The 226,122-nt window shown below is 40.5% G+C and carries 222 protein-coding genes, 1 tRNA gene, 3 CRISPR repeat arrays, 1 riboswitch and 1 other annotated feature (1 of these 228 cut by a window edge); of the genes, 184 read left to right on the top strand and 39 right to left on the bottom strand.

What is annotated here, in order from left to right; genetic code table 11:
* Window positions 1–232 precede the first annotated feature (232 nt).
* The 8 genes from KQI58_RS03055 to KQI58_RS03020 all read left to right on the top strand — a co-directional run bounded on the left by KQI58_RS03055 (window position 233) and on the right by KQI58_RS03020 (window position 8,956).
* Window positions 233–1,432: a quaternary amine ABC transporter ATP-binding protein gene (locus KQI58_RS03055; RefSeq protein WP_216406363.1), complete on the top strand. Its 1,200-nt coding sequence runs from the start codon at window positions 233–235 to the stop codon at window positions 1,430–1,432.
* Complete coding sequence (locus KQI58_RS03050; RefSeq protein ID WP_216406360.1) at window positions 1,425–3,149, top strand: ABC transporter permease/substrate binding protein; 1,725 nt, start codon at window positions 1,425–1,427, stop codon at window positions 3,147–3,149. The genes KQI58_RS03055 and KQI58_RS03050 overlap by 8 nt, the downstream gene beginning before the upstream one ends.
* Window positions 3,150–3,647: 498 nt before the next feature.
* Window positions 3,648–5,591: a BglG family transcription antiterminator gene (locus tag KQI58_RS03045; protein ID WP_216406358.1), complete on the top strand. Its 1,944-nt coding sequence runs from the start codon at window positions 3,648–3,650 to the stop codon at window positions 5,589–5,591.
* Window positions 5,592–6,065, top strand: a complete 474-nt coding sequence (locus KQI58_RS03040; protein WP_216406356.1) for a PTS sugar transporter subunit IIA — start codon at window positions 5,592–5,594, stop codon at window positions 6,063–6,065.
* A 13-nt stretch (window positions 6,066–6,078) separates the two neighbouring features.
* Entirely contained in the window at window positions 6,079–6,363 is a 285-nt protein-coding gene (locus tag KQI58_RS03035) for a PTS sugar transporter subunit IIB (RefSeq protein WP_016179355.1), read from the top strand.
* Between the two features lie 38 nt (window positions 6,364–6,401).
* Complete coding sequence (locus KQI58_RS03030; RefSeq protein ID WP_216406355.1) at window positions 6,402–7,775, top strand: PTS galactitol transporter subunit IIC; 1,374 nt, start codon at window positions 6,402–6,404, stop codon at window positions 7,773–7,775.
* Between the two features lie 27 nt (window positions 7,776–7,802).
* On the top strand, window positions 7,803–8,309 hold the full coding sequence (locus KQI58_RS03025) for a hypothetical protein (RefSeq protein WP_216406353.1): 507 nt from the start codon (window positions 7,803–7,805) through the stop codon (window positions 8,307–8,309).
* Window positions 8,309–8,956: a class II aldolase/adducin family protein gene (locus tag KQI58_RS03020; protein ID WP_216406351.1), complete on the top strand. Its 648-nt coding sequence runs from the start codon at window positions 8,309–8,311 to the stop codon at window positions 8,954–8,956. Before KQI58_RS03025 ends, KQI58_RS03020 begins: the two co-directional genes overlap by 1 nt.
* A gap of 90 nt (window positions 8,957–9,046) precedes the next feature.
* Here the strand turns inward: KQI58_RS03020 and KQI58_RS03015 are convergent, their stop codons facing one another.
* Complete coding sequence (locus tag KQI58_RS03015) at window positions 9,047–10,078, bottom strand: zinc-binding dehydrogenase (protein WP_216406349.1); 1,032 nt, start codon at window positions 10,076–10,078, stop codon at window positions 9,047–9,049.
* A 188-nt stretch (window positions 10,079–10,266) separates the two neighbouring features.
* On the opposite strand from KQI58_RS03015, the gene KQI58_RS03010 reads away from it, so the two are divergent.
* The 11 genes from KQI58_RS03010 (at window position 10,267) to lpdA (ending at window position 21,832) form a co-directional block, all read left to right on the top strand.
* The gene (locus KQI58_RS03010; protein ID WP_216406347.1) at window positions 10,267–12,408 is read left to right on the top strand and encodes a BglG family transcription antiterminator; all 2,142 of its coding nucleotides are present in this window, start codon (window positions 10,267–10,269) and stop codon (window positions 12,406–12,408) included.
* Window positions 12,401–12,865, top strand: coding sequence for a PTS sugar transporter subunit IIA (locus KQI58_RS03005; protein WP_216406345.1), 465 nt, complete (start codon window positions 12,401–12,403; stop codon window positions 12,863–12,865). The genes KQI58_RS03010 and KQI58_RS03005 overlap by 8 nt, the downstream gene beginning before the upstream one ends.
* 21 nt (window positions 12,866–12,886) lie before the next feature.
* The gene (locus KQI58_RS03000; protein ID WP_216406341.1) at window positions 12,887–14,299 is read left to right on the top strand and encodes a PTS galactitol transporter subunit IIC; all 1,413 of its coding nucleotides are present in this window, start codon (window positions 12,887–12,889) and stop codon (window positions 14,297–14,299) included.
* The gene (locus KQI58_RS02995; protein ID WP_016179363.1) at window positions 14,292–14,570 is read left to right on the top strand and encodes a PTS sugar transporter subunit IIB; all 279 of its coding nucleotides are present in this window, start codon (window positions 14,292–14,294) and stop codon (window positions 14,568–14,570) included. The genes KQI58_RS03000 and KQI58_RS02995 overlap by 8 nt, the downstream gene beginning before the upstream one ends.
* An 83-nt stretch (window positions 14,571–14,653) precedes the next feature.
* Window positions 14,654–15,391, top strand: a complete 738-nt coding sequence (locus KQI58_RS02990; protein ID WP_216406339.1) for an SDR family NAD(P)-dependent oxidoreductase — start codon at window positions 14,654–14,656, stop codon at window positions 15,389–15,391.
* Between the two features lie 9 nt (window positions 15,392–15,400).
* The gene (locus KQI58_RS02985; protein WP_216406336.1) at window positions 15,401–15,673 is read left to right on the top strand and encodes a hypothetical protein; all 273 of its coding nucleotides are present in this window, start codon (window positions 15,401–15,403) and stop codon (window positions 15,671–15,673) included.
* Between the two features lie 550 nt (window positions 15,674–16,223).
* Window positions 16,224–17,180 carry a sugar-binding transcriptional regulator gene (locus KQI58_RS02980; RefSeq protein WP_216406334.1) on the top strand — a complete coding sequence of 319 codons (957 nt, stop codon included), beginning with the start codon at window positions 16,224–16,226 and terminating at the stop codon, window positions 17,178–17,180.
* Window positions 17,181–17,197: 17 nt separating this feature from the next.
* A complete protein-coding gene (locus KQI58_RS02975) occupies window positions 17,198–18,202 on the top strand; it encodes a thiamine pyrophosphate-dependent dehydrogenase E1 component subunit alpha (RefSeq protein ID WP_216406331.1) in 1,005 nt (334 codons plus the stop codon).
* A 21-nt stretch (window positions 18,203–18,223) separates the two neighbouring features.
* Entirely contained in the window at window positions 18,224–19,201 is a 978-nt protein-coding gene (locus KQI58_RS02970) for an alpha-ketoacid dehydrogenase subunit beta (protein WP_216406329.1), read from the top strand.
* Window positions 19,202–19,213: 12 nt separating this feature from the next.
* Window positions 19,214–20,428, top strand: coding sequence for a dihydrolipoamide acetyltransferase family protein (locus tag KQI58_RS02965; protein ID WP_216406327.1), 1,215 nt, complete (start codon window positions 19,214–19,216; stop codon window positions 20,426–20,428).
* Between the two features lie 12 nt (window positions 20,429–20,440).
* Window positions 20,441–21,832 carry a dihydrolipoyl dehydrogenase gene (gene lpdA, locus KQI58_RS02960; RefSeq protein WP_216406325.1) on the top strand — a complete coding sequence of 464 codons (1,392 nt, stop codon included), beginning with the start codon at window positions 20,441–20,443 and terminating at the stop codon, window positions 21,830–21,832.
* 74 nt (window positions 21,833–21,906) lie between these two features.
* On the opposite strand, the gene proC is transcribed toward lpdA, so the two are convergent.
* Window positions 21,907–22,719 carry a pyrroline-5-carboxylate reductase gene (gene proC / locus KQI58_RS02955; protein WP_216406323.1) on the bottom strand — a complete coding sequence of 271 codons (813 nt, stop codon included), beginning with the start codon at window positions 22,717–22,719 and terminating at the stop codon, window positions 21,907–21,909.
* A gap of 166 nt (window positions 22,720–22,885) precedes the next feature.
* Between proC and KQI58_RS02950 the strand changes: the two genes are divergently transcribed.
* The 11 genes from KQI58_RS02950 (at window position 22,886) to KQI58_RS02900 (ending at window position 31,836) form a co-directional block, all read left to right on the top strand.
* Entirely contained in the window at window positions 22,886–23,839 is a 954-nt protein-coding gene (locus KQI58_RS02950) for a helix-turn-helix domain-containing protein (RefSeq protein ID WP_216406321.1), read from the top strand.
* On the top strand, window positions 23,839–24,147 hold the full coding sequence (locus KQI58_RS02945; protein WP_216406319.1) for a hypothetical protein: 309 nt from the start codon (window positions 23,839–23,841) through the stop codon (window positions 24,145–24,147). Before KQI58_RS02950 ends, KQI58_RS02945 begins: the two co-directional genes overlap by 1 nt.
* A gap of 63 nt (window positions 24,148–24,210) precedes the next feature.
* Window positions 24,211–24,561 (top strand): iron chaperone, encoded by a 351-nt coding sequence (locus KQI58_RS02940; RefSeq protein ID WP_216406317.1) that lies wholly within the window; start codon window positions 24,211–24,213, stop codon window positions 24,559–24,561.
* Window positions 24,554–24,919 carry a VOC family protein gene (locus KQI58_RS02935; RefSeq protein WP_216406316.1) on the top strand — a complete coding sequence of 122 codons (366 nt, stop codon included), beginning with the start codon at window positions 24,554–24,556 and terminating at the stop codon, window positions 24,917–24,919. The genes KQI58_RS02940 and KQI58_RS02935 overlap by 8 nt, the downstream gene beginning before the upstream one ends.
* A 209-nt stretch (window positions 24,920–25,128) precedes the next feature.
* Window positions 25,129–26,019: a sulfite exporter TauE/SafE family protein gene (locus KQI58_RS02930; RefSeq protein ID WP_216406314.1), complete on the top strand. Its 891-nt coding sequence runs from the start codon at window positions 25,129–25,131 to the stop codon at window positions 26,017–26,019.
* Between the two features lie 101 nt (window positions 26,020–26,120).
* Complete coding sequence (locus KQI58_RS02925) at window positions 26,121–27,677, top strand: sialidase family protein (protein WP_216406312.1); 1,557 nt, start codon at window positions 26,121–26,123, stop codon at window positions 27,675–27,677.
* A gap of 65 nt (window positions 27,678–27,742) precedes the next feature.
* Complete coding sequence (arr, locus tag KQI58_RS02920) at window positions 27,743–28,153, top strand: NAD(+)--rifampin ADP-ribosyltransferase (protein ID WP_216406309.1); 411 nt, start codon at window positions 27,743–27,745, stop codon at window positions 28,151–28,153.
* 278 nt (window positions 28,154–28,431) lie between these two features.
* Window positions 28,432–30,342, top strand: a complete 1,911-nt coding sequence (locus KQI58_RS02915) for a heavy metal translocating P-type ATPase (protein ID WP_216406307.1) — start codon at window positions 28,432–28,434, stop codon at window positions 30,340–30,342.
* Window positions 30,343–30,373: 31 nt separating this feature from the next.
* Window positions 30,374–30,604: a heavy-metal-associated domain-containing protein gene (locus KQI58_RS02910; protein WP_216406305.1), complete on the top strand. Its 231-nt coding sequence runs from the start codon at window positions 30,374–30,376 to the stop codon at window positions 30,602–30,604.
* A 1-nt stretch (window position 30,605) separates the two neighbouring features.
* Window positions 30,606–31,142, top strand: a complete 537-nt coding sequence (locus KQI58_RS02905) for a DNA-binding protein (RefSeq protein ID WP_216406304.1) — start codon at window positions 30,606–30,608, stop codon at window positions 31,140–31,142.
* Window positions 31,143–31,176: 34 nt separating this feature from the next.
* Window positions 31,177–31,836, top strand: a complete 660-nt coding sequence (locus KQI58_RS02900; RefSeq protein ID WP_216406302.1) for a Crp/Fnr family transcriptional regulator — start codon at window positions 31,177–31,179, stop codon at window positions 31,834–31,836.
* A 39-nt stretch (window positions 31,837–31,875) separates the two neighbouring features.
* Here the strand turns inward: KQI58_RS02900 and KQI58_RS02895 are convergent, their stop codons facing one another.
* From KQI58_RS02895 to KQI58_RS02875, 5 genes are all read right to left on the bottom strand, one after another.
* Window positions 31,876–32,841 carry a siderophore ABC transporter substrate-binding protein gene (locus KQI58_RS02895; protein ID WP_216406299.1) on the bottom strand — a complete coding sequence of 322 codons (966 nt, stop codon included), beginning with the start codon at window positions 32,839–32,841 and terminating at the stop codon, window positions 31,876–31,878.
* A 62-nt stretch (window positions 32,842–32,903) separates the two neighbouring features.
* The gene (locus KQI58_RS02890; RefSeq protein WP_216406297.1) at window positions 32,904–33,662 is read right to left on the bottom strand and encodes an iron ABC transporter ATP-binding protein; all 759 of its coding nucleotides are present in this window, start codon (window positions 33,660–33,662) and stop codon (window positions 32,904–32,906) included.
* Window positions 33,659–34,627 carry an iron chelate uptake ABC transporter family permease subunit gene (locus KQI58_RS02885; protein WP_216406295.1) on the bottom strand — a complete coding sequence of 323 codons (969 nt, stop codon included), beginning with the start codon at window positions 34,625–34,627 and terminating at the stop codon, window positions 33,659–33,661. Before KQI58_RS02885 ends, KQI58_RS02890 begins: the two co-directional genes overlap by 4 nt.
* Window positions 34,624–35,571, bottom strand: a complete 948-nt coding sequence (locus KQI58_RS02880; protein ID WP_216406293.1) for an ABC transporter permease — start codon at window positions 35,569–35,571, stop codon at window positions 34,624–34,626. Before KQI58_RS02880 ends, KQI58_RS02885 begins: the two co-directional genes overlap by 4 nt.
* Before the next feature lie 524 nt (window positions 35,572–36,095).
* Window positions 36,096–36,461, bottom strand: coding sequence for a MerR family transcriptional regulator (locus tag KQI58_RS02875; RefSeq protein ID WP_216406291.1), 366 nt, complete (start codon window positions 36,459–36,461; stop codon window positions 36,096–36,098).
* Between the two features lie 95 nt (window positions 36,462–36,556).
* Between KQI58_RS02875 and KQI58_RS02870 the strand changes: the two genes are divergently transcribed.
* The 3 genes from KQI58_RS02870 to KQI58_RS02860 all read left to right on the top strand — a co-directional run bounded on the left by KQI58_RS02870 (window position 36,557) and on the right by KQI58_RS02860 (window position 39,050).
* Complete coding sequence (locus KQI58_RS02870; RefSeq protein ID WP_216406289.1) at window positions 36,557–36,943, top strand: carboxymuconolactone decarboxylase family protein; 387 nt, start codon at window positions 36,557–36,559, stop codon at window positions 36,941–36,943.
* Window positions 36,944–37,045: 102 nt separating this feature from the next.
* Window positions 37,046–37,813, top strand: coding sequence for an SDR family NAD(P)-dependent oxidoreductase (locus KQI58_RS02865; protein WP_216406287.1), 768 nt, complete (start codon window positions 37,046–37,048; stop codon window positions 37,811–37,813).
* Between the two features lie 160 nt (window positions 37,814–37,973).
* Window positions 37,974–39,050, top strand: a complete 1,077-nt coding sequence (locus tag KQI58_RS02860) for a zinc ribbon domain-containing protein (RefSeq protein ID WP_216406285.1) — start codon at window positions 37,974–37,976, stop codon at window positions 39,048–39,050.
* A gap of 76 nt (window positions 39,051–39,126) precedes the next feature.
* Here KQI58_RS02860 and KQI58_RS02855 read toward each other — a convergent pair whose 3' ends face one another.
* Window positions 39,127–40,128: a thermonuclease family protein gene (locus KQI58_RS02855; RefSeq protein WP_216406283.1), complete on the bottom strand. Its 1,002-nt coding sequence runs from the start codon at window positions 40,126–40,128 to the stop codon at window positions 39,127–39,129.
* A 459-nt stretch (window positions 40,129–40,587) separates the two neighbouring features.
* Between KQI58_RS02855 and KQI58_RS02850 the strand changes: the two genes are divergently transcribed.
* The 20 genes from KQI58_RS02850 to KQI58_RS02755 all read left to right on the top strand — a co-directional run bounded on the left by KQI58_RS02850 (window position 40,588) and on the right by KQI58_RS02755 (window position 65,359).
* Window positions 40,588–41,007: a MarR family winged helix-turn-helix transcriptional regulator gene (locus KQI58_RS02850; RefSeq protein WP_216406281.1), complete on the top strand. Its 420-nt coding sequence runs from the start codon at window positions 40,588–40,590 to the stop codon at window positions 41,005–41,007.
* A gap of 80 nt (window positions 41,008–41,087) precedes the next feature.
* The gene (locus tag KQI58_RS02845; protein WP_216406279.1) at window positions 41,088–42,464 is read left to right on the top strand and encodes an MATE family efflux transporter; all 1,377 of its coding nucleotides are present in this window, start codon (window positions 41,088–41,090) and stop codon (window positions 42,462–42,464) included.
* A gap of 215 nt (window positions 42,465–42,679) precedes the next feature.
* Window positions 42,680–43,744, top strand: coding sequence for a glycosyltransferase (locus KQI58_RS02840; RefSeq protein ID WP_216406277.1), 1,065 nt, complete (start codon window positions 42,680–42,682; stop codon window positions 43,742–43,744).
* Window positions 43,745–44,031: 287 nt separating this feature from the next.
* Window positions 44,032–44,967: direct repeats of the CRISPR family, unit length 29 nt; unit sequence ATCTAAATCTAAAACAGTGGAATGTAAAT.
* 192 nt (window positions 44,968–45,159) lie between these two features.
* Entirely contained in the window at window positions 45,160–46,293 is a 1,134-nt protein-coding gene (locus KQI58_RS02835; protein ID WP_137438859.1) for a Fic family protein, read from the top strand.
* A gap of 803 nt (window positions 46,294–47,096) precedes the next feature.
* Window positions 47,097–47,270 carry a hypothetical protein gene (locus KQI58_RS02830; protein ID WP_216406275.1) on the top strand — a complete coding sequence of 58 codons (174 nt, stop codon included), beginning with the start codon at window positions 47,097–47,099 and terminating at the stop codon, window positions 47,268–47,270.
* Between the two features lie 28 nt (window positions 47,271–47,298).
* A complete protein-coding gene (gene cas6 / locus KQI58_RS02825) occupies window positions 47,299–48,060 on the top strand; it encodes a CRISPR-associated endoribonuclease Cas6 (protein ID WP_216406273.1) in 762 nt (253 codons plus the stop codon).
* Entirely contained in the window at window positions 48,053–49,753 is a 1,701-nt protein-coding gene (gene cas8a1, locus KQI58_RS02820) for a type I-B CRISPR-associated protein Cas8b1/Cst1 (protein WP_216406271.1), read from the top strand. Before cas6 ends, cas8a1 begins: the two co-directional genes overlap by 8 nt.
* Window positions 49,746–50,633: a type I-B CRISPR-associated protein Cas7/Cst2/DevR gene (cas7i, locus tag KQI58_RS02815; RefSeq protein WP_216406269.1), complete on the top strand. Its 888-nt coding sequence runs from the start codon at window positions 49,746–49,748 to the stop codon at window positions 50,631–50,633. The genes cas8a1 and cas7i overlap by 8 nt, the downstream gene beginning before the upstream one ends.
* Window positions 50,620–51,372 (top strand): CRISPR-associated protein Cas5, encoded by a 753-nt coding sequence (cas5, locus tag KQI58_RS02810; RefSeq protein WP_216406267.1) that lies wholly within the window; start codon window positions 50,620–50,622, stop codon window positions 51,370–51,372. Before cas7i ends, cas5 begins: the two co-directional genes overlap by 14 nt.
* Window positions 51,373–51,380: 8 nt before the next feature.
* Window positions 51,381–53,666: a CRISPR-associated helicase Cas3' gene (cas3, locus tag KQI58_RS02805; RefSeq protein WP_216406265.1), complete on the top strand. Its 2,286-nt coding sequence runs from the start codon at window positions 51,381–51,383 to the stop codon at window positions 53,664–53,666.
* Between the two features lie 9 nt (window positions 53,667–53,675).
* Window positions 53,676–54,164: a CRISPR-associated protein Cas4 gene (gene cas4 / locus KQI58_RS02800; protein WP_216406263.1), complete on the top strand. Its 489-nt coding sequence runs from the start codon at window positions 53,676–53,678 to the stop codon at window positions 54,162–54,164.
* 3 nt (window positions 54,165–54,167) lie between these two features.
* Window positions 54,168–55,166, top strand: a complete 999-nt coding sequence (cas1b, locus tag KQI58_RS02795) for a type I-B CRISPR-associated endonuclease Cas1b (protein WP_367397908.1) — start codon at window positions 54,168–54,170, stop codon at window positions 55,164–55,166.
* A gap of 6 nt (window positions 55,167–55,172) precedes the next feature.
* Window positions 55,173–55,454 carry a CRISPR-associated endonuclease Cas2 gene (cas2, locus tag KQI58_RS02790; RefSeq protein WP_137438868.1) on the top strand — a complete coding sequence of 94 codons (282 nt, stop codon included), beginning with the start codon at window positions 55,173–55,175 and terminating at the stop codon, window positions 55,452–55,454.
* A gap of 186 nt (window positions 55,455–55,640) precedes the next feature.
* A CRISPR array of direct repeats spans window positions 55,641–58,986; the repeat unit is 31 nt; unit sequence GGTCTAAATCTAAAAATAGTGGAATGTAAAT.
* 190 nt (window positions 58,987–59,176) lie between these two features.
* Window positions 59,177–59,656 (top strand): DUF3841 domain-containing protein, encoded by a 480-nt coding sequence (locus KQI58_RS02785; protein ID WP_253295741.1) that lies wholly within the window; start codon window positions 59,177–59,179, stop codon window positions 59,654–59,656.
* 10 nt (window positions 59,657–59,666) lie between these two features.
* The gene (locus tag KQI58_RS02780; protein ID WP_216406260.1) at window positions 59,667–60,491 is read left to right on the top strand and encodes an SWIM zinc finger family protein; all 825 of its coding nucleotides are present in this window, start codon (window positions 59,667–59,669) and stop codon (window positions 60,489–60,491) included.
* A gap of 285 nt (window positions 60,492–60,776) precedes the next feature.
* A CRISPR array of direct repeats spans window positions 60,777–61,266; the repeat unit is 30 nt; unit sequence AATCAAAGTCTAAAATAGTGGAATGTAAAT.
* A gap of 286 nt (window positions 61,267–61,552) precedes the next feature.
* The gene (locus KQI58_RS02775; protein WP_216406258.1) at window positions 61,553–62,254 is read left to right on the top strand and encodes a response regulator transcription factor; all 702 of its coding nucleotides are present in this window, start codon (window positions 61,553–61,555) and stop codon (window positions 62,252–62,254) included.
* Complete coding sequence (locus KQI58_RS02770) at window positions 62,255–63,163, top strand: sensor histidine kinase (RefSeq protein ID WP_216406256.1); 909 nt, start codon at window positions 62,255–62,257, stop codon at window positions 63,161–63,163. It begins immediately after the preceding gene.
* A 78-nt stretch (window positions 63,164–63,241) separates the two neighbouring features.
* Window positions 63,242–64,162 (top strand): ABC transporter ATP-binding protein, encoded by a 921-nt coding sequence (locus KQI58_RS02765; protein WP_216406254.1) that lies wholly within the window; start codon window positions 63,242–63,244, stop codon window positions 64,160–64,162.
* Between the two features lies 1 nt (window position 64,163).
* Entirely contained in the window at window positions 64,164–64,880 is a 717-nt protein-coding gene (locus KQI58_RS02760; RefSeq protein WP_367397910.1) for an ABC transporter permease, read from the top strand.
* A 95-nt stretch (window positions 64,881–64,975) separates the two neighbouring features.
* Window positions 64,976–65,359, top strand: a complete 384-nt coding sequence (locus KQI58_RS02755) for an MmcQ/YjbR family DNA-binding protein (RefSeq protein ID WP_216406250.1) — start codon at window positions 64,976–64,978, stop codon at window positions 65,357–65,359.
* Window positions 65,360–65,375: 16 nt separating this feature from the next.
* Here the strand turns inward: KQI58_RS02755 and KQI58_RS02750 are convergent, their stop codons facing one another.
* A complete protein-coding gene (locus KQI58_RS02750) occupies window positions 65,376–65,669 on the bottom strand; it encodes a hypothetical protein (RefSeq protein ID WP_216406248.1) in 294 nt (97 codons plus the stop codon).
* A 182-nt stretch (window positions 65,670–65,851) separates the two neighbouring features.
* On the opposite strand from KQI58_RS02750, the gene KQI58_RS02745 reads away from it, so the two are divergent.
* Both KQI58_RS02745 and KQI58_RS02740 read left to right on the top strand, forming a co-directional pair.
* Window positions 65,852–66,691 (top strand): aldo/keto reductase, encoded by an 840-nt coding sequence (locus KQI58_RS02745; RefSeq protein ID WP_216406247.1) that lies wholly within the window; start codon window positions 65,852–65,854, stop codon window positions 66,689–66,691.
* A 162-nt stretch (window positions 66,692–66,853) separates the two neighbouring features.
* On the top strand, window positions 66,854–67,165 hold the full coding sequence (locus KQI58_RS02740) for a hypothetical protein (RefSeq protein WP_216406245.1): 312 nt from the start codon (window positions 66,854–66,856) through the stop codon (window positions 67,163–67,165).
* Between the two features lie 61 nt (window positions 67,166–67,226).
* Here KQI58_RS02740 and KQI58_RS02735 read toward each other — a convergent pair whose 3' ends face one another.
* Genes KQI58_RS02735 through KQI58_RS02725 form a run of 3 tightly spaced genes read right to left on the bottom strand, consistent with a single transcriptional unit; the run spans window position 67,227 to window position 69,071 of the window.
* Complete coding sequence (locus KQI58_RS02735) at window positions 67,227–67,871, bottom strand: ABC-2 transporter permease (protein WP_216406244.1); 645 nt, start codon at window positions 67,869–67,871, stop codon at window positions 67,227–67,229.
* Window positions 67,861–68,610, bottom strand: a complete 750-nt coding sequence (locus KQI58_RS02730) for an ABC transporter ATP-binding protein (protein ID WP_216406377.1) — start codon at window positions 68,608–68,610, stop codon at window positions 67,861–67,863. Before KQI58_RS02730 ends, KQI58_RS02735 begins: the two co-directional genes overlap by 11 nt.
* Window positions 68,607–69,071, bottom strand: a complete 465-nt coding sequence (locus KQI58_RS02725; RefSeq protein WP_216406242.1) for a helix-turn-helix domain-containing protein — start codon at window positions 69,069–69,071, stop codon at window positions 68,607–68,609. Before KQI58_RS02725 ends, KQI58_RS02730 begins: the two co-directional genes overlap by 4 nt.
* 488 nt (window positions 69,072–69,559) lie before the next feature.
* Between KQI58_RS02725 and KQI58_RS02720 the strand changes: the two genes are divergently transcribed.
* Complete coding sequence (locus KQI58_RS02720) at window positions 69,560–70,873, top strand: C39 family peptidase (protein ID WP_216406239.1); 1,314 nt, start codon at window positions 69,560–69,562, stop codon at window positions 70,871–70,873.
* A 45-nt stretch (window positions 70,874–70,918) separates the two neighbouring features.
* Here the strand turns inward: KQI58_RS02720 and KQI58_RS02715 are convergent, their stop codons facing one another.
* Window positions 70,919–71,134 carry a zinc ribbon domain-containing protein gene (locus KQI58_RS02715; RefSeq protein ID WP_216406237.1) on the bottom strand — a complete coding sequence of 72 codons (216 nt, stop codon included), beginning with the start codon at window positions 71,132–71,134 and terminating at the stop codon, window positions 70,919–70,921.
* 267 nt (window positions 71,135–71,401) lie between these two features.
* On the opposite strand from KQI58_RS02715, the gene KQI58_RS02710 reads away from it, so the two are divergent.
* The 15 genes from KQI58_RS02710 (at window position 71,402) to KQI58_RS02640 (ending at window position 86,603) form a co-directional block, all read left to right on the top strand.
* Complete coding sequence (locus KQI58_RS02710; RefSeq protein ID WP_216406235.1) at window positions 71,402–72,697, top strand: putative DNA modification/repair radical SAM protein; 1,296 nt, start codon at window positions 71,402–71,404, stop codon at window positions 72,695–72,697.
* Window positions 72,698–72,702: 5 nt separating this feature from the next.
* Complete coding sequence (locus tag KQI58_RS02705; RefSeq protein ID WP_216406234.1) at window positions 72,703–73,449, top strand: TIGR03915 family putative DNA repair protein; 747 nt, start codon at window positions 72,703–72,705, stop codon at window positions 73,447–73,449.
* Between the two features lie 298 nt (window positions 73,450–73,747).
* On the top strand, window positions 73,748–74,704 hold the full coding sequence (locus KQI58_RS02700; RefSeq protein ID WP_216406232.1) for a cation diffusion facilitator family transporter: 957 nt from the start codon (window positions 73,748–73,750) through the stop codon (window positions 74,702–74,704).
* A 314-nt stretch (window positions 74,705–75,018) separates the two neighbouring features.
* Window positions 75,019–76,818, top strand: coding sequence for a glycerophosphoryl diester phosphodiesterase membrane domain-containing protein (locus tag KQI58_RS02695; RefSeq protein ID WP_216406230.1), 1,800 nt, complete (start codon window positions 75,019–75,021; stop codon window positions 76,816–76,818).
* A gap of 109 nt (window positions 76,819–76,927) precedes the next feature.
* Window positions 76,928–77,434: a dUTP diphosphatase gene (locus tag KQI58_RS02690; RefSeq protein ID WP_216406228.1), complete on the top strand. Its 507-nt coding sequence runs from the start codon at window positions 76,928–76,930 to the stop codon at window positions 77,432–77,434.
* Window positions 77,435–77,462: 28 nt separating this feature from the next.
* Entirely contained in the window at window positions 77,463–78,836 is a 1,374-nt protein-coding gene (radA, locus tag KQI58_RS02685) for a DNA repair protein RadA (protein ID WP_048722477.1), read from the top strand.
* Between the two features lie 90 nt (window positions 78,837–78,926).
* Window positions 78,927–80,081 (top strand): PIN/TRAM domain-containing protein, encoded by a 1,155-nt coding sequence (locus KQI58_RS02680; protein WP_216406226.1) that lies wholly within the window; start codon window positions 78,927–78,929, stop codon window positions 80,079–80,081.
* A 104-nt stretch (window positions 80,082–80,185) separates the two neighbouring features.
* The gene (gltX, locus tag KQI58_RS02675) at window positions 80,186–81,643 is read left to right on the top strand and encodes a glutamate--tRNA ligase (protein ID WP_102872023.1); all 1,458 of its coding nucleotides are present in this window, start codon (window positions 80,186–80,188) and stop codon (window positions 81,641–81,643) included.
* Window positions 81,640–81,837: a binding site (T-box leader), on the top strand. It overlaps the preceding gene by 4 nt.
* Window positions 81,838–81,937: 100 nt before the next feature.
* Complete coding sequence (epsC, locus tag KQI58_RS02670) at window positions 81,938–82,471, top strand: serine O-acetyltransferase EpsC (protein WP_216406224.1); 534 nt, start codon at window positions 81,938–81,940, stop codon at window positions 82,469–82,471.
* A complete protein-coding gene (gene cysS / locus KQI58_RS02665; RefSeq protein WP_216406222.1) occupies window positions 82,464–83,873 on the top strand; it encodes a cysteine--tRNA ligase in 1,410 nt (469 codons plus the stop codon). The genes epsC and cysS overlap by 8 nt, the downstream gene beginning before the upstream one ends.
* The gene (locus KQI58_RS02660; protein WP_216406220.1) at window positions 83,873–84,271 is read left to right on the top strand and encodes a Mini-ribonuclease 3; all 399 of its coding nucleotides are present in this window, start codon (window positions 83,873–83,875) and stop codon (window positions 84,269–84,271) included. The genes cysS and KQI58_RS02660 overlap by 1 nt, the downstream gene beginning before the upstream one ends.
* Window positions 84,261–85,091 (top strand): 23S rRNA (guanosine(2251)-2'-O)-methyltransferase RlmB, encoded by an 831-nt coding sequence (gene rlmB / locus KQI58_RS02655; protein ID WP_216406218.1) that lies wholly within the window; start codon window positions 84,261–84,263, stop codon window positions 85,089–85,091. Before KQI58_RS02660 ends, rlmB begins: the two co-directional genes overlap by 11 nt.
* Entirely contained in the window at window positions 85,091–85,618 is a 528-nt protein-coding gene (locus KQI58_RS02650; RefSeq protein WP_216406216.1) for an NYN domain-containing protein, read from the top strand. Before rlmB ends, KQI58_RS02650 begins: the two co-directional genes overlap by 1 nt.
* A 70-nt stretch (window positions 85,619–85,688) precedes the next feature.
* Window positions 85,689–86,252 carry a sigma-70 family RNA polymerase sigma factor gene (locus KQI58_RS02645; protein WP_216406214.1) on the top strand — a complete coding sequence of 188 codons (564 nt, stop codon included), beginning with the start codon at window positions 85,689–85,691 and terminating at the stop codon, window positions 86,250–86,252.
* A gap of 105 nt (window positions 86,253–86,357) precedes the next feature.
* Entirely contained in the window at window positions 86,358–86,603 is a 246-nt protein-coding gene (locus KQI58_RS02640) for a Veg family protein (RefSeq protein WP_010782106.1), read from the top strand.
* Between the two features lie 28 nt (window positions 86,604–86,631).
* On the opposite strand, the gene mscL is transcribed toward KQI58_RS02640, so the two are convergent.
* Window positions 86,632–87,078 (bottom strand): large conductance mechanosensitive channel protein MscL, encoded by a 447-nt coding sequence (gene mscL / locus KQI58_RS02635; protein ID WP_216406212.1) that lies wholly within the window; start codon window positions 87,076–87,078, stop codon window positions 86,632–86,634.
* Window positions 87,079–87,477: 399 nt separating this feature from the next.
* Here mscL and yfmF point away from each other — a divergent pair, with 399 nt between their 5' ends.
* The 8 genes from yfmF (at window position 87,478) to rny (ending at window position 96,743) form a co-directional block, all read left to right on the top strand.
* On the top strand, window positions 87,478–88,740 hold the full coding sequence (gene yfmF, locus KQI58_RS02630) for an EF-P 5-aminopentanol modification-associated protein YfmF (protein WP_216406211.1): 1,263 nt from the start codon (window positions 87,478–87,480) through the stop codon (window positions 88,738–88,740).
* Complete coding sequence (gene yfmH, locus KQI58_RS02625; protein ID WP_216406209.1) at window positions 88,733–90,031, top strand: EF-P 5-aminopentanol modification-associated protein YfmH; 1,299 nt, start codon at window positions 88,733–88,735, stop codon at window positions 90,029–90,031. Before yfmF ends, yfmH begins: the two co-directional genes overlap by 8 nt.
* Before the next feature lie 26 nt (window positions 90,032–90,057).
* A complete protein-coding gene (ymfI, locus tag KQI58_RS02620) occupies window positions 90,058–90,783 on the top strand; it encodes an elongation factor P 5-aminopentanone reductase (RefSeq protein WP_216406207.1) in 726 nt (241 codons plus the stop codon).
* A gap of 124 nt (window positions 90,784–90,907) precedes the next feature.
* Window positions 90,908–91,771, top strand: a complete 864-nt coding sequence (locus tag KQI58_RS23105; RefSeq protein ID WP_216406205.1) for a RodZ domain-containing protein — start codon at window positions 90,908–90,910, stop codon at window positions 91,769–91,771.
* A 34-nt stretch (window positions 91,772–91,805) separates the two neighbouring features.
* Window positions 91,806–92,387, top strand: a complete 582-nt coding sequence (gene pgsA, locus KQI58_RS02610; RefSeq protein ID WP_216406203.1) for a CDP-diacylglycerol--glycerol-3-phosphate 3-phosphatidyltransferase — start codon at window positions 91,806–91,808, stop codon at window positions 92,385–92,387.
* Between the two features lie 124 nt (window positions 92,388–92,511).
* Window positions 92,512–93,759 (top strand): competence/damage-inducible protein A, encoded by a 1,248-nt coding sequence (locus tag KQI58_RS02605; protein WP_216406201.1) that lies wholly within the window; start codon window positions 92,512–92,514, stop codon window positions 93,757–93,759.
* 124 nt (window positions 93,760–93,883) lie between these two features.
* Window positions 93,884–94,933: a recombinase RecA gene (gene recA, locus KQI58_RS02600; protein WP_216406199.1), complete on the top strand. Its 1,050-nt coding sequence runs from the start codon at window positions 93,884–93,886 to the stop codon at window positions 94,931–94,933.
* Between the two features lie 253 nt (window positions 94,934–95,186).
* Window positions 95,187–96,743, top strand: coding sequence for a ribonuclease Y (gene rny, locus KQI58_RS02595; protein WP_216406197.1), 1,557 nt, complete (start codon window positions 95,187–95,189; stop codon window positions 96,741–96,743).
* A gap of 86 nt (window positions 96,744–96,829) precedes the next feature.
* Here rny and KQI58_RS02590 read toward each other — a convergent pair whose 3' ends face one another.
* Window positions 96,830–97,126 carry a bacteriocin immunity protein gene (locus KQI58_RS02590; RefSeq protein WP_216406195.1) on the bottom strand — a complete coding sequence of 99 codons (297 nt, stop codon included), beginning with the start codon at window positions 97,124–97,126 and terminating at the stop codon, window positions 96,830–96,832.
* Between the two features lie 384 nt (window positions 97,127–97,510).
* Between KQI58_RS02590 and mprF the strand changes: the two genes are divergently transcribed.
* On the top strand, window positions 97,511–100,072 hold the full coding sequence (mprF, locus tag KQI58_RS02585) for a bifunctional lysylphosphatidylglycerol flippase/synthetase MprF (protein ID WP_216406193.1): 2,562 nt from the start codon (window positions 97,511–97,513) through the stop codon (window positions 100,070–100,072).
* Window positions 100,073–100,116: 44 nt separating this feature from the next.
* On the opposite strand, the gene KQI58_RS02580 is transcribed toward mprF, so the two are convergent.
* The gene (locus tag KQI58_RS02580) at window positions 100,117–100,521 is read right to left on the bottom strand and encodes an Hsp20/alpha crystallin family protein (RefSeq protein WP_216406191.1); all 405 of its coding nucleotides are present in this window, start codon (window positions 100,519–100,521) and stop codon (window positions 100,117–100,119) included.
* Between the two features lie 177 nt (window positions 100,522–100,698).
* Between KQI58_RS02580 and ispE the strand changes: the two genes are divergently transcribed.
* The 9 genes from ispE (at window position 100,699) to KQI58_RS02535 (ending at window position 111,523) form a co-directional block, all read left to right on the top strand.
* Window positions 100,699–101,550 (top strand): 4-(cytidine 5'-diphospho)-2-C-methyl-D-erythritol kinase, encoded by an 852-nt coding sequence (ispE, locus tag KQI58_RS02575; protein WP_253295740.1) that lies wholly within the window; start codon window positions 100,699–100,701, stop codon window positions 101,548–101,550.
* Between the two features lie 346 nt (window positions 101,551–101,896).
* On the top strand, window positions 101,897–102,862 hold the full coding sequence (locus KQI58_RS02570) for a metal ABC transporter substrate-binding protein (RefSeq protein WP_216406190.1): 966 nt from the start codon (window positions 101,897–101,899) through the stop codon (window positions 102,860–102,862).
* A 17-nt stretch (window positions 102,863–102,879) separates the two neighbouring features.
* Window positions 102,880–103,560 (top strand): metal ABC transporter ATP-binding protein, encoded by a 681-nt coding sequence (locus tag KQI58_RS02565; protein WP_216406188.1) that lies wholly within the window; start codon window positions 102,880–102,882, stop codon window positions 103,558–103,560.
* A complete protein-coding gene (locus KQI58_RS02560; protein ID WP_216406186.1) occupies window positions 103,533–104,372 on the top strand; it encodes a metal ABC transporter permease in 840 nt (279 codons plus the stop codon). The genes KQI58_RS02565 and KQI58_RS02560 overlap by 28 nt, the downstream gene beginning before the upstream one ends.
* 338 nt (window positions 104,373–104,710) lie before the next feature.
* Window positions 104,711–105,529 carry a pur operon repressor gene (gene purR / locus KQI58_RS02555; protein WP_216406185.1) on the top strand — a complete coding sequence of 273 codons (819 nt, stop codon included), beginning with the start codon at window positions 104,711–104,713 and terminating at the stop codon, window positions 105,527–105,529.
* 251 nt (window positions 105,530–105,780) lie between these two features.
* A complete protein-coding gene (glmU, locus tag KQI58_RS02550) occupies window positions 105,781–107,148 on the top strand; it encodes a bifunctional UDP-N-acetylglucosamine diphosphorylase/glucosamine-1-phosphate N-acetyltransferase GlmU (protein ID WP_216406183.1) in 1,368 nt (455 codons plus the stop codon).
* Between the two features lie 97 nt (window positions 107,149–107,245).
* Window positions 107,246–108,217: a ribose-phosphate diphosphokinase gene (locus KQI58_RS02545; RefSeq protein WP_067621820.1), complete on the top strand. Its 972-nt coding sequence runs from the start codon at window positions 107,246–107,248 to the stop codon at window positions 108,215–108,217.
* 155 nt (window positions 108,218–108,372) lie between these two features.
* Window positions 108,373–110,799, top strand: a complete 2,427-nt coding sequence (locus tag KQI58_RS02540) for a hypothetical protein (protein ID WP_216406181.1) — start codon at window positions 108,373–108,375, stop codon at window positions 110,797–110,799.
* A 4-nt stretch (window positions 110,800–110,803) separates the two neighbouring features.
* Window positions 110,804–111,523: an ABC transporter ATP-binding protein gene (locus KQI58_RS02535; RefSeq protein WP_216406179.1), complete on the top strand. Its 720-nt coding sequence runs from the start codon at window positions 110,804–110,806 to the stop codon at window positions 111,521–111,523.
* A gap of 1,184 nt (window positions 111,524–112,707) precedes the next feature.
* Here KQI58_RS02535 and KQI58_RS02530 read toward each other — a convergent pair.
* Entirely contained in the window at window positions 112,708–114,210 is a 1,503-nt protein-coding gene (locus KQI58_RS02530) for a helix-turn-helix domain-containing protein (RefSeq protein ID WP_216406177.1), read from the bottom strand.
* A 170-nt stretch (window positions 114,211–114,380) separates the two neighbouring features.
* On the opposite strand from KQI58_RS02530, the gene KQI58_RS02525 reads away from it, so the two are divergent.
* The gene (locus tag KQI58_RS02525; RefSeq protein ID WP_216406175.1) at window positions 114,381–114,986 is read left to right on the top strand and encodes a TMEM175 family protein; all 606 of its coding nucleotides are present in this window, start codon (window positions 114,381–114,383) and stop codon (window positions 114,984–114,986) included.
* An 18-nt stretch (window positions 114,987–115,004) separates the two neighbouring features.
* On the opposite strand, the gene KQI58_RS02520 is transcribed toward KQI58_RS02525, so the two are convergent.
* Entirely contained in the window at window positions 115,005–115,748 is a 744-nt protein-coding gene (locus KQI58_RS02520) for an amino acid ABC transporter ATP-binding protein (RefSeq protein ID WP_216406173.1), read from the bottom strand.
* Between the two features lie 17 nt (window positions 115,749–115,765).
* Window positions 115,766–117,364: an ABC transporter permease subunit gene (locus KQI58_RS02515; RefSeq protein WP_216406171.1), complete on the bottom strand. Its 1,599-nt coding sequence runs from the start codon at window positions 117,362–117,364 to the stop codon at window positions 115,766–115,768.
* A 124-nt stretch (window positions 117,365–117,488) separates the two neighbouring features.
* Window positions 117,489–117,662, bottom strand: a riboswitch (Lysine riboswitch).
* 342 nt (window positions 117,663–118,004) lie between these two features.
* On the opposite strand from KQI58_RS02515, the gene KQI58_RS02510 reads away from it, so the two are divergent.
* Genes KQI58_RS02510 through KQI58_RS02500 form a run of 3 tightly spaced genes read left to right on the top strand, consistent with a single transcriptional unit; the run spans window position 118,005 to window position 120,121 of the window.
* Complete coding sequence (locus KQI58_RS02510) at window positions 118,005–118,703, top strand: NAD-dependent protein deacylase (RefSeq protein ID WP_216406169.1); 699 nt, start codon at window positions 118,005–118,007, stop codon at window positions 118,701–118,703.
* A 55-nt stretch (window positions 118,704–118,758) separates the two neighbouring features.
* On the top strand, window positions 118,759–119,592 hold the full coding sequence (locus KQI58_RS02505; RefSeq protein WP_367397907.1) for a chorismate mutase: 834 nt from the start codon (window positions 118,759–118,761) through the stop codon (window positions 119,590–119,592).
* A gap of 1 nt (window position 119,593) precedes the next feature.
* Window positions 119,594–120,121 carry a transcription repressor NadR gene (locus KQI58_RS02500; RefSeq protein WP_216406167.1) on the top strand — a complete coding sequence of 176 codons (528 nt, stop codon included), beginning with the start codon at window positions 119,594–119,596 and terminating at the stop codon, window positions 120,119–120,121.
* A 35-nt stretch (window positions 120,122–120,156) separates the two neighbouring features.
* Here the strand turns inward: KQI58_RS02500 and def are convergent, their stop codons facing one another.
* Window positions 120,157–120,720, bottom strand: coding sequence for a peptide deformylase (gene def / locus KQI58_RS02495; protein WP_216406165.1), 564 nt, complete (start codon window positions 120,718–120,720; stop codon window positions 120,157–120,159).
* 266 nt (window positions 120,721–120,986) lie between these two features.
* On the opposite strand from def, the gene rpsO reads away from it, so the two are divergent.
* The 4 genes from rpsO (at window position 120,987) to KQI58_RS02475 (ending at window position 126,873) form a co-directional block, all read left to right on the top strand.
* Complete coding sequence (gene rpsO, locus KQI58_RS02490) at window positions 120,987–121,256, top strand: 30S ribosomal protein S15 (protein ID WP_010742732.1); 270 nt, start codon at window positions 120,987–120,989, stop codon at window positions 121,254–121,256.
* A 393-nt stretch (window positions 121,257–121,649) separates the two neighbouring features.
* Window positions 121,650–123,773: a polyribonucleotide nucleotidyltransferase gene (pnp, locus tag KQI58_RS02485; protein ID WP_216406163.1), complete on the top strand. Its 2,124-nt coding sequence runs from the start codon at window positions 121,650–121,652 to the stop codon at window positions 123,771–123,773.
* 393 nt (window positions 123,774–124,166) lie between these two features.
* Window positions 124,167–126,164 (top strand): KUP/HAK/KT family potassium transporter, encoded by a 1,998-nt coding sequence (locus tag KQI58_RS02480; RefSeq protein ID WP_216406161.1) that lies wholly within the window; start codon window positions 124,167–124,169, stop codon window positions 126,162–126,164.
* 175 nt (window positions 126,165–126,339) lie between these two features.
* Window positions 126,340–126,873, top strand: coding sequence for a hypothetical protein (locus tag KQI58_RS02475; RefSeq protein WP_216406159.1), 534 nt, complete (start codon window positions 126,340–126,342; stop codon window positions 126,871–126,873).
* 3 nt (window positions 126,874–126,876) lie between these two features.
* Here the strand turns inward: KQI58_RS02475 and KQI58_RS02470 are convergent, their stop codons facing one another.
* The 3 genes from KQI58_RS02470 to KQI58_RS02460 form a co-directional block, all read right to left on the bottom strand.
* Complete coding sequence (locus KQI58_RS02470) at window positions 126,877–128,247, bottom strand: MATE family efflux transporter (protein ID WP_216406157.1); 1,371 nt, start codon at window positions 128,245–128,247, stop codon at window positions 126,877–126,879.
* 123 nt (window positions 128,248–128,370) lie between these two features.
* Window positions 128,371–128,694 carry a DUF960 domain-containing protein gene (locus KQI58_RS02465; protein WP_016179461.1) on the bottom strand — a complete coding sequence of 108 codons (324 nt, stop codon included), beginning with the start codon at window positions 128,692–128,694 and terminating at the stop codon, window positions 128,371–128,373.
* A gap of 208 nt (window positions 128,695–128,902) precedes the next feature.
* Window positions 128,903–129,520, bottom strand: coding sequence for a 50S ribosomal protein L25/general stress protein Ctc (locus KQI58_RS02460; protein WP_216406155.1), 618 nt, complete (start codon window positions 129,518–129,520; stop codon window positions 128,903–128,905).
* 481 nt (window positions 129,521–130,001) lie between these two features.
* On the opposite strand from KQI58_RS02460, the gene KQI58_RS02455 reads away from it, so the two are divergent.
* From KQI58_RS02455 to udk, 3 genes are all read left to right on the top strand, one after another.
* Window positions 130,002–130,718, top strand: coding sequence for a 16S rRNA pseudouridine(516) synthase (locus KQI58_RS02455; RefSeq protein ID WP_216406153.1), 717 nt, complete (start codon window positions 130,002–130,004; stop codon window positions 130,716–130,718).
* A gap of 11 nt (window positions 130,719–130,729) precedes the next feature.
* Window positions 130,730–131,416, top strand: coding sequence for a YjjG family noncanonical pyrimidine nucleotidase (locus KQI58_RS02450; protein WP_216406150.1), 687 nt, complete (start codon window positions 130,730–130,732; stop codon window positions 131,414–131,416).
* A 70-nt stretch (window positions 131,417–131,486) separates the two neighbouring features.
* Window positions 131,487–132,113, top strand: coding sequence for a uridine kinase (gene udk, locus KQI58_RS02445; protein ID WP_216406148.1), 627 nt, complete (start codon window positions 131,487–131,489; stop codon window positions 132,111–132,113).
* A gap of 49 nt (window positions 132,114–132,162) precedes the next feature.
* Here the strand turns inward: udk and KQI58_RS02440 are convergent.
* The 3 genes from KQI58_RS02440 to rpiA form a co-directional block, all read right to left on the bottom strand.
* Window positions 132,163–132,246, bottom strand: a tRNA-Leu gene (locus tag KQI58_RS02440).
* Between the two features lie 105 nt (window positions 132,247–132,351).
* Window positions 132,352–133,038: a 2,3-diphosphoglycerate-dependent phosphoglycerate mutase gene (locus KQI58_RS02435; protein ID WP_016179466.1), complete on the bottom strand. Its 687-nt coding sequence runs from the start codon at window positions 133,036–133,038 to the stop codon at window positions 132,352–132,354.
* 126 nt (window positions 133,039–133,164) lie between these two features.
* Window positions 133,165–133,845 (bottom strand): ribose-5-phosphate isomerase RpiA, encoded by a 681-nt coding sequence (gene rpiA / locus KQI58_RS02430; RefSeq protein ID WP_216406146.1) that lies wholly within the window; start codon window positions 133,843–133,845, stop codon window positions 133,165–133,167.
* A 412-nt stretch (window positions 133,846–134,257) separates the two neighbouring features.
* Here rpiA and rpsL point away from each other — a divergent pair, with 412 nt between their 5' ends.
* The 38 genes from rpsL (at window position 134,258) to truA (ending at window position 157,319) form a co-directional block, all read left to right on the top strand.
* On the top strand, window positions 134,258–134,671 hold the full coding sequence (gene rpsL / locus KQI58_RS02425) for a 30S ribosomal protein S12 (RefSeq protein WP_010742744.1): 414 nt from the start codon (window positions 134,258–134,260) through the stop codon (window positions 134,669–134,671).
* Window positions 134,672–134,715: 44 nt separating this feature from the next.
* Window positions 134,716–135,186 (top strand): 30S ribosomal protein S7, encoded by a 471-nt coding sequence (gene rpsG / locus KQI58_RS02420; protein ID WP_216406144.1) that lies wholly within the window; start codon window positions 134,716–134,718, stop codon window positions 135,184–135,186.
* 79 nt (window positions 135,187–135,265) lie between these two features.
* Window positions 135,266–137,350, top strand: a complete 2,085-nt coding sequence (gene fusA, locus KQI58_RS02415; RefSeq protein ID WP_216406142.1) for an elongation factor G — start codon at window positions 135,266–135,268, stop codon at window positions 137,348–137,350.
* A 164-nt stretch (window positions 137,351–137,514) separates the two neighbouring features.
* Complete coding sequence (tuf, locus tag KQI58_RS02410; protein ID WP_216406140.1) at window positions 137,515–138,702, top strand: elongation factor Tu; 1,188 nt, start codon at window positions 137,515–137,517, stop codon at window positions 138,700–138,702.
* Between the two features lie 402 nt (window positions 138,703–139,104).
* Window positions 139,105–139,413 (top strand): 30S ribosomal protein S10, encoded by a 309-nt coding sequence (rpsJ, locus tag KQI58_RS02405; RefSeq protein WP_010756438.1) that lies wholly within the window; start codon window positions 139,105–139,107, stop codon window positions 139,411–139,413.
* A gap of 21 nt (window positions 139,414–139,434) precedes the next feature.
* On the top strand, window positions 139,435–140,064 hold the full coding sequence (gene rplC / locus KQI58_RS02400; RefSeq protein ID WP_216406138.1) for a 50S ribosomal protein L3: 630 nt from the start codon (window positions 139,435–139,437) through the stop codon (window positions 140,062–140,064).
* Between the two features lie 28 nt (window positions 140,065–140,092).
* Window positions 140,093–140,716, top strand: coding sequence for a 50S ribosomal protein L4 (rplD, locus tag KQI58_RS02395; RefSeq protein WP_216406136.1), 624 nt, complete (start codon window positions 140,093–140,095; stop codon window positions 140,714–140,716).
* Complete coding sequence (locus KQI58_RS02390; RefSeq protein WP_010782060.1) at window positions 140,716–141,006, top strand: 50S ribosomal protein L23; 291 nt, start codon at window positions 140,716–140,718, stop codon at window positions 141,004–141,006. Before rplD ends, KQI58_RS02390 begins: the two co-directional genes overlap by 1 nt.
* A 39-nt stretch (window positions 141,007–141,045) precedes the next feature.
* The gene (rplB, locus tag KQI58_RS02385) at window positions 141,046–141,879 is read left to right on the top strand and encodes a 50S ribosomal protein L2 (protein ID WP_216406134.1); all 834 of its coding nucleotides are present in this window, start codon (window positions 141,046–141,048) and stop codon (window positions 141,877–141,879) included.
* A gap of 42 nt (window positions 141,880–141,921) precedes the next feature.
* A complete protein-coding gene (gene rpsS, locus KQI58_RS02380) occupies window positions 141,922–142,200 on the top strand; it encodes a 30S ribosomal protein S19 (RefSeq protein WP_016179475.1) in 279 nt (92 codons plus the stop codon).
* A 21-nt stretch (window positions 142,201–142,221) separates the two neighbouring features.
* The gene (gene rplV, locus KQI58_RS02375) at window positions 142,222–142,569 is read left to right on the top strand and encodes a 50S ribosomal protein L22 (protein WP_010742755.1); all 348 of its coding nucleotides are present in this window, start codon (window positions 142,222–142,224) and stop codon (window positions 142,567–142,569) included.
* 13 nt (window positions 142,570–142,582) lie between these two features.
* Window positions 142,583–143,239, top strand: a complete 657-nt coding sequence (gene rpsC / locus KQI58_RS02370; protein ID WP_010747212.1) for a 30S ribosomal protein S3 — start codon at window positions 142,583–142,585, stop codon at window positions 143,237–143,239.
* Between the two features lie 2 nt (window positions 143,240–143,241).
* A complete protein-coding gene (gene rplP / locus KQI58_RS02365) occupies window positions 143,242–143,676 on the top strand; it encodes a 50S ribosomal protein L16 (RefSeq protein WP_010747211.1) in 435 nt (144 codons plus the stop codon).
* Window positions 143,666–143,857: a 50S ribosomal protein L29 gene (rpmC, locus tag KQI58_RS02360; RefSeq protein WP_216406132.1), complete on the top strand. Its 192-nt coding sequence runs from the start codon at window positions 143,666–143,668 to the stop codon at window positions 143,855–143,857. Before rplP ends, rpmC begins: the two co-directional genes overlap by 11 nt.
* A 21-nt stretch (window positions 143,858–143,878) precedes the next feature.
* The gene (rpsQ, locus tag KQI58_RS02355) at window positions 143,879–144,145 is read left to right on the top strand and encodes a 30S ribosomal protein S17 (RefSeq protein WP_010742759.1); all 267 of its coding nucleotides are present in this window, start codon (window positions 143,879–143,881) and stop codon (window positions 144,143–144,145) included.
* A 55-nt stretch (window positions 144,146–144,200) separates the two neighbouring features.
* The gene (gene rplN, locus KQI58_RS02350) at window positions 144,201–144,569 is read left to right on the top strand and encodes a 50S ribosomal protein L14 (protein ID WP_010742760.1); all 369 of its coding nucleotides are present in this window, start codon (window positions 144,201–144,203) and stop codon (window positions 144,567–144,569) included.
* 35 nt (window positions 144,570–144,604) lie between these two features.
* Window positions 144,605–144,916: a 50S ribosomal protein L24 gene (gene rplX, locus KQI58_RS02345; protein WP_216406131.1), complete on the top strand. Its 312-nt coding sequence runs from the start codon at window positions 144,605–144,607 to the stop codon at window positions 144,914–144,916.
* Between the two features lie 26 nt (window positions 144,917–144,942).
* Window positions 144,943–145,482, top strand: coding sequence for a 50S ribosomal protein L5 (rplE, locus tag KQI58_RS02340; protein WP_010742762.1), 540 nt, complete (start codon window positions 144,943–144,945; stop codon window positions 145,480–145,482).
* Between the two features lie 17 nt (window positions 145,483–145,499).
* Window positions 145,500–145,685, top strand: a complete 186-nt coding sequence (locus KQI58_RS02335) for a type Z 30S ribosomal protein S14 (protein ID WP_028020384.1) — start codon at window positions 145,500–145,502, stop codon at window positions 145,683–145,685.
* A 32-nt stretch (window positions 145,686–145,717) separates the two neighbouring features.
* Window positions 145,718–146,116: a 30S ribosomal protein S8 gene (rpsH, locus tag KQI58_RS02330; protein ID WP_010747206.1), complete on the top strand. Its 399-nt coding sequence runs from the start codon at window positions 145,718–145,720 to the stop codon at window positions 146,114–146,116.
* Between the two features lie 31 nt (window positions 146,117–146,147).
* The gene (gene rplF / locus KQI58_RS02325; RefSeq protein WP_216406130.1) at window positions 146,148–146,684 is read left to right on the top strand and encodes a 50S ribosomal protein L6; all 537 of its coding nucleotides are present in this window, start codon (window positions 146,148–146,150) and stop codon (window positions 146,682–146,684) included.
* Window positions 146,685–146,736: 52 nt separating this feature from the next.
* Window positions 146,737–147,093, top strand: coding sequence for a 50S ribosomal protein L18 (gene rplR / locus KQI58_RS02320; protein ID WP_016179479.1), 357 nt, complete (start codon window positions 146,737–146,739; stop codon window positions 147,091–147,093).
* A gap of 20 nt (window positions 147,094–147,113) precedes the next feature.
* Window positions 147,114–147,614 (top strand): 30S ribosomal protein S5, encoded by a 501-nt coding sequence (gene rpsE, locus KQI58_RS02315; RefSeq protein ID WP_010747203.1) that lies wholly within the window; start codon window positions 147,114–147,116, stop codon window positions 147,612–147,614.
* 14 nt (window positions 147,615–147,628) lie between these two features.
* A complete protein-coding gene (gene rpmD, locus KQI58_RS02310) occupies window positions 147,629–147,808 on the top strand; it encodes a 50S ribosomal protein L30 (protein ID WP_010747202.1) in 180 nt (59 codons plus the stop codon).
* A 40-nt stretch (window positions 147,809–147,848) separates the two neighbouring features.
* Window positions 147,849–148,289: a 50S ribosomal protein L15 gene (gene rplO / locus KQI58_RS02305; RefSeq protein WP_216406128.1), complete on the top strand. Its 441-nt coding sequence runs from the start codon at window positions 147,849–147,851 to the stop codon at window positions 148,287–148,289.
* On the top strand, window positions 148,289–149,590 hold the full coding sequence (gene secY, locus KQI58_RS02300) for a preprotein translocase subunit SecY (protein ID WP_216406126.1): 1,302 nt from the start codon (window positions 148,289–148,291) through the stop codon (window positions 149,588–149,590). Before rplO ends, secY begins: the two co-directional genes overlap by 1 nt.
* A gap of 62 nt (window positions 149,591–149,652) precedes the next feature.
* Entirely contained in the window at window positions 149,653–150,300 is a 648-nt protein-coding gene (locus KQI58_RS02295; protein WP_016179481.1) for an adenylate kinase, read from the top strand.
* Window positions 150,301–150,476: 176 nt separating this feature from the next.
* A complete protein-coding gene (gene infA / locus KQI58_RS02290; RefSeq protein ID WP_010742771.1) occupies window positions 150,477–150,695 on the top strand; it encodes a translation initiation factor IF-1 in 219 nt (72 codons plus the stop codon).
* Window positions 150,696–150,728: 33 nt separating this feature from the next.
* Window positions 150,729–150,845 (top strand): 50S ribosomal protein L36, encoded by a 117-nt coding sequence (rpmJ, locus tag KQI58_RS02285; RefSeq protein ID WP_010742772.1) that lies wholly within the window; start codon window positions 150,729–150,731, stop codon window positions 150,843–150,845.
* Window positions 150,846–150,863: 18 nt separating this feature from the next.
* Window positions 150,864–151,229 (top strand): 30S ribosomal protein S13, encoded by a 366-nt coding sequence (gene rpsM, locus KQI58_RS02280; RefSeq protein WP_216406124.1) that lies wholly within the window; start codon window positions 150,864–150,866, stop codon window positions 151,227–151,229.
* Window positions 151,230–151,253: 24 nt separating this feature from the next.
* The gene (rpsK, locus tag KQI58_RS02275; RefSeq protein WP_016179483.1) at window positions 151,254–151,643 is read left to right on the top strand and encodes a 30S ribosomal protein S11; all 390 of its coding nucleotides are present in this window, start codon (window positions 151,254–151,256) and stop codon (window positions 151,641–151,643) included.
* A gap of 79 nt (window positions 151,644–151,722) precedes the next feature.
* The gene (locus tag KQI58_RS02270; RefSeq protein WP_010747196.1) at window positions 151,723–152,661 is read left to right on the top strand and encodes a DNA-directed RNA polymerase subunit alpha; all 939 of its coding nucleotides are present in this window, start codon (window positions 151,723–151,725) and stop codon (window positions 152,659–152,661) included.
* A gap of 27 nt (window positions 152,662–152,688) precedes the next feature.
* Window positions 152,689–153,069, top strand: a complete 381-nt coding sequence (gene rplQ / locus KQI58_RS02265; RefSeq protein WP_016179484.1) for a 50S ribosomal protein L17 — start codon at window positions 152,689–152,691, stop codon at window positions 153,067–153,069.
* A 253-nt stretch (window positions 153,070–153,322) separates the two neighbouring features.
* Window positions 153,323–154,159, top strand: a complete 837-nt coding sequence (locus KQI58_RS02260; protein WP_216406121.1) for an energy-coupling factor ABC transporter ATP-binding protein — start codon at window positions 153,323–153,325, stop codon at window positions 154,157–154,159.
* A complete protein-coding gene (locus KQI58_RS02255; RefSeq protein ID WP_216406118.1) occupies window positions 154,135–155,004 on the top strand; it encodes an energy-coupling factor ABC transporter ATP-binding protein in 870 nt (289 codons plus the stop codon). The genes KQI58_RS02260 and KQI58_RS02255 overlap by 25 nt, the downstream gene beginning before the upstream one ends.
* Window positions 154,994–155,791, top strand: a complete 798-nt coding sequence (locus KQI58_RS02250; RefSeq protein WP_016179487.1) for an energy-coupling factor transporter transmembrane component T family protein — start codon at window positions 154,994–154,996, stop codon at window positions 155,789–155,791. Before KQI58_RS02255 ends, KQI58_RS02250 begins: the two co-directional genes overlap by 11 nt.
* 110 nt (window positions 155,792–155,901) lie before the next feature.
* Window positions 155,902–156,474 (top strand): DUF6434 domain-containing protein, encoded by a 573-nt coding sequence (locus tag KQI58_RS02245; protein WP_216406116.1) that lies wholly within the window; start codon window positions 155,902–155,904, stop codon window positions 156,472–156,474.
* Window positions 156,475–156,572: 98 nt separating this feature from the next.
* On the top strand, window positions 156,573–157,319 hold the full coding sequence (gene truA, locus KQI58_RS02240) for a tRNA pseudouridine(38-40) synthase TruA (RefSeq protein WP_216406114.1): 747 nt from the start codon (window positions 156,573–156,575) through the stop codon (window positions 157,317–157,319).
* Between the two features lie 49 nt (window positions 157,320–157,368).
* Here truA and yeiL read toward each other — a convergent pair whose 3' ends face one another.
* Entirely contained in the window at window positions 157,369–157,992 is a 624-nt protein-coding gene (gene yeiL, locus KQI58_RS02235; RefSeq protein ID WP_367397909.1) for a transcriptional regulator YeiL, read from the bottom strand.
* A 148-nt stretch (window positions 157,993–158,140) separates the two neighbouring features.
* On the opposite strand from yeiL, the gene rihB reads away from it, so the two are divergent.
* From rihB to KQI58_RS02205, 6 genes are all read left to right on the top strand, one after another.
* Complete coding sequence (gene rihB / locus KQI58_RS02230) at window positions 158,141–159,094, top strand: ribosylpyrimidine nucleosidase (protein ID WP_216406112.1); 954 nt, start codon at window positions 158,141–158,143, stop codon at window positions 159,092–159,094.
* Window positions 159,095–159,216: 122 nt separating this feature from the next.
* Window positions 159,217–160,077, top strand: coding sequence for a ribokinase (rbsK, locus tag KQI58_RS02225; protein WP_216406110.1), 861 nt, complete (start codon window positions 159,217–159,219; stop codon window positions 160,075–160,077).
* A gap of 52 nt (window positions 160,078–160,129) precedes the next feature.
* The gene (locus KQI58_RS02220) at window positions 160,130–161,212 is read left to right on the top strand and encodes a BMP family lipoprotein (RefSeq protein ID WP_216406108.1); all 1,083 of its coding nucleotides are present in this window, start codon (window positions 160,130–160,132) and stop codon (window positions 161,210–161,212) included.
* Window positions 161,213–161,272: 60 nt separating this feature from the next.
* Complete coding sequence (locus KQI58_RS02215; RefSeq protein WP_216406106.1) at window positions 161,273–162,835, top strand: ABC transporter ATP-binding protein; 1,563 nt, start codon at window positions 161,273–161,275, stop codon at window positions 162,833–162,835.
* On the top strand, window positions 162,828–163,955 hold the full coding sequence (locus KQI58_RS02210; RefSeq protein ID WP_216406104.1) for an ABC transporter permease: 1,128 nt from the start codon (window positions 162,828–162,830) through the stop codon (window positions 163,953–163,955). The genes KQI58_RS02215 and KQI58_RS02210 overlap by 8 nt, the downstream gene beginning before the upstream one ends.
* Window positions 163,952–164,905, top strand: coding sequence for an ABC transporter permease (locus tag KQI58_RS02205; RefSeq protein WP_216406103.1), 954 nt, complete (start codon window positions 163,952–163,954; stop codon window positions 164,903–164,905). Before KQI58_RS02210 ends, KQI58_RS02205 begins: the two co-directional genes overlap by 4 nt.
* 46 nt (window positions 164,906–164,951) lie before the next feature.
* On the opposite strand, the gene KQI58_RS02200 is transcribed toward KQI58_RS02205, so the two are convergent.
* Together KQI58_RS02200 and rpmB are read right to left on the bottom strand one after the other, a co-directional pair.
* Window positions 164,952–167,546, bottom strand: a complete 2,595-nt coding sequence (locus KQI58_RS02200; RefSeq protein ID WP_216406100.1) for a YfhO family protein — start codon at window positions 167,544–167,546, stop codon at window positions 164,952–164,954.
* Between the two features lie 367 nt (window positions 167,547–167,913).
* Window positions 167,914–168,102 (bottom strand): 50S ribosomal protein L28, encoded by a 189-nt coding sequence (gene rpmB, locus KQI58_RS02195; protein ID WP_010747188.1) that lies wholly within the window; start codon window positions 168,100–168,102, stop codon window positions 167,914–167,916.
* Between the two features lie 322 nt (window positions 168,103–168,424).
* On the opposite strand from rpmB, the gene KQI58_RS02190 reads away from it, so the two are divergent.
* The 5 genes from KQI58_RS02190 to acpP all read left to right on the top strand — a co-directional run bounded on the left by KQI58_RS02190 (window position 168,425) and on the right by acpP (window position 174,286).
* Window positions 168,425–168,787 carry an Asp23/Gls24 family envelope stress response protein gene (locus tag KQI58_RS02190; RefSeq protein WP_010742791.1) on the top strand — a complete coding sequence of 121 codons (363 nt, stop codon included), beginning with the start codon at window positions 168,425–168,427 and terminating at the stop codon, window positions 168,785–168,787.
* Window positions 168,788–168,816: 29 nt separating this feature from the next.
* A complete protein-coding gene (locus tag KQI58_RS02185; protein WP_216406098.1) occupies window positions 168,817–170,499 on the top strand; it encodes a DAK2 domain-containing protein in 1,683 nt (560 codons plus the stop codon).
* A gap of 139 nt (window positions 170,500–170,638) precedes the next feature.
* The gene (gene recG / locus KQI58_RS02180) at window positions 170,639–172,672 is read left to right on the top strand and encodes an ATP-dependent DNA helicase RecG (RefSeq protein ID WP_216406096.1); all 2,034 of its coding nucleotides are present in this window, start codon (window positions 170,639–170,641) and stop codon (window positions 172,670–172,672) included.
* A gap of 250 nt (window positions 172,673–172,922) precedes the next feature.
* Window positions 172,923–173,924, top strand: coding sequence for a phosphate acyltransferase PlsX (gene plsX, locus KQI58_RS02175; protein WP_216406094.1), 1,002 nt, complete (start codon window positions 172,923–172,925; stop codon window positions 173,922–173,924).
* Window positions 173,925–174,040: 116 nt separating this feature from the next.
* A complete protein-coding gene (gene acpP, locus KQI58_RS02170; RefSeq protein WP_034875629.1) occupies window positions 174,041–174,286 on the top strand; it encodes an acyl carrier protein in 246 nt (81 codons plus the stop codon).
* A gap of 51 nt (window positions 174,287–174,337) precedes the next feature.
* On the opposite strand, the gene KQI58_RS02165 is transcribed toward acpP, so the two are convergent.
* The gene (locus KQI58_RS02165) at window positions 174,338–174,943 is read right to left on the bottom strand and encodes an HAD family hydrolase (protein WP_216406092.1); all 606 of its coding nucleotides are present in this window, start codon (window positions 174,941–174,943) and stop codon (window positions 174,338–174,340) included.
* A 43-nt stretch (window positions 174,944–174,986) separates the two neighbouring features.
* Window positions 174,987–175,490, bottom strand: a complete 504-nt coding sequence (locus KQI58_RS02160; protein WP_216406090.1) for a cysteine hydrolase family protein — start codon at window positions 175,488–175,490, stop codon at window positions 174,987–174,989.
* 167 nt (window positions 175,491–175,657) lie between these two features.
* Between KQI58_RS02160 and rnc the strand changes: the two genes are divergently transcribed.
* The 5 genes from rnc (at window position 175,658) to gshAB (ending at window position 184,893) form a co-directional block, all read left to right on the top strand.
* Window positions 175,658–176,353: a ribonuclease III gene (rnc, locus tag KQI58_RS02155; RefSeq protein WP_216406088.1), complete on the top strand. Its 696-nt coding sequence runs from the start codon at window positions 175,658–175,660 to the stop codon at window positions 176,351–176,353.
* A 35-nt stretch (window positions 176,354–176,388) separates the two neighbouring features.
* The gene (smc, locus tag KQI58_RS02150) at window positions 176,389–179,982 is read left to right on the top strand and encodes a chromosome segregation protein SMC (RefSeq protein ID WP_216406086.1); all 3,594 of its coding nucleotides are present in this window, start codon (window positions 176,389–176,391) and stop codon (window positions 179,980–179,982) included.
* Window positions 179,979–180,794: a Cof-type HAD-IIB family hydrolase gene (locus KQI58_RS02145; protein ID WP_216406084.1), complete on the top strand. Its 816-nt coding sequence runs from the start codon at window positions 179,979–179,981 to the stop codon at window positions 180,792–180,794. The genes smc and KQI58_RS02145 overlap by 4 nt, the downstream gene beginning before the upstream one ends.
* 12 nt (window positions 180,795–180,806) lie before the next feature.
* The gene (gene ftsY, locus KQI58_RS02140; RefSeq protein ID WP_216406082.1) at window positions 180,807–182,165 is read left to right on the top strand and encodes a signal recognition particle-docking protein FtsY; all 1,359 of its coding nucleotides are present in this window, start codon (window positions 180,807–180,809) and stop codon (window positions 182,163–182,165) included.
* A 466-nt stretch (window positions 182,166–182,631) separates the two neighbouring features.
* Entirely contained in the window at window positions 182,632–184,893 is a 2,262-nt protein-coding gene (gene gshAB, locus KQI58_RS02135; protein WP_216406079.1) for a bifunctional glutamate--cysteine ligase GshA/glutathione synthetase GshB, read from the top strand.
* A gap of 35 nt (window positions 184,894–184,928) precedes the next feature.
* Here gshAB and KQI58_RS02130 read toward each other — a convergent pair whose 3' ends face one another.
* Both KQI58_RS02130 and KQI58_RS02125 read right to left on the bottom strand, forming a co-directional pair.
* Window positions 184,929–185,474, bottom strand: a complete 546-nt coding sequence (locus KQI58_RS02130; RefSeq protein WP_049221846.1) for a TIGR00730 family Rossman fold protein — start codon at window positions 185,472–185,474, stop codon at window positions 184,929–184,931.
* 46 nt (window positions 185,475–185,520) lie between these two features.
* Window positions 185,521–185,922 carry a hypothetical protein gene (locus KQI58_RS02125; RefSeq protein ID WP_049221845.1) on the bottom strand — a complete coding sequence of 134 codons (402 nt, stop codon included), beginning with the start codon at window positions 185,920–185,922 and terminating at the stop codon, window positions 185,521–185,523.
* Window positions 185,923–186,109: 187 nt separating this feature from the next.
* Here KQI58_RS02125 and KQI58_RS02120 point away from each other — a divergent pair, with 187 nt between their 5' ends.
* The 11 genes from KQI58_RS02120 (at window position 186,110) to KQI58_RS02070 (ending at window position 196,221) form a co-directional block, all read left to right on the top strand.
* Window positions 186,110–187,009 (top strand): metallophosphoesterase, encoded by a 900-nt coding sequence (locus KQI58_RS02120; RefSeq protein WP_216406078.1) that lies wholly within the window; start codon window positions 186,110–186,112, stop codon window positions 187,007–187,009.
* A gap of 27 nt (window positions 187,010–187,036) precedes the next feature.
* Window positions 187,037–188,383: a hypothetical protein gene (locus KQI58_RS02115; protein ID WP_216406076.1), complete on the top strand. Its 1,347-nt coding sequence runs from the start codon at window positions 187,037–187,039 to the stop codon at window positions 188,381–188,383.
* A complete protein-coding gene (locus tag KQI58_RS02110; RefSeq protein WP_216406074.1) occupies window positions 188,367–188,816 on the top strand; it encodes a YaiI/YqxD family protein in 450 nt (149 codons plus the stop codon). The genes KQI58_RS02115 and KQI58_RS02110 overlap by 17 nt, the downstream gene beginning before the upstream one ends.
* A gap of 100 nt (window positions 188,817–188,916) precedes the next feature.
* Window positions 188,917–189,981: a D-alanine--D-alanine ligase gene (locus KQI58_RS02105; protein ID WP_216406072.1), complete on the top strand. Its 1,065-nt coding sequence runs from the start codon at window positions 188,917–188,919 to the stop codon at window positions 189,979–189,981.
* 167 nt (window positions 189,982–190,148) lie between these two features.
* Window positions 190,149–191,504: a UDP-N-acetylmuramoyl-tripeptide--D-alanyl-D-alanine ligase gene (locus KQI58_RS02100; protein ID WP_216406070.1), complete on the top strand. Its 1,356-nt coding sequence runs from the start codon at window positions 190,149–190,151 to the stop codon at window positions 191,502–191,504.
* Between the two features lie 331 nt (window positions 191,505–191,835).
* On the top strand, window positions 191,836–193,386 hold the full coding sequence (cshA, locus tag KQI58_RS02095) for a degradosome RNA helicase CshA (RefSeq protein ID WP_216406068.1): 1,551 nt from the start codon (window positions 191,836–191,838) through the stop codon (window positions 193,384–193,386).
* 147 nt (window positions 193,387–193,533) lie between these two features.
* Window positions 193,534–193,884, top strand: a complete 351-nt coding sequence (gene acpS, locus KQI58_RS02090; protein WP_016179518.1) for a holo-ACP synthase — start codon at window positions 193,534–193,536, stop codon at window positions 193,882–193,884.
* Between the two features lie 20 nt (window positions 193,885–193,904).
* The gene (gene alr, locus KQI58_RS02085; protein ID WP_216406066.1) at window positions 193,905–195,032 is read left to right on the top strand and encodes an alanine racemase; all 1,128 of its coding nucleotides are present in this window, start codon (window positions 193,905–193,907) and stop codon (window positions 195,030–195,032) included.
* Between the two features lie 38 nt (window positions 195,033–195,070).
* Window positions 195,071–195,442, top strand: a complete 372-nt coding sequence (locus KQI58_RS02080; RefSeq protein ID WP_216406064.1) for a type II toxin-antitoxin system PemK/MazF family toxin — start codon at window positions 195,071–195,073, stop codon at window positions 195,440–195,442.
* A 271-nt stretch (window positions 195,443–195,713) separates the two neighbouring features.
* The gene (locus tag KQI58_RS02075; protein ID WP_216406062.1) at window positions 195,714–196,031 is read left to right on the top strand and encodes a helix-turn-helix domain-containing protein; all 318 of its coding nucleotides are present in this window, start codon (window positions 195,714–195,716) and stop codon (window positions 196,029–196,031) included.
* Window positions 196,006–196,221, top strand: coding sequence for a hypothetical protein (locus tag KQI58_RS02070; protein ID WP_216406060.1), 216 nt, complete (start codon window positions 196,006–196,008; stop codon window positions 196,219–196,221). Before KQI58_RS02075 ends, KQI58_RS02070 begins: the two co-directional genes overlap by 26 nt.
* A 24-nt stretch (window positions 196,222–196,245) precedes the next feature.
* Here the strand turns inward: KQI58_RS02070 and KQI58_RS02065 are convergent, their stop codons facing one another.
* Window positions 196,246–197,277 carry a class F sortase gene (locus KQI58_RS02065; RefSeq protein ID WP_216406058.1) on the bottom strand — a complete coding sequence of 344 codons (1,032 nt, stop codon included), beginning with the start codon at window positions 197,275–197,277 and terminating at the stop codon, window positions 196,246–196,248.
* A 243-nt stretch (window positions 197,278–197,520) separates the two neighbouring features.
* On the opposite strand from KQI58_RS02065, the gene KQI58_RS02060 reads away from it, so the two are divergent.
* From KQI58_RS02060 to KQI58_RS02005, 12 genes are all read left to right on the top strand, one after another.
* Entirely contained in the window at window positions 197,521–198,975 is a 1,455-nt protein-coding gene (locus KQI58_RS02060) for a helix-turn-helix domain-containing protein (RefSeq protein WP_216406056.1), read from the top strand.
* Window positions 198,976–199,071: 96 nt separating this feature from the next.
* A complete protein-coding gene (locus KQI58_RS02055) occupies window positions 199,072–200,733 on the top strand; it encodes a MutS-related protein (protein WP_216406054.1) in 1,662 nt (553 codons plus the stop codon).
* A 138-nt stretch (window positions 200,734–200,871) separates the two neighbouring features.
* On the top strand, window positions 200,872–202,611 hold the full coding sequence (locus KQI58_RS02050) for an ABC transporter ATP-binding protein (RefSeq protein ID WP_216406052.1): 1,740 nt from the start codon (window positions 200,872–200,874) through the stop codon (window positions 202,609–202,611).
* Window positions 202,601–204,481: an ABC transporter ATP-binding protein gene (locus KQI58_RS02045; RefSeq protein ID WP_216406050.1), complete on the top strand. Its 1,881-nt coding sequence runs from the start codon at window positions 202,601–202,603 to the stop codon at window positions 204,479–204,481. The genes KQI58_RS02050 and KQI58_RS02045 overlap by 11 nt, the downstream gene beginning before the upstream one ends.
* A 153-nt stretch (window positions 204,482–204,634) precedes the next feature.
* Window positions 204,635–205,093: a GNAT family N-acetyltransferase gene (locus KQI58_RS02040; RefSeq protein ID WP_216406048.1), complete on the top strand. Its 459-nt coding sequence runs from the start codon at window positions 204,635–204,637 to the stop codon at window positions 205,091–205,093.
* 2 nt (window positions 205,094–205,095) lie between these two features.
* On the top strand, window positions 205,096–206,028 hold the full coding sequence (locus tag KQI58_RS02035; protein ID WP_216406046.1) for an NADP-dependent oxidoreductase: 933 nt from the start codon (window positions 205,096–205,098) through the stop codon (window positions 206,026–206,028).
* 1 nt (window position 206,029) lies between these two features.
* Window positions 206,030–206,347: a hypothetical protein gene (locus KQI58_RS02030; protein ID WP_216406044.1), complete on the top strand. Its 318-nt coding sequence runs from the start codon at window positions 206,030–206,032 to the stop codon at window positions 206,345–206,347.
* A 163-nt stretch (window positions 206,348–206,510) separates the two neighbouring features.
* Window positions 206,511–209,237, top strand: coding sequence for a YhgE/Pip family protein (locus KQI58_RS02025; protein WP_216406369.1), 2,727 nt, complete (start codon window positions 206,511–206,513; stop codon window positions 209,235–209,237).
* Between the two features lie 240 nt (window positions 209,238–209,477).
* On the top strand, window positions 209,478–211,301 hold the full coding sequence (locus tag KQI58_RS02020) for an APC family permease (RefSeq protein ID WP_216406043.1): 1,824 nt from the start codon (window positions 209,478–209,480) through the stop codon (window positions 211,299–211,301).
* A 207-nt stretch (window positions 211,302–211,508) separates the two neighbouring features.
* On the top strand, window positions 211,509–211,955 hold the full coding sequence (locus KQI58_RS02015) for a MarR family winged helix-turn-helix transcriptional regulator (protein ID WP_216406041.1): 447 nt from the start codon (window positions 211,509–211,511) through the stop codon (window positions 211,953–211,955).
* Window positions 211,955–214,336 (top strand): ABC transporter ATP-binding protein, encoded by a 2,382-nt coding sequence (locus KQI58_RS02010; RefSeq protein WP_216406039.1) that lies wholly within the window; start codon window positions 211,955–211,957, stop codon window positions 214,334–214,336. Before KQI58_RS02015 ends, KQI58_RS02010 begins: the two co-directional genes overlap by 1 nt.
* A gap of 15 nt (window positions 214,337–214,351) precedes the next feature.
* Complete coding sequence (locus KQI58_RS02005; RefSeq protein ID WP_216406037.1) at window positions 214,352–216,196, top strand: ABC transporter ATP-binding protein; 1,845 nt, start codon at window positions 214,352–214,354, stop codon at window positions 216,194–216,196.
* A 60-nt stretch (window positions 216,197–216,256) separates the two neighbouring features.
* On the opposite strand, the gene KQI58_RS02000 is transcribed toward KQI58_RS02005, so the two are convergent.
* Both KQI58_RS02000 and KQI58_RS01995 read right to left on the bottom strand, forming a co-directional pair.
* Window positions 216,257–216,835, bottom strand: coding sequence for a hypothetical protein (locus KQI58_RS02000; protein ID WP_216406035.1), 579 nt, complete (start codon window positions 216,833–216,835; stop codon window positions 216,257–216,259).
* Entirely contained in the window at window positions 216,825–217,844 is a 1,020-nt protein-coding gene (locus tag KQI58_RS01995; RefSeq protein ID WP_216406033.1) for a DUF4947 domain-containing protein, read from the bottom strand. Before KQI58_RS01995 ends, KQI58_RS02000 begins: the two co-directional genes overlap by 11 nt.
* A gap of 280 nt (window positions 217,845–218,124) precedes the next feature.
* Between KQI58_RS01995 and KQI58_RS01990 the strand changes: the two genes are divergently transcribed.
* Together KQI58_RS01990 and KQI58_RS01985 are read left to right on the top strand one after the other, a co-directional pair.
* Window positions 218,125–218,763, top strand: coding sequence for an L-fuculose-phosphate aldolase (locus KQI58_RS01990; protein ID WP_216406367.1), 639 nt, complete (start codon window positions 218,125–218,127; stop codon window positions 218,761–218,763).
* A gap of 25 nt (window positions 218,764–218,788) precedes the next feature.
* Window positions 218,789–219,829 (top strand): 2-hydroxyacid dehydrogenase, encoded by a 1,041-nt coding sequence (locus KQI58_RS01985; protein WP_216406031.1) that lies wholly within the window; start codon window positions 218,789–218,791, stop codon window positions 219,827–219,829.
* Between the two features lie 42 nt (window positions 219,830–219,871).
* Here KQI58_RS01985 and KQI58_RS01980 read toward each other — a convergent pair whose 3' ends face one another.
* Genes KQI58_RS01980 through KQI58_RS01970 form a run of 3 tightly spaced genes read right to left on the bottom strand, consistent with a single transcriptional unit; the run spans window position 219,872 to window position 222,483 of the window.
* Window positions 219,872–220,861 carry a transketolase family protein gene (locus KQI58_RS01980; RefSeq protein ID WP_216406029.1) on the bottom strand — a complete coding sequence of 330 codons (990 nt, stop codon included), beginning with the start codon at window positions 220,859–220,861 and terminating at the stop codon, window positions 219,872–219,874.
* Window positions 220,862–220,885: 24 nt separating this feature from the next.
* Window positions 220,886–221,791: a transketolase gene (locus KQI58_RS01975; RefSeq protein ID WP_216406027.1), complete on the bottom strand. Its 906-nt coding sequence runs from the start codon at window positions 221,789–221,791 to the stop codon at window positions 220,886–220,888.
* Window positions 221,792–221,829: 38 nt separating this feature from the next.
* Window positions 221,830–222,483 carry an L-ribulose-5-phosphate 4-epimerase gene (locus KQI58_RS01970; protein WP_216406025.1) on the bottom strand — a complete coding sequence of 218 codons (654 nt, stop codon included), beginning with the start codon at window positions 222,481–222,483 and terminating at the stop codon, window positions 221,830–221,832.
* 215 nt (window positions 222,484–222,698) lie between these two features.
* Between KQI58_RS01970 and KQI58_RS01965 the strand changes: the two genes are divergently transcribed.
* From KQI58_RS01965 to KQI58_RS01945, 5 genes are all read left to right on the top strand, one after another.
* Window positions 222,699–224,102 carry a PTS galactitol transporter subunit IIC gene (locus tag KQI58_RS01965; RefSeq protein ID WP_216406023.1) on the top strand — a complete coding sequence of 468 codons (1,404 nt, stop codon included), beginning with the start codon at window positions 222,699–222,701 and terminating at the stop codon, window positions 224,100–224,102.
* On the top strand, window positions 224,099–225,139 hold the full coding sequence (locus KQI58_RS01960) for a zinc-dependent alcohol dehydrogenase (protein ID WP_216406021.1): 1,041 nt from the start codon (window positions 224,099–224,101) through the stop codon (window positions 225,137–225,139). Before KQI58_RS01965 ends, KQI58_RS01960 begins: the two co-directional genes overlap by 4 nt.
* A gap of 14 nt (window positions 225,140–225,153) precedes the next feature.
* Window positions 225,154–225,618: a PTS sugar transporter subunit IIA gene (locus KQI58_RS01955; RefSeq protein WP_216406019.1), complete on the top strand. Its 465-nt coding sequence runs from the start codon at window positions 225,154–225,156 to the stop codon at window positions 225,616–225,618.
* A 92-nt stretch (window positions 225,619–225,710) separates the two neighbouring features.
* Window positions 225,711–226,016 (top strand): PTS sugar transporter subunit IIB, encoded by a 306-nt coding sequence (locus KQI58_RS01950; protein ID WP_216406017.1) that lies wholly within the window; start codon window positions 225,711–225,713, stop codon window positions 226,014–226,016.
* Window positions 226,017–226,068: 52 nt separating this feature from the next.
* On the top strand, window positions 226,069–226,122 hold the 5' portion of the coding sequence (locus KQI58_RS01945; RefSeq protein ID WP_216406015.1) for a Cof-type HAD-IIB family hydrolase. It continues 753 nt past the right edge of the window; the window shows 54 of its 807 coding nt (coding positions 1–54); it begins with the start codon at window positions 226,069–226,071; its stop codon lies off the right edge, out of view.

The following is a 226,122-nucleotide window of genomic DNA, read 5'->3' as shown; positions in this document are numbered from 1 at the left end:
ATGTATCCAGAATATTATAAGAACGTACTTGGATACGAATTTAGAATCAGTGATCGACAATAAAATGATTCATCTAAACAAAAAGTCCTCAGGAGCGGTTTTCTCCTGAGGTTTTCTTATGAATTTTATTGAAACTAATGATGATTTACTGAAAATTTTCTGCATCTTCTTTGACAAAGTGACCACAGGGTGTTAGTGTTGTATGGTCACTTTTTTAAGAGGAGGATATTTTTTGAGTAAAGTTAAGGTAGAACATTTGACTAAAATATTTGGTAAGAAGCAGCAACAAGCCCTTGCGATGATTCAAGAAAACCGCGATAAGAATGAAATCGTGGAGCAAACAGGTGCAACTGTTGGTGTATATGACGCAAGTTTTGAAGTCGAAGAGGGAGAAATTTTTGTTATTATGGGACTTTCCGGCAGCGGAAAATCGACAATGATTCGTTTATTAAATCGGTTGATCGATCCAACTTCTGGTGAAATCTACATCGATGGAGAAAATATTGCCCAAATGGACAAGGAAGCACTGCGGGAAGTGCGCCGTCATAAAATCAATATGGTCTTTCAAAATTTTGGGCTATTTCCTCATCGAACGATTTTAGAAAATACAGAATACGGCCTGGAAGTGCGGGGCGTGCCAAAAGCTGAACGCCAAGCTTTGGCTGAACAAGCATTAGATAATTCAGGGTTACTGACCTTTAAGGACCAATATCCAAATCAATTATCTGGTGGGATGCAGCAGCGGGTCGGCTTGGCGCGGGCTTTAGCCAATGACCCAGAAATTTTATTGATGGATGAGGCTTTTTCAGCGTTAGACCCATTGATCCGCCGGGAGATGCAGGATGAATTATTAGATTTGCAGGCAAATGTGCAAAAAACGATCATCTTTATCACGCATGACTTAAATGAAGCCTTGCGGATCGGGGATCGGATCGCCTTGATGAAGGACGGTCAAATCATGCAGATTGGGACAGGTGAAGAAATTCTGACCCACCCAGCCAATCAATACGTTCGTGATTTCGTGGAAGATGTCGATCGTTCGAAGGTTCTCACGGCACAAAACATCATGGTGCCAGCCTTGACGACCAATATCGAGGTCGACGGGCCAAATGTTGCTTTGAACCGGATGCGTAAAGAAGAAGTCAGCATGCTGCTAGCGGTCGATCGCAAGCGCAAGCTGAAAGGAAGTCTAACCGCAGATAAGGCACGGGAAGCACGTAAGAATAATTTAGAGCTGAAAGATGTTATTGATAAAAATGTGCGCCGCATCCCGAAAGATATGCTGGTCACTGATATCTTCAATCTAATTTTTGATTCGCCAGCACCGTTGGCTGTCGTTGAAGGCGACCGTTTAGTCGGAGTCGTGATTCGCGGTAGTGTCTTAGAAGCGTTGGCAGATACAGAGACTGAAGAGGTGATTGCTCATGTTTAATTTTTTACAACAAACTATCCCTGTCGCAGATTGGGTCGAAGGATTTACTGATTGGCTGACCGGAACCTTTGCTGGACTGTTCTCAGCCTTGCAGCATGCAGGCCAATTTTTGATGGATGGAATGACCAATCTATTGACGATGATTCCGCCATTGCTATTGATTCTTGTTTTGACCATTGCCGCCTTTTTTATCTCCAATAAAAAATGGGGGTTAACGAGTTTTACGCTGATTGGTTTGCTCTTTATCTACAATCAAGGTTTGTGGACTGATTTAATGAGTACCGTCACGCTAGTTCTTTTATCTAGTGTGCTGTCGATCGTTATTGGGGTGCCGTTAGGAATCTTGATGGCAAAAAATGAAACCGCGAAAAAGATCATTACACCAATTCTGGACTTTATGCAGACGATGCCCGGATTTGTGTATTTGATTCCAGCCGTTGCTTTCTTCGGGATTGGAATGGTTCCCGGAGTATTTGCTTCCGTGATTTTTGCTTTACCGCCGACCGTACGTTTTACTAACTTAGGGATTCGTCAAATTCCCAAAGAATTGGTGGAGGCTTCCGATTCATTTGGCGGAACCGGCAAACAAAAATTATTTAAATTAGAATTGCCGTTAGCTAAAAGTACAATCTTAGCCGGAATCAATCAAACAACGATGCTGGCTTTATCAATGGTTGTAATCGCCTCTATGATTGGGGCTCCCGGTTTAGGTCGTGGCGTATTGTCCGCTCTGCAACGAGCACAGGTCGGAAATGGTTTTGTGAATGGTCTGGCGTTAGTTATTTTAGCGATCATCATTGACCGCTTTACGCAAAACATCAACAAGCCAAAACAACAGGCTGCTGAAAAAATGCCGAAAACGAAAAAACGCAAAATCGGGATTGCAGCTGGTGTCGTAGCAGCGATCGTATTGCTGGCTTCTTTTGGCTTCGGCGGTTCCTCTACTGAGAATAAAGGCACGATCAATCTGACTTATGTGGAATGGGATACCGAAGTGGCTTCTACCCATGTTATCGGGGAAGTCCTGAAAGAAATGGGCTACAAAGTCAACATGACGCCATTAGATAATGCAATCATGTGGGAATCTGTCGCCAAAGGTGAATCTGATGCGATGGTGGCTGCTTGGCTGCCGAATACCCACAAGTCTCAATTTGCTCAATACAAAGATCAAGTCGATGATTTAGGTATTAATTTGAAGGGTGCCAAAGTCGGGATCGTTGTTCCTGATTATATGGATATCAATTCGATTGAAGAGTTGAGCGATCAAGCCAATAAAACGATCACTGGGATCGAGCCTGGTGCCGGTGTAGTGAATGCAGCAGAAAATACGCTGAAGGCTTATCCGAACTTAGCCGATTGGAAGGTTTCTACCTCATCATCAGGTGCGATGACCGTAGCGCTTGGTCAAGCGATCAAGAAGAAGCAGCCAATTGTGATCACTGGCTGGTCACCACATTGGATGTTTGCGAAATACGGATTGAAATACTTAGATGATCCGAAAAATGCGATGGGCAGTGAAGAAGCAATTCATACAATGGCACGCAAGGGATTGAAAGACGATCAGCCTGAAGCTTACAAAGTATTGGACAACTTCCACTGGAACCAAAAGGACATGGAAAGTGTCATGTTGGCAATCAATGAAGGAAAAGATCCCTCACAAGCCGCTAAAGATTGGATTAAAGAGCATCAAAAAGAAGTCGATGAATGGCAAAAATAATCATAATCATAAAATTGCTGGTCATATTGATCAGCAATTTTTTTGTTAGAATTAAAGTAGGAACCTTTGATAAAAGGGAAAAGAGTATTTATTTAACTAATTCAAATAGCGGGTTTCCCACGGAAAACCTATGTTAAGATAACATAGTTTTTTAACACCACCTAATGCATATTTTCTGAGGAGGTTCAGTTGGAGTAGAAAATTAGAGATGCTGTTTTAAACGAATCCCAAGCATTCTTTTCAGAAATATTTCTTGTTAATTAGTGTTTTCATGATTAATGATGAAAAAAGGATGCCTTTAAAGAATTTAGAAAATTGATTAAGATGAATATAAGAGATAGTGAAGAGGTCAGTTCAGTGTTGCCGGTCATACTTTTCGCAGTGATTTCGACAGGCTCAGCTATTCTTGAATTTGAACTAACGGTTTAGCAGAGTGATGAGCTTTTTCTAAAACAATAAGAAAAAAAGCTGCCACCAAATGAATAAGGAGGTGAGAAAATGGATAAGAGTATGCGACGCCGAAATCAGTTACTATCCTTACTACTTTCTGAAAGCGATTACAAAACGACGGATTATTTCAGTGAGAAATTGGAAGTCTCGACCCGAACAATTTTGAATGATGTGAATTTTTTAAATCAGGAATTAGTCAAAAAAGAGATTGAGATCGTTAAGGTACCCCGACATGGCATCAAGCTAGTAGGTACCAAGGGAACTGTCAGTCAAATCGGAGAGCTGGCAATTGAAAATGATGGGGATGTTTATGATGTATTGGGAAGAAGAGAAGCAATTTTTCGAAAGCTATTTCTGCATTCAAAGGGGCAATTATTAGAAGAGCTGGAAAGCACATTTTTTATTTCAGATTCTACGCTAAAAAAAGACCTAGACTATCTTCAGCGATATCTCCGCCACTTTGGGGTGAAAATTTCTCAGAATCGACGAAAAGTGGGGCTTGCTGGTGCAGAGGCTGATATTCAACAAGCGTATCAGAATTTTTTGATGACCAAGTTTCCCGATGCGTTACTTGTAAATAATGAAGAGCTGCTGATTCAATTAGAGAATTATTTCTCTCAGGCAAAGATTCAATTAGTCAAAGAAACTTTAGAGAAGTTTTCAGACATGTTTTCCAGCGATATTTCAAATAAGTATTTTCCAGCAATTTTTCTTACATTTTTATGCTTACTGACACGAGCAGAACAAGGCTGTCATATGACCATCGAGGAAAAACAAAAGAATGAATTGGAAGACTTGGCTCTATATACGCAAACCTATGAAATTTGTGCCTTTATTTCTGCCAATAGTGCAATCGAATTGTGGTACCCCGATATTTACCATTTATCCGAAACGTTGTATGCCATGAACATTAAGCCATCTTATAAATCGATCAAACGTTATAGCGGCTGTTATCAAGAAGCAGTTGAAGAATTAATGGCTGACTTGGGGAATCTATTGAATATTGATTTTTCTGGGGATCAAGAATTGCACGAGTCCTTAATGAGTCATATTATCCCAATGATTTATCGTCTGCGACGCAATATTCTGATCAAAAATCCTTTTATGGAAGAGATCAAAAACCGCTATTTATTACTGTATTCCATGATGTGTTATGCCACCAGCAGCTTAGCTCAGCGTTTTTCAATTGAAATTACTGGTGATGAGATTTCTTTTTTAGTCATATATTTCCAAGTATCATTGGAACGAAAGTATGGCGTTAGTTTTCGCAATATTTATGTTGTTTTGTCCCGTGGATTGATTACCAGTGATTTGATTTATACAAAAATTCGGCGAATCATTCCCCACACCGATAAAGTGATTCAATTAACTACGAAGGAATTTGAGCAGGTGACGTTGAATTCAAATGACGTTGTCGTGACTACCGATGCCACTGTAAAGGCGAGAAATGTCGTGTACATTTCCCCTATGATTAAGGATGAGGAAATCAGTCGAATTGTTCATACCTACTATAAACGTTACCATGCAACAGCCAAGGAGAAATCACAAGTACAGCAACAATGGATCAATCCTAAACTTGTTTTTCTTCAGGAGCATGTAGAGAACAAAGAGGAATGTTTGAATTTTATGATTCAAAAATATCAGGAGCTAGGGATCGCGAAGGAAAAATTCGGCGAATCAGTTTGGGTCAGAGAAAAATTGGGCGATACCAGTTTTTCTGTCAGTGTAGCAATTCCCCATGCCGATCCTAGTGAAGTCAATCAAACATCCATTGGAATTATGACCTTGGCTAAAAAAATCAATTGGGGCATCAACAACGTTAATGTCATTCTGTTTTTTGCAATTTCAGATACAGATATTGACGCGGCAAAGAGTAAAATTACAGGTTTGCTTGAATTCATCGAAAAGGAGGAGAATGTGGAGCAGTTAATTCAAGTAACGGACAAGGAGACACTATTGGAATTAGTGATGGGTGAAGGGAGTGCAATCTAAGTGGCTGACTTTTGGGATGAAATGTACTTAGACGAACATTTGGTAGATTTAGAAATAGAGGCGTCAGATAATTTTTCAGCATTGGCGGCATTAGCAGGCTGTCTTGAGAAAAATCAATGTGTGAATGGCGAATTTAGTCAAGCGATTCAAGAACGGGAAAAAGAATTTTCTACTGGTCTGCCGCTTGAACATGTCGGGGTTGCGATTCCTCATACGGATTCTGAATATGTCTATAAGCAATCGATGGCAATCGGTATTTTAAAAGACCCTGTGATGTTTGAAATGATGGGGTCGCCTGAAGTTTTGGTACCAGTCAAGATTATGTTCATGCTGGCAATCAAGGAACCGAAGAAACAACTGGAATTTCTCCAAGCATTGATTGATATGTTCCAAAAAGACGAACAAGTCTTAGCAATTGTTCAAGCAAAAACGGCAGCGGAAGCCGTCAAAAAAATGAAACAGAATCTAAATTAAGGACGTGGAAAAAATGAAAAATATTTTATTGGCATGTGGTTCAGGAATTGCGACATCAACAGCGGTGAACGGGAAAATCTCAAAGATTTTGGATGAAAATGGTTATAAAGGACAATACAAAATTACCCAATGCAAGATTTCGGAAGCACCCAACAAAGCTTCCAATTATGATTTTTTGATCTCTACAACGGTGATACCAAAGGATTTGGACTGTGAATCTGTTTCAGGCGTGTGCTTCTTGACTGGTGTGAATACGAAACCGACGATTGATCGAATTTTAGCATTGATGGAAAAGTAAGCGACAATAACTATTAGGAGTAATGAGGGGGAAGAATCATGGATGCTATTATTAAAGTGTTTCAATTTATTCAGGGCTTAGGTGTATCCGTTGTCATGCCGATTGTGATCTTTATTATTGGCTGTGCATTCAGAACAGGTGTCGGGAAGAGTCTTCGGGCAGGTCTGACGGTCGGAGTAGGTTTTATTGGTTTGAATTTGGTCATCAACTCTTTATTAGGAACCAGTCTTTCGCCAGCCGTACAGGCAATGGTTGACCGCTATGGCTTGAGTCTATCGACAATCGATGTGGGATGGCCGGCTTCTGCGGCGATCGCTATGGGATCAACGGTGGGCTTGATCATCATTCCGTTGGGATTATTGGTAAATATTGTAATGCTGCTGACAAATACAACCCAAACAGTTGACGTAGATATTTGGGATTACTGGCATTTTGCATTTACCGGTGCTTTAGTTGCGATCATTACAGATACGTTATGGTTAGGAATCATAGCAGCAGTGGTGAATATGGTGATTATTATGGTTCTGGGAGACGTTACCGCGCCAGAGGTAGAAAAATCGCTAGATCTGCCGGGCGTTTCATTGCCCCATGGCTTCACGACAGCCTATGCGCCGATCGCGATGGTCATCAATAAACTAATCGACATGATCCCAGGGGTAAGAGATATCAATATCAATATGGACACAGTTCAAAGAAGATTCGGTGTCTTTGGCGAACCGATCTTAGTGGGGACCTTCTTAGGGATCATTATTGGGATCATCGCAGGCTATGATGTGACACAGGTCTTGACTTTAGGCGTTTCATTAGGCGCTGTTCTGGTCTTGATTCCTAAAATGGCCGCGTTGTTGATGGAGGGCTTGATTCCAATTAGTGATGCCGCCAGCGACTTCATTCAAGGAAGATTCCAAAATCGCGGGAAAATTTATATCGGTTTAGATTCTGCCGTAGGTGTAGGACACCCCGTAACATTAGCAATTTCATTTATCTTGGTTCCATTATTGATTTTCTTGGCGGTGGTTTTACCAGGAAATACCGTAATGCCGTTTGCTGATTTAGCGGTTATTCCATGGATGTTCGTATTAATCACACCGATCGTAAAAGAGAATGGGTTTAGAGGGTTGATCGTAGGCTTGATCGTTTTAGTTTTCGGCTTATGGATCGCTACGGATTTAGCACCGATGATTACGACGGCTGCGAACAATGTGAATTTCCAAATGCCCGAGGGTGCCTCGCAAATTTCATCTATCTGTGATGGTGCCAATCCATTAACTTGGGCCTTAGTCCGCTTAAATGGTCTGGGCTATATTGGTACCGGAGTTGGAGCAGTTATTGCAGCGGCGATGGCGATTTGGAACCGTAACCGGATCAAAAAAGAAGCCTCTCAACTTCATGATGGGGGAGAAGCTGCTTAATACTTTTGTATGAAGGAGGAAGAACAAATGAAACGGTTTGAGTATGATAAAACGTTATATTTTATCGATGTCCCTGTTACAGGAGTAGTCTCATTGATTGTTTTCCTCATTGCTCTGGCTTCAATTATTACTAATCGAATACCGGCATTGATGTTCTTAGTCGGCATTGTTGCTTTTTACAGCTTTTGGAACGCGCTTGTGGCGAAAGTAACGCCCAAAGAGATCCAGGTGGATGGGGATACGCTGATGTTGCGTTCCTTTAACCGAAGAGATGCGTACAATTTGGATCAGCTAAAAAGCTTTAAGATTCGCGAGTTTCCAACAGCAGGAAAAATGTTTCTACGCATGGATGGCGGCGGAATAGTGAAAGGGCGCTATTGGCTGAATACGAAAAATTACACTGACGGGCAGGAGCTGTTTCGATTATTACTGGATATGGAATATGAAAAACATCCAGAATCCTTGAAGGCGCGTGCCAGAAGAGTGAACACAGAGTATAATGCGCAAGTCAAAAAGAAAAAAGAGGCCAGCTGATGTTAGAAAAAGAGAAAAAAGAAATAATCGCAACAGGGATCAAGTTGGATCGCTACGGATTGATCTCGTTATCTGGCGGCAATGTGAGTCTGCGGATTGATGAAGATACATTGTTGGTGACACCTAGTGGAATGATGTACGAAGAAATGGTGCCAGAAGATGTTTTGGTAATGCCGCTTGATGGAAACATCATTGAAGGGACGCGGCGGCCAAGTGTTGATACGATCGCGATTCGTTATATTTTTCAACAGATGCCTGCGGTCAACTCAGTGATCCATACACATCAACCTTATGCGACTGGGATCGGTCTTGTGGTGGACCGGATCGATTGCGATGTGACAACACTTGCTAACACCGCAAAAGGCCCAGTCAATGTGGCGCCCTATAGCTCGGCTGCTAGTATTGATATGGGCTATGCGGTAGTGGAGCATATCGGTGATCAATTGGCCGTTGTGCTGAAAAACCACGGCGTCGTGACCATCGGCAAAAGCTTGAAGGAAGCCTTGTATGCGGCTGTCTATTTAGAGGAAGCTGCGAAAACATTATATGTCGCTCATTCCTATGGCGGGAAAGTCGCCAAACTGAATGACGAGCAGATTCAAACCGCAGTTGAAGTATTTAAAGACTACGGACAGGTGAAGCCTTGAGCCTTTGGTTTTTAGAATAGATAATTAGAATAAGTTCGTATATAAACTGTCTGCCAATTTTTGGCAGACAGTTTTTGCTTCTCTGAAGCATTATTCAGGCTTCAGCAGCACCTTCAATTCCTCACCATTCATCGCTAGTTTAAACGCTTCTTCCCATTGATCTAAAGGCAGGGTCTTGGTAATCAACGGGAAAAGATTCACATTTGACGTTTCCAACCATTCCAGTGATTTGTGCCATGAACTGGGCTTTTGGGTTCGCGAGCCGATCAATTGAATCTCTTTATTTAATAGCAGACTCATGTCGATTGGTACAGGATTTTTTGCGAAGAGTCCTTCTTGGATTACTGTTCCTTTTTTCTTAACGATTTCCAGAGCCTGCTGCAGAGCTTGCGGACTGCCGGAGCATTCAAAGACTTGATCGAAGCCTAAATTGTTCGTCGCTTCTTTAACGAGCATGGTTAAGTCCTTTGTCTGGCTGTCTATAATATGATGGATGCCGAGTTCTTGAGCTTTCGCTAAACGAGCTGCGTCTTTCGTAATTCCGATCAAAGTAACTTCCGCGCCTAATGATTTTACAACCAAAGCGAGTAAAACACCGATGGGTCCAGGACCAAAGACCGCGATTTTCTCCTGTGCTTTGATAGTTGTTTTTTCCATTACGGCATGGATGCAGCAAGCCAGCGGCTCCAATAGTGCAGCGACTTCATTCGGCAGTGAGTCAGGCAGGTGATGACAGCGGTCGGCTTTTGCTGAAACAAATGTTGCGAAGCTTCCATCTACTTGTGTTCCAAGTCCTTTGCGGTGGCTGCAAAGATTGTATTCTTCCTTTAAACAATACGGGCAAATTTCACAAACTTCGTAGGTAGTCTCACTAACTACTCGATCACCGATAGAGAAATCCGTTACTTTATCCCCTTTTTTATCGACTATACCAATGAACTCGTGACCAAGGGTTAATGGTATTTTTTTGTTATATTCTCCTTTCAAGGCATGAATGTCTGATCCACAAATACCACTATAGACTACTTTAATTATAATTTCGTCACATTTAAGAGAAGGTGCGTCTATATCACATAATTCTACGTGTCCATAACCAGCTGATAGTTTTCTCAATGCTTTCACTTTAACATCCTCCTTGATTGTTTCTCTTGTTGAAATTGTTATTAAAAAAGTTTTTGTTCTCTGTATGCCAAGACTATCATAGATGTTTAGTAGCCATCTATCACAATTCTTTTGAGAAACGAACAAAAAGGATTGGTCTTGTGAAATAATAGGAGGCAGATACAATTAAAAGTGTAGAGGTGATAGTGATGAACAGAAGAATCAATAAAATTTTATTGGATATTTTGCACGAAAAGGAAGATTCATTGGCAAACTATGCCAAATTGTTTAACGTTTCTGAACAAACGATTCGCAATGATATTAAAGAGATCAACTTTCAACTGGAAAGCAATAATGGAAATAGAGCAATTTATTTGGAGGATGGTTTTTTACAAATACCGAAGGAGGTTAATCTAAAGGAATTATTCAAAACCTATGCGTCTTTCCAACACTATCATTTAACTCTCGATGAAAGACGAACGATTCTAGCATTGCTTCTGGTCACCAGTCACGATTATGTGACAACCTACTATCTTTCTGAATACCTCTTAGTTAGTCGTAATACCCTTGTTAGCGATATCGAAGCGTTGAAAAAATGGTTTGTTAAGAATAATTTGGTTTTGCTTTCCCATATTGGAAAGGGTTATAAAGTGGTGGGTGATGAGATCGATATTCGCTCGGCAATGACCAAGCTAGTGATCTTTAATGGTTTGTTCGATTATGGCTATGATTACGCCATGGGTTGGGAGAATAATATTTTTCAAAATCTTCTGTTAGAAATCATTGATCCCGACACGCGTTATCAGGAAGTTAGTCAGCTGTTAATGGAGGCGGAAAAAGAGGAGCAGCTCCAATTATCTGATTTTTCTTACCAAGAAGTGATTTGCTATTTGATTATCATGATTGAGCGCATTAAGGTTAATCGATTTATTGAAGCCTCTGATATTCTGGAGGACATTCGAGAAAGCTCAAAATCCAGCTTTGCTCAAACAATTCTAAAAAAAATAGAGGAACGCTTTGCTATCACAACAACTACCGGGGAATTGGATTATTTGATCTCGGTGCTGCGCAGGAAAAGCTACATTAAAAACAATGGACGCAAGATTGATTCTATCGAGATTCAAATTTTGATCAATGAGTTTATTTTCAATTTGGCTAGAGAAATGGATATCAAGTATTACTTGAACAGTGATTTATTTGATCTGTTGGAAAATCATTTGAAGCTTCTCATCTACCGTCTTTCGCTAAATGATAGCGTTGTCAATGTGCTGTTTGATGAGATTTATCAATCGTATCCTGAGATGTTCGAAATCGTCAAACGTAATTTGCAGAAGATCGAGGAGTATTTAGAGGTTGAGATTCAACAAAATGAACTCTCTTTTATCGTTATGTATGTGATGGCGATTGTAGAAAACAGCAATCATACACAATCGAAAGGACAGATTCGACTACGCATTGTATGCAACTCTGGCAGCGGTACTGCTCAATTGATCAAAGTGAAATTATTATCGGCGTTTCCTCAAATTGAGGTGGTATCTGTGGATTCCTCGCATGTGCTGCAAAAGATTCAGCCAGAAGATCAGGATCTGATCGTGACGACGGTTCCGCTGCAATTTGATCAATCACCGGTTGTTCTCGTGAATCCGATTCTGACAGAACAGGATATTATTCGCATTCAAAAGGTTTTATACAAAATCAAACCGCGTCATTTTATTGATCAAGAATATTTACTTACGAAGGAAGAATCAATGATCGAAGATTTCTTGCCGATCATTCAGAAATATCTAGACGCAGGAGAATATCAAAACTTTCTAGGTGATCTTGAGTCCTTTAATCAACTGAACGAACGTCTATCCACGGAGACACAAGAAATCACCCGATTAACATCGATTTTAACGCTTGATCGCATTACATTGGATCAGCCGTGCAGTTCGTGGCAGTCGGCAGTAAAAAAAGCAGGTGAACCACTGTTAAAGAACAAACTAATCACTCAAGAATATATTGATGCAATGATCCAAATGGTCGTGGAATACGATTCTTATATCGTGATTTCACCAGGAGTGGCGATTCCCCATGCGGAATTTTCACATGGGGCAAAGAAAATCGGAGCTAGTTTTGTTCGGTTGGCAGAGCCCGTTTCCTTTAATCATCAGAAAAATGATCCGGTAAAATATGTGATTGCCTTTTCTTTACCGGAGGGTGTCTCGATTGGCACTTGTTTGTACTATTTCACGGAAATTTTAGCAACGGAAGATTTCTTATCCGTGATGGATCAGTGTCAATCAGAAGAAGCGGTCATGAACCAGTTAAGAAAATTAGAAGATAAAGTGATGGGGTTTCCTTATGAATAAACTACTAAGAAAAGAAAACCAAAATTTTTTATACTACTCCTTCGATGAGGAGGAGCAAGAGGCGCTGCTGGCTAAAATGAGTGAGGTCTTGATTGAAGCGGGCTTCGTTCATGAGAGCTATCAAAAAGCCGTCATCGAACGGGAACGTGTTTTTCCTACTGGACTACCAACAAAAGGGATCAGTGTCGCAATCCCTCATACGGATTCGATCCATGTTAAAAAAGCAGGTTTTTTAGTGGGAGTATTAGAAAAGCCGGTGACCTTTGAAATGATGGCTAGCAAGGATGTTTTTTTGGAGGTTGAATTGATTTTTATGCTGGCTATCAAACAGCCAGAGGACCAATTGGTCATGCTGCAAAAGCTAATGATGTTATGTCAGGACGAGCAAAATTTACAGTTACTTAAGGCAAAAGAGCAGGTTGTTGAGGTGGAGCAATTATTGAAGACGATTCAGTGATAAGAACAAGGAGGAGAAAAAATGTTAGATATGCTTAAAGCGGGAGTCAACTATATCTTGGATCTTGGGGCGGCAGCGATGCTGCCGATCATCCTGACCATTTTCGGTGTGATCTTAGGGCAAAAGCTAAGTAAGTCTTTTCGAGCAGGTTTGACGGTTGGGATTGGTTTTACCGGCTTAAATCTCGTCATTGGTTTGCTGTCAGATTCCATCGGGAAATCCTCTCAGGCGATGATTGAACGTTTGGGTCTGCAATTGGATATTTTAGATGTTGGGTGGCCGATTGGCGCAGCGATCACCTTTGCCACACCGATTGCGGTGATTTTGATTCCAGTTATCTTTATTTTTAATATTATTCTGCTGCGTTTCAATCTGACTAAAACAATGGACGTGGATCTATGGAATTATTGGCACTTAATTTTTCCGGGGGCAATGATCTATTATGCGACAAACTCGATTTGGATCGCGATCGTTTGTTCCTTGATTAATACCTTTATTATTTTCAAACTAGCCGATTGGACAGCCCCAGCGGTGGAGCACTTCTTCGGATTACCGGGAATTTCGCTGCCCCATGGAGAAACGGTTAATTTTGCGCCGCTGACATACGCGCTGAATCGTGTTTGGGATAAAGTCCCAGGCATCAACAAAATTGATATCAACGCAAAAAATCTAAAGGAACGTTTAGGAATTTTTGGCGAACCGATGATGATTGGTCTGGTACTAGGGGTTGGGATGGGCTTGCTGGCAGGCTACTCTTCTCAAGAGATTATCCAACTAGGGGTGCAAACTTCCGCGGTAATGATTTTGATGCCGAGAATGGTGGCGCTCTTAATGGAAGGTCTGGCACCGATCGCGGAAGGTGCAAAAACCTTTATCCAAAAACGGTTCCCAGGAAAAGAGGTTTATATCGGGTTAGATGCGGCAGTTGTGACGGCTCATCCGGCGATTATTACGGTGGCATTATTAATGGTACCAATCACAATTTTATTGGCGGCGGTTCTACCGTTCAACCGACTATTGCCATTTGCTGATTTGGCGGTGTTGCCGTTTACCGTGATTTGGTCTGTGGCGGCTTCAAAGGGCAATATTTTCAGAGGATTGTTGAATTCGATCGCATCGGTTTGTATCGTCTTGTTCATCGCGACGAATTTAGGCGCGTTGACCACGACCATGGCACACGCGGTAGGTTTTGCCTTCCCAGAAGGAGCGACCATGATCTCAGGAATCGACATGAGCTCCCACATTACCTTATGGATCATGCTGAAATTGATTGATCCATCAAATCTACCGGCCTTTATGGCAGGAGCCATCGCCCTAGTAATGTACGGTGCGCTATGGTTTTGGACTCGGAACGACATCAAAAAGCAATATGGAATCCCAACAGGAAAAGATGATCCAGACAATACAGTTAAAGGAGCCGAGATGAATGAATAAAAAACATATCCTAATCGCTTGTGGAACGGGTGTTGCCACATCAACGGTCGTATGCATGCGAGTTAAAGAAGAGCTGGAAAAAAACAATATCCCCGCAACGGTAGAGCAATGTAAAGTAGCTGAGCTGCCATCAAAAATCCATGGGGCTGATTTAGTCGTAACCACAACGGCCTATGAAAGTGACGATATTCCTGTAATTCGTGCCTTATCCTTTTTAACAGGTGTGGGGATCGAAGCAGATGTGCAAAAAATTGTCGATATTTTAAGCTGAGGACTAGCAGAATCCTATCCGGCAATTAGAGGGATACTTCTGCAAAGAAAACCAGTCATTAAAAATGAAAAAGGGGTAGTCCTATGAAAGGGAAAGTTGCGGTAGTCACGGGAGCAGCTAAGGGAATTGGCAAAGCCATTGCGAAAAAATTTGCCGAAGCTGGGGCCTATACAGTGATCTTGGACTTTGACCAGGTCAGCGGAGAACAAACCGCTGCTGAATTTTCTCAAGCCTTTACCGAATCACTCTTCATTAAAACCGATGTTGCGGACCCAGATTCATTACAGGCAGCGAGTGAGCAGGCCTGGGCGCACTTTCAGCGGATCGATGTTTTAGTGATCAATGCGGGAATCAGTTATCTGCATTCGATAAAGGAAATTTCGATCGAGGAGTGGCAGCGGGTATTGCGTATCAATCTAGATGGTTCCTTCTATACGCTGAAGGCCTTTTATGAACAGTTCTCAGACAATCAAGGGAAGATCATCTTTATTACCTCCGGTTCAGCGATCACTGGGACGGGTGGTGGGATGCACTATGCGTCGTCGAAAGCGGGACAGCATGGCTTGATGCGAGCCGCTTCGAAGGAGTTTGGGCCGAGGGGGATTAATGTAAATGCCATTGCGCCGCGAGTGATTCAGACGGATATTTTAGATACGCTTTATCCCGATGAGGCGAGTCGCGAGGAATTGCTGAAAAAGATTCCGATTCAACGTATCGGTCAGCCAGAAGATATCGCCAATTTGGCACTGTTTTTGGCAAGCCCTGAGAGTTCGTATATTCATGGACAGATTATTTTGGCAGACGGCGGTCGGACCTATTAAGGAGAGCATATGAAAAACATTTTAGTTGTAACAGGTACTTCAGAAAATAAACGAAACTTTGCAGTCAATTATATTGAGTCCTTTATGAAGGACCAGGGAGTCGCAGTGAGTGTTGAAGGAAAGAGTATCTATGATGTAACGGAAGTAACAGAAGAAATTTCCGCCATCGTAGCGATCGGTCAGCCGCAATTTACCACGGCTATTCCGATTATTGATGGGACGCCCTTCATCACAAAATTTAATATGGATGCCTGTTGCCAACAATTACTTGAAAAAATTTAAGAAGTGTCATTTTTGGGTTCTTAACAAAAAAGGAGTCGCTGCGCTGCGTTCGCTCTTTCATGATTAATGATGAAAAAAGGTTGTCTTTAAACCGGGACAAGGATTTATTATGATAAGGATGAGAAGGAGAGCTAGGACTTCCAGAAGAAGTAAAGGCGGATGCTTACAGCGACTAGCTTCTTAGCGAGTGAATGTTGATGCCCAAAGTGTCATTCGGTTCTTAGTGTGTATTAGAAATAAGTCATAGTGAAAATCCTCCTTATTGGTCTGCAGTAATCCAATAATTTATGGTTTTCACTATGAATTTTTTTATCTGCCGGTAGCTAAAGCTTGCTGAGCAGGAGTTTGTGAAGCTTCGTAACATTTGTTACGAAAAACGCGTCGTTGGAACATTTTGTAAAGATGAGCTTGTGAACAAAAACATTTGTTGAAAGCGTTGACTCTCGAAGTAAAGGCTCTTATGATGACAGTGTGACATATGTTAAATAGAAGAACATATGGTAATAGCTAGACGTAAATAAGAAAGATTCGCCTTAGGAGGGAATAAAAGATGAGTTATTCCGACGATGCACGATTACTGACGGAGATCGCTTCGATGTACTACGAAGAAGGAGCCAAGCAATCAGAGGTAGCAAAAAAATTCAATATTAGTCGCTCACTAGTCTCTAAGTATTTAGCGAAGGCGCGTTCCTTAGGATTGGTAGAAATTATTATACATGATGATCTGGTTCATCCTTATCGTTTGTTAGAGGAGAAGCTGGTTGAGAAATTTGGGCTGACTGAGGTGATTTGTATCGCCCCGGCGGCTGCTGAAATGTTGAATAAACGAATCGGCATCGCGGCTGGAAAATATCTCTCTCGCATTTTAAAAGGAGAGGAAACGATCGGTGTTTCTGCTGGGATGGTCGTTCATGAGGCGGCACAAAATTTCTTGCCGAAAAATCAAATGGAAAACATTCGCTTTATTCCGTTGGTTGGCGGCTTAGGTCAAGAACATACGGCGCTACAGGCCAACGTAGTTTGCGAGATATTTGCCCGCAAGAGCGGCGGATCGGTATTGGAGCTGCATGCGCCGATCACGGTGGATTCAGCCGAAGCGAAAAAGGTATTCATGGCACAGTCCTTTATCAAAAATGTCTTTGATAAAGGGAAAAAAGCAGATATCGCCTTAGTTGGGATCGGCGGTTTGCCAGCCTATTCCACGATGACCAAAGCGTATTTGCCGAATGAAGAGGTGCCCTTAAGAAAGGAATTATCTGCCGGCAATGTCTCGGGAGATATTTGTTACAACTTTATTGATGAGGAGGGGCAGTTAGCGGATTGTACGTGGAATGATCGCGTATTGGCGATTAGTTTGGCGGAATTGAAGCAGATTCCAAAACGGATCGGTGTATCTGGCGGCAAGGAAAAGGTCAGCGGGATTCGAGCGGCGTTAAAAGGGAAGCTGGTCAATGTGTTGATCACCGATGAAGAGACAGCGAAAACGTTACTAGATGAAGATAAATAAAAAATGGAGGCGCATAAATGATGGCAGCAACGAAAAACATCTCGATTCCAAATCGAGCAGGTTTGACGGATGAAAACTTGGTAGAGCTTTATCGCAGAATGTGGGAAATTCGTTTCTTTGATGAGAAAGTCGATCAGCTTTTTGCAAAAGGCTTGATCCATGGGACGACTCACTTGGCGGTGGGTCAAGAAGCGACAGCGGCAGGCAGCGGAGCAGTTTTGCGAAAAACAGACTGGATCACCGCTACTCACCGGGGACATGGACAAACGATCGCAAAAGGAACGAATATCAATGAAATGATGGCGGAGCTATTTGGCCGGACCACGGGAACCAATAACGGGAAAGGCGGCTCGATGCATATCGCCGATTTGGATACAGGGAATCTAGGCGCGAATGGTATCGTTGGCGGCGGCTTTCCGATTGCGACGGGTGCCGCGTTAACGTCAAAATTGAAAAAGAACGATACGGTTGCTTTGGCTTATGCAGGGGATGGTTCGACCAATGAAGGTAGCTTCCATGAATCATTGAACTTGGCTTCAATCTGGGATCTTCCCGTAGTCTTCTTTATTGAAAATAATCAATACGGAATGAGCGGTCCTTTCAAAACCATGATGAATGTCGATCGTCTATCTGAACGGGCAAAGGCTTATGGCATCGAAGGTATTACAATAGAAGGAAATGATGTTATCGAAGTGATCAATACCACCTATGATGCGGTTGAAAAAGCGCGACGCGGCGAAGGACCGACCTTGATCGAAGCCATGACCTATCGCTGGAAGGGCCATTCGAAATCGGATGCTAAGAAATACCGCACGAAGGAAGAGGAAGAGGACTGGCGCAAGAACCGCGATCCGATCAAATTGGCGCGTGAGAAATTTGTGGCGGCGGGGATTTTTACTGAGGAAGAAGCAGAAGAAATTCGTTTAGCAGCGAAGCAAGCGATTGAAGATGCTGTAACCTTTGCAGAAGAAAGCCCAATGCCGGCGATCGAAAGCATGTACGAAGACGTATACTCAGACTAGAGGAAATAGGAGGAGCAAAAGATGAGAGAAATCACTTACGCGGAAGCAGTCAGAGAAGCAATGTCTGAAGCGATGCGGGAAGATCAAGATATTTTCATGTTAGGCGAAGACATCGGCGTTTATGGTGGCGCTTTCGGTGTGAGCCGCGGCATGGTGGAAGAATTTGGTGAGGAACGGGTACGTTCGACACCAATCTCTGAATCAGTGATCGCAGGTGCGGCCGTTGGTTCAGCGATGACAGGGATGCGTCCGATTTTTGAGATTCAGTTTTCAGATTTTATTACGATCGCCTTGGATCAGATCGTTAATCAGGCGGCAAAGATTCGTTACATGTATGGCGGAAAAGCTCGGATTCCACTAGTGATGCGTACGCCTGGCGGTTCAGGAACAGGTGCGGCCGCGCAGCACTCGCAAAGCTTGGAAAACTGGACAGCGCATGTACCGGGGTTAAAGGTCATTCAACCAGCGACTGCCTATGACGCGAAGGGTTTATTGCATGCGGCGATCGAAGACAATAATCCGGTGATGTTCTATGAACATAAGCTGTGCTACCGAACGAGTTCTGATGTACCGGAAGGCAAATACACGATTCCAATCGGTGTAGCGGACATTAAACGTGAAGGCTCCGATATTTCCGTTGTGGCAACAGGCATCATGGTGCATAAAGCCTTGGAAGCTGCCGATATTTTAGCAGAAGAAGGCATTCAAATCGAAGTCGTTGATCCACGGACCTTGGTGCCGTTAGATAAGCAAACGATCATTGACTCTGTAGTTAAAACTGGGAAAGCGGTCGTGGTGACGGAAGCAGTGAAGCGCAGTGGGTTCAGTGCGGAATTAGCCAGTGTAATCGCAGAAGAAGAGTGTTTTGATTTCTTAGATGCGCCGATCATTCGTTTAGCCGGCAAAGAAATTCCGATGCCGTATCATCCAGAGCTTGAGAAAAAAGCAGTACCGCAAGTAGAAGATATTGTTGACGCTTGTCGTGGATTAATGGCATAGGGGGGCGAAAAAATGGCGAATGAAGTATTGATGCCGAAGTTAAGTTCCACGATGGATGTCGGAACGATCACGACGTGGCTGAAAAATGAAGGCGATTCCGTGGAGATCGGGGAAGCGATTTTTGAAGTGATGACCGATAAAATCGCGATCGAAGTGGAAGCCTATGATGAAGGAATTTTACTCAAAAAATATATCGGCGACGGGGAGAGCGCACCAGTGAACTCCGTGATCGCCTACATCGGTGAAGCCGGGGAAGACGTTCCCGCAGAAATGCCCAGCGGTGAAGCTGAAGCGGCAGTTGAAGAACCTGAAAAGGCTGTCGAAGCGGTGGCAGAACCAGTAAATGAAACAGTCGTTGCAACGACTAAGGTTCGGGCAACACCGGCAGCGCGTCGGATTGCCAGAGAAAAGGGCATTGATTTGAAAAAGGTTCAGGGGTCTGGTCCGAAAGGCCGAATTCAAGCAATGGACGTGAAGGAATATCAAGAACCAACGACAGCTGCAACACCAAAAGCAGCAGTGACAGAAGGGGAATTGATTCCTTGGAGCGGGATGCGTAAAGCCATTGCAGACAAGATGTCAGAGAGCAAGCAGACGATCCCGCATGTCACGATGAACGCCGAAGTTGATTTGACTAAAGTAATCGAACTACGGAAGCAATTATTGCCAATGGTAGAAGAACGTACCGATCAACGACTATCCTTCTTAGAGATCATCGCAAAAGCGGCGATGGTCGCATTGAAAGCATATCCTGAATTCAATGCTCATGCCTATGAGGACGGGATCAAACAATTTGATCAGGTCAATCTGGGCGTTGCAGTGGCTGTGGACGCAGGATTAGTAGTGCCGGTCGTAGAGCAAGCCAGTCAAATGGGCTTGAGCGATCTGACGGCAGCGGTCAAGGCTGTAACGAAGAAAGCTCGTGAAGGACAATTGATGCCAGCGGAAATGAGCGGTGGGACCTTTACGATCAGTTCGTTAGGCCGCAGTAAGGTGCAAACCTTTAACCCAATCATCAACTTGCCAGAAGTGGCGATTTTAGGTGTTGGCGGAAGCTACGATAAACTGATCGTTAAAAATACGTCAGAAGGACCGTCAGTTGCGACAGTCACGGCTTTGAATTTATGCTTATCCTTTGATCATCGAGTAGCTGATGGCGCTCCTGCTGCAGCATTCTTAAGTATGATCGTTGACCTGTTGGAAAATCCAATGAGCTTGTTGCTGTAGAGGGGGCTGACTATGACGAAAAAGACAGATACAGTCGTAATTGGCGCCGGGCCTGGCGGTTATGTCGCAGCCATTCGTGCAGCGCAATTAGGACAAAAGGTGACGGTAGTAGAAGCAGAGCATATTGGCGGTGTGTGTTTGAATGTCGGATGTATACCATCCAAAGCATTGATCACCGCAGGCCATCGCTATCAGGAAGCGCAGCATTCTGATTTTCTAGGCTTGAGTGTCAAGGAAGCGCAGCTGGACTTTACGAAGACGCAGCAGTGGAAGGATCAGCAGGTCGTGAAAACACTGACCTCTGGCGTTGGTATGCTCTTAAAGAAAAATGGTGCCGATGTGATCATGGGTCGGGCCAAGTTTACCGGACCGCAGAGCATGACGATCACAACGAAAAATGGTGAAGAAAAACTGGAATTCAAACACGCCATCGTGGCAACTGGTAGTCGTCCAATCGAAATTCCCGGCTTTACGTTTGCCGGTCGGGTGCTGGATTCCACTGGCGGATTGAACCTAAAAGAGATTCCGAAGAAACTGATCATTATCGGCGGCGGGATCGTCGGATCGGAGCTTGGCGGCGCCTATCGCAATCTGGGCTCGGAAGTCACGATCATTGAAGGCAGTCCGAATATTGTACCGAATTTTGAAAGTGATATTTCTGAGTTAGTGGCGAAGCGTTTCAAACAAAATGGCGTAGAAGTCTGTACAAATGCGAAAGCCAAAAAAGCTGTTGAAACGGCAAATGGTGTGGCAGTTGAGTTTGAAGTCAAAGGCAAAACACAAACGATCGAAGCAGACTACGTGATGGTAACAGTTGGCCGCAGACCGAATACCGAGAACTTGGGTTTGGAAAAGGCCGGAGTCAAGTTGACGGAAAGAAATCTGGTCAAGGTGGATGAAAAATATCGAACGTCGCAAAAAAATATTTTTGCCATCGGAGATATTGTTGAGGGTTTAGCGCTTGCCCATAAAGCCAGTTATGAAGCAAAGGTTGCGGCAGAAGTAATTGGCGGGAAAAATGTCGCCAAAGATTATCGCGCGATTCCAGCGATCTGCTTCACTGATCCTGAAGTAGCGACGGTGGGATACACGTTAGCTGAAGCAAAAGCGGAAGGAATCAAAGCCAAGACAGCGAGTTTCCCGATGCAGGCAAATGGCCGGGCGCTGTCGCTGAATGCGACGGAAGGCTTTGTCCGCTTGGTCTTTGAAGCCGAAACAGAATTAATTTTAGGTGCTCAGATCGTCGGTGTCAATGCCAGTGATCTAGTGGCTGAGATCACCTTAGCGATTGAATCTTATTTAACCTTGGAAGATATTTCACTGACGATTCATGGGCATCCGACACTATCTGAAATGGTGATGGACGCCTGCGAAGTCGGGCTGGGAATGCCGATTCATATGTAAAAAAGGTGATTCCTCAGAGGATAAACAAAACAGGTGTCTTTCTCAAGTTTTTGAGAGAGACACCTGTTTTTAGTTTACTTCTTTCCTAATTCTTCATCTTTACGAATCGTAGCATCGATTCCCTTAATCATTGTTGAGATAAAGGCGTTGTCTTCTAGTTCAACGATTCCAGCGACGGTTGTTCCGCCTGGCGAGCTTACGCGATCGATCAGCTCCCATGGATTTTCTTTACTGTAGGCCAAGGTTTCGGCGCTGCCTAGAACTGCTTGGGTTGCCATTTCTAACGCGATATTTTTTGGCAAGCCATTTTTCACTGCTGCACGAGCAATCGAATCAATAAATAGGAAGGTGTAAGCTGGTGAACTGCCAGCGATGGCTGTAAAGATGGAAAAATATTTTTCTTCTAACGGCCATGCTTTGCCGACTGCATTAAATAGGTCAATGATCGTTGCGACGTCTTCTTTTGTGGCACTTGGATTTCCGCAAACAGCCGCTGCGCCTTCACCGACCATCGCATTCATATTCGGCATGACACGTACAATTCGAATCGGTTGATCCGTTTCAAATACCTCATAAATCGCTTCGGTACTTGTTCCAGCAGCAATAGAGACGATCAATGGATCATTTTGCAGGATTGCGTCTTTTGCCTCTAATAAGACTCCCTTAATAACATTTGGTTTGACCGCTAAAATTAAGGTGTCGACTGTTTTGATAACTTCTTGCGGATCACTAAGTGCATGAGTGCCGATTTTTTCGGCGAATGCTTGAACTTTCTCTGTTGCGATATCATATAAGTAAATGTTTTCTGGTTTGCTAAAGCCTTTTTGGACCATTCCTTCAACAATTGCAGATGCCATATTGCCGGCACCGATAAAACCAATTTTCATTGTACATCCTCCTTGTTTTTAATCCGTCTAACAGCGGAAAGTGTTTGAATCAAATGTTTAAAATACCTAAACATGGTACAATCAATAAAGAAATTATATGCTTATTGAGCCTTATTTAAAATAGTGTAGATAAAGAAGAAAGTGTTTGATTCTAAGGTGGGATAAAATGGATGTTACGAAGGCGCAGTATGCCAGCTTCTATCAATTTCTGAAAACATTGGATTGTTACTTAGTTGAGGATGGTCAAATGAGTGATGAAGTTCAACGCTTTGCTGATAATTCGCAGCGGGAAATCGCGGCCTTTGTAACAAAGGAGACAAAGGAGCGGATCGAGATTCCTACTGGTTTCATACGTATATTGTACGTGATGAATGGAGCTGTGTCTGTCAGGATTGATGGTTCAGAAAAGGCGTTGAAGACTGGAGGATTGATCATCGCCAATGGAGCTACGACCCTGTTTTATCAGGGCAATCTGGAGACGGAAATCATTGCATTTTATTTTAAAGCAGGCTACTTTACGGAATCGCTTTTAGGACAGTTTTTTGAAGAGCCGCTGCTTTATCGTTTTTTTGTTGAAGCTTTGAGTGTTGAGTTGAGCGATGTTCCGCGTTTTTTGATTTATGACTTTGCGAAGGTAACGGATGTGCATTTTTACGCGCTGTTACTTTTGAAGCAAGTGGTGAAGATGGCCTACTTTAACAATAAAGTGACCAAATCCGCGTTTGTTCTTTTGATCGTGGAAATTAGCCAGGCAGCACCCGAACGGCTGATCGCAAAGGACAATTTTGTATCGAATGGACAATTAACAGAGGAAATTTTAACCTATGTCGATGCTCGTTTAGAACAAGTCACCTTAGAAGAGGTTGCTCAAAAATTTCACTTTCATCCGAATTATTTATCGAGTCTGTTGAAGGAAAAGACGGGGCACACGTTTACTGAGCTTGTTTTGTTTAGAAGAATCGATCGCTGTAAAAGCTATTTAGAACAAACAGATTTGACCATTCAAGCGATCGTAGAGCGCTTAGGCTACAAGGATAAAGCTTTTTTCTATAAACGCTTTAAGCAGGTTGAAGGCGTCACACCGCGTCAGTACAGAAAAATGCGAAAGGAAGAAAACTAATGTATGAAGAAATTTTTGACGACGTTCATTTGACCGTTGTGGAGCAGCCGATTGAATGGGTAGAGAATCTGCCGCTTTATCGCGGACATATCAAGGAACTGCCTTTTATTACCGGGGAAGGACCTTCGAAAAAGGCGATGTACCGCCAGTTAGCAGAACAATATCAGGAATATGCGGTCTTGAACCAGGCTGAAGATAAAGAGGAAGAAATGACTTCTTCCTTATTAACACCGGAGCAGTTATTGAAATACTATGATGGCGAGACCTTCGACGGCTTTTCTTTAGGCGATTTATTGAAGGACGAGTAAAGCAAGTTTGTATACCTTTTCAATGATTTCCGCTAGACTAAAAAGAAAAAAGGGCGTGAAGCGATGTCACCGATTGAAGAATATATCCATGATGCTGAAAAAGCTCAGCAACCAATGCTGAAAGAAATTTACCAACTTATCAAGGAAATGGTTCCGTCAGAAGCAACTGAAAAAATCTCTTACGGGATGCCGACGTTTTACTTAACGGAAAATTTGGTTCACTTTGGAGCCATGAAGAAGCATTTAGGTTTTTACCCGACACCTAGCGCGATGACAGCTTTTGAGGAACAGCTGAAGGACTATAAAACCTCAAAAGGAGCTTTACAGATTCCCTATACGAAAGAGCTGCCACGGGATTTGATTACAGAGATGGTTCGTTTTCGTCTCAAGGAAGTGGTGGAGAAAAATGCTTAAGGCAATCGAGATCATGTTGTATGTCAATGATGTCGCGGGAGCCGCGGCTTTTTGGCAGGAAGGATTAGATGGGAAAATTGTTTCGCAGCAAACGATGCCGGACGACTCTCTACAGGTAAAGGTAGAATTATTTGAAGCGGTCCAGCTGGTTCTATTTGATCGCCGCTTTATTGAAGAGGTGTCACCGGAGGTAGTCGATAACTTTCCTTCATTGATGCTAAAGGTAACAGATTTAGACAGCTATCATGAGCGGTTGCAAAAACTTAGTCCGAATGTAAATCCTATGATGGAGCAAGGCGGAAAGCGTCTATTCAATTTCTCCGATCCTGAAAATAATTATTTTGTATTGAGTGAATAACCTTCAAGTAATTGAGGGTTATTTTTTTTGAAATCATAACGCAGCTATAAGATAGCAATCCGTTATTAAAACTCATTGAAACCTAGCTGCTTTATTTGACGAATATCATCAAACTATTACTTGATTTAAGTCAAAATTCTTGTGAATTGTTGTATTATCTTAAGAGGAAAAAGAGCTTTCATTGATTATTTTATTTAAAGGAGAGTATTATGGTACAAATTTTGTTGGGACTGTTAGGCGTCCTATTGGTTTATTATCTTTTTTATTTTGTTCGCGATTTGATTGCTGAACGTGGCAACTGGGGCGGCGGAAACTTCCTTGTTTCTGGTGTGATTGGTTTTATTACTGACGCGATGGATACGTTAGGGATCGGAAGCTTCGCGCCAACGACGATGCTGTTGGAAACGACGAAGCAATTAGACAATGACCGTCAATTGCCAGGAACATTGAACGTTTCTCACACAGTTCCAGTCATTATTGAAGCATTTATTTTTATTACAGTTGTCAAAGTAGCACCGTTGACCTTATTTTCATTAGTTCTCGCGGCAATTGTGGGTTCGTATGTTGGTTCAAAAACCGTCAGCAAGCTGCCTGAAAAAAAAGTGCAGTTTTATGTGGGGATTGCCTTGATTATCACTGCGGCCTTGATGGCTTTGAAGCAATTAGGTCTACTTGATTTATTAGGAACAGGCAATCATTTGACCAGCTTGACTGGGATTAAATTAATCATCGGTATTGTCGGTAACTTCATTTTAGGTGCGTTAATGACAATTGGTGTTGGCTTATACGCACCATGTATGGCGATGGTTTATATGCTGGGCTTGAGTCCATTAGTTGCTTTTCCTATCATGATGGCCTCTTGTGCTGGTTTGATGCCAGTTGCCGGAACAAACTTTATTAAATCAGGTGATTACTCACGTAAGGTCAGCCTTGGCATTACGATCGGCGGAATCATCGGAGTGATTGTTGCTACGCGTTTTGTTACGGGCTTAAATATGAATGTATTGACCTGGGTCGTGATCGCAGTAGTGCTTTACTCAGGCTTCACTTACATCCGTAAGGGAATGCATGAGGTTACTGGGAGTTTGAAGAAGTCTTAGAGAGAAATCTCTAGGGCTTTTTTTAAATTCGTTGAAAGAAGCTGTCCATATGTTGATTTTTGGCGGATAATAAATGAAAGAATTTACTGATAGGAGAGATTATGGATCAGGAGTTATTGATTATTGAATTGCTTTCTGCAGCGGAGCCGATATACAATCGAGCAAGAAGGAATCGCCAAAAAAATCTGGTGTCTGCCTTTTTATTTTTAATAAGCGCAAGTGTGCTCTTTTTTGGAATCGGCAGTTTTGTCTATCAGCAGTTAGAAATGCGTGTACGCTCGATCGACAGCGGCTATTGGTTACGGGGATTTTATCATTTTTCCCTCGTGCTGGGACTGCTTAGTGTGCTCGCAGTGGTGCTCTTTTTCATTGTAAACGTGATTCAAGGAATCGAGCTGCGCCGTTCGTTCCAACGATTTTTGGAACGACAGGTGAAAAAAGCTGCGAAATACCCGGTCGTCTATCAAGATCAGGAGGCCTATTATTTAGCGGAAGAAAAGCGAAAGCCCGTGATTCGTCTATTAAAAATAGAATGTATTGAATTAACGACGACCTTCGACGGCGCGACGATCTATTTAGGCAATTATCAAGAGTTTTTGGGTTTTTCTACCGTTCAATTATTTGTGGTCAATGAAGAACCCGAGCGACTGCCAATGACCTTTCCAAAAGCACAGGAAGTAAATCAGAAATGGGTGCTTCTGATGATCAGCCTGCTTTTTCTAGGAGCAGCCGGGGTATTTAAGTATGATGGACTGAATCGTCATCAAAATCTTTATGGTGGTCATTCAGAACCAGCGAAGTCCACAGCATCAAGCGAAGCTGCACCACTTTCGAGCGATGATTTGATAGTCCAGCAGGGAACGGCACCAGAAAAACGGACGAATCAGGCCAATCAATTGGATTTGAATAATGAAACCCATGAGCTATATATGACGACCGATAGCGGAAGTGCTTGGTCATTTGTACCATTGAAACCAGAATGGATGCGCTCTGGCAGCTATTTGTTAACTAGCGGCGAGATTCCGCTGGGCTATTGGATGGATAAAACCTATAATATTGCGCCAGATTTTTCTTGGTTTATTTATTCCGATAACGAAAAGGAGTTGTCTTTCTTATTTTCCCACGATCAAGGGAAGACATGGCAAAAATCTCTCGTCTCAGAGAATGCTCAGAGGATTCGTTATCGCAAGGCGCAGTTTTTCGCTGATGGCAGCGGTGTACTGGTTTATTCCAATGCTTCACCAGAGGTATCTTCGGAAGGATTAGAAATCTTCCAAACGAATGATTTTGGCAAAACGTGGTCTAGAAGCAATGGGACAACCATTAATCAACCGGTTCAAAATGTTAGCTTTGTCAATCCGACGCTGGGCTTTGTTTCTACTCGGGAGAACCTATACTACACTAATAATAGCGGCAGTTCCTTCAAAGAAGCAGTCGTGACAATTCCCGCGGATTATCAGACCGGTGGATTGGATCTTTTCCAAACGCCCAACGAGGTGACACAGGTCAGTACCAATCAACTAGAAACGAAATTTTATTTATTGAAAATGGCGGGGATCGATCAGGGGAAAATGTTTGCTTGCCTGTATCGTTCTTCTGATAATGGCGAGACGTGGCAATTTGCCGAACAGCTATCGGAAGTAAAGCCGACTGAATAAGTTTACACTCTAGCCTTTTCTTGCTATACTGCTCGGTTACAGAAAAAAGATGATGGAGTGATTCGATGGAAGCTAGATTAGATAAAGGCCCGTTTTATCATGGAACAAAAGCTGATTTACAGGTTGGAGACTTACTAGAGGCTGGAAAAAAATCAAACTATGGCAAACAAGCTAAAGCGAATTTTGTTTATTTTTCAGCAACGATGGATGCGGCAATCTGGGGTGCTGAACTGGCGTTAGGAGATTCTCCACAACGGATTTATCAAGTGGAGACGACAGGAGACTTTGAGGACGATCCTAATGTAACGGATAAAAAATTTCCCGGAAATCCCACCCGCTCGTATCGCACGCGTCAGCCTATAAAGGTTGTTGGTGAGGTGAGAGAATGGACCGGACACTCTGAGGAGCAGCTGCAAACCATGTTGGAGCATGTTGAAAAAATGAAGCAGCAGGGTATCGAAGCCATTAATGAATAATCGCCTTGCCATTGTCAGTGTTTTTATCTGACAATACACAGCCGGAGCGCAGCTTCCAACTGGGGAAATTGTTCTTTAAAACAGCCGTTATCCCAAATGTCGATGAAACGACAACTCAAGCTTTGGAAGAACTGGCTCCGTTGTGTTTTAGCTTAATTTAATTTTACAAGATCGATCGTAGGTTATTGCGGTCGATTTTTTTGTTTTCTTGATAGCTGTCAATTATTTCTCTCTATGATCTTTGTAAACTAATAGTGAAAAGAAGAGGAGTGAGAAAAATGATGTATCAGAAGGAAATAATCGCACACAAAAAAGCCATCACCATCGTTAGCGGCTGCTTTATTGTCGTAGCGATTGCCGCCAAAGTCCTATTCCATCAAATGACAGTCTACGATAGTGGAATGGCACTGGCATCGATTTTTGGGGTGACACCGATCGCGATTCAAGCATATCAAGCAGCGAAGGTGAAGGTCATCAGTATTGATTTGTTAGTCACCATTGCGGTGGTTGGTGCGTTCATTATTGGCGAATACAATGAATCAGCGATCGTGACCTTCCTGTTTTTGCTAGGCCATTTACTTGAGCAAAAAACGTTGGAGCATACCCGTTCAGCAATACAAAAACTAGTAAAGCTTGCACCTGCAACAGCTTGGAGGCTGATAGGAAATGCCGCAGAAGAAATTGATATTGATGAAGTCGCAATCGGTGATCGTTTATTAGTTAAAACAGGGGCACAGGTTCCTGTGGACGGGTATGTGCTCGAAGGAACCGGCTATCTCAATGAAGCAAATGTCACCGGCGAATCAAATCCTGTATTTAAGGAAAAGAACGATCAGGTATTTGCTGGAACATTCTTGGAAAATGGCACGCTAAAAATCGAAGCGCAACGAGTTGGTGAAGAAACAACTTTTGGAAAAATTATCGAGTTAGTGGAAGAGGCGCAAGATAGCAAGTCACTGGCAGAACGTTTTATTGATCGCTTTGCCAAGTATTACACCCCACTTATTTTAGTTTTAGCCGCGCTTGTTGGGATAATGACACGAGATGTTCGCTTAGCAATCACGATTCTGGTACTTGGATGTCCGGGGGCACTGATTATCGGGGTGCCTGTGTCGAATGTTGCGGGAATCGGAAATGGTGCAAAAAATGGCATTCTGATCAAGGGCAGCGAAGTAATGACTACCTTTAGCCGTGTGAATACGATGGTTTTTGATAAGACAGGGACGTTGACTAACGGAAAACCTAGTGTAGCATTCGCAAAAGCCTATGGAAATCAAGCGCATGACTATTTACGTTTAACAGCAGCTATCGAAAGTGAATCTGATCATCCGCTAGGCCGGGCAATTCTTGAGTATGTAAAGGACACGGAAAAAACAGCAGAGATCAAAGTGACGGATACGGTGGTTGAAAAGGGGAAGGGAATGATTGCAACGGCTGACGGGGTTCAACTAACAATTGGCAACAAAGCCCTGATGCAGGAGCAGAGTATTTCACTTCCGGCTGTCGTGAAGACTGATGCTGAGCAATTACAGCTGCAAGGTCATTCAATCGTCTTCGTAGCAGCAGAAAATCAAGTGGTGCAGGTGATTGGAATCAAAGATCAGCTACGTCCAGGAGTAGCGGAGACGCTTGATAAGCTAAAGAAAAATGGCATTAAGCGCTTGATCATGTTGTCTGGTGATAATCAAACGACAGCCGAAATCGTTGGGAAAGAATTAGGCTTATCTGAAATTTATGGGGAACTGCTGCCTGAAGAAAAGTCAGCCTTTATCCATCAATTACAGGAAGCTGGGGAGATTGTTGCCTTTGTTGGGGATGGAATTAATGACAGTCCTTCGATTGCATTAGCTGATATCGGCATTGCCATGGGCGGCGGAACAGACGTGGCGGTGGAAACCTCAGATATTGTATTGATTCAGTCGAAATTTGAAAATCTGGTTCATGCGTATCGTCTAACGAAAAGAACGGTGTTGAACATGAAGGAGAACATCGCGATTGCGATAGGGACTGTTCTATTTTTGCTGATTGGTTTGATTTTTGGTTATGTCTATATGGCTAGTGGAATGTTCTTCCATGAATTAAGTATCCTAGTGGTGGTCATCAATGGGATGCGTTTGCTTTCTTATCACACAAAAAAATCAAAACTTGATAGAAATCAATTTGTTATGGAACAGGACTCAGTAGAATAGGAGTATCAAGAGAAATGAGGAGGAAACAAGCATGAAAAGAGTCATTATTCAATTAGGCACCTTAACGTGTCCATCGTGTATGCAAAAAATCGAGAATGCGGTGGGTCAGCAAAAGGGCGTTGACAAGGTAAAAGTTCTATTTAACGCTAGTAAAGTTAAAGCGGATCTTCGTTCGGATGAGACGAGCCCGGATGCTTTAAAAAAGGTTATTGAAGATTTAGGGTACGAAGTAGAAGCAATGAAAGTAAAGGAGTTGGCATAAAATGAACGCAGAGGAAATGTATCAAGCAGAACGAATAAAAAGTGAAGCGGATCATCACACACCGACAGCTGCTGCGATGATCAGTCATATTTTAGCCAATTTATTTATCCATCGTGTGAAATTACGCCAAGCGGAGTATTATTTAAAAGGCAGCGTACGAGGTTTTGCTGAACCTAGATTAAAAATGATGATTGTCGAAGAGGATCAGTTGTTTGACGAATTGAGCCGCTTGGTATTAGATGAAGGAGAGCTCATTCCTACAACACTAGAGGAATTTACGAGCTATGCGATGATCAAGGAAAGCGGTCAGCTGAAATATGAAGCGGCTGATTATATTCTTAATGAGCTGGTCACTGATCTATCTACTCAGAATTTATTTATCACTCGTGGAATTGCATTAGCTGAAAAGGAAGAAAAGTTCGGCTTAGCTGAATACCTGAAAAAGCTTTATACATGGATCAAACACCAGGGATTGCTTTGGCAGCGCTATTTGGGAAATGATGTGCACGAGGAATTTGAAGAGGATGATGACGAATAGCTGAGGATCATCATACAAACTAAGGAGGGTCTCCATGCATCAAGAACATCTATGTGTTTCTTTAGTTCCATTATTTAATCATCTTGAGCTTGCGGATCAAAAAAAGATTCACGCGTTAATCAAGCATCGGATTGTTGATAAGGGAGAGCAGGTCTTTACACCAGACGGAGAAGAACAGCTAGTCATTGTGGCTCGTGGAAATATAAAAGTGTATCAGCTTTCATCAAATGGCAAGGAACAACTTCTGCGTGTGGTAGCGCCTGGCGGTTACGAAGGTGAAAATCAATTGTTTGGTGTGCGGAATGAGGTATTGTTTGGTGAAGCATTGGAGCCTACGGAAGTTTGTATTCTGAAGAAACAAGATTTTTCTAAATTGTTACTAGACTATCCGCAATTAAGTCTGAAGCTATTGGAGATTAATGCGGCAAAAATGGTCAAGACTGAGCAGCAGACGCAGTTTTTGATGATGGAAAAAGTAGAAGAACGTCTAGCGACTTATCTGCTGGATTTGGCAAAGGTTGCTGAAGCGAATACCTTTATTTTACCAATGAAAATGAAGGAGTTGGCTTTGTTCTTAGGAACGACACCAGAAACACTGTCTAGAAAATTTAAACGATTAGAAAGGCTGAAGCTGATTAGCCGGGAGAGGCGGCAAATTGTTTTATTAGATAAGGATGGATTGGAGGATCTATAAAGAGGAGAGTGTGACAGTCACACCCTCCTATTTTCCTGATTATTCAAATGCTTGGTTGACGTCTTCAAGCATCATTTTAACGGATTCCAATCCGCCACCGCTTAGGTACCAAACATCCGGCTGTAATGAAATGACTTTTTTGTCTTTGCCGGCAGTTGTTTGAGCAACTAATTCATTGTCAGCGACATTATTATTACTGTCATCGCCACCGATTGCTTTCGTCCGATCAACGACAAACAATACATCTGGATTTTTATCTAGGACATATTCATATGAAACGCTTTGACCATGTGTAGAGGCTTTGATGGCATCATCTGCTTCTGCAAAGCCGAAGGTATCGTAAACAATCCCGAATCGTGAATCTTTCCCATAAGTAGACAATTGACCTTCGTTAACAAGCACAGTCAATGCTTTGTCTTTACTTTCAACAGCTTTTTCTTTGGTTTCTTTGATGCTGGTTTCAAGCGCTGCTAATTGTTTTTCGGCAGCTTTTTCCTTGCCAAAGATTTTTCCTAAGGTTTCAACATTTTGTTTGATAGAGTTCCATGTATCAGAAGTGTCCACCGCTAGATACATGGTTGGAGCGATTTCTTTTAATTGCTCTAAAAAGTCACTTTGCCGACCAGAGATAATGATCAAATCAGGTTTCATTTGATTGATTTTTTCTAAATCAGGTTCCTTAATCCCGCCAGCTGAATCGACCTTCTTATAGTCATCTAAGTAAGCAGGCAAATTATCCGTTGCCGCACCCACGACTTTATCACCTACTCCTAGTGCATCCAAGGTATCTAAAGACCCGTTATCGAAAACGACCACCTTTTTAGGATTCTTTGGTACAGTTACTTTTCCGTTGGAGTCATTCACTTCAAGCGTCTCTTCTTTGGCTGTGCTGCTTGTCTCGGCTTTCCCCGTCGAATCGCTGCTTCCTTCATTATTTGTCGAACCGCAGCCGACCAATCCTAAACTAAGCAACACCATCGATAAGCCAACAATATATTTTTTCATTTCTGTTTCCTCCTAATTTATTATTAAAGTCCTCACTGTTAAATGAGGCTAAAAAACCCTGTTTAATTGAAATACATACAAAAACGTTTGCCGTCCAGTTCACAGATTTTTATATCCATTTCGTATAATGCGTTCAATATTTGCGGTTGGATTATTTCTTCCATTGATCCATGAGCAAAAATTCCGCCATTCTTCATGGCAACGATCTCATCAGCATAAGTCGCCGCGAAGTTAATATCGTGAATGACTAGCAAGATTGTTTTGTGTTCTTCTTCTACCAAGCGTCGCAGCGTCTTCATTAGCTGGACGGAGTGGTTCATGTCGAGATTATTCAAGGGTTCGTCCAGAAGAATATATTCGGTATCCTGTGCTAAGATCATGGCGATATAGGCACGTTGCAGCTGACCACCGGACAATGTATCAATCCTATCTTCTGCCATTTCGACTAGACCGAGTTTTTCTAAGGCATAGTCGATCAATTCTTGATCTTCGCTAGTTAGTCGACCTTTTGAATAGGGGAAGCGGCCAAAGCTAACGAGTTCACGAACAGTGATGCGCAGATTCACGCCGTTGCTTTGTTTTAAGATTGATAATTTTTTCGACAATTCATTGGAGCGCCAAGCCTTGACCTCATTGTGATCGAGATAAATTTGTCCGGCATCGATAGAGATCAACCGACTGATCATCGACAGTAAGGTACTCTTACCAGCGCCGTTTGGGCCGATAAAGGCTGTCAGTTTTTCTTCTTCGATTGGCGAGCATACCTCGGTGACCACCTTTTTTTCACCGTAATTCTTTGACACTTCTTTAAGATCAATCATCGTTGTCGTCTCCTCTCATAAATGATTTTGCCGATAAAGTACAAGCCGCCGATGAATTGTGTGACGACACTGACAGTTGTTTTTAATTGGAAAACTTGTTCGACTAAAAATTGACTGCCGACTAAAAAGATGATTCCTAGTAAAACCGCGGTAGGAAACAAATAACTATGACGGTAAGTCGGCATCAGCTGATAGCTGATATTCGCAACAATAAATCCTAAAAAGGTGATTGGACCGACTAAAGCAGTCGCTGTTCCAGTTAAGAGACTGACTAGAAATAAAATCAAAATCTGACACTTTTTTAGTGGAATCCCGAGATTCGTTGCTTGATCGTCTCCTAAATGCAGGACATCTAAATAGCGATTAGCAGCCAATAAAACCAAAGAGCCCAACAGGATAATTCCGGCGGCCAACCCTAAATGTGTCGTATTGATATTGCTGAAGCTGGCAAATAGTCGTCCCTGCAACAAATCATATTCATTTGGGTCCATGATGACCTGCAGAAAATTACTCGTGCTGCTGAATAAGGTACCGAGGATCATTCCTAACATCAATAGGATAAATAGATTATTTTGCTGCTGTTTTAGCAGAACATTAGCTAAGAGCAAACTCAATAAGGCCATCAAAAAAATGCTGATTAAGAAAGTAGCGGTTTGCTCTTGTGAGAGCATGTTGACACCACCCACGAAAAAGAACAATAGTGTCTGGATCAATACGTATAAGGAATCCAAACCTAGAATATTTGGTGTCAAAAACTGGTTTTGAGTCAGTGTTTGAAAACTGACAGTTGCTATTCCAGTCGCTAATGCAACAAGTAAAAAGGCCGCTACTTTTTTTCCTCGCAGCATCCAAGCAAATTGAAAATTGCCATAGGTATTATAGGTTAAGTAAAGTCCGCATAAGAGTAGGGCAAGGACAGTGAGTCCAGCTAAAAGCAATTCTTTTTTTGGCAGAGAAAATTTCATGCACGTTTCCTCCCAACCAATAAGTAAATAAAGATTAAGCTGCCTAAAATACCGACCGTCAAGCTGACTGGTATCTCATATGGTGCGATGACGATGCGGGAGAGAATGTCACAGACCATTAAAAATAGACTGCCGCTCACTGCGGTAATCCATAGATTCTGCTTTACATGATCTCCATAAATAAGCGAAACGATATTCGGCACGATCACACCTAAAAAAGGAACGGTCCCCACCATGATTAAAACCAGTCCGCTGGCTGCTGCAACGAGACCAATCCCAAGCGTTTGGATCAAGCGATAATTCACGCCTAAATTAATGGCAACATCTTCGCCTAAGCCAACAATTGTGAAATAATAGGCAAATAAGTAGATAACCAAAAATAGTGGAATCGTTAGATAAAGCAATTCATAGCTGCCTTTAGCCACTAGTGAAAAATTTCCCTGCAACCACGACGACATGTTTTGAATCAGCTGAAACTGATAAGCAAAAAAGGTAGCGACTGATCCGACAATATTACCGAACATTACTCCTAATAAGGGTAAAAAAATCGGCTCCTTTGTTGGGAGCAACCGACTTAACCCCAGAAAAACCATCGTACCAAGAAAGGCAAAAATAAATGCGGCCAAAGTCCGAACAGTCGTAGAGGCATTAGGCAAAAAGAGCATGACCAATAAAATTCCTAAACGGGCACTATCCATCGTGCCAGCAGTTGTTGGTGAAACGAATTTATTTTGTGTGAGCTGCTGCATAATCAGACCGCAGATACTCATCGTTGCGCCTGCTAAAATCAAGCTGACGGTACGCGGTACACGTGTAGTGGCAAGAATCAGCCACTGTTGTGAATCTCCTTGAAATAAAGCCTGCAGCACCAAATCTTTTACTCCGATAAAAATAGAGAGAGCGCTTAACAAAAATAAAACCAAAAGAATTCCGATTTTTTTCAATAACTCATCTCCTATCCCCTTGCGCAATTGATAATGATTCTCATTCTCTCCGTTTATAAAGTTTAGGTGAAAAACCAAACAAATGCAAGTTATTTTTTAACGATTGTTTCGATGAAATCACTTTTCATTCTCCTTGCTTAATACGGAAGTTCTTATGTTTCGGAAGATAGTATGGATCATATGTAATCATTTAAAAAATAAAATTTGTAAAAAAAAGACTGGGAATTTCTTCCCAATCTTTTAAGTAAAGGTTCTATTTTCTTTTTAAACGTGACAAGAATCGCATTCCTGGTCGAAGTAAGATCCGGCATATACGAATGGGTTACGAGTTCCCAGTCTTCAATTGCACGACTATGAATCAAATCATCTAGATGACCTGAATTCCATGTACTAGCACTCTTTTTATCATTCTATGCTGAGTAAAAGAGGAGAAACGCAAGCAGAAATGATTGTTTCGTAAATTGTGTAAAGTATTAGACCGAAGCCCTTCTTCTAGTTATTTAGAAACTATATTTTTTAATTGATTATTGGTCTCTGTCACTAAGCATTTTTTTATACGTCGCTTGCTTCGTTTCTAAAAATACTAGATGTTCATCGATTTTTCGTCTTTCTGACAATAGTCGATTTCTTTGAGTCGCTAAAAGCTTTATGCGTTTTTCAATCGTCTGGTCTCCTTGACTACGCAACTCGGAATATTTTTGGATCGATTCCAGTGGCATACCGGTTTGCTTTAATCGGTGAATGAAACGTAACCATTCAATATCGGCTTCGCTATACTCACGATAACCGTTTTTATTCTTTGCAGGAGCACTGATTCCTAGCTCTTCATAATACCGCAGGGTAGGGATACTAAAACCAGTTATTTTGGCGACCTCACTAATTTTGTACATCGAACTTCTCCTTCGTCGTAGTAATTAAAAAAAATTTGCTGTAAAGCCTACTTGATAGTTTATAGTACTTTACCATAAAGGAGGCAGGAACTGCTATGAGTGATAAAAGATTGGAACAAGGAATTAAAAATTTGCAGGAGATTGATGGGGAAGCTGGAGAACGAGTGATTGAGAGTCTCGAAACGATTGCACCAAATGTCGGGCGCTATATTTTAGAATTTGCCTTTGGAGATATCTATAATAGTGACACCTTATCCTTTCGTGAACGGGAAATTGTCACGATCACTAGTTTATTGACCCAAGGGGATACTAAAAATCAATTAATGGTTCATATTAATGGGTCGTTGAATGTTGGGATTACAGAAGAAGAGATTATTGAGATTTTTACCCATTGCATCCCTTATGTGGGGTTTCCACGAGTACTCAATGCAATCACAAGCGCCAAGGAGGTTTTTGAGTCTAGAAATCGCAATTTAGCATGATTGTGACGATCATTTTTTCACAAACTATTGACATTCCCCTATCAACTTAGGTACCGTTAGAATTGTAATAGTGAATGCGTTATCAAAAAGGAGGAATAGGTTATGTTTGATTTAAGTGGAAAAGTAGCTGTGGTAACTGGCGCCAGCAGCGGATTAGGTCGCGATGCAGCAATTGCGTATGCCGAAGCTGGAGCAGATGTGGTTTTATTAGCTAGACGTTTGGAACGTTTAGAGGAATTAGCAGAAGAGATTAAGAAGATGGGTCGCGATGTTTTAGCGATCAAAATGGATGTGACAGATGAAGGAAACGTCAAAGCGGGCATTCAGCAAGCCTATGATCATTTTGGACATCTAGACATTCTGCTGAATAATGCAGGGATCGCGGTGCATGGCGGCGTAGATTCCTTAACCGTAGAGGCCTTCGATAAATCAATGGACGTGAATGTCAAAGGAATCTTTTTAGTTAGCAAATATGTTGTTCAGCACATGATCGAAAATAAATATGGCAAGATTGTTAACGTAGCGTCAATCAACGCAGTGATGGCGGACAAAGCCGATATTTTCATTCGCCACTCATACAATGCCAGTAAAGCAGCAGTCGTTGGCTTAACCAAAGGAATGGCTGCTAGCTACGGAAAACATAACATTACCACCAATGCAGTTGGACCAGGGCTGTTCGAATCAGAAATGACGGAAGATACTTTATTCAAATCGGATGATTTCTTGACCATGTACAATACGATGAACCCGATGAGTCGTCCGGGAAGACGCGGAGAATTGAATGGAACCATTCTTTATTTCTCAAGTGAAGCATCCAGTTATACCAACGGACAGTTCATTATTGTTGACGGCGGAACATCCATCGTTTAAATCAATTAATGAGGCACTTTCTCAAAAAGGGGAAAGTGCTTTTTTATTGTTTGATGCAGTGTTTTAGCAAGATAGAGCCTCTTTCGTCACTATTTTTGCTACAATTAACAGGTACATACATAATTGAGTGGTTGATTAGGAAGAAATAGGGAGGATATCCATGAAAAATTGCTCCAATTGCGATCATGAAAATCTGGACGATGCACGCTTTTGCGAAGAATGCGGACAGCCTTTTACGGTAGATATAACTGAAAAAAGCATCCAAGACGTTCACTTTTGTTCAAATTGTGGAGAAGCAATCCAAGCGAAGGAAGTCTTTTGCTCCAATTGCGGACGACAGCTAAAATTAATCAATAGCCCAACGACTAAAGTGAGAAAAGAGCTATCAAGGAAACAAAAAATTGGGCTCCTCAGCCTGCTTGCTGTAGTGGTGTTGCTCATAAGCGGGCTTTTATTTGGTCGTTATTATTATAGCTATCCGCAGCAGTTGGATCGCTTAGCCCAAACCTTCAAAACACAAGACCCAAAGAAAATCTCAGAGGTCGTTATTTCAGAAGATCCTAATTCTAAAGTCTCCGCAGCGGAGTTGAAAAAATTTATCACCTATTATCAGGAGGACAATCATAAAGCCGATTTTGCTGATTTTCTGATCGATTTGAAAAATGATCCGGGCCAATTAGCGGATTTTTCGCTTCATCAAAGAGGACGGTACTTCGGGATATTCCCACGCTATCAATTAGTGATTCAGCCTGTTTATTTGACTGTTATAGCAGATCAGGCAAATATCCAGCTATCACTCGATGATAAGAAACTGGCGACATCAAAAAGCAGTAACGATCAGACAACTTGGGGTCCTCTCACACCAGGCAGCTATCAAGTTACAGGGAAATCAGGTGGTGAGCAGTCTTCAGCTACCCAAAGGCTGATCCGCTATCATAATCCTGATTTTGAGACAGATAGTCATGTTACTGTCAGCCTTCATAAGATTTCTTTCAAAGTTACCTCAGATAGAGAGGGTGCAAAAGTTTTATTAAATGATCAAGCCATCGCGACGATCAACAATGGTCAAGCGGAGATAAAGGATGTGGTCTGGCATCAGGGGATGACGGTTCAGTTAAGCTTTAAGGACAACAAGGCTGATTTGAAAAGTGAAACCTATCAAATTGCTGCTGGTAAATATTTAGCGGCAGAATATGATGCGAATCGTCATGAATCAGAAATTCAGCTAGATTTTTAATCAGACATGATGAAGCAGTGTAAATGAATAATACAGGAAAGAGGAGAGCCAAATACTAGGCTCTCCTCTTCTTGAATCAATAGCATTTGGCGCAGGCTGTTAACCCGCGAGCTTGAGCTTCTTCCAAAGTAGCAGGCGAGTAGGTACCATTGCCGCATTTATGAGTGTGGTATTTACTGCCGGTGGGAGTAACGTAAACCGTTTGTCCTTGAGCAGGTTCCGCGGCCTGCTGCGCTTGGAGCTCTTGCTGAACACGAGCAGCTTCCTCGGCTTGAGCTTGCGCCGCTGCTTCTTGAGCGATGCGCTGTTCTTCAGCCTTTTTCGCTGCCGCTGCTTCGTCGGCGATTCGTTTTTCTTCGGCTTTTTTAGCAGCTTCCGCTTGTTCCGCTGCGCGTTTTTCCTCGGCTTCTTTTGCTGCTTGCTCTTTTCTTTGCTGTTCTTCTTCCGCAGCTTTAGCTTCTAGTTCCTCTTCAAGTGCTTTTATATGAGTAGTCACAGCCGCCTGATTGTATCCTTTGTCAGCCTGTGCGTAATTTTCGATACTCCAAATATTCTGTTTTCGTTCTTTGGCCTGTTGCTCCGCTTTTTTGATCTTGTCTTGATATTTTGTGTTTTTACTTTTAGTACTGCGAACCATTCCCAAGCCTTCACTGGCAAGGGTTTCTTGTACGAGCTTGCCATCTGCCCAAACATAAACCAGTTCTCTTTTTTTACTATCACGCTTCTTGCCTTTGTCATACTCGATTTGGATTTTTTTCGCATTTTTAAGTAATTCTTTTGTCCGATTTTTGGCTTCTTTTGCGTAAGGGCTTTCCTTTTTTAGGTCAGGTGTGTCAATCAGTAAATATTTAGCCGTCACGTTTTTACCATTTTTTAATTTGAAGCGTGTTGTATCACCATCAATATATTTTTTGACTTTGACCGTGACTTTTTTGTTGGCGACTCGTTTGATCTTTGTCTTTTCCTCAGTTTTTGTTTTCGCAGCCTCTACTTGATATTGTGGTGTCGGCGTAGAAAATAGAAAACTAAATAATAGTGCAAAAGTAACCCCCAACTTAACCCCAATTTGCTTTTTCATTTGTTATCCTCCCTTTGTTAATTGTTTGAAAATAAATATTTATTGATATGTGTGCACTTAAATAATACTATATTTCTTTACGAAATTGTTATAAAAACGAAAAATAAACTTTAACGTTGAGTTTTCAGATAGGGAGATAAAGATATGCAGATATTATAGGAAACAAATAACTAAATTAGTTATTTAAGACAACGAGATAAATCTCTCAATCTTCAATAGTCCAAGAGCTGTCACTTTTCTGTCGTCTATCTATATGCCCTTGCTCTGCGGAGAGGACAATTTAAAGGTCTTTTCATTTTATAAAATGGGCTCTTATTTCTTGAAAAGAGAGGTTGATGGGTTATTGTTAGGTATCTAATTATTAGGGGTTGAATTTTTTTAGTTGACATTCTTTTTTGAGGCGTGTATATTCTTTTCGAACAGTTAGATATCTAATTATTTTGCAAAGGAGGAATTCTTTTGGATAAAATGGTCGTCTCAAATTTAATGCGATCGATCATGAATAAATCGCGTGAATCGATGGAACAGCGTGTTAAAGAGATGGACGTCAGTCCGCAGCAAGGACGAATGATCTCCTATATCGCGCAAAACGAAGACAAGGGGCTAATTCAAAAAGACTTGGCAGAAGCGTTTCAACGCCGCGGGGCTAGCATCACGAGTATGCTTCAAGGGTTAGAGAAAAAAGGCTATATCGAACGACGAATTCCAGCAAACAACGAACGGCAAAAAAATATTTTTGTATTACCTAAAGGCAAAGCGTTGGTTGAAGAAACAAATGAAGCCTTTTATGCTGCCGAGAAAGAATTAGTTCACGCTTTGAGTGAAGAAGAAATCCAACAACTGACACAGCTGTTAAGAAAAATCGATCGCAGCCTCTAATCAACAAGCAGCTTTGGCCTGCTTGTAGCAAAATAGTTAGATATCTAACATTTAAAAATCTAATAGAAGAAGGAATTACCATGGAAGAATTTGAAGTGAATGAATCAAATATTTACTACTTAAAAGAAAGCCCAATTCGCAAAGCCATTGCCCATCTATCGATACCAATGATGGTGGGAATCTCAGCGACAACGATCTACAATTTGATCAATGCGTACTTTATTGGTTTAATCCACGATACGAATATGATGTCTGCAATTACCTTAGCGATGCCTATTACGATCATTTTGATGGCTGTAGGAAACATGTTTGGAGTCGGTGGCGGCAGTTTTATCACACGGCTGCTCGGCAGCGGGGATACCCAAAAAGGGAAGAAAGTTGCTGGCTATTCTTTCTACGCAAGTATCATTCTAGGAATAATCATCGGTATTGTGGCGATTATTTTTATGAATCCCTTTGTTCATTTGCTGGGTGCGGATGGTCAAACAATGCTTTATACCAAACAATATGCAACGATTTTATTTGCTGGTGGTGGAGCGTTTATCCTGAACTTTGCCTTAGAACAAATGGTTCGTTCAGAAGGGGCTTCAAAAGAATCAATGTATGGGATGTTCATTAGTGTCGCGGTTAGTATCATGCTAGATGCTTTGTTGATTTTAGTCTTTAACCTGCATGTGATCGGTGCTGGGATCTCGATCGTGATCGCAAACCTTGCCTCTACAACTTATTATGTATGGTTTTTGGAGAATAAAAGTGAATCATTAAAGGGGTTCTTAAAGCATTTTAAACTCTCTTTGAAGGATCAATTAGAAGTCTATAAAATCGGCGTTTCTGAATTGTTTAAATCGGCATTTATGATTGTCACAACTTTATTATTGAATAATTTTTCCGTTGAATATGGGGACAATGTCGTTGCCAGCTTTGGTATCGCTGTTCGAATCACTCAATTGCCAGAATTTTTGACAATGGGCTTATTCCTAGGAGCAATGCCACTATTCGCCTACAGTTTTTCTGCCCATAATACGAAACGTTTAAAAGAATCGTTGAAGGAAGTTTCATTATGGATCGGAGGAATCTCCATTTTCTTTGTACTGATTGTTTACCTATTCCGGGTACCGGTATTGGGGTTATTTACTAGCGACCCACGTGTGATCCAAGTCGGATTAACCATCTTGGCTGCGCAATTGGTTTCCTCAGTATTTAATGGCTTTTCTGGTCTGTTTACCGGCATCTTCCAGGCCTCTGGCTATGGATTTCAGACAGGTGTGATGTCAACGATCCAAGGTACCTTTTTTATTCCAGTTGTTTTGCTATTGCATCACTTCTACGGATTGGATGGTTTGATCTGGTCAATGACAATTACAGAAGGTATCGCCTTTGTTGCTGGTGTGGTTATGATCATCCCTTATTTGAATAAATTAAGTAAAAATGAGCTGCCAGCTTTTCAAAAGCAATAATAAGATGAACAAAAGAAATACCTCGATATTTTGAGGTATTTTTTTTGTGAGCAAAAAACCTTGGTATTACTGAGAAGTATTCTTGTAATTGTCATTTTTGTTATTAATAATTAAAAAGTAGGGTTGTATAAGGAAGTAATTAAGCTGTCATTACGGTATTATTTAAAAATAAAGATTATTTAATAATACGCTTTTTTGTTAGGGAGGAAAAACAGATGTCAACACAACCATGGGCACTATCTCAGCTACAACTTTTTGTAACAAAACGGGAAAGATTAGAAAAAGCAATAATGAAAGCGTACACGGATTCGCAGGATGCGGATACGGTCATTCAATATATTGTTGCTGTTCTTGTACGAAATGCATTGTGTATTTCTGATTTTTCACTGATTTGTCAGGAGCTCGTCAGAGAGATCCTGCTATTTGCTGAGCCCACGGATGTGTTGCGTAAGTTTGCCCCGCTGTTTCGAGAATTCTTTGATAGTGGAAAAGAATGGGAGCAGGTGACTAGGCGTTTATATAAAAAGACAAAAGAATATCATCGCTACAATAATCGTGTGAGTGATTGTAAGAAATATTTATTTGCAAAAACAACCTCCATCGAAGAATTAAATGGTCAACAATACAAACTTGTGTCGACCTTTGAGGATGCGATTGGCAAGATTCATACGTGGAGTCTGCGAGATGCCGATAAAAATGCTTCCGCGATGAAAATTGATGCCGTATTAGAGCTATTGAGCTCATTAACGATTTTTGAAAAAGAGGGTGTCCGTCGGTTTGTGAAGCTGGAAAACTCTGAAATTGACAATTGCACCCGCCATCTCAAAATTCGTAAGGGAGAGATTGTGGAGGAGTCTGCCCAAATTTCAGCGAGTCAGACTGAAGCAGCGAAACCTAGTTTTGATTTTAGTACGATGAGCGAAGAAGAAAGACTACAATTAGTAGAAATGTTACTACCTGAAGGCATCGTATTAGCTGATAAACGTAGTGAAGGACATAAAGAAAATCCTGACAATGAAGAGATAAGTCTACCCGAAAAGTCCATCGCCACGTCGCAAGAACCGGAGTCCACTAGCGGGGCAGTAACTTCTATAGTTGAGGAAACGCCTGAGCCTGCTGAGGAAAACAAGAAACCAAAGAATCCGCAATCAATCTACAAAAAGCCCAAAAGCAAGAAGCAAGTAGCGATAGAAGAAAAAAATGATTTAATGAAAAGGAAGAATAAAGGCCAAAGTAATCCAAAAAAATCAAAAGATCGTAAGCGTAGACGAAGAAAATAAGGCGATAAATTTTATTGGCTTAATCAAAAAAAGCGTGCTATTTTGCACCTTTATTTGTTATGGGCAAATAACTTTAGAGTTAATTTGAATAACTTCACATTGCCGGCAATCTGCCGACCGTTGAAAATCGGAAATTCTTGTAGTTACGACAGCAGTGACAAAGTGTTGAGATGACAAGGTTTTTGATTAAAATGATTGTTATGATTGCTTAGTAAAGAGTGTCTAAAGCAGAGATCGACAGAAATAGTTACTAAGTCCTAGTGGTAACAGGTATAATTTAACATGGGATCTAAATCTAAAATAGTGGAATGTAAATTGCGCTACCTCCGAATGTTCAATAATCTTTTTAGCATCTAAATCTAAAATAGTGGAATGTAAATATAAAATTGAAGCTTAACGTGCCAATAAACGCAAAAATCTAAATCTAAAATAGTGGAATGTAAATTACTATTTCATATGTGCACATAATTTCCCTCCTCTAATCTAAATCTAAAATAGTGGAATGTAAATTATCAAAAACATTGGAACAGATGCATTAAAAGGTTCATCTAAATCTAAAATAGTGGAATGTAAATACAGCAAAAGTGGTGAAGTTATGACAACAATCTATCATCTAAATCTAAAACAGTGGAATGTAAATCAGACTGAGCTAGACATTAATCTCGATCGGATCGCAATCTAAATCTAAAACAGTGGAATGTAAATGCACATGTCGCAGCAAAATGCTGACAAGATGCTGGATCTAAATCTAAAACAGTGGAATGTAAATACAGCAGAATCAGACATTTTTACTGCCTTTGCGATAATCTAAATCTAAAACAGTGGAATGTAAATGAGGACGGCGTAGGCCGTCAAAACGGCTTTCACGACGATCTAAATCTAAAACAGTGGAATGTAAATCACAAAAGTTATCTTGAACCGTTCTGCGGGTCTTGATCTAAATCTAAAACAGTGGAATGTAAATCCTGGATCCATTAAAAAATGGTGGGAAACTAACATATCTAAATCTAAAACAGTGGAATGTAAATGAATCAATCACGATGGATCAAAGTCCGTGGTGGTAGGATCTAAATCTAAAACAGTGGAATGTAAATCAAAAAGATTTGTTACTGGAAGGCTTCGCAGATAAATCTAAATCTAAAACAGTGGAATGTAAATCTGTTCATTAACGGGAATCTAAAAGGGGAATGTTTAATCTAAATCTAAAACAGTGGAATGTAAATCCGTTACTTGTCATCATGATTCCAAAAAGCGATTTATCTAAATCTAAAACATTGGATTAAAGTACTGTGAACCCTCTCCTTCTATTACTTATTTAATGAAAATCAAAACATGTATACAAAACCTATTTGATCATTAATGTTGATTTTGATCAAATAGGATGAGATGATAGAGTATCATTAAGGAGGGATAGTATGAGTGCGATTAAAGGATTAGAGCTATTACCACCAAAGGTTACAGTTGTTCAGGCGTTGCAATTATATAAAAAAGTAGCAATAATAAAATCATCCATTGGAAAATTGAATTCTGAGTTAGGGCATTCAATGGTGAACTCTCAGTTAATTCAAATGCTTACTCTTAAAGAATCTGTGCAATCAACTAGGATAGAAGGAACACAAGTGACTTTTGCAGATATGATTGAAGATGCAACGAAAAAGAATAAGAGTAATGAAGTGGTAGAAGTTGATAACTACATGGAGGCACTTTCTGAGGGGATTGAGTTGATCCAATCAGGGGTTCCTATATCTTCAAGATTAATTAAACAACTGCATAAAGTTTTAATGGGAAAAAATACTCGCGGGACAACTTCTTCATCTGGAGAATATCGTTCTATTCAAAATTTTCTCGGTCCGACAAATAGTATAGAAGACGCCGTTTATATCCCGATAGGTGCTAATGAAATCGGAGACTACATGACAAATCTTGAGTATTTCATCAATACGGAAAAGCATCAGTCTTTTGAAAAACAAATTGATCCTGATATTGAAGTTCTGCTAGACGAAACTTCAGATCCATTAATTAAAACAGCGATTATGCACGCGCAATTTGAATCCATTCATCCTTTTTTAGATGGAAATGGTCGAATGGGGCGGATTCTTATCGTGTTAAGCACGATGCAAGATGGTTTGATTGATAAACCGGTCTTTTTTGTTAGTGAAGAATTAGAGAAAGAACGTTTGAGGTACTATAACCTGTTGAATGGCGTACGAGGTAAGAATCCAGATTGGTTTTCTTGGATCGAATTTTTCTTAGATGCTTGTCAAAGAATGGCTACTAGTTTGTTGAACAGATTGGAGAGTATTAATGAGCTTGCGACCAGCGGAGCGAAAAGGATCAATAGCGATAGAAATGTAATCAATCAGATATGGGTAATGACCTTTTTAAAACCTTATTTGACAGTTAGCGAAGTTGCTAAACATTTGGATATAGCTGTCTCTACTGCTAGAAGGGATTTAAATACGTTAGTCGAGCTTAAACTGATCGATGTTGACAACAGTAAAAGAAAAAATAAAGTCTATGTAAATTATGATTTGCTACGGCTTTTATAAAAAAATGCTCGTCATATAATTTTTATGCGCTTCTTTGTTGAAAGAAGCGTATTTTTTATGAACTGCATGCAATAAATAGATAAAACTAAAAAAATCGCCTTTACTCGTCTTAAGTAAAAACAATTTCTTTTATCCAATATTTTAGATTTATTTTGAACCCACATGGAAACATTAACATTTACATTCCATTTTTTTAAATTGAAAGATATTGAATTGTTACTATTATTCTATTATGCAGCAAATTACAAAAAAATCAATATATTGTTTGCTTTGAAACACAAATAGAACCATTAACTGGGGCTTTTTATTGATATATAATCAAAAATGATATATCATATCAGAGTAAATGTTTTTAGCGATTATTTATCGAACTGAAATATTATAAAAAAGGATGTTAAATTGATGCTAATAAATCAAAATCTATGGTTATGGATTTTTAAATTTCTCGTATTTTTGGGAGCAGTTGGATACATACACCTTTTTATAAAGAGGATTAGGAAAAGGAACAAGTATTTTAAAGGAATTATATTTGTTCGCAAAGCGGGGAGCTTTGGTTACGGTTTAAAGGTGAAGAAGAGGTTCTAAAAACTATAACCAATAAAAAGAGAGTTATTGATGAAGAATCTAATAACGTAATTGATGAAGAATCTAATAACGTAAATGAGCGACTAGAGACAGGCCAAGCTAATATTCATATTGAAAAAACGAGTGGGTTTGTCCAAGTTACAACTGGAAATGGTATATCAAAACAACTCATAGAGGGTAATTCCTTTTCGAATAAGCTGGAACAGTATAGGAGTTTAATGATAGGTAGTGGAATTTTAGAAGAAGATATTGATACACTTATTTTGCATGCAAAAGATGAGGATGTTAAAAATTCCTTTTTAGCAAAATATGGAATGGAGCTAGCCAAAATTATGGTAAATGTGGCTGGAACCACAATTAGTTTGATATCATTATTAAAGAATAGTATTTAATAATCTAAAAAAGGGGGAAGCAAAAAAGATGCGTTTCAAAATCAATTTGGAAGTTCATTCATCAAATGAAGAAATCGAAATACCAATCAAATATCAATCAATCTTTTTATCATTATTAAAACGCGGGTTAGAAAATGCTGCACCTGAAGTATACAAAGAACTATATGAAAAGAACAAAGAAAAATTATTTTCGCAAGCAATAATTTTCAAAGGTGCCAAATTTGAAAAGGAGAAAATAATTCTTAAAACACCGTCGATTACTTATTTATTCTCAACACCTAAAGCCGATTTAGCGATGGCTGTGTATAATGCTTTTATTTATTTGAAGAAAATGAAAGCGATGTCTTTTATTGAGGATTCGACGATAAAAGTTAAATCAGTTTCGTCAATCTATCAAGAGACAATCACTGAGAAGCAAGTTGTTTTTCAAGCGGTATCTCCTATTTTAGCGAGAGATCATAATCGTGAAACTAGGAAAGACTGGTTTTTAGATTTTAATGATGAGAAATATGAAGTCGTCTTGAAACAAAATTTAATCAATCGTTTGGTTCCTGAGATGGGACGAGGAGTCCAGTACGATATCGAGAACTTAAAAATGAAACCTTTAAATATGAAAAAGACCGTAACGAAGGCCTACGAGAAATTTTATCAAGGAGCCATTGGGACGATTGAGTTAACCGGAGAACCGTATCTATTAAATGTGATTCGCGATGTTGGTTTGGGTGCTAAGACCGGATTGTATTTTGGTTATTTGAATCAGGTAAAACAGGGTGGTGATAGAAATGGATAGCGTAGAGAAAGATGATATTTTAGAATTTCGCTTGAATTCTTGGATGGAAAATGCAGCGATTTGTGGATTGGTCAATATTCTAGGAGAAGAGAAAGTAACGGTTAAGGAACAAAGTGTAGCGATACCAGTAGAAGAATTACGAAATTTTGAAGAAGCTTATTTTACCTATTTTGCGAAACAGTACGAGAAGTTATCTTCATTGACGAAAGTGTTGGCTTATGAAGACGAGATGACTCGTCATCAACGAGAAGATTTTACCCATTTCGATCAAAAAGCGTATGAACGGTTGCATAAGTATCTTGCTGTCTTAAATCAATATGCTGAAAAGGGTGGTAGTTATCTTGCAGTGTATCCACTGATTGATTCCCCAATAGATATCCTATCATTACTTGGACAAGTAAAAAATGCGAAGAAAGAAAAAATAAATTTTGCTCAAAATAGTGATCAAGCAATCAAACAGGTAAGAACTATCTATGATTTATTGACGGATGTTTTTGGTTACTTTCACAGAGAAGATGTCCAGCGATATTTATCAGCAAAAATCCAGATTTATAATGTCATCAACAATGGATATGGAAATGTATCGTTTTTGAATCGACAAGAAAGCAAAGGGAATTTTTTCGAGAAGTACCATGATTATTTTGTAGAATCAATGTTTAACTACTTAGAAGAAAATCATGAAAAAGACAAATTAACTTGTACCAATTGTGGGTATCCGATAAAAAAGGGAGAAATTTCGTACAGTTTTATAAATCAAGCGGGATATGACGCAAATAAAAAACAAAGCAACGCCTGGTCATTTACGAATGATCTATTTATGTGTCCGGTGTGTCGATTACTATATACGTGTATTCCTGCTGGTTTTACGTATGTGTATAAACAAGGATTATTCGTGAATGACAATCACTCAGTACGAACATTACTTAATGTAAACAAAGGAATTCGTTTGAATGTATTGAGTTTGAACAAAAATGAAGTGAAAGCGATCGATACTTATGCTGCATTGATCCGTACTTTACAAGATTCGATGAATCGGCAACATCATCGTGAATTGCAGGATATTCAAGTTGTCCGTTACGAAAATGAGCGCTATTACTTCAATCTTTTACCAAAGCATGTATTAAGAACGATTGACCAATCAAAGGATCAATTACCAGAACTATTCAATTCAGGATTTATTTTGAATGGTGAGTATAAGAGTCTCTATCAAGAAGTCATTACTCTATTGATGAATAATACCAATTTATTTTTGCTGATTTATCAAGTTTTGAGATTGAAAAATTACGATGACAGAATAAGAATAAGTAGTTTTGACATAATGAGAATAAATAAAATCAATTTAAAATTTTTAAAGGAGCTAAGGAAGATGGATGAAGAACTAAAATTGGACGAAAAAGATTTAGAAAACATCAAGGCTGCAGGATACAATTTAAAAAAAGAGTATTATGATTCTGCGAATAAAAATAAAGCTAAATCTGTAAGTGGACGTTTATTAGAGGCTTTACGCATAGGAAACAAAGATACTTTCATGAATGTTCTATTGAACAGTTACCTATATTTTAACAAACCAGTACCTAATTTTTTTCTTAAGGCTCATTTAAGCGATTCATTGTTTCAAATAATTGGAACAAGTTTTGTTACAGGTATGATTGGGGAAATCAAAGATTCTAAAGGAGGAAATGACAATGAGTAAAGGGTTAACGATGACAATGATTTTTCTAGCAGAGAGTGCGAACTATGGAGAATCTTTAGGGAATGTGGCGACATTGAAAAAAATTACACGAGGCAAAGGTGAACAATATACGTACATCTCTCGTCAAGCGATTCGTTACAATATTGTAGAGCAGTTAGACGAGCCTTTAGCGTCATTGAGTGCAGAAGGCAGTGGCACAAAACAAGTGATTCAGTTTGATCAACATGCGACGATTGATAAATATCCAGAGGTCGATTTATTTGGCTATATGAAAACGGCAAAAGGCGATAATGCATTGACGCGCTCTGCGAAAGTTCGTTTGTCTAACGCTGTATCGCTTGAAACATATAAAGGTGATACCGATTTTCTAACAAACATGGGCTTAGCTAAGCGCTTGAGAGAAAATGGGAATGAAAAAGCAATGAACTCGATCGCGCAATCAGAAATTCATCGCTCTTTCTATCGTTATACGGTGACAGTTGATTTGGATGAAATTGGGATTGATCGCAATGTGGATATAAAATTATCCAATGAAGAAAAAAGTCGCCGTGTTCAAAAATTATTGGATACGATCCAGTATTTATATCGAGATATTCGTGGTCGACGTGAAAATTTACAGCCGCTATTTATTGTTGGTGGTGTCTATGAGCGGAAAAATCCGCTATTTGAAAATGTAGTAGACGTGAAACAGAATAAAGTAGACGTTGAGAAAATTGAAGGCGTTCTTACTGATGCGCTTCGGCAAGATACGTTTGTGGGTGTGGTGAAGGATGCTTTTGAGAATACCGCAGAAATTCAAGAAGTGCTGCAAGGACAAAAAATCCCGCAAGTTTTTGAAAACTTGAAACAGAAAGTAGCGGATTACTATGAAGGGGATTAAGCTAACCGTTCATCAAGACATGGTTAATTATCGTCGTCCGACAAGTTTTCAATTAAGAGAGACCTATCCTTTGCCGCCGCTATCGACCGTTATTGGGATGGTGCATAATTTATGCGGTTATCAGCAATATGAACCGATGGATGTTAGTATTCAAGGTAATTATTTCTCAAAAACGAATGACTTGTTCACTAGGTATGAGTTTAAGAATGGAATGAAATTCGAAAAGGCTCGTCACCAGCTGAAGGTGAACGAATTTGGTGTCAGTCGAGGAATCGGCTACACAGAATTGTTGGTAGATGTACATTTGATTTTGCATATCGTGCCAGATAACCAAGAAAAGGTCGAGGAAATCTATCAGTTTCTAAAATATCCAGCAGAGTTCCCTTCTTTAGGTCGTCGGGAAGATTTGGCGAATTTTGAGAAGGTTTCGATTGTGGAGATTAACGAGCAAAAACTAAAAAAAGATAAGAAAATTCGCGATCAATGGCATGCCTATATTCCAATAGAAATAATTGAGGATGAATCAATCTCTATTGAAGCTGAAGGGACTGGGTTATCAGGGACACGTTTTACTTTGCCTAAAGTTTATGAGCTCTATAATTTTGGAACAAAAAACAAGCCAAAATTCAAACGAAACTGGGTTGAGCAAAAAGAAGTCCTTTATTCGAGTGTATTTGTTTTTCCGAAAAGAGTGAATGTTTTGATGGATGAAGAGGAAGACATTGTATTTTTAATGTAGGTGATAATATGGAAGATCAATTTTGGGCGAAGTCAACAGAAGAAACGATTGTTGAACACACTAAAAAATTGTTAGAAAGATATACTCAATTGCGAAAAATTTATCCAGAGATCCCAGTAAATTGGGATCTTCTTCGTATTGCCTGTCAGTATCATGATCTTGGAAAAATGAATAAGTTGTTTCAAGAAAAAATACGCGAAGGTGCCATGAAGAAAGATGGAGAGATCCCACATGGATTATTAAGTATTACTCTTTTACCATTTGAGCAATTAGAAGAACGATACGAACGTAAAGAAATAAAAGCATTAACTTATGCTATCGCTTTACATCATGAACGGAATCTTTCTGAAATTGAAGAAGAACAATATGAGAGCGAAGCGGAAGCATTAATGGTACTCATTGAGGAGTTTCCTTTTGATGAATTAGATTTGCCCAAACCAGATGAGATTGAAGTACCTTCAGTTATTTACTATAAGCTTCGACACAAAATTAGTAGTCAGGACGATTGTTTTCGAGAAAGCGTGATGTTAAAAGGTTTACTAAATCGAATCGATTACGCTGCCAGTGGAGACTATCAAATCGAATATCCAGCAAAATTTCTAAATAAAAATATGCCAAAAGTTCGAGAATCATGGCGGAAAAAGCATTCTGATCCAACGATTGATTGGAATGAGATGCAAAAATATGTTCAAGTACATCAAGACGAGAATCTAGTGATTATCGGGCAGACTGGTTTGGGTAAGACAGAAGCTGGACTGCTGTGGGTCGGTGACAAAAAGGGATTCTTTACCTTGCCATTGCGCACGGCGATCAATGCTATTTATGAACGGATTCGAGAAGATATCACAGATAATACGGGAGGTAAGTATAAAGAGCAAGTCGGAATTTTGCACTCTGACAGTTTGGCGGTTTTGTTAGCTGAGCAAGAAGAGAATAAGGAAATAGAACTGGATCAGTTGGAAGGCTACCTCACTGAAACGCGCGGCTGGTCGTTACCACTGACTGTTACGACATTGGATCAAACATTCGATTTTGTTTATCATTATGCAGGATTTGAACAAAAGTTGGCGACATTCGCTTATTCCAAGGTAGTGATCGATGAGATTCAAATGTATTCACCAGATTTATTGGCTTATTTGATTAAAGGGCTGAAAGAGATTCAAGATTTTGGCGGGAAATTTCTTGTGATGACTGCTACCTTGCCACCGTACTTACTGGACCTTTTTGAAAAAAGGAAACTGGCTTGGAAAAGTAATGATAAACCATTTTTGAATCATCAATTACTAGAACGCCATCATCTGCAAATTTTGGAAGAAGGAATCTCCGCTGAGGCAGTTTCTGACCTTTATGAATCAGGGAAATTATTAGTAATTTGTAATACAGTCCGCAAAGCGAAAGAAATTTATGAAGAATTGTCGGATTTGATAGTTGATGTACCGATTCATTTGATTCATAGCCAATTTATTCGTAAAGATCGCAAAGCGAAGGAAGAGGCTATTCAAGATTTTACGGGTTCAGAAGAAGAGGGCATTTGGGTAGCAACACAAGTAGTAGAGGCATCTTTAGATATTGATTTTGATTTGTTGATTACAGAATTATCCGAATTAAATGGACTCTTTCAAAGAATGGGGCGTTGTTATCGGAAACGACCGTTACCAAACCGCGAGCACCCGAACGTCTATGTATTTGATGGCGGTGATCAGGTGACAAGTGGAATTAGCTCCAGTGAACAAGCAGTCATTCATTATCAGATATTTGAGTTGTCCAAGTTGGCGTTACGGAATAAAGGCTCTGGTATTTATAACGAATTAGACAAAATGAATATGATTGAACAAACGTATACGACAGAAAATATGAAGAAAACAGCCTATTACGAAAGAATAGACACGATGTTGAATTGGTTGTCGGCGATCGAGGATGACGGGAAGAGTGCAGCTGAAGTACGGAAGCTTTTCCGAAATATCCAAAGTCGAAATATCATTCCAGAGAATGTTTATGATGATAATAAAAATAAAATAAATGAGTACATGGAGATTCTATCTTTATCTTCTAAGGAGATAGTAAGTAAGAAAGATAAGGAAAATCCAAGTATATACAAGCAGAAAATCAAATCAAAGTTAGAAGATTATATGATGTCGATTCCAGAGTGGTTGTTTAGGAATTGTCTTAAAGAAAATCAAGTCCGCTGTAAGCAAATCGGTCGTTACGATCAAGTCTTTTTTGTTAAAGGAATTTATCAAAGCGAGATTGGGTTCCAAGTGTTGAAGGGTGAAAAAGAAGACAACGTTTGGTAGGTGATAGTAATGAAGATTACCGGAAATATGATCAATTACTATTTTGTGTGCGAAAGAAAATTGTGGTTATCCGCTCATGGACTGCAATATGAAGAAGAAAATGAGAATGTTCAACTGGGAAAATTATTGGATACTGGTACTTACAAAGATAAACGCAAACAAATCATGCTTGATGGAACGATCAATATTGATTTTCTTGAAGATTGGAAAGTCCTGCATGAAGTCAAAAAATCACGAGCCATTGAACCTGCTGCAGTCTGGCAATTGAGGTATTACTTGTATTATTTGCAAAAGAAAGGTGTCTCTGTTGAAAAAGGCTATATCGATTATCCGAAGCTCAGAGAACGCATAGAAGTTACTTTGGATGGAGAGGAAACTAAAGAATTGGAGGGAATTATTGAATCAATTGAAGCAATAATCACTCAGGAGGATTCACCAAAAGTCGAAAAGAAGAAGATTTGTACAAAATGCGCGTATTATGACTATTGTTTTATCTAGGAGGTGGAGAAAATCGAAAGCTACTACTTATATTCCAGCGGAACATTAAGTCGCAAGGATAATGTTATTCGTATGGAGACAGCAGATGGTCGAAAAAAAGATTTAAAAATTGAGATGACACGAGACATCTATTTATTTGGTGAAGTGACGACCAATACGAAATGTTTAAACTATCTTTCTGAAATGAAAATACCTGTGCATTTTTTTAACTACTACGGATATTACACTGGAACGTTTTATCCTCGAGAGAAGAACGTGTCTGGGAAGCTCCTTGTTCAGCAAGTATATCATTCTGCGGAAGAAGAAAAGCGCATCATTTTAGCGAGAAAGTTTGTTGACGGTGCAACGGCGAACTGTTTACGCAATTTACAGTATTATCGTCGTAGAGGAAAAGAAGTCGAAAGACAAATAACGGAGATTGAGGCTGTCAGGAAAAGAATCCCTCGCACAAATGAAGTTGAGGAACTGATGGGGTTAGAAGGAAATATACATCAAATCTACTATAGTGCTTGGGAAACGATCTTCAATGATGAAATCGAATTTAAACAAAGGGTACGACGCCCACCAGACAATATGGTGAACACGTTGATTTCCTATTTGAATATGTTGACTTATAGTGCGTGTTTATCAGAAATCTATGTTAGTCAACTCAACCCAACAATCAGCTATCTTCATAGTAATTCTGAACGAAGATTTTCTCTATCTTTGGACATTGCTGAGATTTTTAAGCCATTAATTGTTGATCGATTGATTTTCTCTTTGATCAATAAAAAGATTATTACTGAAAAAGATTTTGAAAATGGATCGAATGGAAATTATTTAAAACAGACAGGTCAACAAAAAGTCCTCCGTCAGTTTGATGAACGTTTGAATAAAACGATTCGTCATCGAGAGCTTAAAAGAAATGTTTCCTATCGAAAATTAATGCGTTTAGAGTGTTACAAATTGATTAAACATTTGATGAGTGATAAAGAGTATGAACCTTTTAAAATTTGGTGGTGAAAAATAGTGTATGTCATTCTTGTGTACGATATTTCTTTAGAAGAAAAAGGCGCACGCGTATTGAATCGCGTGTTTAAAATCTGTAAAAAGTATTTAAGTCATGTGCAAAAATCTGTTTTTGAAGGTGAAATCACACCTGCAAAGTTAAAAAAGTTAGAACAAGAGTTAAAAGAATATGTCCGTGAAGACCTAGATTCAATCTTGATTTTCAAAAATTCCAATAAAAAATGGTTGAAGAAAGAATACATTGGCATTGATGGTACGGAATTAGTTTCGAATTTCTTTTAGATTTCAAATCTGTCGATGTGAGATGCCCTAAAAATCCCCTAGTTACGACAGATAATAAAAAATACGAGAAACTAAAGGTTATTTCTGGTATTCAATGTTATTTAAGTCTGAAAAGGAAAGCGAATTTTCGAGATCGACAGAAACGGGTTCAAAAAGCCTGTTGTTTCAATGTATACTAATCACGAAGGTCTAAATCTAAAAATAGTGGAATGTAAATTTGGTTGACATAGGAACTTTGATACTTCCCTTTTGAGGTCTAAATCTAAAAATAGTGGAATGTAAATTATCAAGGGTTGCATGGATTTATTGAAGGCTTGGGCGGTCTAAATCTAAAAATAGTGGAATGTAAATTAAGAAACATCATAAATATAGTTTCCTGATTTACGGTCTAAATCTAAAAATAGTGGAATGTAAATAGCAATCCCGTCGCTCGCTATCGGTGTTGGCCACAAGTCTAAATCTAAAAATAGTGGAATGTAAATTTAGTATCTCAGAAACTAGCGAAAGATTTTAATGAGGTCTAAATCTAAAAATAGTGGAATGTAAATTTATTAATTCATGTTGATGGGCCGACAGCAGTAAAGGTCTAAATCTAAAAATAGTGGAATGTAAATTCTGTTAAACGTTGCTCAAATTCAAGACAATCGTAGGTCTAAATCTAAAAATAGTGGAATGTAAATGGTATTGCGCTCATGGTGGCTGCAGAAGGCTGATTGGGTCTAAATCTAAAAATAGTGGAATGTAAATATTTGCTGGGGTCGGTCAAAGTTCTACGTTTCGAGGTCTAAATCTAAAAATAGTGGAATGTAAATTTGATATTATTTGAATTAGTAGTAACTGTTGTATTGGTCTAAATCTAAAAATAGTGGAATGTAAATGCAACTGTTGTTGAATCGAAAGTAACCTGCATTGTTGGTCTAAATCTAAAAATAGTGGAATGTAAATGAAGAAAAACCGGACGTGTACGCAGCGTTCATGGGGGTCTAAATCTAAAAATAGTGGAATGTAAATTCGAAAAAATTCTAGGAGAAGAGTTTCAGAGGATTAGGTCTAAATCTAAAAATAGTGGAATGTAAATGTATGACGATCAAAGACATGAAGGAGTTTGCTAAGACGTCTAAATCTAAAAATAGTGGAATGTAAATTATGGAGAAGCTGAAAATAGTTGGCTTGGTGGTATGGTCTAAATCTAAAAATAGTGGAATGTAAATGGTAAACGAGATCGTATCATCACTGTCAGCAAGAGAGGTCTAAATCTAAAAATAGTGGAATGTAAATGCAGAACATGGATATGTACGACAACTTAAAATCGGGGTCTAAATCTAAAAATAGTGGAATGTAAATGGCGGAAAAAGCGCGTATGAAATTGCAGTAGAGAACGGTCTAAATCTAAAAATAGTGGAATGTAAATCAAGGTGTTCAAGGTCCGAAAGGTGACGTTGGTCCAGTCTAAATCTAAAAATAGTGGAATGTAAATAGTTGGGGCTATCACGTAAAGAAAGGAAGTTAGAGGGTCTAAATCTAAAAATAGTGGAATGTAAATACAGCAACGTGATGGGCTTATGAGTTCGATCTCTGGTCTAAATCTAAAAATAGTGGAATGTAAATACGGCCAAAGCTGGAAGTACAAACGTTGTTGTTTGGGTCTAAATCTAAAAATAGTGGAATGTAAATGTCATTAGACTTAATGAAGCATCTAGAATCATCTGGGTCTAAATCTAAAAATAGTGGAATGTAAATCACGCTACTTAATTGGAGTGAAGGCTTTTTTCTGTGGGTCTAAATCTAAAAATAGTGGAATGTAAATCTTTTCTTGAAAGGGGGTGAAGACATGAAGGAAGTGGGTCTAAATCTAAAAATAGTGGAATGTAAATAAATAAGGAAGAAAATCGCTTCCCTATTTTTCCAATGGTCTAAATCTAAAAATAGTGGAATGTAAATTTTGGTAATGTTGCTTGTTCAAATCATCAGACGTGGGTCTAAATCTAAAAATAGTGGAATGTAAATACAAGAAAAGCAACTCAAGCAGACTTTGATAGTTTTGGTCTAAATCTAAAAATAGTGGAATGTAAATGAAGTAGGCTTAGTAATATCAAAGCCTATCGACTCGGTCTAAATCTAAAAATAGTGGAATGTAAATTTACAAAGGGTCAACGTCTGTCGAAGGTAAAATGATGTCTAAATCTAAAAATAGTGGAATGTAAATACGACAAACGATAGCAACATGGGGAATGATTTCCGTGGTCTAAATCTAAAAATAGTGGAATGTAAATATATACTCAGTCCTTTCTCCCTAACGGGATCTCATAGGTCTAAATCTAAAAATAGTGGAATGTAAATCATAAAAAATACACCCCTTAATCATTTGATACAAGGGTCTAAATCTAAAAATAGTGGAATGTAAATGAAGTATCCGGTAAATCAATATTCAATTTGATCTCGGTCTAAATCTAAAAATAGTGGAATGTAAATTCGTTAACAGAATTCCACACATCCGTCTTCACTTGCGGTCTAAATCTAAAAATAGTGGAATGTAAATCTCTATAGGGTTGGAGATATTTTCGAATTTGATGGAGTCTAAATCTAAAAATAGTGGAATGTAAATATGTTTGATAATCAGTTTCGTTTGATCGAAGGAGTAGTCTAAATCTAAAAATAGTGGAATGTAAATGCAGGAAGCCAAAGGAAAAAGCCGCGTTTGAACTGCGGTCTAAATCTAAAAATAGTGGAATGTAAATGAAGGTAAGATTTACTCTACTGCGGTTGACAATATCGGTCTAAATCTAAAAATAGTGGAATGTAAATGTTTGATGGCTCGGCTTATCCGCTCGTTCCGCCTAAGTCTAAATCTAAAAATAGTGGAATGTAAATTCCTTTGTAAAGTTTGTACATGTTGGCCAGTTTGCCGGTCTAAATCTAAAAATAGTGGAATGTAAATGACAGATGTCAATACTCTAACAGGTAGAGTATCTGTGGTCTAAATCTAAAAATAGTGGAATGTAAATTGCGGTTGAGCTTTTAAATAATGCGTTTGGGCTGGAGGTCTAAATCTAAAAATAGTGGAATGTAAATAAAGCAGCTGAAGGAAGGACACTTCGTTAAAGCTTTGTCTAAATCTAAAAATAGGGGAATGTAAATCGCAGCAGTACAAGCCGACGACGAAAAACGGCAGCGTCTAAATCTAAAAATAGTGGAATGTAAATTGTTTTCAGCTCCTTTTTTAGTCTATATCTAGCGATGTCTAAATCTAAAAATAGTGGAATGTAAATGCCAGCAGAAGTGAGCAACAAGAACAACGATTCTTTGTCTAAATCTAAAAATAGTGGAATGTAAATGAAAAACCGTGGTAATTTTTGTCAGGTAACGGAGGAGTCTAAATCTAAAAATAGTGGAATGTAAATGTAATCCGTTAGTACATAGACAGCATCAACTATAAGTCTAAATCTAAAAATAGTGGAATGTAAATTGGGCTTACGTGTATTACACGAAAACCGACGACAGCGTCTAAATCTAAAAATAGTGGAATGTAAATTGCTTCATATTTGCTGAATGCAAGATGATCAGCATTGTCTAAATCTAAAACAGTGGAATGTAAATGGGAACTTCGCCATCACTTTTTCGGCAACATCTACAGTCTAAATCTAAAAATACTGGAGTATTAATTGCATCGAGTAAGCTTTAAAGATTATCGGAGCTAATCTGAATACTGCGAGGAAGAAAACATGAAAGTATACACGGTTCAACAAAGAGATTTTTTATCATATTCTGACTCACAGGGATTTATTTTACCTCAAAGAGATCCAGAAAATTCTATTTTTACAGATGACGAAGAAGGAGCCAATTGTTTGTGGGCTCTAGAATGGATGAAAGGACAATTTGAAAAACGTATGATTATTCCTTTAGATCGCGATCTGATTTGGGTATGGCCGGATATTCAGGCGTATCTATATGACAGAAATAATCTTGATTTTTCACGGTATGCATTGTTTACCTTTGAAATTCCTGCGAGCTCCTATAAAAAAGATATTTTATGGTCGGATTTCTTTAGATGGCATGAAGTTCTGAATCGTTTGTGGGAAGGGAAAAAAGACGAAAGCGAAAGATATGAAGAAATTTTCCAGTTAAAGAAACACGAACAAGCTGGAAGAGTACAAGGAATCACAACACGATTGCATAAGGACTGGATCAAGCGAATAACCTAGGAGGCATATTATGGCGAGATGGGAAAGATTATTTAAACCACATATTTTGGAAAGAGGATATGAGTATTTCTTAGAAGATCGGATCGTTGATTTTTGGCTAAAGGATAATTTGATAGAAGCATCCGTTGCTGGGACAGAGGACTATCAGGTTGTGATTGAAGGAATTGGTTATGATTTTCCTAGGCTTTATTGTGATTGCCCGTTTGCGGATGCGAATAATAACTGCAAGCATATGGCGGCTGTTTTATATGAATATGAAGATTGGAAAGCAGATGAACGTTGGGATGAGGAAACAGGGGTGTCGGAACAAGTTGAAAAAATGGTAATGAATGCAGATGAAGGAGTCGTCCGTGAGTTCTTAATTGAGCTCTTATGGAAGGATAAAAGCTTAGCTCATCGTTTTGCTCGACTAATCTCGCCTCATATTACCGATAAAGACATACAACAATTAAACCATAAAATCGATAAAATTATTCAGCAACATGCTGGCTATGAAAATTACCTTGAGTACCATCAAATAGAAAACTTTGTTGCTGACTTAATAGAATTTATCAACGAAGAAATTACACCTGTCATAGAGAAAGAGGCATATCTTGCTGCTTTTCAATTGATAAATCACATTATTCTAAAAGTTAGGGAAGTGGATATGGATGATTTTGAAGGAGAGCTATTTGAACTGTCCGCGGAGTGTCGGTACACCTGGGAATCACTTCTTAATAAAGCGACTAACCAAGAACAAGAAGAGATGCATTCTTGGTTTAAATCACAGCTAGCTCACGGTAAGTACTATTTTGGTTATGGAGAAATTGAACAAATTTGTGAGGATCACTTTTAAAAGTAAAATTTATTTTCAAACACATAATTAAAAGAAAATTTCTAAGTAAGAATAATGAGATACAACTTTATCAATTGTGTAAAAGATCTGTTCGAATGGCAGCAAATCTGTCGACCTAATAAAGATTAAAATACCTGTAGTTACGACAGCAACTAATAACTATTGAAATAAACGGGTTTTTGTTCAAAGGGACTGTTATGTTTACTAAGTAACAGCAACGAAAGATAGAGATCGACAGAAATATGCTATTAGATCATTGCGGCATAAAGTATAATTGTAGGTGGGAATCAAAGTCTAAAATAGTGGAATGTAAATTTTTATAACATGCCGGTTCCGTATCTTAGTGATTATAATCAAAGTCTAAAATAGTGGAATGTAAATTTTGGTCTGTAATGAGCAAAGGTATCAGGCAATTCAAATCAAAGTCTAAAATAGTGGAATGTAAATATGACAATTATTGCTTCCGCTCTTAAGGCAGCCACGAATCAAAGTCTAAAATAGTGGAATGTAAATTCGAATCTGTCTATTGAAGTTTAATCGCTCAATTTTAATCAAAGTCTAAAATAGTGGAATGTAAATACCCTTGAATTCTAACCAATCCTTCTTTCGTTAGCAATCAAAGTCTAAAATAGTGGAATGTAAATGAAGTTGACGAGGAAAAAAACAAACTCCAGGAAATAATCAAAGTCTAAAATAGTGGAATGTAAATCAGTGAGGATTTCATCACTTGAAGACATTTCATCAAAATCAAAGTCTAAAACAGTGGAATGTAAATCTCATATGCACTTGAACGCCGGGCCCTTTCGGAAAGGTTCAAATCTAAAACAGATTAAAAGATCAGTTGGCGACACTTACTATTTGAAAAACAAACCAACTAAAGAATCAAATCCTTGTCCACCGCCCATTCCCCGAAGTTTTCCCAAAACACTTTCCAACAGCGGAAGGTGTTTTTCTTTTCCCGTTCTTCTTTTATTCCTAAACTCTGAAACTTTCGTCCGAAACGTTCAAGTTATTTGCTAGAATTAATAATAGAATAATTATTTTTTATGAGGAGAGGGCTTATGCAGGAGGAAACTAAGGTATTGGTCATTGATGATGACCAGGAGCTTTGTTCGATTATTGATCGTTATTTAAAAAATACTGGTTACGAAACGCAGCTTGTCCATACGGGTGCTGGTGGTCTGCAATTGGCACTGTCGGGTGATTATCATTTGATTGTCTTGGATATCATGCTGCCGCAAATTGATGGCATGAGTATTTTAGCAGAGATCCGTAAACAAAGTGTGGTACCGATTTTGATGTTGACAGCTAAAAATGAAGAGGCGGATAAGATTCGGGGACTGCAATTGGGGGCGGATGATTATTTGACGAAGCCTTTCAGCATGGCGGAATTGATGGCACGGGTTGATTCGTTGGTTCGGCGTTATACGAAGTTTAATCAAGCGGCTATTGATGAAAAGCCGTTAATATTGAATCATCTAACTCTTAATCGACAAACACGAATTGTCTTATTGAATGAAAAACCGTTGAAACTGACTGGAAAAGAGTTTGAGTTGTTATATTTTCTGGCCTCTCATAAGGGGCAGATTTTTACGAAGCGGCAAATTTATCAACAGGTCTGGGGCGCGGATTATGCCTTTGATGATAACAACATTATGTCCTTTATCAGCAAGTTGCGGAAGAAGATCGAGCCAGATGTAGTGCAGCCATTTTTTATTCAAACTGTTCGAGGTGTGGGTTATCGATTTAATCAGGAGGGATAAATGATGTTGGTGTTGAGTATAATTTGCTTATTGCTGGCGGTATTATGTTTGCTGCTGATTGTGAGGCTGCAACAAAATAAACGTCAGATTGTACAAGCAATGGCTGTGTTGGAAGATATCGGCGAGGGCAATCTCGATCGGAAAATCGTTGTGGATGAAAACTCTGATATAGCAGCACTTTGTTTTCGGTTAAATGAGATCGTTTCAGAAATCAAACAGCAGCTTAGCCGCTTGCAGATTTCGGAGAATGAATATCGCAAGTTGATCACTAGCTTATCCCATGATGTTCGAACGCCATTGGCTTCATTGATTGGTTATTTAGAAGCGATTACTGACGGTTTGGTTACGGAAGCGGAGCAGCAGGAGTATTTGCAGGCAGCTCAGGCGAAAGCCTTTGAATTAGAAACGTATATCGAGACACTTTTTGAATGGGTCAAGCTTGAATCTGGCGAACGGCACTATCAATTTGAAGCAACCGATGTTAGTGAGTTTTTAAGAGAGATTGTCAGTGAGTGGATTCCTCGGATGGAAATGCGGTTTAGCTATGACATCCAGATTCCTGAAAAGGAGCTTCGCTGTACGATTGATGCAGCAGCGTTTCGCTGGATCATCGATAATTTACTGGAAAATTGTTTGAAGCACAGTCAAGGAAATAAGGTGACGATTAGATTAGTGGAGCAGGACCAGCAAGTACGACTGGAAATTTCCGACAATGGACGAGGGATCTCAGAACAACATTTACCAAGGATCTTTAACCGTTTATATAAAGGCGATGAGGCGCGTGGCTCAAAGGGAAATGGCTTGGGTCTGGCGATCGTCCAGGAATTAATTACGGCCCATCATGGAGAAATCAGCGTTCAAAGCAAACTAGGTGAAGGAACAAGCTTCTTCTTGATGTTGCCTAAATAAACCAGAGAAAAACAAGAATTCGGCAAGGTTAGGACAAGGTAGCACTGCTAAGCTAAAGGTATAGAAAGGATGGTCGCCATGGAAAAATTTATTGTAAAGACCGCCGCGCTGACGAAGCACTACAGCGATCAGACCGTTGTCAAAGATGTATCGATGACGATTCCTAAGGGGAAAATCTATGGACTTTTGGGACGTAACGGTGCAGGGAAAACGACGATCATGAAAATACTTTTAGGATTAGCGGGCGCAAGTTCAGGCGAAGTCCGGTTATTTGACCAATCGCCAATGAAGCATCCTGAAGTGTATTCACGGATCGGAAATATGATCGAAACGCCAAGTTTTTACCCTTATTTATCAGGTCCAGAAAATTTAACTGTTTTTTCTAAGCTGAAAGGTCAGATTCAAAAAAGCAGTGTAGAAAGGGCATTGAAGCTGGTAGATTTATCTCGTGCAGGGCACAAACGCTTTGCCAATTATTCATTAGGAATGAAGCAGCGTCTGGGGATCGCCAATGCCTTGATGAATGATCCGGAATTATTAATTTTGGATGAACCAACAAATGGTTTGGACCCGATCGGAATCGTTGAAATTCGTAAATTGTTGAAGAAATTAGCGGAGGTTCACGGAAAAACGATTCTAATCTCTAGCCATCAGTTGTCGGAGATTGAGCAAATCGCGGATATCATTGGTATCTTACATGATGGCGAGCTGTTGGAAGAATGTGACATGAATCAAATTGAGCAACACAATCAATGCTTTATCAGCATTACCGTATCAGATGTACACCAAGCTGCGCGTTTATTAGAAGAGAAAATGCAGCTAACCAATTATTCGGTCGCTGAAAATAATACGATCAAAATTTTTGATTTTACTTATGAACCGCAAGAAATCAATCACTTATTTGGAAAAAATGGGATCGAGGTCTCAAGCCTGTTTATCGGCTCTGGAAATTTAGAAGAACATTTCCGGGAGATTACGGGAGGTGTTGGCATTGCTTAATGTGATTTCTGCTGAATGGATGAAGCTCAGACGCAACAGGATATTTGCCGTATGTTCTTTACTTACGCTACTCGTCTCAGCTTTTATGGTGTTTAAGGATTTAGTCATAGTTGAGAGTCCAATTGAAAACTATCAGACTTGGTTGATGAGTGTTTATGTGGTTGTAGGGATGGTTTTATCCATTATGAGCGGTTTCATCATTACTTTCTTGATGCAGCGTGAGTATGAAGATCGAACCATCAACAATGTATTGACCGCACCAACCTCTAGATGGCGATTTCTTTTAGGAAAATTGGTGATTTGGTTTATCTGGTACCTTGGAACGTTAATTGGTGTTATTGTTATTTATACGATCGGCGGCTGGCTAATCTATCCGGATACTTTCGGTTTAACAGGAACGAAAATGCTGATTACCACCTTACTTAAATACTGTTTGCTTGGATTTATTGCTGCGATTCCTTTGTTAACAGTCAGCGTTATGCAGCGAAAACTATTCTATCCCACGATCATGGTTGCGCTCGCTTTTACTGGAATCGAGATGTTTGCGATAAACATGCCCTTCAAATTAGCCCGAATCATTCCGTGGTCAGCGGTGGTTGTTCAAAATTTGATGGACCTGACTTCAAAAGATGATCTATTAACGCTGGGGAGTATTTTTCTGACAGGTATCGTTGGTTTAGTTGCAGCTTATTGGCTATTTAAGAAACAGGATTTGTAAAAAAGACTTCTTTTGTAGGCAGCGGACACTTGAAAACGTTATACTAGGTATGAATAAGATAGAGAATCATTCTAGCCTACAATCAAGGAGGAACTATGGAGAATAAGGTGTTGCAACAACGAATTGAAACCTTTAAAGCGTTCGGGGAGACATTAAAGGGTGCGAAAGTCTATTTTCGCGAAGATTGGGAAGTGCTTTATTTTGATTTGCAGGGGAAGATGTTTGGCATGATGAGCGACGAAGCAAGCGAAGATGCCATCATAACACTGAAAAATTTACCGGAAAAAAATGAAGAGCTGCGGGAAATTTACGCTGGAACCGTGATCCCAGGGTATTACACGAATAAGAATCACTGGAATTCGATCAAATTGGCGAGTGAAGAATTAACCGATGATGCCATCAAGCAATTGATCGAGGTTTCTTATCAACTGGTTTATCAGAAGCTGACAAAGAAACAAAAAAAGGAAATTGAAGGATAAAAAATGACGCTGCTCATCAAGTAGCGTCATTTTCATTTGTTTTTTCTGACCAATGCAAAGCCAAATAGTAGCCCGTAATACCCATCCCAATCAAGAAGCAGGCAGCATCGAAGCTATTGATGTCTGGCTTGAAGAGCGCATAAAGGATCACGACGACCAGCCAATTTGCGATTCCCCACAAGACATTTGTAGAAGCGGAAGCAGGTTTTTTCCAAGGAACATCCCACTTTTCTGCAGTAATCCCCTTAACAAAATGAGGAACGCCATTGGCAAACAACATGCCTAGAACTATACAAATAATCGAATCCATCGTAATTATCTCCTTCTAACGTGTTCATTCTGTAGTATACCTCTTTCCTCCTAATTTATCTTCCTATTCTTAAAAAAATTTATTGGCGGCTGAGCAGAGGATTTAACAGCAAGGAGAACTTGATGTTATGGTGGATATAGAGAGAACAAGGAAGCTTTAAAAATACAAGGAGGAATTTACTGATGAAAGCACCATTGATGACTATGAATGACGGACACCAAATACCCGCAGTTGGCTTAGGTACGTATCAGATTCGCGGAGGGGAAGGCTTGGACCAAATCTTGACGGCGATTCAGGATGGTTATCGTTTGCTAGACACCTCCACTAATTATGATAGTGAAGGAATCGTTGGTGAGGCGATTCGTCGCTCAGGAGTTCCACGTTCTGAATTTTTTGTGACGACGAAATTACCAGGTAAATATCATCACTATGAGGACGCATTGATGATGATTCAGGAATCATTATTCCGTATGGGCTTGGATTATTTTGATTTGTACCTGATCCACTGGCCATTACCAAAGCGTGGCTTGTATGTGGAAGCCTGGAAGGCGATGGTGACGGCTCAGAAATTAGGCCTAATCCGTTCTATTGGGGTATCGAACTTTGAACCAGAGCATTTAGATAAAATTATTGATGAAACGGGTGTGACCCCAGCAATCAACCAAATTGAGATCCATCCTTATTGGGTTCAAGAACGAATGGTAAAGGCCAATCAGGAACGTGGAATTATAACTGAAGCGTGGAGTCCTCTAGGACGCGGCAGCGATGCGTTGAAAGAAGCGGTGATTACGGAATTGGCTGAAAAATATGGAAAAACTTCAGCCCAAATCATCCTACGCTGGCACGCGCAACGAGGAATTATTCCAATTCCTAAATCACGGAATTTGCAGCATCAACGAGAGAATTTGGCTATTTTTGATTTTGAATTGACGCAAACAGAAATTGAACGCATCAATCTATTGGAAAAAGCCGACGGACGAATTGAGGGTCAAGATCCAAATGAATACGAAGAGTTTGACTAAGCGGTATTGTTACTCTTAGTATTATCTTTAATGAGAAGTTAACTCCAACGCTAACTATTCGTAGCTTGAAAAAGTTTATTCTATAAACAATTAATTTTTCATTCAAAAACGTTTTCAACTGTGGCATACTGAAAAGTAAGAGGAAGCTGCAAGGAGGACGCAATGAAAAAAGTATTGGCACTGGTGGGTGTGTTGGCGGCGGTATTTCTATTTTTTTGGTTCAATCAAAAGGGTGAAGTAGAAGAGAAGGTGACAGCGGATTTTTCGCAACCGGAACAAGTCGAACCGAGCGAAGACTTTTTTACCAATCGTGATTTGAATGAGTTGGAAATGGTGACCTATTCACGCCATCAAGAAATGATGGATGATCTGACTGGTGAGGGGAAGCTAGTTAGAAAGTCGACTCAGAAGGATTTTGTTGGAGCAAAAGCGAACGGCGAGGGCCTTTCTTGGACAGCCTATTTCGAGAAATAAAAAACGTTTTGATCAATTTTTTGATCAAAACGTTTTTTTGTTCTACAAGAACTAGGTGAAGCTACAAATTTACCTGACTAAATCGCTGAACAGAAATTTTATAGGTTGCCCACATCGCCACGATATAAATCAGGATTCCTGCGGCTAAAATTGGAAGTTGCTGCATTTGCCCATCAAAAGTGACTGAGTCCAACCATTTAAGAGCAGGGAAGTGGACGATTACTTCTAAGATTATTGCTAATAAGGTCGCTGGAAATAATCCCTTTAGAAAAGAAGCTCCTACCTTATAACTGGTTTTAAAGTAAGTCGTTAGAAAAATCAAATTGAAGCAAGCGAAGATTATCAACCCAAACCCATAAAAGGCAGTATTTGCTTCAATTCCCACTGGATTAGGTTGTGAAAACAGCTGCAGGCGTAGAAAGGCAAACGGAATTGAAATCAAGATTGTCAGCAGCTGTGAAACAAGTAATACCAGCCACTTTCCCAAGACGACTTCCGCCTTTTTCAACGGCAGCAGGGTGGAATAATAGATATCATTGGTTTCACGGGTGTACATCAAATTTACAAAGTTCCCAATCAGACTAAAGAGAAAGACCATCGTATAGGGATAACCGGGAATTAACACCAACGGTCCCATCAAGGTGAAGACAAATAAATTGGGGTGAGCCGCTAAGCGAATCTCCTTATATAGTAAGTTAGAAATCATAATGTTTTCCCTCCATTCGGACCATGATGTCTTCTAGACTAAGTGCTTCCATTTCATCAGGCTGCTTCAAATACTGAAAATAATCAATGAATTCTTTTTTAGGTGCATCCTTGATCAGTTCGCCTTCTTTGATATAAATGATCGCATCTGCACATTTCTCTAAATCCGATGTAATATGCGTAGAGAAAAGAATACTTTTATCGCCATTTTTAACGATCTGTTGAAAAATTTCGAGCAGTTCATCTCGCGAAACCGGATCAAGACCACTAGTTGGTTCATCAAAAATAAATAGTTGCGCTTGATGCGAAAGAGCCAAGGCAATCAAATATTTGACTTTCATCCCAGCAGAAAGTTCTTTGACTTTTTTGTTCGGTTCCAAAGAGAAGAGCTTCAAATAATTTTGATAAGCGGTTTCATCCCAATCTGAATAAAATCGTTTCGTAACTTTAGTGATATCTCTAATTTTCTTCTCTTTATAAAAATCGATACCGCCTAAAACAACACCGGTTTTTTGTTTGCAGGAAAGTTCATTCTCTAAAAAAAGCGTTTTAAACATCCTGACATGTCCATGATCTAAAGGAATCAAATTCAATAGTGCTTTTAGGATAGTCGTTTTACCTGCACCATTGACTCCGATCAGGCCGACGATTTTGCCTTTTGGTATTTGAAAGCTGACATTTTTCAATGAAAACATCGGATAATTTTTAGTAAGTTCTGTTACTTCAAGTAAATGCATCAGGATTCCTCCTTTTGATCAAAAATATTCTCCATCATGTTTCCGGTCATTCGCATAAAGGCCTCACTATCAATCAAGGCAATTCCTGTAGAAGCAGGATTCGTATCCCCGAGAACGACCAGCGTATCTCCTGTTTGGATATTTAGGAGGTCACGGGCCTTTTTAGGTAAGACAATCTGTCCACGAGCTCCTACTGGAACGATTCCAAAGATGTGTTTACCAGCTGGGCCAATCGGTATCCCTTCTGTTTCCTCATTATGACGAACTAAATCAGTTAACGTAACATCGTAAAGACTAGCCAGTGCATCGCACTTCATTACATCAGGTAAAGAATCCCCATTCTCCCATTTAGCAACGGCCTGCCGAGATACCTCTAGGCGTTCTGCCACATATTCCAATGACCAATTATTTCGATTTCTTAATGATCGCAAGTTGTTTGCGATCGGATTATTCTGATTATTCATACTTTTCATCCTCCTTGATTACACTTTATCGTACTTAAATAGAAAAAAGAACCAACTGTTAGTAACGAATTTGGTTATGGTTGGTTGCCTTTTGGAGAATAAAGCTTTAAATAGGTGAGGTTTATTCAGGAATGAGAAAGTGTATTAATCAAAAATTCAACTCATTTGTGAACAAATTACTTGGTTCTATTTGAAAGTGTTAATGCAAAAAATAAACAAACTTCAAGTTAAAGCTACTTAAAAAAGAGTGCTGAAAGGCACGGAAGGCGACACCTCGGATATGATTTTAAGAAGCGAACAGTAGAATTTTTTTGAATTAATAGATGTATTCGATAGGTCCTGCTTATATATAAATGAACAAGCTGATTAAAAGACGAAATAATAGGAAAAACGTAAAATATAACAGTCAGAATAAAAAGAGTGTTAATTATTAATTCATTATTTTTTGTTACTTATTGTTTTTGTCGAATTAAGGAAGGAAAGTTTAAATGAAAAAGAGCGTTTTATTGATCAGCCTAACAATACTTTCTGCGTTCAGTGTTTCTACTACTATCAAGGCAGAAGAATTAATTCAAGAACAAAGTACCATCGAATCTAAAAGTAATTCAACCGCAACTAATGAGAATGACAATACTATTTTTTCATCAGATTCAAGTGAACCTAATGGTCAAAATACAGAAAATTCTACTGAAAAACAAACGGCAGTGGTGAATGGTGAAGTAGTAGAATTGGAGCCTCCGGTTAAAGAAGGTCAAGCCGAAGCCAATGCGACCGAAGCGCCCAAAGAAGAATTAGTTCAAGGGAATGCGCGATCATTTAGAGCTGCTGCCTCATCTATTCCGATGTATCGTCTGTATAATCCCAACAGTGGAGAACATTTTTATACGAAAACGGTGAGCGAACGTGATCATCTGAGATCAGTTGGTTGGCGTTATGAGGGGATTGGTTGGCAAGCACCAACCAGCGGAAATCCGGTTTATCGATTATACAATCCGAATGCTGGGGATCACCACTATACGTTAATTGCGAGTGAGCGCGATCATCTGAAGAAGGTTGGTTGGCGCGATGAAGGGATATCTTGGTACTCACCTAATTCGGGCATCCCTTTATATCGCTTATATAATCCAAACACCAAAGCAGGCTCGCATCATTACACGCCAATTACTTCTGAGCGGGATAACTTAAAAAAAGCTGGTTGGCGATATGAAGGTATTGCATGGTATGCGGTTAGTGATGGAGAACAGAGTCATGAAGATTATCGTTTGTTAGGTGTGCGAAATTATAATCAGTATGCGTTAGGCGCACCAAGTGGCTGTGAAGGCGCATCGCTGCTACAAGCATTACAATACAAAGGAAAACTAAGCGGATGGAGTTTGCGCTCGTTTTTAAATACCATTCCGAAGTCATCAAATGGAAATCCTAATAATGGATTTGTTGGTTCACCATTCGTTGAAAATGCGTATACGTATTCTGCAATCTATCCAGCACCGCTTACAACCTGGGGTCAAAAATATGGAAATGTTCAAAATATATCTGGCAGTTCAATGAATACCTTGATAAATGAAGTAAAAAATGGGAATCCTGTTGTGGCATGGGTGACAATTAATTTCCAGCCAATTCGTTGGGGAAATTGGAGTTTTGGAGTTGCTGCAAATAATAACCACGCTGTCACCTTAGATGGGTTTAATAAAGCAGGAAATCAAGTACATGTGTCTGATCCGATCAGTGGTTCTTATTGGTTGAGTCGTACGACTTTTGAAGCAATTTATAATGCAAGAAAATTTGCAGTAGTTGTGCGTTAAATTGGAATAGGACAAACAAAAAAACGGCCAGGCCGTTTTTTTTGTTTAGCTTCCACCCATTAGGAAGTCTAGGATGTTCCAGCCGTCAGAAGTTTCACCGCGGTAAAGTTCGGTATAGCCGCATTGTTTACAACTGATAGTGGTAAATTTTTTGTTTTGAACATCGAAGATTTTAGCAAAATTTCCGCCAGTTGCTTGGAACTGGTCCGAAGTATAATGTTGACACCCACACTTACTACAAATAAATTGTTTCCTTTCCATCTCTTTCCCACTCCTTTTTTATTTTCAAGCTGTATACGATCTAGCTATGTGTTTTGATCATTGATTCTTTTTGATCACTCACATTTTTTTATCGGCAATTTATAAATTGCGAAAAGCTAGCTCGCATCTTCTTTGATAGTTAAAATTATAGCAAATTTAGCGCGTTATTCCTCCGTCTTTAGGAGTATCTATTGAAATCTTTTTTGACAAATCGTCTTTTGTTTGGTTAAATAAGAACATACGTTCGGTAAAGGAGACTGATTTTAGATGGAGCGGGAAAGAAAAATAGAAATTTTAGCGGAATCTGCAAAGTACGATGTTTCTTGCTCAAGCAGTGGTGTGGAGAATAATACCCGTCAAGGTACAGTAGGCAGTACTGCAGTTTCAGGAATCTGTCATTCCTTCACGCCGGATGGCCGCTGTGTGTCGTTGTTAAAATTATTATTTACCAATGCCTGTATCTTTGATTGTCACTATTGCATCAATCGAAAATCAAATGCAATTCCACGAGCGACCTTCACGCCACAAGAAGTGGCGGACTTAACCATGGATTTCTACATGCGTAATTATATCGAGGGGCTGTTCCTGAGTTCGGCGATTATCAAAAATCCGGACTACACATGCGAGCTCTTGATTAAAACCTTGAAAATTTTGCGTGAGGAAAAAGGGTTTCGCGGGTATATCCACGTCAAGGCGATTCCCGGCGCGGATGAAAAGTTGATCGAGGCGTTAGGCTTTTTGGCGGATCGCATGAGCGTCAATGTCGAACTGCCTTCTCGCGAAAGCTTGAAATTACTGGCTCCGGATAAAGATCCGTTTGACCTATATAAACCCATGAAGCAGATCACGACGGTAAAAAAAGAACAGGAATTTTTACCAGCAGTTCGGCGCGGACCAAGTTTTGTGCCGGCTGGGCAATCAACACAGATGATTATCGGAGCCAGTCCAGAGAGTGATCGTTCAATCGTCAAGATTTCAGAGAATTTGTACCAAAAATACCAGTTGAAGCGTGTGTATTACTCGGCCTATATCCCGGTTAATCAGGATAATTTATTGCCAGCAGTCACAACTGAGCCGCCATTATTGCGAGAGCATCGCTTATATCAAGCAGATTGGTTATTGCGGTTTTATAAGTTCACGGCTGACGAGATATTATCTGAGGATAAACCTAATTTCAATCTTTATCTCGATCCCAAAGCCAATTGGGCAGTTCAGAATTATCAACGTTTCCCGGTTGACGTGCAGACTGCGTCCTATGAGCAGTTGCTGCGAGTCCCCGGCATCGGTCCAAAGAGCGCACAAAATATTGTCAAGGCCCGAAAATATTACCGCTTGCATTTAACAGATTTAAAGAAATTAGGGATCGTGATCAAGCGAGCTCAATATTTTATTGCCTGTAATCATGAGACACCAGCCGGATTGATCAAGGACCCGGAGTGGATCATTACGTCATTAATTTCTTCAAAGCAATACGAGGTGTTGAAAAAGCACAATACCCAATCAACCAGCGAGCAGTTGTCGCTTTTTGATGTAGAACGGTTTGAACACGCGAAAAGTAGGTGAGAATTATGCGGGAATCGACAGAACATTGGGAGTATGACGGAAGTTTTTTAGGTTTTATGACTGTTGTGGATCGCAGTTTTCGTGAAAAGCAATTTCCAGCGATGATTTTGTCACCAGAGACGGCAGTAGAAAGTTTGTTTTTCGCGGAATGGGTGGCGACTGATCCCATGCGCGGGGAAAAAATCTATCGTCGTTTACGTCAACGACTAAGGCCGGAAAATTTTCTTTTTATTCAAAATGGCTTTTACGCCACTCTTGAAGGAAAAGAACGCTATTTATTAGATGCCATCGAGATTGCTTTGCAGACGAAAGATTTATTAGAAAATCATTTGGGCCATCCTTCCATCTTAGCTTTACGGAAAAGCATCCGAACGATGTTAGGTGAGAATCATCTACTGACGGGATTCGTTCGTTTTGAATATGTGGGTGACGTGCTATTTAGCAAAATCACTCCGAAACACTATGTGATGCCCTACCTCTGTCCGCATTTTGCAGAGCGTTATCCCCAGAAAAAAATCATGATTTATGATGAGACTCATGAGTTGTTGGGAATCATTGATCACGGTGATATCCATTTGATGGAAAACACCAGTTGTCCGGAATTTACTGAGGCGAGTAATGAACAGGCAATTCGCCAACAGTGGAAAACCTTTTTGCGTTCAGTCACGATCGATGAACGAGCGAACTATGTGGCGCAACGGAATCATCTGCCTTTGCGTTTTCGCGGAAATATGACAGAGTTTAAGACCTAGAAAGATATAGTGCTCTTTTGCGTCAGATTTACTAGACATTCTGTTAAATAGGAGTCGTTATGTTCTGGACATATAAGGTGTTGATCTGGTACTGAAACGACAGTATCTGTCTTAGATAGAATTTTATCGTGGTATAACAAGTCAAATCACAAAGGACTAGTTGTATAGCTATGTTTATTCTTATTCAACTTTTTTCATGCATTGTTTGGATTGACGAAGGATTTGTTTGAGGGGCTTTGCTTTTATGATTTTTCCATTCTGCATTATAATAGGAAACATTAGGAAGCGAGTGAATCACATGGAAGAGAAGAAAATGCATGGCTCGATGGCAGTCTTGGCAGCATTACTGGCGAATGTGCTGGTAGCTGTCAGTAAATTTGTAGGCTACATGCTTAGCGGTAGTGCCGCAATGATGAATGAAAGTATCCATAGTGTAGTAGATTGTAGCAATCAAATCTTACTATTATTTGGCGATCGCCGAGCGGCCCGTGGTCAAAGTGACTTGCATCAATTCGGAGAAGGCCGAGCAAAATATTTTTTTAGTACGATTGTAGCGACAATGCTATTTTTCGGTGGTGGCGCCCTGGGTATTTGGGAAGCAGTGGAAAAATTGTTTCATCCCAGCCATGAAGTTACGAATCCTTTGATTGTATTAGGTATCTTGGTTTTTGGTATTTTAGTTGAAGGCAGTTCATTACGAATAGCAATCAAAGAAATTCGTGAGTTAAATACAGAGAAGCTGCCGTTATTTAAATTTTTACATGAAAGTCGCCATAGTGAGATATTGATTATTTTTACGGAAGATTTTTGTGCAGTGATTGGTTTAGTCTTAGCGATCATTGGCACGTTATTGACAATGCTTACTGGAAATCCAATGTTCGATGCCTTGAGTGGGTTATTGATCGGGATGATGCTGATGTTTGCTTCGATTTTTTTGGCCCGGGAATTTTACAGCTTGATCATTGGAGAAAGCGTGTCTAAAAATGATTTAGTAAAAATTCAAAATGCTTTCAAACGTGATGAAGTCAAAAAGTTGATCGATATCAAAACGGTCCATTTAGGTCCCACAGAAGTGATGATCGCTGCGAAGATCGATATCGCGGATTCTTATGAAGGGGTCAGCTATGAGGTAGTAAATCAAATCGAGCGAGTGATCCGCAAGGCTTTGCCAGATAAAAAAGCGTATATCTATATCGAGACCGATGAGTTTGACCCAGACTATGATCGGAAACGACAAACCCAATCGGACACATAACCCCTGTGTCCGATTTTTGCCAGTTATACTTCCTGCTTCAGCAGGTTAGTAAAATGGTATGCGAAACGAAAATCGGCCTCATTTTTCACGTTTTTTGAAAAATGAATACCTTAGAAAGAGATAGCTGCCAGTTATACTTCCTGCTTCAGCAGGTTAGTAAAATGGTATGCGAAACGAAAATTGGCCTCATTTTTCACGTTTTTAGAAAATGAAAACATTAGAATGAGGTAGCTGTTAGTTATACTTTTTACGGGTTCATCAAAATTGATGAACTGTTCATGATTTAAATCTATCGGATAAAGGAGGGATATCAAATGTCTTCATTGCGCTTCTTTTTTACTTATTCACGAGAGTTTCTTCGTCATTGGGGAAGCTATATTCTTCTGATCGTTGGAACAAATATCGTTTTGGAAATGTTAGTCATTCCAGTGGTTCAATTTTTGATTGCTTTTATTTTGAAACAAGGAAATATTCCCTATGTTTCAAATACGAATCTTTTGACAATCCTAACAAAGCACCCCGCGGTGTTGGGAGGATTGTTACTGCTTTTGGCATTTGTTCTAACGCTGGTTTTTCTACAGTTCACGTTTCAACTATTTGGTGTCAAAAGTATTCAAACCAAGGAAAATCATTCTCTTTGGGATTTGTTTAAGAAGTCGCTTTATCACATGCGGCACTTGCGGCCAGAGACGTTCTTTTTCTTTCTTTTCTATTTTTTATTGATCCTGCCCTTCGCAAATGCTATTTATCGAACGCCGTTATTAAGCAAAGTGACCATCCCGGTTTTTATTTTAGAAGCCTTGAGTGAAAACCTTTTGTTTCTCCTATTGCTGATAGTTGCTTCGATTGTTGTCTCTTATATTGGAATTCGTTTGCTGTTTGTATTGCCACTAATGATTTTTTCGGATGAAACGCCGAAAGCGGCCATTGAAAAAAGTTTAAAGCTAACTCATCATCGGTACTGGCATTATGCTTGGCGAATTTTCTTTTTAACAGCGGTTCTATCCTTAGTTTCCTATGTAGGCTATGGGATAAGCTATGGACTGCAATTAGGGTTCGACTTACTTCCGAAGCCATTTCCAGCAATTGGTGCCATGCTTACCTTATCAAGCATCCAATTGTTTAGCCAATTAATGCTAGCGTGGGCAACCGTTTTGTATTTTAGTGTGTTGGTTCAAAAATTCTATCCATTAATCATTAGTGGCGAACGTCCTTTGCGATTAGTTCGACCAAGTTTGTGGACACGGATCGCCGCAGTGATACTATTCATTTTTTTAGGCGGAACGACCTTACTCAGCAATGTTCTTTATCTAACCGGACTTGAAGATTCGATTCCCTTAACCATTTCACATCGAGGAGTCGATAATGGGAACGGAGTACAAAATACGATTCCAGCAATGGCTGCGACGATCAAAGAAAAACCTGATTATATCGAGATGGATATCCAAGAAACGAAGGACCGTCAGTTTGTCGTGTTCCATGATAAAAATCTAAAAAGGCTGACAGGACGAGACAAGACCACCCATGAACTGACATTAAGTGAAATTCAAGAGCTACAAGCGGTGGAGAATGGTCATGTGGCGCCTATCGCAAGTTTTGATGACTACTTAGCTTTTGCTAATGAGCATCATCAAAAATTACTGATTGAGATCAAAACAACTTCCGCTGATTCTAAAGAGATGATGGATAGATTCATCGATAAGTACCAAGCAACGATTCTGGCTAATCATCACCGGATACATTCTTTGGATTATCATGTGGTAGCTGAGCTAAAGGAGAAGGCACCAAAGTTGTATGTCAGTTATGTCTTGCCTTATAATTTAGTATTCCCGCAAACGCCTGCGAATGCTTATACGATGGAAGAAACAACATTAACCAGCGATTTTGTCCGTCGTGCTCATGAAGAAGACAAAGATGTCTATGCTTGGACCGTTAATGATGCGGATTCGATGGATCGAATGGTCTCATTGAATGTCAACGGTATTGTAACGGATGACCTTCAAATGTTACAAGAACAGATTAAAATATACGAAGAAAATCCATCTTATGCCAAACGGATTGAGATGTATATCAATCGTTTACCAGCGTTGGATGAGCGGATTAGCGAGAATTAGAGTAAGGCGAAAAAAATTCATTAAATTTCCATAGAGTTTTCGTAAAAGATTTTCGAACAGTTGCTTGCTCTATGGTAGAATAGCTATATATTTCACAAAGGAGTTCAACATGAAAAAACGAGGTTTTGAAGTTACAACAGCTTATCAAGATAAAGCAATCAATTTGCCAAAACGGGCAACCAAAAATGCGGCGGGGTATGATTTTGAAGCAGCAGAAGATATCGTGATCCCAGCGGTTTGGAAACAGATCATCAATCACTTTACTAAAAACTCTGAGGTACCTGAAAAGATTGTCAAACCAGTTTTAGTACCTACAGGGATCAAGGCGTATATGGAGCATGATGAATACTTGCAATTAGCGAATCGTTCAAGCAATCCGTTGAAGCGTTTCTTAACGTTAAGTAATGGGGTGGGCGTGATCGATAGCGATTATTATAATAACCCGGACAACGAAGGGCATATTATGTTTCAATTTTCAAATTTTGGTTTAACCGATGTTCATATCAAAAAAGGTGAACGGATCGGACAGGGGATTTTCTTGCCGTTTCTTAAAGCCGATAATGATGAAGAAGGAGCTGAAAGAACCGGCGGCTTTGGTTCTTCAGACAAACAATAAAATTTCATAAACGAGTGAGGCGAAGGTTTTGGCGAAAAAATCCAAGACACAATTTATCTGCCAAGAATGCGGCTATGTCTCGCCTAAATATTTAGGGCGTTGTCCTAACTGCGGTAACTGGAACACGATGGTGGAAGAAATAGAACAAAACCATCCAGAGGATCGCCGGAATCGCGTGAGCCTGACAGGTGAACGCGCGCAGCCAACCAAACTAAAAGATGTCGTTTTTAAAAAAGAAACGCGGATTCAAACGGAGTTAGCAGAATTGAATCGGGTTTTAGGCGGTGGTGTAGTTCCAGGTTCATTGGTTTTGATTGGTGGAGACCCCGGCATCGGGAAATCCACGTTGCTTTTACAGGTCTCGCATCAACTTGCGGCGACTGGTGGAAATGTTTTGTATGTTTCCGGGGAAGAAAGTGCCCAGCAAATCAAACTGCGAGCGGAGCGCTTGGGTTCAAGCGAGACGGACTTCTATCTGTACGCTGAAACAGACATGGGTGAGATCAGTCGAACGATTGAAAATCTGAAACCCGATTATGTCATCATCGACTCGATCCAAACCATGACGCAGCCTGATATTACCAGCGTAGCCGGATCAGTCAGTCAGGTCCGTGAAACGACGGCGGAACTATTGAAGCTGGCGAAAACCAACGGTATCGCGATTTTTATCGTCGGGCATGTGACAAAAGAGGGAAATATCGCTGGTCCTCGAATGTTGGAGCATATGGTGGATACCGTACTGTATTTTGAAGGCGAAAAGCATCACAGCTTCCGAATTTTACGGGCGGTAAAAAACCGCTTTGGTTCTACTAATGAAATCGGAATTTTCGAGATGCGAGAGAGCGGTCTAGTGGAAGTTGCTAATCCTTCTCAGGTTTTCTTAGAGGAACGCTTGGAAGGTGCGACGGGATCAGCGATCGTGGTGGCAATGGAAGGCAGTCGACCGATTTTAGTTGAAGTACAGGCATTAGTAACACCCACAGTCTTCGGCAATGCGAAACGAACGACGACCGGATTGGATTTCAATCGCGTCTCTTTGATCATGGCGGTCTTAGAAAAACGCGCCGGCTTACTTTTGCAGAATCAAGACGCGTATCTAAAGGCGGCAGGCGGTGTGAAACTAAACGAACCCGCAATTGACTTGGCCGTAGCGGTGGCGATTGCTTCCAGCTATAAAGAAAACGGCACGGAAGCAACTGAATGTTTTATCGGTGAAATTGGTTTGACTGGTGAGATTCGTCGGGTCAGCAGTATCGAGCAGCGTGTCAAAGAAGCTAGCAAATTAGGCTTCAAAAGAATCTATCTCCCTAAGAACAACATGGGCGATTGGACACCGCCAAAGGGAATCGAATTGATTCCAGTGGCAACATTAGGTGAGACATTAAGAAAAGTATTTCGTTAATAAGCGGTAGTGCCAGAGACTCTCTGGCACGCCCTTTATTCTAAGCTTTTTGCTTAAAAAAATAGATTAATAGAACTTAGGAGGGATGGCATGCAGAAACGTGTGTTAACAGTAATCGTTCTGATTGTTGGGATTAGTTTAGGAATCACTTTCCTACCAACAGCCTGGACAGCAATTGGCAGTGCAGACAACATGTGGTTGAATAATTCACTTACGAATGGCCTGATTGGTGCAATTATTTTTTATATTATTTCTTTGGCTATCGTAGAACCAATCACAATTGGGGTAAAAAGAATTGAGAAACAATTAAATGAGCTTAGCTTGACGTACATTTTATTTGGAGTGATCGGTGCGATCTTAGGATTGACCTTGGGATTGATCGGAACGACCCCGTTGTACCAGATTCCAATTCCGTTTATCAATAGCGCATTACCGATTTTGATTATGCTGCTATTGGGATATTTAGGCTTCCGAATGGGAACGACTAGAATCGATGAATTGAAAAAATTCTTTAGTGGCCGCAATAAAAAGGCTGAAACTAATGAGGGTGAAGTCCTTGAGCGCAAGGCGGATGATCATTTTCATAAGTATAAAATCTTAGATACAAGTGTTATTATCGATGGTCGGATCTATGATATTGCGAAGACCGGCTTTTTAGAAGGGGTCTTGATGATTCCGAATTTTGTCTTGTATGAATTGCAATATATCGCTGATTCTGGGGATAGTTTGAAGCGGGTACGCGGAAGACGCGGACTGGATATCCTGAATGCTTTGCAAAAAGAAGAAGGCATCGCTGTTGAAATGTATGACGGTGATTTTGAAGACATCAGTGAAGTCGATAGTAAATTGATCAAGCTGGCTAAATTGTTGGATGGAGTCATCGTAACGAACGATTACAACTTGAATAAGGTTTCAGAGTTCCAAAATGTTGCTGTCTTGAACATTAATGCTTTAGCGAATGCGGTGAAGCCAGTTGTGATCCCAGGCGAAAACATGAACGTTCTAGTTGTGAAGGCCGGAACAGAGCGACAACAAGGGGTTGCTTATTTGGATGATGGCACAATGGTGGTCGTGGAAGATGGACAACATTATATGAATGAACACATCGAAGTTGTCGTAACAAGTGCCCTGCAAACGGCTGCCGGACGAATGATTTTTGCTAAACCTGCTCATTCAAGCCGCAACATTAAAGACGATTCACCTGAAAAGAAGTTAGACTACACTAATGAGAAAGCAGCAAAATAACAGTGTAGCTTTACTAAACAATGGATTGATTGTACAATTTGTGTTGAGTAGCAAATTGCACAATCAATCCATTTGCTAAATAAGCGGGAAAGAGGAACTATTATATGTCGAAAATTCGTGTGCGCTACGCACCAAGTCCAACAGGACACTTACACATCGGAAATGCCCGAACAGCGTTGTTCAATTATCTATTTGCTCGTCACAATGATGGAGAATTCATCATTCGGATCGAGGACACTGATTTAAAGAGAAATATCGAAGGCGGCGAAAAAAGCCAATTAGAAAACTTGGCTTGGTTAGGGATTGATTGGGATGAATCTCCTGAAAATCCTGGAAAATATGGTCCTTATCGTCAATCAGAACGACGCGATGTTTATCAGCCGTTAATTGATCAATTATTGATGAGTAATTTGGCATACAAATGCTACTGTACCTCTGAAGAGCTAGAGGCTGAACGTGAAGCCCAACGTGCACGCGGCGAAATGCCTCATTATTCAGGTAAATGTGCCAATTTGACACCAGAGGAACAAGCTGAAAAAGAAGCACAAGGTCTAGAACCAGTTATTCGCTTCCGTGTCCCTCGCAATACCAGCTTTACGTTTGATGATATGGTCAAAGGCGAGATCAGCTTTGAATCGGATAATGTCGGCGGTGACTTTATCATCCAAAAGCGCGATGGTATGCCAACATACAATTTTGCTGTAGCCGTAGATGATCATCTGATGAAGATTACGCATGTACTGCGCGGCGATGATCACATTGCCAATACGCCAAAACAATTAATGATCTACGATGCCTTTGGTTGGCCACGTCCAACATTTGGTCATATGACCTTGATTATCAATACTGAAACCGGCAAAAAACTAAGTAAACGTGATGAAAGCATTCTGCAATTTATCGAACAGTATCGCGAATTAGGGTATTTGCCAGAAGCGATGTTCAACTTTATTGCGTTGCTCGGCTGGTCGCCAGTTGGAGAAGATGAGATTTTCCCACAGGATGAACTAATCAAGATTTTCGATACTGATCGTTTGAGCAAATCACCAGCAGCATTTGATCAGAAGAAATTAGAATGGGTCAATAATCATTACATCAAAGCGATGGATTTGGATAAATTAACTGAATTATGCTTGCCATATTTAATCAAGGCTGGTAAAGTCGAAGAAAATCCAACGCCTGAACGTAAGGATTGGGTGAAACGTGTAGTCAGTTTGTATCAACCACAAATGAGCTATGCTGCGGAAATCACTGAAGTATCAAGTTTGTTCTTCCAAGATCATCTTGAACTAGACGATGCCGCAAAAGAAGTGTTAGCTGGCGAAGGCGTTCCAACTGTCTTAGCTGCTTTCAAAGCTCAGCTAGAAAGCTTAGACACAGTTGACGCTGCGAATGTTTTAGCATCAATTAAGGCTGTTCAAAAAGAAACGGGAATTAAAGGTAAGAATCTTTGGATGCCAATTCGTGTAGCTGTCAGCGGTGTAGTACACGGACCGGAACTACCAGAAACAGTTGAAATCTTAGGCAAAGAAAAAGCCTTAGCACATTTAGATCAAGTAATGTAAACACAAAGAAGAGAAGAAGTAGTAGGTGACGATTTTTCAGAGAGGCTGCGGGTGGTGGAAGCAGTCAAATCAACGCTTACGAAATGCACCTCCGAGTGGTCTTAGCGATATGTAGCTAAGGACGTTTCACAGACGTTACCTGTTTGAGGCAGATTTTGCAAACAAAAGTGGGACCACGTTAAAGCGTCTTTTGAGGAAACTCAAAAGGCGCTTTTCTGTTTTCAGGGATGCTTTTCGCAAAAGGAATTAGCGCAAATGGTATTATGCGTAAGAATAAAAAAGGAGTTGAGGTAAATGGGATGGTGGCAAGAAGCGATCGCAGCAGCGAAGAAAAATGATCCGGCAGTTAGGACAGGCATAGAGGTTGTGCTTACATATCCAGGTGTTCACGCGTTGTTTTTCCATAAGTTTTCACATTTTCTCTATCGGCATCAGTGGTTTTTGTTAGCTCGAGTCCATTCGCAATTTTGGCGTTTTTTGACGGGGATTGAGATTCATCCTGGTGCTAAAATTGCTCCTGGGGTTTTTATCGATCATGGAATGGGTGTGGTGATCGGTGAGACGGCCGAAGTCGAACGGGATGTCGTACTATTCCATGGTGTGACACTAGGCGGAACAGGAAAAGACACTGGAAAACGGCATCCGACAGTGCGTCAAGGTGCTTTTATCTCAGCAAATGCTCAAATTTTGGGGCCAATTGAAATTGGTGCCAGAAGTAAGATTGGCGCAGGCGCTGTCGTATTAAATGATATACCCGCTGATGCGACTGCAGTAGGCGTACCAGCCAAAGTAGCAAGATTACATGGAAAGAAGGTTCAACATGATTAAAATACACAATACGTTGACTAGAGAAAAAGAAATTTTTAAACCAATTGAAGAAAATAAAGTTCGAATGTATGTCTGCGGACCAACCGTTTATAACTACATTCATATCGGAAATGCCCGCAGTTCGATTGCTTTTGATGTGATCCGCCGTTATTTTGAATATCGCGGATATGAAGTGAATTACGTATCGAACTTTACCGATGTTGATGACAAAATCATCAAAGCTGCGAAGGAGTTATCGATTACTGCACCTGAAGTAGCGGATCGTTTTATTGCAGCTTTTGAAGAAGACACTGCCGCGCTGAATGTAAAACCGGCGACATTGCATCCGCGAGTTATCAATCATATTCCTGATATTTTAGCGTTTATCGAAACTTTGATTGAAAAGGGCTATGCTTACGAAGCAGAAGGGGACGTCTATTATCGTACCCGGAAGTTTGAACATTATGGCGAGTTGAGCGATCAATCGATTGATGAACTAGAGGTTGGAGCAAGCCAGCGGACTGGTGCAGAGCAAGCAATCAAAGAAGATCCGTTAGATTTTGCCTTATGGAAAAGTGCGAAGCCGGATGAGATTTCCTGGGAATCGCCTTGGGGTGAAGGCCGTCCAGGCTGGCATATTGAATGCTCGGTGATGGCCACCAAACATCTAGGTGACACGATCGATATCCACGGCGGCGGACAAGACTTGGAATTCCCTCATCATGAAAATGAGATCGCACAAAGTGAAGCCAAAACGGGTCAACGTTTTGCGAACTATTGGATGCACAATGGCTACGTAACCATTGGGGAAGACGATGCTAAAATGAGCAAATCCCTAGGGAATTTCGTGACGGTTCACGATTTAGTCAAAGAAATTGATCCTCAGATTTTACGGTTTTTCATGGCAACGACACAATATCGTCGTCCGATTCGCTACAGTGAAGCAACTATGAAGGATGCTCAGGCAAATCTGCAAAAATTACGTACTGCCTTTGAAAATGCGACCTTCCGTCAGGATACAGCGGAAGCAGTGTTGGCTGATGACCAAGAAAAAACGAGTGAGCTACAAGTGCTGAAGGATCGGTTTGTTGAAGAGATGGACGATGACTTCAATGCGGCCAATGGGATCACGGTTGTATATGAATTAGCAAAATGGCTGAACAATTACAGCGACCAAGAAAAAGTTTCAGCGGCGATTTTAACTGCGGCATTAGAAGAATTTACAAACATGCTGAATGTTTTTGGGATCGAATTCCAAACAGCTGGCTTATTAGATGAAGAGATTGATCAATTGATTGAAGAACGTAATCAAGCCCGTAAAGATAAAAACTTTGCTCGCAGTGATGAAATCCGCGATCAATTAAAAGAACAAGGAATTATTTTAGAAGACACCCCTCAAGGCGTCCGTTGGAGACGAGCATAATGACAGACTATAAACAATTAAACGCACTGGCACTAGCGTATGTTGGTGACGCCATTTATGAAACTTACGTGCGGGATTTTCTAGTCCGAGAAGGCCAGACGCGCCCAAATAAGCTGCATCATATGGCGACTCATTTTGTTTCCGCTAAAGCTCAAGCAACGTTGATTCAAAAAATGCTCGATGATGGTATGCTGACAGAAGAAGAGCAAGGCATTTATCGGCGTGGTCGAAATGCGAAAAGTTATACTTCTGCAAAAAATACCGACATCATGACTTATCGTATGTCTACGGGTTTTGAAGCATTAATGGGTTATTTACACTTATTGGAACGAAAAGAGCGACTAGAAGAATTGATCGCATGGTGTTTAGAGAAAGCGGGCGAAGTGAATGAAGGATAAGAAACAGCATCGAGGAAACGATCGGCGAAATCAGCGGAAAAATGATCGGTCTAAAGACCGCCGCAAAGAATTAGAGACGCTTGAGCCAGAAGAAAATAATTTTGTTTTTGGTCATCATGCGAGTGTGGAAGCACTTCAAGCGGGGCGTGGGAATAAACTATTTATGCAAGAGGATGCCCATGGCGATAAGATCGACCAGCTGAAAAGTTTGGCAAAAGAACAGGCGGTACCGGTGAAATGGGTGCCTAAGCAAAAATTGGATACATTAAGCGACGGCGGTGTTCATCAAGGAATCGTTTTAGGGATCACCCCGTATGAATACTTGACTCTAGAGGACTTGTTAGCAAAAGTGGCTTCAGAAGAAGCGCCTTTCTTGCTGATTTTAGATAGTTTAGAGGACCCGCATAATTTTGGCTCGATTCTACGGACGGCCGATGCCAGTGGTGTGTCAGGCGTGGTAATTCCCAAGCATCGCTCTGTGGGAATCACACCGGTGGTGACAAAGGCATCAACGGGTGCAGTGGAATATGTGCCGATCGCTCGAGTGACGAATTTAGCTCAAAGTATTAAACAGCTGAAAGATGAAGGCTATTGGATCTTTGGGACGGACATGGAAGGAACCGATTATCGTCAATGGAAGGTAGAAGGACCGATTGCTTTGATTATCGGTAACGAAGGCAAAGGGATGAGCGCTGGTTTGAAAAAGGAAATCGACGAGATGCTGACGATTCCTATGACAGGTCACGTGCAAAGCTTGAATGCGGGGGTTGCTGCTGGTCTATTGATGTATGAAGTTTTCCGAAAGCGAAGTGAGTTGTAATGAAAAAACAATTGTTGATCGTTGACGGATACAATATGATCGGTGCGTGGCCTGAATTGACTGCATTGAAAAATCAAGAGCGTTTAGAAGAGGCACGCGAGGCGCTGCTGTTTCGTTTGTCGAACTATGCAAAGTATCAGGGCTTGGAAACGATCGTTGTTTTTGATGCACAATTTGTTCCAGGAATTACCCAAAGCTATCAAAAGTATCAGCTGACTGTTGTTTTCACAAAAGAGGATGAGACGGCTGATAGTTATATTGAACGAATCGCTGGTGAATTGAACGATCGCTTGACTCAGGTAACGGTGGCAACGAGTGATCTTGCTGAACAGTGGACGATTTTTTCGCAAGGAGCTTTGCGAACCTCTGCGCGGGAATTGTACAAGTCTGTCCAACAAACCGAAGCCGTGATTACAGGGGATACTAAAAATACGCAATTTAAAAATTTTCGACGCAATTCACCGTGGAATAATGAACAATTGCAAAAATTGTCCAGAAAACTGGACGAATTAAGCAAAAAAAATTAAATTACTTGCCAACACCCCTCTCTGACTTATTAAGCGTGTATGCTTTTACTTGTTGAGAGGGGTGTAAAAAATGGAAGAATCAACGCGTTATGAAAAAATTGATGGTGCTGCTTTTGAAGAAATGTTTAGTCAATATTTACCAGTTGTTTACAATATGCAATCTCGTTACTCGATTCGTGATTTTGATGTCGATGACTGGCTGCAGGAGGGACGAATCGCCCTTTACGATGCACTACAGAGTTATCGTAAAGGGCGTGGCACAACATTTGGCTTATACTATAAGATGGTTTTTGAAAATCGGATTCGCTCTCTTTTGCGTCGTCAGCAAGCTAGAAAACGTCTTGCCCAACATCAGGCTATTTCGATGGAAAAAGTTGGTGTGGAGGCTTTTGATGAACACTTTCAATACCATGAGTATGTAGAAGAAAATCTGTTTATTAGTGAGATGTTGCTAGCTGGAGAAGTTGCTCTTTCTTCTTTAGAAAATCGTTCCTTGTATTACTATTTGAAGGGGGAGGAGCTATCAATGATCGCTCAGCTTCTAAATGAACCAGAAAAGTCGATCCATAACGCGTTGAATCGGGCAAAGAACAAATTAAAGAAAAAATTGTATAAGCTGGATGAGGAATTATAGGAGTTGTGTTCGCCTCAGTAAGATAGAAAGTTGCATATTTTTTTATCTTATGATAACATTGAAAAGTTTTAGATTTGTGCTATAATGTATTTTGAGGTGAACTGTATGCCAACAACTTTAGCGTCTATCAAGAAAAACTTGGAAGACCGTATTGGTGCTCCGATTATGCTTGTAGCTCAGACGGGACGCAAGCGTCAAACGCAACGTAAGGGAATCTTAACTGAGACGTATCCTTCCGTATTTGTGGTTGATTTGGACCCAGAAGAAAATTCTTTCGAACGTGTTTCATACAGCTATTCCGATGTATTGACTCGCACAGTAGAGATCGAATTTTTAACAGAAGCAATTTAAAAATCATGGAGCCTAGGCTCCATGATTTTTATTTGTCTTCGATGTTCTTTTGAGTTTCTTGAGCCGCTTTATTTTGTTCGACTAAAAGATCACGAATATCTGCTAAATACTCTTCGGCTGTCGGTACAGGTACATCTTCTTCCTCTTCTTCTTTAGCAACAGTGCTTTTTGCTTTATTCGCCGCTTTAACGATCAGGAATAAAACAAAACCAGTAATGATAAAGGTAATCAATGCACTAATCACGTCACCAAACGCAAATGTCACGCCTTTAACTGGCTTCCAGTCCAAAACGGACATCGCTTCGTTTAAATCTTTTCCTTTCGTAAATAATGATACGATTAGCCCCACCAACGGTGTGATCAATCCATTAACAATATTCGTCACGATTGCAGTAAATGCAGTACCAATTACAACACCAACAGCAAGATCAATGACATTACCTCTCATCAAGAATTCTTTAAATTCTTTAAACATAGGGTATTCCTCCTTATTTGCAAGTTGTATATCACCCAACGTTTTACTATATCTTACAAGCTTTTATAAAATACCTTTCTTTTTATGAAAGGTCCTACTTCGTACAGCCAAAAAAGTAGAAATAGAGCCAGCAAAGTTGGATGAGAATTTTTTCTTAATTTTTAGTATAGCGAAAGAAGAAAAAAATTTGAAATAAAACAGACTATTGGTCAGCGCTGATTTCGAATCTTGGGGCCCGCCTGTGCTATAATTAGCCTTAGTGATAAAGACAAAGGAAGCTCCTTCGGTTTCATAGAAGCATTAGGAGCGGTTCCTTTTAGCGGAGAATATCTAGCTTGAAAATCAAGCTTATTTTTCTTTGAAAAAATAATTGATTAGCAATAAAAAAGGAGCTTTGTAATGATCGAACTTAAGAAGGGCGTGCGACTGCACGTTATTGCGACAAAAAAATACAAAACAATTCAAATCTATGGGCGCTTTACTACCCGTTTAACGAAAGAAATCATGACTAAACGAGCCCTTTTGGCGAACTTATTGGAAACTAATTCTTTACGCTATCCAGATCAAACAAAATTGAGTGGACAATTAGCCGAGCTTTATGGAGCTAGTTTCGGGTTGAATGTGGGACGCAAAGGGAATCTGCATTGGTTAGACATTGGTTTAGGTATTGTCAATGGAAAATACGTTGATGATCCAAAACTGTTACCAGCCGCAATGGATTTTTTGAAGGAGATTCTATTTTACCCTAATATCCAGGATGGAAAATTCGATGAACAAACGTTTCAACTGGAAAAAGAAAATCTGCAAAGTTATATCGAGACATTGCAGGAAGACAAACAAACAATGGCTTCTTTAAAAATCAAAGAGACCTATTTTACGGATGAAGCACAAAAATTACCGAGCTTTGGTACAGTAGATGATTTAGAGCGTGAGACAAACGAAGGCCTTGCGGCATATTATCAGGAGATGATTACGCAGGATCAAATAGATTTATTTGTGATTGGTGATGTAGAGGAAGCGGAAATGGCTGAGCTGTTCAAAGAGCTGCCTTTTGCCGAGCGAAAAGAAAGCTTCCCGGCTATTTATTATTATCAAGCTAGTGATAATGTGATTCGAGAACAGCAAGTTCAAGAAACGGTGACACAAGGAAAACTGAACCTAGCTTATTCAACCGATGTTTATTACGAAGATACTGACCGTTTTGCACTGCTGGTCTTTAATGGCTTGTTCGGCGGGTTTCCTCATTCAAAATTATTTATGAATGTCAGAGAAAAGGCAAGCTTAGCTTATTATGCCTCAAGCTCTTTTGATACATTCCGCGGTTATTTGCAGGTGCAAACCGGAATTAATAGCGACAACCGTCAGAAAGTTTTACGTTTGATTGAGGAACAGCTACTCGAATTACAAGCTGGTAATTTCACTGATTTGGCTTTCCAGCAAACGAAAGCGATGTTGAAAAATCATTACTTACTGGGCTTAGACAGTATGCAAAATGCGATCGAGACGACTTACTTGGCGCAGTGGCTGCCACAAAGTAAACTAACAGACGAAGAATGGCTGAGACGTTTGGCAGCTGTGACACCAAAAGATGTACAGAAAGTTGCGAAAAAAATTCGTCTGCAGGCGATCTTCTTTTTAGATGGAGGACAACAGAATGGATAAAGTAGCCTATCAAAAAATCAACGAAACCTTGTATAAGGAAATTTTACCAAATGGCTTAACGGTCTATTTGTTGCCAAAGGCTGGATATCACAAGACGTACGGCCTATTTAGCACCAATTACGGTTCAATCGACAATGAGTTTATCCCGCGTGGCGGAACAGAGTATATCAAAGTTCCTGATGGGATCGCTCACTTTTTAGAACACAAGATGTTTGAAAAGGAAGATGGCGATGTGTTTCAAAAATTTGGTGAACAAGGGGCATCGGCGAACGCCTTTACCAGCTTTACTCGCACAAGCTATCTATTTTCGACGACTGATCAATTGGAATTGAATTTAGGAACTTTGCTAGATTTTGTCCAAGCTCCTTATTTTACGGAAGAGTCTGTGCAGAAAGAGCAAGGAATCATTGGGCAAGAAATTCAAATGTATCAAGATGATCCGGGTTGGCAACAGTTTTTCGCTATTTTAAAAAATATGTATCCGAAGCATCCGCTGCATATTGATATTGCAGGAACGATTGATTCGATTGCAGAAATCACAGCTGAGGATCTATACACGTGCTACAATACGTTTTATCATCCTAGCAATATGACGTTGTTCGTTGTAGGAAATCTGGAGCCGGAAACCTTAATGGCATTCATTCGGGAAAACCAAGCGAAGAAAACTTTTGAAGCGCCAGAACCGATCCAACGTCGATTTCCGCTGGAATCACCTGATGAGATCATTAAACGCAGTGAAGAAAAAATGCCAATCACAATGCCAAAAGCAATTGTTGGAATTAAAGGTTTGGCAGAATTACCACAAGACAATAAGGAACGCCTGATCTTCAAAATTTCGATGGATCTTTTATTCCAAATGCTATTAGGGACGACTTCACAAAACTATTTACGCTTGTATAATGAGGGATTATTAGACGACAGTTTTGGCTATGAATTTTCTTTGGACCGCAGCTTTTATTTTGCGGACTTTGGTGGGGATAGCGAAAAACCGCAAACACTAGCAGACCGGTTGACGGAAATTTTACTGCATTTTGACAGCGATCCAGAAGTTAATGAGAAAAATCTGACGCTTTTGAAGAAAAAAATGTTAGGAAAATATTTCCAATCACTGAACTCATTAGAGTATGTTGCCAATCAATTCACCCAGTCATTATATGGTGAATGGACGCTGTTTGATATGCCGGAAATCATTCAAGAAATCGAATTGGCAGATGTTTTAGCTGCGGGTAAATTATTTATCAAAGAAGAAGCCTTCACACGATTTTATATGGAAAAGAATATTCCTAGTTAAAAAAAGTAGTATAAAGGAGGGATAGAATGCCTTATGCGTTAGTAATGGGGGCGAGCGGGGATATTGGTCAAGCTGTTTGCGAAAAACTAGCGGGGCAAGGCTGGTCCCTCTACTGTCACTATAATCAGCAAAAAGAAAAAGTTTTAAGTTTCGTTTCAGACTTACAGAAACGTTATCCTCAGCAAGATTTTTTTATGGTATCCTTAGACATGTTGAAGGAAACAGAAGTTCCGAGCTTTCTTGAACAACTGTTTCAAGTGGATGGTATTGTTTTTGCCTCGGGCTTTACTTTTTACGAGTTGCTGCCAGAGACAAAAGCGGATCAAATGGAGGCGTTATGGCAAGTTCATTTGAAGACACCGCTACTTTTATTACAGAGTTTGCAGAGGAAATTGGCAAAAAATGGAAATGGGCGCGTCGTATTTATCGGATCGGTCTATGGACATCGTGGAAGCAGCATGGAGACTGTCTACAGTGCTGTAAAGGGTGCGCAAGAAGCATTTGCAAAAGCCTACGCCAAAGAGGTCGCAACTTTAGGAATCACTGTCAATGTCGTAGCACCAGGTGCTGTCCAAACGAAAATGAATGACAATTGGGAGCCGCAAGAGCTGACAGAATTGATGTCGGAAATTCCTTTAGGACGATTGGCTGACCCAAAAGAAGTCGCCGCAGCCTGCAAGTACTTATTTTCAAAAGAAGCTAGCTATACTACGGGCATTGTATTGCCTGTCGCTGGTGGCTGGATGGAATAAGAACCAGGATAACAATTTTACTTAGCTAATTAGATAGGCTAAAAAATGGTATACGTGATAAAAAACTAAGATTATTTTCTTAATAAGATAATCTCACTAATATGAATTAGGAGTAGAGAACCAAGTGGCTAGTATTAATATTGGAGAAACACTACGCAAAGCCCGGATCGATAAAAAAATCAGTTTAGATGAGCTGCAGCAGCGCACGAAAATCCAAAAACGTTATTTGCTGGCAATTGAAGAAAATGACTTCCATGAATTGCCTAGTGATTATTATTTGCGGACATTTATTCGACAATACGCTGATGAGGTAAAACTGGACGGTGATCATTTAATTGATGTGCTGGATGGTAAGGACCGTCCGCTGCCGAGTTATCCCGAATTAGAAACGGTTGATGGTCTGAGAAAAAATAAGCATGTCGAAAGTCCGACGCGAGCTCGTTTCAAAGCGACTTTGCCGATGATTCTTTTAGGACTGGTGGCACTAGCAATTATTTCGGTGGTCGGTTATATGACTTGGCTGGACCATCAAGAAACTGCAATTATTCCAGAAAATAGTTCTGTTCAAGTTGAACGCTCAGATGTCTCTTCATCCGTGGCGGAAAAAGTTTCATCTTCACAACCGAAACCGGTAGAATCCTCGAAGGAGCCAGAAAAACCCAAAATGGCCTTTGCGATGGAAAATAATACGACCAACGCGGCAACAATGAAAGTGGAGCATGCGGAGAAACCGTTGAAAATCAGTTTTACCGGAACAGAACGAGTATGGGTCGGTGTTCAAGTCAATGGTGCGTTGACGTATCAGAAGACCTTGGAAAAAGGTGAATCTGAAACGACTGAGCTGCCTGCTGATACGGCTCAAGCAGTCATCACTGTTGGTATGGCAAAATATGCCGAAGTAAAAATCAACGATCAGGCCCTCGATTTCCAACCAGGGGATTCGTTGTTGCAAAAGAATATTACATTGAATATCGCCTACGCATCTTAGGGCCGTGTTTAAAATGAACTAGGAGGAATTCATAATGAATTTACCAAATAAATTGACTGTCATTCGGATTTTCATGATCCCAATCTTTATGATCGTCGTCTTAGCTCCGTGGGATTGGGGCACATTGCAGATTGGTAATACTGATTTAGCAGTGACTCAACTGGTGGGTGCGATTATTTTCGCGATAGCCAGCTATACTGATCATCTTGATGGGAAAATTGCTCGTCGTGATGGCTTGGTCACTAACTTCGGGAAATTTGCGGATCCTTTGGCAGATAAGATGCTGGTGATGACGGCGTTTATTATTTTAGTCGAACAAGGAAAAGCACCTTCTTGGGTAATTGCTATTATTGTTTGCCGCGAGTTGGCAGTAACAGGGTTACGTTTACTGATCGTTGAACAAGGCGGCGGTGTTATGGCAGCTGCGATGCCAGGAAAAATCAAGACTGCGACACAAATGGTCGGCATCGTGTTGCTTTACTTAAACAATGTACCTTTTAACTTTATTGGTATCCCAATGGATCAAATTATGTTGTATATCTGCTTATTCTTTACTGTTTATTCAGGTTACGACTACTTTGCTAAAAACACAGCGATCTTTAAAGGCTCCATGTAAAAAAATCAAAATTACGGTCAGTAGGATAGGAAAATCTATCTTACTGGTCGTTTTTTCTGTTTTTTCTGTTGTACTTTCTGTTATAGTGGAGAAAAATTGCGTATCTTAGAAAGAAGAGGAATAAATGAAAGCAGAAATCATTGCCGTGGGCACAGAGCTCTTATTAGGACAAGTCGTGAATACTAACGCGACATTCTTATCAGAAAAATTAGCGGATATGGGAATTGAGGTTTATTTTCACACAGTTGTAGGAGATAACCCGCAACGTTTAGAGCAGCTGCTGCAATTAGCAGATACACGTAGCGAATTGATTATCTTATGCGGCGGCTTAGGACCAACGGATGACGATTTAACGAAGAATGTTTTAGCAGATCATGTAGGCGTACCGCTAGTACAAAATCAAGAAGGTTTAGAAGCTCTTAACAGCTTTTTTATCCAACGTCAAAGCACGATGACGCCAAATAACTTACGTCAGATCGAAACATTGCAGGATGGGATTCCGTTACCGAACCGTACGGGTTTAGCTATTGGCTGTTTATACAAAGGCGAGAAAAACAATTATATTTTATTGCCAGGCCCACCGAGCGAATTAAAGCCAATGTTCTTGGAACAAGCGCGTCCATTGTTAGAAAAAGAATTTCCGACAACGGAAAAACTTACTTCTCGAGTACTACGTTTCTTCGGAATCGGAGAATCGAAATTAGTGACCGACCTGGCAGAGATGATCGAACACCAATCAAATCCTACAATCGCACCTTATGCAAAGCCAAACGAGGTAACGTTGCGAATCACCGCGAAAACAGAGGATGAGATCTCAGCGAATGCTTTATTAAATCAAACAGAAGCGGAGATCATGGCGAAAGTTGGCGAGTTCTTTTATGGTTACGGAGAGGAGAACAGCTTAGTCGAAGTCGTGGTGGACTTGCTGAAAGAAAAACAGCTAAGTATCACAGCAGCGGAAAGTTTGACTGCGGGTGAATTTCAAGCAACGCTAGGGACGATTCCTGGCGTTTCTGAGGTCTTTCCTGGTGGTTTTGTCACATATTCCAAGGCAACGAAAGCAAGCTTTCTAGGCATCGATCCAGCGCTGTTAGAACGTGTCGGCGTGGTGAGTGAAGAATGTGCGAAGGAAATGGCAGAAGCAGCTTTGTGTTTAGCAGACACAGATTTTGCTCTGTCCTTTACTGGAGTGGCAGGTCCTGACGAGCTAGAAGGCAAACCTAAAGGAACGGTTTATATTGCGTTGGCTCAAAAAGATGGTGAGACGCTGATCAGTGAAAATCATTTTACTCGGGATCGTTCGTATGTCCGTCATAGCTCCGTCATGAAGGGCTTAGACATGGTGCGTCGCGCAATTCTAAACAAAAGTTAAAAAAGCGAATGTTTGTTCGTTTTTTGCTTGCTTTTTTGATTTCAAACCGATAAACTAGGGATATTGAAAAAGCAATAATGATGTGAAAAGCATATTGATTATAAGAAATAGGGAGGATCAGCTATTGGCAAATGATCGCAAGGCAGCCTTAGATGCTGCAATGAAGAAGATTGAAAAGAATTATGGTAAAGGCTCGATCATGAAATTAGGGGAAAAGGTCGATCAACAAATCTCAACGATTCCAAGTGGCTCTTTGGCATTGGATGTTGCGCTAGGTGTTGGCGGATACCCTCGTGGACGGATCATCGAAGTATATGGACCAGAAAGTTCTGGTAAAACAACGGTCGCATTGCATGCAATCGCAGAAGTCCAAAAGCATGGCGGCACGGCAGCCTTTATCGATGCCGAGCACGCATTGGATCCTCAATACGCACAGCGTTTAGGTGTAAATATTGATGAGTTGCTACTATCACAACCAGATACTGGTGAACAAGGTCTAGAAATTGCGGATGCTTTAGTTTCAAGTGGCGCGGTAGACATTATCGTTATCGACTCTGTGGCAGCCTTAGTTCCACGTGCCGAAATCGATGGCGAGATGGGTGATGCACACGTTGGTTTACAAGCTCGTTTGATGTCACAAGCTTTGCGTAAGCTCTCAGGTTCTATCAATAAAACGAAGACGATCGCTGTCTTCATCAACCAAATTCGTGAAAAAGTCGGTGTTATGTTTGGTAATCCAGAAGTAACACCAGGCGGACGAGCTTTGAAGTTCTACGCAACGGTTCGTTTGGAAGTTCGTCGTGCTGAGCAATTGAAAAACGGCACAGACATCATAGGTAATCGCACGAAGATCAAAGTCGTGAAAAATAAAGTTGCTCCACCATTTAAAGTGGCTGAAGTGGACATTATGTATGGTCTAGGTATTTCACAAGAGGGTGAATTGCTAGATATGGCAGTGGAAAAAGACATCGTTGATAAGAGCGGTGCTTGGTATGGCTATAAAGAAGATCGGATTGGACAAGGTCGCGAAAATGCTAAGAAATATCTGGCCGATCATCCAGAAATGATGGCTGAAGTAGCGACACGTGTACGTGCAGCTTACGGTATCGGTGAAGAAGTCGATGTGACTGAGGCTGAAGAAGCGGGTCAAGAAGAGCTACCTTTAGATGAATAAAAAACAAATCGACACTAATGATGAGGCAGGTTAGCCTAGTCATTAGTGTTTTTTTGCGGACTATTTTACAGCGAATCAAAGCGCTTTATTGTTGAGTATGGCAAAAGAGAAATAAAGTTGACACGCTATCAGACAAACATTAGAATAAAGTTGTGTGACTCTCACACATATGCAAGTAGGCATATTGATAATTTGACATTCGTTTATCAAAAAACTACAGATAGGTAAATAAGATAGTACGGAGGTGGATTTAATGTTAGTTCCTATTCTCCTCGCTATCATCGGTTTAATTGTCGGTCTTGGTTTGGGTTTCATGGTCGCAAAGTCACGCCATGAAAAAGAAATTGATGGGGCACAAAACACAGCTAGAGGAATCATTACGCATGCAAATAAAGAAGCGGAGACCTTGAAGAAAGAAGCTTTGTTGGAAGCCAAGGAAGAAAACCAGCAGTATCGCGCACAAGTTGAAAGTGAGTTGAAAGAAAGCAGACAAGAATTAAAATCGCAAGAAAATCGCTTGCTTCAAAGAGAACAGACTTTAGATCGTAAAGATGATTCTCTAGAGAAGCGTGAGCACTCACTGGAAGAAAAAGAAACAAAGATCAGTGCTAGACAGCAATTAATTGACGAGCGAGAAAAAGATGTAGAACAACTGATTAATGAACAACAAACAAAATTGGAACAGGTTGCTTCTTTAACGAAGGATGAAGCGAAAGAAGTAATTATGAAGAGAACCGAAGAGGAATTGAACCATGAGTTAACAGTTATGGTCAAGGAATCTGAACAACGTGCTAAGGAAGAAGCTGATCGCAAAGCGAAGAATCTTTTAGCGATGGCGATTCAACGTTGTGGTGCTGACGCTGTTTCTGAAACGACTGTTTCGGTGGTTACATTGCCAAATGATGAGATGAAAGGTCGCATTATTGGACGTGAAGGCCGGAATATTCGGACATTAGAAACATTGACGGGGATCGATTTAATTATTGATGATACACCAGAAGCAGTCGTTTTATCCGGCTTTGATCCAATCAGACGGGAAATTGCTCGGATGACGTTAGAGAAACTGATTCAAGATGGTCGGATTCATCCGGCGCGGATCGAAGAAATGGTTGAAAAATCTCGCAAAGAAATGGATGAACGTATTCGCGAATACGGGGAACAAGCGGCCTTTGAAGTTGGCGCTCATACCCTGCATCCAGATTTGATCAAGATTTTAGGACGTTTGCATTTCCGTACCAGCTATGGTCAAAACGTGTTGAATCACTCAATTGAAGTAGCCAAACTAACCGGTGTATTAGCCGCAGAGCTTGGTGAAAATGTTCAATTAGCGCAACGCGCAGGATTGCTTCATGATATTGGTAAAGCACTAGACCACGAGATTGAAGGGTCTCACGTTGAAATCGGGGCTGAATTAGCTGCGAAATATCGTGAAAATCCAGTCGTGATTAATGCAATTGCCTCTCACCACGGAGACACAGAAGCAACTTCAGTGATCTCTGTCTTAGTAGCCGCTGCCGATGCAGTGTCAGCTGCTCGACCAGGAGCACGGAGCGAGTCATTAGAAAACTATATCCGTCGTTTAGAAAACTTAGAAAACATTTCAAATAGTTTTGATGGTGTTGATTCTAGCTTCGCAGTTCAAGCCGGACGTGAAGTTCGCGTCATGGTCAAACCAGAAGAAATTTCGGATTTGGATTCTGTTCGTTTAGTTCGCGATATCCGTCGCAGAATTGAAGACGAGTTGGATTACCCGGGGCATATTAAAGTAGTAGTTATTCGTGAGACACGAGCAACCGATTATGCAAAATAGTTAACAGACTTAGTAGACAAATAAGAGTTCAATCTCCTATATGGAAGATTGAACTCTTATTTCTTTTCATTTTGGGCGTTTCACTATTAGTAGCCATATCGAATGTTTGATAGAGTCATTAGTTGCTTCAAGTTATTCGACTGACTATCGGATAAGGAAATAGTTTCCTTTTTCAAAAGGTTGGAAATCTCAATGTTCATTTGACTCAAAATAAAAGGAACAGAACGTTCTTTTTTTCTTAATTCATTTTGATAGTTAGCTAGTAGTTTTTGTAATGCCTGGCTATTTGGATTCTTATCTAATTCTTTCAGTAATTCATTAATGAGAGTGAGGGCTTGATCGCTGCGTTCTTTTCCGCCTGAGAACCATTTTAGTTTTGACATTATATTCCACTCCTTAAATGAATACTTACTCAAAGATGAGGCGGTGAATTGACCTTTGCCTAATGTATTGAGTAGGGATATAATCACAAGATACGCCAACTCCGTATTATTTGCTACTATTAACCTATTTAGTACTATAGGAAAAAGCTTTATCACAAATGGCTTAAACGTCAGAAATTTATCCTGAATTGAAAATACTGCCATTATTCTAACAAATAGGCGCTGTAATGGTGTAACGTTTGTGTAGCAAGTAAAGAAGCATGTGTTTTTTGTAAAAAATAAACAATGCTTTTTTTAAGCCGCTTCATTTATTTAAAAGGATAGCTTCAAAACAAGAATTCATTTAAAATAGAGTACAAGAAAAGAAAGAATGGGAGTAGAAGGATGACGACAATCAGTCGCTGGTTCAAACGGCATGCTACATTACTAAAAATCATCTTCTTTGGGATTGTTTTATTTTTCGTGGCGAACCAAGTAAAAAATATTGCTCATGGAATGAGTTGGCAAACCGTTTGGCAAACGATCAAACAACAGGATCAAATTGCATTATTAAGTATGTTGGGGATCGGCCTTTGTGGTGTTCTGCCCATGCTTTTATACGATCACGTGGCAATCACGACGCTTGAAGCGGCGGGACGTCCGCGAATGAATTTTAAAGAATGGCTAGTTTCTGCTTGGACGACTAATACGATCAACAATTTAGCCGGATTTGGCGGTGTGGTCGGGGTAAGTCTGCGTTCCAGTTTTTACGGTAAAGGGATGGAGAAGAAAAAAGTACTGGCTGTGATCTCCAAGATTGCCATTTTCATGCTGGCGGGACTTTCCATTATGGCGTTTATTACGTCTTTAGACTTGATCTTTTTCCGAACACAAAATCCATTTGTTCGTTATCGCTTTTGGCTATTAGCGGGTGGAGCTTTTGCGCCGCTTTTATTCATTTTTGTTTATAGTAGACGTCGGACGATTTTTAAAGAGTTTCGATTGAAGCAAATTTTTGAATTATATCTAGCATCATTGGGCCAATGGTTAGGGGCACTGTTCGTTTTTCTAATGGTTGGCTACTTGATGGGTGTGAAATTGAATATCGGTGACATTTATCCAATGTTTGTGATTGCGACTGGATTAGGGATGCTGACGATGGTGCCAGGGGGTGCGGGAACCTTTGATGTCATGATGATCTTAGGTTTGGGCCATCTCGGGCTGAATCAAAGTACAGCGGTCGTTTGGATCTTGTTCTATCGGATTTTTTATTACCTAGTTCCTTTTATAACGGGAATCGTGATCTTTTTGACTAATACCAGTGTCAAAATGAATCGTTATTTTGATAATTTGCCTCGTGTGCTTTCGCAAAAAGTGGCGCACGTGATTATGGTCAGTGCTGTTTATTTTGCGGGCATCATGATGATTCTATTATCCACACTGACGAACCTATCCAATATTAGCCGCCTATTTCAAGTGCTGCTGCCGTTTTCCTTTGATTTTTTAGATCAGACATTAAACTTATTAATTGGGTTCTTGCTTTTAGGGTTTGCTAGAGGAATCTCGCAAAAGGTAAAACGGGCTTTCTGGCCAACCATCTTATTATTGATCTTTGGTATCGTCAATACGGTAGCACGGACGGCGTCGGTTCGTTTGATTGTTGTTTATGTGGTGATTTTATTGATTGTCTGGATGTCACGACGAGAATTTTACCGAGAACGGTTTGTATATTCTTGGGGGGCGTTGGTTTTTGATGGGATTCTATTCGGATTATTGTTTATCTTTTATGCGGTAGCAGGCTATCACAGTGGTCAGATATGGAGCACGGAACGGTTATCGGCGAAATATTTTGCCTTCCCGTCAGAAGAAATTTGGTTCTCCGGTTTAGTTGGATTGATTTTATCAATTTTATGTTTAGCAATTCTCTATCAATACTTGACGCAAAGTGAGACAAAACTTGGCGCTGTTTGGGATGAGAAACGCTTCAACTATTTAATCAACCGCTATGGCGGCACGCCAGCTAGTCACTATTTGCGAGTGTCGGGCTATCAGTATTTTTATTATCAAGAAAACGGCAATGATCAAATCGTTTTTGGCTTTCAGACACGAGCGAATAAGTGTTTTGTTCTGGGTGATCCTGTGGGGAATCCCGAAAAATGGCAAGCGGCGACTTTTGCCTTTATGGAGCATGCAGATAAGCTTGGCTATCAGCTGGCCTTTTATAAAATATCAGAAAAGTATGTCTTGCTGCTACATGATTTAGGCTTTCATTTTGATAAGATCGGTGAGACGGGAGTCACAGATTTTACTCGCCACAAGCATGATGTTTTTTCTGATCGTTTTGAATTTAAACGCTTGACGAATGAGGGCTATCAATTTATTTATTTTGAAAAACTGCCGGAAGAAGTCTTTGATGAGTTAGAGGAAATTTCAGATGAATGGTTAAATGGCGAAAAGGAAAAATGTTTCTCAGTAGGCCGTTTTGATCGGAGGTATATTGAAACGAGTAATGTCGGAATTGCTCGTGATCCACAAAATCGAATTGTCGGATTTATCACTGAACAGCCTATCAATAAGGAGAAAGCCTCCTTCGATTTGTTGCGTTTCCGGAGTGATGTACCGAATGAGCTGCCGACTTTTCTGAAGCTGCATTTGATGGACGAGTTGAAGCGGCAGGGCTACTGTGAAGTATATCAAGGCATGGCGCCGTTAGCCAAAGTCGGCGAGACATCCTTCGCCTTTTTAGGGGAACGGATCATGAATTTGATCTATAAATATGGTCATTCAATTTATGCTTTTCAACAGGTAACAGAGGAAAAGACAGTTTATGTTGATCGATGGCGACCAAGATATTTCGCCTATATGAAGGACAGCAGCTTTTTATTCTCAGCCTTGCAGCTACTCTATTTGATTGGTCGGGGAAAAAACAAAGGTGTCACTATTTCAGAAGAAATGATCGAAGTATAAAAAGACGAGCCAGTTGCGGCTCGTCTTTTTCATTCATACATGTTTCAATCAATCGTGATAGATGTACCTTTCTTTTCTTCGTAGTCCGTTCGAGGGAGTATCAAAGAAAGCACGCCATTTTCAAATTTTGCACTGATTTTTTCTTCATCAATACTTTTCACCACAAATTGACGATGGTATGCACTGCTAGAGCGTTCCCGACGAACAAAACGACCATCATCCTTTACTTCATTTTCACTCGTGTGTTCGGCATCAATTGAAAGAATCTCATTATTATAGTTCACGGAAATTTCTGATTTTTCAAATCCTGGCAGATCTGCTTTGACTTCATAGTGATCATCCATATCGCGAATATCGACACTCATTTTTCGGTCATCCCAAAACGTGTTCATCAGCTTGCCTACTAATTCTTCTCCATCTAACCAATTGTTTTTCGGGAGTAGGTTCATATAGTATTCCTCCTATTTTGTAATATTCTGGCATGCAACATTGCTCTTTCTTTCATGGTAAAGCCTCAGGTGGAATTATTCAACTAATTTAGGGCGCCTATGCTAGAATGAATTATCTATACATTTATTATGGGCTATGATAGAATCGTCTAGTGAAAAATTTGAACGGGTGAGAAAATGGAAATTATGGAGAAAGCCCCAGCGAAAATTAATTTGGGCCTCGATATTTTAGGCAAACGACCAGATGGCTTGCATGAATTGGCGATGGTCATGGCTAGCATCGATCTAGCGGATCGTTTGTATTTGGAAGAAATTCCGGAAAACAAAATCATCATTGAGACCAATAAGGCTTTTTTACCCACCGATAAAAAGAATCATGTTTATGAAGCGTTGGAACTGGTTAAAGAGCGCTTTGAGATAAAACAGGGCCTACGGGTTAAAATTCATAAAGAAATTCCAGTAGCGGCTGGTTTAGGCGGCGGTTCGACAGATTCAGCGGCGGCTTTACGGGCAGTCAATCGTTTATGGGATTTGGGTTTATCAATTGAAGAATTAGCCAGCCTTGGTGCTGAAGTTGGTTCGGATGTTCCCTACTGTGTGTATGGTCAAACCTCATTGGTCGAAGGCTTTGGCGAAAAAGTGACCCCAATCGCTCCAATGCCGCAGTGCTGGGTAGTGGTGGTCAAGCCGCGGATGAGTGTGTCGACACGCACGATTTTTGCTAAGATCGTGATGGAGGATTTATACCATCCTGATATTCAAGCATTAGTTTCAGCAATCGAAGAAAATGATTATCAGAAGATGACTGAAAACTTAGGCAATTCGATGGAAGTCGTAACAATCAAAAAACATCCGATCATTCAGCAGCTAAAGGATCGCATGCTGAAATATGGTGCAGATGCTGCGATGATGAGTGGTAGCGGGCCTACGGTATATGCGCTGTGTCATAAATATTCTCGCGCGAAGCATGTGTTCAATGCTTTGAAAGGCTTCTGTGATGAAGTTTATCTAGTGCGGACATTAAAGTAGAAAACCTGTGAATAAAAGCATTTTTCCAACTTTTGGAAAGGTGCTTTTTCTCTTTTATCAGGTTTGAAACAAGCAAATAGCTTTTAAATAAAAACAGTAGATGGCTGTTTTCTATAATTTGAAAAAGGTTAGATTTAACCTCTAATTTGATGAATAAAATAACGCTTTTTTGAATTCGAAGCGAATACAGGTTTGTCTTTTCATATGAATGGAGTCTCATTTATATTACGGTTTAACAGCATTATTTTGATGCAAATCGTAATTTTTACGTTTTGTGTTGACGGATAGAAAAACATCTGTTAAATTAATCTTTGTCTTAAAACGAGAAGAGAAGGTGTTTAGATAGATGAAGATGCAAAAAGGACTACTTTTACTGGGAACTGTGGTACTATCTGTTTTGCTGACTGCTTGCGGTGGTCAAGAGAAAAAAGAAGCGTCATCGAATGATAACATTCAGGTGATGACGACATTTTACCCAATGTACGAATTCACCAAACAAGTGGTTGGAGATAAAGGCGATGTGGAATTGCTGATTCCCGCAGGTACCGAACCCCATGATTTTGAACCCTCAGCCAAGGACTTGGCAAAAATTTCAGATTCTGATGTATTTGTGTACAATAGCCCAGAGCTAGAGACGTGGACAGATAATTTAACGGATACGATTGATACGAAGCAAACGAAGATCATTCAAGCTTCTAAAGATATCAAATTGATGGAAGGCGCAGAGCATGACCACGAAGAAGCACATGATCATGATGCCCAAGAGCATGAGGAACACGGACACTCACATGATTTAGATCCACATGTTTGGTTAGACCCAGCTTTGGCAATCAAAGAGGTTGAAACGATTCGTGATCAATTAAGTAAAAAATATCCAGATGACAAAGCAGCGTTTGATAAAAATGCAGCAAGTTATATTGATGAATTAAAGACATTAGATGAAGAGTATCAAACGGCATTTAAGGATGCGAAGAATAAAACTTTTGTGACGCAGCATGCGGCTTTTGGCTATTTAGCTAATCAGTATGGCTTAACGCAAGAAGCGATTGCGGGAATTTCCCCGGATCAAGAACCTTCACCAAGTCGTTTGAGCGAGTTAAAGCATTATGTGGATGATAACCAAGTCAAAGTCATTTATTTTGAAGAGAATGCTTCTTCAAAAGTTGCTGAAACTTTGTCTAAAGAAACTGGCGTGAAATTGGAAGTTTTGAATCCGTTAGAAAGTTTGACAGATAAACAAATCAAAGATGGAGAAAATTATCTTTCTGTGATGCGTGAGAATTTGACCGCATTGAAGGAAAGTATTCATTAGTAAAAGGAGCGAAAAAAATGTCGTATATCGAGGTGGAAGACCTCTCATTCTATTATGACAATGAGCCTGTATTAGAAAACGTGTCCTATCATGTTGACCCCGGCGAGTTTGTCATTTTAACTGGAGAAAATGGTGCCGCAAAATCGACATTGATCAAAGCGACATTAGGTCTATTAAAGCCTAGCAGCGGGAAAGTAACGATTGCGAAGAGAAATGCTGAAGGCAAAAAATTGAGCATTGGGTACATTCCGCAGCAGGTAGCTTCCTTCAATGCGGGCTTTCCTAGTACTGTTTTAGAGTTGGTGGAGTCTGGCCGTTATCCTCAAGGAAAATGGTTCAAAAAATTATCTGACCGCGACCATGAACATGTACAAAAGGCGTTAGAGTCAGTGGATATGTGGAATATGCGTCACAAGAAGGTCGGAGAATTATCTGGTGGACAAAAACAGCGGATCAGTTTGGCGCGGTTATTCGCCAAAGACCCTGATCTATTTATCTTAGATGAGCCAACGACTGGAATGGATGAAAAATCCCGTAATGATTTTTATAATTTATTACGACACAGTGCCCATGTGCACGGTAAGAGTATCTTAATGATCACCCACGATCACGAGGATACGAAAAAATATATTGATCGCCACATTCGACTGGTGCGAAAGGAGAACTCAAAATGGCGTTGCTTTCATATGAATTCATGAGACGGGCCTTCCTAGCCGCGATTTTTATTGCCGGGATCGCGCCAATACTAGGCGTTTTTCTAGTGATTCGACGCCAGTCCTTAATGGCGGATACCTTATCTCATGTTTCGCTAGCAGGGGTGGCGTTAGGTTTCTTCTTAAACCTAAACCCCACAGGAACAACATTGTTAGTCGTAGTCGTTGCTGCGATTATCATGGAATATTTGCAGAATATGTACAGCTCTTATTCGGAGATTTCCATTGCGATCTTAATGGCCGCCGGGTTAGCTATCGCATTGGTATTAATGAGCTTAGCACCGGGAAGCTCGGCAGTCAGCATCCAGTCGTATCTATTCGGTTCAATCGTGACGATTACTTGGCAACAGGTGATCTTTTTAGGAATTCTCTTTGTTTTAGTCGGTATTTTATTCCTGCTATTCAAGCGACCTATGTATGTATTAACCTTTGATGAAGATATCGCAGCAGTTGACGGCTTACCTGTGCGTATGATGTCAATGATTTTTAATGTTGTGACGGGCGTAGCTATTGCAATTATGATTCCAATCGCAGGAGCCTTGTTAATCTCAGCCATCATGGTACTGCCAGCGGCAATCGGCATGCGAGTAGGAAAGAGTTTTAATATTGTGATCTTCGTCAGCGTACTTGTCGGCTTTATTGGAATGATTGGTGGTCTGACTGGTTCTTATTATTTAGATACACCGCCTGGTGCAACGATCACACTTGGTTTTATCCTATTATTCTTAGTAATCAACGGTATTCGTCAATTACGAATCTTAGTTCAGCGAAAACAGAGGACGGCTAACTCGGAATAATCGTGATTTTTAAAGACCGAAAAAGCGAACTTTCGCACGTAAAATATTTATCGACTGATAGCATCAATTGATAAATTGGTAAAAGCATAACTGAGAAAATTAGAGGAAAGCGAAAGCTTTTCCTCTTTTTTTGCGAAATAATTAATAAATTCCGAACTTTTAAACTTTAAAACGAGAAAATGCTCGAATTTTATCAGCTAAACCCTTATAATGGGAAACGATAAATCAGAATAGGCTGTCAATGCTCTTCTTTAATGCAAGTAGAAGAATGACATGCGTGTGGTATCAAAATTTTTCATCAGGAAAAAATACATTAAATTGAAATTGGAGTGAATTACGTGAAAGTGCGTCGAAGTGAACGATTAATCGACATGACACAATATTTGTTGGATCATCCACATGATTTGATCCCATTGACTTTTTTTGCGGCTCGATACGGTTCAGCAAAATCTTCTATCAGTGAAGACTTAGCGATTGTAAAGAAAACCTTTAAGGAACGAGGAACAGGGTTTTTAGAAACGATTCCCGGGGCTGCCGGCGGTGTCGTCTTTACACCAAGTATTACTGATGCAGAAGCACAAGAATATATCGAATCTTTGGCCGAGCGTTTGTCTGAAGAAGATCGTTTATTGCCAGGCGGATATGTGTATTTATCTGATATGTTGGGTCAGCCTGACTTATTACGTAAAGTTGGCCGAATCATTGCGGCTCAATATTTAGATAAAAAAGTTGATGCAGTCATGACAGTTGCTACCAAAGGCGTGCCAATCGCTCAAGCAGTTTCTTACTATTTGAATGCCCCGTTCGTAATTGTTCGTCGCGACTCAAAAATTACAGAAGGCTCAACAGTTAGTGTGAACTATGTTTCTGGTTCATCCGAGCGGATCGAAAAAATGGAGTTGTCAAAACGCAGCTTAAAACGCGGATCGAAAGTGTTGATCGTGGATGATTTTATGAAGGGCGGCGGAACTGTCAATGGTATGAAGAGCCTGATTGAAGAATTCGAAGCGGAACTTGTAGGAATCACTGTTTTTGCTGAATCTAAGTTTAAAGGCGAACGGGCTATCGACGACTATAATTCCTTGTTATTTGTTCAAGATGTTGATACCAGTACGAAAACGATCAGTGTCGTACCTGGCAATTGTTTCGATAACTAGATGATAAAAATGCTAGGTTTTTAAGACTCCCTCTAGATTTTTTCTTTGAGAGAGTCTAATGAGCTAGCCTTTTTTGCGTGTGGCTAGTAAAATGAACTACGGAATTCAAAATATGCATACATTAAAACGAAATAGGATGTCAGTTCTACTTATACTTTTAGTATATTAGTAGAATGATATACGTGTTGAGGAACAAACTCATTTTTTCTCGAAAAAATGAATACATTAAAACGAAATAGGAGTGACTTCTTTTGGAAAATCGTTATGCGATTATTTTAGCTGCGGGTAAGGGAACTCGTATGAAATCAAAATTATACAAAGTCTTGCACCCGGTTGCAGGAAAACCGATGGTTGAACACATTATTGAGCGGGTAGTTGAAACACAGCCAACAGACATCGTGACAATTGTTGGACACGGTGCGGAAATGGTCAAGGAACAATTAGGTGATCGCAGTCAATATGCACTGCAAGCAGAGCAGCTTGGAACGGGTCACGCGGTAATGCAAGCGGCAGAGTTTTTAAAGGGCAAGCAAGGGACGACTTTAGTTATTAGTGGGGATACACCATTACTTACCACGCAAACATTGAATAATCTATTTGATTATCATCAAGGTAAAAAGGCTAGTGCGACAATCCTGACTGCTCATGCAGAAGATCCAACAGGCTACGGCCGCATTTTACGCGACCATGTCGGCATCGTGGAAAAAATTGTTGAACAAAAAGACGCAACTCCAGAAGAAGCTCGGACTCAAGAAATCAATACAGGAACCTACTGTTTTGATAATGAACAATTATTTGCGGCCTTAGAAAAAATCGGTACTAACAACGCACAGGGCGAATACTACTTAACCGACATTGTTGAGATTTTGAAAAATGACGGTCAAACGGTCGCCGCTTACAAAACGGATGATTTTGAAGAATCATTGGGCGTCAATGATCGGATCGCTTTAGCAAATGCGAATGAATTGATGCGTCGCCGCATCAACAAGCAGCACATGGTAAATGGAGTGACGTTCATTGATCCTGCCACGACTTATATTGATGCAGGTATCGAGATTGGTTCTGATACCATTATCGAACCGGGTGTGCAAATTCAAGGAAATACAGTGATTGGTTCTGATTGTATTATCGGCGCCCATTCAAAAATTGTCGATAGCACGATTGAGGACAATGTGGAAATCAAATCTTCGGTCATCGAAGAAGCAATCGTTCGAAAAAATGCGGATGTTGGCCCACACGCTCATTTACGTCCAAAAGCAGATATCGGCGAAAATGCCCATATCGGAAATTATGTAGAAGTTAAAAAAGCCACGATCGGTGAAAATACCAAAGTAGGTCATCTAACCTATGTTGGCGATGCAACGCTTGGAAAAGATATCAATGTCGGCTGCGGTGTTGTTTTTGTTAATTACGATGGCAAGAATAAACATCACACCAATGTGGGCGACCATGTCTTTATCGGTTCCGGTACAAATATTATTGCACCAGTCAATATCGCTGATAATAGTGTGACAGCAGCAGGTTCAACGATTACTGACGATATTGCTGAAGGCGACATGGCAATTGCTCGTGCTCGTCAGGTAAACAAAGAAGGTTATGCGAGTCGATTGCCATTTTAAGGGAATTCTCTTGATTTCTTAAATGGAAATGACTAGTATTTTATTTGAAATGGTATATAATCGGTAGCGTATGCTTAAAAAGAAAGTGGAGGTCCCCATGTCGAAACATTATTTTGATCCAAGATTGAAAATTTTTGCTTTGAATTCAAATCGTCCCCTAGCTGAGAAAATTGCTGAAGAAGTTGGTGTAGAACTAGGAAAAAGTTCAGTTACCCAATTTAGCGATGGTGAAATTCAAGTAAATATTGAAGAAAGTATTCGTGGCTGTCATGTTTATGTCGTTCAGTCTACAAGTAGTCCGGTAAATGATAATCTGATGGAACTTTTGATTATGATCGATGCCTTGAAACGTGCGAGTGCCAAAACAATCAACGTCGTAATGCCTTATTACGGTTATGCCCGTCAGGATCGTAAAGCACGTGCACGGGAACCAATTACTGCTAAACTTGTTGCAAACATGATCGAAAAAGCTGGTGCAACACGTCTATTGACTTTAGATCTCCATGCTTCTCAAATCCAAGGGTTCTTTGATATCCCTGTGGATCATTTAATGGGTGCACCATTGATTGCTGATTATTTCTTAGAAAAAGGAATTTGCGGCGACGATGTCGTGGTTGTTTCACCTGACCATGGTGGGGTAACACGTGCCCGTAAATTAGCCGAATTCTTAAAAGCACCAATCGCAATTATCGACAAACGTCGTCCAAAAGCGAATGTTGCCGAAGTGATGAATATTATCGGTAAAGTCGATGGCAAAACCTGTGTCATCATCGATGATATGATCGATACAGCAGGTACGATTACTTTAGCTGCGAACGCGTTAAAAGAAGCGGGTGCAAAAAAAGTTTACGCTTCATGTACTCATCCGGTCCTATCTGGTCCAGCAATGCAACGGATTCAAGATTCAGCGATCGAGCATTTAGTCGTAACAGATTCAATCTACTTATCTGATGAACGCAAAATCGATAAGATCGATGAAATCAGTGTCGGTGAATTAATGGGTGATGCGATCAAACGTATCCACGAAAACAAACCAGTTAGCCCATTGTTCGAAACACATAAAAAATAAATCTATTCTATGAGGTACTCCAGCTGGGGTGCCTCTTTTTGTTTCCAAGCTATTTTTGAAAATTTTGGCTGATCAAAGAAATTTGATTAAACGCTTTCTAACTGGATTCCTTCTGATATGATAATAAGTAGAAGAATGGAATTGAGGAGGGCATCATGGAAAAAAGAATGGATCGGATTTCTATGGCTGCGGGCTATGGAATGCTAATAATCGCAGTATTTCTCAAAATAATCGGCGGTGTGAATCAGCAATTTAGCTTAGTCGAGGTTTGGATTCGCAGCTTGATCAGCGGAAATTTTCTGCATTTTTGGCAAACGGAGTTCTCTTCTGGCATCGGTGTGTTAGTCGGCACAGGTGCGTTTCTATTATTACTGCTAGCCTACGTCTTCGACAGCTTATTGATAACCTGCCATCGAAAAGTCGTCCTCTTGCAATCTGCCAAAGTCGCCTGGCTTTATTTCACAATGTTCTTCTATTTTATTTTCATTCAATTCTATTCCAGCAGCATTTGGTTGGTTCTGCTTCTTATAGTCGGTGCGTTAGAATTTCTCTTCAATCGCTATTTGGATGATAAAATCGAACGAGATCGAAAATACGCTGAGTCGCAGAAAATTGAGAAGCATTATAATGAAGATCGTAAGCGACGTTTGGCTTTTCCAGGAAAATATCCACCGGCATTCCATCAGATTATTCGAAAAAATTTCCGTTTCTATCGTAAAAACTATTTCTTACTGATTTTTGCGAATACCTTAGTTTTCTTTGCATTAGTAGTTCTTTTTTTCGCCTATCATGAATTTAGCGGCAGTCACACTCAAGAGACAATTTTTAATAAAACGGGTCTCCTACGTATTTTTATCGAGTCCGGTGGCGTTCTTTTGGTCTTGTTACTATTGTTCCTGTCATTTATGGATGGCTTATATATTGATTTTAAGGCAAAGCATATGGAGCTATTCATTCAGCTTGGAATCCGGAAAAAAACGTTTTTAATTATGCTGATTGAAGAATTTAGTCTTTGTGCTTTAGCGGGAGTGTTGATTGGAGGAAGTCTTGGCTTACTGATTACTAGAGAATTTACTAGTATCGATTGGGCCTTATTGTTATACACAGGGTTAATTATCTTGGCGATGGCCTTCCATCAGGAAAAAATCTTGCGTTTGATTCAATTTAGGCCGAGAGAGCAAACAAAACCAGACCGGCCAAATTACCGTTTGTCACCACTATTTCTGTTAATTGGCCTGCTGGCACTAGTCGTTACTTTCTGGTGGTTCCATCGACGGAAATCTGCAGAAACCTTGTTAGTTATTAGTACGCTTATCATTGCTTTGTGGGGATTGTTCCTTGGTATGGGTGGTCTTTATGTAAAACGTAAACGAGGAAAAATTGCTCTGCTGCTTTCTCGTAATGATCTATTTTATCGTTTTCACAAAAGTATCAATGTCCTCATGTTAATATCTCTATTACAAGTCCTGATAGTGGGGATTTTTCTGCCTCGATTGGTCACGTTTCAACAAACAACTGTTGGTAATTTATTCCCATATGAAGTGGTAGCGAAGGTTAAGCCATCAGAATTTCAACAAGTTGAAAAGTCATTGAATCAGGAAAAGGCCCTGTGGAAAAGCTATCCTTTCTTTCCAGTAACGTCTGTGGATGGTGATCCGGAATGGGAAACTTTTGGTACGGTGCGGCCGGTGATGTTTATTCAAGGACAGCATATCGGGGTATCTGAATCGACTTATCAACAATTACGCCAGGCTAATAACTTGAAGGAACATCCTTTGCGTTTAAAAAAAGGGCAGTGGCATGTCGTTTATCAACAGGCCATTAGTATCCGTGGACAACCGATTGATTGGGACCCGCAGAGCGTTCGCCCACGGTTACGAATTGGTACACCGTTAGAGAGCTACAACACAACCAATGTTGATTTGATTTTCCCGATGCGTACGATTAAAAGTCAAGAACGCTTAATATTAACCGGCATGTTTCAACGAGGTCTACAAGAGAATATTCTAGTTTTTGCAGATGAAGAATTCGCGACTTTGGCTAAAGAGAATCAACCGAATCAGTTGTTTTTGATTCATGGAGATAAAAAAATTATTCACTCATTAAATTTTTTAAATCAAAAATATGCAGACGACAAGCGTTGGGATGATACGATCGAACCGGTATATGAAAAGATGCAACGGAAAAGTAATGTTGTCTCTGAAAATTATCTACAAGTTTTGCTTTTAATTTTTACCATAGCCATCTGTACCTTCATGAGTGTGGGTTTGATAGTAGCCAAATTTGAAAGCGAAGAAACTCGTTTGATCGAACGCAGACGGTTGTTGGATCAATTAGGTATGCGACAGAAGGAACAGCGAGGTGTTTTGAAGCGTCAGGTTGGATTCTTCACAGTCTTACCATTAGCTGTTGGTTTTCTGCTTAGTCTGGGTTTTATCGGAATCATGGGAAGACTGCGCTTCTTCTCGATGTCAGAATGGCTGCACTTCGGACGTATCTTTTTATTGGATTATGGGATTTACCTGCTCGCTTGGGGGATTATCGCAAGCTTGATCTATCGCAGAATTGAAAAGTGGAGGTAAGCAAATGACGCCAATTATAAAAGCCGTAAGTATTACTAAAAATTATGGACAGCAAGAAGTCTTAAAGGGAATCGATTTGCTGATCGCCCCTGGCGATTTTACTTGTATCATGGGTCGCTCTGGTTGTGGAAAAACCACTTTGTTGAAAATATTGGGGCTGATGCACCCACCAACCACTGGAGATGTCTTTTTTGAGGAAAGACTAACGCATGAACTTTTTCCAGATGAAATTTCTGACATTCGCAGAAGAAAGATTGGCTTCGTTTTTCAGGATTTCAATTTGATGGAAAGTATCACTGTGCGGGAAAATATTCTTTTACCCGCAATTTTGGACAAGCAAGATGTTACAAAATCAGAAGAGCGAATGCAGCAATTCTTTCAAGTGCTGCGAATTGAACATCTATTGGAAAAGCTTCCTCAGGAACTGTCGGTAGGAGAGAAGCAACGGGCTGCGATTTGCCGAGCATTGATGAATCAGCCGCGAATTATTTTAGCAGATGAACCAACTGGAAATTTAGACAGCAATGCTGGCGCTGAAGTAATCAACATTTTTCAGCGGATTAATCAAGAATTAGGCATCACTATTGTTATGATCACCCATGACAGCAAAGTTGCTCAGGCGGCTAAAGAGGTCATCTTCTTGAAGGACGGTCAAATCTATGATCGATTAATCAACACCACTGGAAGTGAAGCTCAGATTGCAGAGAAAATGTTGGAGGTTTAATCAAAATAAGAGGGCGTCCTGAAAATCGGGGGCTCTCTTATTTTCTTTATATCGAATTTCAAACCTATTCCCACTAAGCTGTCACACTATCAAAAAGAACAAAAAAAGGGCTCATCGGTGGGTGGCCGATGAGCAAAGGAGTTAAAAAATGAAAAAGTGTTAGGGTTGTTTGTTGGTATGCTTATATAATAGCAACGAGATGTGAATTATTTATGAATGAAGCTTGGCAGAAGATTAAAAAAAATTGGTCGAAATAAAGTTTAGTAGACATAGAGCAGTAAACACATAGACTAATAGAATTTATCCACAGAGGTTGTGGATAAGTATTATTAGTCTCTTTAATCGTTAAAAAGAACAAAAAAAGGGCTCATCGGTGGGTGGCCGATGAGCAAAGGAGTTAAAAAATGAAAAAGTGTTAGGGTTGTTTGTTGGTATGCTTATATAATAGCAACGAGATGTGAATTATTTATGAACGAAGCTTGGCAGAAGAGTAAAAAAAGTAGGTCGAAATAAAGTTGAATCACTCATTAATAGCTAGATCAAAAAGAACAGCTAATTTCTTATGCGGATATTTTCATTAATATATTGAAGTTTAAAAATATTTTTCATTTGATTGTGCAGTTCAAGCTTCTACATGACTATACAGCAAGTCAAAACAAAAAAGAGCTCATCGGTGGGTGGCCGATGAGCAAAGGAGTTAAAAAATGAAAAAGTGTTAGGGTTGTTTGTTGGTATACTTATATAATAGCAACGATATGTGAAAAAAGTGTGAACGATGATTGTTTGAAAATTAAAAGTTTTATAAAGAAATTGAATATTAATTAACTTGGCCGAAATATTATAAATTATTTTCAAAAAAAAGAGCTCGTCGGTGGGTGGCCGACGAGCAAAGGAGTTAAAAAATGAAAAAGTGTTAGGGTTGTTTGTTGGTATGCTTATATAATAGCAACTACTTATGAATAAAATATGATGAAAGACTAGCGAAACCATTAATTTTATAAAAAATAAAATTCACTAAAACTTATATACTTTCACATCATTATTTTAGACTTGTGTAAAAAATCCAATTATATTAACTAAAAGAAGTTGTTATAATTCTTTAACCCAATAATTTTATGAAATGAAAAATAAAAGGCGAAGACAACAGCTTGATAGAAGTTGTTGTCTTCGCCTTTAATAGCAATTTACTCGTAAACACGGTTTTTCTTATCGTAAATATTACGCAATTCTATATATAATGGAACGAGTTCATTTTTTGTATACGGAAAATCCAATTGGAACAATGGAATATTTGGTTTTTCCTTTCTTAGTAGGGAAGAAGAACTGATGATCAAATCATAATCATCCTTCAATGACACATCGTATGGTTCAGCATCAATGAAGCGCAAGTCCTCAAGAAAACGATACAGGTCGCGAACGAAAATCGCATTGTGCTCTAATGCAACCCCTACTTTTAGGTTGTGTGCGTAAGGAAATTGATTAAAGTAAGGCAATAACAAGCGTTTAAAGGCTCGTGTAATCATCGGATGAACCGAACTGATAAAGCTGTAGGATGGATTTTCCTTCGTCATTTGCATGAAATTTTGAATGTTTTGGAATAAAATATATTCGCCTCGGGTTTGCTTAGCATTTGGATCTAAGACCAGCTCAATCATGCTTGGGAATGGCTGGCGGAAAATAAAGTAACCAAAGGTGATGTTCAACATATTCGAAACAACCAATGGATCATCCATTATTTCAGGTCGATCCGGGAATAAAACTTTTTTAGCAAAGTTTTGAAACTCTGTTACGAAATCATTTACTGGATTTGGCCGTGTATCAAAATCATGGATGGTTTGTTTCATACTTTGATCATCACGAATCGTATAAAATGGTGAATAGTGAGCCAAGAAATAAATGAAACTGGATTCGCCCTTCAATTGGCGAGTCGTCATTGGCACATCGACTAAATCACGTAATGATGTGAAATCATAATACGGATTGTCCTTCATCAAGAAATTGTATCGTGGATCATATTTAGCAAATTTCTTATTTTTTACCCGTACCATATTAATGCTAGTAAATAATTTGATTTCTTGAGTACCGAAGTAAGTACGTGATAACGGGAAATAGTCTTTATAGGTATCAATGATTTTAGTTAATTGATGCTTGTCGACATCCACTGGACATTCAATTCCACGAGTTCCTAGCCATAAAAGATCAAACAAGGCTAAACGAATCAAGCGTTCATCGCCGGACATACCGGCCTCTGTATATGTAAAGCGAATATTGAAGCGTTTCAGGTGCTTTTTCAATTTATCGATTTTCCGAGAAACTGTGGAACGACTCACAAAATACTTTTCACAAAATTGTTCGATTGTTGGATTGTCTTCATTTAAGAAGTATAGGATGAACTGAAACGGTACAGCTTGCTGCAATAAGTGATAACGATATTCATCAACGGTGACATTGAGATTTTCTAGATTCAGCTTGCCGGCTCGCATCATGATTGTTTCGTGATCCGGACGTATTTCTGCTAATTCTTGGTCTATTTCATTCAATTCAATGACGCTTTGCTGATAATTTAAATCTAAATCTTCTGACAATTGACTGATTGCTAAAATCTTTTTGGTAGATTGGTTTAAGTATTTAAAGATATTAAAACGCAAGAGGAGCGACGCATCAAACATAAGTTCCTCATATAACATCTGTTTTCCTCCTTTATTAAATTCGGTCATTAATCTGAATTTTTTTAAGCATATTTCTTCTTTATTGTACTTTATTTGCCAAAACCTGTCAGTTATTAACCAATAAAAAGTGAGTAATATCATATAGAGAAAAACAATTTTCATGCTATTCTAAGAAAGAAGGTGAAAAAATGACAAAGTCGCGTTTAGAAGCATTTACAGACGGGGTCGTTGCAATTGTTTTGACCGTCTTGGTTTTAGATATTCAGATACCAGACGCGCCATCACTAGCTTCCTTGTTGAGCATTACCAATACTTTGTTCGCCTATGTTGTTAGCTTCGTTTTTGTTGCGGTCATTTGGGTGAACCACCACCGGATGATGCAAATGGCTGAAAAAATAAATTATCGTGTCATTTGGGCAAATATTTTTTGGTTATTTTGGCTAACTTTGTGCCCGGCAGTTACTAGTTGGGTAGGTCGGAATCCTGACTATTTTTGGCCAGAATTTTCTTATGTAGCAGTTTTCACGATGTGGAGCTTTTCGTATGGTGTATTATCAAGGCAGTTGATTAAAGCTAACAATCCTACCAGTCACGTGGCGACTGTTTTAAAAAGAGATCAGCGAAGCAAACTATCGATGGTGATCAATTTAGCTGTTTTAGCAGGTGTTTTTATTTTTCCGCCAATCGGAATCTTTGGTCGTTTTTTGGTTTCCGGTATTTGGGTTGTTTCTTATCGTAAAGCAGATGAATACTACCAAAAGGTATTCGGACAAAAAAATCGCGACAGAAGCTGAAAACTTCTGCCGCTTTTTTTATGCTTGCGGATGTAAGACCCGATGTAAGAATTCTTTGGTTCGCGCCTCTTTGGGATTACCGAAAATGTCTTCAGGTGCTCCTTGTTCAGCGATCACTCCTTGGTCCATGAAGATGACGCGATCAGAAACTTCTTTGGCAAAGGCCATTTCATGAGTGACAATGACCATCGTCAGGCCGCTTTCTGCTAATTTTTTCATAATCTGTAAAACATCCCCGACCATTTCTGGATCAAGGGCAGAAGTTGGTTCGTCGAAGAGCATGACTTCCGGATTCATTGATAAAGCACGAGCAATTGCAACTCGTTGTTTTTGACCACCTGATAATTGTGCAGGTTTTGCATCGACAAATCGATCCATGCCTACTTTTTCCAAGTTTTCCAACGCGATTTTTTTTGCTTCCTCTTCTTTGCGACCAAGAACCGTCACTTGACCGCTCATACAGTTCTGCAAAACGTTCATGTTATTGAAGAGATTGAAAGATTGAAACACCATTCCCAGATGAGTGCGGTATTTTGGCAAGTTGTATCCAGGTGTTAAAACATTTTCCCCCCGATACATGATTTTTCCATCTGTGGGTGTTTCTAATAAATTAATACAACGCAGGAAAGTCGATTTTCCTGATCCAGACGCGCCGATAATGGTCACGACTTCTCCTTTATTGACATTCATGCTGATATCTTTTAAGACGAGGTTATCGCCGAAGCTTTTTTTCAAATGTTCGATTTCAATGATACTACTCATAATGATCCTCCTTTAAACTATTTATCTTCGCCAACGGCTACATCAACATCATCTAAACGGACATAGGCTGAAGGGCCATCCATTTTCTTCTCAACTACTCGTAGAATACGAGTTGCCGTGAAGGTCAATACGAAGTAGATTACACAAATGATGAAGTAGGTCTGGAAGAACATGTAGTTTGTTCCAGCAGCAGACTTCCCTTGGAAGAACAGTTCAGAAACAGAAATGATACTTAAAACAGAGGTATCTTTAATATTGATTACTAATTCATTCCCAGTCGCTGGTAAAATGTTCCGTAATACTTGCGGTAAGACTACTTTGCGCATCGTTTGTCCATGTGTCATTCCAATAGCGTGTGCAGCTTCAAACTGTCCTTGATCGACAGCGTAGATTCCGCCACGAACGATTTCTGACATGTAAGCACCGGTGTTGATTGAAACGATGAACAAAGCAGCAGCAGTCCGATTTAAGTCAATTCCAAAGGCCATAGCGATTCCGTAATAGATTACGGCTGATTGAACGATCATTGGTGTGCCGCGGAAAATTTCGATGTAAGCGTTTAGTAACCAGCCAACAACTTTCTGCAATCCACGTTTTGCGGAGTTATCTGATTCAGGAATCGTCCGGAAGACTCCGATTAGTAAGCCGATCAAAGTCCCAACGGTTGTCCCTACGATTGCAAGTAGTAAGGTCATCCCTGTACCGCGTAGGAACATGGAGCCATTTTGCTTTAAGATACGAACAAATACATTTTCCTTTTTACCAGAAGAACTTTGTGTTTCATCAGAAGCAGGTTGGTCTTTGATCGCTTGGTCCATGATTTCAACACGTTCGTCCTGTGAAATGCCGGTCAGTGTTTGATTGACTTGCGCCATATCAGGATCACCTTTGCGCATCCCAACAGAAACTTGAACATCTTCTGGATTGGTTTGGAAACCATTTGCCTTATCGAATTCTACCATCTTCAAATCTGGATTGACGCTTTCAGCAGTCACGCCTTCAGGTCGTTCGCTGACGTAACCATCAATGGTGCCGGATTCTAAAGCGACTCGCATTGCTGGAAAGTTATCCATAGCTTCCTGTTTTTTTACATCCGGAATTTGTGGAATAACATCATAATGGAATGTACTTAATTGTGCGGTGACCTTTGCGCCAGCAAAATCTTTAATTGACGTCGCTTTAGCATATTTAGTGTCTTTGCGCGTGACGATGACTAATTGTGATTCATAATAAGGATCAGAAAAGTCGACTTCTTTGCGTCGTTCAGCCGTTGGAGACATCCCGGCGATGATGGCATCAATTTTACCTGATTGAAGAGCTGGTAATAGACCGTCCCATTCGGTTTTGACTACGACTAATTTCCGATTCATTTTATCAGCGATTTTTTTCGCCATTTGTACGTCATAGCCGCCAGCATAGGCTTTATCGCCTTGAATCTGCACGGCGCCATTCCGATCATCCTTTTGTGTCCAGTTGAAAGGGGCGTATCCAGCTTCCATGCCGACCCGTAATTCTCCTTCAGGTGTCTTTTCGTCTGCCCGAGTGACTAATGGGGCTCCTAGAAATGAAATAAATAATGCGATGAGTGCGATAACTGAAAATTTTCTTCTATTCATAATTTCTCCCTTTCTTGAAATCACGAGATTGGGTAGGGCTGTCTTTGAAAATCTGCAACAAAAAAAGCCGCCGATTCGTGTATAAGGCCGCTTGCAGATAATAAGAAGATGATGTTCCCTCTCACAAAAACATAGCGCAACTTAGCATCACTGCTAAGACAGTCCGCAAGTTATTCGCTTGCGTCCCAACATACAAAATAAAGAGAATTTTGTACATTTCGGCGAAACTTCCTAGACCTATTTCAACGTGTCTCTACACTCCATAGGGTTAATAAGGTTCGCGACCTCTACCTCATTGTTCTGAGGCATCTCGTATTCAGTTATTATGTTTCACAGTCTAAAGGCTAGGAATGAAAAAGTCAATGGAAATCATTTGGAATGAACAAAAAAGTTGAATGATTTTTTTAAATTGAATCATTCGATTTGTTCAAAAAGACAAAGAAATCTAATAAAGAATAATTCTAAGAATAAAAGAACAATTTTTTTGTTTTGATAAAACCTCTTTGTTTAGCTTACTAATAAAGATAATGTTGACTGGTAGATGATACTGCAGATCACGGACAAAAACTCCTAGTTATTCAGATGAGTCCTTTTTATTTTCTTTTACATTTATACTATACTGATTCTTGAGGTGACAAAAATGGAGATCACAGTTGATCAAGCGGTAAAAAAGATTCAGGAAAATAGAAAAATTACGTTTTTAACGGGAGCGGGTGTTTCAACGCCTTCTGGGGTTCCAGATTATCGTTCGTTACAAGGTGTTTATCATGGGCTTGAAGCACCGGAATACTTATTAAGCAAGGAGTGTTTAATTCGTGAACCAGAAAAATTTTATCAATTTGTTAAACACTTATACCACGAAGAAGCACGTCCAAATAGTATTCATCAGGGGATGGCGCAGATGGAAAAAACGAAGGATGTCTGGGTGGTCTCGCAAAATATCGACGGTCTACACACGGCTGCAGGAAGCCAACAGTTGGTGAATTTTCATGGCTCGCTTTACGATTGCTATTGCCGCAAGTGTCAGCGGTCAGTGGCGTGGCAGGATTATCTGCAAAGCGATCATCATAAAAATTGTGGGGGACAAATTCGTCCAAATATTGTTTTATATGGTGAAGGCTTTGAAGAGTCAGTGATCCAGCAAGCAATTGATGCTGTAAAAAATGCCGAGCTTGTCGTGATTGTAGGAACAAGCTTTCAAGTTCATCCGTTTTGTGATTTAATTTATGAAAAAAGTAAAGGCGTAGAGGTAGTAGTAATCAATCAAACGCCAATTCAATTAGCCGGTGAGTATTATTTCGTCCAGACGAATGGGACGGCGGTTTTTGATAAAGTATAGCGATTTTATTTGTTGATGACCAACAACGATTTATGATCAATTAGGAGGGAACTGTGTGGAGTTAACGGAAAAGGAAAAAATGATTGCTGGCAAATTATATTTTGCAGGCGATCCTGAATTAGTAGCAGATCGAAAAGATGCCCGCTTAAAATTACATGCGATCAATCAAGAATCAGATAGAGAGAAACGTGAAGAATTCGTGAAAGAGGCATTTGGCGGGACGAAGAATCATGTATATGTAGAACCGACAATCTCTTTTGATTATGGCTACAATATATTTGTTGGCGAGAATTTCTATTGCAATTTTCATAATGTCTTTTTAGATATCTGTCCGATTACGATTGGGGATAATTGTATGTTCGGCCCAAATGTTCAATTATATACAGCAAGTCATCCGTTAGAACCAGGGAAACGGAACAGTGGACAAGAGTTGGGCAAGCCGATCACGATTGGCGATAATGTCTGGATCGGCGGCTCGGCTGTAGTGACGCCTGGAGTAACGTTGGGTAATAACGTGGTTGTAGCGGCTGGGGCAGTGGTGACAAAATCTTTTCCAGACAATGTGGTAATTGGGGGAAATCCGGCGCGAATCATCAAAACGATCGAAGAGGAAAATAAGGATGATGCCCTGACTAATGCACGAAAAAAAATTGATCGGATTGATCAAGAAATCGTAGCACTTTTAGAGAAACGAATGTCAGCCGTTAGTGAGGTGACTGCGTATAAAGCTGAAACAAAGAAGGCCGTTTTAGATACTAGTCGTGAAGAGGCAGTTTTACAAAAGGTTTCTGACTTAGTGAAGGATGAAAAGTACCGTCAGACAATTGTTGAAACCTTCAAAGACATTATGAAACAGTCAAGAAACTATCAAGAAGGGCGGTTGAAATAGCATGATCGACGGTGAAAGACGTAAAGCCGAGATTTTAGAAGCACTGCAGCAAGCTGAAAAGCCCATCAGCGCAACGAGTTTTGCGAAAGAATTTGGGGTTAGTCGTCAGATCGTAGTCGGCGATGTGGCCTTATTACGAGCCGCTGGTGAGAACATCATCGCTACTGCTCGTGGCTATTTGTTAGAACGTGAATCAGAAAAATTAATCAGTAAAATCGCCGTCCAGCATTCTCCAGAACAGACAGCAGAAGAGTTGCAGACGATCGTTGCAAACGGCGGTGAAGTAATTGATGTGGTAGTTGAGCATCCATTGTATGGGGAGTTGGTCGGCGGTCTGCATTTGGCAACGCAGCAAGATGTCGATGCATTCGTTGCAGAAGCTGAACGACTAAAAGTCACTCTTTTGTCTGAGTTGACCGCAGGTATTCATCTACATACCATCGCATATGAATCATTAGAGAATTTAAACGAAATTAAACAAGCACTTTCAGATAAGGGCATTTTATATGAAGAAAACCGTCACGCGTAAACGTGACGGTTTTTGTCAGTAAAACGAACTAGCTGCTACTCGATAACTAAAACACCATCTTTTAAGTGTAATGGATTTTTTTCATCAATATGGTCATAGAACATGACGCCATTGATATGGTCAATCTCGTGTTGGACCACGATCGCATTATAGTTTTTCAAACGAATCTTATGTTTTTCACCTTCTGCGTCAAAATATGAAACAGTAATACGTGCGGCACGAACAACATAGCCAGGTACTTCGCGATCAACAGACAGACAGCCTTCACCTTCACCTAAGCAGGCTTCTTGAACTGAGTGGCTCAAAATTTTAGGATTATACATTACCGTGCTAATACCATTTTCCGGTTTTTCAGGATCAACGCTAGGAACATGAACTGCGATGATCCGTTTTGAGATATCTAATTGGGGAGCTGCTAAGCCCACACCGCCGCGTAGATTTAATTCTTCTGCCTTTACGGGATCTTGACTATTTTTTAAAAATTGTAGCATTTCTTTTCCAAGCTCCACATCTTCAGCAGTTGGAGGAATCGGGACTTCTTTGGCAACTGCCCGTAAGGTCGGATGACCTTCCCGAATGATATCATCCATTGTGATCATTAAAAAATCTCCTCTCAAGACATAATTTCATCACGTTAGTTTAACACAAAAAGTAAGTAAGGTAAAAAAACTGTTTTCTTGAATATGCTTCTTTAAAAAAATTGTAATGATTCTAGAAATCCGCTTTAAATTGCTATACAGCTTGATTTTTTAATGCAAATCGAGTAAAGTGTTAGAGTGTGCATAGCGCACCACCTATCACTTGGTTGGGCGATTCACCAACGCTCTACTCAGTCGTAGGAAGAAAAAAGGAAGAGGTGAAAACCATGGCATTATCAAAAGAACGTAAAAACGAAATCATCAATGACTTTGCTCGCCATGAAGGAGATACTGGTTCTCCAGAAGTACAAATCGCTGTATTAACGGAAGAAATCAATCAACTAAATGAGCATGCACGTGTCCACAAAAAAGACCACCATTCATACCGCGGTCTAATGAAAAAAGTTGGTCATCGTCGTAACTTGTTAGCTTACCTACGTAAGAACGAAGTACAACGTTACCGTGAATTAATCCAACGTCTAGGACTACGTCGTTAATTCGTACTACTATTAAAGTGAGGTTCCTAGGAATCTCACTTTTTTTGACAGTTAGGCTTTTCGCAGTAGCGAAAGTTTGAGTTCTAGCAATTGTTTTATGCACTGTATTGAACAGGCAGTTTAGCCTAATGTTATGCGTACGAAAACCAACTGAATTTTTACGTTAGAAAAATTCATACAGTAGTAATGAGCTAGCTGCTAATTAAACTTTCCCCAGTTTGCAAAGTTTGATTATAGTAAATTTAGCAGAGACAATCCTGAGCTTGACTCAGAAAAAATAAAAACCTTTGATTGGCGTGTTGTCACCCTACTAACCAAATGCAAGAAGCGAAGTTTTTCGCTGTTTCCATTTGTTTAGTAGCGTCGCACTGGTCAAAGGGAAAAGGAGAAGTTATGTCAGAAAAACAAGTTTTCAAAACCACTTGGGGCGGACGCCCTCTGCAAGTTGAAATCGGTCAACTTGCCAAACAAGCCAACGGCGCAGTTTTAGTTCGCTATGGCGACACAGTTGTATTGAGTGCAGCGGTTGCCTCAAAGGAAGCAAAAGATACCGACTTTTTCCCATTAACCATCAACTATGAAGAAAAAATGTATGCAGTGGGTAAAATCCCTGGCGGTTTTATCAAACGTGAAGGTCGTCCAAGTACAGACGCAACCTTGACTGCCCGTTTAATTGACCGTCCGATTCGTCCGATGTTTGCAGATGGATTCCGTAATGAAGTCCAAGTAACGAACTTTGTGATGAGTGTAGAACAGGATTGCTCTCCAGCAATGGCAGCGATGTTTGGTTCTTCATTGGCTTTAGCCATTTCAGATATTCCGTTTGACGGACCAATCGCTGGTGTCGATGTGGGTCGTGTGAATGGTGAATATGTACTGAATCCGACTGTCGAACAACATGCAGAATCAGATATTGATTTAACAGTTGCTGGGACTAAACAAGCCATCAACATGGTAGAGTCTGGTGCTAAAGAAGTTTCTGAAGAAGATATGCTTGGTGCACTATTATTCGGATTTGATGCAATCAAAGAAATGGTTGCTTTCCAATCTGAGATCGTAGCTGCAGTCGGCAAAGAAAAAATGGAAGTTTCTTTATTACAAGTTGATCCTGAACTGAAAAAAGAAATTTTTGACGGCTATTATCAAACAATGAAAACAGCTGTAATGACAATGGATAAATTGGCACGTGAAGACGAGATCGAAAAAGTCAAAGAAACTGTCAAAGAAGTTTACGCTGAAAAATTTGCGGATCATGAAGATGAAGCGCAATTAACAAAAGAAGTAAAACAAATCGCGGAAGATCTTGAAAAAGATGTCGTTCGTGAATTGATTACCATCGACAAAATTCGTCCGGATGGTCGTAAATTAGATGAAATCCGTCCATTGGCTGCTGAAACGGGTATTTTACCACGGGTTCATGGTTCAGGCTTATTCACACGGGGACAAACGCAAGCATTGTCTGCTTGTACTTTGGCACCATTAGGCGAACATCAAATTATTGATGGTTTAGGAACCGTTGAAAGCAAACGATTCATCCATCATTACAACTTCCCACAATTCTCTGTCGGTTCAACTGGACGTGCAGGCTCGCCTGGTCGTCGTGAAATCGGTCACGGAGCATTAGGAGAACGTGCATTGGCACAAATTATCCCAAGTGAAGAAGATTTCCCTTATACAATCCGTCTAGTAGCGGAAGTATTGGAATCAAATGGTTCTTCATCTCAAGCAAGTATCTGTGCAGGTACGTTGGCATTGATGGATGCTGGTGTGCCAATTAAAGCACCAGTTGCCGGAATTGCAATGGGTCTTGTATCTGATGGTGAAAACTATACGATTTTGACTGATATCCAAGGGCTTGAAGACCACCTTGGCGACATGGACTTTAAAGTTGCCGGAACAAAAGATGGAATTACTGCTTTACAAATGGATATTAAGATTCAAGGGATAACAGAACAAATCCTTTCTGAAGCCTTGATTCAAGCAAAACAAGCGCGGATGGAAATTCTAGAAGTCTTAACTGATACGATTGCTGCGCCACGTGAAGAGTTAAGCCCATACGCACCGAAGATTGAAATGATCCAAATCGATCCAGATAAGATCAAAACAGTTATCGGTAAAGGTGGCGACACAATCAACGGCATCATCGAAGAGACTGGCGTGAAGATCGATATCGATCAAGACGGTAATGTAAGTATCGCTTCTTCTGATGCAGACATGATCAAAAAAGCGATTAAGATCATCGAAGAGTTGACAAAAGAAGTCAAAGTCGGCGAAGTTTACTTAGGTAAAGTCGTTCGAATCGAAAAATTCGGTGCTTTCGTGAACTTGATTAAGGGTAAAGATGCTTTAGTTCACATTTCACAAATTGCTAATGAACGTGTGAATAAAGTAGAAGATGTCTTGAAATTAGGAGACGAAGTGCTCGTTAAAGTGACGGAAATTGATCGTCAAGGTCGTGTAAATGCTTCTCGCAAAGCCTTATTGAAGGAAGAAGAAAGCAAAAAAGCAGAAAAATAGTGTGACCATTGAGGTTATTCTTTGACAATTCTCTCTGGAAACTAGATAATACGGATAAGTTTTAGGGGAGTAGCGACATAGAGAAGACTCTATGCTTTTAGATCAACAACTAGTGCGCAGCGCTGGTCTAAGAGATAATTTGCCAGACCTAAACAATAGTGAGAGCTGTTGTTTAGGTCTTTTTTGCGAGTTCCACTTCCTGCCAAGCAGGTCGGTGGAATCATATCAAGCTATTTCTTTTAATATTGAAAGAGTTAAATTTAGTTATACAGAACTAGCTGTAAGTTCTACTCTAAAGCTTATCTGCCTATTAGTATTAGTGAAGCGACCATAAAACTTTTTAAATGAAAATCAATACCGATTCAGCGAGTGGCTGTAACAGGAGTGTGTAAAATGGAAAAAAAGAAGGATCATATCAAAAAGCTTTCAGCGGCAGGACTGTTGATTGCAATGGGAGTCGTGTACGGCGATATCGGAACGAGCCCATTATATGTGATGAAAGCCATTTTAGAGGAAAATGGTGGATTGAGCACGGTAACTAAAGATTTTGTGCTAGGTGCGGTCTCATTAGTTTTTTGGACTGTTATGCTTTTAACAACGGTCAAATATGTGTTGATTGCCTTAAGAGCGGATAACCATGGCGAGGGGGGGATTTTCTCTTTATATACATTGGTCCGTAAAGGTGGGAAATATTTGATTGTTCCAGCTATGATCGGTGGTGCCGCACTGTTGGCTGATGGCGTATTGACACCTGCTGTAACGGTAACGACAGCTATTGAAGGTCTGCGAGGGATTCCCGATTTTTACCAGAAGTTTGGGAACAATCAAAATATTATTGTAATTATTACGTTAGTCATTTTGCTTTTCCTATTTTTAATCCAACGTTTTGGGACGGATTTTGTTGGGAAAGCTTTTGGTCCAATCATGTTTTTGTGGTTCACCTTTTTAGGTCTGATGGGTATTTTAAACATCCCGTATGATTTTAGTGTAATTAAAGCGTTGAATCCTTATTATGCGATCCATCTATTATTCAACCCTGATAATAAGATGGGAATCTTTATCTTAGGAAGTATTTTCTTAGCAACGACTGGTGCCGAAGCCTTATATTCTGACATGGGACACGTTGGAAAGAAAAATATCCATTTTAGCTGGCCGTACGTTTTACTTTGTTTAATGTTAAATTACGCGGGACAAGCGGCATGGATTTTACATGCACAAGGCAATGCTTCAATTGAAGCATTTGAAAATTTAAATCCTTTTTTCCAAATTTTACCTGATGGTTGGATGATCTTTGGTGTTGTCTTTGCGACTATCGCTGCCGTCATTGCTTCGCAGGCTTTGATTTCCGGGTCATTCACACTAGTGTCTGAGGCAATCAAACTGAAACTGTTGCCTCGAATGCGAATTATTTATCCAGGGAAAAGTATTGGACAAATGTATATTCCGGCAATCAATATGATCTTATGGGCAGCTTGTTCATTGATCGTTTTGACTTTTCGTACATCGAGTCATATGGAAGCAGCTTATGGTCTATCAATTACGGTCACAATGTTAATGACGACCTTCTTGTTGTATCATTACTTATTACAAAATGGAACATCGCGTATTTTAGCAGGATTGATGTTACTCTTTTTTGGTATTTTGGAAGGCTTCTTCTTTATATCCAGCGTCACCAAGTTTTTCCATGGAGGTTTTGTGGCGGTGGCAATGGCACTGCTGATATTAAGTGTGATGTATATCTGGCATCGCAGTAATCGAGTTCAGGAAAATGCCAGTCAAGATGTCTATTTCAAAGACTATCTGCCACAATTACAAGAGCTTCATGACGACGATAGGATTCCCTATTATCAAACCAATGTTGTCTTTTTAGTCCCACGATTAGAAGGCGATGCAATCCCGCAGCAATTTATTTATTCGATTTTGGATAAACGATTAAAACGGGCAAAAGTATACTGGTTTGTAAATGTAGAAGTAACAGATGAACCATATACAGAAGAATATAGTATTGATATGATGGGAACTGATTTTATTGTAAAGGTTAAATTGTATCTAGGTTTTCGAATCGCTCAGGATGTAAACGTCTATTTGCGTCAAATTATTCATGATTTGATGAAACAAGGCCGTTTGCCTAAACAACCGCAGCATTACTCGTTAACTCCTGGACGTCAGGTAGGGGATTTTCGTTTTGTCATGATTCAGGAAGAATTATCAAATACCACTAGAATTGACAAATGGGATCGACAAGTCATGCAAGCTCGTTTAGCAATCAAACGCCATACAGTTACGCCTGAACGCTGGTTCGGAATTGAATATAGTGAAGTCACTTATGAAACCGTGCCATTAATTGTTGGTGAAACGAAAAAAACATGGCTGAAAGAACGAAAAGAATAGCCAGTTCCCCAGTGAACGCATAAAACGGTAATTTAGATCATCTATTTACGAGTTTCGTTCAAAAAATTTATTCAAATGAAGAGTTTTTGGCTGAAATAGAAGCCAAAAGCTCTTTTCTTTTCATTTGAAATGAGTTAAATTAAGATTAAAAAAAGATGAAGGCGAGGTCTGGGAGATGGAAATGACAATTTCAGGATTACGAGAAAGGCTGCAAGAAGCCGATGAAAAACAATTAAGTGAATTAATCTGTCAGATATATAAACATTCGGAAGTTGCTCAACAAATCGTAGACTCACGCTTTTTAGGTGATGATTATGGAATGCGATTCGCTGAAACCACCAAGAAAAAAATAGAACAAGCATTTTTTCCACACGGTAAAATTGATCGATCTTTGACACAGGCTAAAGAGCTGCTGCGGCACTTTCGTAAAAGTTGCCAAAATCAGCGGGCCTTGATCGAGGTTGAATTGTTCTTTGTTGAATGCGGACTAGATTTCATTGGTATTTTTGGAGAATCAGATGAGGGGATGAAAGAATTGCTGATTACGAACTATGCCTCAGCAGTAGCGCGGATTTTAGAGGATGATTCGCAAATTTATTTTCACCACTATTTTGCTAAATGTAACCAGATCGTTGATGCTGCTAGAGGTTTTACGTCAGCATTTTCGCAGGATATGCTGGATATATATCAACAGTTAGCAAAAAAGTGAGGTCTAGGCCTCACTTTTTATGTCTAATTGTAAATTTTGCTCTTGGTCCAACTTTCTCAAATGGCGCATTGCTTTAAAGTAGGAAGTCAACAAGACAGCAGTTGATCCCATCCAAGCCAATGGTGAAGCAAAAGCTGCTCCAGCAAAACCAAAAGAGTGTGTCAAAATAATAGCAGCGAAGGAACGCATAACAAGTTCCATGATCCCGGCAATTGTCGGGATTTTTGCTTGCCCTAATCCTTGCAGAGTGTAACGAAGGATAAACAATATCGCTAAGACCCAATACAAAGAACCGTTAATAATGAAATAGGTTTGTGTCAGTTGAAATACATGTACTTCGCTGGGATTAACAAAGAGAGCGACAAAATAATGCCCACAGGTAATCACTAAAATACCAACAAAAATACTGAATATACCACTCATCATCAAACACTGTTTAACACCAAGTAAAATTCGTCCGTACTCTTTTGCTCCAAAGTTTTGAGCAGTAAAGGTTGTCATAGTAATTCCGAACGACATCATTGGTAAAATTGCAAGTTGATCAATTCGACTTGCAGTAGTTTGTGCGGCAACGACATCTGTTCCTAACGTATTCAATGCAGATTGCAAAATGACAGCGCCGATTGCAATGATTGATGATTGGAAACCTATCGGTAAAGCTGAGTTCAAATGTACACGAAACTCTTCTTTATTAAGAGAAAAATGTTTGCGATTGATTTGTAATAGAGGGATTTTTCTCCGGATGAACCATACACACATCAAACTTGCCGCAACTTGAGCGATCACCGTCGCATAACCCGCACCGGCTACTCCCATATGGAAATAAATAATGAAGACTAGATCTAAGACAACGTTAATTACTACCGCAAAGGCTAAGAAGAAAAGCGGTGTACGACTATCGCCTAAAGCCCGTACCATATTTGACAAAAGATTAAAAGCCATTGACGCGAAAATCCCGCCCAAAAGAATTGAGATAAAATCTTGTGCTTGATCTAACAACTCTGGAGGAGTCTGCATAAGCAGTAGCAATGGACGTAAGAATAGTAGACTTAACGTCGTCAAAACAACTGTAACACCGAGACTAATCAAAATCGAAGCAGCGAAACTTTTTCGCACGCCTTGGGCATCTTTGGCACCGAAACGCTGAGCTGTAATAATAGAGAGACCAGAAGTTAAACCTTGTGCAAAACCAATAATCAAAAAACTGACACTACTAGTAGCTCCAACTGCGGCTAAAGCATCTTTACCTAACGTTTGACCTACCACGATCATATCAACCATACTGTAAAATTGCTGAAAAACATTTCCTACAAACAAAGGCAGAGCGAATAAAATAATCAGTTTTGCTGGATTTCCTCGTGTTAATTCTTTCATCTTTTTCCCGCTTTCTAATAAAATTTTCTGATTGATATTACCACAAAATTTTCTGAAAGCAAGTCCCTTGGATAAAAAGTTAAGAAAAAAGAGACAACCCTTAAGAAAAGGCTGTCTCAGAAATTAACGTTGTCGGATTTCGTGAGGTAGAAGGATTGTCTGACGACTACCATCATCGTAGGCATAAACTTCTTGAGGGAAGTCATTCGAATAGCCAAATGGGAGATCAATGCCCATTTCAACACTGCTGCCTTCTTGAGAGAAGTGCATCGTAACGCGACCGTCATTATTGATCAGGTCAAAACTTAAGATATTGTCTAATGGGATCAAACCCTTTAAATCTAGGTCAATGATATACCAGATACTATCAATCAGCTCGCCAGGCAAGCTGGATACCACACCGACAGAGGCATAACGACTTTTTTTAGAATCAAATGTTTCAAACATAGATTTTCCTCCTTTAGTTGGAATCACTTACTTAAAGTATGAGTAAGCCTTGTAGTGACTTATTGTAATTCTTTTTTTGAGAAAAAACCAATTATTGCACCTAGTCTATAAGAAAAAGTAAAAAATTCTAAATTTTTAAGGGAAGAAACCAGACTTTTGCAGTTAAAAAAAGATGACCGGCTAGGAAAGCGGGCCATCTCATTAAATTTTATTCTTCTGATGATTCACCGATGACTTCTGGTTCAGCACCTTCAGCAGCGGTATCTTCTTCAGGAAGCTCTTGTGCTTCTTGAACAGCAACGATTTGTTCTTCTGCGTCAGTGACGATCGTGTAATCATCATTCTTAGGTAGATCACCAACAGAGATAGATTGACCGATTTCTAATCCAGAGATATCGACATCAATGCCTTCTGGTAATTTTTCTGGTGTTGCAGAAACAGTTGCTGTGTATAACGTTTGAGTTAATACACCGCCGGCTTTCACGCCAACAGATTCACCAACTAAGTTGATTTCTGTTTCAGCTTCAGTTTGTTCTGACAAGTTCACAGATACTAATTCAATATGTGTCAAACGATGAGTAAAGGTGTCAACTTGTGTGTCGCGCAATAGCGTATTCACTTTCTTTCCACCGATTTCAAGGGTGAAAACAGTGTTTGCTCCATTTTCACGTAACAATGCTGAAAACTCACGTTCGTCGATTGAGATAGGTGTACTTTCAACCTTGTATCCATTAACGACTGCAGGAACTTTTCCTTCGTGACGTAATTTGTTGCGAATGGAACGGGGACGAGTTGCTCTTTCTTCTACTTTCAATGATACTGCCATAACCAAATTCCTCCTTAAAATGTGACTGCCTGTGGTTTATCAGACAGGTTTTATTTAAGTGACGGGTTATTCTCAGCACAATGGCTTTGCGAAAAAAACGCAAAAAGACAGTCGTCTACACAACTGTCCAAAAAAAGTCTACGTTCAACTTTCTCTACCAGGTCGTAACGCTGTGTATGAGAAACCTTTGACACCGGAGTGTCGATTCACTTAATCATACGAATCTCTGACTCGTATAATTAAATTTTAGGGCTTATCTAATCAAAATGCAAGTATAAACTCTGTTGACAATTCAAATAAGGAGTTTTTTAGTAGTTCTTAAATACTATATTGACAGAAATAAGTGTAGAAATTTGCTATTAAATTTAAGTAGATTTTTTTGCTTTCGAAAGTGAATAAAATCATAAAGAGAGAGTTTGTGGGTTTTGTCTCTTTTTGAAATTCGGTATAATGAGTCCGACAGAGTTGAAGGAGTTTTATCATGCGATTAGACAAAGTAATAGAGCAGAACTTAAAAACAACGCGAAAAGAAATGAAACGTTTATTTCTAATGAAAAAGGTCTTAATCGACGGCGAAGTTGAGCTGAATCCGCAACGAAACGTCGATAGTCAACTCCATGAAATTCAAGTAGATCGACAGAAGTTGCAAACAAATCATGTGTATTACTTATTGAATAAACCAGCCGGTGTCGTAACAGCGAAAAGGGATACTAAATTTCAAACAGCGACAGAACTGGTGAAAAAAGAAGAGCGTCCAGCAGATTTATATCCAGTAGGTCGCTTGGATCGTGATACGACCGGGTTGTTGTTATTGACTGACAATGGTCAACTAGGTTACGATCTCTTACAGCCAGGTGCTAAAGTTCCAAAGACGTATCGTGCGACAATCAACGATACAGTGACGTTAGAGGACGTGTTGGCTTTTGAAAAAGGAATTGTTTTTCACGGAGGAATTCGTTGTGAACCTGCGCGCTTAGAGATTTTACAATCTGATCCAGACCAGTCGGAAGTTTTACTTACGATCAAAGAAGGAAAATTTCATCAAGTCAAAAAAATGTTTTTGGCTTGTGGGAAAAAAGTTACGAGCTTGACCCGTATAGCGATGGGACCATTAGTTTTGCCAGCAAATTTAGCAGTAGGGAATTACCGTTCGTTAACATTGGCAGAGCTTAAACAATTAAAATCATATTTTAGATAGAAGGTTTGAAGATGGGATACGAGACAATTTTATTTGATATCGACGATACGTTGCTGGATTTTAAGGCAGCAGAAGAACAAGCATTAAGTCAATTGTTTCAAGATATGGGAGTGGAGCCTTCTTTATCTGTGAAGAACAATTACAAAAAAATGAACCAAGGTTTTTGGCGCGATCATGAAGCAGGCTTGCTATCACGCCAAGAACTACTAGATAATCGCTTCCGCCTATTTTTTGAACAATATGAACGAGAAGTTGATGGGCCAAAAACAGAGGCGCGTTATCGCTACTATTTGAATCAAGGACATCAGTTGATTTCAAACAGCCTAGAAGTTGTAGAAAGTCTGAGTCAGAAAAAAGATCTTTATGTAGTAACAAATGGTGTGTCTGTAACCCAGCATCAGCGTCTAAAAAAATCAGGACTCGCACCTTATTTCAAAAAATTCTTTATCTCTGAAGAAATGGGTGTTCATAAACCAATGAAAGAATTTTTCGACATCGTTTTTGCAGAAATTCCTCGATTCGATAAAGAAAAAACCGTGATTATCGGTGACTCCTTAACGTCAGATATTAAGGGCGGACAGGTTGCTGGGATCGATACTATTTGGATGAATCCTCATGAAATTGAAACGAAAGAAATCAAACCAACGTTTCAGATTAAAAAATTAACGGACCTCTATCAGATTTTAGAAGATTTTTAAGTTTTATATAGCAATTTGACGTTGTTTCGCTATAATAGGACTAATGAAAAACGAAAGAGGTTTTACTTGCATGAAAAATAAGCCGATCATTATTGGTGTAACGGGCGGTTCAGGTAGTGGAAAAACTAGTGTAAGCCGTGCGATCTACAATCGGTTTCCTGATCATTCGATTATGATGTTGGAGCACGATTCTTATTACAAAGACCAAAGCGATATCAGCTTTGAAGAACGATTAAAGACAAATTACGATCATCCTTTTGCGTTTGATACAGATTTATTGATTGAACATTTAAAGGATTTAACAAAGTATCAATCAGTGGAAGTGCCAATATATGATTATGTGGCACATACACGCAGCGATGAAGTTTATGTGCAGGAGCCTAAAGAAGTCATTATATTGGAAGGAATTCTGATTTTAGAAGATGAGCGTTTGCGCGATTTAATGGATATTAAAATTTATGTGGATACAGACGATGATATTCGGATTATTCGCCGAATTAAACGCGACATGAATGAGCGTGGAAGAACATTGGAATCGGTTATTGATCAATATTTGACAGTAGTGAAGCCGATGTATCATCAATTTATCGAACCAACAAAACGTTATGCGGATATAATCGTGCCAGAAGGCGGCGAAAATCACGTAGCGATCGATTTGATTGCAACTAAAGTAGCAAGCTTTTTGAATCATGAGTAAAAAGAGCAAAGCAGAAATTTTCTGCCTTGCTCTTTTTACGTATTTGTTATGCGGCCGAGAAGACTCGAACTTCCACGGTATTGCTACCACTAGCGCCTGAAGCTAGCGCGTCTGCCAATTCCGCCACGACCGCAAAGAAATTACTTATTTATTTTAGCACAAAAATTTTTTTGTGCCAGAGATAATCTTGATAAGTCGTAGAAAAAATCCCGACTCGCCATTGAGCCGGGAGAAATTTTTATAAGTAGTATTTTTTAGCTACTGTTAAGTCATCGTTCAAGTCATAAACAAGTGGTTGACCTGTTGGGATTTCTAAGTCCATGATATCTTCATCAGAAATGCCTTCGATGTGTTTAGCTAATGCACGTAAAGAGTTACCGTGCGCAGCAACTAAAACAGTTTTTCCATCTTTCAAAGCAGGAGCAATTTCATCTTGCCAGAAAGGTAACGCACGTTCCAAAGTAACTTTCAAGTTTTCGCCACCAGGGATATCGCGAGGGTCTAACATAGAGTAACGACGATCTTGAGCTGCTGAACCTTCGTCAGTTGCTTCCATCAATGGAGGTAATACGTCGTATGAACGGCGCCAGATGTGAACTTGTTCGTCACCGTATTTTTCAGCGGTTTCTTTTTTGTTCAATCCTTGTAATTTACCATAATGACGTTCGTTTAAGCGCCAAGATTTTACAGTTGGTACCCAAAGCTGGTCAGATTCTTCAAGAATATAGTTACAAGTTTTGATTGCACGAGTTAAAACAGATGTATAAGCTACATCGAATTCAATTCCTGCTTCTTTGATTTTACGTCCGCCTTCTTTTGCTTCTTCGACACCTTCTGGAGCCAAATCAACGTCTGCCCAGCCTGTAAATTGGTTCAATTTGTTCCATTCACTTAAGCCGTGGCGAGAAAAAACTAATTTTGGCATAACATTCTCTCCTTTTGAAATTTCTGAAATTTTCAATTCCTGATTCATTGTACAATGTTTCTGCCGTGATTTCCATTAAATTGAGTGTGTTTTTTATCAAATCACAAGCTTTACAAGGATTTTTTACTATTTCTTTGGAACTTCCAAAATTTGGGGTCCATCTGGTTTTCCGACGATCACACGTGAAATCATATCAATAAACAATCCATGTTCAACTACTCCGACGCACGTATCCAGCTCTGCTGCTAAGGCATGAGGGTCCTCGATAACCTCTAAATGTAGATCGATGATATAATGTCCGCCATCTGTTGTTAAAAGTTCGTTGGAGTCAGTCATTCGCCATGTCGGTTTGTATCCTTTTGATTCAAATAAACGGAAGACATTGTGACTACCAAAGGGCACAACTTCGACTGGTAAAGGAAAGTTTCCTAATTTGTTGACCATCTTACTTTCGTCTACGATCCAAATGCAGTCTTTTGAATAGGTCGCTACTACTTTTTCGAAGAGCAGTGCAGCGCCTCCGCCTTTGACTCCTTGGAAATCATCACTGATTTCATCTGCACCATCAATAGTAAGATCGACTGACTCCACGTCATCGATTGCTTTTAACGGAATTCCTAATTCTTTTGCTTGCTCCTCTGTTTTAGAAGAAGTCACGACCCCTGTGATCTTCAAACCTTCTTCATTTACTCGGCGACCAAGTTCTTTCACTAAATAGTAGGCTGTTGATCCAGTTCCTAATCCAACAGTCATTCCATCTTTGACAAATTTTGCTGCTTCGATCCCAACTAACTCTTTCAAATTCATTGAAAAATCCCACCTTCTGCTAAGTTACGTCCATTGTAATCGCAAAAAAAGAAAAAAGATAGCCTTTACAGTAAAAAAGACCAAAAAAGTGAATGCGTTTTATATCTGGTTAATTCAATGGCTAAATGTCTATTTTGTTGAATAAGCTTTTTCTTACTTTTAAATCTATTTGACACATAAAAAATTAGGATACCAAAAAGAAGAAAAAACTCTAAATAGTTTGTTGACACTGAAAATCAATCATGGTATGCTATCAAAGGTGCTTTGTGAACAGGTCTCTCGACTGAGACGTGCTGACTGTGTCGAAGTACGCTTGATAGAGAATGCAGGGATGCATTATTTTTTATCGCTGAAAAAGAACCACCAGGATGTGTGGTACTAGAAAGCGGATCGAGGAAGGAGGAAACAAGGAATGCCTACAATTAATCAATTAGTACGTAAACCTCGTAAATCAAAGGTGGAAAAATCAAATTCACCAGCATTGAACAAAGGATATAACAGCTTTAAAAAAGCTCAAACAAACGTGAACTCACCACAAAAACGTGGAGTTTGTACACGTGTGGGGACTATGACACCTAAGAAACCCAACTCAGCATTGCGTAAATATGCTCGTGTTCGTTTGTCAAACTTGATCGAAGTAACAGCTTATATTCCAGGTATCGGCCATAACCTACAAGAACATAGTGTTGTTCTATTACGTGGTGGTCGTGTAAAAGACTTACCAGGGGTACGTTACCATATCGTTCGTGGCGCACTAGATACTGCCGGTGTTAACGACCGTAAACAAAGCCGTTCTAAATACGGTACTAAGAAACCTAAAGCTTAATCAAACGAATAGATAAGACATATTTTCGGAAGGAGGAGTTACGTATGACTCGTAAAGGAACGATTGCAAAACGTGATGTTTTGCCAGATCCTATGTATAACTCTAAGTTAGTAACTCGTTTAATCAACCGTGTAATGGTTGACGGCAAACGTGGTACTGCTTCAAATATCGTATACAGTGCTTTTAGCACTATTAAAGAATCAACAGGGAATGATCCGTTGGAAGTTTTTGAACAAGCAATGGAAAACATCATGCCTGTATTAGAAGTTAAAGCTCGCCGTGTTGGGGGTTCTAACTATCAAGTTCCCGTTGAAGTGCGTCCAGAGCGTCGTACTACTTTAGGCTTACGTTGGGTTGTGAATTTCGCACGTTTACGCGGCGAACACACAATGGAAGAACGTTTGGCAAAAGAAATCATGGATGCTGCTAACAACACTGGCGCTTCTGTGAAAAAACGCGAAGATACACACAAAATGGCGGAAGCCAACCGTGCATTTGCTCATTATCGTTGGTAAGATTTTTTCTGCTGACGAAGGTCAACAGATGTCTGGCCAAACAACATTTATTTAATATAAGAGAGGAGCAAACAAAGAAATGGCAAGAGAATTTTCTCTAGATAATACTCGTAATATCGGGATCATGGCTCACGTTGACGCTGGTAAAACAACAACAACAGAGCGTGTCTTATACTACACTGGTAAAATCCATAAAATTGGAGAAACCCACGAAGGCGCTTCTCAAATGGACTGGATGGAACAAGAACAAGAACGTGGTATCACGATCACTTCTGCCGCTACTACAGCGCAATGGAAAGGTCACCGCGTAAACATCATTGATACCCCAGGACACGTGGACTTCACAATCGAAGTTCAACGTTCATTACGTGTACTTGACGGTGCAGTAACTGTGTTGGACTCACAATCAGGTGTAGAACCACAAACAGAAACTGTTTGGCGTCAAGCAACAGAATACGGCGTTCCACGTATCGTATTCTGTAACAAAATGGACAAAATCGGTGCGGACTTCCTTTACTCAGTAAGCACTTTACACGATCGTTTGCAAGCGAATGCTCATCCAATCCAATTACCAATTGGTGCGGAAGATGATTTCACTGGAATCATTGACTTAGTCAAAATGAAAGCTGAAATCTATACAAACGATTTAGGTACGGAAATTCAAGAAACTGAAATTCCTGCTGAATATCAAGAACAAGCTGAAGAATGGCGTGAAAAATTAGTTGAGGCAGTCGCTGATACTGATGAAGACCTAATGATGAAATTCTTGGAAGGTGAAGAAATCACTGAAGAAGAATTGAAAGCAGGTATCCGTAACGCAACTCTAGCAGTAGACTTCTACCCAGTACTATGTGGTTCAGCTTTCAAGAATAAAGGTGTTCAATTGATGTTGGATGCAGTCATTGACTATCTTCCAGCACCAACTGATGTACCTGCGATCAAAGGTTTCAACCCTAAAACTGATGAAGAAACTGAACGTCCAGCTGACGATTCAGCACCATTCTCATCACTAGCGTTTAAAGTAATGACTGACCCATTCGTAGGTCGTCTAACTTTCTTCCGTGTTTACTCAGGTGTGTTAAACTCTGGTTCATACGTGTTGAATGCTTCTAAAGGCAAACGCGAACGTATCGGACGTATCCTACAAATGCATGCGAACACTCGTAAAGAAATCGAAACGGTTTACTCAGGTGATATCGCTGCTGCTGTTGGTTTGAAAGATACAACAACTGGGGATACTTTATGTGATGAAAAATCACCAGTTATCCTTGAATCAATCGAATTTCCTGATCCAGTTATCGAAGTCGCTGTTGAACCTAAATCAAAAGCTGACCAAGATAAAATGGGCGTTGCTCTACAAAAACTTGCTGAAGAAGATCCTTCATTCCGCGTTGAAACAAACGTTGAAACAGGTGAAACTGTTATCGCTGGTATGGGTGAACTTCACTTAGACGTATTGGTTGACCGTATGCGTCGTGAGTTTAAAGTAGACGCTAACGTTGGGGCGCCTCAAGTATCTTACCGCGAAACATTCCGTGCTGCTACTAATGCAGAAGGGAAGTTTGTACGTCAGTCTGGTGGTAAAGGTCAATACGGTCACGTATGGATCGAATTTACACCAAACGAAGAAGGAAAAGGCTTCGAATTCGAAAATGCGATTGTCGGTGGTGTGGTTCCTCGTGAATACATCCCAGCAGTTGAAAAAGGATTAGAAGATGCAATGGCAAACGGTGTATTAGCTGGCTACCCATTAGTTGACATTAAAGCGAAGCTTTATGATGGTTCATACCATGATGTCGATTCAAATGAAACGGCCTTCCGTGTAGCTGCGTCTATGGCGCTCCGTGCTGCTGCGAAGAAAGCTAGTCCATCAATCCTTGAACCAATGATGAAAGTTACAATCACTGTTCCAGAAGATTACTTAGGTGATGTTATGGGTCACGTAACTGCTCGTCGTGGACGTGTTGAAGGTATGGAAGCGCATGGTAATGCACAAATCGTTAACGCAATCGTGCCGTTAGCTGAAATGTTTGGTTATGCTACAACGCTTCGTTCTTCTACTCAAGGACGCGGAACATTCATGATGGTCTTTGATCACTATGAAGATGTACCGAAATCAGTTCAAGAAGAAATCATTAAGAAAAATGGCGGTAAAGCTGAATAATTCTTAAAAGTCAATTGATTTTTGACTGCTTTTTCCAAAAGAACTGTATTTTTAACAACGTTTCATGTAAAATAATTAACTGATGATATGGGCTCGCATTGCTTTTGCAGTGCGGACCTATCAGATAAAAAACTAAACTCATTTACTTAGGAGGAACATTTTAAATGGCTAAAGAAAAATTTGACCGTTCAAAACCCCATGTTAACATTGGTACTATCGGACACGTTGACCATGGTAAAACTACTTTAACAGCTGCAATTACAACTGTACTTGCTAAACAAGGCGGAGCGCAAGCTATGGACTACGCTCAAATCGACGGAGCTCCTGAAGAACGCGAACGCGGAATCACTATCAACACTGCTCACGTTGAGTACGAAACTGAAAACCGTCACTACGCTCACGTTGACTGCCCAGGACACGCGGACTACGTTAAAAACATGATCACTGGTGCTGCTCAAATGGACGGAGCTATCTTAGTAGTTTCTGCTGCTGATGGCCCTATGCCTCAAACTCGTGAACACATCTTGTTATCTCGTAACGTTGGTGTTCCTTACATCGTTGTATTCTTAAACAAAATGGATATGGTTGACGATGAAGAATTACTTGAATTAGTTGAAATGGAAGTTCGTGACTTATTAACAGAATACGACTTCCCAGGCGACGACACTCCAGTTATCGCAGGTTCAGCTTTGAAAGCTTTAGAAGGCGACGCTTCATACGAAGAAAAAATCTTAGAATTAATGGCTGCTGTTGACGAATACATCCCAACACCAGTTCGTGATACTGACAAACCATTCATGATGCCAGTCGAAGACGTATTCTCAATCACTGGTCGTGGTACTGTTGCAACTGGTCGTGTTGAACGTGGACAAGTTCGCGTTGGTGACGAAGTTGAAATCGTAGGTATTGCTGACGAAACTGCTAAAACAACTGTTACAGGTGTTGAAATGTTCCGTAAATTATTAGACTACGCTGAAGCAGGCGATAACATCGGTGCTTTATTACGTGGTGTTGCACGTGAAGATATCCAACGTGGACAAGTATTGGCTAAACCAGCTTCAATTACTCCACATACAAAATTCTCTGCAGAAGTTTACGTTTTAACTAAAGAAGAAGGTGGACGTCACACTCCATTCTTCACTAACTACCGTCCTCAGTTCTACTTCCGTACAACTGACGTAACTGGTGTAGTTGATCTACCAGAAGGCACTGAAATGGTAATGCCTGGTGATAACGTAACTATGGAAGTTGAATTAATCCACCCAATCGCGATCGAAGACGGAACTCGTTTCTCTATTCGTGAAGGCGGACGTACTGTTGGTTCAGGCGTTGTAACTACAATCAAAGCTTAATCAACTTTACAATTTAATATTATGCTCGGACGTATAAGGGTCGCCGTTCTCGGCGGCTCTTTTTTATCGTTTTATAGAATTTAAGATTAGTCATAGAGGAAAGAAATTATTACTATTTATATAGAAGAAAAAAATTGTTTTACTCACACAGAATGGATTTTCTGAAAATAAAACAGAAAATCCTAAAACATTTAGAAAATCCTTGCAATCATAGGTCTCATGTAATATAATCATAAAGGTGCTGTTTGCAGGAGTGCGAATATCACTGGGGGGTTCTGGAAAGAATCCGTCGGCTTTGAAACGAGAGGTTGCGACACGCCCGGACGCTTTGCCACGAACGAGCGTGACGGAGATTTTCGTGGAGCTATGTCTACTTTTAAAATAGGCGAAGGAGGGAACAAGATGGCAAAACAAAAAATTCGTATCCGTTTAAAAGCGTATGAACATGGTATTTTAGATCAATCAGCGGATAAAATCGTGGAAACTGCAAAAAGAACTGGAGCTAGCGTGTCTGGTCCAATTCCATTACCAACTGAACGCAGTCTTTACACTGTAATCCGTGCGACTCATAAATACAAAGATTCACGCGAACAATTCGAAATGCGTACTCACAAACGTCTGATTGACATTGTGAACCCAACACCGAAGACAGTCGATGCTTTAATGAAGCTTGACTTACCATCAGGTGTGAATATTGAAATCAAATTATAATAAGAAGATGGAGGTGTAATCATGACCAAAGGAATCTTAGGGAAAAAAGTGGGAATGACTCAAATCTTCACTGAATCTGGCGAACTTATTCCAGTTACTGTAATCGAAGCTACTCCAAACGTTGTTTTACAAGTGAAAACAATGGAAAACGACGGTTACGAAGCTGTTCAATTAGGTTACCAAGATATGCGTGAAGTTTTGTCTAACAAACCTGCGAAAGGTCATGTTGCAAAAGCAAACACGGCTCCTAAGCGCTTCATTCGAGAATTCAAAGATGTTGAGCTAGGAGACTATGAAGTAGGTAAAGAAGTGAAAGTTGATACTTTCCAAGCTGGAGACATCATTGATGTTACCGGAACGACTAAAGGTAAAGGATTCCAAGGCGTTATCAAACGTCACGGACAAAGCCGCGGACCAATGGCTCACGGTTCTCGTTACCACCGTCGTCCTGGATCTATGGGTCCTGTTGCACCAAACCGTGTATTTAAAAATAAAAAACTTGCTGGCCGTATGGGTGGCAACCGTGTAACAATTCAAAATCTTGAAGTTGTTCGTGTTGACGCTGACCGCAACGTTATCTTAGTAAAAGGAAATGTTCCTGGAGCTAAAAAATCTTTAATCACTATCAAATCAGCTGTGAAAGCTAAATAATTAGTTAGAGGAAAGGAGGAACTAAGGAATGCCAACTGTAGCATTATTCAAACAAGATGGAACTCAAAACGGTGACATCACTTTAAATGAAGAAATCTTCGGAATTGAACCAAATGAAAGTGTTGTTTACGATGCAATCGTTATGCAACGCGCTTCATTGAGACAAGGGACACACGCTGTGAAAAATCGTAGCGCAGTTCGTGGCGGTGGTCGCAAACCATGGCGTCAAAAAGGAACTGGACGTGCTCGTCAAGGTTCTATCCGTTCACCACAATGGCGTGGAGGTGGCGTTGTCTTCGGACCTACACCACGTTCATACAGCTACAAACTTCCTAAAAAAGTTCGTCGCTTAGCAATTAAATCTGTTTTATCAGAAAAAGTTGCTGGAAATAACATGGTTGTTGTTGATGCTTTAAGCTTTGACGCACCTAAAACAAAAGAATTTAAACAAGTTTTAACTAGCTTGTCTATTGATTCTAAAGTATTGGTTGTATTGGAAACAGAAAACGAAGTTGCAGGCTTAGCTGCTCGTAACTTATCAAACGTAACTGTTACTACTTCAGACAACGTTACTGTACTAGATGTAGTCGCTAATGACAAAATCTTAGCAACGCAAACCGCTCTTACTCAAATTGAGGAGGTGCTTGCATAATGAACTTACTAGACGTAATTAAACGCCCGGTGATCACTGAAAAATCTATGTTAGACATGGATGAAAAGAAATACACTTTCGAAGTGGATACTCGCGCGAATAAAACTTTAGTGAAACAAGCGGTTGAAGCTGCTTTCGACGTTAAAGTTAAAAATGTAAACATTATGAATGCTAAACCAAAAGCAAAACGTATGGGTAAATACCAAGGCTTCACTAAAAAACGTCGCAAAGCTGTTGTGACTTTAACTGAAGACTCAAAAGAAATTCAACTTTTCGACGCTGCTGAATAAGCGTCAGGAAATCACTAGTAAATAGGAGGGAAACCAGACGTGGCGATTAAAAAGTATAAACCAACCACAAATGGCCGTCGTAATATGACGAGTTCTGATTTCGCTGAAATCACAACTTCAACGCCTGAAAAGACGTTATTAGAACCATTAAAAAACAACGCCGGTCGTAATAACAACGGTCGCATCACTGTACGTCATCAAGGTGGCGGACATAAACGTCAATACCGTGTTATCGACTTTAAACGTAATAAAGATAACGTGGTTGCTACAGTACAAACGATCGAATACGATCCAAACCGTTCAGCAAACATTGCATTAGTTCATTATACAGATGGAGTGAAAGCGTACATCTTAGCCCCTAAAGGCTTAGAAGTTGGCATGACAATCGTATCTGGAGCAGATGCAGATATTAAAATCGGAAATGCATTACCGCTTGAAAATATTCCAGTTGGTACTGTAGTTCACAACATTGAAATGAAACCTGGTAAAGGCGGACAATTGATCCGTTCAGCTGGTACAAGTGCACAAGTACTTGGTAAAGAAGGAAAATACGTACTAGTACGTTTGAATTCTGGCGAAGTTCGCATGATCTTAGCTACTTGCCGTGCTACTATCGGTTCTGTTGGTAACGAACAACACGAATTGATCAACATTGGTAAAGCTGGACGTTCTCGTTGGATGCGTAAACGCCCAACTGTACGTGGTAGCGTAATGAACCCTAACGATCACCCACACGGTGGTGGTGAAGGTAAAGCTCCAGTCGGACGTAAAGCTCCAGTATCTCCATGGGGACAACCTGCATTGGGTTACAAAACTCGTAACAAGAAAGCTGCTTCAGACAAGCTTATTGTACGTCGTCGTAAAACTAAATAAAATCATTGACTATGTGTCGCATATTTTGAGAGGAGGTACACCATGGGTCGTAGTTTGAAAAAAGGACCTTTCGCTGATGATCATTTAATGAAGAAGATCGAAGCACAACAAGGTGTTGAAAAGAAAAAAGTTATCAAAACTTGGTCTCGTCGCTCAACAATTTTTCCTAATTTTGTAGGATTTACTATTGCTGTTTATGACGGACGCAAACATGTGCCAGTTTACATCCAAGAAGACATGGTAGGACATAAATTAGGTGAATTTGCACCATCAAGAACTTATCGTGGACATGCCGCCGACGATAAGAAAACAAGACGTTAATTTTGAGGGGAGGATATTAACATGGCAGAACAAATTACATCAGCTAAGGCAACTGCGAAAACAGTTCGCACTTCTCCTCGTAAAGCACGTTTAGTAATCGATCTTATTAGAGGAAAAAGCGTAGCAGAAGCAATTTCAATCTTGAAATTCACACCAAACAAATCTGCAGGAATCATTGAAAAAGTAATGATGTCAGCAGTTGCTAACGCAGAAAACAACTTTGACTTAGATGTTGAAAATTTGGTAGTTTCTGAAGCATTTGTTAACGAAGGACCAACAATGAAACGTTTCCGTCCACGTGCAAAAGGTTCAGCTTCACCAATCAACAAACGTACAAGTCATATTACCGTTGTGGTATCAGAAAAATAAGGAGGGATAATCAGTGGGTCAAAAAGTAAATCCTATTGGAATGCGTGTAGGCATCATCCGTGAGTGGGATGCTAAATGGTATGCTGAAAAAGAGTATGCTGAATTTCTACACGAAGATTTGAGAATCCGTAAGTTCATCGCAACGAAACTTGCTGATGCCGCTGTGTCAACTGTTGAAATCGAACGCGCTGCAAACCGCGTAAATATTTCAATCCACACAGCTAAACCTGGTATGGTTATCGGTAAAGGCGGATCTGAAGTTGAGAGCCTAAGAAAAGAATTAAATAAATTAACTGGTAAACGAGTTCACATCAACATCGTTGAAATCAAAAAACCAGATTTAGATGCAAAATTAGTCGGAGAAGGAATCGCACGTCAATTAGAAAATCGTGTTGCTTTCCGTCGTGCACAAAAACAAGCGATCCAACGCACAATGCGTTCAGGCGCTAAAGGAATCAAAACTCAAGTATCTGGTCGTTTGAATGGTGCGGATATCGCTCGTTCAGAAGGATACTCTGAAGGAACAGTTCCTCTTCATACATTGCGTGCCGATATCGACTACGCATGGGAAGAAGCAGATACAACATACGGAAAACTAGGAGTTAAAGTGTGGATTTATCGTGGAGAAATTCTTCCTACAAAGAAAAACACTGAGAAAGGAGGGAAATAATCATGTTAGTACCTAAACGTGTAAAACACCGTCGTGAATTCCGCGGTAAAATGCGTGGGGAAGCTAAAGGTGGTAAAGAAATCGCATTTGGAGAATACGGCTTGCAAGCTGTTGATTCACATTGGATTACTAACCGCCAAATTGAGGCTGCTCGTATTGCAATGACTCGTTACATGAAACGTGGTGGGAAAGTATGGATTAAAATTTTCCCTCACAAATCTTATACTGCCAAAGCAATTGGTGTACGTATGGGATCTGGTAAAGGTGCTCCTGAAGGCTGGGTTTCACCAGTTAAACGCGGCAAGATCATGTTTGAAATCGCCGGCGTTCCTGAAGAAGTTGCTCGTGAAGCATTACGTCTTGCTTCTCACAAATTACCAATGAAGACTAAGATCGTAAAACGTGAGGAAATGGGTGGTGAATCGAATGAAGGTTAAAGAAATCAGAGAATTAACCACTGCCGAAATGCTAGATCAAGAAAAACAATTAAAAGAAGAATTGTTCAGTCTTAGATTCCAATTAGCAACAGGTCAATTAGAAAACACTGCACGTATTAAAGAAGTACGTAAATCGATTGCACGCATCAAAACTGTGTTGCGTGAACAAGCTGACAAATAGTGGAAGGAGGCCATTTCCAGTATGACTGAAGAAAGAAATCAACGTAAAGTTTATCAAGGACGCGTGGTATCTGACAAAATGGACAAAACGATCACTGTTGTCGTTGAAACCAAAAAGAACCATCCAATCTACGGTAAACGTATGAAATATTCTAAAAAATACAAAGCTCACGATGAAAACAATGAAGCAAAAATTGGCGATATCGTGAAAATCATGGAAACTCGTCCATTATCAGCTACCAAACGTTTCCGTCTGGTTGAAATCGTTGAAAAAGCAGTGATTATCTAATCACACGAGATTTTCCTATATAGATGTTTTTTAAATCTGAAAGGAGGATACACAAGTGATCCAAGCAGAAAGCCGTTTAAAAATCGCGGACAACTCAGGCGCCCGTGAAATTTTAACTATTAAAGTTCTTGGCGGATCTGGTCGCAAAACTGCAAATATCGGTGATGTGATTGTTGCTACGGTTAAACAAGCAACGCCAGGTGGTGTTGTCAAAAAAGGTGACGTGGTTAAAGCCGTTATCGTACGAACTAAATCAGGCGCTCGTCGTACTGATGGTTCTTATATCAAATTTGATGAAAATGCAGCTGTTATCATTCGTGATGACAAGAGCCCAAGAGGAACACGTATCTTCGGACCTGTCGCTCGTGAATTACGCGAAGGCAACTTCATGAAGATCGTTTCATTGGCACCGGAAGTATTATAATCGAAAGATTCAACCAAAGGAGGTGCGCAACAGTAATGTTCGTTAAAAAAGGCGATAAAGTAAAAGTTATCTCTGGTAAAGACAGAAATAAAGAAGGCGTAGTATTAGAAGCCCTTCCTAAAAAAGACAAAGTCGTTGTTGAAGGCGTCAATGTCGTGAAAAAACATAAAAAAGCCTCTCAAGATGCCCCTCAAGGCGGAATCGTTGAGGTAGAAGCACCAATTCATGCATCTAATGTTATGGTGATCGACCCTTCAAATGGAGAAGCGACACGCGTTGGCTACAAAGTGGTTGACGGTAAAAAAGTCCGCGTTTCTAAAAAAACCGGCGAAGCTCTAGATAAATAATTAAACAAGGAAGGAGGATCTTATAGATGAACCGCCTAAAAGAAAAATTTGTAAGTGAAATTACACCATCTTTGATGGAAAAATTTAACTATGATTCAGTTATGGAAGTTCCTAAAGTTGAGAAAATTGTCATCAACATGGGTGTTGGTGATGCGGTATCAAACGCAAAAAACTTAGACAAAGCCGTTGAAGAATTAGCCTTGATCTCTGGTCAAAAACCAATTATCACTAAAGCTAAAAAATCAATCGCTGGTTTCCGTTTACGTGAAGGAATGCCTATCGGTGCGAAAGTAACACTACGCGGAGAAAGAATGTATGAATTCTTAGACAAATTAGTGTCTGTATCACTTCCACGTGTACGTGACTTCCACGGAGTAAGCAAAAAATCCTTTGATGGCCGTGGTAACTTTACTTTAGGTGTTAAAGAACAATTGATCTTCCCTGAAGTAGATTATGATTTAGTTGATAAAGTCCGCGGTATGGATATCGTTGTTGTTACAACTGCGAAAACAGACGAAGAATCTCGCGAATTATTAACACAACTTGGAATGCCATTCCAAAAATAATCAAGGAGGCGAAAAAATTGGCTAAAAAATCAATGATTGCTAAAAACAAACGCCCTGCAAAACATTCAACGCAAGAATATACGCGCTGCGAACGTTGCGGACGTCCACATTCAGTTTATCGTAAATTTCATCTTTGCCGTATTTGCTTCCGCGAACTTGCCTACAAAGGTCAAATTCCCGGCGTGAAGAAAGCTAGCTGGTAAAATAAACTCGCATAAAGGAGGTAAACAGTTCAATGGTCATGACAGATCCAATTGCAGATTTTCTAACTCGTATTCGTAATGCCAACATGGTAAAACACGATTCAGTAGAAGTACCTGCTTCAAAAATCAAACGTGACATCGCAGAAATCCTTAAACGTGAAGGTTTCGTACGTGATGTTGAATATATCGAAGATGACAAACAAGGCATGATCCGTGTGTTTCTTAAATACGGTAAAAATGACGAACGTGTTATCACGAACTTAAAACGTATCTCTAAACCAGGCTTACGTGCTTATGTCAAAGCTGACGAAGTACCAAAAGTATTAAACGGTTTAGGTATCGCAATCATCTCTACTTCAGAAGGTTTAGTAACTGATAAAGAAGCTAGAGGTAAAAACGTCGGCGGCGAAGTGCTAGCTTACGTTTGGTAAGATCAAACAATCCATGAGGAGGTGTCTTTAAGTGAGCCGTATTGGTAATAAAGTTGTCGTTTTACCTGCAGGAGTTGAAGTAACTCAAAACGGAAACGATGTAACTGTTAAAGGACCTAAAGGTGAATTAACTCGTACTTTTTCTTCTGATATCAAAATGAACATCGAAGGAAACGAAGTAACATTCACACGTCCAGATGACAGCAAAGAAATGAAAACTATCCACGGAACAACTCGTGCAAACTTCAATAACATGGTTGTTGGTGTTTCAGAAGGGTTCCAAAAAGCATTAGAATTAATCGGGGTTGGGTACCGTGCACAATTACAAGGTTCAAAACTTGTATTGAACGTTGGTTACTCACATCCAGTTGAGATCGTAGCTCCAGAAGGTGTTACAATCGAAGTTCCTGCAAACACTCAAGTAGTCGTTAAAGGATCAAATAAAGAAGTAGTAGGCGAATTAGCTGCGAAAATCCGCGGAACTCGTCCTCCAGAACCTTATAAAGGCAAAGGTATCCGTTATGTTGGCGAATACGTACGTCGTAAAGAAGGTAAAACTGGTAAATAGTAGGTTGACCCTACACGCGGCTTAGGCCAGCTTAATTAAAGAGGTGACAATTGTGATTACAAAACCAGACAAGAATAAAACACGCCAAAAACGCCACATGCGCGTTCGCGGGAAAATTTCTGGTACTGCTGAGTGCCCACGCTTGAACGTTTTTCGTTCTAATAAAAACATCTACGCTCAAATTATTGATGACGTAGCGGGTGTGACGCTAGCAAGTGCCTCTGCCTTGGATAAAGAAATTTCAGGTGGAACAAAAACTGAACAAGCACAAGCTGTTGGGAAATTAGTAGCAGAACGTGCTTCAGAAAAAGGTATTAAGAAAGTAGTCTTTGACCGTGGTGGATACCTTTACCATGGCCGTGTAGCAGCTTTAGCTGAAGCAGCTCGCGAAAATGGACTAGAATTTTAGGAGAAGGAGGAACACCATTCATGGTTTATATCGATCCAAAACATTTGGAATTAGAAGACCGCGTTGTAGCGATCAACCGTGTTACTAAAGTTGTTAAAGGTGGACGTCGTCTACGTTTTGCTGCACTAGTTGTTGTCGGTGACAAAAACGGTCACGTAGGCTTTGGTACCGGTAAAGCTCAAGAAGTACCTGAAGCAATTCGTAAAGCAATCGAAGACGCTAAGAAAAACCTAGTTGAAGTACCAATGGTAGGAACTACGCTTCCTCATGAAGTTATTGGTGTATTCGGCGGTGGACGTATCTTAATGAAACCAGCCGTTGAAGGTTCTGGAGTTGCTGCTGGTGGACCAGTTCGTGCCGTCTTGGAGTTAGCTGGGGTTGCCGATGTAACTTCTAAATCTTTAGGTTCAAACACACCAATCAACGTTGTTCGTGCAACTGTTGAAGGCTTGACTCAATTGAAAAAAGCAGAAGAAGTGGCACAATTACGTGGCATCTCTGTTGAAAACTTAGCTAATTAAGGAGGACGAATGACATGGCTGAATTAAAAATTACTTTAAAACGCAGTATTATCGGACGTCCTCAAAACCAACGCGACACTGTTAAAGCGTTGGGTCTTAAAAAAATGAACAGCACAGTTGTTAAACCTGCTAATGATGCAATCAAAGGTATGGTTAACACAGTGTCTCATTTAGTGGACGTAGAAGAAGTTTAATAAAACAATGATGATTAAAATCTAAGGAGGTGCCAATATAATGAAACTTCATGAATTACAACCTGCCGAAGGTTCACGTAAAGTTCGCAACCGCGTTGGACGTGGTACTTCATCAGGTAACGGAAAAACATCTGGACGTGGTCAAAAAGGTCAAAAGGCTCGTTCAGGCGGCGGTGTACGTTTAGGTTTTGAAGGTGGACAAACTCCTTTATTCCGTCGTTTACCAAAACGCGGATTTACTAACGTGAATCGTAAAGAATACGCTGTAATCAATTTAGATGTCTTAAATCGTTTTGAAGATGGAGCTGAAGTAACACCAGTTGCTTTAGTTGAAGCTGGAATTGTGAAAAACGAAAAAGCTGGAATCAAAGTTTTAGGAAACGGATCATTAGATAAAAAACTAACCGTTAAAGCAGCAAAATTCTCTAAACATGCTCAAGAAACAATTGAAGCTGCTGGTGGTTCAATCGAGGTGATTTAATGTTCAAACTTTTAAAGGATTCATTCAAAGTTCAGAACATCCGATCACGGATATTGTTTACCGTCTTAATACTGTTAGTCTTCCGACTAGGTGCACAAATCACTGTGCCGGGGGTCGATGCACATGGATTGCAAGGACTTAGTGAAATGCCATTTTTCAGAATGTTGAATATGGTCAGTGGCTCAGCTATGCAAAACTTTTCGATCTTCTCGATGGGGGTTTCTCCATACATTACTGCTTCAATCGTTATTCAATTGTTGCAGATGGATATCATTCCTAAATTTGTTGAATGGTCAAAACAAGGGGAAGTCGGTCGTAAAAAGTTGAATCAGGCAACTCGCTATTTAACTTTAGTCTTGGCTTTCATCCAGTCTGTAAGTATTACAGCTGGGTTTGACTATTTTGCACAATTTGGTTTTGTTCCAAACCGAAATGTTCAAACGTTTGTTACAATCGGTGTGATTCTTACCGCGGGTACGATGTTTGTTACATGGTTGGGAGAACAGATCACTGAAAAGGGAATCGGTAACGGTGTATCTATGATCATCTTTGCGGGAATCATTTCGCGATTACCACAAAGTATCAAAGATATCTATGACGATTATTTCGTAAACATCGATTCTAGTGATCTTTGGAAATCAGTCATTTTTGTTGTGATTTTACTTATCGCTATCGTGTTGATTGTCGTTTTTGTAACGTACTTCCAACAAGCGGAAAGAAAAATTCCAATTCAATATACAAAACAAGTCGTTGGTGCGCCAACAAGCAGTTATTTACCATTGAAAGTGAATGCTGCCGGCGTTATTCCGGTTATCTTTGCCAGCTCATTCATTGCTACACCAAATGCGGTGTTGCAAGCATTGGCTAGTAAGTATCAAGCGGAAGGCTGGTACGAGATGTTAACGAAACTATTCAGTTATAACACCGTTCCCGGCGCTGCGATTTATACTGTTCTGATTGTTGCTTTCACCTTTTTCTATGCATTTGTTCAGGTTAATCCTGAAAAATTAGCAGAAAACTTACAAAAACAAGGAAGTTATATTCCTCGTGTAAGACCGGGTAAAGGAACAGAAGAATATGTTTCTGCAATTTTAATGCGTTTAAGTGTGGTCGGAGCTATTTTCTTAGGTTTGATCGCCTTGATTCCAATCATCGCACAAATGATTTGGAACTTACCTCAATCAATTGGTTTAGGTGGTACGAGTCTTTTGATCGTTGTTGGTGTCGCGCTAGAAACTGCAAAACAATTAGAAGGACTCATGTTGAAACGACGGTATGTCGGATTCATGGATGAAGAGTAGATTCGTGTGTTGAGGGTCATCCTCAACGCCGTTCTCGCTTCAAATATTTAGGAGGGAAATCAATGAACCTGATCTTAATGGGACTGCCAGGAGCAGGAAAAGGAACACAAGCAGAAAGAATTGTTGCAACGTACAATATTCCGCATATCAGCACGGGGGATATGTTCCGAGAAGCAATCAAAAACGAGACTACACTCGGATTGAAAGCAAAATCATATATGGATGCAGGGGATTTGGTCCCAGATGAAGTTACTAACGGTATCGTGAAGGAACGTTTAGCGCAAAAGGACACTGATAAAGGGTTCTTGTTAGACGGATTCCCTCGTACTTTAGATCAAGCCAAAGCATTAGCTGAAATGTTAACGGACTTGAATAAAAAGATTGATGCTGTGATTGAAATTCAAGTAGCAGAAGAAGTGTTAGTTGAACGTTTGGCAGGACGCTTCATGTGCCGCAACTGTGGTGCGACTTATCATAAAATCTTCAATCCTACAAAAGTAGAAGGTACATGTGATCGCTGTGGTGGTCATGAATTTTACCAACGTGAAGATGATAAGCCAGAAACAGTTAAAAATCGTTTGTCTGTAAATGTTAAAAACAGCGAACCAATTTTAGCTTACTATAATGAAGAAGGTCTGTTATATCCAGTTGATGGAGATCGTGAAATTGATGCCGTATTTGCGGATGTAGAAAAGATTATCGAAAAATAATTTTGCCTGCCGACTTGAGATGCAGTTTATCTTGCCAAGTTCGATGTTTTATGATAGAATTTGTCAGTCCGACTTCTAGCTTTTTTGGAAGTTTAACTTTAGAATTACGGTGGGAACTGCAGTTTCCGCCATTTTATCGTGTGAAAATGCGAAACAACTACAAGGAGGTACTCTGCGTGGCAAAAGAAGATATGATTGAAATCGAAGGAACAGTCGTCGAAACTTTGCCGAATGCAATGTTTAAAGTCGAATTGGAAAACGGACACGAAGTTCTTGCACACGTATCTGGTAAAATCCGGATGTATTATATTCGAATCTTACCTGGAGATAAAGTTACAGTAGAACTTTCTCCATATGATTTGAGCCGTGGTCGCATTACCTATCGCTTTAAGTAAGTTGTACTCCGTAAAACTTCAGGAGGTATAATCATGAAAGTAAGACCATCAGTAAAACCAATGTGTGAACATTGTAAAGTAATTCGTCGTAATGGACGCGTTATGGTGATTTGCCCAGCAAACCCAAAACATAAACAACGTCAAGGATAATTGGAGGTGTAAATAAGTATGGCTCGTATTGCAGGAGTAGATATTCCTCGTGATAAACGCGTGGTAATTTCGCTTACTTATATTTTTGGTATCGGAAATACTACAGCGAAACAAATTTTAGCCAATGCAGGCGTTTCTGAAGATGTTCGTGTACGTGACTTAACGAATGAACAAACAGACGCTATCCGTGCTGAAGTTGATAAATTAAAAGTTGAAGGCGATCTTCGTCGTGAAACTAACTTGAACATCAAACGTTTGATGGAAATCGGTTCATACCGTGGAATTCGTCATCGTCGTGGCTTGCCTACACGTGGACAAAACACTAAGAACAATGCTCGTACTCGTAAAGGCCCAGCTCGCGCTATTGCCGGCAAGAAAAAATAATTAGTGAAGGAGGTATAAATCTTCATGGTAGCAAAGAAAGTCAATCGTAAACGTCGTGTGAAGAAGAATATCGAAACAGGTATTGCTCATATTCATTCGACTTTCAATAATACAATCGTCATGATCACTGATGCTAGCGGTAACGCTGTCGCATGGTCATCTGCAGGTTCATTAGGTTTCAAAGGTAGTAAGAAATCAACTCCTTTCGCTGCTCAAATGGCTGCTGAAACTGCAACAAAAGCTGCAATGGAACATGGATTGAAAAGTGTTGAAGTCACTGTTAAAGGACCTGGTTCTGGTCGTGAAGCAGCGATTCGTTCATTGCAAGCAACTGGTTTAGAAGTAACTGCAATTCGTGACGTGACTCCAGTACCTCATAATGGATGCCGCCCTCCAAAACGCCGTCGTGTTTAATGAGTGCCCAACTCTATGAGTTTTACAGGAACGTCATTGAACAAGACACTTTTCGTTTTGAAAGGGGTAAAAGACAAGAATGATTGAATTCGAAAAACCAAGAATCACAAAAATTGATGAAGACAGAGATTATGGCAAGTTCGTTGTTGAACCTTTGGAAAGAGGTTATGGAACTACTTTAGGTAATTCTCTACGTCGTATTCTACTTTCTTCTTTACCGGGCGCTGCCATTACCAATATTCAAATCGATGGGGTGTTACACGAATTTTCAACCATCAAAGGTGTAAGAGAAGACGTTGTACAAATCATCTTGAATATCAAAGGTTTAGCGTTGAAATTATTTGCGGAAGAAGAAAAAACCCTTGAGATCGATATTACTGGACCAGCTACGGTAACTGCCGGCGATATTATCGTTGACAGCGACGTTGAAATCTTGAATAAAGATATGTACATTTGTACTGTTGCTGAAGGTGCGACATTCCATGCTCGCCTAACAGTAAAACCTGGTCGAGGCTATGTTCAAGCAGACGAAAATAAAAAGGAAGATATGCCTATCGGTGTCCTTCCGGTCGATTCTATCTATACACCGGTACGTAAAGTAAACTATCAAGTTGAAAATACACGTGTTGGTCGTCGTGATGACTTCGATAAATTAACGATGGAAATTTGGACTGACGGATCGATCATTGCTCAAGAAGCATTGAGTCTTGCAGCGAAAATTTTAACCGAGCATTTAGATATTTTTGTAAATCTTACTGATGAAGCGAAAAATGCTGAAATCATGGTAGAAAAAGAAGAAACACAAAAAGAAAAAATGTTGGAAATGACCATCGAAGAACTAGACCTGTCTGTACGTTCGTACAATTGCTTGAAACGTGCCGGAATTAATACGGTTCAAGAATTAACGAATAAATCTGAACCTGAAATGATCAAAGTACGTAATTTGGGTCGTAAATCACTTGAAGAAGTTAAGGCTAAGTTACATGATCTTGGTTTAGGACTACGTAAAGACGATTAATATTGTTGACAAAGGAGGGAAACCTACGTGAGTTATCGTAAATTAGGACGCACATCTAGCCAACGTAAGGCAATGTTGCGTGACTTAACAACTGACTTAATTATCAACGAACGTATCGTTACGACTGAAGCTCGTGCGAAAGAAGTTCGTTCAACTGCTGAAAAGATGATTACTTTAGGAAAACGCGGGGATCTTCATGCACGTCGCCAAGCTGCAAGCTTTGTACGTAATGAAGTCGCTGATGTTCGCGAAGAAAACGAAGAAATCGTTACTGAAACTGCATTGCAAAAATTATTTAACGATATTGCTCCTCGTTACGCTGAACGTCAAGGTGGATACACTCGTATCTTGAAAACTGAACCTCGTCGCGGCGACAACGCCCCTATGGTTGTTTTAGAACTTGTATAATAATCACTCTTCACTTTATAGATGATTCTTTTAGAGTGTTATGATGTTGGAGATTTTCTCCGAGTCTAGCTCAGCGCCGCTTCCCAGAATGTCTGGGAAGCTGGCACTCATCATAAAGTGTTTTTTTATACCCAAAAACACTGTCAAGACAGATCGGTATACAAAAGCATTTTATTGAGTATCAAGGATTGATAAAGTGAAGCTTTTTTGCTAGTCTTAGTACATATTTGCAAAGAAGCGGAAAGGTGTAACCATGAAGCCAATTATTGAAATCAATCAAATTGAATTTAGTTATCAAGAGGAAGCGACTCCTGCTTTAAAGGATATTAGCTTTTCGATTAATAAAGGCGAGTGGATCGCGATTGTTGGGCACAATGGCTCAGGAAAATCAACATTAGCCAAAGCAATCAACGGTTTGCATTTGCCTCAAAAAGGAACGGTTACTGTCGGAGGGATGGCATTATCGGAGGAATCTGTTTGGGACATACGTCGAATGGTCGGAATGGTTTTTCAAAATCCGGACAATCAATTTGTCGGAGCGACAGTCGAAGATGATGTAGCCTTCGGGTTGGAAAATCAGGGAATTGAACGAAGCGAGATGCAGCGTCGTGTTCAAGATGCCTTGGAAAAAGTAAAAATGCAAGAATTTGCAACGCGTGAGCCTGCCCGTCTGTCTGGTGGACAAAAGCAACGAGTGGCAATTGCAGGGGTAGTAGCCTTGCGTCCTGACATCATCATTTTGGATGAAGCAACAAGTATGTTAGATCCTGAAGGTCGAGATGATGTTATTGCAACTATTCGCAAAATTAAAGAAGAGAGTGATCTGACAGTTATTTCTATCACTCATGACATTGATGAAGCGGCTAGGGCCAATCGCATTTTAGTGATGAGGGACGGGGAACTGTATCAAGAAGGAACCCCAGATGAAATTTTTTCTGCTGGACCGGAATTAGTTTCGTTGGGACTAGATTTACCATTTCCTGAGAAGTTAAAATCAGCATTAAAGGCTCGTGGTGTGAATGTGCCTGCGAACTATTTGGATGAAGAAGGGATGATGGACTGGTTATGGACATCCGTTTTGAAAAAGTAAGCTACGTTTATCAACCGAATACTCCCTTTGAACAACGGGCACTTTATGATATTGATTTGAATATTAAAGAGGGTTCTTACACCGCACTGGTAGGGCATACTGGTAGTGGTAAGTCGACCTTGTTACAACACTTGAATGCATTATTGAAGCCAACTGATGGTCAAGTTGTGATCGGTGATCGAACGATTACACCCACGACAGACAATAAGAATTTGAAACCTGTACGAAAAAAAGTAGGGATTGTTTTTCAGTTTCCAGAAGCTCAACTTTTTGAAGAAACTGTAGCAAAGGACATTGCTTTTGGACCAAAGAATTTCGGTGTTAGCGAAGAAGAAGCGTTGGCTTTGGCAAAGGAAAACTTAAAGTTAGTTGGACTCGGTGAAGAATATCTTGATCGTTCACCATTCGAGCTTTCTGGCGGACAAATGCGCCGTGTAGCGATTGCTGGTGTTTTGGCTATGGAACCTGAGGTTTTGGTCTTAGACGAGCCGACAGCTGGCTTAGATCCGTTAGGTCGTAAAGAGATGATGGAAATGTTTTGGCACCTTCATCAGAAAAAAAACATAACAATTGTCCTGGTCACACATTTAATGGATGACGTCGCGAATTTTGCTGATTATGTTTATGTTTTAGAAAAAGGACATGTGGCAAAACACGGTGATCCGCAAACTGTGTTTGAAGATGTTGCTTGGTTAAAGGAAAAGCAACTAGGTGTACCTCAGGCAACTGCTTTTGCTGAAAAAATGCAGGCCCGTGGCGTGGATTTTGAAGAGTTGCCTTTAACTGAAAATGAGTTGGCGGACTGGATTGTAAAATTTGCGGGAGGTCCTGCTCATGATGAATAAATTGATTTTTGGTCGTTATATTCCAGGTGATTCTCTGATTCACCGTTTGGATCCACGAGCAAAATTGGTCGCAAGTTTTTATTTTATCGGAATTATTTTTTTGGCGAATAACTGGCAGAGCTATCTATTTTTAGGAGCTTTCACGATGTTCGCAGTATTCCTATCTAAAATTAATTTGAACTTCTTTTTGAAGGGTGTTAGACCACTAATTTGGTTAATTATTTTTACAGTCGCGTTGCAGATGTTGTTTACGCGAGGCGGAACCTTGTATTGGTCGTGGGGCGTCTTTAGTCTTTCTTCTTATGGAATCCAAAACGGGCTATTTATCTTTTGCCGGTTTGTTCTAATTATTTTTATGTCGACGTTACTAACATTGACAACGCCGCCGTTATCAATGTCTGATGCGATTGAATCATTGTTAAATCCTTTAAAAAGATTTCACTTGCCGGTACATGAGATTGCCTTGATGTTATCGATCGCTTTGCGGTTTGTGCCAACATTGATGGATGAAACGGAAAAGATCATGAATGCTCAGCGTGCTCGTGGTGTTGACTTCAGTGATGGAAATTTGATTCAGAAAGTCAAAGCAATAGTACCGTTATTGATTCCTTTATTTGTCAGCAGCTTTAATCGTGCAGAGGATTTGGCGACTGCGATGGAAGCTCGCGGATATCGCGGCGGTGAAGGCCGAAGCAAGTATCGCAAATTAAAGTGGGCATCACGAGATACGATCGTTCTCGTTGTTTTTGCTCTCGCAACAGTCATTTTAATCTTTTTACGCAGTTAAGCTTGGAGTGATCCAGGCTTTTTTTTGAGCTTTTGGTAATTTTAACTTGTAGGTTCAATGATCGTTTCTTTATGGTAGGATGAATGGAGCAAGCAATTGGAGGAGAAAAAATGACTGAAGAACGTCCAATACTGCAAATTGGATTGAAGCCAGAAATATTTCGAGAATATTATTATTTGAAAGCAGAACTACAAGCTTTCTGTCAGGAACATGGATTATCTAAATCAGGAAGTAAAGCAGAACTAAATGAACGGATCGAATATTTTTTGCGAACGGGTGAACACTTAGCAAGACCAATGAAGGAAAAACGGTCGGTTCGTACAGCAGAATTAACGCTGGAAAGTTTGATTGAAGAGAATATTGTTTTTTCAGAAGTTCATCGCGCTTTTTTCAAAAGAGAACTTGGTAGTTCCTTTACTTTTAAAGTTGCTTTTCAAAAATGGCTGAAGGCAAATGCCGGAAAAACATACCGCGAAGCGATTGAAATCTATCCTGAAATCGCAGCGAAAAAACCGCAGAAAATTGATGCGCAATTTGAATACAATACCTACATTCGTGATTTCTTTGCAGATAATCAAGGTCGCTCTTTGCAAGAGGCGATTGTTTGTTGGAAGTATAAAAAGTCACTACCGGGCAGTAACAACTATCAATCAGAGGATTTAAGTGCGTTGGATTTCGAATAAAAAGCTGCTATAATGACTCCGGCAGAAATTAGTTGAGGAGATGGATCATAGATCTAACCTTAACAATCGGGTTCATTAATAGGAAATAGGAGAATAGCATGGTCAGATATAAAGCAGTGATTGCTTATGATGGTACAAATTTTAATGGGTTTCAACGACAGCCAAATGGGCGAACGGTACAGGAAGAAGTCGAAAAGACGTTACAAAAAATGAATAATGGACAGCCAGTGACGATTTTTGGATCTGGTCGAACAGATGCTGGAGTCCATGCAATCGGACAAGTGATTCATTTTGATTATCCGCAGGAACGACCGTTAGAGCGGATGCGGTTCGCATTAGATACCCAGACGCCTGAAGATATCGCGGTTTCTTCAGTAGAAATTGTAGCGGACGATTTTCATGCGCGGTATCATGTCGTCGAGAAGACGTACCATTTCAAAGTTCAAATAGCTAAGCCGCGAAGTCCCTTTCGCCGTTATTATGCGGCTTATTACCCTTATCCATTAGACTTAGATTTGATTCGTCGGGCATTGCCAGATTTACTAGGCACACATGATTTCACCTCTTTTTGTGCGACAGGTGGTTCGATCGAGGATAAGGTCCGGACGATCTATCAAGCGGATTTGGTTGTGAATGAAGATGAGACGGAATTGACCTTTATTTTTAGAGGGAATGGTTTTCTGTATAAGATGATTCGGATATTAGTCGGAACCCTACTAAAAATTGGGAATGGGCGTATCCCGGCGGAGAGTATTCCAGCGATTATTGAAGCGAAGGATCGTAATGCCGCTGGACCAACTGCTCATCCAGAAGGCTTGTATTTAGCCGAAGTAAAATATGAATAACAAAAAAGCATCCGATAACAATCACTTGTGATTGTTGCTGGATGCTTTTTTAGGCTTTTACTTCAGCGGCGAGTTGGGTCAACTTATGAACGTCTAGAATAAGGTACCCCTTTTTTATTTTTTTCAGGTAGCCATCCTCCACAAACTGTGCAATCACGAAAAGAAGATGACGATAGGAAACACCTAAATATTCGGCGACTTGAGTGTGTTTCTCACGGTAAGTCCCTTCGTTTTGTGTTAAAAGAATAAAGGCCGCTAAACGTTGTGAAAGCGGAAAGCCCTGATTTTGAGTTGAAGCTTTGATGTTTCGATAATTTTTATGAGCAAAGTAGATGCAGAGCTTTTGGAGAAAGAGCGCATCCTCTAGTAATCGTTTCTGACAGTCTTGTCTCGATAAGGCTAAGCACCAACAGTCCTCGATTGCTTGGACGCTAAAGGCAGTTTGGTTTTCATCAACGAGCTCCATCTCACCGATAAAACAAGGTGGGGAAAAGAAATCAATCAGAGCGACTTTTCCATTGGCTAAGGTGTCGTATAATTTGGCTTTGCCCTTCACTAAGTAGAATAAATGCGTAGGTTGGTGATCTTCCTTGACAATGTAGCTGTTGGCCGGAAAGAAAAATAATTGCGTATCTAAACTGACATCGAAGGAAAACTGATCAAGGTAGTCGATGATCGAATGAATTGCTGTTTTAATTTTTCGTTTTGCAACTTCTTCATTTTTTCTACCTCCTTATATGAGAATTCTCATACTTATCATAAGCAGGAACTTACTATAATGCAAATAGATAAAGGAAATTAATTTTTTAGGGGGCTATAAAATGGAGAAACGGAAAATTATTTTAGATTGCGATCCGGGGCATGATGATGCGATTACGATGTTGATGGCAGCAGCACATCCGAAAATTGATTTGTTAGGGATCACTATTGTAGCAGGAAATCAAACGCTAGACAAAACAGTGGTGAATGGATTGAATGTCTGCCAATTGCTGGGGATTGATGCGAAAGTCTATGCAGGGATGCCAAAACCGATGGTGCGGGAACAAGTAGTAGCTGATAACGTTCACGGGGAATCTGGTTTGGATGGTCCTGTTTTTGGTCCATTACATCGACAAATAGAAGAAACACATGCAGTTAAATATATCATTGATACGTTGTTGGCGAGCGATGGGGATATCACACTTGTTCCGGTTGGTCCGTTAACCAATATTGCGGTGGCAATGCGAATGGAGCCATTGATCATTCCAAAAATCAAAGAAATTGTTTTGATGGGTGGTGCTTATGGAACAGGGAACTTCACACCATCTGCTGAATTTAACATTTTTGCCGATCCAGAGGCAGCCCATGTCGTCTTTAGTTCGGGCGCACCGATTGTTATGATGGGGCTTGATCTAACGCATCAAACAATTTGTACAGAAGATATTATCGAACGTATGGAAGGCGTTGGGAATGTCGCAGGGAAACTATTTGGTGACATTATGCGCTTCACGTTGAAAAGCCAATTTGAATGCTTCGGGTTAGCTGCGGGTCCTCTGCATGATGCTACATGTGTGGGTTATCTAATTTCTCCAGAGATATTTGAAACACAGGAAATGTATGTCGAAATCGATATCAATCGTGGACCTTGCTATGGTCGGACCGTTTGTGATGAGCTTTATGTGCTAGGTCAGCCGTCGAACGCCAAAGTAGGTAAGAAGATCAATGCGGAGCGTTTTTGGGATTTGGTTGAAGAGTGTATCCGAATATATTCAGATGTCTATGCAGAAGCAAAATAGATAGATGAAACCAGAGAGAGGCAACTTATTTAAAAATTGAGATCGGTTGTTTCTCTTTGAAAGTTTTGTAAACGGTTTAAAAACGAGATGTGTGAATGAATACAAACGAGGAGTGAGTTTAAATGAAAGTCGTTGTTGTTGGCAGCATTAATTTGGATTTAGTTGTTCAAGCGGACCGTTTTCCTAAGATTGGCGAGACGATGTTTGGCACCGATAGTAAAATGCTGCCAGGAGGAAAGGGTGCTAATCAAGCGGTTGCTGCGGCACGCTTGGGTGCAGATGTGACGATGATTGGTTGTGTCGGTGAAGATGCTTATGGTGAGATTATCTTAAAAAATTTTCAAGAGAATATGGTTGATACGTCATGCATCAAAAAGGTTGCTGAACCAACGGGCGTTGCCTACATCACCATCGCAGAAAATGATAATTCGATCATTCTCGTGCAAGGGGCGAACGCGTGTGTTGATCGTTCATTGATTGATATGTATCAGGCGCAAATTTTAGCTGCCGATATTGTGATCACGCAATGTGAAATTCCAATCGAAACGATCAGATACCTAATTGATTTTTGTGCGGAGAATAACGTGTGTTTAGTATTAAATCCAGCACCAACTCCAGAAATCGCGCCTGAATATTTAGCTAAAGTAACATTTTTAACACCAAATGAGATTGAGATCAATCAATTGTTTCAGCAGGATGCTCAGACTGTTTTACGGGAGTATCCCAATCAGATCATTATGACGTATGGTTCGAAAGGTGTTCGGTATCATGATGGAGAAAAATTAATGGAGGTCCCAAGCTATAAGGTGCCCGTGATTGATACGACTGGAGCTGGAGATACTTTTAATGCGGCATTTGCAGTGGCGTATGCGAAGGATCAAGAATTGGAGACGGCGATCACATTTGCTAATCTTGCTGCCAGTAAGACTGTTCAAGGGCTAGGAGCGCAAAGTGCGATGCCAAGAATCGAAGAGCTAGTTTAACGATAAAAGTGCGCAACAAAGTAAGCGCTAACAAAAATAGGAGGATTTCAAAATGAAAAACACAAAACTTTTTTCTTTAGGTGTTGTTGCAATGGCAGCTTTAATGACGATCAGCGGGTGCGGTGGTGGAAATAAGAGCAGTGCAACAGGCAAAGAGGATAGCGATCATAGTGTTGTGATGGTTACGGATGTCAGCGGGGTAGATGATAAATCCTTCAACCAATCTGCTTGGGAAGGATTGCAGAAGTGGGGAAAAGAGCAGAAGTTCAAACGCGGGATCGGCGGGTATGACTATATTCAATCCAATGAGATCGCCCAGTTCGCCTCTAACATTGACACGGCTGTATCGAATGGCTTCAAAACGGTCTTCGGGATCGGGTATCTTTTAGCGGATTCGATCGAAGCAGCGGCGGGACAAAATCCCGAAACGAATTTTGTCATTATTGATACGGTGATCGAAGGAAAGGATAATGTCGTTTCGGCGACCTTTAGAGATAACGAAGTCGGCTATCTCGCTGGTGTCTCAGCTGCTTATACGACCAAAACCAATAAGTTTGGATTTATTGGCGGAGAAGAGGGCAAAGTTATTGATCGTTATGAAGCTGGATTTACCAAAGGTGTAAAGGATACTGCGAGGAAATTAAATAAGGATATTTCCGTTGACGTGAAATATGCAGCCTCCTTCGGCGATCCAGCCAAGGGGAAAGCCTTAGCAGCGAATATTTATCAAAATGGAGCAGACATTATTTATCAAGCTGCTGGTGGTACCGGCGCAGGGGTGTTCTCAGAAGCAAAAGCGTTGAATCAGGATAAAAACGAAGCAGACAAAGTTTGGGTGCTTGGCGTGGATCGTGATCAACAAGAAGAAGGCGGCTATAAATCAAAAGATGGGAAAGAAAGTAATTTCTGTTTAGCTTCAACCATCAAATCGGTTGGCGTGGTCGTGCAGGATATCTCAACTCGAGCGCTGGAGGATAAATTCCCAGGCGGAAAACATTTATCCTTTGGGTTGAAAGATGGCGGCGTGGAGATGACAGACGGCTATTTGAGTGATGAAGCAAAGGCGGCAGTAAAAGATGCCAAGGAACAAATTATTGCTGGTGATGTAACGGTTCCGGAAACACCGGAAGATTAGACTGATCGTGCCCGCTGATCATGGCGGGCACTCTTTGAACAGGAGAGGTGTGAATTAAAAATGACAGAGGAGCAATTTGTCATTGAGATGCGGAATATCACCAAACAATTTGGTGATTTCAAAGCGAATGACGAGATCAATCTGAAAATTCGTAAAGGCGAGATCCATGCTTTATTAGGAGAAAATGGGGCAGGTAAATCAACGCTGATGAACGTGTTGTCAGGGTTATTGCAGCCGACTTCCGGCGAGATATACATGGATGGCCAAGCAGTCAAAATCACGAGTCCTACTAGAGCGAACCAGCTGGGAATCGGAATGGTCCATCAGCATTTTATGCTGGTCGATGCGTTTACGGTTACGGAAAATATTATTTTAGGTAGTGAAATCAGCACTAACGGTATGCTGGATACGCAAAAAGCCAAGGAAGAAATCACTCGTTTGTCCAATAATTATGGCTTGCAGGTCGATCCAGATGCATATATCCGAGATATATCGGTCGGAATGCAACAGCGGGTAGAGATTTTAAAAACGTTATATCGCGGTGCAAATGTTTTGATCTTTGATGAACCAACAGCCGTCTTAACACCGCAGGAAATTGACGAGCTGATCGAGATCATGGCGACATTAGTCAAAGAAGGAAAATCGACCATTTTGATCACTCATAAACTGGATGAGATCAAAAAGGTAGCAGATCGTTGTTCAGTTATTCGAAGGGGACGCTACATCGGAACCGTTGATGTGGAGGATGTTAGTTCTCAGGAGTTAGCGGATATGATGGTTGGCCGTTCCGTTTCTTTTAAAACAGACAAACAGGCGGCAAAGGTCGGCGATGTCGTTCTGTCGATCAAAGATCTAGTTGTGAAAGAAAGCCGCGGACTTGATGCAGTAAAAAATTTAAGCCTGGAGGTTCATCGCGGAGAAGTGTTAGGGATCGCCGGTATTGATGGCAACGGACAGTCAGAATTGATCCAAGCATTGACTGGACTGCGTAAGATCGAAAGCGGCACTATCACCATCAACGGTAAAGATGCCACGAATAATAAGCCAAGAGAAATCACCGAGATGGGTGTTGGACACGTGCCGGAGGATCGGCATAAATATGGATTGGTTTTACCTTTGCCTTTGTCCGAAAATATTACGTTGCAAACTTATTATCAAGAGCCGTTTAGTAAAAAGGGTATTTTAGATTTTACTGAAATTCAAAAATACGCGAAGCGTTTGATCGAAGAATACGATGTACGGACGACAAGCGAACAGGCACCAGCAGTTTCTCTATCTGGCGGGAATCAGCAAAAAGCGATCATCGCCCGGGAAGTTGATCGTGATCCAGAACTATTGATTGTCGCTCAACCAACGCGCGGTCTGGATGTCGGGGCAATCGAATATATTCATAAGCGTTTGGTAGAGCAGCGAGATAAAAATAAGGGCGTTCTGCTGGTGAGTTTTGAGTTAGATGAAATTCTAAATGTTTCTGATCGTATTGCCGTTATCCATGCAGGTGAGATCGTCGGGATCGTGGATCCAAAAGAAACGTCGGAAAATGAATTGGGCTTATTGATGGCTGGCTATAGCTTGGATGATGCGCGAAAAGAGTTAGTAAAGGTTGGTGAAACAAATGAATGAGCGTTCAGCACAGATCAGAAATGCTTTGGTTCCGATTATTTCAGTGATTCTAGGCTTTTTGCTTGGCGGACTATTGATGTTAGTAACAGGATATAACCCGATCATGGGGTATCAAGCGATGTTCCGCTCGGCGTTTCAAAGCAGTATCTCAGTCGGTGAAATATTAGTTGGTGCGGGGCCTTTGATTTTTACAGCTTTAGGCTTTTCGGTAGCAAATTCCGCGGGGTTCTTTAACGTTGGGCTATCTGGACAAGCTTTGTGCGGCTGGGTAGCAAGTATTTGGGTCGCACTGAGCATGCCGACAGCGCCAAAATTAGTTGTTGTACCATTAGCAATTATTGCAGGAGCGTTGGCGGGAGCTATAGCGGCGGCGATCCCAGGACTGCTACGGGCCTATTTCGGAACGAGCGAAGTAATCGTCACCATCATGATGAATTATGTATTGTTGTATACGGCCAATCATCTGGTGAACAATGTCATGTCACCGGATATCATCTCCAATAAGGGCGTGACGAAAATCGTAGGAGCCCACGGCTTGTTGCGAGAACCGTGGTTGACCAATCTTTTTGGCGGGTCGCGGGTCAATCTGGGATTTGTTTTGGCTCTGATTTTTTTAGGCTTGGTTTGGTTTTTGATGAAACGAACGACTTTAGGGTTTGAGATCCGATCTGTCGGGATCAATCCATTCGCCTCTGAATATGCCGGAATGAGCAGTAAACGCACGATCGTGATCTCGATGATTATTTCTGGACTGCTAGCAGGTTTAGGGGGCGTGGTTCAAGGGTTAGGCACTTTTGGGAATTATTTTGTTCAGGGTTCTTCTATCAGTATTGGATTTGACGGTATGGCAGTCTCGTTATTAGGAAATGGCGGTTCAGTCGGGATTCTTTTGTCGGCCTTGTTATTCAGTATTTTGAAGCTTGGTGGACAGGGAATGCAGTTTGCTGGTGTTCCGAGTGAACTAGCAAATAGTGTTATCCCGCTGATCATTTTCTTCGTGGGAATCAATTATGTGGTTCGCGTTGCTTTGACAAAAGTTCGCGTGGCAAAAAAAGCAGAAGAAAAGAGCGAAGAGGTAAAAATGCAGACGCTAAAGCAAGAAGGAGTTGATTTGGAATGAACATTCAATTGTTAGGCTCGCTGATTTCCCAAACACTCGTTTATTCTGCTCCGTTGATTTTGACGGCACTAGGGGGTGTGTTCTCAGAACGCAGCGGTATTGTCAATGTCGGGCTAGAGGGAATCATGGTGACCGGTGCGTTTAGTTCCGTTATTTTTAATTTAAGTTTTGCGAACCATTTTGGAGCATTTACTCCTTGGTTAGGGGTATTAGTTGGAGGAATCACCGGATTATTATTTTCGTTGCTGCATGCTGTGGCGACGATAAATTTTCGAGCGGATCATGTAATCAGCGGAACCGTGATGAATCTATTAGCTCCTCCGTTGACGATTTTTCTTATCAAGGTAATGTATGGAAAAGGGCAAACCGATACGATCCAAGAGCAGTTTGGTTATTTCGATTTTCCTGGATTAAGTAAGATTCCGATTATTGGTGATTTATTCTTCAGTAAGACTAGCTTACCTGCTTATTTTGCGATTGTTGTCGCTTTAGCTGCTTGGTTCATTATTTATAAGACAAAATTCGGACTGCGTTTGCGTTCAGTCGGTGAGAATCCGCAGGCAGCCGATACTTTAGGAATCAACGTTTATGCGATGCGTTATGCAGGAGTAATGATTTCGGGCTTTCTTGGCGGTATGGGCGGTGCTGTATTTGCCCAATCAATCGCAGGTCGTTTCGCGATAACGACGATCGCAGGACAAGGATTCATTTCGCTGGCAGCGATGATCTTTGGAAAATGGAATCCACTAGGGGCTATGGGTGCAGCGATGTTCTTTGGGTTTGCTCAAAATTTGAGTATCGCTGGAGCGAATCTACCGGTTATTTCGCAGATTCCAGATGTTTATTTACAATCGGCTCCTTATGTATTAACAATCCTTGTATTAGTGATCTTCTTGGGTAAGGCTACCGGGCCAAAAGCTGGCGGAGTCAACTATATCAAATCAAAATAATTTTGTATAAAAAAACAGGAGGCTCATGTTGAGACTCCTGTTTTGCTTAATGCTGATGTGTTTTTTTTGGTTTTAACATACGTAGATAAAGAATAAACATTCCGATAGCAATTATGAAGGAAACAGCGCCGGCAATAAATCCTTTCGGGATGTAACTGAAAGTTACTTTGTGTTTGCCTTTTGGTACATGGATGCTGACAAAAGCGTTTTGGAAGGCTTTTGTCTCGACTTTTTTACCATCGATTTTGGCAGACCAGCCTTCATCATATGGAATGGTCGTGATCAATGTTTGGGCTTTTTTGGCGTTGACAGTTCCTTCAGCACTGCGTTTTCCAACCTTCATGTCTACACTGTTATCTTTAATCTTATCTACTGCTAGTCGATAAGCGACTGTATCCAAAGCTAAAACTTGTGGATTCTGGAAGCTAATGGATTTTGTTCCATAGAAGCTGGCAGTAAAGGTAACCATCGTTGCTTGTTGGTAATAGCCTAAATCATAATATTGTCCGCTGATCCCAATTTGCGCTTGCCGCGTTTGGCCGTTAGCGGTGACGGTCGCTGTTGAGCTTTCTAATTCAGCGAAATCGTAAGGATAGAGACTCAGGTAAGCTTGTGTATTTGCAGGAACTTGAACCTTCCAAGTAACGTCTTTTGCCACGTTTCCTTGTTTTTCGGTAATTGTTGTAATATTCCCCGCGTTAGTGACGTTAGCATTTTTTGTGTCTATTTGCGTAATCGGTAAAAACTGGAAGTACTGGAACTGTTCTTGCGATAAAGCGTTAAATAATTGTGTTTGCGTACCTAGATTATCATTTGGTGAAGCCTGTAGTTTATCGATGCTCTGCGGTGCAGTGAAGGCTAGTGGCAAAGCGTAATTATTCTCAAAGAGATTGTACTCGCCAACGCTATTCGTTTTTGTAAAGCCATATTTATTTAGCTTTTTTGTTTTAGCGATATTGTACTTGATTCCAGTAAAAGCATCCGCCAACAACGTGTTATTTTGATAGCGGATATTTAAACTAGTTCCTCTAGAACGGAAGCCTATTTGATCCATGTAGCCGGAGGAATGACGGTTACGGATTGAAGAAAACATGCTGATGCCGCTGTAGCCGTAATTAAATGCATCGTTGGAGGAAACTGGGTCCAGATTTTCCAGCCGATAAAAGCTATCATTCTCATTTTTCGTTTCATCGACTAAAGCTTTGATTGATGGATATGGCTCCGTATAAAGGCTGCGCGACGCATAATTCCAATCCTTTAAAATACCTTGTGTCATAAAACTACTATTAATAAATGCCTCTGAAGACATCAATAGCAGCAATAGTATACTTAACGCTTTTAGCGGAATCTTATTGAAATGATGTGCGGTAAAAATCAGCGCATAGACAGCCAAGTAACCAAGTGTAATATATAAGGAACTATTTTTGAGATAATCGTAGTCTTTTCCCTTCATACCCCAGAAAATCGCAAAGAGAGCGATCAGCATCAGACAGGCAGCGACTAATTGCAAAATATTTTCTCGATCTAGTTTCTCCCATCCCCATGCAGCTAATGTAATCACTAAAAATGAGAGCAGGTAGGCGTAACGGAATAGGAACATATTTGGTGCATGCATCCCATGCCAAAATAAATTCATTGGCTGGATGTAAAAACTTGCGACCAAGATTGCGGCTACTGCTCCATAAGCAAGTTTATTTTTCCACGGAATTTTTTTGCAGATAAAGAAAAATAGACAGAAAGCTAATGGCAAAAGTCCAATATAAATAAAAGGAATCGAACCATATTTCGTCGTATCATACGATCCAACCAAGTTCTTAGCAATAAAATCCCACCAGCTTGTCGCTTCTGTTTTAAAGGTCGTGATTTGTGTCAATTCCTCACCGTTAGCACGAAGGTCTAGAATTGACGGTAAAATCATGATCATAGATGCAAAGCCAGCTAATAGCGAAGTGAAGCCGTAGGGAATAATACTTTTTTTGTAGCTTTTCCAATTGGTAATCAAACGGGCGATGAAATAGAGAACCGAGAAGACCCCAATCATAAAGCCCATATAAAAACTGGTCAAAAACAACATTAAATAGGAAACAAATAGGACGGTCGGTTTTTTCTGATCCATCACCCGATTAATTCCCCAGATAATCAGAGGCAGATAGACAAACGCATCCAACCACATAATAATTTCTGAATGGGCAATAGCAAAAGACATCAGCGCATAAGTAGTACTTAAAGCCACACATGACCAATTTGGCAGCTTGAAACTACCTTTCGCATAAAACCAAAATGCTAATCCTGCAGCCCCGATTTTTAATAGCGTTAGAAAATACAACGCATCAGGCATCAGCTGATTAGGAAAGAAAATTACTAATGGAGTAAAAAAACCACCGAGATAATAGGAAACCAGTGATAGATAATTTAATCCCATAGAGGCATTCCAGGTATATAAAAAGCCTTGCTTACCTAAAAGCATATTGCGAAAACTTGCGTGGAAATTCGAAAATTGTGAAAAGGCATCGCTGGCTAAGACACTGCGGCTTGATCCGGGATAAATGCCGATCGTCAAGTAAACAATTACCATAAGTAAAAATGGCAGGAAAAAGCTGGCCAGTAAATACCAACGGTTTTCTTTAAGGTAGTTCTTCATATAAAAATCACCAAACTTCTTTCAACAGACTATTCAAATTTTACCATATAAGTGCCGAAAATAATGTGAAAGAGGTGTGAAAGCAAAGCTAAGAATTTAAAAATGAACCTGTTTAGTTATAAATAAGCAGGCAAAAAAAGAGCCGAATCGATCGGCTCTTTGATATGTAAAGAATTAATAAATTATGTTCAAAATAGTCGTTTTACATCTCTTTTGCTTGAAACTTACAGCCAGTTCAACTCTTTCTAAGAACAAGGAAAGAATAACAGTCACCTAAGTGGACTAAAGTATTGGCAAAGACAAACAGCAGAAGAAACAAAAAACCGCTCGTAATTGAACGGTTTGCTGATTATTTGATTGGATAATATTAAACGCGCTCAACTTTTCCAGATTTCAAAGCACGAGTTGAGACCCAAACTTTTTTAGGTTTTCCGTCCACTAATACGCGAACTTTTTGTAAATTAGGTTTTACAGTACGTTTCGTAGCGTTCATAGCGTGAGAACGGTTATTTGCACTTCTTGTTTTACGACCAGTAAAATAGCAAACTTTTGCCATGTGTAGTTTCCTCCTTTAGCCTTGATATTGGAGCGCTTCTTTGGCTCATACTAAAATAAAATAGCACAAATTAACAAGATTAGCAAGTGAATTTTTTTAGAAAGATTGACATTCTAAGGATTTGCAGGTAAATTATACTCTGTTAGCGTAAAAATTTTTAACAAAAGTTTTGATGCGAGAAAGTTAGCAGAAATTTGTGACGAGCAGGGAGCGCCCTATCAGCAAATCGCAATGGAACTTTCTTTTATTTGTCATAGGGCTATGATAAACTATTATAGTAGAAAAAATGGGCCATTAGGCCTGTTTAAGGAGGCTAACAACTATGGCTGTGAAAATTAATACACAGACTGGTATGATCGAAATTTCAAACGACGTCATCGCGACGGTTGTCGGCGGTGCAGTTACTGACGTGTTTGGTATCGTCGGTATGGCTAGCAAAAATCAAATCAAAGACAATATCACAGAGATTTTAAGAAAAGAAAATTATTCACGCGGCGTCGTTGTACGTCAAGAAGAGAACGGGATCGCAGTCGATGTCTACACGATCGTCAGCTACGGCACGAAGATCTCAGAAGTATCGCGCAATGTCCAAGAAAAAGTGAAATACAATTTGGAAACGATGCTTGGGGTTACAGCCAACTCAGTGAATGTCTATGTTCAAGGTGTACGTGTTCTGCCAGACTAAAGGCAGCGTTCTTAAGGAGGACTAAGTAAGTGAAGGTAACAGAAATCAGCGCGAGTCAATTCCAAGAAATGGTTGAGGCTGGCGCTAAACGTCTGCAAGTCAATGCAGAATATGTCAATTCGTTAAACGTTTTTCCCGTTCCCGATGGGGATACTGGGACGAATATGAATCTATCGATGACCAGCGGTGCAACTGCTGTAGTAAACTCTGCTTCAGATAAAGTTGGTGAACTAGCCAATGTTTTAGCGAAAGGGTTGTTGATGGGAGCCCGGGGCAACTCAGGCGTTATCTTGTCACAATTATTCCGCGGCTTTTCTAAAGCGATCTTAGATGTGGATACATTAAATGCAGAGGATTTAGCGAAAGCCTTAGTTCATGGTGTAGAAACAGCTTATAAAGCAGTCATGAAACCTGTAGAGGGAACAATTTTGACTGTCGCACGTGAATCAGCGAAGGCTGGTGAACGTAAAGCTAGACAAACGGATGATGTCGTTGAAGTGATGTCAGCTGTTGTCAAATATGGGAAGAAAGCATTAGATAAAACACCGGACATGCTGCCTGTTTTGAAAGAAGTCGGCGTAGTCGATAGTGGTGGTCAAGGTTTATTGTTTATCTATGAAGGCTTCTTAAACGCGCTGAACGGTGAGTTCCAAGCGGATGATACGTATGAACCAAGTCCGGCTGAAATGGATGAAATGGTCAATGCCGAACATCATCGCAGTGTGCAAGGTCAATTAGCAACAGAAGATATCAAGTTTGGTTATTGTACTGAAATTATGGTTCGTCTTGGCGAAGGGCCAACTGTTGATAGCAACTTTGATTACGATACTTTCCGTAACTATTTGGATGGAATTGGTGATTCGTTATTAGTTGTTAACGATGATGAGATTGTCAAAGTGCACGTGCATACAGAGCATCCAGGGGAAGTCATGAATTATGGACAAAAATTTGGTGCTTTGATCAAGGTCAAAGTCGATAATATGCGCTTACAGCATGAAACAATTTTAGAACATGATGAAGAAGTAGCTGAATTCGAGGCCGCTCCAGCAGAACGCAAACCCTACGCAGTGATTGCCATTGCTGCTGGTGAAGGTGTTCAAGAGTTATTCAAGAGTCTAGGAGCAGCTTACGTAATCAGCGGCGGCCAAACGATGAACCCAAGTACAGAAGATATCTTAAAGGCGATCAAAGAGGTCAATGCCGATCAAGTAATCGTTTTGCCGAATAATAAAAATATCTTTATGGCAGCCGATCAAGCAGCAGAAGTTGCGGAGGTTCCTGTGGCAGTGGTTCCAAGCAAAACAGTCTCTCAAGGGATGACAGCGATGTTGGCCTTCAATGGAGAACAAAGCTTGGAAGAAAATAAAACAGCAATGACTGAAATGCTGGACTCTGTTGTTAGTGGTCAAATCACGAATGCGATTCGTGATACAGCGATTGATGGTGTAGAAATCCACGAAGGTGACTACTTAGGTATGGTCGATGGGAAAATCATTCTTTCTGAAGCAGATAAGTATCAAGCCACTTTAGATACTTTGAACAAAATGATTAGTGAGGATATCGAAATCATTACGATCATTGTTGGTGAAGAAGGAACACAAGCCGAGGCTGAAAAATTAAGCGAAGCGATCGAAGCAAGCTATCCAGACCTAGAGGTTGAAATCCACGAAGGAAAACAACCGGTTTATCCATACTTGCTTTCAGCAGAATAAAAAAGTCGGAAGGAGTGGGCCAAGAATATCTGGCTCGCTCCTGTTTTTTTAGGAAAATGATTACCTCATCTCCGAAATAATTGTCGATAGACAGAACTTAGCATTTGAAAAACGTATTTTAATTGAAAGGAGGCTGTTTATGCCGATTCAAGAATCTGTATCGGTGCTGCCGGGTGTGGGGCCTAAGCGTGCACAAACGTTAGCTGATTTAGGAATCGTAACGATCGAGGACTTATTGAGTTACTATCCTTTTCGTTATGAAGATATTCAGGAAAAAAACTTATTAGAAATCAATGACCAAGAAAAGGTTACATTAAAAGGTGTGATCGTCTCGGCACCAGTGGTTAGTCGTTTTGGCTACAAAAAAAGCCGGTTGCAGTTTCGGATGATGCAGGATCACGCGGTCTTTATGATCTCCTTTTTCAATCAACCCTATTTGAAAGACAAAGTCGAAGTAGGTGAAGAGCTGGCGGTTTATGGAAAATGGGATGCCAAGCGGAAATCACTGACTGGAATGAAGATTTTAGGTGGTAAGCAGACGGAAGAATACGCGCCAATCTATCACGTGACTAAGGCGATCCGTCAAAGTACCTTAGTCGATTTAATCAAAGTAGGATTTGAAAAATTTGGCGATCAGGTAACAGAAAACTTGCCAGATTATTTATTAGAAAAGTATCGCTTGATGCCACGGAAACAAGCGATGCGGGCAATGCATTTTCCTAAAGACCCAAAGGAAAATCAGCAGGCAAAACGGCGAGTGGTTTTTGAAGAGTTTTTCCTCTTTCAAATGCGGATGCAAGGCTTGAAGAAAAGTGAACGCAGCGAGAAGAATGGAATCGCGATCCGTTATGATGTAGAACGTTTGAAGCAATTTACGCAGAAGCTACCTTTTGAACTGACCGATGCCCAAAAACGTGTGACCAATGAGATTTGCTATGACTTACGCAGCAAGAAGCATATGCAACGTCTATTGCAAGGAGACGTTGGGAGTGGTAAGACGGTTGTGGCGGCGATCGCCTTATATGCTACCATGACAGCTGGGTTCCAAGGAGCGTTGATGGTGCCAACAGAAATTTTGGCGCAGCAACACTTGGAAAGTCTGAACCAATTGTTTGATCCATTAGAACTGACCACGGCCTTACTAACTGGTTCTACCAAAATCAAAGAGCGGCGTGCCATTTTAGCTGGGTTGCAAAATGGAGAAATCGATGTGGTGATTGGGACCCATGCGTTGATCCAAGATGATGTACAGTTTGCGAATTTAGGGTTGGTCATTACAGACGAACAGCATCGTTTCGGTGTGAACCAGCGACGCGTCTTGCGAGAAAAAGGACTCCATCCAGACGTTTTATTTATGACTGCAACGCCAATCCCCCGAACGCTGGCAATCACTGCTTACGGCGAAATGGACGTTTCGATTATCGACCAAATGCCGGCAGGGCGGATACCTGTCAAAACCAGTTGGATCAAGCCGAAGCAATTGGAGCATACGTTGGATTGGGCGAAGCAAGAATTGCAGGCGGGACACCAGTTGTATGTGATTTGTCCTCTGATTGAAGAGTCGGAAGCATTGGATGTGAAAAATGCGACAGAAATTTATGAGCATTTGAAGGAATACTATGCCCCTACTTATCAAGTCAGTTTGCTGCATGGAAAAATGAAGAATGCGGAAAAAGAAACAATCATGGAAGAATTCAAAGAGAATCAAAGTCAGATATTAGTATCAACGACGGTCATCGAAGTTGGCGTTAATGTACCCAATGCTACGGTATTGTTTATTATGGATGCAGATCGTTTTGGATTAGCTCAGTTGCACCAATTACGGGGACGGGTCGGACGCGGTTCGGATGCTTCTTATTGTATATTGGTAGCAAGCCCCAAAAATGACATGGGTAAAGAGCGCATGAAAATCATGACTGAAACTAACAATGGGTTTGTATTGAGTGAAAAAGATTTAGAATTACGTGGACCTGGTGAGGTTTTTGGCTTCCGTCAATCAGGATTACCGCAATTCTTGATCGCTGATCTGGTAAATGATGCGAATGTCTTAGAAGTGGCACGAGATGAAGCCAATCAAATTTGGCAAGTTGAAAACTGGCGTCAGCAGCCAGCCTTTGCACCATTAGCAGCAGCATTGAAGCCTGCTGAAACTGGGGAAACATATTTCGATTGAGTGTGCTATACTGTAGAAAAATTAAAGAGCAGTTAGTCTTATGCCCTGTTTTTATCGGAGAAGCTGGCGGATATACGACTTAAAACTCAGACTTATTTTCTAGAAAAAAAAAATACATTAAAACGAAAAAGGATGCTAGTTCCCCTTTGTGCTTTAGCACAATAGAGGAATAGTATACGGCTTGAGAATCAGAATTATTTTTCAAAAAGAAAAATAAATACATTAAAACGAAAAAGGAGAGATTTTTCTCATGAAAATTGCTGTAGACGCAATGGGTGGCGATTTTGCACCAAAAGCGATCGTGGAAGGTGTAATGTTAGCCCAAAAGAATCATCCGGAAATTGAATTTCAACTATATGGAAAAGAAGACGCGATTCGTCAATATATAACAAATGAAAAGAATATTACGATCATTCATACGGATGAAAAGATCAATAGTGATGATGAGCCTGTTAAAGCGATCCGTCGCAAGAAAAACGCTTCGATGGTTTTAGCTGCTCAAGCAGTCAAAGAAGGCAAAGCGGATGCGATCTTTTCAGCAGGAAATACGGGGGCGCTATTAGCTGCTGGTTTGTTTGTAGTGGGACGAATCAAAGGGATCGAACGTCCAGGTCTGATGTCTACATTGCCAGTTTTAAATGGGGATAGCGGTTTTGATATGCTTGATTTGGGTGCAAATGCAGAAAATAAAGCAGAGCATATCCATCAATATGCAATTTTAGGATCATTTTATGCGAAGCATGTTCGCGGAATTGAAAATCCCCGCGTTGGATTATTGAACAATGGTACAGAAGAAACCAAGGGCAGCGAGTTAACGAAAGAAGCCTACAAACTTTTAAAAGCAGAAGAGAGTATCAACTTTATTGGTAATGTTGAAGCACGTGAACTGTTAAATGGTGCTGCCGATGTCGTAGTAACAGACGGGTTTACTGGAAATGCGGTGTTAAAAACGATTGAAGGAACAGCTATGGGCTTGATGAGCTTGATTAAAGGCAGTATCAATGATGCTGGAGTCAAAGGCAAAATGGGTGCGCTTATGTTGAAGGATACTTTATATGGGCTAAAAGATAAATTGGACTATTCTTCTCATGGTGGTGCGGTTCTATTTGGTCTTAAAGCGCCAGTAATCAAAACCCATGGTTCTACTGGTCCTGAAGCTGTAGCGAATACGATCGATCAAATCCACACGATGTTAGATACGAACGTTGTTGGGCAATTGGTCCAGTTTTTTGAAACACCTAAAGGTGAATAAGGCCACGCCAATTTCGTGAAAAAGGTAGACAAAGCAATCAAACATCAGTAAAATGAACTGTGACCTTCTGGTAAAACATAGACGAATAATAGTTGATCAGGTGGAGGTGAATGTTGTTGACTCGTGAAGAAGTATTTAGCAAAGTTGCTGAAATAATTTCAAATCACTTTGAAATCGATAAAGATAAAGTGACGGTTGAATTGAGTATCAAAGACGATTTAAATGCAGACTCAATCAGTATCATGGAATTTGTTTTGGAATTAGAAGATGAATTCGGAACAGAAATTTCTGACGAAGACGCTGAAAAAATTGAAACAGTTGGAGCTGCAGTTGATTACATTATGGAAAACAACCAAGCTTAACGAAAAAAGGTGCACCGGCAATTTGCCGGCGCACCTTTTTGTTTAAGACCACTATAAAATCCCAAGAGCAGTCAATTCTCTTTCTAATGCAGAATAATTTCTTTTAAAGTGAAAACCGTCCATCCCAGTTTCTTCAGCGGCTAAGATATTCGCCGCTGAATCATCGATGAAATAGCATTCGGCAGGATTTAAGCGGAAATGGCTGTAAAAGGTCCGGAAGATTTGATGCTCAGGCTTAGATAATTTCCAATCTGAGGAAATAAAGATGCCATCAAAAATACTGTGACTAGGGACCTTATCTTCATAAAGATAATAATCCTGCGGGGCATTTGAAAGGATATAAAGAGACAAACCTTTTTCCTTCAACCGTTTAGGAAGTTCCTCCATTTGTGGTATAGCATTCAGCCCGATATACCAAGTGTCCAGCAAGTCTTTGGCGATAGCATGTAATTCTTTTGGAAGTCGTAATTTTGCGGAGGTTAAAAGCTCCTCCCGATTCATCGTTCCCTTATCGAAACGCAGCCAGTCCACAGAACCAAAAATTTCGGACATAAGCATCTTTTGTTGATCCTTATCTTCAGTTTTTTCCATGACAAAACGTGGTGGATCAAAATCAACTAAAACATTTCCTAAATCAAACACAATATTTTTTATCATTCAAAGCCCTCCTAACAAGTAGATAACGTCTATTAAAATCCTTTTATTGAACAAGCTGCAAAAAACGGTTATTCCAAATATTTTCGTAAAAAGCGATGGTCGCTTCAGCAGAGAGAAAATCATTGTCGTAGGTAGTTGTTCCGTTTTTCAGCATGGTTAATTGGTAGCCTAAGCCGTGAGCAAATTTTACAGTAGCGTCAATACAGTACTGGGTTTGAGCGCCACAGATTTCCAAGCTGGTGATGTTTTTCTGCTGTAAGATTTCTTGTAGATCGGTATGATAAAAGGAATTTGCATGTGTCTTCTGAATCATAAGATCGTTCGGTTTGCGATCAAGTTCCTCTACGATTTCCCAGGTTTCTGAATGTGGAACCAAGTCTTCGTCACAATGCTGAACAAAGAGGATCATTTTATTTTGTTCTCGGTAACGCTGGATGCGCAGATTGATAGTAGTAATTAACTCAGAAAAATGGTTGATCGTTTCTCCATCAAAGCAAACACCCTTTTGTAAATCAATAATTAATAGTGCGTCAGAAAGATTTTCCATCGAAATTCCTCCGGTTGTTTTCTCTACTTTAGCATTTTTTAGATGTAAGAAGAGAAAAGTTTGTTGAATCTTTGAAAATTTCTTACTATAACGACTTCTGATTTAAAATTCACAGAAAAAACAGTATAATAGAGCGTGATGGAAATCTCAAAAAAAGGAATGAGCCCATGGATACACAGTTGATCAATGAATTGAAAGAAAACTACGACATCGTCTTTCACGATGTGAACTTATTGGAACAGGCGTTTACCCACTCATCATACGTGAATGAACACCGTAATATGAATATTTCAGATAATGAACGGTTAGAATTTTTAGGGGACGCTGTCTTAGAAATTCAAGTATCGGACTATTTGTATCACCACTACCCAAACTTGCCGGAAGGACGTTTGACACGTTTGCGTTCGGCAATCGTTCGAGAAGAAAGCTTATCGAAATTTGCGAAGGAATGTCATTTTGATCACTATATTATGTTAGGCAAGGGCGAAGAAAATTCTGGCGGGCGTGATCGTGCAGCGTTGTTGTGTGATTTATTCGAAGCCTTCTTAGGGGCTTTATATTTGGACCAAGGCTACGACGTGGCGTTGCAGTTTATTCAAACGGTCGTTTTTCCAAAAATTGAAGCGGGTGTTTTTACGCGGGAAATGGATCACAAGACGCGCCTGCAGGAAGTGTTGCAAAAAAGCGGAGATGTGACGATCGATTATCGTTTAGTCAATGAAGAAGGTCCGGCTCACGAACGGATTTTTACAATTGATGTATATGCGGATGATCGTTTGATCGGTTCAGGACAAGGTAAATCGAAAAAACTAGCAGAGCAAGATGCGGCGGAAAAAGCATTGATTAAGATCGCTGCAAATTAGTTTATATTTCCTGGGAAAATTTTAGGAGGAACATTTTGTATTTAAAACGAATTGAGATCGCTGGCTTTAAATCTTTTGCTGATCGTACCAAGATCGAATTTGAAGAAGGCGTGACAGCGGTCATTGGGCCAAACGGCAGCGGAAAAAGTAATATCACTGAAGCAATTCGCTGGGTACTCGGAGAACAATCGGCAAAAAGTTTACGTGGCGGCAAGATGCCGGATATTATTTTTGCTGGTTCAGAATCACGAAAACAGCTGAATATTGCCGAAGTAACGGTAGTATTGGATAATACCGATAATTATTTACCATTAGGCTTTAGTGAAGTTAGTGTGACGAGACGTTATCGCCGAACAGGTGAAAGTGATTTTTTCATAAATAAAAAAGCCTGTCGTTTGAAAGATATTCAAGATTTATTCATGGATTCTGGTTTAGGGAAAGAATCCTTCTCGATTATTTCGCAGGGGAAAGTCGAGGCGATATTTGCCAGTAAGCCGGAAGATCGCCGGGGAATCTTTGAAGAAGCGGCCGGCGTCTTGAAATACAAGCAGCGAAAACGCAAAGCGGAGCAGAAGCTTTTTGAAACGGAAGATAATTTGAGCCGGGTTCAGGATATCATTTATGAATTAGAAGATCAGCTGACTCCTTTAGCTGCACAAAGCGAAGCAGCCAAGGAGTTTTTGGCGCTTAAAAAGGAATTAACGGTGACGGATGTCAGTTTAACAGTTGCAAAGATTAAACAGACACGCGATTCTTGGGAATCAGCGAAGACAGATTTTGAAGAGCTCTCCAAAACAGTCGAAGAAAAAAGCCGTTTTATCCAGCAAACAGAACAGCAGTTAGGCACGTTGAGAGAAAAGCGCGGTTCATTGGATGAGCAACTGGAAACTGGGCAGCAGCAATTGCTGCATTTATCCGAGGCGTTGAAGCAGGCTGAAGGGCAAAAAGCATTATTAAGCGAACGCTCAAAGAATACGCAAAAGACCAGCGCTGAATATCGTGAAACTTTGAATGAGCAACGTAAGAAAAAAGACGATGCACAAGCGAATTTACAGGAAGTTCAAGCGCAACAGGCGTTGAAGCAAACTGAAAAGATCGCTTTAGAAGAAAAAATTCAGCAGTTGACGAATGAAGCGGAAAAATATAAAAAATCACCAAAGGAACTCTTGGAGGATTTGCGGGGTACTTATGTTGAATTGATGCAAGAATCTGCAAATGTCAGCAATGAATTAAAGTATTTAGAACGGCAATACACACAAGAGACTGCTAAGAACCAACAGAGCGTGACACGCTTTGAAGCGTTGCGAGATCAACTAGAAGAATTGACGGAGCAGCAGAGTGCAGCGCAGACGAAAACTAAAACGCTTGAAGCTCAGTTGACGGAAGAACAAGAAACCTATCGTCGCTTAGTAGAAGAAAAAAATGCGGCACAGCAGCAATTGCAAAAAGAACAGCAGTTAATGTATGACATGATGAGTCAGGTTCAACAAGCACGTGCGCGACAAAAAAGCCTGCAAGAGATTCAGGAAAATTATAGCGGCTTTTATCAAGGTGTCCGCAGCGTTTTACAGCACAAAGAACAATTAAGCGGGATCGTCGGTGCAGTAGCAGAACTGATTGAGGTTCCAGAAAAGTATACATTGGCGATCGAAACGGCCTTAGGAGCATCGGCCCAGCACATTATCGTAGAAAATGAGAAGGATGCACGTCAGGGAATCACCTTCTTGAAAAAACAACGTAGCGGGCGTGGCACCTTTCTACCGTTAACAACGATTAAACAACGTAGTTTAGGGGCTCATCACTATCAAGCAATCAAAGATGTAGACGGCTTTTTAGGTATTGCCAGTGAACTGGTTTCTTTTTCAGAAAATGTTGCTCCTGTTATGCAAAATCTGTTAGGTGCGATCGTTATCGCTCGAGATCTTGATAGTGCCAATCAGCTTGCTCGTCAACTGCGATACCAAGTTCGTGTGGTTTCCTTAGATGGAGATGTGATGAATGCCGGTGGTTCCATGACAGGTGGTGCTACAAAGCAAGGAAATCGTGGGAATTTGTTTAATCAAGGACACGAATTAGCTGAATGGACCAAACGTTATGAAGAAATCAATCAGGCGTTACAGGCAAAAGAAGCATTTGTCCGTGATTTGCAAGCAAAGGTTGCGGATCAGACGGAAAGCTTAGAAACACTGCGAACACAAGGTGAACAGACGCGGTTGGCATATCAAGAAGCGCAAAGTAGTGAAGAACGTGTTGCAACGGAATTAACACGTTTGCAAAAGGAACAGAGCTTGTTTTCTTATGAAGCGAAAGAGCTGGAAAGCTTCTTGAATGATTATCAAGTACAAAAAGAAACGCTGGAGTTTAAGCAAGTCGAATTGAAAACCCAGCAAGATAAGATTAATCAAGAAATCCAACAGCTTAATGAAGAGAGCGACCAGCTAGAAGAAAAGCGTGCCAGTATTAATGCAGAGTTGAGTCGCTTACAGGCGGACTATGCAGTATTAGATGAACGGCTGTTGTATTTAGACCGGCAAGCACTAGGTTTTGAAGAACAGATTAACGAGTTGACGAATCAGATTGTAAACTTAGAAAATCAATTACTAGCACTTTCAAGTGATTCATCGGATCATGAAGAATCAGAAGAAAGTCTAACCCAGCGTTTGACAGAATTAGCTACAGCACGGGAACATTTGCGGGAGCAACTGGCTGTTTGGAAAGAAATGCGGCAAAGTCTGCAGCAGCAAGTGGATCAAGCAGATAGTGAGTTGACTGAAGCCAATCGCGAGCAGAAGCAGTTATTAGCACGTCAATCACAAGCAGATGTCCAAAAAAATCGTTACGAGTTGAAACTGGATAATGCTTTGGCGTATTTGCAAGAAGAATATAGTTTGACTTTTGAAGGTGCGGAAGCACAGGCAGATCCTGAAATTGATCAGCAGGTTGCGCAAACGGAAGTTAGTCGCTTGAAGCAAGCTATTGAAAAACTTGGACCAGTCAACCTAAATGCCATCGAACAATACCAGCAAGTGGAAGAACGTTATGATTTTTTGACCACCCAGCGTGATGACCTATTATCAGCGAAGGATCAGCTGTTTGAAACGATGGATGAGATGGATGACGAAGTTAAAACTCGTTTTTATACAACCTTCCAAGCAATACGTGAAAAATTCAATGTCGTTTTTCCGAATATGTTTGGCGGTGGTCGAGCGGAATTAGTATTGACAGACCCTGATGATTTATTGAATACCGGGATCGAAATCGAAGCCCAACCTCCAGGTAAAAAACTGCAAAGTTTATCCCTACTTTCTGGTGGTGAACGGGCATTGACGGCGATTGCGTTACTATTCTCGATCATCCAAGTCCGTCCCGTCCCGTTCTGTGTGTTAGACGAAGTCGAAGCGGCGTTGGATGAAGCAAATGTTGCCCGTTTTGGTCGCTATCTGAGTGCTTTTCAAAACGATACACAATTTATTGTGGTTACTCACCGTAAAGGAACGATGGAAGCAGCAGATGTGCTTTATGGTGTCACAATGCAAGAATCCGGCGTCTCGAAAATTATTTCAGTGCGCCTTGAAGAAGTGAAGGAAGATGGGAAATTTCAAGTGAAGGAAGGGGAACTTCGGAAATGATAAAATTAATCGCTATTGACTTGGATGGCACGCTATTGACGGATGCTAAAACAATCTCCGATACAAATAAAGAAATATTGGCAAAAGCGAAAGCTCGCGGTGTAAAGATTGTGATCTGTACAGGCCGCCCTTTGATCGCTATCAAGGATTACTTAGCAGAGCTAAACTTGCTTGATGCAGATGATTACTCGATTACTTTCAACGGCGGGTTGATCCAGACCAATACCGGTGAGATTTTAGGTAAAACAGCAATGGATTTGGCAGATGTAAAACATATTCATCAGCTGTTAGAAAAAATTGATTTACCGATGGATGTTTTATCAGATGCCTTATGCTTTCAGCTTGAGACAGCAGCAGCTCATCCTTCAATCTATCCAACGATGAACAAGGCTTTGACCTATGTTTCGAAAACAATAGAAGCACTAAAAGAGGACGCGTTATACAATAAAGTTGTCTCAGCTGTGGATGTGGATTATTTAGATCAGCAGATGGCGTTGATCCCAGCAGAAGAATATGAGCGCTTTGAGATATTTAAAACACGGCCAAATTTACTAGAGTTTATGCCAAAAGGTGTGACCAAAGCCTTTGGTCTTTCTGTTTTAGGGGAGCATCTTGGGATTGCAGCGAATGAAATGATGGCCTTAGGTGATGAAGCCAATGACTTATCCATGATCAATTACGCTGGTATGGGAGTAGCGATGGAAAATGCTACTGACGGCGTTAAATCGGCGGCCAATTTTGTCACTAGAACGAATCAAGCGGATGGGGTGGCACATGCCATTCAAAAATTCGTATTCGATGAATTGAAATAAGGGGGATTTTACATGGGATTATTTGACCGCATAAAAAAAGCCTTTAGTGGTGAACAGAATGAAGAACCTGAAAAGCAAGAAGAAGTCGTTAAAGATCAATCAGCCTCCGAGAACGGCGATGAGGTAGAAACAGAGGAAGTAGTAGAAACATCAAGCAGTGAAGAATCCACTGTTGATACAGATGAGGAAGCGGAAGAAACGTCTGAGCAGACCGAGGAATCAATGGAGCTTCCACCGCAAGAAATGCCCACACAAGAATCAGAAGTAAAAGAAGAGCCCGTCGATTCAGCAATTGGCAGCGAAGAAGCACAGGTTGAACAGACAGAAATTGAATCCACACCTATAGAACCGAAAACAGAATCTGAAACGATAGAAGTTATAGCGTCAGAACCGGAAAACATAGTTCCTGCTGAACCTGAGCAACCGGAAGAAACCGTTCAAGAGAAATACGACAAAGGTCTAGAGAAGACTCGAAAATCATTTGGCGAACGAATGAATGAGTTATTTGCTCGTTTCCGCCGAGTGGATGAGGATTTCTTCGAAGATTTGGAAGAAACCTTGATCGGTGCCGATGTTGGTTTTGATACTGCTATCAAACTAACGGATTCATTGCGGCAAGAGGTTAAGCTGAAAAATGCTAAGAAACCGTCGCAAGTTCAAAATGTCATCATTGAGAAATTGGTCGATATTTATGAAGCGGAAGGCATCAACGAGAATAATGCAATTAATCTGCAAAACGACGGATTGAGTGTGATTCTATTCGTGGGTGTGAATGGGACTGGGAAAACTACCAGTATCGGAAAATTAGCGAACCAATACAAAAACGAAGGCAAGAAAGTCTTACTGGCTGCAGCGGATACGTTCCGTGCAGGTGCGATCGATCAATTAGTTGTTTGGGGACAGCGTTCAGGTGTTGAGGTTGTTCGCGGCAATGCCGGTGGTGATCCAGCAGCTGTAGTATTTGATGCCGTTGATAAAGCTAAGAATGAAAATTATGATATTCTGCTGATTGATACTGCAGGACGATTACAGAATAAAGTCAATTTAATGAACGAGCTGGAGAAAATCAAACGCGTCATTCAAAGAGAGTTTCCATCAGCTCCTCATGAAGTGTTACTGGTCGTAGACGCGACGACAGGACAAAATGCGCTAGTTCAAGCACGACAATTTAAAGAAACAACGGACGTTACTGGTTTGGTCTTGACGAAATTGGATGGCACAGCAAAGGGCGGTATTGTTTTGGCAATTCGTAATGAATTGCATTTGCCTGTTAAATTAGTAGGTCTAGGTGAAGGTTTAAATGATCTGGAAGCTTTTAACCCAAATGATTTCGCAGTCGGCCTGTTTAAAGGATTATTGCAAGAAGAGTAAAAAAAGAACTGTTGAGGTAGACTCAACAGTTCTTTTTACCATTTTTAAAGTATAGATGTTAGTTACAAATGATGATTAGCTGTTTAGCAAAATGAGTTAGTGCTTTTCTTGAAAGTAAGGTGGAACGTGTAGACTGACCTTGTTTTGCCGTGCATTCGCGTCCATTATCTTCTGGATATCGTCGCAATGAAATTGGTGTTGACGATGTGGGCGCAACATTACAAATTCTTTGGACTCATTCTTCTGACTTAGATGAGAGGGATCGTTTATCATTGGTTGATTTTTTTCCTGCATAAGCTAGGCCTCCATTCCTTTTAATAAAAAACGTAAAATGATTTTTTTAATTAATCTTTTTGTTATTATTATTTAATCATATTTTCATCTTAAATACTATCTCTTTTTCAAGCATTTCCGTTCTGTTTCTGGATATACTTCTATATAATGTAGCTGGGAGGGCTATGGACAAATGAATACAAAAAAAATGATGGCACAAGAAAAGGTTAAGCCTTTTTTACTGCAAGCGCGTTATGGAATCGAAAAGGAAAGTCAACGAGTGACTTTAGATGGGGATCTTGTAGAGACAGATCATCCGGCATCTGTAGGAAATCGGAGCTTTCATCCTTATATTCAAACGGATTTTTCTGAAACACAATTAGAGTTGATCACGCCAGTCACTGAGTCTGTTGACGAAGTATTGGCTTATTTAGAGGCGATCCATGATGTGGCGCAACGAAGCATGCCAAAAGACGAGATGATGTGGCCGTTCTCCATGCCGCCAGCACTTCCGGAAAATGAGGGAGATATTCAAATTGCAAAATTAGAGCGACATGCGGATGTTTTGTATCGTCGGTATCTAGCTCGTGAATACGGCAAGCGGAAGCAAATGGTAAGCGGAATCCATTTCAATTTTGAATATGGCTTAGATTTAATTCAGCAATTGCATTTAGTGTGCGAGGAAGAAGTTTCGACGGAGGACTTCAAGACTCGTTTATATATGAAGATCGCTCGTAATTTTTTGCGTTATCGCTGGCTGCTGACCTATTTATTTGGTGCAAGCCCACTAAGTGAAGCGCGCTATTTTGATGATGAAGACCGTCCGAAGGAACCTGTCCGTAGTATTCGCACCAGTCATTATGGGTATGTGAACAAGCCAGACGTTCAGGTCTCTTATGAAACCCTATCAAGGTATAGTGAAGATCTCGCTGAGAATGTCGCCTTAGGTCGTTTGTCGGAAGAAAAAGAATTTTACGCACCAATCCGCATGCGAGGCGGTAAAAAGGTTGCAGATTTATTTCATACGGGGATTCGCTATGTGGAGTTACGCAATATCGATTTAAATCCTTTTGATCGGGTCGGAATTGATGCAGCTGAGATTGAATTCATTCATTTGTTCATGCTATATTTACTATGGACAGACGAAAAATTACAAGCAGATGAATGGGTAGCTGAAGGCAATCGCATTAGTGATGCGGTTTCTTTAGAGCATCCTGTAAAAGCAACGGCCTATTTAACAGAAGGAAAAGCGATTTTTGCTGAAATGCTGCAAATGGTGGAAGAATTAGAAATAGAAGGTGCCGACCTGCTGAAGAATTATCAAGCTTGGCTAGATCATCCGGAAGAAACACTGGCTGCAAGAATATTGGCCTTGGATGAAGCAGAAGGGCAAGCGGCTGTAGCAACGGAATTGGGTCGCAAGTTTTATCAACAGGCTTGGGCACATCCGTATCAATTGGCCGGATTCCAAGAAATGGAACTATCGACACAGAATTTATTGTTCGATGCGATTCAAAAGGGTATCGAGACAGAAGTGCTGGATCGGCAGGATCAATTTGTGAAGCTGCAGCACGATGATCATCAGGAATTTGTCAAAAACGGCAATATGACTAGTAAAGACACCTACATTGCGCCATTATTGATGGCGAATAAAACAGTTACTAAAATCGTACTGGCTCGAGCAGGTTTCCGTGTGCCAGATGGTGAAACGTTTGGTTCGATGGATGACGCGAAGAAGGCCTATCCGCGATTTGCTCAAAAAGCGTTTGTCATTAAACCAAAATCAACAAATTATGGCTTAGGCATCACGATCTTTAAAGGTGAAACGTCAATAACCGATTTCAACGCAGGCTTGGCATTGGCTTTTGCAGAAGACGATGACATCATCATTGAAGAATTTCTGCCAGGAACAGAATACCGCTTCTTTGTGATCGACCATCAGGTAAAGGCCGTATTATTGCGAACACCGGCGAATGTCATTGGTGATGGTGAACGTTCAATCGAAGAATTAGTTGCTGAAAAGAATGATAATCCTTTACGAGGGATGAATCACCGGTCACCATTAGAGAAAATCCAATTGGGTGATTTGGAGCAATTGATGTTGAAAGAGCAAGGGTTGCGAATCGACAGCATTCCTGAAAAAGGTCAACAGGTCTTCTTGAGAGAAAATTCAAATGTATCCACCGGCGGAGACTCTATTGATGTTACGGATGATATTCATGAAAGCTATAAGCAGCTGGCGATTGATGCGGTAGAAGTACTAGGCGCCAGCATCAGCGGTATTGATTTGATCATCCCTGATAAGGACAAGCCCTATGAGACACACGAGGATTATGGAATTATCGAAGCGAATTTTAATCCGATGATGCACATGCATATCTATCCCTATGCTGGGAAGAGTCGGCGTTTAACACTGGATGTGCTACGTTTCTTATATCCTGAAATGACAATCTAAAAAAAATAAATCCACGCTGCATTGGCAACGTGGATTTATTTTGCATAATAGTTGTGAATGAATGTATCAATCGCTGACAATGAATCAGAAAATAAAACCAACTGCCGATCCTCCTTTGATAAAAAGGCTTGCTCCACCATCTGATCAAAAAATGCCTGCAACAGCTGATAGTAGTTTTTTACATCAAAGAAAATACAGGGATTATTATTCTGTCCAACTCGTGCCCACGAAAAGGCTTCACTGATTTCTTCGAGAGTTCCCACACCGCCTGGTAATGCCAGACAAACATCGCTATGCTGCATCAAGGCCTTTTTGCGTTCATCCAAGTCGTTAACAGTAATCATTTCTGTTAGTCCAGTGTGTATACGTTCGGTATCTTGTAAAAATTTTGGCATGATGCCAATCACTTTTCTATTCCCAGCCAAGACCATATCAGCTACTGCGCCCATTAAGCCTAGTCTACTGCCACCATAGATGAGCTCGTGATTATTTTCGACGATCCATTGTCCTAATTCCTTTGCGGCCGCTAGGTAGGCAGGATCTGCTCCAAGGTGAGCACCGCAGTATACAGCGATGCGCATATGATCGCCTCCTATTGGATTTAAGAATCCGTTTATTCGGGTGAAATTAGAGCTCTTCCAGCTCGATTGTTTGTTTTGTCTCTTCGACCGTCAGGCCAGTCTTTTCTTCCCACCAAGTTTTCATTTCTTTTTCGTAATTATCGGGGAAGCGATTGACGGTATCAATCAGGGGTTCGCCTTGGATCTTCGCGTGGGGAAAGTTCATAGCTAGATTGAATTTCAATTCCTTCAGCAGGCTGTAGTATTGGAACATCATATAATACATCTCTTCATCATCACCGCTAGCCAATACTAGCGCCGCGCGATCAAGCATGAAACCTAAACTTCGCATCATAAATAAGAAGCCTGGTAGTTCTTCTCTTTCGATATCATCAACTTCCTTTAAAATATCAATGTGCAGATCAAGCGCTTGCAATAAATCAGTTTGCAAATTGTGATAAGTAACCATTTAGATCCCCTCCTTTTTGTCTTCCAGAAAAAATAAATCTGTTTAATAAAACTTGTAAATAAACAGTTTGAATAATTTCTCTTATTTAAGTATAGCACAGACATAAAATTTCCAAATCAACATTTCAGCTTTTGACTCGCATTATTGTGGTGAGTTGTGTAAAGTAGACCAAGAAGGAGGCTGTGAGATGGGAAAATTAGCGGTGATCACAGATTTACATGCCGATATCAATCACCTTGGCGAGTCAGAGTTGACCGAGCTTTTTGAGCTGTTGCAGGAATATGGAGCAACCCGCTTACACTTTGCTGGTGATACGGCAAATAAGATCGACCAGACACTAGCGATTAATCATTTTTTTCGCTCACGTGGGCTGCCAACAACCTTTAATTTAGGAAATCATGAGATGGGAAATGTTAAAGGAGAGCAGATGATTGAGCATTATCCTGACAGCCATTTTCTGAATTTACGCTATGTACCGTTGAATCAGCAAACCGTATTATTAGGCTTTAATGGCTGGTACGATTATGGCTTTTCTGAGCTTAGGGATCCGCAGCAAATTCGTTCGATCAAGAATATTTATTGGTTCGATCGAATTATTGAACGCTTCTCTGATGATCAGACGGTGGATCAAGCCATCTTAAGCCAATTGCGCACTGTATTAGATGATTTGGAGCAAAAAAAATATCAAATTATCTTAGCAACGCATTTTGTGCCGAAGGAAGAATTTATCGTGCACCTCAACGGAAAATATCAGATTTGGAATAAATTGAACGCTTTTTTAGGTTCTCAGGGTTTAGGAGAATTATTGGATCAATATTCCAATATTCAGCAGGTCGTGTTTGGACATACTCATCGGCGCTTTACTGATCAAAAGATTCAAGGAACGACCTATAGCTGTCGGCCATTAGGGTATTATTATGAATGGGGAATCACACGGGATTTCGTTTTGGACAATCAATTAGCAGAAGTCTTTATTCCCATGAAAATGCGGAGCCTATTGAATAAGTATCAAGCGGAATTTGCCGCTTATAAAGAGGCCCACTTAATCGAAGAATTTCGAAAAGCAGTGACGTTGATTGCTTATTGATTTTGTATTAATTGGAAGGATTTTTTTATGGAAACAATGAAACGTTTTTTTAGACAATTTACTCAGACGACACCATTCGTATTAGCCAATACGATGATTGTTATACCTTATTTACTTTTTATGCATCTCATCAATTCACAATCATCTGTTACGGTATTACCGTTTGTTTTATTTTATACTTTTCGAGTAACTGGTATTTTTTTGATTCGAGGATTATACCGTTCAATTGATCAATATACGTTATTGATGGTGTCGCTCTTGATTGGTGGGATTGGCTCATTTCTAACATTGATTGGTGCATTACATTTTACTTTCTATTTATTTGGCAGTATCTTTTTAGGACTTAGTGCGGCATGGTTGCCTCCAGCGAACACGAGTGTCACTTATTTTGAAAAGTCTAAAGACTTTCAAACGATGAGTAGTCGTCGCTACTTGGCAGCGCTGATCGTCTTAGCACCATTATTTTTAGGAACCACACTTTCGTTGCCACTTCAAGCGGTGATTGTACCGAGTATTGTTACGTTTTATTTTGTTTGTGCCTATCATACTGTAAAGCACTATCCGCATTATGAAATGGATTTTAAGGAGTTAACAAAACAGTTTTTTTCTGTTTCAGAATTAATTTGGTTCATTGCGTTTTTTGCAGCACTCTTTTTACTGCGCAGCGGTCGTTTGCTATTCAATGAATCAATGTTGGATTATGCGATTATCTTATTCGCGGGTATTTTTATGATAGCTATTGTTGTGGTTAATCAATCAAAGGATCGATGGAAACTTCCACTTTGGCAAAATGCATTGACGTTTCTTAATGGGATGCTGGGCAATTTTATTTTCCTCTTCGGAGCTTTTTATGTTGCTGTGTATAAAGGTGCCGCAGCACAAGGAACGTATTTGTTTTTACCATATTTGCTAGGGGTAATCAGTTCACTGGTTTTGGCGGCCAAAGTACGCCGCTATTTCAAAAATGACTTGCTTGTCCAACTTATAGGTCTAGCTGTAGGGCTAGTATTGTTGAGTGTCCGTTTTGTATTTCCGATCGCGATTTTTGTCTTGACCTTTTTTCAAAAGGGTACAAGTGCGTGGTTAAATCGCTTATATTATCAAACGGAAACAATCGAACCGCAGCAACGCCTTACTACGAAGTATTCAACATCAAATAAGGGGAGTATCACTCACCAGTTCATCTTAATGTTCTTGTTACTGTTCACGCTACAATTAAAAAAGCTGCCAACCAAAGATATTTTTTTACTGCGTAGCTTGCACACACCGGAGATCCTTGCAACAATGGATATAGTGAAATTTGCTTCGATCATTCTTTTATTGATTGGTCTTTGCTGGATTGGAAGGGTTGGAAAATATGCGTTTGATCATTGATGGCGACGGTTCGCCAGTGAAAGATACGACGATCGCCGTTGCAAAAAAATTTGGATTACCAGTAGTAATCGTAACGAGTATCGATCATTACTCGAAAAAAGAATACCCCGATTTCGTGGAGTTCATCTATGTTGATCGCGGGGCGGATTCTGCTGATTTTAAAATCGTTTCGGTTATTCAGCCGGAAGATATTTTGATTACCCAAGATTACGGGTTGGCTTCTTTGACGTTGGCAAAAGCAGCCCATGTTTTACATCAGACAGGGGTGGAATATACGCAGATGAATATTGACGCTTTGCTGACGCAACGATTTATTGGTAGTAAAATGCGTCAGGCAAAACAACGGACAAAAGGACCAAAACCTTTTACAAATGAGGATCGCGAGCATTTTAGAAGCGTTCTAGAAAGCTTGGTTCAACAGTCTTTGATGTAATCTAAATGATAAGCATTGTAATAATTGTAAAATTTCTTTTTGGGGATTTTGATTTTTGTGCTAAAATGTTAGGGATCAGAAAGTAATGGAGGATACTCAGGTGAAAATAATTTTACTTTATGGTGGGAAAAGTCCAGAACACGATGTCGCTATTTTGTCGGCTTTTTCAGTTATTTCTGCGGTTTATTTTGACTATTATCAAGTACAGCTTATTTATATTGATAAAACCGGCCAATGGGTCAAAGGACCATTGTTGACGGAAGCGCCAGAAACAGATGAAACATTGCGTTTGACGTGGGATCCAACTGGAAATGAAGTTGAGGGGTTCAGCGGCAAAGTTATCGCACCTGGCGATATCAAAGAAGAGAATGCGATCGTTTTCCCAGTTCTGCATGGGCCGAATGGTGAGGATGGCACAATTCAAGGGTTCTTAGAAACATTGGATATGCCTTACGTTGGAGCTGGTGTAATGACAAGTGCTTGTGCAATGGACAAGATCATGACCAAATACATTTTGCAGGCAGCCGGCATTCCGCAGGTTCCTTATGTTCCAGTCTTAAAAAACCAATGGAAAGAAAATCCAAAACAAATCTTTGATAAATGTGAAGGGACGTTATTGTACCCAATGTTTGTCAAACCAGCGAATATGGGATCCAGTGTAGGAATTTCACGTGCTGAAAATCGTGAAGAACTGCAAAATGCATTGCAAGAAGCCTATCGCTATGATTCAAGAGCTTTAGTTGAGCAAGGTATTGATGCGCGTGAGATTGAAGTAGCAGTTTTAGGCAATGATGATGTGCGGACAACTTTACCCGGCGAAGTCGTGAAAGAAGAAGCCTTTTATGATTACGATGCTAAATACATCAATAACACGATCCAAATGGCAATTCCAGCGGATGTGCCGGAAGACGTGATGCAAAAAGCCCGCGATTTCGCAAAATCAGCCTATACGATGTTAGGCGGATCAGGACTGAGTCGGTGCGACTTTTTCTTGACCAATAAAAACGAATTATTCTTGAATGAGTTGAATACGATGCCCGGTTTTACTGAATTCAGTATGTACCCATTGTTATGGGAAAACATGGGCTTGAAATATAGCGATTTGATTGAAGAATTGATTCAACTAGGAATTAAGCGCTATGAGCAACAAGCGCGTTTTGAATAATCAAGCAGCTGTTTAGTCACAAGCAGGACTTGAGACATGATTCTGGATGAATGATGTCTCAAGTTCCTTTTAACGTCCGGCTTAACGTGCCCGATTCAGTATTCAAAAAATGAATGGGTTTGCGAAGCCTTTGCAAAAGTCAGAAACCAAAATTTGGGAGGAACACCATGAATTTTACAACGACAATCATCAGCAGGGCCGTTCAAGGTGAAGTATTGGCGGAAAATGAGGTGACCGTTACTGGTGTCGAATTCGATTCACGAAAAATTGAAGCCGGCGATTTGTTTGTTCCGCTTCAGGGAACGAATGATGGCCATGAGTTTGTAGCAAAAGCAATTGAAAATGGAGCAGCAGCAACGTTATGGAGCCGTGATCCAGCTACAGCGCCTGAAGGTATTGCAGTGATTTTAGTGAAGGATACCTTGTTAGCTTTTCAAGCATTATCAAGCTACTATTTACTGGAAGAAAATCCTGATGTAATCGCGATTACAGGTTCGAATGGTAAAACAACGACAAAAGATATGACTGAATCGGTCCTTAGCCAAAAGTTTCGGACATATAAAACACAAGGGAATTACAACAATGATATTGGCTTGCCTTATACGATCTTACATATGCCAGAAGGAACCGAAAAACTGATTTTGGAGATGGGCATGGATCATGCTGGGGAAATCAGTGTGTTATCTGAACTGGCTGAACCAGATGTAGCGGCAATCACAATTATTGGCGAGGCCCACATCGAAAACTTAGGGTCACGAGAAAAAATCGCTGATGCGAAAATGGAGATCATGACAGGCTTAGCCACGGATGGTCTGCTGGTGATTCCGGCGAACGAGCCGTTACTGGAAGACCGGATAACTTCATTGTCTCAAACGGTTCAAACAGTCGGCATTCAAGCAGGTGAACTGGCCGCTACGATCTTGAATGAGAGTAAAGGCGCAACGGTTTTCTCTGTTGATGACAATGGCTATCAAATTCCATTACCAGGAAGCTACAATGTACAAAATGCATTAATCGCCATGGCGATCGGTCGCTGGTTTGGGTTAAATAATGACGAGATTTTCCAAGGCTTGGCGTATGTCCAAGTAACGCAAAATCGTACGCAATGGTTGAAAGCAAGTAATGGAGCAGACATTTTAAGCGATGTCTATAATGCCAATCCAACAGCGATGGGCTTAGTATTGGATACCTTTGCGAAATTACCAACAAACGGTCGTCGTTTAGCCGTTTTAGCAGATATGCTGGAACTAGGTGATGATTCCTTTTCCTTGCATACAAGCATGGTAGAGCATATTAATGATCAGGATTTTCATGAGATCTTTTTATATGGAGATGAAATGAAGGGTCTAAAGGTAGCGTTAGCTGATCGTTATCCAACATTAGCGGTACATTACTTTGGCAAAGAGGATAAACAGCAAATGTTAGAAGACATCAAAAAGAGTTTGCAAGCTGATGACAGTATTGTTTTGAAAGGCAGTAATGGGATGGGCTTGTCCGAAGTCGTTGAAGCATTGCAGAAGTAATGAAAACTTGCAGAAAACGAAATGTTGTGCTAAAATTAGCCATTGCCGAGAAATTGAAGTAATGATTGAACGAGTCATCTAATAAATTAAAGATTCGCTAGCGGGAGATTCGCTGGCTTACCAATTATTTTGAGAAGCGGTTGGGGCATTTTTCAGTTGAATGATGTCTCAGCCCCTTTTTGTGAGAGATGATCCTTCCGCCTGACTTCGCGGAGCGGTTTTTCGGTAGTATCGCTAAGGACGGCAACTAAAGGGACAGTTGCAGACCAAACGCAGATACCAAACCATACGCTCTAAATGATAAGGTCAACAGACATTAGGAGGATATCATTTGAAATTCAAAGAACTAAAATTAGCACCAGAACTACTAATCGCAATCGAACGCTCAGGTTTTGAAGAAGCAACACCGATTCAAGAACAAACGATTCCATTAGCTTTAGATGGAAAAGACGTGATTGGACAAGCACAAACAGGTACAGGTAAAACGGCTGCTTTTGGCTTACCGATGTTGAACAAGATCGACACAACGAAAAATGTTTTACAAGGTCTTGTCATCGCACCAACACGTGAGCTTGCGATTCAAACACAAGAAGAACTATTTCGCTTAGGCCGCGATAAAAAAATTCGCGTACAAGCTGTTTATGGCGGAGCAGATATTGGTCGTCAAATCCGTGGCTTGAAGGATCGTCCGCATATCGTTGTCGGAACACCAGGCCGGATGTTGGATCATATTAATCGTCACACCCTGAAATTAGAAACCGTAGAAACATTAGTCTTGGATGAAGCGGACGAAATGTTGAACATGGGCTTCTTAGAAGATATCGAAAAAATTATCAGTAAAGTCCCTGCAGAACGCCAAACATTGTTGTTCTCAGCAACAATGCCTGATGCAATTAAAAAAATCGGCGTGAAGTTTATGAAACAACCAGAACATGTGAAGATCAAAGCCAAAGAAATGACGGCTGATTTGATCGATCAATATTATGTTCGGGCAAAAGATTACGAAAAATTCGATGTTATGACGCGCTTGTTTGATGTTCAAACACCAGATTTGGCGATCGTTTTTGGTCGGACAAAACGTCGTGTTGACGAATTGGCTCGCGGCCTAGAAGCTCGCGGTTATAAAGCTGAGGGAATCCACGGTGATTTATCGCAGCAAAAACGGATGAGCGTTTTACGTTCATTCAAACGTGGGGATTTGGATATTTTAGTAGCGACCGACGTTGCTGCCCGCGGTTTGGATATCTCAGGTGTTACGCATGTGTACAACTACGATATTCCACAAGATCCAGAAAGCTACGTTCACCGTATCGGCCGTACAGGTCGTGCTGGTAAGGGTGGTATGTCTGTAACGTTTGTTACACCAAACGAAATGGGCTACTTGCACGTGATCGAAAACTTGACGAAAAAACGCATGAACCCAATGCGTCCACCAACCGAAAAAGAAGCCTTTAAAGGTCAACTAGGTGCTGCAATGGAACAAATCCAAAATCAAATGGAGGAAGATTCCGACAGCCTAGAAAAATACAACGAATCAGCAAAAGAATTATTAGCTGCTTATTCACCAGAGGAACTGGCTGCTTTATTATTGAAGACGACAGCAAAAGATCCTGCTGATGCGGTTCCTGTGAAAATTACACCTGAACGCCCATTGCCTTCAAATAAAAAAGGCGGCTTCAATCGTGGCGGTAAACGCGGCGGTGGAAATAACCGTGGCGGCGGACGTGGAAAAGACAACTATCGCAAAGACCGCGGTGGTGACCGTGACCGTAATAAAAATAAAAATTATGGCGGCAACAAATCACGCAGCAACAATAAAAATACGAATCGCAGCAATGATAAGAAACGCGGATTCGTTATTCGCACTAGCTCAAACGATTAGTTTTTCAGAACTATCAAAGCCATCGATCTTTTTGATTGATGGCTTTTTTCTTGTTATGAAGGACTTTTCATGGATTATTAAAAAAAAATCGTAGCATTTAAAGAAGTCTTTGGTAAAATAAAGATGTTACTTGAAAGGGTTGAGAGCATGATCAAAGGAATCGGGATCGATGCGACTGAGCTTGAACGGGTCGCAAAAATCATTGAACGCCGGCCGCATTTTGTGGAACGGATATTAACTCCAGCGGAACAGACCCTTTTTGCTAGCCATTCTCCGCATCGTCAGGTAGAATTTCTAGCAGGACGGTATGCATGCAAAGAAGCTTTTTCTAAAGCTTGGGGAACAGGCATTGGAAAAGTCAGTTTTCAAGATTTAGAAATATTACGCGATGATAATGGTGCACCCGCCTTTACAAAATCACCTCATCAGGGAAAGGTGTTTGTCAGCTTGACCCATACAGAGGAGCTAGCAATCGCACAAGTATTGCTGGAGGAATAGAAAGAAGGAACACTTAGTTTATGGTTGTAACGTATCATCGACCAACGAGAGCTATTATACATAGAAACGCATTGAGAGAGAATATTAAAAATGAAATTGATCGATTACCTAAAGGGGTAGAATTATTCGCAGTCGTGAAGGCAGATGGCTACGGACATGGAGCGGTAGCTACCGCGCAAATGGCCTTATCTGTTGGGGCAACCGGATTTTGTGTGGCGACGCTAGATGAAGCGATGGAATTACGGGAAGCCGGGATTACTGAACCCATCTTAGTGTTGAGTGTCGTCTTTCCAAGTTATTTGTCATTAGTGATTGATTATGACTTATCAATCACCGTAGCAACAAAGGAATGGTTACTTGAAGCACAAGATGTACTAAGAGATTTAGAGGAGACAACAGCTCCAATAAAAATTCATATCAAAGCAGATACAGGAATGGGACGGCTGGGTTTTTTAACATCAGAAGAAGTTAAAGAGGCGGCTGCGATTATTGAAGCCTCTCCTAATATGGTTTGGGAAGGGTTGTTTACTCATTTTGCGACAGCGGATGAAAAGGATACAGACTATTGGAATAAGCAAGCGGAGCGCTTTAACCATGTAATCGAAGCATTAGACCATCTTCCTCGCTACGTGCATTCAAGCAACAGTGCGACTGCTCTGTGGCATGATCAAGAGATGCCTGGGAATATGATTCGTTACGGCGTTGGGATGTATGGATTGAATCCGTCAGGCCATGAGTTACCTGAATCCTATCCGTTGAAGCCAGCGATGGAATTAGTATCTGAGTTGATTCAGGTGAAGGAATTAGCTGCTGGAGAGGGCGTCGGTTATGGGAAAACCTATGACACACCTGCAAAAGAATGGATCGGGACCGTTCCAATCGGATATGCAGATGGTTGGCTGCGGAAAATGCAGGGCTTTTCGTTGTTAGTAGAGGGCGAGTTTTGTGAGATTGTCGGCCGCGTTTGTATGGATCAATTAATGATCCGGCTGCCGCGTGATTTTAAGGTTGGAACAAAAGTCACATTGATCGGTAAAAATAATGGTCAAGAGATCACGATGCAGGATGTAGCGGATCACTTAGGGACAATTCATTATGAAGTTTGTTGTATGCTTTCGGAACGTGTACCAAGAATATATCAAGAGTAACTGTAGAAAAAAAATTTCTGAAGCTCGGGAGGGAAATTATGGTTAAGCGTGGTGATATCTATTTCGCAGATTTATCGCCAGTTATTGGTTCTGAACAGGGAGGCATTCGGCCGGTGTTGGTAATTCAAAATAATTTGGGCAATCATTTCAGTCCAACGATCATCATTGCAGCGATCACGGCGAAAATGGCGAAGCCTAAATTACCAACACATATTGGGATCAAATCGAATGGTACCGGGATTGAACGGGATTCGGTGATCCTGTTAGAACAGATTCGGACGATCGACAAATCTCGTTTAAAGGAAAAGGTTTGTCATTTAGATCGTTGTCTGATGGCAGAAGTTGACGCAGCTTTGCGCATTAGTGTCGGCATTGAAACGATGGCTGCAGTCACATCGAATCTTACATAAAGTTATATTTTGTTGGGTTAACCAAGCTGTGATGTGTTGCTATGCTTTTTAAATGGCTGATTACACTGCATTTTTTGAATTTTTTAATAGTAATGCTAAAATTTGGGTTTAGATTCTTAATTCTGCAATTTATCTTAATTTATCAAGAGATACAACGATTCGTTGTGTCTCTTTTTTTGCGGTTCAACGATTTGTCTATCAATGATTTGTAGTAAACCGGAAGTTTCTCATTGTATACTAGGGATAAAGAAAGAAGAGACGAGGGAGTAGGATGGTTGAAATCGGAGAACAGCTTAGGTATTTTCGCCAAAAGAAAAAAATGAGTCAGAAGCAGCTTGCAGAGCTTTTACACGTTACACCGCAAACCATTTCTAAGTGGGAATTAAATAAGAGTGCACCAGATTATGACCAGCTGATTATTCTTAGCAAAATTTATCGAAAAAGTATTGATGCGCTTTTAGGACAGGCGAAGCCTAGTTTTTTAGATTATTTAGCTGATTCACAGAATGTTAGAGATAAAATCGCCTTTTATGGAATGCGTGTCACTGAAGGGAGGGAAAATCATGGAGAGGATTCGCAAAATCAATAAACTGCTTTTGATTACCTATAATTTAGGTGGTATCTGCTTGATGATGATTGGTGGAATGGTCGGGGTTCCCGGTCCTCCCGGTTATGTTCCGATGGGGATAAAGGTCGCTACGGGAATTGTTTTTGGAACCATGATTATCGCGCATATTATTCGCTACATTTTAGAAAAAAGAATGGAAAAAACAGGCTGACATATAAAAATCAGCCTGTTTTTCTTATGCTTGTGCAAAGACGATGAGATTGACTGTGTCAGTGATACAAGTTTGTAAAGTAATGCGTTCACCACCGCCTGCTGATGTGATTTGATCCCAGTTGTCTTGACCAGAATGAATGTCTCGACCGCTGTCGTCCACTTGGATGATCCCGTTGACTATGTATGTCGTGGCGTTACCTGCGCTATCTGTAACTGTAATCGGACTTCCAGCTCCAAGGGAAAGAATTGGGGAAAAGACGCCTGGATTATGACCGATAAAGTGAGTGTTTTGATTGTCTGTGCCAGACTGTGTCGGATTGCCGCCCCAAGTCGCTGCAACGGAACCTCCGTTGATGATTCCTTGTCCACTGCCTTGCCCGGCATTTTGATAAGGGATGGATGTTCCTAAAAGTGCAATTTGATTTGGTTGCTGTACGGATTTTTGTTGAGGAGGGGTCTCAGTTGTTGGCTTTGCAGCTTCAGGTGTTTCTTGTTGTATTTCTTGTGCAGCTTCGACAGGTTCTTGTTGAGGGGGAGCTTCCTGAGCTTTCTCTGTAGATTGTGGTGTTTCTATTGGAACGTTTGCTGCTGGAGCTTGAGAGGCCGAGCTTTTGGTTGATTCTGGTGTCTTTTCTTTTGAAGAGGAGGCGGGTGCTTGACTCGGAGGAGCTTCCTTTTCAACCTCCGCCTTTTGAGCAGCTTTTTCTTCTTCAATGACAATCAAAACGGTTCTTTTGTCGTAATCCTGTTTATTTTTTGCAGTTAGGATCAAGGCGTAGCGCCCAGGCTTGCTTGTGTTGATATTCGTGTAATTTAGTTGGACAGGACGGTGGTCATCACCAACTGCTTTGTAATACTGGTTGGGATTGAATGAGTCGTTAACGTTGATCGTAACTTTGTCTTCGCCATAAATCCTCACTTGACTTTCATGCGTTTCTTTCTTGGATTGAGACTGAGCATCAGAGATTGTAGAAAAAATGATCAGACTAGCTAGAAAGAAAAGACATACAATAACATCTGAAAAAATGAATCGCCTTCTCATCAATGAGTTCATGGAAAACACCCCTTTTCCTGATTTGCTTAAATGATAAAGCATGAATGAATAATAAGAAATAAAAATAACGTAATATTTAGATTTGATTGTTATTTGTGGATTTGGGTCAAATAAATATCAGTATTTCCCCACTTTTTAAGGGTTATTTTATGATATAATGACCAAAGAATGTTATAATCCAAAAACTTAAAAATGAATATTCGATTTGAAGAATAGTGACAATTGATTGAGGAGGGTACTTTTGTGCGGAGATTACTTAAAAATACAACACAACGACGTTTAGCCATCATCGGTGTATTGAGAGATTTGATTGGCTGGCAGAATCCGGAAATGATTGCTGATTTGTTGGAATGCTCGGTAAAAACGATTTTATCCGATGTGGAGGCGATCAATAATCTTTGGGGTGAACATGTTGGGATAGAGTATTCCCGAACAAATGGGTTGAGGTTAAACGATGCCCTTCACAATAAAACACGCCAACTGGCTAGGAATTTGATGGATGAATCTGAGGCCTTTACCTTTTTAGAACGGCTCTTTTTTCGACCGAATGAGGACATGGATTACTGGATCAACGATCTCTACATTAGCGAGGCAACTTTCTATCGAATGATTAAACAGCTTGATAAGGTATTAAATGAAAGAGGATTGGTTCTCGAACGCAGACCATTTAGGGTCACTGCAAAAAAGGAACGTTGGGTACGTGTCTTTTATGTGCAATTGTTTTTAGAGAAGTATGGCGTTAATGAGTGGCCCTTTGATTTAGAGCGGAATAAAATGATTCATTTTATCAAAACGGCCAATCAGTCTTTTGGTATTACCTACAATGATCGTGAGATTCTGGAGAGTAGTTACTTGCTGGCAATTATTATCGTACGAACCTCTCAAGGGTTTCAGCTATCAAATAGTGAGAAGTATGATTTGAATCCAGCGTTGGTTCATCAAATTTTGACCTTACGTCCAGAAGCGGATCGAATTGTTCAAGATACGAGCTATACAGTGACCGAGCACTGGTATTATGATGTGGCGAATAGTTTGTTTTGTCCATGCTTTCTCACACGTTTTGACCCCAGCTGTCAGATTACGTTGGATCATTTAGAAAATTTTTTAGGTGAACTAGAGGGCTCATATAATCTGTCGCTACCAGAAATACGACGGAAAAGTCTCTTGCAAAAATTACTTCAGGTTCAAACAGCCTATCAGGTATGGCCGTATCCAAGATCAATCCTGTTTGATTCGGCAGCGTACTTTTCGCGAAATGCAAAGGTGCAGTACCCACACTTTACTAAGCATGTTCAACAACTATTGCTGAAAATCGAACGAAGGACGGGAGATCCTTGGTTCAGTCAATTTTATTTCTCAGTCGTACAAGTGTTGTTTAAGGAATGGGAGGGTCTTGCTCATTCATTGGACGAGCATGCGGCTAAGGTGAAGATTTTTGTTGTAAGTGATTCTGGAGAGAGTCACGCGAAAATGATTGCTGAACTGATTCAAAGTCGTTTCTATTATCGGGTAGTGATCGAAACTCATGTGGGTTCGGCCTTGGACTTTGAGCACGATGAGAGTTTTATGGATTATGATTTGGTTATTGCGAATTATCCGATCAAAAATTATTCTTATAGTAATTTGAAAATCGTAGATGATTTTTTGACGGAAAGCGATCTGACTTCGATTGGTTCCTATGTAAAAGAAATACGTTAGAAGGCTCTAGTTGAGTCTTCTTTTTTGTACCTAAGGTTTTCATTCCAAAGGAACTAAGCTAAACTGGTACTAACTAAGTTCTTTAAGGAGTAACGAATGGATCCTAAATTTTTAGCAATTGGTATTGTTTTAACAGTAGGTGCTTTCTTTGTAATCCTCGATCTCTTTTCTAAAACCAAATTACGCCAACTTGTTCGTTCTCAGTGGGGGAAGATTCCTCGTCAGACTCGTTTGGATAAAGAGGAAAGTCTGAAGGCGGCTTGGCAGATTGAAAAACAGTTTCATGATTGGGATAGCGAAATCGATGATCTCACCTGGTATGATTTGGATATGCAGGCGATCTTCGAATTGATCAATGGAACTTACTCTAGTATTGGTTCAGAAGCATTATATCAGCGTTTGCGAAATTTTCATTTTAATCAGACAGACGATTTGGAAGAATTGATCCAGTTTTATCAAGAAAATCCCGAAATCAGAGAAAAGATTCAATTCCATTTTGCAAGTCTGGGAAAACATGACAATAATTTTACAAAGCAGTATATCGCAAATGGTAAAAAGGAAAAGCTAGGAAATTTAGGACTGTATGTCCTGCTGGGAGCATTGCCGCTTATTAGTTTGGTTTTGCTTGTCGTGATCGGTCCGATTGGGATTTTTCTATTATTGGGTTCGATCCTGTTTAATGTGATTTTCTATATGACTAAGAAGGCGAAGCTAGAAACTGAATTAGAAAGTATGCGCTATTTAGTTCAATCAATCTCTCTAGCAAATAAATTAGCTACGATCCCTACTCCACGTCAAGCGGAGATTAGGAAGAATAGTATCCCTTTGAAATCAATCGCTAAATGGGGCTTTTCTTTTCGAGTAAAAAGTAACAGTGAGGCAGATATGCTGTTTGAATATTTGAATTTAGCCTTCATGATTCCCTTCATCGCTTATAATTTCGTGATTACTCGGTTGAGTAAGTACAGTCAAGAGGCAATTAATTTATGGAGCGTTTTAGGTGAGATGGAGGTTGCTGCAGCAGTATTAAACTTTCGTACCTATTTTCCAGTAAGCTGTCAGCCGGAATTTGCTGAAGGTGGGATAAAAGCGGAGGATATTTACCATCCGTTGGTTGAATATTCTGTGGTTAATCCTGTTGATTGGCAACGCAATACCTTGGTCACTGGCTCTAATGCTTCTGGTAAATCCACTTATGTCAAGAGTATTGCTATCAGTGCGATCTTATCACAAACAATCAATACGGCAATTGCAGAACAGCTCACGATGCAGCCGGGACACGTGTTGACCTCGATGGCGGTTGAAGATGATATCTTGGCAGGTGACAGCTATTTTGTAGCTGAGATCAAGTCGATCAAGCGATTGCTGAATCAAGTTGAAAAAGGAGCACGCTGCTACTGTTTTATTGATGAGATCTTGAAAGGGACGAATACGATTGAACGGATCGCGGCTTCTTCCAGTGTCGTCACTTGGTTAGCTGATTACCCAAGCTTGAGCTTTGTTGCGACTCATGATATCGAATTAACCGAGATGTTGAAGAAGCACTGCGATAATGTGCATTTTGAAGAAACCGTGACGGAAGATCAAGGGATCACGTTTGATTATGTACTGAAGCAAGGTCCAGCAGTTACACGGAATGCGATTGCTTTACTAAAGGTAATGGATTATCCAGAAAAAATTGTGGATCAGGCTCAGAAAGAGGCACGCTATTTTGATGAGCAGCGGACTTGGCCAATCGTTGGTAGTGATGAGGTGTAGGTAGTTTCGTTTTGAGGAAAGGATCATCCTAAGGCTTGGGATGGTTCTTTTTTATGAAAAATGGGTGAATTTATTAGAACTTTTGAAAAAAAATCTCTATACTAGAATAAGCAATTATTAATGGAAGGACGTGAATGCATGTTAAAAAAATTACTGGCAAATGTCGGTGAATATAAGAAGCAAAGTCTACAGACCCCTTTATTTACAATGGGGGAGGTCTTGATGGATGTGATCATGCCCTTGATTATGGCAGGGCTGATTGACAATGGGATTGAAAAAAGCGATACAAATTCGATTTTACGTTATGGAGGCTTGCTCTTTTTGTGTGCCTTGTTTGCATTAGCGATGGGGACGTTAGGTGGTCGGACGGCTGCAATCGCTTCAGCGGGTTTTGCTAAGAATTTACGCCATAATTTATTTGAACGAATCCAAAGCTTTTCTTTCTCCAACATTGATCGTTTTTCGAGTTCGAGCTTAATTACTCGCTTGACGACAGATACAACAAATGTTCAGAACGCTTATCAAATGGTGATTCGAATATTGGTTCGCTCACCACTGATCCTGATTTTTTCTTTAGTGATGACGTTTCATATTAATCGGGAGCTATCAATGATTTATTTAGTGATTGTGCCAATCATGATTATTGGTTTGGGTTTGATTATTCGTTTTGCTCATCCGTTGTTTGAAAAGGTTTTTCGGACGTACGACCGTTTGAACAATGTCGTTCATGAAAACCTGCAAGGAATCCGCGTAGTGAAATCCTACGTTCGTGAAGAGCACGAAGAAGAAAAATTCAGTCGTGTTTCACAAATGGTGTTTGATAATTTTACCAAGGCCCAACGAATCGTAGCCTTCAATATGCCGCTTTTACAAGTAGCGGTTTACACGTGTATGTTATTGCTTTCTTGGTTGGGTGCTGAATTGATTGTGAATAAAGGGAATCTGTCCACAGGTGAATTAGTCAGCATGTTCAATTACACGATGCAGATTTTGATGAGCTTAATGATGATGTCTATGACCTTTGTCCAATTGATGATCGCTCGGACCTCTGCTGAACGGATCACTGAAGTGTTGGATGAAGAAAGTGATCTGAAGAATGGTGATAATCCATTGATGGAAGTTCCAGATGGCTCAGTGGAATTCACCAATGTCTGCTTCAGCTACAAGGATGACATGGACAAACTCGTTCTAGAAAATATTGATTTAAGAATCGCATCTGGCGAAGTAATCGGGATCGTCGGTGGAACCGGGAGCTCGAAGTCCAGTCTCGTCCAGCTGATCCCCCGATTGTATGATGTGACCCATGGGCAGGTCAAAGTCGGTGGACATGATGTGCGAAGCTATGACTTGGAGACTTTACGAGATCAGGTCGGGATGGTTCTACAAAACAATGTGTTGTTCAGCGGGACAATTACCGATAATTTACGCTGGGGTAACGCCGATGCAACGGAAGAGGATGTCATTCATGCAGCGAAGATCGCTCAGGCTGATTCCTTTATCCAAGAGTTTCCTAATAAATATGACACGATGATTTCTGAAGGCGGAAATAATGTTTCTGGTGGACAAAAGCAACGTTTGACCATTGCTCGTGCGTTATTGAAGAAGCCGAAGATTTTAATCTTGGATGATTCTACCAGCGCAGTAGATACGAAAACGGATCGCGCGATTCGTGAAGGTCTAGCGAAGGAAATTCCTGGAACGACAACCTTCATTATTTCCCAACGGGTCAGCTCAATTCAGGATGCGGATCGGATCATTGTCTTGGATGACGGAAAAATCAATGGAATCGGGACCCATGATGAATTGCTGGCGAGCAATGTCATCTATCAAGAAGTCTTTGATTCTCAACAGAAAGGATTTGGTGAACATGATGAATAAAGGAACCGCAGCCAAATCCAGCCCAATCAAAACCATCAAACGCTTACTAAAGATCATGGCAAAAGAACATAAAGCTCAATTGATCATTGTCTTTTTCATGATTCTGATCAGCGCCTTTGCTAATGTACGAGGCTCACTGTTCTTACAGGTTGTGATCGATGATTATATCACTCCGCTGATCGGTCAAAGCAATCCGAATTTTACAGGTTTGCTAAAGGCCATCATGACTATGGCTTTGATCTATGTGGTAGGGATTGCCGGAACTTTGTCTTACAACTTAATCATGGTAAAAGTATCTGAGAGTACACAGAAAAAAATCCGCCATCAGATGTTTACTCATTTAGAAACATTGCCGTTACGTTATTTTGATTCAAATGCCGATGGCGATATCATGAGTCATTTTACTAATGACACAGATACTTTGCGGCAAATGATTTCACAGAGTATTCCTAACCTGATGATGGCTTTAGTTACTTTTGTTTCGGTGTTTATCGCCATGTTTTCATTAAGTGTACCCTTGACCTGCTTTGTGATTTTCTCAGTCTCTTTGATGTTCGTGATGCTGCGCTTCATCACCAACCGCAGTGGCCGTTATTTTGGTGAGCAACAGCGTTCACTTGGTAAGGTCAACGGCTATATCGAAGAGATGATGCACGGCCAAAAAGTCGTGAAGGTTTTCAACCATGAAGAGACAGCGATAAAGGAATTTGATGTGATCAATGATCAATTGCAGGAAAGTGCCACGAAGGCCAATGCGACAGCGAATACCTTGATGCCGATTATGATGAATCTTTTGAACATCCAATATGTGCTCGTGGCGATTATTGGCGGATTATTCGCAGTTTATGGTGTTTCCGCATTGACTGTCGGGATGATCGCTTCCTTCTTGCAGTTGAGTCGTTCACTCAACGGCCCGATCAGTCAAATTTCTCAACAAATCAATTTTGTAATTATGGCGCTGGCAGGGGCTGACCGAATCTTCCAATTATTGGATGAAGAATCGGAAGTTGATGACGGCTATGTGACGCTGGTAAATGTAAAGGAAGTTCACGGTGAATTGATCGAGACGAAAGAACGGACTGGAATCTGGGCTTGGAAACATCCTCATGAGGATGGAACGACTTCTTACGTTCGTTTAACCGGGGATGTCCGCTTTGAGGATGTTAATTTTGGCTACAATGACGATCAACTTGTACTGCATGATATCAATCTATATGCAGAGCCAGGACAAAAAGTCGCCTTTGTGGGTGCGACGGGTGCCGGCAAGACGACCATTACCAATCTGATCAATCGCTTTTATGATATTCAAGAAGGCAAGATTCGTTATGATGGTGTCAACGTTAAAAAAATCAAAAAGAATTCTTTGCGTTCCTCTTTGGGAATCGTTTTGCAGGATACCCACTTATTTACTGGAACAGTCAAAGAAAATATTCGGTATGGTAATTTAAGCGCAACAGATGAAGAAGTTTATCAAGCGGCCAAATTATCAAATGCAGATACCTTCATCCAGCATTTACCCGAAAAATACGATACGGTGATTACTGGCGATGGAGAAGGTTTATCGCAAGGTCAGCGGCAATTGCTGGCTATCGCTCGAGCGGCGATCGCTGATCCACCGGTGATGATTATGGACGAGGCTACCTCCAGTATTGATACCCGGACAGAAAGTATCGTTCAGTCAGGAATGGACCGCTTGATGGAAGGTCGGACGGTGTTTGTAATCGCCCATCGTTTATCCACGATTCAAAACTCTGATGTCATTATGGTGATGGATCATGGCCGGATCATTGAGCGGGGGAATCATGAAAGTCTCCTAGCTGAAGGCGGCATGTACTATCAGTTGTATACCGGAAAAGTCGAATTGGATTAAATCTACAGACGTGTCTTGCATAAAGAGAGATACGTCTTTTTTTATTGGGGGACTCTCTGTCCCTAGAAAAGAAATACTTGAAATGATTTAGTTGGAACAATTGAAAGATAATCGTTACAATAAACTAAAGATTTCGAGAAAGGAAGTGCTGTTATGGCGATGAAGGTTTTGCGATTGGATGTATCCGATTTATCGGAGGTTAAGGAATTGATCAAAAAAGTATTCATGAGGTTTGAAGCGCCAGACTATTCCGATGAAGGGGTGGCTAATTTTATGACGTACTTGGATGAAGAGTTGGAAAAAGAACTCGTAATCGAACAGTTACAGCTTTGGGGCACAAAGATCGATCAGCAGCTTGTCGGGGTTCTAGCGATTCGTTCGGTTAAGCATGTGGCGTTGCTCTTTGTGGACGAAGCCTATCATCGTCAAGGGATCGCCAAGAAAATGTATCAGGCGATGCTGGCAGAACTTTCACCGAAACAACTGACTGTAAATTCTTCTCCCTATGCAGTCCCAGCCTACAAACGATTAGGCTTTCGACTTAATGGCGAAGAGGAGACGGTCACAGGGATTCGTTTTCAACCAATGATTTCTATTAGAGAGGATGTATAAGGATGAAACGTTTTGCAATGAAGGATTATGGAAAAGCAAAAGAGGTATTGATCGAAATCGAGGCAGAACCACGTCCGATGGATGAAACGCATGTCCGAGTGGAATTGGCAGCTTTCGCAATTAACCCGTATGATGTGGCATTGCGACAAGGCGCGATGCGTGATTTTCGGACGCTGAATTTTCCCTATGTCTTAGGAAATGATGGTGCGGGAATCGTGACTGAGGTCGGTAGTGAGGTCAGTCATCTTAAAGTTGGGGATGAGGTAATTGTTCATGCAGTCGGAGGCACCTATGGAGAAGAAGTGGTTGTGCCTGGGAAAAAGGTCGTTAAAAAGCCTAATTCTATGTCATGGGAAGTTGCAGCTGGGGCGGTAACTCCTTGGTTGACTGCTTATAACTTAGTAACTCACTTATTGGGAGATAAAATTGGTGAGACGGTGATGGTACAGGGAGCTTCAGGCGCTGTGGGTTCATTGCTAGTTCAATTCTTAAAGGAACAAGAAAAAAAGGTCCTCGCCTCTGCCTCTAAACGAAATGAAGCGTTGGTTCGCAGTTTAGGTGCTGATGATTTCGTTGCTTATGATGATACGGATGCCGGAGAAGTTTTTACAGATCGGGCCGATACGGTGATCGATGCGACAAAAGGCGGACGAGTAGGTGAAGCGGGCATGAAAATCATGAAAGCCGGTGGTAATTTCGTAGCATTGAATGAGTTGCCTAGCGAGCAAAAGAAGGTGGGGAATTATTTGTCTTTCGGGCCATCTAAAGAGTATTCTGATCACGAGGCATTAACAGCATTCACAGAGCTTTCTGATAAAGTCCAGTTGAAAATTGCGGAAGTGCTGCCGTTTACCTTAGCAAGTGTTGTTTCTGCTCATGAGAAGCTGGAAGGGCACCCGTCAGCTGGAAAAATCATTATAAAAAAGGTGGACTAATATGGATCAGCAGAAGTGGTTATTAGTAAAAGCGAATTTTGAAGGAACAGAGGATTTGGCAGATGGGTATTACCGTTTAAGAGAAATTGAAGACGGCTATCAATTGGCGTATTTGGTGGCTGGACCTTGTGGTGATAAAAATCCGCATCCCGAGATTACGTTGCTACAAGAAGGAAATCAGGTTCGACCAATTCGGCTGAGAGATGTAGAAACGACTCCAATTTTGAACCTATCAGAAAAAGAAGATTCCAACATGGTTGAGGAGCTGACAGACCAGCTTTTAAATCGCTTTATCAAGATAAAGAAACTTAGTCTTTAAGCATTTCTTTAGCTTTTCATAGGTGAAAAGGGATACAATTATGACAAATTGTAAGGAATGTCAAAAAAGGTGATTTCAGAGACTCACTAGAATTGAAATTAGCCGAAATTCCATGCTACATTAGTTCAGCGAGAAAAAATAGTAGGTGAAATCAATGAAAGTTATTCAATCTCTTAAACACACATGGAGTCTGTTCATATTAGATTGGCGTCGCGTTTTCAAAAACCCGATCGCCATTTTTCTGATGGCTGCATTAGTCATCATTCCATCCCTTTACGCTTGGTTTAATATCAAAGCTTTGTGGGATCCTTATTCTAACACAGGGGAATTGCCGATTGCGGTCTACAGTGCCGATACCGGAGCAAAATTCCAAGACAAGGACGTCGAAATCGGGGACGAGGTTATCAAGAACCTGCATGAGAATAAACAGCTCGGCTGGCGTTTCGTTGACTCGAAGAAACAAGTTGTCGACGGTGTTAAATCAGGAAAGTATTATGCAGGAATCTACTTGCCAAAAGAATTTTCAAAGGATTTATTGAGTTTCACTTCTGGTGATATTCAAAAACCGAAAATCGAATATTATTTGAACCAGAAAATCAATGCGATCGCACCGAAAATCACTGATAAAGGTGCCGGTTCAATACAAACAGAGATCAGTCAAGAATTCATTAAGACGGCTAGTTCAACCTTACTGAAGGTTTTTAACGAGATCGGCTATGATATTGATGCGAATCTTGTTAGTATTAACAAGGTCAAAAATTTGATTTTGACGACCAACGACAATTTAGGCGAGATCGACAAGTACACGCAAGAAGTTGTCGAAGTGCAAGGAAAATTGCCGGAGCTGAAAGAAAAATTAGCGAAGGCAAACGAAATCGAAACCTATGTACCGCAAGTCGATGAGCTAGGCCAGAAATTGATCACCTTGAATCAAAAAATGCCGGAAATCAAACGACAAGCCAGTGTCATCTTGACGCTACAACAGAAAATCCCGGAAATCCAACAAGCTGGAAATCAGTTGGCACAAGTTGATAATGACTTCGCTGAAATCGAAAAAACCATGAATGATGGGATTAACGAAGCAAAACAAGGTTTAAATATTATTCATCAAGTTCAAACGATCTTGCCAGATATTCAAAAGTTAGGGAATCAGGCAGATGACTTTGCCACAACGACCAAAAATGGTGCGGAACAATTGAAATCAGCTGTACCAAGTATTTCCAGCAGTGTGCAAGTGACGTTGCAGGCGATTGGACAGGTGGCGGAGACGACTGATTCTTTAGCGAGTTCGATTAAGACTGCCGTGGCAGATAACAAATTAACTCCTGAAGAAAGAGCTACCTTAAGTAACGTAATTAATAACTTCATTCAAGGAAATAAAGACCAACAAGCAGGAATAGAATCAGTATCCCAATTAATACAAAATATGAAAGATCTGGCAGATAAAAATGGAGATGCTAACGCTAGCCAAAAGCTATCGGCTATTTTACAATCACTATCTGATGCAAGTAACGCTTTAAACATCTTAAATGAACGTTTAACCACTTTGGATGATTTAGTAAAAAATGGTAGTGCAGAAGATGTTGAAAAATTTCTAACAGATGTTCAAGATGCAGCCAATAGTGTTTCTTCTACTATCGGAAGCATTGACCCACAACAAATTAGTCAAACAGTCAGCACAATCCTTGATAAGCTAATCAATACAATTACTACAGCGCAAGGTGTGTTGAATCAAGCGCAGCAAATTGATTTTGCGTCATTATTGAATTCGACGGAAGGCACCGTCAGCAATGCGATCACCTTCTTAGAAAAATATCAAAAACAAATGCCGGCGATCGGCCAAGAAGTTCATGATGCGAACGTTCTATTGAACGGTCATATGAATGATATCGTCAATGGGATAAATACTGGTGCAGATCTCTACAACAATGAACTGCCTGTAGTCGAACAAAAATTAGGTTTAGCAGCAAACTTTATGCAAAATGATTGGCCTGGTGTGAAAAAAGATTTGACCAGCAGTTTGAAGCTGGCAAATGATAAAATGCCAGAGGTTGAACAGGCTTTAAATCTTGCAACGGATCTGATCAAAAATGATTATCCATCCTTGCGAGCAGGGATTCAAAAAGCAGCGAATGCCATCCAACAAGGCGATCAGACGATTGACTTCGGTCAGGTCTTGAAGCTATTGAAGTTGGATGCGCAAAAGGAAAGTGACTTCTTCACGACTCCGGTAGATTTACAGACGAATACAATGTACCCAATCGCTAATAACGGTTCAGCTAGCACACCATTCTATACGGCTTTGTGTTTGTGGGTCGGTGCGGTACTATTCTCTAGTGTTACTACCACTGAGTTTTTCTTAGACAAAAAAGATCGCGGCAAATACACGAAACGTGAACAATTTGGTGCTCGGATGTTGACTTATTTAGTCGTAAGTGTCGGTCAAGCCTTGATTGTTACATTAGGAAATATGTTCTTATTAGGTGTGTATGTGAAGAATCCAGTTTACAGTGTACTCTTTGCTGTTTTAGTTGCTCTAGCCTTCATGATGATCGTGTACGTGTTGGTTGCGCTCTTTGGAACAGTCGGGAAAGGAATTGCGATTATTATTCTCGTACTCTCCATTTCCGGCGGGGGCGGGAACTATCCGATCCAAGTATCTGGGAAGTTCTTCCAAGCGGTCAATCCATGGCTGCCATTCACCCATGCTGTTAATTTGTTGCGTGAGAGTGCTGGCGGAATCTATTGGCCGAATGCGTCAGGCGATATCATAATCATGATTGTTCTGTTTGTGGTATTCGGTATATTAGGAACGTGGGCATATCCACTCTTGCAGCCTCATTTGACGAAGTTGACAAAAGTGGCTCATGAAAGTAAAATATTCCACTAAAAATCGACAGGTAAGACAACAGCGTATTGCTGTTGTTTTGCCTGTTTTCGTGTTTTACTAAATGTATGAAAAGTCATTGAAAAAAGCATTGACTTTTAGATTAATGACGAGTAATATTTCGCTTGTTTGCTTTTTTTTAGAAGAATTTTTATTGATAGAAATAATAATTTACAGTGTAAAAACAAACATACTTTTCTGCAAAGAAAATAAGTACATTATTTGGAACAAGGAGTGAGTCTAGTGGATTATCTTAAACGCTTGCTGGTTGGTCGACCGTTGAAGTCGTCTGAAAATGATGATCAAAATTTATCACGTTTCGCTGCTTTAGCGATGCTTTCATCAGATGCGTTATCTTCTGTTGCGTATGGGACAGAACAGATCGTCGTCGTTTTGGTAACCTTGTCAGCAGCAGCGATTTGGTATTCATTGCCGATTGCATTTGTCGTATTAATTTTATTGGCTTCATTGATTTTATCTTATCGTCAAATTATTCATGCCTATCCTCATGGAGGTGGCGCTTATGTCGTTAGTAGTGAGAATTTGGGGAAGAATGCCGGCTTAATCGCTGGAGGCTCGCTTCTGGTGGATTATATGCTGACTGTTGCTGTATCTGTTTCAGCGGGTGCTGAAGCTATCGCCTCTGCGATTCCTGCTTTGTATCATCATCGCGTCCTGATTTCTGTCATTATTGTTTTATTATTGATGCTGATGAACTTGCGTGGGTTACGTGAGAGTGCGGGGTTACTGATGGTACCCGTTTACAGCTTTATCGCGGTGATAACGATTTTGATCATTGTGGGATTAGTAAAAATCGTTTCTGGAGCAGCACCGCTTCATTCTACGGCTCAAGTTGGAGCGGTTGTTCCGGGAATCTCGATTGCGCTATTGCTGCGAGCTTTCTCTTCAGGCTCCTCTTCATTAACCGGGGTAGAAGCGATTAGCAATGCGGTACCATTCTTTAAAAAACCGCGTGCCAAAAATGCAGCAGGAACATTAGCTATGATGGGCTTGATTCTAGGCTTCTTCTTTACTGGAATTACCTTTTTGAACTATTGGTTTGGCATTGTTCCTACTGCTGAAGTAACAGTCTTATCACAAGTGGGTGAAGCTGTTTTTGGTAAAGGGATCATGTATTACCTACTGCAATTCGTGACAGCCTTGATTTTAGCTGTAGCAGCCAACACAGGCTTCTCAGCCTTTCCTGTCTTAGCCTATAATTTGGCGAAGGATAAATTCCTGCCCCATCGTTATCAAGACCGTGGGGATCGTCTTGGGTACTCTAATGGGATTATTACATTAGCTTTAGGTTCGATTGTGCTGCTGTTGATTTTTCAGGGTTCAACAGAACGTTTAATTCCTTTGTATTCAGTCGGAGTGTTCATTCCATTTACCTTGTCGCAAACTGGGATGGTTCTGAAATGGCGCAAAGAAGGCCAACATTGGTTTAGAAAATCGATTGCCAATATCATTGGGGCTTTGATTTCCTTTGCGATCGTCTTGATTTTATTCGTTTATCGGTTGCCGGATATTTGGCCCTTCTTCATCATTATGCCAATTCTGATCTATGCCTTTTATAAAGTGCATGAGCATTATAAAAACGTGGCGGAACAATTGCGTCTGGTTGATGATGTGGAGCTACACGAATACGCGGGCAATACTGTTATCGTACTCGTTGGAAATGTGACGCAAGTAAATATCGGCGCGATTAACTATGCGCGCTCGATTGGCGAATACGTGATTGCGATGCACGTTTCATTGGAGGAAAACGAAGAGAAAGAGCGCGAGATTCGCCATGAGTTTCGTGAGAAGTTCCCGGATGTTCGTTTCTCAGTCGTTCGTTCGCCGTATCGCTCGATTGTAAATCCAGTAAGCCGTTACGTGGACCGAGTAAGTAAAAACGCGAAGGAACATAATTATACGACGACTGTCTTGATTCCAGAGTTTGTTCCAAACAGAACATGGAAGCGTTCGTTGCATAACCAAACGGCTTTGCGTTTGCGCTTTAGATTATCCTATCGTGACGATATCATTATCAGTACGTACAACTATCATTTGAAGAAATAATTTTAAGAGTGTGCCGTTATCTGGTACACTCTTTTCTATTTCTAAAAAAAGTTCAAAAAATAGAAAGGATAAAACGTATTCATCTTTTTTTTGAGCAAAAAGGGTTGCTTTTAATTCCTATTAGAGGTAATATCAAACAGCATTAATTACTAACACTATTAGGTATTAATGAAACGGAAGTTATTTTTTGGAAGAAGGAGGAGTCTGATGACATACGCAGAAGAGGCAGAACGTGAACTGATGCAACTGATGTTTCAGAATCGTCATGGTGCATTTAGCAGGATTGAGAAGAGCAGCAAGGGTGCCAATATCGTCATTAAATTGCTGGATCGAATAGGTGAGCCGACCAACCCGAAATATTTGGCTGATACCTTAAATCTATCCACTGCTCGGATCGCTGCTGTGCTAGGAAATCTGGAAAAACGCGGACTGATCAGTCGCACAATGGACCCTGATGATCGACGCCGAATCAACGTCAGTTTAACAGAAAGCGGAAGAAAAGTAGCCCAAGCTGAAAAGCTGGAGATGCGGAATAAAATTATTCGAGTATTTGAGCTTATGGGAGAAGCAGATACTAAAAAGTATCTTGAGTTGACTGCCAAATTTGTCGACTACTCTCAAAAATTAACCATGGAAGGGGAAAGTGATCAATAGTGAAGATTTTTAAATATCTTGGTAAATACTGGTATGCAATCATTGCCGTATTCTTACTTTTAATCGTGCAGGCATCGAGTGATCTGAGCTTGCCAAGTTTAACTTCAGATATCGTTGATATCGGTATTCAACAAGGAGGACTTGAACAGTCAACGCCAGACAAAATTAGAAAATCAACGCTTCAGGGAATCGAGATTTTCATGACCGATAAAGAGAAGCAAACAATCAAGGATAATTATAAAGAAGCAACTCAAACCATTGATGGTAAAAAAGTTGATATTTACAAATTAGATCTGCAAGACGGTATGACAAAAGATAAGTTAGCAGATATCTTTAATTTGCCGATGATGATGATTGCTTCCACTCGTTCAAAGGATTCAAGTAACGCCAAAGAAGCTAAAGAAGTTATCAATGACTATACAGCTATCTCAAAGGATGCTGCTCAAGCACAGGCTTTGGGACAAGAGGCGAAAACCCTTGGTGAACAAGCTCAAGCTGCTGGCAAAGAAGCTGCCGCAGCTACCGACGGTGCAGCGGCGGCTGCTAAAGGTGCGGAGGCTCAGAAATTAGCTGCTGAAGCCCAAGCGAAAGGTGCAGAAGCTCAAAAACTTGGTGACTCCATCAAAGCTAAGAACGATGCAATGCCGGCGAAAGTCGAAGCAGCACGTAAAGCAACCAAAGAAAGCTTAGGCGATGTCGGTGAAGACTCATTGAAAACAGTGGGAATTCAATTGACTTTAGCGGAATACAAAGCATTAGATGTAAATACAGGGAAAATCCAAACGGACTATATGATTAAGACAGGCGCGAAAATGCTTGGTTTGACTTTGGTATCCGCTGTTGCGGCAATCATTGTTGGATTAATTGCTTCCTTAGTTGCTGCGACTGTTGGTAAAAACCTGCGAGTTGGACAATACGAACGAACATTGGAATTTTCGAACAACGAAATGGAAAAATTCTCACCTGCTTCGTTGATTACTCGAAATACCAACGATATTCAACAAATTCAAATGGGTATCGTCATGATTATGCGAATCGTTTTATATGCGCCGATCCTTGGTATCGGTGGTGTCTACAGAGTTTATAAGACCGGAACAGGCATGGGCTGGATCGTCGGCGTAGCAGTAGCCGCCGTTTTAGTATTAGTCTTGACTCTACTACTTACAACGATGCCTAAATTTAAGGCTCTGCAAAACTTAGTTGACCGGGTAAACTTGGTTTCCCGTGAAATTATTACTGGGTTGCCAGTTATTCGCGCGTTCTCTCGTGAAAAATATGAAGAAGAGCGCTTTGATGTTGCCAATACGAATTTGATGAAGACGCAAATGTTCGTTAACCGTGCAATGTCATTGATGATGCCTATCATGATGCTGTTGATGAATGGTATCTCCGTCTTGATCGTATGGGTCGGCGGACACAATATGGATAATGGTCAATTACAAGTCGGAGATATGATGGCGTTCATCACGTATACCATGCAAATCGTTATGGCCTTCATGATGTTGTCAATGGTATCGATTATTTTACCTCGTGCCAATGTCGCTGCTGGTCGTGTGGATGAAGTGTTGAATACAGAGCCAACGATCAAAGATCCAGAACATCCAAAAGACGATCATGACTTCAAAGGCGAAGTGAAATTTGAGGGTGTCGAATTCCGTTATGGCGATGCTGACGCGGATGTTTTGCATCATATTAATTTCACTGCCAAACCGGGTGAGACGACCGCTTTGATCGGTTCGACAGGTTCAGGAAAATCAACGATCGTTAATTTGATTCCGCGCTTGTTTGATGTGACGGGTGGACGTATCACGATTGACGGCATCGACATACGTGAGATGAGCATGCATAAACTGCATGAGATCATGGGCTTTGTACCGCAAAAAGGCGTGCTGTTCTCTGGTGATATTGCTTCGAATATCAAATTTGGCGATGCAAACATTTCAGATGAACAAATGAAAAAGGCAGCAGAGATTGCTCAAGCAGATGAATTCATTAATTCAAATGAAAAAGGCTTTGAGCGGGCGATTTCTCAAGGAGGAACCAATGTTTCTGGTGGACAAAAACAACGGTTATCCATTGCTCGAGCATTAGCGAAGAATCCGAAAATTTTGATCTTCGATGACTCCTTCTCAGCCCTTGATAATAAAACAGATGTTGCGTTGCGCAAAGCATTAGCTGAAAATGTCAAGGATGTGACACAAATCATCGTGGCCCAAAAAATATCAACGATCCTGCATGCAGATAACATCATTGTATTGGATGAAGGTCGTGTGGTAGCGCAAGGTCGTCATGAAGAATTGATGGAATCATCAGCTGTCTATCAAGAAATTGCTCAGTCACAATTAAGCAATGCTGAATTAGGCATAGAAGAAGCGGATTAAGGAGGAGCGAAAAGAATGGCAGAACAAAAACAAAATCGCCCTCGTGGTGGCGGACCTGGCCGGGGAATGAGTGCGCCAGTTGAAAAAGCGAAAGATTTCAAAGGTACGATCAAAAAATTGGTTTCGTATCTTGGCGCTTATAAAGTCGCCGTTTTCTTAGTAATGATCTTTGCGGCAGCTTCAACGATCTTCAATATTTGGGGACCAAAGATCCTATCAAAGGCGATCACTGAATTATTTAATGGCTTGATCAAGAAGTATCAGGGAACTGGTGATATCAACTTCGACAAAATCGGTGGTATCCTACTCTTCATGTTAGGTCTGTACGTAGTAGCTGCACTATTTGGGATCGTTCAAGGTTGGATCATGTCGACGATTTCTCAAAAAATTACTTATCGGATGCGGAAAGAGATATCTGAAAAAATCGATCGCATGCCAATGAATTACTTTGAAAGTCGCACGACCGGTGAGGTTTTATCACGGATCACGAATGACGTGGACACGTTAGGGCAATCCTTGAACCAAAGTTTAACGCAATTGATTACTTCGACCTTTACCATTATCGGAGTTATCGTGATGATGCTTTCGATCTCAGTGAAGATGACCGGTATCGCGATCCTGATCGTGCCGATCTCACTGCTGTTGATTATGGTTGTCGTGAAAAATTCGCAAAAATATTTCAAGACGCAACAAGAATATCTTGGTGTGATCAATGGTAAAGTTGAGGAAACAATCGGTGGGTACACCATCGTTCGTTTGTTCAACGAAGAGGAAAACTCATTAAACGAATTTAAAGAACAAAATGATGTGCTCTTCAAATCAGCATGGAAATCACAATTTCTTTCTGGTTTGATGCAGCCGATCATGAACTTTGTCGGCAACTTAGGATATGTTGGTGTGGCAATTGCCGGCGGTGTGATGGCTTATAACGGTACGATCACTGTCGGAGATATTCAAGCGTTTATCCAATACGTACGTAACTTGACGCAACCAATCGCGCAATTAGCCCAAGTGTCAAATATGCTACAATCAATGGCGGCAGCGGCAGAACGAGTTTTTGAATTCTTAGCAGAAGACGAAGAAGATCAAATGGCTGAAAATCCTGTCCAAATTGATAAGGCAAAAGGGATGGTTGATTTCGATCACGTTCGATTTGGCTATACACCGGATAAGATCGTTATTCAAGACTTTACTTCGCATGTTGAATCTGGTCAGACAGTTGCAATTGTTGGACCGACGGGTGCTGGTAAAACGACGATGGTTAAATTGTTGATGCGTTTCTATGATGTCAACTCTGGTGCAATCAAGATTGATGGTCACAATATCAAAGACTTCAATCGGGCAGATCTGCGCAAGAATATCGGAATGGTCTTGCAGGATACGTGGTTGTTCAAAGGATCAATCATGGACAACTTGCGGTATGGTCGCTTAGATGCTACAGATGAGGAAGTTTACGCAGCAGCCAAAGCTGCTCACGTGGATCACTTTATCAAAACATTGCCTGGCGGCTATGACATGGAGCTGAATGAAGAATCTTCGAATATTTCACAAGGTCAAAAGCAATTGCTGACGATCGCGCGGGCGATCTTAGCAGACAAACCGATCTTGATCTTAGACGAAGCGACTTCCTCCGTTGATACGCGGACAGAAGGATTGATTCAAGAAGCGATGAACAACCTAATGAAGGGCCGGACGTCGTTTGTTATCGCCCATCGTCTATCAACGATCAAGGATGCAGATAAGATTCTTTATATGCAAGGCGGAGATATCAAAGAACAAGGAAGTCATGAAGAACTCTTGGCTCAAAACGGACTTTATGCTGCATTGTACAACTCGCAATTTGAAGAATTATCAGAATAAAGCAAAGACCAATCATCCGAATAAATGGATGATTGGTCTTTTTTATTAGAAAATCGTCTACTAGTATCGACTTTTGTCTGTGATCATCTTTGTTTGTTTATCATAAGTGATTGTGACAGAGCCATTGGCGTATTCGCCGTCTTTCGTTTGATCCCAAGTGGCTGTCGATCTTGGAGGCATACCATATTTTTCTTTTTCCCAGCTGGTTACTCTGTCTGGCGGACCAACTAGTTTTTCTAGTTCTTCATAGCTGGCACCGCCCTTAAAGGAGTATTTTTCGTTGTCAGCATCGTAATGCTCTGTCGCGACCTTTATACTATCGTAGATTTCTGATGTCCACTCTCCAGGAAACGCACCCTTTGGTTTGGAGGTTGCTGGTTGTGTGTCGATCGGTTCATAGGAAACGGTATTAGAAATCATAAAAAGGATAGAACCGATGATGAGTAAAATAACGAAACTTAGTGCTAGAACCCTATTTCTAGGAGATTTCTTCGGGAACGTAGTTTGTTGCTGCACTTTTTGTGATAAATCCTTTTTTTGCGGTTTCAAATAAATCGTTCCACAATAATCACATTTCCAACCTTGATCGACTTTATGGAAATGTGTGCTACCGCAATTCATACATTCTTTACTTTTCATGATAGAGTCCATCCGATCCGTAATTTTCAGGGAAGTCATCCGGATATTTACCTAATCCAGCGCGAGAATATTGTTCTGGTAGACGATTAAAGTAAATGTAACGCACGATTGGGGTGACATATCCTACCTGATCATCTTTAAAATAAACATTGGGTTTTCCCTGTTTTTCGTAAACAAATAGTTTGGTGAATCCACCAAAAGTATTATCCGTGTTTATGGCGATGAAGGCACGAACCTCTCGCCAAGTCAATTCTCCTTGCTGCCACTGCTTTCTAAGCATCTTTGCTTCATAATTGATGGGATTATTTTGTTCATCAAACTTAAGAGCAAGCTTTTTTTGAATTTGCTCGGAATCTGTAACAATCTCATCTGGCTGCCCCCAAATCCGTAAAATATCTGAGCTGGAGTATTGATCGAAATCTGGTCCGTAAGCGGCTAGAAATCCAGCTTCTCGATAATAAGTTGTTACAGCGAACTCGCTATTAGGATTCTCGATAATCATGTCTTCTTTTGGAGGTGTTCTTAGACGATTTTTTTCAAGAGTATCATGTTGCTTTTGTGCGGCTGATACTCGTTCTTTAAATTCTTCCGTCTTGTCGCCGCCGTATTCTTCCGCTGACACGAGCGCTAAATCAATCTCCGCTTGGTTCAATGAAAGCTCAGCGATTCTCACGTTTCGCTCAGGATTCTTCAATTGGCTAGGCGAATAGGTTGTCGAATCTGTCGAGCTTTTAGCGCTGGTGACAGGTTTAAATGTAGTCAATTTGGGTCCGCTCTTTGAAGGAGTTGTCTTCAGTGAAAAGGGGATAAGAATACTGCTAATAAAAAGAATACCTACAATAAGAAACAGTGTGATACTTATAATGAACGCCGGCTTTTTCTGCGGTTGTCTTTTTTCTAGAGGTGGTGCATCAAGCTCATAGACCGCGTGACAATAGCTGCATTCATAGCCAGCTTCTGTTTTTTCGAACTGATTTCCACCGCAATAGTTACAGACCAAGCCCTTCATTTTCACCACTCCCCTCATTTTTATCCGAAGTCCTTAGACAGATAACATCGTTTTCGTTGGTACCAGAACGCTAACTGTTCATAAATGATACCACGGGGTAGGTGACGCGAAAAGAGAGGATTCAAAGATTTTAGGCGCTATCAGAGAATTATGGAAGATAATTATTTCTTAAAAATGAACTATTGTTCTTATTTGACTAATTAATCAGAAGATGATATTTTTATTATAGAAAATATTTTCTGAAAATTGAACATAATTTCAAAAAGGAGTGGTGCGTATGATGGATGCGGAAAAGGTACAGCTAGTAGAATATGGCAAAAAATTGATTTCGACGGGATTGACTGCAGGGACTGGCGGAAACATCAGCATGTATGACCCTGAAAAACAGTTGATGGCAATCACACCTAGTGGCATTGATTATTTTGAGATGACAGTAGAGGATATTGTTTTGCTGGATCTGGAAGGGAAGGTTGTTGAAGGAGCAAGGAAGCCTTCAAGTGAATGGCAGATGCATTTGATTAATTATCAACGGCGAGGTGCTGAAATTCGTGCGGTCGTACATGCGCATTCGACATTTAGTTCGATTCTTGCGACTTGCCGCAAGCCTTTACCAGCGACCAATTATATGATAGCGGTTGCAGGAGGTAATGATGTTCATTGTTCTGAATATGCGACTTTTGGGACTGAGAAGTTGGCGGAGTACGCCTTTGAAGCGATGGAGAATCGTTATGCTTGTTTTTTAGCGAATCATGGGCTGCTGACATGCGGTCCGACTTTGCACGATGCGTTTTCGGTAGCCAGTGAGATCGAACGTTTAGCGGGTTTACATGTAGGTGCTTCTTTATTTGGAGATCCAGTAATATTGGACGATGCAGACATGGCTGAAGTACACGAGCGTTTTCCTAGTTATGGACAATAAGAGAAGTGCGGCGAGGTGATGAGCAATGAGTAAAGTAATTATTGTCGGAGATACATTTGTTTCTGTGGATATATGGAGACAAGCGGTTGAAATGATGGATCTGCCAGAGCCTGTAGAGATTGTTTCTTTAGAATGGTACCCGGAAGATTCTCCGAAAGAATTTCAGCGAAAGTTAAAATTGATTGAACAAAACGGTCCTGAATCGGTAGCGATTCCTGAAAGGATTATGGAAGAAATAAGTGATGCTGATTATTTATTCGTTCACGTGGCTCCAGTTTCTCGTAAGTTGTTGGAAAATGCACAGAATCTGAAGTTGATTGGAACCTGCCGTGGTGGGGTAGAGCATCTGGATATTGGTTTAGCGCGGGAAATGGGGATTCCAGTTATTCATGTCATTCGGAACGCCGAACCGGTTGCAGACTATACCATTGGCATGATTTATTCAGTGACCAGAAATATTGCACTTTCCCATGCGGCAGTGATGCAGGGCGCATGGCCGAAAAATTTTCCGAATGATGCCTATCGTACGACACTTTCTAGTCAAACAGTTGGTTTAGTGGGACTGGGACATATTGGAAAAATGGTGGCACAACGACTTGTCAATCTTGGAGTAAAGGTGATCGCCTACGATCCTTTTATTGATCAAGAAGCAGTACGGTCATCTGGTATTGATTTAACCTTTGTTTCTTTAGAGGCATTATTTAAGCATTCAGATATTGTTTCTCTGCATATGCGGGTAACGCCTGAAACGGAAAATTTAATCGACAGGAAATTGTTGGCTCTTATGCAGCCTAGTGCTTATTTAATCAATACTGCTCGTCCTGGTATTCTGGTTAAAGCGGATTTTATTGAGGCTTTGAAGAAGAGAAAAATTGCTGGAGCTGCTATTGATGTTGTGTGGGAGGAGCCGATAGAGGCGGATGATCCTTTACTCGAATTGGATAATTTGGTCATTACTTCGCATATCGCAGGGGATACTGTGGATGCGATTCCTAAATCACCGCTTTTGTTAGCGAAAACGGTAAAGGGTTATCTTCAAACTGGAGTTAGCGAATTCATCATTTAAAAAGAGTTCCTGAGAAAACCAATTCTCAGGAACTCTTTTATTTTATACGCGATCGTAATCTTCTAAACGAATTTCTTCGAGCTCTTCCTCATTGAAGTCGAGGTCTTTGTCTAGGATTTTTTCAACAGCACGGATTAATGAAGCGGCATCTAAACCATACTTTTTTAATAAATAAGGTTTCGAAGCACCGTGTGTCCATTCATCATTGATTCCAACCTTGATTAATTGCTTATGCAGTTGATGCTCTAGCATTACTTCGCCGACTGCGGTGCCTAAACCACCGATGGTGACATGATTTTCCATGGTAACAACACCATGTTTTACTTTCTTGATTGAATCAACCACTAATGGATCGGTGAAAGGTTTAAGTGTCGTGATATGAACGTGCTGAACTGAGACACCTTTTTTCTCAAGCCATTGAGTCGCTCGCATTGCTTCTTCGGTACAGATACTACTAGAGAATAAAGCGACATCGTCTCCCTCGGAAATGACCCGGCCTTTGTTGAACTCCGTTGGTTTGTCTGGAGAGAAGAGCCGCGGCATTTGGCCACGCAACATTCTGACGTAGATTGGTCCATTGACTTCTTTACAAATATTCAATGCTGATTCAACATCTGTGGCATCGCCGCAATCGAAGATCGTCATGTTGGGGATTGTTCGCAAGATACCGACGTCTTCAATTGATTGGTGAGTAACACCGCCGGGAGTCGTGATTCCTGGTACGAAACCTAACAGAGAGACTGGTAGATTCGGATAAGCAATCGACATTTCTAGTTGATCCAGCGGTCTGCGATAAAGAAAAACTGCAAAGGTGTGTAAGAAGGGGCGGAAGCCTTCGCGAGCTAGGCCAGCGGCCCAACTTAACATGTTTTGCTCAGCGATTCCCATCGATAAATACTTTTCAGGGAATACTTTTGGGAATTCTTTGACCTCACAAGAAGTACCTAAGTCAGCGGACAAGACCAAAACATCCTCATTTTCCTGTGCAAATTTGATCATATTTTTTGAATGTACATCCGATTCGATTTTCATAATAAAACTCCTTCCTCTTTTCTCTTACATTTCATTGTAGAATTTCGTGTATTTGTCGAATTCTTCGCCTTCTTTTAAGCGAACAAAATGTAAAATCGGTCTTCTTTCGTTTAAGTACGGAATACCTTGTGTTGGATCGGTATAGCAAAGAATCACTAACGGCTTGTTCTTTTCGCCTTGTTTGGCAGCATCTTCAATGGCCTCAATGTCATGTCCGTTAACTGAAACCGCCTTAGCGCCAAATGCGGTAAAACGATCTTCTAGCGGCTCGATAGCCATCACTTTCTTGGTCTCGCCTTCGACCTGCTGTCCGTTGATATCCACGATTAAAACCAAATTGTCCAATTGATAGAAGACCGCAGCCTGAATAGCTTCCCACAATTGACCTTCTTCCATTTCGCCATCAGACATCATTACGAAGATCCGACCTTCTTCACCGCGTAATTTCCGGGCATGAGCTGTACCGCCTGCAACGCTGATTGCTTGGTCTAATGTTCCGGCAGCGTTTTCAAAACCGGGTGTGTGATTGGCACCGATCATTTCCATTGAATAACCGTCACGATTGAACATTTCTAATGCGGCTTCATCTAAACGATCTGCTTCTATCAATGCTGCATATACAGGTGCTGCATAATGTGCCGGTGAAATAAAGAATCGATCATAAGGTGCTTTTAATGATCCGTGATATTCAGCCCCTTGAATGTAATCCATATTGTCCTTCGACGGTGTTCCCGGAAATTGTCCAGGTAAACGAGGTGCTTTGCTTTCGCTTAAGTTCAATACACGTAAGTAAAGAGTCGCGAAAAGCTCTGCTGATGAACAAGCTTGTGAGAGGTAGCAGCCGTTTCTTTCAAGTGTCAATTTTAGAACATGTTTGCGAATGTTTTTTGCCGCTTTTTCTACATCAGCGACCGTATAATGATTTGCCATGATAAAACTCCTTTTTCGTATTAATGTATTTAGTTTATTTATTTTTGTCCGTAATTATTTTGGTAGAAGTCATATACTTCGGCAGTATAGGAATCTTCTAATGGTTTGAGTGAGGTGTTTAAAGTTCTGGCGTAATAGACGCTTTGAGCGGTTTCTTCTAGGATAACCGCATTTTTTAGTGAGTTTGTCGCAGACTTTCCAACAGTGAAGACACCATGGTTTTTCAGTAGAATTGCGGGACAATTTGTTTCTTGATAGCAACGGACGATCTCAGCTCCAATGGCTTTCTCGCCGACAGCAGCGATTTCTGACAGTGGAATCTCTTTACCGAAAACGGCAGCAGAAGTAGTTGTGTATATAGGTAGTGATTCTCCTGCAATCGAAAAAGCTGTCGCGTAAGGAGAATGTGTGTGAGTGATACCTAATACTTCAGGACAATGGTTGTAGACATATAAATGAGATTCTGTATCGACAGAAGGAGTCAGCTCACCTTCAATGACATTGCCTTTCAAATCTACGACAATCATGCTCTCTGGCGTTAAATCGTCAAAGTGAATGCCGCTAGGTTTGATGACCACATATTCTGTTTCGGGATCTTTTGCGCTGACATTTCCGCTCGTCCATAAAACTAGTCCATTTTTAGGAAGCGCTTTATTATCCTTGCACACCGTCTCTTTTAGTTGTTCCAGCATAGTATAACCTCCAATGTTGTTTTTTACATTATTTCATTATAGAGAACAAATGTCAATATGTATTTCATGGTTGGATCCGCAATTATATGAATAAACAGATATAAAATAAGCTGTAATCGTTTTCAATAAAAGCATTGACAACAGTAAAATGTCATGCGATACTTTTCATAAGTTCTAACAAGTGAAAAAAAGTTCATGAAAAGGGAGGAATTATTGTGGAGTTGTTACAAAATATCTTAAGTTCATTTGGAGCAGCCGTTGTTGTACCAGTGATGTTGTTCATTGTGGCATTATTTTTGAAGGTAAAACCTAAAAAAGCCTTTCAGTCTGCCTTGAATGCTGGGATCGGGTTGACAGGGTTCAACTTGATCGTGAATTCATTTGTGCCAATCGTGACACCGGTTATCAACAACATGGTCGAGCAGACGGGTGTGAAGCTGCCGGTATTTGACACAGGCTGGCAGGCGACTTCGGTCATTGCCTATTCGACACAGGTTGGTGTGGTTTTCTTAGTAGTAGGTTTGGTCTTGCAAGTGGCATTATTCTTATTAAAATGGACCGATGTATTTATGCCTAGTGACATGTGGAATAATTATTCTTTCATGGTTTGGGGCTCAATGATTTATCTGATCACTAGTAACATGGCGTTGGCGATGGCATGTATGATCGTGCAGAATTTATATGTCATGCTATTAGGTGAGGTGATCGCTAAACGCTGGGCGAATTACTATAATTTGCCAGGGACGACCTTAACTGCGCCGCACCATGTTACCTCGGTGCCGTATGCAATCATCATGAATTGGATTTTAGATAAATTAGGTGCTGGTAAAATTAATTGGGACCCAGCAACGTTGAAAAAGAAATTAGGCTTCTTAGGAGAACCGATTACTTTAGGATTGTTTCTTGGCCTGCTGATCGGAATCATGGGGAACTTGAACAATTTGACGAGCTTAGATGGTTGGGGCAGTGTTTTCACAATGGGACTAGCAGTATCAGCTGTTATGGCAATCTTCCCGCGAGTTGCGAGTATTTTTGCTTCGGCATTTACCAGCTTAACAAATGCCAGTAAGAAAACAGCGAAAGGTAGTGGAAAGAACCGTGAATGGATGCTCTCTGTCAATGATGCGGTTGGTTATGGTGAGCCTGCGACTTTGATGACGGGACTGATTTTAATTCCAATCATGGTCTTGCTGGCGATGGTATTACCAGGAAACGAAACCTTGCCGTTAGTCGATTTAATCGCATTGCCATACATGGTAGAAATGATTATTTGTGTATCGAAGGGAAATATTTTCAAAGGCGTGATCTCGGGTATCATTTGGTTTACAATTGGTTTGTATGTATGTACGTTAACAGCACCATACTTTACTGAAGTGGCTGCACAAGTCGGTGTGAATATACCAGAAGGAGCTATGATGATTACCAGCTTTGGGATTTTGTACAATCCGGTGATGGCCTTGATTTTCTTAGCATTCTTGTCTGGAAACTTTTTATGGATGGGAATCGTTGTCGTACTTTACCTAGCAATGTATGTCCTATTCAAGAAAAACAAACAGGCAGTTTGGAGCTTCTTGGAAGGTGAAAAACCAGATACGCCAAAAGAAAAGGTGGTTGCATGAAGGCGTTAGTCAAAACAGAACCCGGCTACAACAAAATGGAATTATTAGAGATTGAGAAGCCTGTACCTAAGGATCAGGAAGTCTTAGTCAAAGTTATTTACACGGGGATTTGCGGAACAGATATTCATGGATTTAAAGGGGAGTATGATCGTTTAAAAACACCGCTGGTTTTAGGTCACGAGTTTTCTGGTGTAGTAGAAGCGGTCGGCGAAAATGTCACGAAAGTTCAAAAAGGCGCATTCGTCACTAGTGAAACAACCTTTGATACCTGTGGTGAATGCGAATCTTGTCAAAATAAAGAATACAATCTTTGCTTAAATCGCAAAGGCCTAGGCAGCCAAGTGAACGGCAGCTTTGCCGAGTATGTGCTGACTCGTGAGGAAAGTATTCATGTATTGGATCAAAAGATTAGTTTATTGGCAGCTTCGATTACTGAACCGATCGCCTGCGGAGTTCACGCCAGCTTGGAAAAGGCTCAAGTTAAAAAGGGTGAAGTAGCAGTGATTGTCGGGCCTGGTCCAATTGGGTTATGCTTAAGTCAAGTGTTGAAAAGTGTGGAAGCTAAAGTAATCGCTGTAGGGATCACCCAAGATGCCGAGCGGTTGAAGACAGCTAAGGAATTAGGTGCTGATCGAGTGATTGATTCGCTGACAGAGGATGCGACAGCGATTATCAAAGAGTTCACGAATGGTAAGGGTGCGGATTATTGTTTTGAGTGTTCGGGAGCAGCTCCAGCGATCAAAGCAATTTTTGATTATTTGAAGCAAAAGGGAACCTTAGTGCAAATGGGCGTTTTTGGCAAAAATTTAAATGAATTGGATATGAATTCGATCGTACAGCGTGAGATGAATATAATCGGATCGCGCTCGCAAAAACCTTCCACTTGGCATTTGACCTTAGATCTGATGAAACAGGGAAAAATCGATGCGGAACGCTTGATCACAAAAATTTACCCATTAGAGCAATGGGAAGAAGCGATCGAACAAGTGATGGCTGGCAATGAAATCAAAGTGGTTCTACAGCCGAATAAACAATAAAAGGAGGGTTTGCGATGGAAGAAAAAAATCTGGTTGAAAGAAATTGTATTTTACTTAATCAAGATGTTCACTCATTTGAAGAGGTTATCCAATTGATTGGGGCAGAATTTGAGAAGGCGGAAATAGTTAAACCGTCTTACGTGGAAGCAGTCGTGGCTAGAGAAAAAGTTTTCCCAACGGGACTAGCGGCAGATGGACACAACATCGCGATTCCTCATACAGATCCGGAGCATGTCTTGCGGCCGGGCATGGGTGTCGTCGTAACCAAAGAACCGATTGAAGTATCCATGATGGGCAGTCCTGATATTAAACTGCAAAGTAAAATATTTTTCCCGTTAGCGATGGAGCATCCGAAAAAGCAGCTGGATTTGCTACGACAACTGATGAATGTTTTTAAGACCAAAGACGATCTTGATGCAATCAGTTCTGCGACAACACCTGAGGAAGTTTTAGCAGTGACTAGCAAAATTAAATTTTAAAAATCCCCACTTCGTGAAAGCGTTATACTATAATGGATAAAAGGACTTATCGGAGTGTGAGCACGAAAACTACTTAAATTGGAGGTTTTGAGATGACCGAAATCAAAATATTATCTGTATGCGGATCCGGCACAGTTAGTTCTGCCATGGTGGGGGAGCGAATCGTGGAATTATTAGAGGAACACGGCTATGAAGTAGAAATTCAGGAAGTAAATCCAGGAATGGTCAAAGGAGCTGTCTCTAACGGCGATATTGACTTGATCGCCTTTACTAGTCCAATCGATCCTGCCGATGCAGAAGGAATTCCACAAATCAATTCTGTTGGGTTATTAACTGGTTTAGATGAAGAAACATTTTTAGATGCAGCGTTAGCGGCCTTAAAAGAGATGGGAAAATAATATGTCAAAAGGCTGGATAAAGTGTCCAGCCTTTTTTTGAAAGGAGATTCGAATGGTTTTAGTTGCTTTAGACCTTGATGGAACAGCGCTGGATTCGAATGGCAGG

The organism is Enterococcus raffinosus, from assembly GCF_018917525.1.
Taxonomy (GTDB): Bacteria; Bacillota; Bacilli; order Lactobacillales; family Enterococcaceae; genus Enterococcus_A; species Enterococcus_A raffinosus_A.
Note: the sequence above shows the minus strand (reverse complement) of the source record. Positions and strands in the feature narration are given on the sequence as shown.

What these genes read in the sequence shown, in the direction of transcription:
- KQI58_RS03050 (WP_216406360.1), top strand. Translation starts at nt 1,425, where the DNA reads ATGTTTAATTTTTTACAACAAACTATCCCTGTCGCAGATTGGGTCGAA.
- KQI58_RS03045 (WP_216406358.1), top strand. Translation starts at nt 3,648, where the DNA reads ATGGATAAGAGTATGCGACGCCGAAATCAGTTACTATCCTTACTACTT.
- KQI58_RS03035 (WP_016179355.1), top strand. Translation starts at nt 6,079, where the DNA reads ATGAAAAATATTTTATTGGCATGTGGTTCAGGAATTGCGACATCAACA.
- KQI58_RS03030 (WP_216406355.1), top strand. Translation starts at nt 6,402, where the DNA reads ATGGATGCTATTATTAAAGTGTTTCAATTTATTCAGGGCTTAGGTGTA.
- KQI58_RS03025 (WP_216406353.1), top strand. Translation starts at nt 7,803, where the DNA reads ATGAAACGGTTTGAGTATGATAAAACGTTATATTTTATCGATGTCCCT.
- KQI58_RS03020 (WP_216406351.1), top strand. Translation starts at nt 8,309, where the DNA reads ATGTTAGAAAAAGAGAAAAAAGAAATAATCGCAACAGGGATCAAGTTG.
- KQI58_RS03010 (WP_216406347.1), top strand. Translation starts at nt 10,267, where the DNA reads ATGAACAGAAGAATCAATAAAATTTTATTGGATATTTTGCACGAAAAG.
- KQI58_RS03005 (WP_216406345.1), top strand. Translation starts at nt 12,401, where the DNA reads ATGAATAAACTACTAAGAAAAGAAAACCAAAATTTTTTATACTACTCC.
- KQI58_RS03000 (WP_216406341.1), top strand. Translation starts at nt 12,887, where the DNA reads ATGTTAGATATGCTTAAAGCGGGAGTCAACTATATCTTGGATCTTGGG.
- KQI58_RS02995 (WP_016179363.1), top strand. Translation starts at nt 14,292, where the DNA reads ATGAATAAAAAACATATCCTAATCGCTTGTGGAACGGGTGTTGCCACA.
- KQI58_RS02990 (WP_216406339.1), top strand. Translation starts at nt 14,654, where the DNA reads ATGAAAGGGAAAGTTGCGGTAGTCACGGGAGCAGCTAAGGGAATTGGC.
- KQI58_RS02985 (WP_216406336.1), top strand. Translation starts at nt 15,401, where the DNA reads ATGAAAAACATTTTAGTTGTAACAGGTACTTCAGAAAATAAACGAAAC.
- KQI58_RS02980 (WP_216406334.1), top strand. Translation starts at nt 16,224, where the DNA reads ATGAGTTATTCCGACGATGCACGATTACTGACGGAGATCGCTTCGATG.
- KQI58_RS02975 (WP_216406331.1), top strand. Translation starts at nt 17,198, where the DNA reads ATGATGGCAGCAACGAAAAACATCTCGATTCCAAATCGAGCAGGTTTG.
- KQI58_RS02970 (WP_216406329.1), top strand. Translation starts at nt 18,224, where the DNA reads ATGAGAGAAATCACTTACGCGGAAGCAGTCAGAGAAGCAATGTCTGAA.
- KQI58_RS02965 (WP_216406327.1), top strand. Translation starts at nt 19,214, where the DNA reads ATGGCGAATGAAGTATTGATGCCGAAGTTAAGTTCCACGATGGATGTC.
- lpdA (WP_216406325.1), top strand. Translation starts at nt 20,441, where the DNA reads ATGACGAAAAAGACAGATACAGTCGTAATTGGCGCCGGGCCTGGCGGT.
- proC (WP_216406323.1), bottom strand. Translation starts at nt 22,719, where the DNA reads ATGAAAATTGGTTTTATCGGTGCCGGCAATATGGCATCTGCAATTGTT.
- KQI58_RS02950 (WP_216406321.1), top strand. Translation starts at nt 22,886, where the DNA reads ATGGATGTTACGAAGGCGCAGTATGCCAGCTTCTATCAATTTCTGAAA.
- KQI58_RS02945 (WP_216406319.1), top strand. Translation starts at nt 23,839, where the DNA reads ATGTATGAAGAAATTTTTGACGACGTTCATTTGACCGTTGTGGAGCAG.
- KQI58_RS02940 (WP_216406317.1), top strand. Translation starts at nt 24,211, where the DNA reads ATGTCACCGATTGAAGAATATATCCATGATGCTGAAAAAGCTCAGCAA.
- KQI58_RS02935 (WP_216406316.1), top strand. Translation starts at nt 24,554, where the DNA reads ATGCTTAAGGCAATCGAGATCATGTTGTATGTCAATGATGTCGCGGGA.
- KQI58_RS02930 (WP_216406314.1), top strand. Translation starts at nt 25,129, where the DNA reads ATGGTACAAATTTTGTTGGGACTGTTAGGCGTCCTATTGGTTTATTAT.
- KQI58_RS02925 (WP_216406312.1), top strand. Translation starts at nt 26,121, where the DNA reads ATGGATCAGGAGTTATTGATTATTGAATTGCTTTCTGCAGCGGAGCCG.
- arr (WP_216406309.1), top strand. Translation starts at nt 27,743, where the DNA reads ATGGAAGCTAGATTAGATAAAGGCCCGTTTTATCATGGAACAAAAGCT.
- KQI58_RS02915 (WP_216406307.1), top strand. Translation starts at nt 28,432, where the DNA reads ATGATGTATCAGAAGGAAATAATCGCACACAAAAAAGCCATCACCATC.
- KQI58_RS02910 (WP_216406305.1), top strand. Translation starts at nt 30,374, where the DNA reads ATGAAAAGAGTCATTATTCAATTAGGCACCTTAACGTGTCCATCGTGT.
- KQI58_RS02905 (WP_216406304.1), top strand. Translation starts at nt 30,606, where the DNA reads ATGAACGCAGAGGAAATGTATCAAGCAGAACGAATAAAAAGTGAAGCG.
- KQI58_RS02900 (WP_216406302.1), top strand. Translation starts at nt 31,177, where the DNA reads ATGCATCAAGAACATCTATGTGTTTCTTTAGTTCCATTATTTAATCAT.
- KQI58_RS02895 (WP_216406299.1), bottom strand. Translation starts at nt 32,841, where the DNA reads ATGAAAAAATATATTGTTGGCTTATCGATGGTGTTGCTTAGTTTAGGA.
- KQI58_RS02890 (WP_216406297.1), bottom strand. Translation starts at nt 33,662, where the DNA reads ATGATTGATCTTAAAGAAGTGTCAAAGAATTACGGTGAAAAAAAGGTG.
- KQI58_RS02885 (WP_216406295.1), bottom strand. Translation starts at nt 34,627, where the DNA reads ATGAAATTTTCTCTGCCAAAAAAAGAATTGCTTTTAGCTGGACTCACT.
- KQI58_RS02875 (WP_216406291.1), bottom strand. Translation starts at nt 36,461, where the DNA reads ATGTACAAAATTAGTGAGGTCGCCAAAATAACTGGTTTTAGTATCCCT.
- KQI58_RS02870 (WP_216406289.1), top strand. Translation starts at nt 36,557, where the DNA reads ATGAGTGATAAAAGATTGGAACAAGGAATTAAAAATTTGCAGGAGATT.
- KQI58_RS02865 (WP_216406287.1), top strand. Translation starts at nt 37,046, where the DNA reads ATGTTTGATTTAAGTGGAAAAGTAGCTGTGGTAACTGGCGCCAGCAGC.
- KQI58_RS02860 (WP_216406285.1), top strand. Translation starts at nt 37,974, where the DNA reads ATGAAAAATTGCTCCAATTGCGATCATGAAAATCTGGACGATGCACGC.
- KQI58_RS02855 (WP_216406283.1), bottom strand. Translation starts at nt 40,128, where the DNA reads ATGAAAAAGCAAATTGGGGTTAAGTTGGGGGTTACTTTTGCACTATTA.
- KQI58_RS02845 (WP_216406279.1), top strand. Translation starts at nt 41,088, where the DNA reads ATGGAAGAATTTGAAGTGAATGAATCAAATATTTACTACTTAAAAGAA.
- KQI58_RS02840 (WP_216406277.1), top strand. Translation starts at nt 42,680, where the DNA reads ATGTCAACACAACCATGGGCACTATCTCAGCTACAACTTTTTGTAACA.
- KQI58_RS02835 (WP_137438859.1), top strand. Translation starts at nt 45,160, where the DNA reads ATGAGTGCGATTAAAGGATTAGAGCTATTACCACCAAAGGTTACAGTT.
- KQI58_RS02830 (WP_216406275.1), top strand. Translation starts at nt 47,097, where the DNA reads ATGATAGGTAGTGGAATTTTAGAAGAAGATATTGATACACTTATTTTG.
- cas6 (WP_216406273.1), top strand. Translation starts at nt 47,299, where the DNA reads ATGCGTTTCAAAATCAATTTGGAAGTTCATTCATCAAATGAAGAAATC.
- cas8a1 (WP_216406271.1), top strand. Translation starts at nt 48,053, where the DNA reads ATGGATAGCGTAGAGAAAGATGATATTTTAGAATTTCGCTTGAATTCT.
- cas7i (WP_216406269.1), top strand. Translation starts at nt 49,746, where the DNA reads ATGAGTAAAGGGTTAACGATGACAATGATTTTTCTAGCAGAGAGTGCG.
- cas5 (WP_216406267.1), top strand. Translation starts at nt 50,620, where the DNA reads ATGAAGGGGATTAAGCTAACCGTTCATCAAGACATGGTTAATTATCGT.
- cas3 (WP_216406265.1), top strand. Translation starts at nt 51,381, where the DNA reads ATGGAAGATCAATTTTGGGCGAAGTCAACAGAAGAAACGATTGTTGAA.
- cas4 (WP_216406263.1), top strand. Translation starts at nt 53,676, where the DNA reads ATGAAGATTACCGGAAATATGATCAATTACTATTTTGTGTGCGAAAGA.
- KQI58_RS02785 (WP_253295741.1), top strand. Translation starts at nt 59,177, where the DNA reads ATGAAAGTATACACGGTTCAACAAAGAGATTTTTTATCATATTCTGAC.
- KQI58_RS02780 (WP_216406260.1), top strand. Translation starts at nt 59,667, where the DNA reads ATGGCGAGATGGGAAAGATTATTTAAACCACATATTTTGGAAAGAGGA.
- KQI58_RS02775 (WP_216406258.1), top strand. Translation starts at nt 61,553, where the DNA reads ATGCAGGAGGAAACTAAGGTATTGGTCATTGATGATGACCAGGAGCTT.
- KQI58_RS02770 (WP_216406256.1), top strand. Translation starts at nt 62,255, where the DNA reads ATGATGTTGGTGTTGAGTATAATTTGCTTATTGCTGGCGGTATTATGT.
- KQI58_RS02765 (WP_216406254.1), top strand. Translation starts at nt 63,242, where the DNA reads ATGGAAAAATTTATTGTAAAGACCGCCGCGCTGACGAAGCACTACAGC.
- KQI58_RS02755 (WP_216406250.1), top strand. Translation starts at nt 64,976, where the DNA reads ATGGAGAATAAGGTGTTGCAACAACGAATTGAAACCTTTAAAGCGTTC.
- KQI58_RS02750 (WP_216406248.1), bottom strand. Translation starts at nt 65,669, where the DNA reads ATGGATTCGATTATTTGTATAGTTCTAGGCATGTTGTTTGCCAATGGC.
- KQI58_RS02745 (WP_216406247.1), top strand. Translation starts at nt 65,852, where the DNA reads ATGAAAGCACCATTGATGACTATGAATGACGGACACCAAATACCCGCA.
- KQI58_RS02740 (WP_216406245.1), top strand. Translation starts at nt 66,854, where the DNA reads ATGAAAAAAGTATTGGCACTGGTGGGTGTGTTGGCGGCGGTATTTCTA.
- KQI58_RS02735 (WP_216406244.1), bottom strand. Translation starts at nt 67,871, where the DNA reads ATGATTTCTAACTTACTATATAAGGAGATTCGCTTAGCGGCTCACCCC.
- KQI58_RS02725 (WP_216406242.1), bottom strand. Translation starts at nt 69,071, where the DNA reads ATGAATAATCAGAATAATCCGATCGCAAACAACTTGCGATCATTAAGA.
- KQI58_RS02720 (WP_216406239.1), top strand. Translation starts at nt 69,560, where the DNA reads ATGAAAAAGAGCGTTTTATTGATCAGCCTAACAATACTTTCTGCGTTC.
- KQI58_RS02715 (WP_216406237.1), bottom strand. Translation starts at nt 71,134, where the DNA reads ATGGAAAGGAAACAATTTATTTGTAGTAAGTGTGGGTGTCAACATTAT.
- KQI58_RS02710 (WP_216406235.1), top strand. Translation starts at nt 71,402, where the DNA reads ATGGAGCGGGAAAGAAAAATAGAAATTTTAGCGGAATCTGCAAAGTAC.
- KQI58_RS02705 (WP_216406234.1), top strand. Translation starts at nt 72,703, where the DNA reads ATGCGGGAATCGACAGAACATTGGGAGTATGACGGAAGTTTTTTAGGT.
- KQI58_RS02700 (WP_216406232.1), top strand. Translation starts at nt 73,748, where the DNA reads ATGGAAGAGAAGAAAATGCATGGCTCGATGGCAGTCTTGGCAGCATTA.
- KQI58_RS02695 (WP_216406230.1), top strand. Translation starts at nt 75,019, where the DNA reads ATGTCTTCATTGCGCTTCTTTTTTACTTATTCACGAGAGTTTCTTCGT.
- KQI58_RS02690 (WP_216406228.1), top strand. Translation starts at nt 76,928, where the DNA reads ATGAAAAAACGAGGTTTTGAAGTTACAACAGCTTATCAAGATAAAGCA.
- KQI58_RS02680 (WP_216406226.1), top strand. Translation starts at nt 78,927, where the DNA reads ATGCAGAAACGTGTGTTAACAGTAATCGTTCTGATTGTTGGGATTAGT.
- gltX (WP_102872023.1), top strand. Translation starts at nt 80,186, where the DNA reads ATGTCGAAAATTCGTGTGCGCTACGCACCAAGTCCAACAGGACACTTA.
- epsC (WP_216406224.1), top strand. Translation starts at nt 81,938, where the DNA reads ATGGGATGGTGGCAAGAAGCGATCGCAGCAGCGAAGAAAAATGATCCG.
- cysS (WP_216406222.1), top strand. Translation starts at nt 82,464, where the DNA reads ATGATTAAAATACACAATACGTTGACTAGAGAAAAAGAAATTTTTAAA.
- KQI58_RS02660 (WP_216406220.1), top strand. Translation starts at nt 83,873, where the DNA reads ATGACAGACTATAAACAATTAAACGCACTGGCACTAGCGTATGTTGGT.
- rlmB (WP_216406218.1), top strand. Translation starts at nt 84,261, where the DNA reads ATGAAGGATAAGAAACAGCATCGAGGAAACGATCGGCGAAATCAGCGG.
- KQI58_RS02650 (WP_216406216.1), top strand. Translation starts at nt 85,091, where the DNA reads ATGAAAAAACAATTGTTGATCGTTGACGGATACAATATGATCGGTGCG.
- KQI58_RS02645 (WP_216406214.1), top strand. Translation starts at nt 85,689, where the DNA reads ATGGAAGAATCAACGCGTTATGAAAAAATTGATGGTGCTGCTTTTGAA.
- KQI58_RS02640 (WP_010782106.1), top strand. Translation starts at nt 86,358, where the DNA reads ATGCCAACAACTTTAGCGTCTATCAAGAAAAACTTGGAAGACCGTATT.
- mscL (WP_216406212.1), bottom strand. Translation starts at nt 87,078, where the DNA reads ATGTTTAAAGAATTTAAAGAATTCTTGATGAGAGGTAATGTCATTGAT.
- yfmF (WP_216406211.1), top strand. Translation starts at nt 87,478, where the DNA reads ATGATCGAACTTAAGAAGGGCGTGCGACTGCACGTTATTGCGACAAAA.
- yfmH (WP_216406209.1), top strand. Translation starts at nt 88,733, where the DNA reads ATGGATAAAGTAGCCTATCAAAAAATCAACGAAACCTTGTATAAGGAA.
- ymfI (WP_216406207.1), top strand. Translation starts at nt 90,058, where the DNA reads ATGCCTTATGCGTTAGTAATGGGGGCGAGCGGGGATATTGGTCAAGCT.
- pgsA (WP_216406203.1), top strand. Translation starts at nt 91,806, where the DNA reads ATGAATTTACCAAATAAATTGACTGTCATTCGGATTTTCATGATCCCA.
- KQI58_RS02605 (WP_216406201.1), top strand. Translation starts at nt 92,512, where the DNA reads ATGAAAGCAGAAATCATTGCCGTGGGCACAGAGCTCTTATTAGGACAA.
- rny (WP_216406197.1), top strand. Translation starts at nt 95,187, where the DNA reads ATGTTAGTTCCTATTCTCCTCGCTATCATCGGTTTAATTGTCGGTCTT.
- KQI58_RS02590 (WP_216406195.1), bottom strand. Translation starts at nt 97,126, where the DNA reads ATGTCAAAACTAAAATGGTTCTCAGGCGGAAAAGAACGCAGCGATCAA.
- mprF (WP_216406193.1), top strand. Translation starts at nt 97,511, where the DNA reads ATGACGACAATCAGTCGCTGGTTCAAACGGCATGCTACATTACTAAAA.
- KQI58_RS02580 (WP_216406191.1), bottom strand. Translation starts at nt 100,521, where the DNA reads ATGAACCTACTCCCGAAAAACAATTGGTTAGATGGAGAAGAATTAGTA.
- ispE (WP_253295740.1), top strand. Translation starts at nt 100,699, where the DNA reads ATGGAAATTATGGAGAAAGCCCCAGCGAAAATTAATTTGGGCCTCGAT.
- KQI58_RS02570 (WP_216406190.1), top strand. Translation starts at nt 101,897, where the DNA reads ATGAAGATGCAAAAAGGACTACTTTTACTGGGAACTGTGGTACTATCT.
- KQI58_RS02565 (WP_216406188.1), top strand. Translation starts at nt 102,880, where the DNA reads ATGTCGTATATCGAGGTGGAAGACCTCTCATTCTATTATGACAATGAG.
- KQI58_RS02560 (WP_216406186.1), top strand. Translation starts at nt 103,533, where the DNA reads ATGGCGTTGCTTTCATATGAATTCATGAGACGGGCCTTCCTAGCCGCG.
- KQI58_RS02545 (WP_067621820.1), top strand. Translation starts at nt 107,246, where the DNA reads ATGTCGAAACATTATTTTGATCCAAGATTGAAAATTTTTGCTTTGAAT.
- KQI58_RS02540 (WP_216406181.1), top strand. Translation starts at nt 108,373, where the DNA reads ATGGAAAAAAGAATGGATCGGATTTCTATGGCTGCGGGCTATGGAATG.
- KQI58_RS02535 (WP_216406179.1), top strand. Translation starts at nt 110,804, where the DNA reads ATGACGCCAATTATAAAAGCCGTAAGTATTACTAAAAATTATGGACAG.
- KQI58_RS02530 (WP_216406177.1), bottom strand. Translation starts at nt 114,210, where the DNA reads ATGTTATATGAGGAACTTATGTTTGATGCGTCGCTCCTCTTGCGTTTT.
- KQI58_RS02525 (WP_216406175.1), top strand. Translation starts at nt 114,381, where the DNA reads ATGACAAAGTCGCGTTTAGAAGCATTTACAGACGGGGTCGTTGCAATT.
- KQI58_RS02520 (WP_216406173.1), bottom strand. Translation starts at nt 115,748, where the DNA reads ATGAGTAGTATCATTGAAATCGAACATTTGAAAAAAAGCTTCGGCGAT.
- KQI58_RS02515 (WP_216406171.1), bottom strand. Translation starts at nt 117,364, where the DNA reads ATGAATAGAAGAAAATTTTCAGTTATCGCACTCATCGCATTATTTATT.
- KQI58_RS02510 (WP_216406169.1), top strand. Translation starts at nt 118,005, where the DNA reads ATGGAGATCACAGTTGATCAAGCGGTAAAAAAGATTCAGGAAAATAGA.
- KQI58_RS02500 (WP_216406167.1), top strand. Translation starts at nt 119,594, where the DNA reads ATGATCGACGGTGAAAGACGTAAAGCCGAGATTTTAGAAGCACTGCAG.
- def (WP_216406165.1), bottom strand. Translation starts at nt 120,720, where the DNA reads ATGATCACAATGGATGATATCATTCGGGAAGGTCATCCGACCTTACGG.
- rpsO (WP_010742732.1), top strand. Translation starts at nt 120,987, where the DNA reads ATGGCATTATCAAAAGAACGTAAAAACGAAATCATCAATGACTTTGCT.
- pnp (WP_216406163.1), top strand. Translation starts at nt 121,650, where the DNA reads ATGTCAGAAAAACAAGTTTTCAAAACCACTTGGGGCGGACGCCCTCTG.
- KQI58_RS02480 (WP_216406161.1), top strand. Translation starts at nt 124,167, where the DNA reads ATGGAAAAAAAGAAGGATCATATCAAAAAGCTTTCAGCGGCAGGACTG.
- KQI58_RS02475 (WP_216406159.1), top strand. Translation starts at nt 126,340, where the DNA reads ATGGAAATGACAATTTCAGGATTACGAGAAAGGCTGCAAGAAGCCGAT.
- KQI58_RS02470 (WP_216406157.1), bottom strand. Translation starts at nt 128,247, where the DNA reads ATGAAAGAATTAACACGAGGAAATCCAGCAAAACTGATTATTTTATTC.
- KQI58_RS02465 (WP_016179461.1), bottom strand. Translation starts at nt 128,694, where the DNA reads ATGTTTGAAACATTTGATTCTAAAAAAAGTCGTTATGCCTCTGTCGGT.
- KQI58_RS02460 (WP_216406155.1), bottom strand. Translation starts at nt 129,520, where the DNA reads ATGGCAGTATCATTGAAAGTAGAAGAAAGAGCAACTCGTCCCCGTTCC.
- KQI58_RS02455 (WP_216406153.1), top strand. Translation starts at nt 130,002, where the DNA reads ATGCGATTAGACAAAGTAATAGAGCAGAACTTAAAAACAACGCGAAAA.
- KQI58_RS02450 (WP_216406150.1), top strand. Translation starts at nt 130,730, where the DNA reads ATGGGATACGAGACAATTTTATTTGATATCGACGATACGTTGCTGGAT.
- udk (WP_216406148.1), top strand. Translation starts at nt 131,487, where the DNA reads ATGAAAAATAAGCCGATCATTATTGGTGTAACGGGCGGTTCAGGTAGT.
- KQI58_RS02435 (WP_016179466.1), bottom strand. Translation starts at nt 133,038, where the DNA reads ATGCCAAAATTAGTTTTTTCTCGCCACGGCTTAAGTGAATGGAACAAA.
- rpiA (WP_216406146.1), bottom strand. Translation starts at nt 133,845, where the DNA reads ATGAATTTGAAAGAGTTAGTTGGGATCGAAGCAGCAAAATTTGTCAAA.
- rpsL (WP_010742744.1), top strand. Translation starts at nt 134,258, where the DNA reads ATGCCTACAATTAATCAATTAGTACGTAAACCTCGTAAATCAAAGGTG.
- rpsG (WP_216406144.1), top strand. Translation starts at nt 134,716, where the DNA reads ATGACTCGTAAAGGAACGATTGCAAAACGTGATGTTTTGCCAGATCCT.
- fusA (WP_216406142.1), top strand. Translation starts at nt 135,266, where the DNA reads ATGGCAAGAGAATTTTCTCTAGATAATACTCGTAATATCGGGATCATG.
- tuf (WP_216406140.1), top strand. Translation starts at nt 137,515, where the DNA reads ATGGCTAAAGAAAAATTTGACCGTTCAAAACCCCATGTTAACATTGGT.
- rpsJ (WP_010756438.1), top strand. Translation starts at nt 139,105, where the DNA reads ATGGCAAAACAAAAAATTCGTATCCGTTTAAAAGCGTATGAACATGGT.
- rplC (WP_216406138.1), top strand. Translation starts at nt 139,435, where the DNA reads ATGACCAAAGGAATCTTAGGGAAAAAAGTGGGAATGACTCAAATCTTC.
- rplD (WP_216406136.1), top strand. Translation starts at nt 140,093, where the DNA reads ATGCCAACTGTAGCATTATTCAAACAAGATGGAACTCAAAACGGTGAC.
- KQI58_RS02390 (WP_010782060.1), top strand. Translation starts at nt 140,716, where the DNA reads ATGAACTTACTAGACGTAATTAAACGCCCGGTGATCACTGAAAAATCT.
- rpsS (WP_016179475.1), top strand. Translation starts at nt 141,922, where the DNA reads ATGGGTCGTAGTTTGAAAAAAGGACCTTTCGCTGATGATCATTTAATG.
- rplV (WP_010742755.1), top strand. Translation starts at nt 142,222, where the DNA reads ATGGCAGAACAAATTACATCAGCTAAGGCAACTGCGAAAACAGTTCGC.
- rplP (WP_010747211.1), top strand. Translation starts at nt 143,242, where the DNA reads ATGTTAGTACCTAAACGTGTAAAACACCGTCGTGAATTCCGCGGTAAA.
- rpmC (WP_216406132.1), top strand. Translation starts at nt 143,666, where the DNA reads ATGAAGGTTAAAGAAATCAGAGAATTAACCACTGCCGAAATGCTAGAT.
- rpsQ (WP_010742759.1), top strand. Translation starts at nt 143,879, where the DNA reads ATGACTGAAGAAAGAAATCAACGTAAAGTTTATCAAGGACGCGTGGTA.
- rplX (WP_216406131.1), top strand. Translation starts at nt 144,605, where the DNA reads ATGTTCGTTAAAAAAGGCGATAAAGTAAAAGTTATCTCTGGTAAAGAC.
- rplE (WP_010742762.1), top strand. Translation starts at nt 144,943, where the DNA reads ATGAACCGCCTAAAAGAAAAATTTGTAAGTGAAATTACACCATCTTTG.
- rpsH (WP_010747206.1), top strand. Translation starts at nt 145,718, where the DNA reads ATGGTCATGACAGATCCAATTGCAGATTTTCTAACTCGTATTCGTAAT.
- rpsE (WP_010747203.1), top strand. Translation starts at nt 147,114, where the DNA reads ATGGTTTATATCGATCCAAAACATTTGGAATTAGAAGACCGCGTTGTA.
- rpmD (WP_010747202.1), top strand. Translation starts at nt 147,629, where the DNA reads ATGGCTGAATTAAAAATTACTTTAAAACGCAGTATTATCGGACGTCCT.
- rplO (WP_216406128.1), top strand. Translation starts at nt 147,849, where the DNA reads ATGAAACTTCATGAATTACAACCTGCCGAAGGTTCACGTAAAGTTCGC.
- secY (WP_216406126.1), top strand. Translation starts at nt 148,289, where the DNA reads ATGTTCAAACTTTTAAAGGATTCATTCAAAGTTCAGAACATCCGATCA.
- KQI58_RS02295 (WP_016179481.1), top strand. Translation starts at nt 149,653, where the DNA reads ATGAACCTGATCTTAATGGGACTGCCAGGAGCAGGAAAAGGAACACAA.
- rpmJ (WP_010742772.1), top strand. Translation starts at nt 150,729, where the DNA reads ATGAAAGTAAGACCATCAGTAAAACCAATGTGTGAACATTGTAAAGTA.
- rpsM (WP_216406124.1), top strand. Translation starts at nt 150,864, where the DNA reads ATGGCTCGTATTGCAGGAGTAGATATTCCTCGTGATAAACGCGTGGTA.
- rpsK (WP_016179483.1), top strand. Translation starts at nt 151,254, where the DNA reads ATGGTAGCAAAGAAAGTCAATCGTAAACGTCGTGTGAAGAAGAATATC.
- KQI58_RS02270 (WP_010747196.1), top strand. Translation starts at nt 151,723, where the DNA reads ATGATTGAATTCGAAAAACCAAGAATCACAAAAATTGATGAAGACAGA.
- KQI58_RS02260 (WP_216406121.1), top strand. Translation starts at nt 153,323, where the DNA reads ATGAAGCCAATTATTGAAATCAATCAAATTGAATTTAGTTATCAAGAG.
- KQI58_RS02255 (WP_216406118.1), top strand. Translation starts at nt 154,135, where the DNA reads ATGGACATCCGTTTTGAAAAAGTAAGCTACGTTTATCAACCGAATACT.
- KQI58_RS02250 (WP_016179487.1), top strand. Translation starts at nt 154,994, where the DNA reads ATGATGAATAAATTGATTTTTGGTCGTTATATTCCAGGTGATTCTCTG.
- KQI58_RS02245 (WP_216406116.1), top strand. Translation starts at nt 155,902, where the DNA reads ATGACTGAAGAACGTCCAATACTGCAAATTGGATTGAAGCCAGAAATA.
- truA (WP_216406114.1), top strand. Translation starts at nt 156,573, where the DNA reads ATGGTCAGATATAAAGCAGTGATTGCTTATGATGGTACAAATTTTAAT.
- rihB (WP_216406112.1), top strand. Translation starts at nt 158,141, where the DNA reads ATGGAGAAACGGAAAATTATTTTAGATTGCGATCCGGGGCATGATGAT.
- rbsK (WP_216406110.1), top strand. Translation starts at nt 159,217, where the DNA reads ATGAAAGTCGTTGTTGTTGGCAGCATTAATTTGGATTTAGTTGTTCAA.
- KQI58_RS02220 (WP_216406108.1), top strand. Translation starts at nt 160,130, where the DNA reads ATGAAAAACACAAAACTTTTTTCTTTAGGTGTTGTTGCAATGGCAGCT.
- KQI58_RS02215 (WP_216406106.1), top strand. Translation starts at nt 161,273, where the DNA reads ATGACAGAGGAGCAATTTGTCATTGAGATGCGGAATATCACCAAACAA.
- KQI58_RS02210 (WP_216406104.1), top strand. Translation starts at nt 162,828, where the DNA reads ATGAATGAGCGTTCAGCACAGATCAGAAATGCTTTGGTTCCGATTATT.
- KQI58_RS02205 (WP_216406103.1), top strand. Translation starts at nt 163,952, where the DNA reads ATGAACATTCAATTGTTAGGCTCGCTGATTTCCCAAACACTCGTTTAT.
- KQI58_RS02200 (WP_216406100.1), bottom strand. Translation starts at nt 167,546, where the DNA reads ATGAAGAACTACCTTAAAGAAAACCGTTGGTATTTACTGGCCAGCTTT.
- rpmB (WP_010747188.1), bottom strand. Translation starts at nt 168,102, where the DNA reads ATGGCAAAAGTTTGCTATTTTACTGGTCGTAAAACAAGAAGTGCAAAT.
- KQI58_RS02190 (WP_010742791.1), top strand. Translation starts at nt 168,425, where the DNA reads ATGGCTGTGAAAATTAATACACAGACTGGTATGATCGAAATTTCAAAC.
- recG (WP_216406096.1), top strand. Translation starts at nt 170,639, where the DNA reads ATGCCGATTCAAGAATCTGTATCGGTGCTGCCGGGTGTGGGGCCTAAG.
- plsX (WP_216406094.1), top strand. Translation starts at nt 172,923, where the DNA reads ATGAAAATTGCTGTAGACGCAATGGGTGGCGATTTTGCACCAAAAGCG.
- KQI58_RS02165 (WP_216406092.1), bottom strand. Translation starts at nt 174,943, where the DNA reads ATGATAAAAAATATTGTGTTTGATTTAGGAAATGTTTTAGTTGATTTT.
- KQI58_RS02160 (WP_216406090.1), bottom strand. Translation starts at nt 175,490, where the DNA reads ATGGAAAATCTTTCTGACGCACTATTAATTATTGATTTACAAAAGGGT.
- rnc (WP_216406088.1), top strand. Translation starts at nt 175,658, where the DNA reads ATGGATACACAGTTGATCAATGAATTGAAAGAAAACTACGACATCGTC.
- KQI58_RS02145 (WP_216406084.1), top strand. Translation starts at nt 179,979, where the DNA reads ATGATAAAATTAATCGCTATTGACTTGGATGGCACGCTATTGACGGAT.
- ftsY (WP_216406082.1), top strand. Translation starts at nt 180,807, where the DNA reads ATGGGATTATTTGACCGCATAAAAAAAGCCTTTAGTGGTGAACAGAAT.
- gshAB (WP_216406079.1), top strand. Translation starts at nt 182,632, where the DNA reads ATGAATACAAAAAAAATGATGGCACAAGAAAAGGTTAAGCCTTTTTTA.
- KQI58_RS02130 (WP_049221846.1), bottom strand. Translation starts at nt 185,474, where the DNA reads ATGCGCATCGCTGTATACTGCGGTGCTCACCTTGGAGCAGATCCTGCC.
- KQI58_RS02125 (WP_049221845.1), bottom strand. Translation starts at nt 185,922, where the DNA reads ATGGTTACTTATCACAATTTGCAAACTGATTTATTGCAAGCGCTTGAT.
- KQI58_RS02120 (WP_216406078.1), top strand. Translation starts at nt 186,110, where the DNA reads ATGGGAAAATTAGCGGTGATCACAGATTTACATGCCGATATCAATCAC.
- KQI58_RS02115 (WP_216406076.1), top strand. Translation starts at nt 187,037, where the DNA reads ATGGAAACAATGAAACGTTTTTTTAGACAATTTACTCAGACGACACCA.
- KQI58_RS02110 (WP_216406074.1), top strand. Translation starts at nt 188,367, where the DNA reads ATGCGTTTGATCATTGATGGCGACGGTTCGCCAGTGAAAGATACGACG.
- KQI58_RS02100 (WP_216406070.1), top strand. Translation starts at nt 190,149, where the DNA reads ATGAATTTTACAACGACAATCATCAGCAGGGCCGTTCAAGGTGAAGTA.
- acpS (WP_016179518.1), top strand. Translation starts at nt 193,534, where the DNA reads ATGATCAAAGGAATCGGGATCGATGCGACTGAGCTTGAACGGGTCGCA.
- alr (WP_216406066.1), top strand. Translation starts at nt 193,905, where the DNA reads ATGGTTGTAACGTATCATCGACCAACGAGAGCTATTATACATAGAAAC.
- KQI58_RS02080 (WP_216406064.1), top strand. Translation starts at nt 195,071, where the DNA reads ATGGTTAAGCGTGGTGATATCTATTTCGCAGATTTATCGCCAGTTATT.
- KQI58_RS02075 (WP_216406062.1), top strand. Translation starts at nt 195,714, where the DNA reads ATGGTTGAAATCGGAGAACAGCTTAGGTATTTTCGCCAAAAGAAAAAA.
- KQI58_RS02070 (WP_216406060.1), top strand. Translation starts at nt 196,006, where the DNA reads ATGGAGAGGATTCGCAAAATCAATAAACTGCTTTTGATTACCTATAAT.
- KQI58_RS02065 (WP_216406058.1), bottom strand. Translation starts at nt 197,277, where the DNA reads ATGAACTCATTGATGAGAAGGCGATTCATTTTTTCAGATGTTATTGTA.
- KQI58_RS02055 (WP_216406054.1), top strand. Translation starts at nt 199,072, where the DNA reads ATGGATCCTAAATTTTTAGCAATTGGTATTGTTTTAACAGTAGGTGCT.
- KQI58_RS02050 (WP_216406052.1), top strand. Translation starts at nt 200,872, where the DNA reads ATGTTAAAAAAATTACTGGCAAATGTCGGTGAATATAAGAAGCAAAGT.
- KQI58_RS02045 (WP_216406050.1), top strand. Translation starts at nt 202,601, where the DNA reads ATGATGAATAAAGGAACCGCAGCCAAATCCAGCCCAATCAAAACCATC.
- KQI58_RS02040 (WP_216406048.1), top strand. Translation starts at nt 204,635, where the DNA reads ATGGCGATGAAGGTTTTGCGATTGGATGTATCCGATTTATCGGAGGTT.
- KQI58_RS02035 (WP_216406046.1), top strand. Translation starts at nt 205,096, where the DNA reads ATGAAACGTTTTGCAATGAAGGATTATGGAAAAGCAAAAGAGGTATTG.
- KQI58_RS02030 (WP_216406044.1), top strand. Translation starts at nt 206,030, where the DNA reads ATGGATCAGCAGAAGTGGTTATTAGTAAAAGCGAATTTTGAAGGAACA.
- KQI58_RS02015 (WP_216406041.1), top strand. Translation starts at nt 211,509, where the DNA reads ATGACATACGCAGAAGAGGCAGAACGTGAACTGATGCAACTGATGTTT.
- KQI58_RS02005 (WP_216406037.1), top strand. Translation starts at nt 214,352, where the DNA reads ATGGCAGAACAAAAACAAAATCGCCCTCGTGGTGGCGGACCTGGCCGG.
- KQI58_RS02000 (WP_216406035.1), bottom strand. Translation starts at nt 216,835, where the DNA reads ATGAAAAGTAAAGAATGTATGAATTGCGGTAGCACACATTTCCATAAA.
- KQI58_RS01995 (WP_216406033.1), bottom strand. Translation starts at nt 217,844, where the DNA reads ATGAAGGGCTTGGTCTGTAACTATTGCGGTGGAAATCAGTTCGAAAAA.
- KQI58_RS01990 (WP_216406367.1), top strand. Translation starts at nt 218,125, where the DNA reads ATGGATGCGGAAAAGGTACAGCTAGTAGAATATGGCAAAAAATTGATT.
- KQI58_RS01985 (WP_216406031.1), top strand. Translation starts at nt 218,789, where the DNA reads ATGAGTAAAGTAATTATTGTCGGAGATACATTTGTTTCTGTGGATATA.
- KQI58_RS01980 (WP_216406029.1), bottom strand. Translation starts at nt 220,861, where the DNA reads ATGAAAATCGAATCGGATGTACATTCAAAAAATATGATCAAATTTGCA.
- KQI58_RS01975 (WP_216406027.1), bottom strand. Translation starts at nt 221,791, where the DNA reads ATGGCAAATCATTATACGGTCGCTGATGTAGAAAAAGCGGCAAAAAAC.
- KQI58_RS01970 (WP_216406025.1), bottom strand. Translation starts at nt 222,483, where the DNA reads ATGCTGGAACAACTAAAAGAGACGGTGTGCAAGGATAATAAAGCGCTT.
- KQI58_RS01960 (WP_216406021.1), top strand. Translation starts at nt 224,099, where the DNA reads ATGAAGGCGTTAGTCAAAACAGAACCCGGCTACAACAAAATGGAATTA.
- KQI58_RS01955 (WP_216406019.1), top strand. Translation starts at nt 225,154, where the DNA reads ATGGAAGAAAAAAATCTGGTTGAAAGAAATTGTATTTTACTTAATCAA.
- KQI58_RS01950 (WP_216406017.1), top strand. Translation starts at nt 225,711, where the DNA reads ATGACCGAAATCAAAATATTATCTGTATGCGGATCCGGCACAGTTAGT.